196 protein-coding genes, 3 pseudogenes and 1 riboswitch (2 of these 200 only partly in view) are annotated in these 230686 nt (G+C 46.9%); of the genes and pseudogenes, 64 read left to right on the forward strand and 135 right to left on the reverse strand.

Annotated features, from left to right (window positions below; translation table 11 throughout):
* The 4 genes in view from ABEQ74_RS22160 to ABEQ74_RS22175 are tightly spaced (at most 31 nt apart) and all read right to left on the reverse strand, a layout consistent with a single transcriptional unit that may run on beyond the window.
* Positions 1–553, reverse strand: the 5' portion of a protein-coding gene (locus tag ABEQ74_RS22160; protein WP_430124317.1) for a sugar phosphate nucleotidyltransferase. 167 nt of this gene lie to the left of the window's left edge; only the first 553 of its 720 coding nucleotides appear in the window; the start codon lies at positions 551–553; the stop codon falls past the left edge of the window.
* A 29-nt stretch (positions 554–582) separates the two neighbouring features.
* Positions 583–1311, reverse strand: a complete 729-nt coding sequence (locus ABEQ74_RS22165) for a glycosyltransferase family 2 protein (protein WP_430124318.1) — start codon at positions 1309–1311, stop codon at positions 583–585.
* Positions 1312–1323: 12 nt separating this feature from the next.
* The gene (locus ABEQ74_RS22170; protein ID WP_430124319.1) at positions 1324–2427 is read right to left on the reverse strand and encodes a glycosyltransferase family 2 protein; all 1104 of its coding nucleotides are present in this window, start codon (positions 2425–2427) and stop codon (positions 1324–1326) included.
* Between the two features lie 31 nt (positions 2428–2458).
* Positions 2459–3265 carry a glycosyltransferase family 2 protein gene (locus ABEQ74_RS22175; protein ID WP_430124320.1) on the reverse strand — a complete coding sequence of 269 codons (807 nt, stop codon included), beginning with the start codon at positions 3263–3265 and terminating at the stop codon, positions 2459–2461.
* Positions 3266–3805: 540 nt separating this feature from the next.
* Here ABEQ74_RS22175 and ABEQ74_RS22180 point away from each other — a divergent pair.
* The 3 genes from ABEQ74_RS22180 to ABEQ74_RS22190 all read left to right on the forward strand — a co-directional run bounded on the left by ABEQ74_RS22180 (position 3806) and on the right by ABEQ74_RS22190 (position 6859).
* The gene (locus tag ABEQ74_RS22180; protein ID WP_430124321.1) at positions 3806–4720 is read left to right on the forward strand and encodes a right-handed parallel beta-helix repeat-containing protein; all 915 of its coding nucleotides are present in this window, start codon (positions 3806–3808) and stop codon (positions 4718–4720) included.
* Positions 4721–4836: 116 nt separating this feature from the next.
* Complete coding sequence (locus tag ABEQ74_RS22185) at positions 4837–5853, forward strand: hypothetical protein (protein WP_430124322.1); 1017 nt, start codon at positions 4837–4839, stop codon at positions 5851–5853.
* Positions 5854–5911: 58 nt separating this feature from the next.
* Positions 5912–6859: a phosphotransferase gene (locus ABEQ74_RS22190; protein WP_430124323.1), complete on the forward strand. Its 948-nt coding sequence runs from the start codon at positions 5912–5914 to the stop codon at positions 6857–6859.
* 89 nt (positions 6860–6948) lie between these two features.
* On the opposite strand, the gene ABEQ74_RS22195 is transcribed toward ABEQ74_RS22190, so the two are convergent.
* The 14 genes from ABEQ74_RS22195 to ABEQ74_RS22260 all read right to left on the reverse strand — a co-directional run bounded on the left by ABEQ74_RS22195 (position 6949) and on the right by ABEQ74_RS22260 (position 19549).
* A complete protein-coding gene (locus ABEQ74_RS22195; protein ID WP_430124324.1) occupies positions 6949–8469 on the reverse strand; it encodes a glycosyltransferase in 1521 nt (506 codons plus the stop codon).
* Positions 8462–9838, reverse strand: a complete 1377-nt coding sequence (locus tag ABEQ74_RS22200) for a nucleotide sugar dehydrogenase (RefSeq protein WP_430124325.1) — start codon at positions 9836–9838, stop codon at positions 8462–8464. Before ABEQ74_RS22200 ends, ABEQ74_RS22195 begins: the two co-directional genes overlap by 8 nt.
* A gap of 249 nt (positions 9839–10087) precedes the next feature.
* Entirely contained in the window at positions 10088–10672 is a 585-nt protein-coding gene (locus ABEQ74_RS22205) for a GNAT family N-acetyltransferase (protein WP_430124326.1), read from the reverse strand.
* A complete protein-coding gene (locus ABEQ74_RS22210) occupies positions 10669–10902 on the reverse strand; it encodes an acyl carrier protein (protein WP_430124327.1) in 234 nt (77 codons plus the stop codon). Before ABEQ74_RS22210 ends, ABEQ74_RS22205 begins: the two co-directional genes overlap by 4 nt.
* Positions 10899–12611, reverse strand: a complete 1713-nt coding sequence (locus ABEQ74_RS22215; RefSeq protein ID WP_430124329.1) for an HAD-IIIC family phosphatase — start codon at positions 12609–12611, stop codon at positions 10899–10901. Before ABEQ74_RS22215 ends, ABEQ74_RS22210 begins: the two co-directional genes overlap by 4 nt.
* A 35-nt stretch (positions 12612–12646) precedes the next feature.
* Positions 12647–13828 (reverse strand): hypothetical protein, encoded by a 1182-nt coding sequence (locus ABEQ74_RS22220; RefSeq protein WP_430124330.1) that lies wholly within the window; start codon positions 13826–13828, stop codon positions 12647–12649.
* Positions 13829–14096: 268 nt separating this feature from the next.
* The gene (locus ABEQ74_RS22225) at positions 14097–15182 is read right to left on the reverse strand and encodes an aminoglycoside phosphotransferase family protein (RefSeq protein ID WP_430124331.1); all 1086 of its coding nucleotides are present in this window, start codon (positions 15180–15182) and stop codon (positions 14097–14099) included.
* Positions 15183–15293: 111 nt separating this feature from the next.
* On the reverse strand, positions 15294–15587 hold the full coding sequence (locus ABEQ74_RS22230) for a hypothetical protein (RefSeq protein ID WP_430124332.1): 294 nt from the start codon (positions 15585–15587) through the stop codon (positions 15294–15296).
* Positions 15584–15910, reverse strand: a complete 327-nt coding sequence (locus ABEQ74_RS22235; protein ID WP_430124333.1) for a hypothetical protein — start codon at positions 15908–15910, stop codon at positions 15584–15586. The genes ABEQ74_RS22230 and ABEQ74_RS22235 overlap by 4 nt, the downstream gene beginning before the upstream one ends.
* Positions 15907–16221 (reverse strand): hypothetical protein, encoded by a 315-nt coding sequence (locus ABEQ74_RS22240; RefSeq protein ID WP_430124334.1) that lies wholly within the window; start codon positions 16219–16221, stop codon positions 15907–15909. Before ABEQ74_RS22240 ends, ABEQ74_RS22235 begins: the two co-directional genes overlap by 4 nt.
* A gap of 36 nt (positions 16222–16257) precedes the next feature.
* Positions 16258–16599, reverse strand: coding sequence for a hypothetical protein (locus tag ABEQ74_RS22245; protein WP_053489468.1), 342 nt, complete (start codon positions 16597–16599; stop codon positions 16258–16260).
* Positions 16600–16684: 85 nt separating this feature from the next.
* The gene (locus ABEQ74_RS22250; RefSeq protein ID WP_430124335.1) at positions 16685–17389 is read right to left on the reverse strand and encodes a glycosyltransferase family 2 protein; all 705 of its coding nucleotides are present in this window, start codon (positions 17387–17389) and stop codon (positions 16685–16687) included.
* A 363-nt stretch (positions 17390–17752) separates the two neighbouring features.
* Positions 17753–18331 (reverse strand): WIAG-tail domain, encoded by a 579-nt coding sequence (locus ABEQ74_RS22255; protein ID WP_430124337.1) that lies wholly within the window; start codon positions 18329–18331, stop codon positions 17753–17755.
* 72 nt (positions 18332–18403) lie between these two features.
* Positions 18404–19549, reverse strand: a complete 1146-nt coding sequence (locus ABEQ74_RS22260) for a glycosyltransferase family 4 protein (protein WP_430124338.1) — start codon at positions 19547–19549, stop codon at positions 18404–18406.
* A 178-nt stretch (positions 19550–19727) separates the two neighbouring features.
* On the opposite strand from ABEQ74_RS22260, the gene ABEQ74_RS22265 reads away from it, so the two are divergent.
* Positions 19728–20831: a YheC/YheD family protein gene (locus ABEQ74_RS22265; RefSeq protein ID WP_430124339.1), complete on the forward strand. Its 1104-nt coding sequence runs from the start codon at positions 19728–19730 to the stop codon at positions 20829–20831.
* Between the two features lie 56 nt (positions 20832–20887).
* Here ABEQ74_RS22265 and ABEQ74_RS22270 read toward each other — a convergent pair whose 3' ends face one another.
* The 5 genes from ABEQ74_RS22270 to ABEQ74_RS22290 form a co-directional block, all read right to left on the reverse strand.
* The gene (locus ABEQ74_RS22270) at positions 20888–22162 is read right to left on the reverse strand and encodes a hypothetical protein (protein ID WP_430124340.1); all 1275 of its coding nucleotides are present in this window, start codon (positions 22160–22162) and stop codon (positions 20888–20890) included.
* Positions 22128–24521: a DUF5704 domain-containing protein gene (locus ABEQ74_RS22275; RefSeq protein WP_430124341.1), complete on the reverse strand. Its 2394-nt coding sequence runs from the start codon at positions 24519–24521 to the stop codon at positions 22128–22130. The genes ABEQ74_RS22270 and ABEQ74_RS22275 overlap by 35 nt, the downstream gene beginning before the upstream one ends.
* 11 nt (positions 24522–24532) lie before the next feature.
* Positions 24533–25732 carry an S-layer homology domain-containing protein gene (locus tag ABEQ74_RS22280; protein ID WP_430124342.1) on the reverse strand — a complete coding sequence of 400 codons (1200 nt, stop codon included), beginning with the start codon at positions 25730–25732 and terminating at the stop codon, positions 24533–24535.
* A gap of 307 nt (positions 25733–26039) precedes the next feature.
* Positions 26040–26459: a helix-turn-helix transcriptional regulator gene (locus ABEQ74_RS22285; RefSeq protein ID WP_430124343.1), complete on the reverse strand. Its 420-nt coding sequence runs from the start codon at positions 26457–26459 to the stop codon at positions 26040–26042.
* Between the two features lie 162 nt (positions 26460–26621).
* Complete coding sequence (locus tag ABEQ74_RS22290) at positions 26622–27299, reverse strand: hypothetical protein (RefSeq protein ID WP_430124345.1); 678 nt, start codon at positions 27297–27299, stop codon at positions 26622–26624.
* Between the two features lie 316 nt (positions 27300–27615).
* Here ABEQ74_RS22290 and ABEQ74_RS22295 point away from each other — a divergent pair, with 316 nt between their 5' ends.
* Positions 27616–28194 carry a hypothetical protein gene (locus tag ABEQ74_RS22295; protein WP_430124346.1) on the forward strand — a complete coding sequence of 193 codons (579 nt, stop codon included), beginning with the start codon at positions 27616–27618 and terminating at the stop codon, positions 28192–28194.
* Positions 28195–28319: 125 nt separating this feature from the next.
* Here ABEQ74_RS22295 and ABEQ74_RS22300 read toward each other — a convergent pair whose 3' ends face one another.
* On the reverse strand, positions 28320–29051 hold the full coding sequence (locus ABEQ74_RS22300; RefSeq protein WP_430124347.1) for a hypothetical protein: 732 nt from the start codon (positions 29049–29051) through the stop codon (positions 28320–28322).
* A gap of 244 nt (positions 29052–29295) precedes the next feature.
* Positions 29296–29454 (reverse strand): hypothetical protein, encoded by a 159-nt coding sequence (locus tag ABEQ74_RS22305; RefSeq protein ID WP_165593366.1) that lies wholly within the window; start codon positions 29452–29454, stop codon positions 29296–29298.
* Between the two features lie 219 nt (positions 29455–29673).
* Here ABEQ74_RS22305 and ABEQ74_RS22310 point away from each other — a divergent pair, with 219 nt between their 5' ends.
* The 6 genes from ABEQ74_RS22310 (at position 29674) to queF (ending at position 33676) form a co-directional block, all read left to right on the forward strand.
* Complete coding sequence (locus ABEQ74_RS22310) at positions 29674–30126, forward strand: hypothetical protein (protein ID WP_430124349.1); 453 nt, start codon at positions 29674–29676, stop codon at positions 30124–30126.
* 52 nt (positions 30127–30178) lie between these two features.
* Positions 30179–30883, forward strand: a complete 705-nt coding sequence (locus tag ABEQ74_RS22315) for an AIM24 family protein (RefSeq protein WP_430124350.1) — start codon at positions 30179–30181, stop codon at positions 30881–30883.
* Positions 30884–31159: 276 nt separating this feature from the next.
* Entirely contained in the window at positions 31160–31837 is a 678-nt protein-coding gene (gene queC / locus ABEQ74_RS22320; protein ID WP_430124615.1) for a 7-cyano-7-deazaguanine synthase QueC, read from the forward strand.
* On the forward strand, positions 31834–32325 hold the full coding sequence (queD, locus tag ABEQ74_RS22325; RefSeq protein ID WP_430124351.1) for a 6-carboxytetrahydropterin synthase QueD: 492 nt from the start codon (positions 31834–31836) through the stop codon (positions 32323–32325). Before queC ends, queD begins: the two co-directional genes overlap by 4 nt.
* On the forward strand, positions 32318–33112 hold the full coding sequence (gene queE, locus ABEQ74_RS22330; protein WP_430124352.1) for a 7-carboxy-7-deazaguanine synthase QueE: 795 nt from the start codon (positions 32318–32320) through the stop codon (positions 33110–33112). The genes queD and queE overlap by 8 nt, the downstream gene beginning before the upstream one ends.
* Positions 33113–33178: 66 nt before the next feature.
* Complete coding sequence (gene queF / locus ABEQ74_RS22335) at positions 33179–33676, forward strand: preQ(1) synthase (protein WP_430124353.1); 498 nt, start codon at positions 33179–33181, stop codon at positions 33674–33676.
* A gap of 91 nt (positions 33677–33767) precedes the next feature.
* On the opposite strand, the gene ABEQ74_RS22340 is transcribed toward queF, so the two are convergent.
* From ABEQ74_RS22340 to ABEQ74_RS22350, 3 genes are all read right to left on the reverse strand, one after another.
* Complete coding sequence (locus tag ABEQ74_RS22340) at positions 33768–34658, reverse strand: EcsC family protein (RefSeq protein WP_430124355.1); 891 nt, start codon at positions 34656–34658, stop codon at positions 33768–33770.
* Positions 34659–34832: 174 nt separating this feature from the next.
* Positions 34833–35306: a Dps family protein gene (locus tag ABEQ74_RS22345; protein WP_430124356.1), complete on the reverse strand. Its 474-nt coding sequence runs from the start codon at positions 35304–35306 to the stop codon at positions 34833–34835.
* A gap of 206 nt (positions 35307–35512) precedes the next feature.
* Positions 35513–36961, reverse strand: coding sequence for a potassium/proton antiporter (locus ABEQ74_RS22350; RefSeq protein WP_430124357.1), 1449 nt, complete (start codon positions 36959–36961; stop codon positions 35513–35515).
* A 219-nt stretch (positions 36962–37180) separates the two neighbouring features.
* Here ABEQ74_RS22350 and ABEQ74_RS22355 point away from each other — a divergent pair, with 219 nt between their 5' ends.
* Together ABEQ74_RS22355 and ABEQ74_RS22360 are read left to right on the forward strand one after the other, a co-directional pair.
* Entirely contained in the window at positions 37181–38290 is a 1110-nt protein-coding gene (locus ABEQ74_RS22355) for a GNAT family N-acetyltransferase (RefSeq protein ID WP_430124358.1), read from the forward strand.
* A 339-nt stretch (positions 38291–38629) separates the two neighbouring features.
* On the forward strand, positions 38630–38935 hold the full coding sequence (locus ABEQ74_RS22360; RefSeq protein ID WP_430124359.1) for a hypothetical protein: 306 nt from the start codon (positions 38630–38632) through the stop codon (positions 38933–38935).
* Here the strand turns inward: ABEQ74_RS22360 and ABEQ74_RS22365 are convergent.
* From ABEQ74_RS22365 to ABEQ74_RS22380, 4 genes are all read right to left on the reverse strand, one after another.
* A complete protein-coding gene (locus ABEQ74_RS22365) occupies positions 38924–39598 on the reverse strand; it encodes a general stress protein (RefSeq protein ID WP_430124361.1) in 675 nt (224 codons plus the stop codon). The two genes, ABEQ74_RS22360 and ABEQ74_RS22365, sit on opposite strands and share 12 nt — an antisense overlap.
* 137 nt (positions 39599–39735) lie before the next feature.
* The gene (locus tag ABEQ74_RS22370) at positions 39736–41625 is read right to left on the reverse strand and encodes an ATP-binding protein (RefSeq protein WP_430124362.1); all 1890 of its coding nucleotides are present in this window, start codon (positions 41623–41625) and stop codon (positions 39736–39738) included.
* Between the two features lie 149 nt (positions 41626–41774).
* Complete coding sequence (locus tag ABEQ74_RS22375) at positions 41775–43691, reverse strand: ATP-binding protein (RefSeq protein WP_430124363.1); 1917 nt, start codon at positions 43689–43691, stop codon at positions 41775–41777.
* Between the two features lie 195 nt (positions 43692–43886).
* A complete protein-coding gene (locus ABEQ74_RS22380) occupies positions 43887–45338 on the reverse strand; it encodes a SulP family inorganic anion transporter (protein WP_430124364.1) in 1452 nt (483 codons plus the stop codon).
* A gap of 339 nt (positions 45339–45677) precedes the next feature.
* On the opposite strand from ABEQ74_RS22380, the gene ABEQ74_RS22385 reads away from it, so the two are divergent.
* The 3 genes from ABEQ74_RS22385 (at position 45678) to ABEQ74_RS22395 (ending at position 47962) form a co-directional block, all read left to right on the forward strand.
* Positions 45678–46265, forward strand: coding sequence for a hypothetical protein (locus ABEQ74_RS22385; RefSeq protein WP_430124365.1), 588 nt, complete (start codon positions 45678–45680; stop codon positions 46263–46265).
* Positions 46266–46689: 424 nt separating this feature from the next.
* A complete protein-coding gene (locus ABEQ74_RS22390) occupies positions 46690–47079 on the forward strand; it encodes a hypothetical protein (RefSeq protein ID WP_430124366.1) in 390 nt (129 codons plus the stop codon).
* A gap of 238 nt (positions 47080–47317) precedes the next feature.
* Positions 47318–47962 carry a peptidylprolyl isomerase gene (locus ABEQ74_RS22395; protein ID WP_430124368.1) on the forward strand — a complete coding sequence of 215 codons (645 nt, stop codon included), beginning with the start codon at positions 47318–47320 and terminating at the stop codon, positions 47960–47962.
* A 104-nt stretch (positions 47963–48066) separates the two neighbouring features.
* On the opposite strand, the gene ABEQ74_RS22400 is transcribed toward ABEQ74_RS22395, so the two are convergent.
* On the reverse strand, positions 48067–50199 hold the full coding sequence (locus ABEQ74_RS22400; RefSeq protein ID WP_430124369.1) for a class I SAM-dependent methyltransferase: 2133 nt from the start codon (positions 50197–50199) through the stop codon (positions 48067–48069).
* A gap of 166 nt (positions 50200–50365) precedes the next feature.
* Here ABEQ74_RS22400 and ABEQ74_RS22405 point away from each other — a divergent pair, with 166 nt between their 5' ends.
* The 3 genes from ABEQ74_RS22405 (at position 50366) to ABEQ74_RS22415 (ending at position 53483) form a co-directional block, all read left to right on the forward strand.
* A complete protein-coding gene (locus tag ABEQ74_RS22405) occupies positions 50366–51085 on the forward strand; it encodes a 3-ketoacyl-ACP reductase (RefSeq protein ID WP_430124370.1) in 720 nt (239 codons plus the stop codon).
* A gap of 260 nt (positions 51086–51345) precedes the next feature.
* The gene (locus tag ABEQ74_RS22410; RefSeq protein ID WP_430124371.1) at positions 51346–52269 is read left to right on the forward strand and encodes an AEC family transporter; all 924 of its coding nucleotides are present in this window, start codon (positions 51346–51348) and stop codon (positions 52267–52269) included.
* 32 nt (positions 52270–52301) lie between these two features.
* Positions 52302–53483, forward strand: a complete 1182-nt coding sequence (locus ABEQ74_RS22415) for a MalY/PatB family protein (protein WP_430124372.1) — start codon at positions 52302–52304, stop codon at positions 53481–53483.
* 131 nt (positions 53484–53614) lie between these two features.
* Here the strand turns inward: ABEQ74_RS22415 and ABEQ74_RS22420 are convergent, their stop codons facing one another.
* Positions 53615–54142: a hypothetical protein gene (locus ABEQ74_RS22420; RefSeq protein ID WP_430124373.1), complete on the reverse strand. Its 528-nt coding sequence runs from the start codon at positions 54140–54142 to the stop codon at positions 53615–53617.
* Between the two features lie 188 nt (positions 54143–54330).
* Here ABEQ74_RS22420 and ABEQ74_RS22425 point away from each other — a divergent pair, with 188 nt between their 5' ends.
* The 4 genes from ABEQ74_RS22425 (at position 54331) to ABEQ74_RS22440 (ending at position 57112) form a co-directional block, all read left to right on the forward strand.
* Positions 54331–54894 carry a M15 family metallopeptidase gene (locus ABEQ74_RS22425; protein WP_430124375.1) on the forward strand — a complete coding sequence of 188 codons (564 nt, stop codon included), beginning with the start codon at positions 54331–54333 and terminating at the stop codon, positions 54892–54894.
* Between the two features lie 238 nt (positions 54895–55132).
* Complete coding sequence (locus tag ABEQ74_RS22430; RefSeq protein WP_430124376.1) at positions 55133–55519, forward strand: GntR family transcriptional regulator; 387 nt, start codon at positions 55133–55135, stop codon at positions 55517–55519.
* The gene (locus ABEQ74_RS22435) at positions 55509–56387 is read left to right on the forward strand and encodes an ATP-binding cassette domain-containing protein (RefSeq protein WP_430124378.1); all 879 of its coding nucleotides are present in this window, start codon (positions 55509–55511) and stop codon (positions 56385–56387) included. The genes ABEQ74_RS22430 and ABEQ74_RS22435 overlap by 11 nt, the downstream gene beginning before the upstream one ends.
* Entirely contained in the window at positions 56384–57112 is a 729-nt protein-coding gene (locus tag ABEQ74_RS22440; RefSeq protein ID WP_430124379.1) for a Tat pathway signal protein, read from the forward strand. The genes ABEQ74_RS22435 and ABEQ74_RS22440 overlap by 4 nt, the downstream gene beginning before the upstream one ends.
* A gap of 128 nt (positions 57113–57240) precedes the next feature.
* Here the strand turns inward: ABEQ74_RS22440 and ABEQ74_RS22445 are convergent, their stop codons facing one another.
* Positions 57241–57840, reverse strand: a complete 600-nt coding sequence (locus tag ABEQ74_RS22445; RefSeq protein WP_430124380.1) for a TetR/AcrR family transcriptional regulator — start codon at positions 57838–57840, stop codon at positions 57241–57243.
* A gap of 180 nt (positions 57841–58020) precedes the next feature.
* Here ABEQ74_RS22445 and ABEQ74_RS22450 point away from each other — a divergent pair, with 180 nt between their 5' ends.
* Entirely contained in the window at positions 58021–58722 is a 702-nt protein-coding gene (locus ABEQ74_RS22450; protein WP_430124381.1) for a futalosine hydrolase, read from the forward strand.
* Positions 58719–59573 carry a 1,4-dihydroxy-6-naphthoate synthase gene (locus ABEQ74_RS22455; protein ID WP_430124382.1) on the forward strand — a complete coding sequence of 285 codons (855 nt, stop codon included), beginning with the start codon at positions 58719–58721 and terminating at the stop codon, positions 59571–59573. The genes ABEQ74_RS22450 and ABEQ74_RS22455 overlap by 4 nt, the downstream gene beginning before the upstream one ends.
* A gap of 160 nt (positions 59574–59733) precedes the next feature.
* Here ABEQ74_RS22455 and ABEQ74_RS22460 read toward each other — a convergent pair whose 3' ends face one another.
* Both ABEQ74_RS22460 and ABEQ74_RS22465 read right to left on the reverse strand, forming a co-directional pair.
* Positions 59734–60249 carry a mismatch-specific DNA-glycosylase gene (locus ABEQ74_RS22460; RefSeq protein WP_430124383.1) on the reverse strand — a complete coding sequence of 172 codons (516 nt, stop codon included), beginning with the start codon at positions 60247–60249 and terminating at the stop codon, positions 59734–59736.
* A 44-nt stretch (positions 60250–60293) separates the two neighbouring features.
* The gene (locus ABEQ74_RS22465; protein WP_430124384.1) at positions 60294–60797 is read right to left on the reverse strand and encodes a hypothetical protein; all 504 of its coding nucleotides are present in this window, start codon (positions 60795–60797) and stop codon (positions 60294–60296) included.
* Positions 60798–60953: 156 nt separating this feature from the next.
* Here ABEQ74_RS22465 and ABEQ74_RS22470 point away from each other — a divergent pair, with 156 nt between their 5' ends.
* Both ABEQ74_RS22470 and ABEQ74_RS22475 read left to right on the forward strand, forming a co-directional pair.
* Positions 60954–61472 (forward strand): RNA polymerase sigma factor, encoded by a 519-nt coding sequence (locus tag ABEQ74_RS22470; protein WP_430124616.1) that lies wholly within the window; start codon positions 60954–60956, stop codon positions 61470–61472.
* Positions 61469–62437 (forward strand): DUF4871 domain-containing protein, encoded by a 969-nt coding sequence (locus ABEQ74_RS22475; protein WP_430124386.1) that lies wholly within the window; start codon positions 61469–61471, stop codon positions 62435–62437. Before ABEQ74_RS22470 ends, ABEQ74_RS22475 begins: the two co-directional genes overlap by 4 nt.
* A 109-nt stretch (positions 62438–62546) precedes the next feature.
* On the opposite strand, the gene ABEQ74_RS22480 is transcribed toward ABEQ74_RS22475, so the two are convergent.
* Positions 62547–63422 carry a DUF6612 family protein gene (locus ABEQ74_RS22480; RefSeq protein WP_430124387.1) on the reverse strand — a complete coding sequence of 292 codons (876 nt, stop codon included), beginning with the start codon at positions 63420–63422 and terminating at the stop codon, positions 62547–62549.
* 129 nt (positions 63423–63551) lie between these two features.
* Between ABEQ74_RS22480 and ABEQ74_RS22485 the strand changes: the two genes are divergently transcribed.
* Positions 63552–64112: a DUF1273 domain-containing protein gene (locus ABEQ74_RS22485; RefSeq protein ID WP_430124388.1), complete on the forward strand. Its 561-nt coding sequence runs from the start codon at positions 63552–63554 to the stop codon at positions 64110–64112.
* A gap of 15 nt (positions 64113–64127) precedes the next feature.
* Here ABEQ74_RS22485 and ABEQ74_RS22490 read toward each other — a convergent pair whose 3' ends face one another.
* The 6 genes from ABEQ74_RS22490 to ABEQ74_RS22515 form a co-directional block, all read right to left on the reverse strand.
* Entirely contained in the window at positions 64128–66728 is a 2601-nt protein-coding gene (locus ABEQ74_RS22490; RefSeq protein ID WP_430124389.1) for a septation ring formation regulator EzrA, read from the reverse strand.
* Positions 66729–66875: 147 nt separating this feature from the next.
* Positions 66876–67994, reverse strand: coding sequence for an alanine dehydrogenase (gene ald, locus ABEQ74_RS22495; protein ID WP_430124390.1), 1119 nt, complete (start codon positions 67992–67994; stop codon positions 66876–66878).
* Between the two features lie 189 nt (positions 67995–68183).
* Complete coding sequence (locus ABEQ74_RS22500; protein WP_430124391.1) at positions 68184–70172, reverse strand: methyl-accepting chemotaxis protein; 1989 nt, start codon at positions 70170–70172, stop codon at positions 68184–68186.
* Positions 70173–70178: 6 nt separating this feature from the next.
* Positions 70179–70301 (reverse strand): hypothetical protein, encoded by a 123-nt coding sequence (locus tag ABEQ74_RS22505; protein WP_430124392.1) that lies wholly within the window; start codon positions 70299–70301, stop codon positions 70179–70181.
* Between the two features lie 206 nt (positions 70302–70507).
* Positions 70508–71173: a response regulator gene (locus tag ABEQ74_RS22510; protein ID WP_430124393.1), complete on the reverse strand. Its 666-nt coding sequence runs from the start codon at positions 71171–71173 to the stop codon at positions 70508–70510.
* 55 nt (positions 71174–71228) lie between these two features.
* The gene (locus tag ABEQ74_RS22515; RefSeq protein ID WP_430124394.1) at positions 71229–73658 is read right to left on the reverse strand and encodes a PAS domain S-box protein; all 2430 of its coding nucleotides are present in this window, start codon (positions 73656–73658) and stop codon (positions 71229–71231) included.
* A gap of 301 nt (positions 73659–73959) precedes the next feature.
* On the opposite strand from ABEQ74_RS22515, the gene ABEQ74_RS22520 reads away from it, so the two are divergent.
* Entirely contained in the window at positions 73960–75219 is a 1260-nt protein-coding gene (locus ABEQ74_RS22520; protein WP_430124617.1) for an ATP-binding protein, read from the forward strand.
* Positions 75220–75304: 85 nt separating this feature from the next.
* Here ABEQ74_RS22520 and ABEQ74_RS22525 read toward each other — a convergent pair whose 3' ends face one another.
* A complete protein-coding gene (locus ABEQ74_RS22525; RefSeq protein ID WP_430124396.1) occupies positions 75305–76603 on the reverse strand; it encodes an alpha-glucosidase/alpha-galactosidase in 1299 nt (432 codons plus the stop codon).
* 191 nt (positions 76604–76794) lie between these two features.
* Between ABEQ74_RS22525 and ABEQ74_RS22530 the strand changes: the two genes are divergently transcribed.
* Positions 76795–77670: an AraC family transcriptional regulator gene (locus tag ABEQ74_RS22530; protein ID WP_430124398.1), complete on the forward strand. Its 876-nt coding sequence runs from the start codon at positions 76795–76797 to the stop codon at positions 77668–77670.
* Positions 77671–77710: 40 nt separating this feature from the next.
* Here ABEQ74_RS22530 and thiO read toward each other — a convergent pair whose 3' ends face one another.
* From thiO to ABEQ74_RS22600, 14 genes are all read right to left on the reverse strand, one after another.
* Positions 77711–78829 carry a glycine oxidase ThiO gene (gene thiO / locus ABEQ74_RS22535; protein ID WP_430124399.1) on the reverse strand — a complete coding sequence of 373 codons (1119 nt, stop codon included), beginning with the start codon at positions 78827–78829 and terminating at the stop codon, positions 77711–77713.
* Positions 78830–78859: 30 nt separating this feature from the next.
* Entirely contained in the window at positions 78860–79642 is a 783-nt protein-coding gene (locus ABEQ74_RS22540; RefSeq protein WP_430124400.1) for a thiazole synthase, read from the reverse strand.
* Positions 79643–79646: 4 nt separating this feature from the next.
* A complete protein-coding gene (gene thiS / locus ABEQ74_RS22545; protein ID WP_430124402.1) occupies positions 79647–79847 on the reverse strand; it encodes a sulfur carrier protein ThiS in 201 nt (66 codons plus the stop codon).
* 4 nt (positions 79848–79851) lie between these two features.
* Positions 79852–80490: a thiamine phosphate synthase gene (thiE, locus tag ABEQ74_RS22550; protein WP_430124403.1), complete on the reverse strand. Its 639-nt coding sequence runs from the start codon at positions 80488–80490 to the stop codon at positions 79852–79854.
* A gap of 22 nt (positions 80491–80512) precedes the next feature.
* Positions 80513–81523: a ThiF family adenylyltransferase gene (locus tag ABEQ74_RS22555; protein ID WP_430124404.1), complete on the reverse strand. Its 1011-nt coding sequence runs from the start codon at positions 81521–81523 to the stop codon at positions 80513–80515.
* 201 nt (positions 81524–81724) lie between these two features.
* Entirely contained in the window at positions 81725–82957 is a 1233-nt protein-coding gene (pepT, locus tag ABEQ74_RS22560) for a peptidase T (protein WP_430124405.1), read from the reverse strand.
* Between the two features lie 144 nt (positions 82958–83101).
* Positions 83102–83938, reverse strand: coding sequence for a MetQ/NlpA family ABC transporter substrate-binding protein (locus ABEQ74_RS22565; protein WP_430124406.1), 837 nt, complete (start codon positions 83936–83938; stop codon positions 83102–83104).
* 52 nt (positions 83939–83990) lie between these two features.
* Positions 83991–84698 (reverse strand): methionine ABC transporter permease, encoded by a 708-nt coding sequence (locus ABEQ74_RS22570; protein WP_430124407.1) that lies wholly within the window; start codon positions 84696–84698, stop codon positions 83991–83993.
* Complete coding sequence (locus ABEQ74_RS22575) at positions 84682–85443, reverse strand: methionine ABC transporter ATP-binding protein (RefSeq protein WP_430124409.1); 762 nt, start codon at positions 85441–85443, stop codon at positions 84682–84684. The genes ABEQ74_RS22570 and ABEQ74_RS22575 overlap by 17 nt, the downstream gene beginning before the upstream one ends.
* A 153-nt stretch (positions 85444–85596) precedes the next feature.
* A complete protein-coding gene (locus ABEQ74_RS22580) occupies positions 85597–87567 on the reverse strand; it encodes a tetratricopeptide repeat protein (protein ID WP_430124410.1) in 1971 nt (656 codons plus the stop codon).
* A 202-nt stretch (positions 87568–87769) separates the two neighbouring features.
* A complete protein-coding gene (locus tag ABEQ74_RS22585) occupies positions 87770–88756 on the reverse strand; it encodes an ABC transporter ATP-binding protein (RefSeq protein WP_430124411.1) in 987 nt (328 codons plus the stop codon).
* 16 nt (positions 88757–88772) lie between these two features.
* Positions 88773–89573 (reverse strand): ABC transporter permease, encoded by an 801-nt coding sequence (locus ABEQ74_RS22590; RefSeq protein WP_430124412.1) that lies wholly within the window; start codon positions 89571–89573, stop codon positions 88773–88775.
* On the reverse strand, positions 89570–90346 hold the full coding sequence (locus tag ABEQ74_RS22595) for an ABC transporter permease (RefSeq protein ID WP_430124413.1): 777 nt from the start codon (positions 90344–90346) through the stop codon (positions 89570–89572). Before ABEQ74_RS22595 ends, ABEQ74_RS22590 begins: the two co-directional genes overlap by 4 nt.
* A gap of 310 nt (positions 90347–90656) precedes the next feature.
* Positions 90657–91568, reverse strand: coding sequence for a LysR family transcriptional regulator (locus ABEQ74_RS22600; protein WP_430124414.1), 912 nt, complete (start codon positions 91566–91568; stop codon positions 90657–90659).
* Positions 91569–91653: 85 nt separating this feature from the next.
* On the opposite strand from ABEQ74_RS22600, the gene ABEQ74_RS22605 reads away from it, so the two are divergent.
* The gene (locus ABEQ74_RS22605; RefSeq protein WP_430124415.1) at positions 91654–93078 is read left to right on the forward strand and encodes an MFS transporter; all 1425 of its coding nucleotides are present in this window, start codon (positions 91654–91656) and stop codon (positions 93076–93078) included.
* Between the two features lie 252 nt (positions 93079–93330).
* Here ABEQ74_RS22605 and ABEQ74_RS22610 read toward each other — a convergent pair.
* From ABEQ74_RS22610 to ABEQ74_RS22625, 4 genes and pseudogenes are all read right to left on the reverse strand, one after another.
* Positions 93331–95192: pseudogene (locus tag ABEQ74_RS22610) on the reverse strand (ABC transporter ATP-binding protein).
* Positions 95173–96915 (reverse strand): ABC transporter ATP-binding protein, encoded by a 1743-nt coding sequence (locus tag ABEQ74_RS22615; RefSeq protein WP_430124416.1) that lies wholly within the window; start codon positions 96913–96915, stop codon positions 95173–95175. Before ABEQ74_RS22615 ends, ABEQ74_RS22610 begins: the two are co-directional and overlap by 20 nt.
* Positions 96916–97191: 276 nt before the next feature.
* Positions 97192–100506, reverse strand: coding sequence for an FtsX-like permease family protein (locus tag ABEQ74_RS22620; RefSeq protein WP_430124417.1), 3315 nt, complete (start codon positions 100504–100506; stop codon positions 97192–97194).
* Between the two features lie 10 nt (positions 100507–100516).
* The gene (locus ABEQ74_RS22625) at positions 100517–101218 is read right to left on the reverse strand and encodes an ABC transporter ATP-binding protein (RefSeq protein WP_430124418.1); all 702 of its coding nucleotides are present in this window, start codon (positions 101216–101218) and stop codon (positions 100517–100519) included.
* Positions 101219–101890: 672 nt separating this feature from the next.
* On the opposite strand from ABEQ74_RS22625, the gene ABEQ74_RS22630 reads away from it, so the two are divergent.
* Both ABEQ74_RS22630 and ABEQ74_RS22635 read left to right on the forward strand, forming a co-directional pair.
* Positions 101891–105730, forward strand: a complete 3840-nt coding sequence (locus tag ABEQ74_RS22630) for a stalk domain-containing protein (protein WP_430124419.1) — start codon at positions 101891–101893, stop codon at positions 105728–105730.
* Between the two features lie 236 nt (positions 105731–105966).
* The gene (locus ABEQ74_RS22635; protein ID WP_430124420.1) at positions 105967–107679 is read left to right on the forward strand and encodes a cellulase family glycosylhydrolase; all 1713 of its coding nucleotides are present in this window, start codon (positions 105967–105969) and stop codon (positions 107677–107679) included.
* 144 nt (positions 107680–107823) lie between these two features.
* On the opposite strand, the gene ABEQ74_RS22640 is transcribed toward ABEQ74_RS22635, so the two are convergent.
* The 7 genes from ABEQ74_RS22640 to ABEQ74_RS22670 all read right to left on the reverse strand — a co-directional run bounded on the left by ABEQ74_RS22640 (position 107824) and on the right by ABEQ74_RS22670 (position 115735).
* Entirely contained in the window at positions 107824–109752 is a 1929-nt protein-coding gene (locus ABEQ74_RS22640; protein WP_430124421.1) for a PAS domain S-box protein, read from the reverse strand.
* 164 nt (positions 109753–109916) lie between these two features.
* Positions 109917–110927: a phosphotransferase family protein gene (locus ABEQ74_RS22645; protein WP_430124422.1), complete on the reverse strand. Its 1011-nt coding sequence runs from the start codon at positions 110925–110927 to the stop codon at positions 109917–109919.
* 134 nt (positions 110928–111061) lie between these two features.
* Entirely contained in the window at positions 111062–111928 is an 867-nt protein-coding gene (gene erm, locus ABEQ74_RS22650; RefSeq protein WP_430124423.1) for a 23S ribosomal RNA methyltransferase Erm, read from the reverse strand.
* Between the two features lie 323 nt (positions 111929–112251).
* Entirely contained in the window at positions 112252–113349 is a 1098-nt protein-coding gene (locus tag ABEQ74_RS22655) for a leucine-rich repeat domain-containing protein (protein ID WP_430124424.1), read from the reverse strand.
* A 220-nt stretch (positions 113350–113569) separates the two neighbouring features.
* On the reverse strand, positions 113570–113710 hold the full coding sequence (locus tag ABEQ74_RS22660; RefSeq protein WP_430124425.1) for a hypothetical protein: 141 nt from the start codon (positions 113708–113710) through the stop codon (positions 113570–113572).
* 16 nt (positions 113711–113726) lie between these two features.
* Positions 113727–114914: an MFS transporter gene (locus ABEQ74_RS22665; RefSeq protein WP_430124426.1), complete on the reverse strand. Its 1188-nt coding sequence runs from the start codon at positions 114912–114914 to the stop codon at positions 113727–113729.
* Between the two features lie 257 nt (positions 114915–115171).
* Positions 115172–115735: a DUF4256 domain-containing protein gene (locus tag ABEQ74_RS22670; RefSeq protein ID WP_430124618.1), complete on the reverse strand. Its 564-nt coding sequence runs from the start codon at positions 115733–115735 to the stop codon at positions 115172–115174.
* Positions 115736–115995: 260 nt separating this feature from the next.
* On the opposite strand from ABEQ74_RS22670, the gene ABEQ74_RS22675 reads away from it, so the two are divergent.
* Together ABEQ74_RS22675 and ABEQ74_RS22680 are read left to right on the forward strand one after the other, a co-directional pair.
* Positions 115996–116319: an ArsR/SmtB family transcription factor gene (locus tag ABEQ74_RS22675; protein WP_430124427.1), complete on the forward strand. Its 324-nt coding sequence runs from the start codon at positions 115996–115998 to the stop codon at positions 116317–116319.
* Between the two features lie 17 nt (positions 116320–116336).
* The gene (locus ABEQ74_RS22680) at positions 116337–116633 is read left to right on the forward strand and encodes a hypothetical protein (protein ID WP_430124428.1); all 297 of its coding nucleotides are present in this window, start codon (positions 116337–116339) and stop codon (positions 116631–116633) included.
* Between the two features lie 265 nt (positions 116634–116898).
* Here ABEQ74_RS22680 and ABEQ74_RS22685 read toward each other — a convergent pair whose 3' ends face one another.
* Positions 116899–118797 (reverse strand): PfkB family carbohydrate kinase, encoded by a 1899-nt coding sequence (locus tag ABEQ74_RS22685; protein ID WP_430124429.1) that lies wholly within the window; start codon positions 118795–118797, stop codon positions 116899–116901.
* Between the two features lie 216 nt (positions 118798–119013).
* Here ABEQ74_RS22685 and ABEQ74_RS22690 point away from each other — a divergent pair, with 216 nt between their 5' ends.
* The 7 genes from ABEQ74_RS22690 to rbsK are packed head-to-tail and all read left to right on the forward strand — an operon-like array spanning position 119014 to position 125508.
* Entirely contained in the window at positions 119014–119643 is a 630-nt protein-coding gene (locus ABEQ74_RS22690) for an ECF transporter S component (protein WP_430124430.1), read from the forward strand.
* A gap of 13 nt (positions 119644–119656) precedes the next feature.
* Positions 119657–120421: an energy-coupling factor transporter transmembrane component T gene (locus ABEQ74_RS22695; protein ID WP_430124432.1), complete on the forward strand. Its 765-nt coding sequence runs from the start codon at positions 119657–119659 to the stop codon at positions 120419–120421.
* Positions 120422–120451: 30 nt separating this feature from the next.
* Complete coding sequence (locus ABEQ74_RS22700) at positions 120452–121330, forward strand: energy-coupling factor ABC transporter ATP-binding protein (RefSeq protein WP_430124433.1); 879 nt, start codon at positions 120452–120454, stop codon at positions 121328–121330.
* The gene (locus tag ABEQ74_RS22705; RefSeq protein ID WP_430124434.1) at positions 121299–122111 is read left to right on the forward strand and encodes an energy-coupling factor ABC transporter ATP-binding protein; all 813 of its coding nucleotides are present in this window, start codon (positions 121299–121301) and stop codon (positions 122109–122111) included. The genes ABEQ74_RS22700 and ABEQ74_RS22705 overlap by 32 nt, the downstream gene beginning before the upstream one ends.
* Positions 122112–122128: 17 nt before the next feature.
* On the forward strand, positions 122129–123559 hold the full coding sequence (locus ABEQ74_RS22710; RefSeq protein WP_053489545.1) for an MFS transporter: 1431 nt from the start codon (positions 122129–122131) through the stop codon (positions 123557–123559).
* Positions 123560–123578: 19 nt separating this feature from the next.
* Complete coding sequence (locus tag ABEQ74_RS22715) at positions 123579–124526, forward strand: nucleoside hydrolase (protein WP_430124435.1); 948 nt, start codon at positions 123579–123581, stop codon at positions 124524–124526.
* A gap of 43 nt (positions 124527–124569) precedes the next feature.
* Entirely contained in the window at positions 124570–125508 is a 939-nt protein-coding gene (rbsK, locus tag ABEQ74_RS22720) for a ribokinase (RefSeq protein WP_430124436.1), read from the forward strand.
* Positions 125509–125621: 113 nt separating this feature from the next.
* On the opposite strand, the pseudogene ABEQ74_RS22725 reads toward rbsK, so the two are convergent.
* The 13 genes and pseudogenes from ABEQ74_RS22725 to ABEQ74_RS22785 all read right to left on the reverse strand — a co-directional run.
* A pseudogene (locus tag ABEQ74_RS22725) lies at positions 125622–125816 on the reverse strand (hypothetical protein); the annotation flags it as partial.
* A gap of 42 nt (positions 125817–125858) precedes the next feature.
* Positions 125859–126359 (reverse strand): DUF4190 domain-containing protein, encoded by a 501-nt coding sequence (locus ABEQ74_RS22730; RefSeq protein ID WP_430124437.1) that lies wholly within the window; start codon positions 126357–126359, stop codon positions 125859–125861.
* 380 nt (positions 126360–126739) lie between these two features.
* Positions 126740–127132, reverse strand: a complete 393-nt coding sequence (locus ABEQ74_RS22735) for a GNAT family N-acetyltransferase (RefSeq protein WP_430124438.1) — start codon at positions 127130–127132, stop codon at positions 126740–126742.
* Positions 127133–127352: 220 nt separating this feature from the next.
* Entirely contained in the window at positions 127353–128945 is a 1593-nt protein-coding gene (gene rlmD / locus ABEQ74_RS22740; protein WP_430124439.1) for a 23S rRNA (uracil(1939)-C(5))-methyltransferase RlmD, read from the reverse strand.
* Positions 128946–129216: 271 nt separating this feature from the next.
* Complete coding sequence (locus ABEQ74_RS22745; protein WP_430124440.1) at positions 129217–130197, reverse strand: DMT family transporter; 981 nt, start codon at positions 130195–130197, stop codon at positions 129217–129219.
* A gap of 139 nt (positions 130198–130336) precedes the next feature.
* Positions 130337–130503: riboswitch (FMN riboswitch) on the reverse strand.
* Between the two features lie 234 nt (positions 130504–130737).
* Positions 130738–131091, reverse strand: a complete 354-nt coding sequence (locus ABEQ74_RS22750) for a hypothetical protein (protein ID WP_430124441.1) — start codon at positions 131089–131091, stop codon at positions 130738–130740.
* Positions 131092–131175: 84 nt separating this feature from the next.
* Entirely contained in the window at positions 131176–132123 is a 948-nt protein-coding gene (locus tag ABEQ74_RS22755; protein ID WP_430124442.1) for an ATP-grasp domain-containing protein, read from the reverse strand.
* A 17-nt stretch (positions 132124–132140) separates the two neighbouring features.
* Positions 132141–133289 (reverse strand): M20 family metallopeptidase, encoded by a 1149-nt coding sequence (locus tag ABEQ74_RS22760; RefSeq protein WP_430124443.1) that lies wholly within the window; start codon positions 133287–133289, stop codon positions 132141–132143.
* A gap of 30 nt (positions 133290–133319) precedes the next feature.
* Complete coding sequence (locus tag ABEQ74_RS22765) at positions 133320–134327, reverse strand: ABC transporter ATP-binding protein (RefSeq protein WP_430124619.1); 1008 nt, start codon at positions 134325–134327, stop codon at positions 133320–133322.
* Positions 134296–135324 (reverse strand): ABC transporter ATP-binding protein, encoded by a 1029-nt coding sequence (locus ABEQ74_RS22770; protein WP_430124444.1) that lies wholly within the window; start codon positions 135322–135324, stop codon positions 134296–134298. The genes ABEQ74_RS22765 and ABEQ74_RS22770 overlap by 32 nt, the downstream gene beginning before the upstream one ends.
* Positions 135321–136250, reverse strand: a complete 930-nt coding sequence (locus ABEQ74_RS22775; protein WP_430124445.1) for an ABC transporter permease — start codon at positions 136248–136250, stop codon at positions 135321–135323. Before ABEQ74_RS22775 ends, ABEQ74_RS22770 begins: the two co-directional genes overlap by 4 nt.
* Before the next feature lie 12 nt (positions 136251–136262).
* Positions 136263–137213, reverse strand: a complete 951-nt coding sequence (locus ABEQ74_RS22780) for an ABC transporter permease (protein ID WP_430124446.1) — start codon at positions 137211–137213, stop codon at positions 136263–136265.
* Positions 137214–137356: 143 nt separating this feature from the next.
* The gene (locus ABEQ74_RS22785) at positions 137357–138955 is read right to left on the reverse strand and encodes an ABC transporter substrate-binding protein (protein WP_430124447.1); all 1599 of its coding nucleotides are present in this window, start codon (positions 138953–138955) and stop codon (positions 137357–137359) included.
* A 162-nt stretch (positions 138956–139117) separates the two neighbouring features.
* Between ABEQ74_RS22785 and ABEQ74_RS22790 the strand changes: the two genes are divergently transcribed.
* Positions 139118–140005: a LysR family transcriptional regulator gene (locus ABEQ74_RS22790; protein ID WP_430124448.1), complete on the forward strand. Its 888-nt coding sequence runs from the start codon at positions 139118–139120 to the stop codon at positions 140003–140005.
* 105 nt (positions 140006–140110) lie between these two features.
* Here ABEQ74_RS22790 and ABEQ74_RS22795 read toward each other — a convergent pair whose 3' ends face one another.
* Genes ABEQ74_RS22795 through ABEQ74_RS22810 form a run of 4 tightly spaced genes read right to left on the reverse strand, consistent with a single transcriptional unit; the run spans position 140111 to position 144166 of the window.
* Positions 140111–140713: an S-layer homology domain-containing protein gene (locus tag ABEQ74_RS22795; protein WP_430124449.1), complete on the reverse strand. Its 603-nt coding sequence runs from the start codon at positions 140711–140713 to the stop codon at positions 140111–140113.
* Positions 140714–140722: 9 nt separating this feature from the next.
* Positions 140723–142345 (reverse strand): extracellular solute-binding protein, encoded by a 1623-nt coding sequence (locus tag ABEQ74_RS22800; protein ID WP_430124450.1) that lies wholly within the window; start codon positions 142343–142345, stop codon positions 140723–140725.
* Between the two features lie 32 nt (positions 142346–142377).
* Positions 142378–143259 carry a carbohydrate ABC transporter permease gene (locus ABEQ74_RS22805; protein ID WP_430124451.1) on the reverse strand — a complete coding sequence of 294 codons (882 nt, stop codon included), beginning with the start codon at positions 143257–143259 and terminating at the stop codon, positions 142378–142380.
* 16 nt (positions 143260–143275) lie between these two features.
* Positions 143276–144166, reverse strand: coding sequence for an ABC transporter permease (locus ABEQ74_RS22810; RefSeq protein ID WP_430124620.1), 891 nt, complete (start codon positions 144164–144166; stop codon positions 143276–143278).
* A gap of 364 nt (positions 144167–144530) precedes the next feature.
* Here ABEQ74_RS22810 and ABEQ74_RS22815 point away from each other — a divergent pair, with 364 nt between their 5' ends.
* On the forward strand, positions 144531–146798 hold the full coding sequence (locus ABEQ74_RS22815) for a helix-turn-helix domain-containing protein (RefSeq protein WP_430124452.1): 2268 nt from the start codon (positions 144531–144533) through the stop codon (positions 146796–146798).
* Between the two features lie 154 nt (positions 146799–146952).
* Positions 146953–147423 carry a GNAT family N-acetyltransferase gene (locus ABEQ74_RS22820; protein WP_430124453.1) on the forward strand — a complete coding sequence of 157 codons (471 nt, stop codon included), beginning with the start codon at positions 146953–146955 and terminating at the stop codon, positions 147421–147423.
* A gap of 125 nt (positions 147424–147548) precedes the next feature.
* Here ABEQ74_RS22820 and ABEQ74_RS22825 read toward each other — a convergent pair whose 3' ends face one another.
* From ABEQ74_RS22825 to ABEQ74_RS22840, 4 genes are all read right to left on the reverse strand, one after another.
* Complete coding sequence (locus tag ABEQ74_RS22825; RefSeq protein WP_430124454.1) at positions 147549–148109, reverse strand: TetR/AcrR family transcriptional regulator; 561 nt, start codon at positions 148107–148109, stop codon at positions 147549–147551.
* Positions 148099–148524, reverse strand: coding sequence for a YvaD family protein (locus ABEQ74_RS22830; RefSeq protein WP_430124455.1), 426 nt, complete (start codon positions 148522–148524; stop codon positions 148099–148101). Before ABEQ74_RS22830 ends, ABEQ74_RS22825 begins: the two co-directional genes overlap by 11 nt.
* A 251-nt stretch (positions 148525–148775) precedes the next feature.
* Positions 148776–149294, reverse strand: coding sequence for a GyrI-like domain-containing protein (locus tag ABEQ74_RS22835; RefSeq protein ID WP_430124456.1), 519 nt, complete (start codon positions 149292–149294; stop codon positions 148776–148778).
* Between the two features lie 57 nt (positions 149295–149351).
* Entirely contained in the window at positions 149352–150302 is a 951-nt protein-coding gene (locus ABEQ74_RS22840) for a helix-turn-helix transcriptional regulator (RefSeq protein WP_430124458.1), read from the reverse strand.
* Between the two features lie 274 nt (positions 150303–150576).
* On the opposite strand from ABEQ74_RS22840, the gene ABEQ74_RS22845 reads away from it, so the two are divergent.
* A complete protein-coding gene (locus tag ABEQ74_RS22845) occupies positions 150577–151059 on the forward strand; it encodes a PH domain-containing protein (RefSeq protein ID WP_430124459.1) in 483 nt (160 codons plus the stop codon).
* Positions 151052–152719 (forward strand): PH domain-containing protein, encoded by a 1668-nt coding sequence (locus tag ABEQ74_RS22850; RefSeq protein ID WP_430124460.1) that lies wholly within the window; start codon positions 151052–151054, stop codon positions 152717–152719. The genes ABEQ74_RS22845 and ABEQ74_RS22850 overlap by 8 nt, the downstream gene beginning before the upstream one ends.
* Here ABEQ74_RS22850 and ABEQ74_RS22855 read toward each other — a convergent pair.
* The 7 genes from ABEQ74_RS22855 to ABEQ74_RS22885 form a co-directional block, all read right to left on the reverse strand.
* On the reverse strand, positions 152699–153352 hold the full coding sequence (locus ABEQ74_RS22855) for a TVP38/TMEM64 family protein (RefSeq protein WP_430124461.1): 654 nt from the start codon (positions 153350–153352) through the stop codon (positions 152699–152701). The genes ABEQ74_RS22850 and ABEQ74_RS22855 overlap by 21 nt on opposite strands.
* Before the next feature lie 111 nt (positions 153353–153463).
* Positions 153464–157078 (reverse strand): family 10 glycosylhydrolase, encoded by a 3615-nt coding sequence (locus ABEQ74_RS22860; protein WP_430124462.1) that lies wholly within the window; start codon positions 157076–157078, stop codon positions 153464–153466.
* 297 nt (positions 157079–157375) lie between these two features.
* Positions 157376–161494 carry an S-layer homology domain-containing protein gene (locus ABEQ74_RS22865; protein ID WP_430124463.1) on the reverse strand — a complete coding sequence of 1373 codons (4119 nt, stop codon included), beginning with the start codon at positions 161492–161494 and terminating at the stop codon, positions 157376–157378.
* A gap of 211 nt (positions 161495–161705) precedes the next feature.
* A complete protein-coding gene (locus ABEQ74_RS22870) occupies positions 161706–162701 on the reverse strand; it encodes a Gfo/Idh/MocA family protein (RefSeq protein ID WP_430124464.1) in 996 nt (331 codons plus the stop codon).
* A 39-nt stretch (positions 162702–162740) separates the two neighbouring features.
* Positions 162741–163067 carry an antibiotic biosynthesis monooxygenase family protein gene (locus ABEQ74_RS22875; RefSeq protein ID WP_430124465.1) on the reverse strand — a complete coding sequence of 109 codons (327 nt, stop codon included), beginning with the start codon at positions 163065–163067 and terminating at the stop codon, positions 162741–162743.
* Positions 163068–163289: 222 nt separating this feature from the next.
* Positions 163290–169382 carry a phosphodiester glycosidase family protein gene (locus ABEQ74_RS22880; RefSeq protein WP_430124466.1) on the reverse strand — a complete coding sequence of 2031 codons (6093 nt, stop codon included), beginning with the start codon at positions 169380–169382 and terminating at the stop codon, positions 163290–163292.
* Positions 169383–169727: 345 nt separating this feature from the next.
* Complete coding sequence (locus ABEQ74_RS22885; RefSeq protein WP_430124467.1) at positions 169728–170771, reverse strand: CapA family protein; 1044 nt, start codon at positions 170769–170771, stop codon at positions 169728–169730.
* 318 nt (positions 170772–171089) lie between these two features.
* On the opposite strand from ABEQ74_RS22885, the gene ABEQ74_RS22890 reads away from it, so the two are divergent.
* Genes ABEQ74_RS22890 through ABEQ74_RS22900 form a run of 3 tightly spaced genes read left to right on the forward strand, consistent with a single transcriptional unit; the run spans position 171090 to position 172748 of the window.
* The gene (locus ABEQ74_RS22890) at positions 171090–171575 is read left to right on the forward strand and encodes an Lrp/AsnC family transcriptional regulator (protein WP_430124468.1); all 486 of its coding nucleotides are present in this window, start codon (positions 171090–171092) and stop codon (positions 171573–171575) included.
* 7 nt (positions 171576–171582) lie between these two features.
* Positions 171583–172206, forward strand: coding sequence for a chromate transporter (locus tag ABEQ74_RS22895; RefSeq protein WP_430124469.1), 624 nt, complete (start codon positions 171583–171585; stop codon positions 172204–172206).
* Positions 172206–172748, forward strand: coding sequence for a chromate transporter (locus ABEQ74_RS22900; RefSeq protein WP_430124470.1), 543 nt, complete (start codon positions 172206–172208; stop codon positions 172746–172748). Before ABEQ74_RS22895 ends, ABEQ74_RS22900 begins: the two co-directional genes overlap by 1 nt.
* A gap of 172 nt (positions 172749–172920) precedes the next feature.
* On the opposite strand, the gene ABEQ74_RS22905 is transcribed toward ABEQ74_RS22900, so the two are convergent.
* From ABEQ74_RS22905 to ABEQ74_RS22935, 7 genes are all read right to left on the reverse strand, one after another.
* The gene (locus ABEQ74_RS22905) at positions 172921–173280 is read right to left on the reverse strand and encodes a Rieske (2Fe-2S) protein (RefSeq protein ID WP_430124471.1); all 360 of its coding nucleotides are present in this window, start codon (positions 173278–173280) and stop codon (positions 172921–172923) included.
* A gap of 105 nt (positions 173281–173385) precedes the next feature.
* Positions 173386–174441: an amidohydrolase family protein gene (locus ABEQ74_RS22910; protein ID WP_430124472.1), complete on the reverse strand. Its 1056-nt coding sequence runs from the start codon at positions 174439–174441 to the stop codon at positions 173386–173388.
* Between the two features lie 29 nt (positions 174442–174470).
* Positions 174471–176021 carry an extracellular solute-binding protein gene (locus tag ABEQ74_RS22915; protein WP_430124473.1) on the reverse strand — a complete coding sequence of 517 codons (1551 nt, stop codon included), beginning with the start codon at positions 176019–176021 and terminating at the stop codon, positions 174471–174473.
* A 59-nt stretch (positions 176022–176080) separates the two neighbouring features.
* Positions 176081–176941, reverse strand: coding sequence for a carbohydrate ABC transporter permease (locus tag ABEQ74_RS22920; protein ID WP_430124474.1), 861 nt, complete (start codon positions 176939–176941; stop codon positions 176081–176083).
* A 12-nt stretch (positions 176942–176953) separates the two neighbouring features.
* Entirely contained in the window at positions 176954–177874 is a 921-nt protein-coding gene (locus tag ABEQ74_RS22925; RefSeq protein WP_430124475.1) for an ABC transporter permease, read from the reverse strand.
* Positions 177875–178065: 191 nt separating this feature from the next.
* On the reverse strand, positions 178066–180381 hold the full coding sequence (locus ABEQ74_RS22930) for a helix-turn-helix domain-containing protein (RefSeq protein ID WP_430124476.1): 2316 nt from the start codon (positions 180379–180381) through the stop codon (positions 178066–178068).
* A 216-nt stretch (positions 180382–180597) separates the two neighbouring features.
* The gene (locus ABEQ74_RS22935) at positions 180598–181134 is read right to left on the reverse strand and encodes a hypothetical protein (protein WP_430124477.1); all 537 of its coding nucleotides are present in this window, start codon (positions 181132–181134) and stop codon (positions 180598–180600) included.
* 263 nt (positions 181135–181397) lie between these two features.
* Between ABEQ74_RS22935 and ABEQ74_RS22940 the strand changes: the two genes are divergently transcribed.
* Positions 181398–182777 carry a hypothetical protein gene (locus ABEQ74_RS22940; RefSeq protein ID WP_430124478.1) on the forward strand — a complete coding sequence of 460 codons (1380 nt, stop codon included), beginning with the start codon at positions 181398–181400 and terminating at the stop codon, positions 182775–182777.
* Positions 182778–183111: 334 nt separating this feature from the next.
* Here the strand turns inward: ABEQ74_RS22940 and ABEQ74_RS22945 are convergent, their stop codons facing one another.
* The 7 genes from ABEQ74_RS22945 to ABEQ74_RS22975 all read right to left on the reverse strand — a co-directional run bounded on the left by ABEQ74_RS22945 (position 183112) and on the right by ABEQ74_RS22975 (position 191107).
* A complete protein-coding gene (locus ABEQ74_RS22945) occupies positions 183112–183873 on the reverse strand; it encodes a CPBP family intramembrane glutamic endopeptidase (protein WP_430124479.1) in 762 nt (253 codons plus the stop codon).
* Positions 183854–184399, reverse strand: coding sequence for a helix-turn-helix transcriptional regulator (locus tag ABEQ74_RS22950; RefSeq protein ID WP_430124481.1), 546 nt, complete (start codon positions 184397–184399; stop codon positions 183854–183856). The genes ABEQ74_RS22945 and ABEQ74_RS22950 overlap by 20 nt, the downstream gene beginning before the upstream one ends.
* A 176-nt stretch (positions 184400–184575) precedes the next feature.
* Positions 184576–184914, reverse strand: coding sequence for a hypothetical protein (locus ABEQ74_RS22955; RefSeq protein ID WP_430124482.1), 339 nt, complete (start codon positions 184912–184914; stop codon positions 184576–184578).
* 64 nt (positions 184915–184978) lie between these two features.
* Entirely contained in the window at positions 184979–187234 is a 2256-nt protein-coding gene (locus ABEQ74_RS22960; RefSeq protein WP_430124483.1) for a PQQ-binding-like beta-propeller repeat protein, read from the reverse strand.
* Positions 187235–187847: 613 nt separating this feature from the next.
* Positions 187848–189056, reverse strand: coding sequence for a sensor histidine kinase (locus ABEQ74_RS22965; RefSeq protein WP_430124621.1), 1209 nt, complete (start codon positions 189054–189056; stop codon positions 187848–187850).
* A 30-nt stretch (positions 189057–189086) separates the two neighbouring features.
* Positions 189087–189779: a response regulator transcription factor gene (locus tag ABEQ74_RS22970; protein ID WP_430124484.1), complete on the reverse strand. Its 693-nt coding sequence runs from the start codon at positions 189777–189779 to the stop codon at positions 189087–189089.
* A gap of 143 nt (positions 189780–189922) precedes the next feature.
* Positions 189923–191107: an acyltransferase gene (locus ABEQ74_RS22975; protein ID WP_430124485.1), complete on the reverse strand. Its 1185-nt coding sequence runs from the start codon at positions 191105–191107 to the stop codon at positions 189923–189925.
* Between the two features lie 499 nt (positions 191108–191606).
* Between ABEQ74_RS22975 and ABEQ74_RS22980 the strand changes: the two genes are divergently transcribed.
* Positions 191607–192353: a class I SAM-dependent methyltransferase gene (locus tag ABEQ74_RS22980; protein ID WP_430124486.1), complete on the forward strand. Its 747-nt coding sequence runs from the start codon at positions 191607–191609 to the stop codon at positions 192351–192353.
* Positions 192354–192466: 113 nt separating this feature from the next.
* Here the strand turns inward: ABEQ74_RS22980 and ABEQ74_RS22985 are convergent.
* The 13 genes and pseudogenes from ABEQ74_RS22985 to ABEQ74_RS23045 all read right to left on the reverse strand — a co-directional run.
* Positions 192467–193072, reverse strand: a pseudogene (locus tag ABEQ74_RS22985) (SDR family NAD(P)-dependent oxidoreductase); the annotation flags it as partial.
* Positions 193073–193259: 187 nt separating this feature from the next.
* Complete coding sequence (locus ABEQ74_RS22990) at positions 193260–193748, reverse strand: cation:proton antiporter regulatory subunit (protein ID WP_054401045.1); 489 nt, start codon at positions 193746–193748, stop codon at positions 193260–193262.
* Positions 193749–193814: 66 nt separating this feature from the next.
* A complete protein-coding gene (locus tag ABEQ74_RS22995; RefSeq protein WP_430124488.1) occupies positions 193815–195056 on the reverse strand; it encodes a cation:proton antiporter in 1242 nt (413 codons plus the stop codon).
* A 401-nt stretch (positions 195057–195457) separates the two neighbouring features.
* Positions 195458–196060: a response regulator gene (locus ABEQ74_RS23000; protein ID WP_430124489.1), complete on the reverse strand. Its 603-nt coding sequence runs from the start codon at positions 196058–196060 to the stop codon at positions 195458–195460.
* Positions 196057–197187, reverse strand: a complete 1131-nt coding sequence (locus ABEQ74_RS23005; RefSeq protein WP_430124490.1) for a histidine kinase — start codon at positions 197185–197187, stop codon at positions 196057–196059. The genes ABEQ74_RS23000 and ABEQ74_RS23005 overlap by 4 nt, the downstream gene beginning before the upstream one ends.
* A 106-nt stretch (positions 197188–197293) precedes the next feature.
* Entirely contained in the window at positions 197294–198373 is a 1080-nt protein-coding gene (locus ABEQ74_RS23010) for a fatty acid desaturase (RefSeq protein WP_430124491.1), read from the reverse strand.
* Positions 198374–198501: 128 nt separating this feature from the next.
* Positions 198502–199500: a Gfo/Idh/MocA family protein gene (locus ABEQ74_RS23015; RefSeq protein ID WP_430124492.1), complete on the reverse strand. Its 999-nt coding sequence runs from the start codon at positions 199498–199500 to the stop codon at positions 198502–198504.
* Between the two features lie 51 nt (positions 199501–199551).
* A complete protein-coding gene (locus ABEQ74_RS23020; RefSeq protein ID WP_430124494.1) occupies positions 199552–200007 on the reverse strand; it encodes an acyl-CoA thioesterase in 456 nt (151 codons plus the stop codon).
* 247 nt (positions 200008–200254) lie between these two features.
* On the reverse strand, positions 200255–201250 hold the full coding sequence (locus tag ABEQ74_RS23025) for an ABC transporter permease (protein ID WP_430124495.1): 996 nt from the start codon (positions 201248–201250) through the stop codon (positions 200255–200257).
* Positions 201247–202737: a sugar ABC transporter ATP-binding protein gene (locus ABEQ74_RS23030; protein WP_430124622.1), complete on the reverse strand. Its 1491-nt coding sequence runs from the start codon at positions 202735–202737 to the stop codon at positions 201247–201249. Before ABEQ74_RS23030 ends, ABEQ74_RS23025 begins: the two co-directional genes overlap by 4 nt.
* A gap of 143 nt (positions 202738–202880) precedes the next feature.
* Positions 202881–203999 (reverse strand): sugar ABC transporter substrate-binding protein, encoded by a 1119-nt coding sequence (locus ABEQ74_RS23035; RefSeq protein WP_430124496.1) that lies wholly within the window; start codon positions 203997–203999, stop codon positions 202881–202883.
* A 353-nt stretch (positions 204000–204352) separates the two neighbouring features.
* Positions 204353–204988 carry an SGNH/GDSL hydrolase family protein gene (locus tag ABEQ74_RS23040; protein WP_430124497.1) on the reverse strand — a complete coding sequence of 212 codons (636 nt, stop codon included), beginning with the start codon at positions 204986–204988 and terminating at the stop codon, positions 204353–204355.
* 219 nt (positions 204989–205207) lie between these two features.
* Entirely contained in the window at positions 205208–206950 is a 1743-nt protein-coding gene (locus tag ABEQ74_RS23045; RefSeq protein WP_430124498.1) for a dipeptide ABC transporter ATP-binding protein, read from the reverse strand.
* Positions 206951–207094: 144 nt separating this feature from the next.
* Here ABEQ74_RS23045 and ABEQ74_RS23050 point away from each other — a divergent pair, with 144 nt between their 5' ends.
* The 3 genes from ABEQ74_RS23050 (at position 207095) to ABEQ74_RS23060 (ending at position 211942) form a co-directional block, all read left to right on the forward strand.
* Positions 207095–208537: an ABC transporter permease gene (locus tag ABEQ74_RS23050; RefSeq protein WP_430124499.1), complete on the forward strand. Its 1443-nt coding sequence runs from the start codon at positions 207095–207097 to the stop codon at positions 208535–208537.
* Between the two features lie 13 nt (positions 208538–208550).
* The gene (locus tag ABEQ74_RS23055) at positions 208551–210059 is read left to right on the forward strand and encodes an ABC transporter permease (RefSeq protein ID WP_430124500.1); all 1509 of its coding nucleotides are present in this window, start codon (positions 208551–208553) and stop codon (positions 210057–210059) included.
* Between the two features lie 62 nt (positions 210060–210121).
* On the forward strand, positions 210122–211942 hold the full coding sequence (locus ABEQ74_RS23060) for an ABC transporter substrate-binding protein (protein WP_430124501.1): 1821 nt from the start codon (positions 210122–210124) through the stop codon (positions 211940–211942).
* A 701-nt stretch (positions 211943–212643) separates the two neighbouring features.
* Here ABEQ74_RS23060 and ABEQ74_RS23065 read toward each other — a convergent pair.
* The 3 genes from ABEQ74_RS23065 to ABEQ74_RS23075 all read right to left on the reverse strand — a co-directional run bounded on the left by ABEQ74_RS23065 (position 212644) and on the right by ABEQ74_RS23075 (position 217670).
* Complete coding sequence (locus ABEQ74_RS23065) at positions 212644–215202, reverse strand: beta-mannosidase (RefSeq protein ID WP_430124503.1); 2559 nt, start codon at positions 215200–215202, stop codon at positions 212644–212646.
* 292 nt (positions 215203–215494) lie between these two features.
* A complete protein-coding gene (locus ABEQ74_RS23070; protein ID WP_430124504.1) occupies positions 215495–216535 on the reverse strand; it encodes a LacI family DNA-binding transcriptional regulator in 1041 nt (346 codons plus the stop codon).
* A gap of 220 nt (positions 216536–216755) precedes the next feature.
* On the reverse strand, positions 216756–217670 hold the full coding sequence (locus ABEQ74_RS23075; protein WP_430124507.1) for a hypothetical protein: 915 nt from the start codon (positions 217668–217670) through the stop codon (positions 216756–216758).
* A 488-nt stretch (positions 217671–218158) separates the two neighbouring features.
* On the opposite strand from ABEQ74_RS23075, the gene ABEQ74_RS23080 reads away from it, so the two are divergent.
* A complete protein-coding gene (locus ABEQ74_RS23080; RefSeq protein WP_430124508.1) occupies positions 218159–219208 on the forward strand; it encodes an S-layer homology domain-containing protein in 1050 nt (349 codons plus the stop codon).
* Positions 219209–219307: 99 nt separating this feature from the next.
* On the opposite strand, the gene ABEQ74_RS23085 is transcribed toward ABEQ74_RS23080, so the two are convergent.
* Positions 219308–219733: a VOC family protein gene (locus ABEQ74_RS23085; RefSeq protein WP_430124510.1), complete on the reverse strand. Its 426-nt coding sequence runs from the start codon at positions 219731–219733 to the stop codon at positions 219308–219310.
* Between the two features lie 112 nt (positions 219734–219845).
* Positions 219846–220742, reverse strand: a complete 897-nt coding sequence (locus ABEQ74_RS23090; protein ID WP_430124511.1) for a putative RNA methyltransferase — start codon at positions 220740–220742, stop codon at positions 219846–219848.
* A 434-nt stretch (positions 220743–221176) separates the two neighbouring features.
* Here ABEQ74_RS23090 and ABEQ74_RS23095 point away from each other — a divergent pair, with 434 nt between their 5' ends.
* From ABEQ74_RS23095 to ABEQ74_RS23105, 3 genes are all read left to right on the forward strand, one after another.
* Entirely contained in the window at positions 221177–221695 is a 519-nt protein-coding gene (locus tag ABEQ74_RS23095) for a DUF6773 family protein (RefSeq protein WP_430124512.1), read from the forward strand.
* A gap of 24 nt (positions 221696–221719) precedes the next feature.
* On the forward strand, positions 221720–221917 hold the full coding sequence (locus ABEQ74_RS23100; protein WP_009594955.1) for a helix-turn-helix transcriptional regulator: 198 nt from the start codon (positions 221720–221722) through the stop codon (positions 221915–221917).
* Between the two features lie 145 nt (positions 221918–222062).
* Positions 222063–223514, forward strand: a complete 1452-nt coding sequence (locus ABEQ74_RS23105; RefSeq protein ID WP_430124513.1) for an erythromycin esterase family protein — start codon at positions 222063–222065, stop codon at positions 223512–223514.
* 157 nt (positions 223515–223671) lie between these two features.
* On the opposite strand, the gene ABEQ74_RS23110 is transcribed toward ABEQ74_RS23105, so the two are convergent.
* The 3 genes from ABEQ74_RS23110 to ABEQ74_RS23120 form a co-directional block, all read right to left on the reverse strand.
* Positions 223672–224349, reverse strand: a complete 678-nt coding sequence (locus ABEQ74_RS23110; protein ID WP_430124514.1) for a DUF4097 family beta strand repeat-containing protein — start codon at positions 224347–224349, stop codon at positions 223672–223674.
* 131 nt (positions 224350–224480) lie between these two features.
* Positions 224481–225092 carry a peptidase E gene (locus tag ABEQ74_RS23115; protein ID WP_430124515.1) on the reverse strand — a complete coding sequence of 204 codons (612 nt, stop codon included), beginning with the start codon at positions 225090–225092 and terminating at the stop codon, positions 224481–224483.
* 47 nt (positions 225093–225139) lie between these two features.
* The gene (locus tag ABEQ74_RS23120) at positions 225140–225628 is read right to left on the reverse strand and encodes a DinB family protein (protein WP_430124516.1); all 489 of its coding nucleotides are present in this window, start codon (positions 225626–225628) and stop codon (positions 225140–225142) included.
* Positions 225629–225737: 109 nt separating this feature from the next.
* Here ABEQ74_RS23120 and ABEQ74_RS23125 point away from each other — a divergent pair, with 109 nt between their 5' ends.
* The 5 genes from ABEQ74_RS23125 to ABEQ74_RS23145 all read left to right on the forward strand — a co-directional run bounded on the left by ABEQ74_RS23125 (position 225738) and on the right by ABEQ74_RS23145 (position 230049).
* Entirely contained in the window at positions 225738–226685 is a 948-nt protein-coding gene (locus ABEQ74_RS23125) for a helix-turn-helix transcriptional regulator (RefSeq protein WP_430124517.1), read from the forward strand.
* A 145-nt stretch (positions 226686–226830) separates the two neighbouring features.
* Positions 226831–227214, forward strand: coding sequence for a BlaI/MecI/CopY family transcriptional regulator (locus tag ABEQ74_RS23130; RefSeq protein ID WP_430124518.1), 384 nt, complete (start codon positions 226831–226833; stop codon positions 227212–227214).
* A complete protein-coding gene (locus tag ABEQ74_RS23135; RefSeq protein WP_430124519.1) occupies positions 227211–228491 on the forward strand; it encodes a M56 family metallopeptidase in 1281 nt (426 codons plus the stop codon). The genes ABEQ74_RS23130 and ABEQ74_RS23135 overlap by 4 nt, the downstream gene beginning before the upstream one ends.
* A gap of 14 nt (positions 228492–228505) precedes the next feature.
* On the forward strand, positions 228506–229102 hold the full coding sequence (locus ABEQ74_RS23140; RefSeq protein ID WP_430124520.1) for a copper amine oxidase N-terminal domain-containing protein: 597 nt from the start codon (positions 228506–228508) through the stop codon (positions 229100–229102).
* Positions 229103–229386: 284 nt separating this feature from the next.
* Positions 229387–230049 (forward strand): CatB-related O-acetyltransferase, encoded by a 663-nt coding sequence (locus ABEQ74_RS23145; RefSeq protein WP_430124521.1) that lies wholly within the window; start codon positions 229387–229389, stop codon positions 230047–230049.
* 180 nt (positions 230050–230229) lie between these two features.
* On the opposite strand, the gene ABEQ74_RS23150 is transcribed toward ABEQ74_RS23145, so the two are convergent.
* Positions 230230–230686: the 3' portion of an N-acetylglucosamine-6-phosphate deacetylase gene (locus ABEQ74_RS23150; protein ID WP_430124522.1), read on the reverse strand. 707 nt of this gene lie beyond the right edge of the window; 457 of the gene's 1164 nt are visible here — the last part of the coding sequence; the start codon falls outside the window, past its right edge; the stop codon is at positions 230230–230232.

Here is a 230686-nt window from a genome sequence, read left to right on the forward strand (position 1 = left end):
TTCGGATTGTTTCAAACACAGTCGAATCATACATATAAATACCGGTTACACAATATTCGGATTTGGGCTCCTCCGGCTTTTCTTCGATCATGACGATACTGTCTTTCTCCAAGACGGGAACCCCATATCTCTTCGGATCATGAACTTTCTTCAATAGTACCCGTGCTCCAGCGGCCTGTTGCTCAAAAGATTGCACAAATGTCGTTAGATGATCCTCAAACAGATTATCGCCAAGAAGCACAATGAACTTCTCGCTTGGTGTTATGAACGGCTCCGCAAGGTATAATGCTTGGGCAATTCCCCCGGCCTCTTCCTGGATTTTAAATGTAACGCTTACGCCCCATTCTTTCCCGCTGCCAAGCAAGTCGATATACAAACCTGCCGATTGCTTGCCGATCACAATAAGAATTTCTTCAATACCCGCTTGTTTGAATTTTTCGATGCCATGGCATATCATCGGAACTTTCCCGACAGGCAGTAGATGTTTATTTATGACTTTTGTCAGCGGATAAAGACGGGTGCCCGTACCTCCTGCCAGAATGACGCCTTTCATACAAACCCTTCCTTTCGCGAAATAGATAATTATACATAAATCGTCGGATCTACACCCCATTTATCCATGAATTTTTGTCTATTTCGATCTATAAGAAGCTTCACCTTACCCATATCCTGTTTGGCAAAGCTGGCGCTCCCATGATGAAAAATAAAAACATCCCCTGCTATCTTGCACGTATATCCCGCATTCCTGGCCCGGTAACAATAATCATCGTCTTCAAAATGCCCTGGAGAATAACGTTCGTCCAGAAGTCCAATGCGGTCCATTAATTCCCGTTTAAACAGGAAGCACAGGCCAACGATTCGCTCCACCTGAAGCCATTTTTTTGCATTCGGCTCATTCAACTGGAGCGACATCTCTTCCAAAGTGGTATAAGGCATCTCGATCTGTTGTTTGCCGCTTGCATAGTTGGTAAGGGGTCCGACAATTCCGATAGCGGGTTCGCTGTTCAAACAATTCAACATATTCTGCAGCCAATTGCGGGTAACGATGACATCATTATTTAACAAAAGCATCGTATCACCCGTAGCTATTTTTAATCCCTTGTTGCATGCTGCAGGAAAACCAACGTTACTTGCCAATGAAACGAAGGTAATCCCCTCCTGACGGCAAATATCAACGGTACCGTCGGAGGAACCATTATCAACAACGATAATCTCATAGGGCTCTTTCGTATGATGTTTAATGGAATAAATACAATCTTTCAGCAGATCTTTCCCATTGTAAGTCGGAATAATGATGCTTGTTTTTTTCATACCGTCCACCTTCTACATCTTGGTTAGCTGCCTTTGTCTAATCTGATCCGTAAAAGATAGTCGTGATCCTTTCAATTCAAATGCCGTTTTTAGAGCTTCGATATGGTCTCCGATGATCAAATCGGAAACCGCATTTCGTAGTCCGACATTTCGAGCCCGGAGTCGATTTTTTGTAATAACGTCTACACTGGCCGGTGCATTTATTTTTAAACCCTTTTCAAGGGCGATGACTTGCGCTTTCGGTGGGACGGATAAATTGGCGTACCCAATGATCTGCGCTGCTTCTTTCTTGATCGCGTGAGGCACCGCCGTAAGCGAATTCGCTCCGAGGTCCGCCCTGCCCATGGATCGGTTAATAAACTCCTTAACTATGGTTACGTAGTCTCTTTTGGAAAACATCCCGATCAATGGAGAAATATCATTTAAGGCAATATCACTACCCTGTTTAATGGCATCGATGAAAGGTACAAGCTGCTCGGCTAATATCGGAAGGTCTCCATCAAGGAACAACAGAATTTCAGAATCGGCTAGCTTTGCTCCGACTGCTCTGCCAACATCGTGGCCTAAAGCATGTTTGGAGTGCACAATGATGGCTTTCGACTGATTTCGGATGATCTCGAAGCTTTCATCGGTTGATCCGTTCACCACAAATATGATCTCATGAAGCGGCAGCCGATGGAGCTGTTCAAGCAGTTTTAAAATCGTATCTTTCTCGTTCATCACCAAGACAATCGCCGCAACCGTTTTTTCCGTTGGCAGAAGTACGGCATTCCCTAGGTATATTCCTGAATGCTTACTGTATCCTTCCACAAATTTAGTCGCTGCAGCATGGTAAACCGTCCATGGCAGTGGTTCGACTGAATGATACCAGCGGTTCCAACTCTCATTTACTCTGATATGGGGGGCAATTTCTGTTGTTTTGGAAACTTCCTGGGCTGCCTGTTGAAAACCAGCAGCATATGCGGTCTCCTTCCAATAATCGATAACTCCGTTTGAAATCGGGCGATTCTTGAAAATTCGAGCCTCTATTTTATAGCGGCTGCGTTTTGTTTCAGTTCTTGTTCTTTTACTTACTCGCTTCTTTGCTCTTCTAGAAGAATATGGGGCAGGTATCATTACTCGTCTCCGCTTTCTTCGCACCATCCCATCACCACACGCTTTCTCTATTTCGTGTGAGATCTGATCGATTTCCCCGGATATTGGATTTGGAGATCAACCAATCTACCGCCTCCAGATGATCCCCAACGATGAGGGCTTCAAGGGGATCATTCCCTTTGGTTCTTCCCCTTCTGGGGTTTCTTCTTCCTACATCCACATAGTGGACCCCATGTACCTTCAAGCCGTTATAAATAGCCATGGCTTGAGCTTTCGGGGGGACAGCCAAATGGTCGAAACCGATCAAATTTATTGCTTTTCGGCTCATTGCATGTGGAATTGTGGTTAGAGAAGCTCCTTTCAATTCGGGACTAGAAACGAAAATGTTTAATGCGTGCTTGGCGAGGATAACGCTGTGAACGTGATGCTTGTCGGTCGGACCCAAATACTTGTTCAAGGCCACGTCTACACCGTCTTCCACAGCTTTCGCGAAAGGAATCAAATCACTTGCTTTAATGACAATGTCTGCATCGGTAAACAGTAAAATGTCTCCTCTAGCCTCTGCAGCGCCGATACTTCGTCCCACATCATGACCGAGCGGGAAAGGTAGATGAATCACTCTCGCTCCCATGGTTTTAGCAATCTCTGCCGTACCGTCCGTCGATCCATTGGCAACAACGATTACCTCGCTTTCGGAATGTACTTGATCGGCTTGCCGAATGACAGCCGCAATGGTCTTCGCTTCGTTCATAGCTGGAATGATGACGGATACCTTCGGAAGCTCCGCATTGTGGATGGGAGAAAGGGATGTTCTCCTCTTTTTTTTGTTAACGGCACTCGCAGGAATTCGTTTCGACATGTTTCTCACCTGCCAAGTTTAAATTAAGAAGACTTCCTCCTCATCTTATGTATAGGTTTTTTTACTGTAACGGCATTCGTACCTGATAACGAAATAAAAGGGGGCGAATCTATGGACCAATAAACATACCAACTCTATCTACATTGAATTAACTAGAGCATTAAAAAGAAAGAAGAAGATCTATCAGATCATTCCAGCCTTATTATTAACGAAGAAACGAGGTTCGCTTGTTTATCCGATCCAAAATCCGAATGGGGAAATTCGCGGCATCAAAAGAATAACAACCTTGATTTTTTAGCCTAAAGTAGAGCGCCATTGGTTCCCCATAATAATTCGCATGGATATCAGAATTCGTTCGAGAACGATCCACGTCTTAGCAGTAGGAACGTAGGCTTTAACCTATCTGTTCTTTCAACCTCTCAAAAATGTGCATTTTATCTCGTTCATCTGCCTTAACATATCTTTCTTACATTGCATTAACTGTTGCTAGATTAAGAATACAAAATCTTAATCAATTCTATATATAAGGAGGTAGAAGTGATGGCCATTATTTCAGTCTTCCCTTCACCTACAGGGACGCCAATTGCAACTGCGGTGGCTTCAGCTGTCGCTGGTGACGTCGTATTGGTTAATGATGGAACGTATCCGGAGCCGGCGGTGACTGTAGCGACTTCCAACGTAAAAGTTATAGCTAAAAATGAAGGTGCGGCGATACGCCAAGGACTTAACGCTGCGGCAAGTGCGTTCATTGTCACGGCAGCTACGGGGGTTGAAATTAACGGATTTAAGATTCAAAACTACACGGCCGATGCGATTGATGTTACCGCTGGTACCAATCACCGCATTATTGGCAATACCATTAACAACACGCTTGGTATTGGCATTGATTTAGCTGCCGGTACCGGACATGTAGCGTGGAGAAACAGTGTTCAAGACGCAGGCGGCGTTGCAGGAATCAACGTAGTAAGCACCGACAGCTGGATCGTACAGAATGTATCCTTCAGCAATACAATTGTGGGTATTTTGTTGGCCGGCGCCAATAATGCGGCTATCGGTAATACTGTCTCTCAAAACGGCACAATCGGCATCTCGAGCACCGCAGCAAACAATCTGTTATTCGGCAACACGGTCTCGCAAAACGGAATAAGCGGAATCACCATTGCAGCGGCAAACAACGTACTGATACGCAACAACGTGGAAAATAATACAGGGATCGGCGTTTCGATCACAACCGGGGATAACGGATATCTTGGAGCCAACAATTCCGATGGTAACACTCAAACCGGTATCGCAATTGCCACGGATTTTAACAGTGTGGAATTCAACGAGATGAAGCTCAATAAGAATTTTGGACTCCTCATTTCTGGCGATGAAAACACCGCATTCGGAAATCGGTTCACCGGTAACACGCCAACTCAAATCTCCATTACAGGTACAGATAATAACTTGTTCTAAATTCCTTGTTTCACGTATGGCTTTTACGCTTGCTCTCCTCGTGAGGGCAAGCACTATTTTTCAACTGAGTTACCCGCAAGGGCATCCAGTAATCATTGTTGATTGGGGGTCACTAAATGAGAAGAATTCTTGTGGTCGGCTCAGAGGGAACCGCATCGTACCAAATCATTCTTCTCCCACCTCTCCGTTATCTGGAAGGACAAGGATATTGCAGTTTTAAGATCCTTCCCCATAAACAGGTAACCCGATCTATCATTTCTTCATACGATATTATTATGTTTCTAAGAAGCATTGAGCCAGCAGCGCTCCAATGTTTAGAATGGGCACACCGTGAGGGAAAGAAGACCGTATACGTCATTGACGACCATTTTCTCGCGATCCCTCAAACCACTCGTCTTGGCCAGATATACGCAAAACCCGCTTATAAAAAAACCTATACTTACTTTCTAAGAAATGTACACATGGTCAAAGTAGAATCACCCGTCTTTCGCGAAGTGATTAAGAAGCAATTCACTCCTAAAGTGATCTATTTTCCAGGGAGTATCGATCTTTCATTTACAAAATTGTCCAGAGGTCCGAAAAAGGAAGATCGACTCGTGATCGGATACGAAGGTGCAAAAAAAGAGAGTTCTTTCCGACCCGTTATTCCCGCATTGAAGCGTATACTTAAGGAATACGGAGATTTTGTCAGACTGGAGTTCTATGGGTACTGTCCTGAAGAATTGAAGGGGCATCCTAATGTCTCGCATTGTAAACATAATGAAAATTACAGCCAGTTCATGCAGCGGCTGTATCGGGCCAATTGGGATATCGGTCTTGCACCCATGGATGATGATCTGTTCTACCACTGCAAAAGTAATGTAAAGTTCCGCGACTACGCATCCTGCCGCATTCCCGGCATTTATTCATTATCCCCCATATACCGTGATTGGGTATTCCACAAAAAAACGGGTTATTTTGTTCCTCAAACAGAGCAAGGTTGGTACACCGGGATTAAAGAAATGATCGAAAATCCCCAACTTCGGAAAATAATTTCACAAAAGGCCGCGAAGGCCGTGAAGAAGAATTTCAAGGTCAAACAGTGTGCGGAAAATTGGAGGTCTCTTTTTCAAGGCCTGATCGACGTACCATAAGATCTGTAATAGATTAGATGATGATCTTGTCCTATGATCTCGATGGAGAGGTGATGGCATGCCTACAATTCAAGATGCAATGTTGGTTCTTAACCAGTATTATGATATCAAAAAACCGAAAATCGAATGGATTCAGAACGAGCCGGATAAAGCGGTGTGGAAGGTAATCAATAACAACGAAACCTATATCCTTAAATCGGACTATAGATCAAGTAAAACGTTCACCCCTTCAATCACTCTACAATACGCGCTATCCCAACAGGGGTTAAAGGTTCCTGAGGTAATCGCCACGAATCAACGGAAACTATGTACGAAACAAGGTGAGCATCGTTATTATTTGTCTAGATATATCTCCGGCGGTCCTGTATCGATAATTGACCGCGTAAGGGTAATCGGAGATTTTCATCAACACGCCAGGTGTCCAAGTTCACTCACACCCAAACAAAATCCGGACGACTTGAAGGTCGGAATTAACAGGTGGATATCTGAATATCAACTAAAATTAAAAGAATTAATGAAATGGAAAGACCAGTACTCCTTGAAGCATATTCAACCATGTATACAATTAGCTGAGAAATGTATAAGAGTTTCTTCCCGGAGAGCGCCCCTCCTCGCTGACCATCTCAAAGCCGTGAGCAAAAGAAGATGGGTCGTACATGGGGATCTAACCCATTTAAACGCAATAAAAACAACATCAGGAGATATATGGATTATTGACCTGGAGCATTCAAGAATTGACTCTCCCATCAAGGATATCCGTTATTTATTACCGAGGATTGTGTTGTCTTCATATAATAAAGAGTATTTTGCGAGATTTCCTGAAGGGAAGTCCTTTGAAGAACTCTACTATATAGACGCGATTTTTCCTTACAGCCTCTACTACTACCTCGGCGGATCGATCAGGCAAATGAAACTCCCCCTGAAGAGTTCCCGGGTACAGGAGATTGTATTAGACGAACTGAAGAAGGATGATATCGTAAGCAGGCATTTGGGTGGCGTTAAATAAAACATTTTTCCTTCCACCACACTAACCACCGCCATTTTAAAAGACATGACGAAGGGGCCGTTGTACGATAACAGCCCCTAAGATACATATTAGCGTTTCAATCTTTTCATAACCGGCTTATTGTGATGCTTGCTCCAATTAAAAAATTCATTATTACGGATATTGCCATTGATCGCGGTAAATGGAACATTATGCTTCCAGGCAACGTAATTAAAACTGATTTGATCTCTTTTACTGTAACTCATAATTTGTCTCCACCATGTTGTCATCGTGCCGGTAACGATTGGATCATTATGGCGTCTTAAGATCACACCGGATTCAATCAGTCCGTTGTCTCTCGGATATCCCGCATTCTTATACAAGGCTACTTGTTTTAATATGACTTCTTTGTTATCCTTCCCCAAGGCAATACAAGCTTCAGCTTCTTTATAAATACAATTCCGATGTGAATGTTTGTAGAACACGAGCGGTGAGGCGCTATATTTTTCAATAAACCGATCGATATCTCCGACAATTCGGATATTCCCGTCAACCCAAACACTGTGTTTGTAGGTCGGGAATAATAAATGTGGCATAACTTTTACCCATCTAGCTTGACGCGCCGTATCAGGGAATATTTTATCTAACTTAATCATTTTCCAGGTTCCGGACTTTAATTTCGGATTATCCGTGAAACAATAGTAATCACAATGCTTGCTCATTTGTAAAGGATCCTGCAGCTTATCGTAATTACCGGTTATCGCTGTGTATATTACGTTTTTTCGTTGATTACTTGTGATGATTTGTCGTCTGCAAGCTAATAGCCATTTTAATTTTGCCCTTGTTTCTTTGAGCAATCGATGATCGACCATTTTTTGTATCGATTGCTTAATCCTTTCCACGCCGTGTTTGCGAATGAGGGCAGCTTTCCCATTCTGTGCTAATCGCTTCCTTCTATCCTTTCCAAAGCTTGCCGACTTTTGATGATAAATATAACAATGCGTGGCAATCTTTAATTTAAAGTTGGCAGCGCGGGCACGAAGACAATAATCATCTTCTTCCCCGTAACCTATCGGAAAGTTCTTTTCATCGAAATACCCGATTTTGTCTATGACTTCCTTCTTGATCATTAAACAGAAGCCGTTCAAAAACATGACTCTCGGAAAATTCTTATCGGAGGATTGATAGACAAGCTCGGCCATCTGTTCGATCGTTAAGTTAGGCTCCAATCCATTCCGGCTCCTATCCAGATGGGGAATGGATTGCCAGCTGGCTGCATTAGACAGCGGACCGACGATACCGATCCTGCGATCGGATTCCATGGTTTCCGTCAGCCTTTCCAACCACTGACCGGTTACGATCGTATCGCTGTTGAGGAGGACGCAGTATCGCGATGTTGACTGTTTTAATCCTTGATTCGCAGAAGCCGTATAGCCTTGCGGTTTATCGTGTCGAATTAATGTATAGTGAAATTGTCGTGTGTACTGTTCCAGATATCGCTTTGTGGTTTGATCGCTTCCATCATCTATGATAATTACATTAATTTTTTGTGTCGTATTATTTTGAATGGAGTTCAAACATTGTTTTACTGCGTCCAAACCGTTATGCACACAAATGACAACATCAATCAATCCCTTCCCTCCCTTCCCCGTTATCTTGGATCGGCACATCCTGAGATAAACTTTTCTCCAATCGCTTATGTCCGCCGAGCAATACGATGTTTCCTTTAATCGACCGAGTCACATTTTTCGTGTCATACAGCAAAGCGGCATGCTCAGCAATAAACTGGTAATCGATCGTACTATGATCGGTAGTAATAACGACCAGGTCGGCGGAGGCAATCAGATCCGGCAAAAGTTCTATGGAGGATATCCTGTGGCCATTGTCTATAAACCATGGAATGAGCGGGTCATAATAGGTTACAGCAGCCCCCTTCTGCTGTAGAAGCCTGAACACTTCGAGTGCAGGCGATTCCCGCATATCGTTGACATCCTTTTTATAAGCCATTCCAATGCATATAATATTTGAGTTTTTTAGCGGCTTTTCATTGTCATTGAGTATGTCGGTAATCTGCGATATGACATATCGGGGCATATTGCTGTTGATATCGCTGGTCAATTCAATAAATTTGTTATAGAAGCCGAACTTTTTAGCTCTCCATGACAGATAGGTCGGATCGATCGGGATGCAGTGGCCGCCGATCCCCGGCCCTGGGAAAAAGGGGATGTAACCAAATGGCTTGGTCGAAGCAGCGTCGATCACTTCCCAGATGTTAATCCCCATTCGATCACACATGAGCGTCAGCTCGTTCACAAGCGCAATGTTAACACTTCGAAACGTGTTCTCGAGCAACTTAACCATTTCGGCCGCGGCCGTTGAGCTTACTGGTATCACGTTATCCAAAAAAGAACGGTAAAATTGAAGGCCGAGATGGGTACATTCCTCCGTGATTCCACCTAAGATTTTAGGTGTGTTTTTTACATTGAATTTACGGTTTCCAGGGTCCACTCTTTCCGGAGAATAACATACAAAAACATCCTTACCCGCTTCCCATTGCGTATTGGCTTCAATCACATTCTTAATTAATTCTTCGGTCGTTCCAGGATAGGTGGTGCTTTCCAAAATAATGAGCGTATCTCTCGAAGCATACCGGATGATGGAATCAACCGCTGACCGAATCATGGAAACGTCAGGATCTCTGTTGATGTTAAGCGGAGTGGGCAAGCAAATAACGATGATATCTGCTTCAGCCAGCACTGAAAACTCATGAACGGCATACAGGCGCTGATGGATCAAAGAATCGATATCTTCATCCTTTATATCCGTAACATACGATTTTCCGCGTTGTAACTGTTCCGTTTTATTCTTATCAATGTCAATTCCGTACACCCTGTAATTGGCTCTTGCCGCCTCCACTGCTACAGATAGTCCGACGTAACCAAGACCGATCACGGCCACCGTTGCCGTCTTGGTTTTTATTTTTTGCAAGATTTCGCTCATCCTGGTTGTCCATCCTTTCTTGAAGAGTAAGTCATTGTTCAAAAAACACCCATGATGAAATTACCGGGCCATCATAAATTTCCTTCTCCTGATAAAATATGAAATACGCCTGAGAGAAGCAACGGCGAATTCACCCGATATATTACCCATGTCATTCTTTTCTTTGATATATATAGAAAAGACAGCGAGTTATTTCGCTGTCGTCAGTAAACAAGTCATATATTTCTTTCATTCCGCAATGATAAGTTACTATTTTTCCGGATTCTCCCTCAGCAGACGCTCCGCCAATATTGCAGGCTTCTCTAATCTTTGTTGAATCATAGGCCAGTTCTCCTTCGTAGCCGTATGAATAACCATGTCATAGGAAACGCCTCTAATGGTAAGACCATTATGTTCAATTCCGGTCCGGGCCAAACCACAGTTATCATGAAAAGAAACGACACTCGCGTTCTCAATAACGGTATTGGAAAATACACTGGACAAACCCAGAATATCGAACGCAACGTGAAAAATAAGCCATACGCTGGCAGGAGCGGCAGGGATCGAATCGGAAATGATCCATCTTCCCCAATTCCCTTCTTGACTATCAATATCATAGATCGCAATGGTTCCGATCGGCACTCCTGAGAGAAGCTCAATGCAGAAGTAATAGTCGCCCTCTCTATGAAAATATTGTTTCAACCATGATTCATGAATTGAATAACGAGAGTCGATTTCTCCGATATACTTCGATAACTCTGGCGATCTTCTTAGCTTGAAAATAAAATCTGCATCTTCCATCGTAATCGGTCTTAATCGAATTCCGAAACGTTCAACCGTGATGTTATGGTTCACGACTTCACCTCGATAATCTTGGCGATGTCATCCAAGCTTTGAATTCCCGCTACTTCCCTAATGGAGAAGCGAACATCAAATTGCTCTTCAAGACGAAGAATGAGTTCCATATGTTTTAAAGAATCCCAACTCGCCAGCTCTTCCCGCTTTGGATTATCATGAGGTGGAAATGCGGTGTTTAATACCTCGGATAAGATCGACCCGATTTGTTTGCGTAATTCTGTAGTCATCGATTTACCTCCACTCTAGCAGGATGACTTCCGCAAGCTGCTTTTACACGTGCATAGAGATCTTTAAGCGACAGTTGTTCAGGCGAGCCCGTAACAAAACGCTTTATCCAATCCAAGGCGGGAGCATTGCGCGGCCCCTGAACCATTTCAATATTGATACGCTGCATCCCTCGATCTATTAATTTCTTCAAGATCCAGGCAAAGGCTACCGTTTCAATCTCACGTCCAAGCGCCCTGCAGCTAAAAAGCGTTTCAATTAAATGTGCTTGCTCACCATCCAGCCGGCATATAAAAGCGCCAATTATTCCACTGTCTGACAGTATATCCGTGAGGCGAATAGTAACCGTAATATATTTTGAGGCATTCATAACGTCACTCGCCTCAATTTCTGTCATCCTCCTTAATGCCAGGTTAAACTGATTCGTTTTATGACTTAATTCATGCAGCCGCGTGACATGGGAAGCTTCATTCTCATAGATGGTTACAACCATGTTCAAGCTATCTAAATAGGAACGATAGTCCGATGCTGTTTGTCTAATCTTCTCCCTTGCTTGATTGGCTTGAATATCGGTTGTTCTGGATACGGCTATGCTATCCGGGTGAAGTTGATATAATCCGGGAAAATGACATAATCCAAGCATCGTTTCTTCACCGCTTTCTTTTGCGCGGAAAAGACGAACAACTGGCAGTGCAGCGGCCATCTTCACCAATTCCGCAGGATTGTCATCCACAAACAAGAAAGCAGACGGGTCGATATTCAGTATTCGTGCCAAGACATTCAGATTTTCTGCTTTTGTCTGCCAATTCGCGCAGACAGCTGCAAAATCATCCCATTTTAGCGGAAAATCGCTCCGGGCATCAAACAGAGCCTTAACATCTTCTTCTTCATTACGGCTGCACAACGTGAGCAGCACTCCTGATTGTTTAAGCCGGAGCAGCAGCCTTTGCAGCCGATGGTGGCCTTCAGTTAATGTTATCCCTTCTACCCCTTCCTCTCCCAATACCCCGGTATAAAGCGTATCATCAAGATCAAGAGCAATCGCTTTAAGTCTCGGAACACAGGAAGCAGGTAAGAGATGTACACCAAGGTGGCGGGAGATCATCGTCGTTGCCTGATTGGAAAATGGGTAGTTGCTGATTTCATCGTTCCGATAATCATAAAAGGATTCAGTACCTTCATGGGTCAATTGGGCTAAATCAATCAATACACAACCTATGTTGTTCTCAACCGACTCCAACAAATACGAATTTAACTTTCGGAACCATCCACGATCACTTGCACGGAAGCTGAGCACCCTATTTGCGTCTTCCAGAGACTCCGGCCAGTTATTAATCCAGATCGGTTTATCCGTTATCATACGGAGTTTACCGATCCGTTCATTTAGCCAATGAGCAGCTTCCTGTGCGCTCATAGAGCGGGCGTAGATCCGCCAATCTAACCAGATGATATATACATCTGCCTGAGTTTCCCTCCCAATACCGGACAGAGCGTTATCATAATCAGAGTAATCAAAACAGACATCAGCCTCCCATAAACCACAAAACGGAGGCATCAGATTGGCAACAAACTCAAAGGGCATCGTTCTGTCGACTCGTATTTGGAAGGTTCGATTGCATGGGAGCTTCGGGCTTCCTGCAATCCGAGCCCTGGAGGGGAGGGAGCAAAGCAAAGAATCCGCCAGTTCAAGATAGGTTAAAACATGGTTCATACCTGTACCTCCCTCCTGTTTTTAAACAGCTTTGATTAATATAAGCCGAGTTCCTTGCCCCAGATATTGAGTTTCTCCAAATAATGATCCAGTAAATATACCTGCTTCAGACCATCTATTCCCCAATGAAGCTGCTGATACAAGCTTCGTTCCAACACACGCTGCAAATAGGCCATTTTGTATAACACAACGGGGTCTGCATCAAACTGAATACCATATTTAAGCATTTCTGCAGCATATTGAGGAGCACAACGTTGTATTACCGCCTCTTCGTCGCCTCTCCAGTCCTTACGGTATGCAAAAAATACACCCATTAAATTAAACATATCAAACCAACATGGTGAAAAACGTGCGCCTTCCCAATCGATAAATTTAATGTTCCAGGTCTCTTCAGATACATTGTGACAGCCCATATTAGGTGTTTGTAAATCATTGTGAATGATACTTTTACCAGCATGAAGGAGTTCCGAGAAATAAACGGGGCCTTTTTTCAAAATGCTCTTTACATTAGAATAGCTGGATTCCAGCCTAGGCTTTAATTCTGGATTTTCCATTGCCTTATCCAAGTATTCCAGGGTTCTTTCATGATTCTTCTGCCGTTCGAGGGTGGAAGCATCGGAATCGTAAAGAGGGAGCCATTCATCGAATACTTCCCAATTATCATAGAAATTTTGGTTGTAGGTGAGAGCGTGAAGTTTGGCCAAAGAAGGGATAACTCGGTCAAAACTATCCGGCGTAAAAATGACCTGACCTTTTACTTGAGGTACATATTCCATAAATACCCAAGCGTCTTCGCCATTCACTCCTTCCACAATCATATAGATGTCAGGCATCAGTTCAGGCAAGATACTTTTTGCTTTTCGGTACATATTTAATTCGATTAATTTTTGCTCGTTCACAGGTGCTTTAAATGTTTTTAAAATGATCGGATACGATTGTTGATTCGCAGCGATTTCAAGCTTCCAGATTGAGCTCTTATCCGTCTCTTTTAGGCATTCCATATTATTGTCGTTCAGGACAACCGGTGAACCGAAATGACTCGCAATTTGGTCCGCACATCGAAGCTCTCGCCATTTCATACTTATGTCATGAAGAGGCGGATTCATCGATAAGGCTTGCGCATCCTCATGCCCTTTACGGTATCCATCTTCTCTTCCCTTTCTGAAGCCATCCGTTCGACCGTGCTCGTATCCTCCGAAATTACCTGTTTTTGTCATGTCCGCGATCCTCCACTCCGTATTCCTTTTATATCCTATGTGAAGGACCTTCGACATGACATTAAAAAAATACGATTTAACATTCCACACACATGATTTAACATTCCTCGAATAATTGGATTACGATTAGCCAAGAATTTCTGCTCCTATCTGCTAACTGATTCTAAGAAATATACATAGATTCATCAAAAACAACGCAAAACAACCCGCTGAACACGCGGGTTATCCGAGTAGTACTCAACTTAGTATCCATTGGATCAAATAAGCACTAATAAAGCTCCAATTTTTTATCTAAAACTTTGATTTTTTCTAAATACACCGGCAGCAGCTTCGCCTCTTTTTTACCGGTAACAGCCCAATTCAGCTGCAGATACAACCCCTTCTCAAGTATTCGTTTTAGGAATGCCATCTGATACAGTTTGAATGGATCGGTTTTAAAGATAACTCCATGCCTTCTCATCTCATTCGAATATAACTGAACACAACGGCGGGTAATAATCTCCTCCTGATCTTCCCACTCTCGGCGGTATGCCAAGAAAACCCCGATCAAATTGACGAGATCAAACCAGCACGGAGCATATTTTGCACCTTCCCAATCAATAAACTTGATTTTCCACGATTTCTCCTTAACATTGTAGGCCGCTATGTTTGCAGTGTGAAGATCTCCGTGGATAATGCTGCAGCCTTCATGAACTACCTCCGGGAAATAATCTGGCCCTCTCTGCAGCAGGTCCTTCACGAGTGAGTAATATGGATTTATCATTTCTTTTAAATTGTTGTTTTTCATCGCTTCATCTAAATAATACAAAGTTAACTTATTTATCTTTTTTCTTTCTTCTCTCATAACATCGGAACTAAATTGAGGAAGCCAATCACCGAATAGTCGCTCATATTGTTTGAAGCGTTCATTCATCGTAGAGGAGTGAAGCTTCGCTAACGTAGGAATGATTTGGTCAAAGTGATCCGGATTATATTGCACCCGCCCTTTAAGAGGTGCGATGTATTCCATCAATACCCAAAAATCGCGCCCGTTTACATTTCTTTTGGTTTTATAAACTAATGGCATGAACGGCTGAAGTACTTTTTTTCCTTTTCGGTATATATTTTTCTCAACCGTGCTTTCCGGGCGGTCTTTTTCGAGCGGTTTCGAAATTTTTAGAATGATAGGAATGCGATTTTTTTCTTGTTTGATTTCAAGTTTCCATATGCTGCTTTTGTATGAGTCTTTTAAACATTCCATTGTTTGATGATTTAATCTCACTTCGGTGCCAAAGGACTTGAATGATTTGGAAAACTCCATCTTTCGCCATGTTTTTCTAATGAATCGCTTGTCTATTCTGCTGGTTGGACTCATTAGTCCTCACTCCATTTTTCGCTTTTAAACCATTGTATGTCGAACATAGAGATGCGCATCCATTCATTTGCCTAACAAACGGAGGTGTGCTGTGCTCGTTCTCCAGAGTCGTTATGCAGAGGCATCCGCCTGTCTGCCATCTTCATAACCTTTCGCAAATCCAGCTTTAAAGTCTTCCATGTAGGAATGATCGTACCCTTTGTCATGAACTTGAGATAAAGGTCGGGAGCTGCCGCCACCTGGCGGGGAGCTGTAACGGCCACCGGCTCGATGGCGCTTCCCTTTCTTGCCATGACGGCGCTTATTACCCGGTGACTTCAGACCACGCTGGATTTTGAACGAAGGCTTCTTCCGTGCAACACGAGATGATAGACGATGACTCCTGATAGATAAACTAATGCTCATACCGAATCCTTCTGCGAGGTTGAATGCTTAGCCTCTAGCCAGGATTCGTTGTAACATAACTGGCACTCGGAGTTTATCCAGGGCGATGCGGGATTTCCTAATTTAAAACGATTAAACGGAATGCCTGTCAACATTTCAGCCATCACGGACTGATAGTCGATAAGCAGCCGAATATTCTCCGCGAGAGTGCGCGCGGTTGTTTCAGAATGTGCCGTAACCTCCGCTATACTTTCCAGAATACTTGCCAGCGCTTGCTGACTTCTAGCAATGGATGATACCATAGCAATCTTGGCCTCATGTTCCCGCTGTATGCGCGCAATCATGAGTCCGTATCTCCGAAATCGAATGCATCAAATCCCATGGCGTCATCTTGTTCAGCGTCCGTTCCGAGAATAATTCGCAGATTCCGGCACAGACCGGAGCCTATTTTCGTCAAGCCCTCAATTTGCTCAACAATTTGCTCATGAATGGATAACGAATCCTTCAACTCTCCTTGGGAACGGGGATATTGAGTTAATACCCATCGACATACCTTTTCAGCTTCGACTGCTTTCCCTTGTAGAATGAGATAGGTATTATATTGAATAGTAACGGATGCATCGAGAATCCGCATGAACGACTCCTCTTTACTCACATACATTCCCCCTTAACCTATCGAAGTCGAATCCCATTATTCTTCGCCTTGCTCGTTCGCTTTAAGCTCTTTCATCGCGATTTCTAAACTGTCTGCCGATGTTTGCTGCAGGTCAGCCATCGCGCTCAAATATGCTGTAATGCTGCTATTGACTTGTTCCACCTGAGTTCCTGATGATTGACCTCCTGTTAGTTGCCCCCCTAACGATGGTCCACCTCGTGAACTCGATTCTTCGGAAACAGGGATTTCATGATTGGGTAATGAATGTATAATTTGAGCCATGCGGACTGCTGCATGACGCTGAGCTTCTAAAATGCGTGCTAACTGCTGCTGGGAATGCGAAAGATATTCAACCATATCATTAATTTTTTTCTCCACTACAAAACTCTCCTTTGCTCGTCATGTTTTTCAGCATATGCTTCGACAAGCTTCCTGGTGCAACGAATAATGTCTCCCCTTCCGATCAGACGAATATACCGTCAGCGTACAACATGGTTCTGTATTGCAGGGGAACACGTCCTAGCCATTCGCTCATGCTTTCTTGTAATGATGGAAGTCCCACATCTAACCATCCAACATCCGATAACAATTCTGGACGGAACAGAGCACAACATGCATTTAACCGATTATGAGTATCCAGTTCTTCTCTTAGCAGTAGTGGAACTCCGGTCTGTGCAAAGTTTACACATACTGATTTAGTAGCAGAGGCAGTATCCAACTCATCCGTCATTCTTCCAATCCAGTCATCCATAACAGGTGTACAGCCATACAAAATGACTAGCTTCTTCCCGTGCGCAGCACGAAGTGCCTTATTAAGAACCTCCGCTATTCCTTGGTCACTTCTCCCGCTAATATGCCGTACCACTCCGATTCTGCGGCGCATATATTTCCTGGTTCCTTCTGAGGATCCGACATCTGCAATAAGCAGCTCATATGGATGCGGCGTTAAGGCCTCGATCCTTCTGATCTTGCCAATAACATCTTCATAAGGATCTTGAATGGGAATAATGATGCTGACGCCATCAAATGAGCAATCGCTATCTTTTGCGCCATGTTGAACACCATAAGAATAGCCAATCATATACCCGTCCTTCCGTCCCTCAACAAGATCAGCTTTAGGAGGAGCCACCGTTAAAGATTTCCGTAAGCGAGCACCGCGTCTTCTCATCCTAAAACGTCCTTCATATGACTCCGCCTCCCGTATGTCTTATCTCTATATGAGGAAGAATACATTCCTGGTTTTCCTGTTCATCTAATTCATTGTATGTTTACTCCATTGCTCGGTGACGGCATCTACAAGGAGTGTTTCGTTCTCTAAACGCATCAATGATTTGTTCTATGTACACAACTTGATTGGAAGCATACGGTAAATGCTCATTAGTAATACGGCCGAATCCCTTAAAATTCACATTTGAAAATGGCCGGATAGCGGTTTATCCAGAATGGCAATCCATCATGAAGATGAATTGGGATTCACCCTGTTTACTAAAAAGGATGAGTGAAGTCTCTCTTCCCCCACCCTTTTCTTTCCTTACGTAGCCATCTGACCAATTGAAATCCAGTGCAACCCGCCTTCTGATATCATCGTACCTTCTGGTCGAATAATTTGGATGACAATCTCCGCATCCTGCCGTTTACGAATACCAGCCTGAAAGAACGGATCGCTGCATGATGCCACTACGACATAATGTTCATCTTGATAAGGGGTCTGAAGCGGTATCGTAACCTCGATCGAATCGAGTTCATCAGAAAAGGTGAAAGGGATATACCCAAACTGTTGAAGTAAAGGGATGCCCGGAATCCCTTGAACCGGATTAAATGACAGATGACTCGGATGAACCGATTCGAGTGCTAGTTTGGAAGATATGATGGATTCGGATGACAGATGAATACTGTGCACGGCATAATCCTCAATCGCCTCACTTCTTACACTTCGATGCTGCAGATGGGAAGCACAGATCGCATCATCAGTCAGCACATGGCCCCCATCATCCTCTACATCTGACCAGTTAGCAGAAGTTTCTCTGATGGTCATCTTTTTATGATAGCCATCGTGCTGCCGAAAGGCCCTTCTCCTTCTTATCCTGGTGATCCCTCTGGCTCTATTCACTGTCGGCTCTCTCCTCTGCTTCTAATCGTTACATTCATCCTATTCAAAAGATAGGGCTACTGCCACTGTCGGTTAGATGGTTTGCATCAGGTTAGCCCATCGTTCTGCCGTATGATCCCACCTGAAACGTTGACGTACCGTTTCACGACCTGCCATTCCGATTTGTGTACGCAGATTCTCGTCTTGAAGCAATCCGTTAATCCGTTCAGCGAGTCCGCCAGGAAAATCATCTCTTTGAACCAGATACCCCGTCACGCCGTTCTCCACAATCTCCGGGATACCACCTGCGTTCGCAGCGATGACTGGAACCCCAGCTGCCATTGCTTCAACATTCACGAGTCCAAAGGCCTCCCTCGACGCTGAGGGGACAGCCACAATATCAGCAAGTGAGTACCAGTCTGCAATCTCTGGATAAGGGACAAAAGGGCGAAAGTTTACCCAATGCAAATAAGGTCTGGCAGCTTTTTTCAATTCCCGGACATAGGCGGTTTCACGGTCGGACCCGTAAGCTGCACTTCCGATAATAAGCAATAAAACCTCTGGATGCTTGTCAATAATATGTGGCAGGACGTCAATCAGATGGTGAGCCCCTTTGTCAGGAATAAGCCGTCCCGCAAACAGGATAATACGACGCCCACTCCATCCGTAATGAGCAAGCTTTGCCTCTTTTAGTGCCTTGGCAGCAGGACTGAATACCGGATTAAAATGATCAAGACTAACACCAAGATGATTAATCATGATCTTCTCCAATAGCCAAGCATGTCTTGAGGTAATATCCTCCAGTAGAAAACGGCTGTTTACTACAATGCCGTCCATCCAGCGGGCAATGTTCCCAAAGCGCTGCTCACTCATATATGGAGGCATAATAAATGTATTGGAATGAAGGTTAAGTACGACTTTCACACACGGCAGATGCATTTTGAGGCGCTGGGCCAGCAGCGGCCGATTGTGGACTTCAATAATATCCGGTCTCCACTTCTGAAGCCTTCGCATCAAGGATGGATAATAATTAGCTCCAGATGGAAGACGGTAACATGGAACGCCGTTAATGGCATCTTTTGACGGCAATCCCTTCCCTAGCACACCATATATCCGTACTTCCATCGTATCCTGAGCCAAAGGAATGGTCTGCTCCACGACCCGCTCCACGGAGCTGCTTCTCCCTGATGGAATGACAAAAGACCCTGGCGTCACAACCGCCACCTTCCGCAAACTCATAACTCCACACCCTTCTCGCAACTTATCTATAACATATACCGGTTAATGGTCTATTGGTGACTAATTTCCAGATCATAATAGGCCAACTACGCGCGACACCCGTCCACCCGGGACAATCTCTCTTGAGCATACGATGTGGTACAAAGATTACATGATATTGGTAACAAGGAGGATGGCCATGCATCTGGAATTCGTCGGCATTCTGATCAACAACAATACGTATCGCAGAATTTCCAGCGGGAAAATCGGTACTGAATCACTGACCAACTATGAAGAAGCTGCTGCCGTGTACGGTCTGGTTCCTTGTTTTTTTACCATTCATCATATTTCACTCAGTACTGGAAAGGTAGCTGGTTATATACCGGCTCCAGCCGGATTTTCACGAGTGTATATTCCCATTCCACGTGCTGTTCATATGCGGGCTATCTATCATAAAAGACAGGAGCAAGAGCTGATTGATCAACTAATCAACCGCGGGGTATTTGTTTATAATGGACGGACACGTTACAGTAAAAACGTCATTCATCATATGTTAGAGCAGGACCCGGAAGTTTCACGATCCCTACCTCATACGGTGAAAGCTACCCCCGTCTCGATTCGCTCCATGCTTAGTCAGCACGGGGATCTTGTCCTAAAGCCTTGCAGTGGCAGCATCGGAGTTGGTATTATGCGATTGAAAGGAACCTCTTTGCACAGTCAATTCACCTATTCACGCTCCTCGCCATCAGCTAGTGGTTGGAGAACGGTTACATTGCCTCCCGGTAAGCTCCATCCCTTGATCCATCGGCGAATCAGGCAAGCCCCATTCCTTGTTCAACAGCGCATCCCACTTGCCGAACATGATGGCCGTCCATTCGATATTAGAGTTACCGTTCAGCGTGGAGGAAACGGGCGCTGGGAGGTCGCCGGCATGTTCGCTAAAACTTCGGCTCCCCGAATGTTCGTCTCCAATATTGCTCAAGGCGGCTCAGCCTATCGAGTACCAGACATACTATCCCTCTGTATGCCTGACGTACCCGCTGATCTTACTATAGAACGAATTGCTGAGTTTTCCATTTACATCGCCCGAATTCTGTCCCGGTCTATTCCGTATGCGGCCGATTTTGGAATGGATATAGGGATTACCGAAGAAGGAAAGCTCTATTTCATTGAATGCAACGGTTGCGATCAACGGTATGGATTTTTAGAGGCCGGCATGGCAGAAGTATGGAAACGCACATACCACAATCCAATGGCCTTTGCCCGTTATCTCTATGATCACGGGGTATGGCCACATGAATGAAGTATAAAAAAACAGCCTCTCCCTGATCGCAGGAAGAGGCTGTTTTTTTATGATTTTTAATGTGGTACCTGGGATTTGAAATCACCTTTACTGGACTTGTCGGCGTGATAAAATACGACATCCCCGTCCAGCAGCGTAAACTTCTTGCCATAGGGATCAAGATATGTGCGGGCGAAACCTTCAAGCTGCCACTGGTTCATGAGAGGCGCATGCAGGTACTGCAGATGCGGCCTAGTGGTATTGCCATCCCGAATCGTCTCGATGTTGAAGTTGACCACGATAAACCCTTTTTTCAGAAAGATAGAGGACTTCTCATCCAGCCGGTTACTCCGTCCATATGCTGCCAGGTCCGTTCCCTTCTTCACCACGTATACATCGGAGGGCAGACTGTATTCACCATACCAGCGCTGGACCGCCGCATTCGCACGTTCGGCGTCCACCGAGGCAGGCAGCCCTGCTTTAGGACCGATCAGTGTTCGTATACCGGCTGGCAGCAGCATCCAGTCGAGGCGTCCTACCCATGTCTTGCTTTTGCTGATGTTCTCCATATACTGCTTCGCATAGGCTGCGGCTGACATTCCTGGCTGTGCTCCTCCATGGTTGTACTGGTATGAAGCTGTGTCTTGCAGCTCACCCTGCGGAACGTTCCGCAGCCTTTCATTCAAGATGACATAACGCTTCTCTGCGTCCTGCGGGGAACCGATGCGAATGAACTTTCGCTCTCCGCTATGGTAGTACAGGTCAACTGCCTGACGTCCGCTGCCATCCGCATTCACGAAGTAAAAACTCGGTGTAATTGAAATACCGTCTTGTGCTCCAAACATATTCCCCTTCGTCTTGAGGTCGAATTTGAAATGGTAACCTGTCTTCACTGCTGCATTCTTGTAGCCTTGGATTGGATGCTTGCCTGGCGCGATAGGGAGCGTATAAGGCAGTGCATTCCCCCGTACCCCGCCATCAATATCGCGAAGTCCTGTCCAATAGGAAGCCCCGCTAGCTGCTGCGTTTCCTTTTTGTGTGCGGAAGACCGTCTCCCAGTTATAATCGGCAATATCCGTGATCTGGAAATCGTATACGCGCCCGATAACCTCCACTGGCTCAATATCTGTAGCGACATGGTGGGTCAAATTCAGATTCGCACTGGGCTGTGTGGTAAAATCGGAAGGCGCGTTCTCCGCAATCGTACGAAAGTACACTTGATAATCGCCCTCATCCACCCATACCGGCAGGAAAAACTCCGTATCCAGCTGAGCCGTCGGGATGGTGATCCAGGTGTCTTTTGGATAAAAGATGCTTTTATCGCTGCTGTATACATCGAAAGGAAAATACACCTGTTTCGATCGTACATATTTTGCATAGTCCCGATCTCCATACCCCTGTAGTTACCGTAAACGGCCGATCCAAGATGAAGGCAGATCGACTCGAGTTCGGGGTCGTCTTCTGGTTGTGGTCCTGATCATCCGTAACGGATGAATAATTGACTACAGGAGTATGGACAGTGACAGTGTTTATGGCGTTTACGGGATAGGATTTAGGAGAACCGCCATTAATATTGCCGGGTATGAGATCATACTCAATCGTCCCCGTACTTGGCGTATTCTTCTTATTTAGCAGCGTACTGCTGATAAGATAGTTTTTGCCGTATAGGACATCCCTATTAATGGTCGAAGCCGGAGGAATGATCCCTGGTATCGGAGCGGCTTCCTGGGCCCAACTGTCACTCATTACGGTGGATCCATTGAATAGCACCTTATCATTTTTCACCTGGTTTTGGCCTACAGCCGACTCCGCTGCCGACGTGAAATCCGTTGATGGCACTACGGGTCTGCTGGATCCCCCCGGGACGGTTTCGGTTCCTAAATCAACCTCTTCGCATGGAGAGGCCTTCACATGGTCTTCGACACGGGCACTATGATCGGATGTAAGGATTGGAGGCGTGTATCCGGTAGGCGTCAAGCTGACCGAGCCGCCAGGTAATGCGTAGTTGCTCACAGTCGACCTGCCTAGCTTATAAACCTCGAGGTTGTCGATTTGCCAATATGAATATGGCCGGATAATCGCAAGGCGTTCCTCTACCGGAACCTCTTCTCGCATAGGTTTGTCAGGCGTGCCAGGATCATTCGGTCCCGAGCTTGGCGTTCCGGGGATCGTCCAAGTGAGAATATACTTCTTTTTGACAGGAACAGTGTAGGTGATCTCACCGCTCATATTTGCCCATTGATTCTGGTACAGATAGTTAAGCCCAAACACGTTGACGTACAGAGTTTCAGAAGTCGGTATCCCATCCAGGACATTAAACTGTTCTGAATCTCGCTGATCCGCTTTGATGACACCCGTAGCCACTGGATCCATCACCGTGTGCGATGTTACGGTACCCTTCCTCGCCGCACCGATTTGGATTCCGCACGTGCTTGGAGGATTTCCAGGTCCTCCTCCAGTATTTCCGCAAGACGAACCTGTCCCAACCTGAATCTTAACGTCTGCGGATTCATCCAGGGCCTGAGCCGCATCCTTAAAATGAGCTGTTATCGTTGCCCCTCCGGTTGCAGCCACGGCTGTGACGGCACCCGAATCATTGATGGACATGATGCTGCTATCCGAGCTTCGCCAGGTTAACTTGTCATGTTTTTGCAGATTGTATGTGCTGCCGTCCACCTTCGTTAAAGTCGCTGTAAGCTGAATGGTACCAGATGGTGCCACACAGGTCGGGCCCGTAATCTCCAAGCCTGATGTTCCATCTGCAAAGGTGGCTCGGAGGAGTTTGTCTTTGTACATATAAGTATACGAATCAAAATCTACGAAGAACTTGGAGAAGTACCAAACCTGCTTAGATTTGGGGTTAGCCCAGTATCGATTATATGTGTCGTTGTTGAAGGTTTGGGAGAAGTTAATAATGATGACATCTAACTCACTATTATTGTTTTCTACTCTAGCTACTTCCCCGCCCAATGTGCTTGGATCTGTTCTTCCAGTTGTTCCATGTACATCCGGTATATCTGTCATAAAATCAATACGTGTATTTGATGCCGTAACTTCATTGGATATAGCACCGCTACGAATCCAAGTTCTGTGTAATGAATTTCCAGGTTCCTCTATTAAAAACGCTTCTGAACGATTGATTTTCGCTTCTAATTTTGGATCTGTACATCCTGGGTATTTAGGCAATTGACGTCCATGGATGGTCTCTTTTTCAACATTGACATTACATCTGGGATCTTTATTATCCATAATCAATCCAGTTGTACTAGAGGCTTTCCAGATCTGCCCATAACCATTACCCGCATCATTTACAGACCATCTATCCCAGTAATATACACCTCCATAATTTGAGTTATCTCTTGACCTTACTTTTAACTTTGTACCACTTAACTTATCCTTCCCTTTCCATGTTGTTAAACCAGGCGTAAAACCATTAATTGATCTTATTGGTGTATTTGTTGATTTGCTAACCCATTCTAGCTTCTTGATGATTTTGCCGGCAGGAGCATTTACGGTGATACTCTTGGTTTCTAATTCCTTCTTTGCAGAGAATATGTATCCACTGTATTCATAGTCACTAGGTTCGGTAGCGAAATCAAAGTTTATCTCCTGAGTAGTATCATTTGGAGCGCTCACTACTAGATCAATAGGAATCAATAATGATAACAGTGAAACTATCAATAAAAAGGTAAACACTCTTATTTTCTTCATGATCGCATTCCTTATCGAATAAGAATCGAACTTGAGAGAGTACTTTGATATAGAGTAGCACCAGCCGAGATGGTTGATACTAATAAATTTAGAGAGCCTGTTGTACTAAATCCTGTCTTGGGAAGTACAAGGCCATAAATTTGTTTCTTGGGATCCCTAGATTCAATTGGAAATGCCATATTTATTTCTGTATCATTTGGCTTTCCATTATAGCCAGTTATTGAAAGACTCAATCGATCAAACGGATACAATTTAGGTTTCTTATTCACTACATAGTGAGATTTCAGAACAATAACATAGGCCTGAAGATCATCTGTAAAAACATTCGATTTTGCTCCATACACCCAAACTAACTTCTCTTTGCTCGGCAATAATTTACGGTTTGGATCTTTCGGATCATTCCAATCAATGGCTATTAATTCATCTACTTGGGCAATAACGGACCCATCGGATGCACCGAACTGCAGCTTCGACAATTTCCACGAGTCTATACCTACGTTCTTGTTATTGTTATCCGGCCCATTAAAAATTTCTGACGCTACAGAAAAGATATTAGTCTTATGCCAATACACTTCGGCTGCCGATACGGCATACTGATCAACAGGAAGCTCTTTACCGCTCTTTGCCTGGAGCAATCTCTCAATAACTACGATGGCTTGAGCTCTTGTGGTCGTGCCTGTTGGAGAAATCACCCCCGGCGCAGTTCCCGACAAGATGCCATCCTTGGATGCAAGATACATCCACTGCTTCTCTTCCACATTCTTATGACCAAGTGCCCTTACCGCTAGCTTGGACATCTCTTCACGTGTCATATATTGAGTCAGATTACGATTCGCAAAATCTCCGGCCATATAAACTCCCGCCGATTCAGCGGCAGCAACATAGGGTGCGTACCATGTTTCTTTACTTGAGGCATTCACCTCAAGCTTCAAGGCGGTAACCGCCATTTTAATAAATTCTGCTCTGGTTACCTCTTTATTAGGCAAAAATCTCTGATCCGGATATCCATCCACATATCCTCGTTTCACCGCATCAAGAATAGCTGCCTGGGCCCAGTGCCCCTCAATATCCGTGAAATGGGGAGCGACTGCCCTCTGAATCTCACCCGTCTTGCTAGCTGTGCTGTCTTGCGCGGCTTTCACCTCATTCTGATACAAGCTTCCAATGAGCACAGCTAGCGCCAATAATACAATTATTGACTTGCTTTTCATGAATATCCTCCTCTAAATAAACTGTAAAATAAACCAATGGGACTGCCTCATATCTCCTTCCTATGCCCTTGCTTAGGGACATTATCCGCGAACTCTCATAAGTTTCACAATATTCCCATTTTTGTATGTATGAGAGAATTTGTCGCTATTTTATCATATATTCATTTATTTTGGTATAATATTCCTATATTGAATCTATTTTACTAGTCCTAGCATGTCTGCTTCCGGCAAATTTATCACCCTAAACATGACAAAACCCCGCCGATAGACACAAGAGTATGTGTACTTTCGGGCGAGGTTCTATTTGCTACGAGTCGTTGGGATTAGGTATAAAATTCGTAAAGGTTTCCTCTCGGTCCCCAGCCTGAATCTCCGCTTTTTCCGTGCTTTGCTTATATACAGCAGCCAACACTTTCTCATAAGCGGTTTCAAATTCATCGGGCAGCATCGGCTTGATTTTTTCCATAATCGTCAGCAGCTTGTATAAAGCCTGTACTTCCTCTTCAGATAAACCAAGCGGATACATTGCAAAATGCCCAATGAACGTATAACCTCGGCCTCGGCCTTGGTGTGTGATCGGAATATGCATTGCGCTGAGGGCATCCATATCCCGATAAATGGTTCTTTCACTGGTTCCACAACGATCGGCGAGCTCACGGGCCAGTATTCCCGGCCTTGCTTGTACAAGGGTTATGATTCTCATTAGTCGGATCAGTCGGTCTGTCATATGGCATTCTCCCTATCTGTCTAGTAAATTCGACATATATTCCTTGATCACTAAGTAGTACATTCGACCCTCATATCATTTTTCCTTTTTTAGATACAGATTCTTTATTCCTACTTAATTTCCCGTCTATAGTCCCTTTTATGTTTGCGTTTTCAGAACTGATTATGGATCGAAGGTATTTCTATACAGTCCATTTAACTTATACAGGACCTCCGCCTCCTGCAAATAATCGATATCATCAAATCGAATGGCATAGAGCAGCATCTGGTCTGCCTGCCTAAGAATAAGCCGTTCCCCAAGCCCTAAATTCCCGTGCTGCATCTCTCCCCTTGCTTGCTGCAATGCGGAAGCATTTTGATAGAATTTCAGCGCCTTCTCAACACGGTAATCCACTCTTCGGTATTTTAATGCCGTGTGGTTGCTGAATTGTAAGGGTATCGTACGGGAAGGCTGTAAAACCACCTTTTGTTTTTGAGTATCCATATATGTCCATAATGCCGTTATGATGGGATATACACCGGATTGCCGTGCTCCTACTCTCAGTCCAAGCACTAATTGCTTGGTTTTCCCTGCAAACAGAGATCCTAAAGACAACGAGATATTACGATCATTGAGTACCTCCCCTTGACATCCATACATAGATTCCAACTGCACATCTTCTCCTAATTGGAGATGCAGTTGGATATCTTCAGCAATGCACCGGTTCATGTCTTTGGACTGCTTATTTTGCCTGATGACACCAGTCCTCCACTCGATCAGCAGAAAGACTTGACTAGTGTCGCCAGCGAATACATGGCTGTGACTCCATGTGAAATCCGAATACAAGCCAGACTGCAACACATCCACCTCTTTCCTGTTCTTCTAATAATGTACCAATTCGGATGGACATCACACTGTCATGGAACATATGTTCCTTGTTTTTATTCGACAAAAAAAGACCTCAGCCCTATAAGCTGTGGTCTTTTTAATGTGATTATAATAATACGGTATTGACTATGGCGAGCAGTACCGTATAAATTCAACTTTAAGATCACAATCAGTCATGACAGACGGAAGCGACACATTTAAAAACCGAAACGTAACCTCCCCTTCAACCTACGACAAAGGCGAATTGAAGTACAAATGGGGAATTAAATAAATTGGGGAGGATTATCTAATGTTGCTAAAAAAGAAAAGTACTATTATTTCTCTTGTTTTGGCTCTCATTCTTGCTACATGCTGCTTTTATTATTTTGCTATTTATAATTCTGTACGTGACATATATGTATCCTCGGATTATGTTGGATATTCTACAGGTAATGGACTATTAAATGATGCTGAATTAGTTGTCATTGGCAGCCCTACCAAAGATTTTGAAGACCGAGAGATACATTTGACTGAATTACCTAAAGGCTTTGTTGCTGATATTGCTACGTTTACAGAGATTGATGTGGAAAAGGTACTAAAAGGTCCAGAAGAGGATGCAGTAGATCTTACAGTGATTGAACCCATCGGATTATATCAAACGTTTAAAGGTAAAAAAAGAATTGCGTACGAAGGGTATACCGAAATGAAAAAAGACAACAAATATTTGATCTTTTTGAAGAAAAACAGCTATGGTCAGTACAGCGTAATTAATATGCAGGCTGGTAAATTCAATCTCGATGGAACTGATCCGCAAGATTTGGCAGGAAGCCCTAGTAAAACTGAGATTTTCACAGAATTAAATACGAGTTTTTCTCAGGAATTAAAATAAGGCGGAGAATCCCACAGTGTCTACAGTCTATAACTATATTTTTCAATCGACGGATTTATGTTCCCTGTTTTTATTCGACAAAAAAAAAGACCTCAGCCCTATAAGCTGCGGTCTTTTTAATGTGATTATAATAATACTTTATTGACTATGGCGAGCAGTACCGTATAAATTCCTATTGCCATACCAATAAATTTAATCAGCTGGTTTGAACTTATCTGATACAGCTGGATGACAGCTGCGCTATTCGCTGCTAATGCTGCTAACAGAGCAAATATCAGGACGAGAATTGCCAGCTGCAATGACATAAAACTAAGCAGCCCACCTATGATCAGAACTACTCCAAATGGAAGCTGAAATGACCCCATTTTCGCAACAAATTCTTTAATATCAAGTTTTTTCTTCGTTATCATATTCCCTGTGAACCAGAATGATCCCAACAAGATCACCGTGGAAAACAGCCCCAGTAAAAGTGAACTGCTGCCTAGCCCAATATTGCCGCCGACAAGCGACATTATGCCCCAACCTGAATAAAAAAGATGCCTAACTCCGAGTCCGAACAACCAAAAACCGATGATGCTAGAGATGATACCAATCAGGCCATAAATCAATCCTGTCTGATCGCCTCGCAGATTCAGAGCATTCATCGGGTTTTTCAATAAATTCAGCAGCAATTGTCCATCAATCTGAACGCTTGAGGCGGTTTTAGCATTCGTAGGTCCAGTCGGCAACGGTGCGCTTCGTTCCGATTCAGGCTCCGTGGATGCCGCTGCTTCCGTATGGCTAGCTGTAAGTCCGTCTTTGCATTGATGTGCAACTCCTTCCTCTAATTCACTTCCGCAATGTGTACAAAATGCCATTTCTTCAAACTCCTTTTCTTTTGTTTTGTTATGTATATTAGATTTCGTTACAATCTAGTATAAAGTAGTATTGTATTATTTTGTAACTTTTTCTTCCATTAAACGTCATATTTCCACGTTTTCTCTCTTTTTTTATAACCAAACTCATGAGCCCTAATAGATTCTTCAAAAGCTCCTAAACATAAAAAAGAACCCGAAGCATCTCTTCGGGTTCTAAAGGTTGAGCTGTATTTTTCAGAAAATATTAACCAACTACTGCAGCCGGATGGGACTTCGAATCCCCCGTAAAGCGATCCGTACGTTGAATCGGTGCGTAAGTCACTTTATCGATCCATAGGCCGTCCCCTACAGGCTTTCCATTCACAGTAATCATAATTTTTTTCATATTATTCTCTTTCATCATCATCGTATCTCCTTTTATCTGTTAACTCATGTATATGATCGTTTCGTTTGGATGGTTGAAGCGGGCTGACTTCATTACATTACCCTCTCTTTGCGAACGTTAAACAGTCAGTCTTCTAATGGTTCACTTCCCTCCCGATTTTGGGTAAAGTATAGTAATAGAAACCTGTCGGAATCTGATACGTATTTACTATCAATATTCGAATGGTGGTGATCCCTCATGCATAAACCGACAAAATCCAGGCTGATTCGTCTCTCTCTTATACTGCTCGTTGCCGGGATCGCGTTGCCTGCCGGTGAACGGACCGCCAGCGCTAATTACTTAGGTAATGTATATGATAGTATTGAGCAATTTTCCAGTCTCCCTGATGAAATTAATCAGCTCAAGAACAACTACAACCAGGCCTTGCAAGAACTTGATAGAGTCAAGAATGATGCTGAACGTCTGCTCGAGCAAAATGGAACATTAGCAGAACAAAACTCCAATTTGGCAGAACAGAATCAGCAGCTAAACCAAATGGTGCACCAGCTTCAGGAGGCTGAGGCAGTACGAAAGCGAGGGGCAGATCGTCTAAAGACGATAGCCATCACCGCCGTGGCTTTGGCTGCCGGATATTTTGTCATAATTCGTCTCCTGCGCTTCGGCATGCGGAGGACTAACCGTATTAAATAGGACAAGCTCTTTTCAATCGATATCATTCATATAGACAAAGGGAGGCTTGCCCATGATTATTCGGATGGAAGATGCAGTTGGCAGCGGAGCAGGTCAGGCGGTTACGTTCTCCTTGACTGATGGAGACATGGTCCATATTCTTCATCCAGAACAGATCGTAGCTTACCGCGGTCCCTCCTCGGGCCGCAGCGACCGTCTGATGAATGTAAAAGGCATCTACCGCAAGAAAAAGCTGATCCGAGCGGACATTACTGGGCCTAGCCAGTTCACGGCTGCGCTTCCTGCCGGCTTTAGCATGCATGAGATTCAGCTTGAAGGCGAGCAGGATATGCTGTATGATTTTCGGCATGTTTTCTTTTATACTCAGCATATTACGATGCAGACACGGATTCTAAAAATCAAAAATATGCTGGTCACCCGGGATGCCATAAAAATGAAGTTTTCCGGCAAAGGAAGCATTGGCATTCTAACACAGGGCCCGGTTTGCAAAGTCAAACTGCATCCTACCGAGCCGCTGTATGTTGATGCAGGAAGTATCATTGCGTATCCCGAAGCAGCTAAGCTTGACCTGACCGTATACGGCAATCATCTGGCCAGCCAGCATATGAACTATCACTGGAAACTGACTGGTGACGGTTATGTGTTGTTTCAAGCAGGACGCCAGAATCAACGGCTCGTGAACGAATTAAACGACGAGGGAATCATCAAGCGTTTTCTTCGGGAAGCAATTCCCTTTGGCGGAGTGTTTATCAAATAACCGGGCCGTGCTATAATGGAGTAAATTATGAGACTGCAAGCCGATAAACGGCCTATGTGGTCACTAGACAACAGAAGACAATCCACTCACCTATAACGGTGTGTGGGAGAGGTTCGTGAACTCCCTCTATAAAAAACTATCGTGTCTTGTTCGATGCCTCGCATCCTAAGAATAAGGCTTGTTTTTTTACGGACTCAGTTCAATGAACTTCTCTTTCTTCTACGGGATCAGCCCTGTCAGGCTGTTCTTAATTTATGAAGGATGAGAGGTTTTTTTATGCTTAAAGATGAAAAAGCAGTCGTCGTTTTCAGCGGTGGCCAAGATAGTACCACCTGCCTCTTCTGGGCGAAGGAACGCTTCGCCGAGGTCGAGACGGTCACATTCGATTATGGCCAACGCCATAAATTAGAAATAGAATGCGCAGCCCAAATTGCCAAAGAGCAGGGTGTAAAGCAAACTGTGCTTGATATGAGCCTGCTTAATCAGCTGGCGCCCAATGCGCTCACGCGCAGCGATATTGAGATCGCCGAAGGCGAAGGCATGCCGACGACCTTCGTGGAAGGACGGAACTTGCTGTTTCTCAGTTTTGCCGCTGTCCTGGCTAAGGGGATCGGGGCTAAACATTTGATTACAGGCGTATGTGAGACGGATTTCAGCGGTTATCCCGATTGCCGGGACAGCTTCATTAAATCGCTCAACGTTACGCTGAACCTGGCCATGGATTATCCATTTGTCATTCATACGCCGCTCATGTGGCTCGACAAGTCAGAAACCTGGGAGCTCGCCGACCAGATGAATGCCCTCGAATATGTTCGTGATTATACGTTGACCTGCTATAACGGCATTAAGGGAGATGGCTGCGGGGAATGTCCAGCCTGCAAGCTGAGAAAAGCGGGACTCGACAAATATTTACAGCACCGTACCCGCATGACCGAAGGGGGGCGCCTAGTATGAGCCGTGAGCCCGGGGCTTTCCGCATTGTAGAGCATCTGCAGAAGCTTGGCGAGGACATCGATGCATCAAGCCTGCGTTACCACCGGAAGCGGGTACTGGTTTCCAAAGAGTTTACCTTTGATGCTGCACATCATCTGCATTGTTACGAAGGAAAATGCAAAAACCTGCATGGGCACACGTACAAAGCGGTCTTTGGCATCAGCGGTATCCCGAATGAAGTCGGCATCACCATCGATTTCGGAGACATTAAGGATTGCTGGAAAACGGAAATCGAACCCTATTTGGATCATCGCTATTTGAACGAGACCCTGCCGCCAATGAATACAACTGCAGAAAACATGGTGGTTTGGCTGTTTGAAAAAATGGAGGAGGCCCTCAGCAGTAGAGAGTGCCATATACAACAAGGCGCACGAACGGAATTCGTCCGCTTGTTCGAGACACCAACCAGCTATGCCGAGGTCAGACGGGAGTGGATGATCCATGAATGATACGCATGTAACGCCTGCTCATGATTCAGGCAGTGCTTCGTCTCCCACCTTAACGGTGGAACGTCCGATTCCCGTGATGGAGATCTTCGGTCCAACCGTCCAAGGAGAAGGGATGGTCGTTGGCCGCAAAACGATGTTCGTTCGCACGGCGGGCTGTGATTATCGCTGTTCCTGGTGCGATTCCGCGTTTACGTGGGACGGTTCCGCTAAGGATACCATCTCGCTTATGAATGCAGAGGAGATTTGGCAGGAACTGTACCGCCTGGGCGGAGAACGCTTTGATCACGTTACACTGTCTGGTGGCAACCCGGCTCTTCTTTCCCAGCTCGGAACGCTTGTGGATGAGCTGCATCGACATGGTATTACCGTTGCCGTGGAGACTCAGGGCTCACGCTGGCAGGATTGGTTGAATGATATTGATGAAGTCACCATTTCTCCAAAACCGCCCAGTTCAGGCATGGATACCGACTGGGGTAAGCTCGATGATATCATCTCCCGCTTATCGGCTCGTCCCCCCGGGAGGACTTACAGCCTCAAAGTGGTGATATTCGACGATAAAGATCTATCCTATGCAGAGACGGTTCATGAACGTTATCCAAATGTGCCTTTTTATTTGCAAACCGGCAATCCCAATGTAGGCACAGGCAACACGCCGGAGCTTGTCTCCCATCTGCTGGGTCGATATGAGCAGCTTGTTGATGCTGTCATGCAATCCGACCGATTGAACGATGTGCGTGTTCTGCCGCAATTGCATACCCTCGTCTGGGGAAATAAACGCGGAGTTTAGTTTTGTCCGGAGCACCATTGGAAACGACCAAGGACTAATTATAGATTGATAAAGGAGTTATGAAGCATGAGTGGCAGACAAAAAGAAGAATTGCAAGACGTTACCCTGCTCGGCAATCAAGGCACGACTTACACATTCGAATATGACCCGGGCATTCTGGAGAGCTTTGACAACAAGCATCCCTACCGGGATTACTTCGTCAAATTCAACTGTCCCGAATTTACAAGCTTGTGCCCAATCACAGGCCAGCCAGATTTTGCAACCATCTATATAAGTTATATTCCGGATATTAAAATGGTGGAGAGCAAGTCCCTGAAATTGTACCTGTTCAGCTTCCGCAACCATGGTGACTTCCATGAGGATTGCGTCAATATTATCATGAATGATCTCATCAAATTGATGGATCCAAGATATATCGAGGTATGGGGCAAATTCACACCTCGCGGCGGCATTTCCATCGATCCTTACTGCAATTACGGCCGTCCGGGAACGAAGTATGAAGAGATCGCTGCCAATCGTCTGATGAACCATGACTTGTATCCTGAGAAAGTGGATAATCGATAAAAAATTTGCAAGGATATATTTGCGTTACTTCACAAAAAAAGGCTTGCCCCGTTTCAGTGGGCAGCTTTTTTTTGTACTGTCGATTTTTCGACTACAAGGGATATTCCATATTCCGAAGCCGGTATTGGAGACGCCGCTTCTTGTACAGCATTTTCCCCGCTTCGGCTACATCGCTTATAGTCCCTTTATTGCTGATTGAACCAAATACGACCCCAGCGATCGGAATAAGCTGAAACAGCTTTTTCATCCCAAAGTTATCGGTATATGACTGGACGACTTCACGCCAGCCTTGCAGCTGCGAGAATACCTGCTCCGTCGCCTGTTCATCATCAAAGTTGGCGAGCTCCTCAAGCACCGCTTTTTTACCGACGATATCAGCAGAGGCGAACTGCAAGCATTTGACGATAAACACCCGTTCCCGGGAATCGTTCGGATCATACCCGTAACAAAGCGCCATTTCCTGCAGCACTTTAAGCGATTGACCAAGCACCATCGGCAGATCGGCCGCGATCGTTAATACGCCACCAATTCCTGTTGCCGCTCCCTGTGCTGCAGCGAATTTTACTCGCTTTACCGTCAAGGCATCTGCTGCAGTATCCATAACATGAAGAGGCAATTCCGGAGCGGATGTCAACGTAAGCGTGGATTGCTCTGGTGGTGTTTCCAAATCTTCCCCGAGATCTTGGGCTACGGAGACATTCGAATCAATGTGTCTTCCCTCTCCCTCTGCTACCTTAGCCAGGATGTTCATAACCGATTGTTCGCGTACCAAATGCTTTCCGCCACTCTGAATAAATCCGCCTACCTCGTTCAGAGCGCTTCCGATTTTTTCTTGAACAGCCTTGGGCGTGAGACGATCCAGCAGCATAAATGGTATTCGTCCGAGCTTTTCCCAAAACATGACGTCCTTCTGCTCTTTCTCCCATTTCAAAATTCCCTGAAGCTGTGATTCCAGCTGTTGTCGTGATTCCATCCCTGTCATCCTCACTACTCCCCTGTCTCTAAATCAGAATAACTATAGGTATATACGTTTGCTACAAAAAAAAAGACGCACTAAATTTATAACTCAACGATACAACCTGCAACTTATGGATAACCAAAAAAGAGATCAACCTTTATCAGGTCGATCTCCCTCTCTTACATTTGGAAATACTGCTTATTTACCCAGGAATGCATTCAGCATCCAGGCATTCTTCTGAACATCGCTTACCATGCCGGTCAGCATATCGGCTGTAGCGTCGTCTCCTTCTTGAGCTGCAGCTTCAATTCCCGACTTCATCTCGCCGGCAAGCTGCTCGAAATCAGCAACCAGCTGTTTGACCATCTGCTCCGCTGTCTTCTCATCAGAAGCCTCTTGGATAGTTGCAGTCTTCAGATATTGAGCCATACTGGCTGCAGGCTTACCGCCAATGGCCAGCAAACGCTCTGCCAATTCATCCACATAATCAGCTGCCGTGTTGTAGAACTCCTCAAATTTCTCATGCAATACATAAAACTGTGGGCCTGTGACGAACCAGTGATAATGGTGCAGCTTCACGCCAAGCAAGCTCCAGTTGGCAACCTGCGTATTCAAAATCTGCTGAAGTTCATTCGTTGTCGTTTCTTGGGCATGATGGGTAACGTTGCTCATCTATATCGTCTCCTTCAATATTGTATTTAGACTTATTCTAAATCCTTGTATTAATCATACCAGAATGCTGTCTAATTTGCAAAGGAATTCAAAAGACATCAGATGAAGATAGGATGAAGAAATCCCCTCATATTTATACCCATCATATTTCATTCATTCACTCGTTCGCTATGACGGGCATCATATAGCTTTGAGCCCAGTCATTCTTAAGATAATCCCAGGATATGCTTCATATCTTTTCGCTTTTTCTTCGGATTCATAACATATAGCGTGTCTCCTGCTTCAATAACTGTGTTCCCTCTCGGTGTGATGATTCTTTTCTCTCGAATGATAGCCGTAAACAGAATATCATCCGGCAGGTTAAGCTGCTGTATCTCCTTGCCGATCATGGGCATGTCGTCATTTACAAGTACATGGTTGATCTCTGTTTCCGCTTTTCCGAGTGCCATGAGCTCTAATAAGGACGGGGTTTTGGATTTGTCCTTCTCTATAAGCGACAGCTTCTGCGTTAAAGGGGAGATGGTCGTGCCCTGAATTACCGCCGAGGTTAGGACAACAAAGAACACCACATTAAAGAATAATTCACCTTGCTTAATGCCTGCCAGAACAGGATATGTAGCCAGCACGATCGGTACAGCGCCACGAAGACCTGCCCAGGAGATCAGTATTTTCTCCCGTACGGCAAATTTGGTAAACAACAGACTGCAGAACACGCCGATGGGGCGGGCAACAAATATAAGGATCAGGGACATCAAAAGACCCTGCCATACTACCCTGGACAACTCATTAGGGAAAACAAGAAGCCCGAGCAGCACAAACATAGCTATCTGCATCATCCAGGCAAATCCTTGGTTGAATGCTTGAATCGTCTTGCGGTACGTCAGCTCCGCATTGCCGAGAACCAGAGCCATTACGTAGACGGCCAGCAATCCGCTGGCTCCAAGCCAAGCTGCTGCCGCATAACTCATCACGGCAAAACCTAAAGCCATTACGGGGTACAAACCTGAGGAATCAAAATTAATACGGTTGATCACAAACACAGCCAGCATCCCAATCAGAACCCCAATCACGAGTCCAAGTCCCATCTCCATAATGAAGGAGAGCAGCAGTCCAAATATATGGATATCGGGTTGTCCGATCCATTCAATGATGGATACAGTCAAAAATACGGCCATGGGGTCATTACTTCCTGACTCCGCTTCCAGTGTCATACGAATCCGCTTCTTCAGATTCGTCCCTCCAAGCACTGAGAAAACTGCTGCAGCATCCGTTGAACCGACAATGGCGCCAATCAGCAGCCCTTCTTTTAAAGAAATATTCAAAATATAAGTAGCACATAATCCGACAACTGTTGTGGTTAGCAGGACGCCGATTGTCGCAAGGGAAATAGCGGGGCCAAGGACGGGCTTAATTTCCTTAAAATCGGTCTGCATGCCGCCCTGAAACAAAATAACAATCAATGCGAAGATGCCCACCAGCTGCGTGAGCTCCGCATTATCATAATAAATGAATCGGCTGAGAATCATCCCGATCGCAATAAACAGAACCAGGGCAGGCATGCCGAACCGTGATGAAAACTTGGTGGTCAATACACCTGTCAGAAGCAAGGCTCCGCACAGTAATATGATAGAATCGATAAAATTTGGCAAGCTCATCCCTCCTCTGTTTAGACTCATTCATTTAGTATTACCCGAAAAAGGTTGCTTTTCCGCATATCTGTACAAGCCTGTACTGCGGTATCTGCCAACTCTGCAACGGGTATGAATTAGAGTACTTTATAAACAGTTGCAAAAATATGATAGCGTTTACTGGAAATACTGCGCCGAAAGACTTTATACTGGTAACAAGCACATACATAAGGAGGCCACAACCCAATGCATATCTCTATCATGAAAAGCGAGCAATTACCTCAAGCTGTAGAGCTGTCCAACCGTATTTTTCTAAAGCAGCCGGAACAGCCGTCTATGGGAGTTTCTTTTCCTGCGATATTTTCACCCGGAATCAGCCATTCCTACGGTGCCTGGGATCAAGACAAATTGGTATCCTTTATGGGATTTGTTCCGTTCACCATCAACACCCGCGGCGCTGAGTTAAATATATATTCCATCGGCTCTGTCTGTACGGATCCGAATTACCGTGGTCAACGACTCGCAGGCAATCTCTTGGAGCAATGTTTTCTTCATGGGGAGGCTTCAGGTGCATCCTTAATCCTCATCTCCGGCGGAAGATCACTTTACACACGAGCAGGCAGTCGCTTGTTCGGACGCGCTCTCCGATTCCGATTATCTCCGGATGTTGCTGAGCCCTTGCGGACGACAACTGGAAAACAGGTCAATATCCGAACCATGCAGCCCCAGGATCTGTTCCAGCTACACAAACTGATGGAGCAGCGGGAAGCAAGATATGCTTCAACGGCTTCAGAGCTTAACAAGCTGCTAGATGCAAGCGCATACTCCAATGTAATCCGCCTGGAGCAGAAAGTCCTGGTCGCTGAGGAAGAGGGTGCGTTGACCGCTTTTGCTATCATCGCCGTCCCTGGAACCGTGATGACTCCTTCACGAGAAGCCACCTTGGTAGAGTGGGGAGGATGTCCGGAAGCGGCAGCGCAATTGATAGCTGAAGCAATCACAGCATACAACCTTGCGGAGCTGACTGTTCCCCTTCCATGGCAGGATAGGGAGCTTGCCGCACTTATCCAATCTACGGGCATCCTGCCTGAATATATCCGGAACGATGGAACCGTGTATTTGGTAAGCGGCTCGCAGCTGCTTCATCAACTGGCTCCTCTGCTCCCGGAGGGGATGATTCAAGCAGATGGCCCGCACGGTCCCTATCGCCTTACCTTAGATAATGAAACATTACATTTGGATGATGAAGGACTGCTCTCCATCTTGTTTGATCCAGAATCCCCCCACCGTGCTAATGGCAGCATAATATTTGATCCGATCCCGCTTCCATACACGGCAGGTCTCCAGTATATTTGATGAAAAATGGAGGACCATAGGCTACGCGGTTTGCATCCTGAAAGCGTCCATGTTCCTCTGCCTGCTGACTTTGTTATATCCTTAGCCGTTTGCCTATTTCGAATTAGATGAGTGCCCTTATTCTTGATCCTACATAGAATGAAGTAACCATCTGATAGAAAGAGGTGTATGGCTTGAGTCATTACCCTAAAAGAGGGCTTCAAACCCAAGCAAATCTTGGCACTCGCGGTCTATTTCCCGGTTACCCCTCCTATCCATACCCATATTACCCGCCATTATATCCGGTTTACCCATTCCCTCCGTTCTACCCAGGGTACCCTGTTTATCCTGGATACGGCCATGGATACGGCCATGGATACGGCCATGGATACGGCCATGGATACGGCCACGGATACGGCCATGGATACGGTCCATGGCATCCGGGCAGGCCTGGGCATGGACCAGGTCCTGGACATCCCGGCGGACCTGGAGGTCCCGGACATGGGTCGGGAGGTAGACAGGGACAACGCAACAAACGGTAGTCATTGTGTTCCAGTAAAACTTCGTGAAGCAAGAATATCGATCATGAACAAACCGCCCGGTTATCTACCGGGCGGTTTGTTCATGATCTCTTCCTATATGAATACCGCATTATCATCTTTTTAGTGTATCGTTCTGGTCCAGACCATCACGCGTTGGACTCACCGAGCCCCCGTGTCCATCACCATATCCCTGATACAGATTAGGATCTGGGACTGCATCCTCGGTAGCAGAAGCTGCCTCTGAACGCGAATCTATCGGCGTACCTGTGGTGCCATAAGTACCTTCCTCTCGATAATGATGTTCATTGAGCGCACTATTATTCCGGAATATATCATAAACCCGGCCCCCATTGGATTTATCCGCATCGACCATGACAAGAATATGGCCTTCATTCACGTAGCCGCCATACTCCTCTGCCTGCTCCTCAGGAATGCCCAGACCGATCAAGCCTCCGACGAGTCCGCCAGCCCCTGCACCCACGGCTGCTCCAGTGAGGGTGGCTGCGATCGGTCCTGCAGCGATAATCGGTCCTACGCCTGGAATAGCCAGTGCACCAAGACCAGCCAACAAGCCTGTGACGCCGCCCAGCACACCGCCAGTTGCCGCTCCAGAAGCCAATCCTTCAGGTGCTTTTGTCCCTGTCTCATCCTGGATATGTGAAGATTCGTCGCGATCCTTGGCAATAACCGAGATTTCATCTGCTCTAAATCCTTGCTGCTTCAGTTCCTCGATGGCTCGGGTTGCCTCACTCTCCGTTCGAAAAGCTCCTACAATTTTCTGAGTCATATGAATTACCTCCTACTTGGTCATTTTCATAGATCACAGTACATTTTAAACTTAAACGTCAGTCTCCCTTATCAAACAAAGTGAAGAAAAAAAATATAAGGACGATGGCAAGTCATCCCCTCCCGCAGCTTGGCGAATTATTCGCCAGCTGCCGGAAGTGTAATGACGGCATCCGTCCCCACTCCTTGTTTACTCGTAAAATAAATATCTCCATCCATGGCCTCGATGATTCGAAAGGTAACCATCAGACCAAGGCCGGTTCCCTTCGTTTTATTGGAGAAATAGGGCTCTCCAAGCCGAGCTAACACCTCCGGCCCCATCCCCTCTCCATTATCCACAACATGAATAAACACCTGATTCTGTTGACGATAACAACGAATATGAACTTTTCCCTCTTCGCCGAGCGCCTCAATACTGTTCTTCACAATGTTGACGAAGGCTTGTTTGAATTTCGAGGAATTACCCCGAATCATAATATTCTCTGGAATATCGACGGTAATCTTGCCACCTTGCAGATGAGCTAGCGGGCCAAGTATGCCCTCGATATGCTTAAATTCCTCAGAAACTGATAACACCGTATCCTTGCCGACTTCCGGTTTGGCAAAGGTTAAGAAATCCGTAATAATGCCGGATGCCCGGTCCAATTCTACCAGAGCCAGCTCCAAATACTGACGTTCTGCTGCCTGGGCTTTGCCAGTAAGAAGCTGTAGGAATCCTCGGGTTACTTGCAGCGGATTGCGAACTTCATGGGCCACCGAAGCCGCAAGCTCACTGATAATTTCCATTTTCTCTGAACGCTGTAGCTCGTTGTTGAACATCTCAAGCTCCTTGGAATATTGCAGTATCTGTTTATGGTTGTTGGCAAAATGCCGTCCAAGAATGATGATGAGCGCAATAATAAAACTAACAACTCCCCACTTCCACAAAAAGAAATTGTAGCTGCCCCGGGATATAATATATTGCAGCAGTTCCCCTATGCTAATGATTGCGAACACGGCAAAGCCTGCATTAAAAATAACGGCATCCTTATTCCCCTTAACGGCATAATATAAGGAGCTCACAATCAGTAATAAGAATTGAATGGCTATGGCAATCCCCATAACTTGAACCGAGAAGAAATAATACACATCGAACCATTGATTCGAAGTCCATTGGTTGACAAGCATCAAGAGCACGCAGAACAGAGAGTAGGCGATTTGGACTTTACGAACGGTTCGTAATATTCCTTTCCAGCCTGATCCGAAGATGATTTCAAAAAAGAGAATTATCGAAGGCATTAAAATAAATAAGGAGCAGTCATATAAAAGGGTATAAAGATTTCCGTGCTCATTAAAAATCGTATAGAGAAAAGGGGAGTAAGTAAAAATTAATATACCAACCGATAAAATAACGAAAGATAACGACAGTACGGCGTACACATACTTCCTGTTAAGAAAAAAAACACAGATCATCATCGACATAGCAATAAATATGAAGGCGCTGCCGAGAATGATATCCGCCATGTTCGACTTAACAAACCGGTTCAGCAGATCATGATATTCCCCGACAAAGATTTTACCTTCAACGTTTACATGATCCTTTGGGGTTTCAAGCCAGATATGCAGATCCTTACCTAGCAATTCCTTATGCAGCGGCAATAAAATGTAGTTCAGCTCATAGTTGTAAGTTCGGGTAGATTCATAAATCTTCACATGATCTGCATAAACTGCAACTTGTTTCCCTTGCAGCTTATCAATCAGCAGACCCGGAGATGCTGAATTACTCTCGGGAATCTTCATCTGAACCCAAACGCTTGCCTTGCCATACGGCTTAAAAGGCTCAAAGGTTCCTGATGAAGCTTCCGTCCAGCCTTCCCCTTGGGCAGGGACGTTGTCGGGGATCATCTTGGATTCAGACCAGAGGATGCTCCACTCCGTAATCGCTGACTGGGCTGCCGTTTCTTCAACTGCAATGACATACCTGGGGAACCCCTGGCTTAAAGCAATAACGATGATCAGGAACACGGCGATTCTCCATCCAGACCTCATTGACGCACCTCAAACATTATAATGGGTGGAACTCTTACTCAGTTATTCGATGCAGCAAAACCTTCTACCTTCTAAATTCCGTAAAAATGATAAATTTTCTGATAGCATGCAATCAAGGGAGATGCGGCGGCATCTCCCTTGATGTAGATCTATTCGGATTTCGTTGACATGATAGATGGAAAGCGAATAACCACTTCGGTACCGCTCCCTTTTTTGCTATAAAAGTTAATGTTCCCTTGCATGGCTTCGATAATCCGGAAGGTGACCATGAGGCCAAGGCCCGTCCCTTTGGATTTCTTAGAGAAGTAGGCTTCCCCCAGTCTTTCAAGGTCCTCATTATCCATTCCTATACCATCGTCTTTGATATGAATGATAATTTCTTCATTTCGCGCGTAGGCCCATATCCGCACCAGTCCTTCTCCATCCAGAGCCTCAATGCTATTCTTGACGATATTAATCATCGCTTGCTTTAGTTTCGAAGAGTTACCAATCATGAATAAATCCTGAGTCAGTTCCAGTTCAATTGTGCCCCCGCTAAGATTCGCCAGAGGCTGCAGGATACCTCTAACATGCTTCAGCTCGTCACCCACATTCAATCTGGTCTCATGCTCGATTTCAGGCTTGGCAAAAGTAAGGAAATCGGTGATGATCCCAGAAGCTCGGTCCAGCTCTTTTAGCGCCAGATCAAAATACTCCCTATCCTTATCCTTGGAGTTTTCAGACAATAATTGCATAAACCCGCGTGTCACTTGCAGCGGATTGCGCACCTCATGGGTAACAGATGCGGCCAGCTCACTAATGACCTCCATCTTCTCCGATCGCTGAAGTTCATCATTGAACATCTCAAGCTTTCGGGAATATGTCAGCACTTGCTCATGACTGCGGACAAATTTACGTCCGAGCATTACGATCAGGGACACCATCATCGCAATGAGGCCCCATTTCCACAGAACAAAAACATAATGGCCTCCGCGATAATAAAAGGTAAGCAGATCACCCACCGTCGCGACTGCCATCATACCGAATCCAACAGAGAAAATATAAGCATCCATGTTCCGTTTGGAAGCATACAGAATCGTAATTCCGATCAACAGAAGCAGCTCCAGAATAATCAGGATACCGAGAATCTTGACCGAAACAAAATAATACACCTCGTAAGTAGATTGAGGGGCGAATATATTCACAACAAAGAAGATCAGGCAAATCCCGGAGTAGGCCACTTGAAATCTTCGTAAATAGCGAAGGATACGATATGGCCCCGGCCCATATATTTTCTCGAAATAGTAATACAGCGCTGGTAATACGGCAAAGAGAGAGAGATCAAACAATGACACCCACAATTTTCCCAAATCCCTGTAAAAAGTATACAGGAACGGTGAATACGTGATAAGCAAAGTACCGCTGGCCAAAATAACCACGCTCAAAGACATCCAGCTGGATACCGTATACTTTGGAAGGAATAAGCAGCAGAATAACATAACCACTGCAATGATGAGAAATGAGCAGCCCAATATGAAATCTTTCATATCATTCTTGATGAAGACCCCTTGTAAATGCTCATAGTCACCGAGAATAACCTCGCCTTGGATGCCAGGCATTGTACGATGAGTTCCATTTGTCCATATAAATACGGTTTTCCCGGCATCCTCCGGATGAACAGGGATCAGCAGAGCATGATTCGTATATCCATAATCTCGCTTGGCTTCATATACCGGCTCTTCATCCAAAAATGCCAAAACGTCCTGTCCTTTAACTTGATTAATCATAATGGCTGAATGCTTCCAAGGAAGATCAGGCAAGGTAAAACGATTCCATGCTGAATATACCCCGTCATACTGTGGGGGTCTCTTCTTCTCCTGTGCTCCTGCCAACCATTCTGTTTTCTCCCTATCCCTGACAATCGTCGGGGATATCAAAGCTTCAGGTTGGTCATCCCACATGAACTGCCAATCGGATATCACGGTTTGAACATTCTTCGCATCCGATTTGCCCATTGATATGGTCGATACAAGCAGCAGCGGCACGACCAGCAGAAGCAGAAGTATGTATTTAATCATACCCTTCATCTAGTCAGCACCTCTAACCGTATATAGTCAATTGCAACTCCCATCCCTCTCCATCAGATAATTCGACAAACTTCGTGTTCTTTCACAATCAATATAACATGAAACCTTATGTTGTTTGTTAAATTTTATCACTTCGAGGTAATAGAAAAAGAGATTGGCCTTAACCCTAAGGTTAACCAATCCCTTTTTTCGATTTTATGATGTTGAGCTTGAGAACAAAGCGAGTTGATCCACCATCCGCTGACTCTCGTCATTCAACCCGACCAGCGTAATGTCTTTTCCCGCTTCCCTATACTTGGTGATTACCTTGGAAATTGCATTCATGGCAGATTGGTCCCATACATGAGAGCTGGAAAAATCAATCACGATATGTGCCGGATCCGCAGCTGCGTCAAACAATGACACGAATTTCATCATCGTCCCGAAAAATAAGGGACCTTGGATGACGTAAACCTTGGACCCGTTTGGCTGTATATGCGGCACGGCATGAATTCTTCCTATTTTCCAGCCGAAGTTCAATGCACATAACACGATACCAACCATAACACCGATTGCCAGATTATGAGTCGCAACGACGATGATTACCGTTGCCAACATGACGAGCGCGTCACCTAACGGCACACGGTGAAGCGTGCGAAGCGATCCCCAATCGAATGTGCCAATGGACACCATAAACATAACACCAACAAGAGCAGCCATCGGGATTTGTTTAACGACATCCCCGAGCACAATGATAAGAAACAGCAGGAATACACCGGCTACCAGGGTCGACAACCGGGTCCGACCGCCCGATTTCACATTAATTACGGTCTGTCCAATCATAGCGCATCCAGCCATACCGCCAAAGAATCCAGTGATGATATTAGCCAGGCCTTGACCGCGAATTTCTCGACTTTTATCACTATCAGTCTCGGTCAATTCATCCACTAGCGAAGCCGTCAATAGAGATTCTGTCATTCCAACAACCGCAAGAGCCAGAGAAATCGGCAATATGGTCATTATCATATCCACGCTGATGTTTACATCGGGAATATGAAAGAATGGAAGAGCCTGTGTAATGTTACCCATATCCCCTACCGTCTGAACTGGAGCTTTAAACCATACTGCAATGACGGTCATTACAATGATGGCAACCAGTGCCGATGGAACCGCTTTGGTCACCAGTGGAAATAAGTAAATAATGAGCAGGGTTCCGATTACCATCAAGTACATCGGCCATGATTCCCCTTTGAAATTCGGGAGCTGGGCCATAAAAATAATGATGGCCAGCGAGTTTACGAAGCCAGTTATGACAGGCTGCGGAACAAATGTGATGAAGCGCCCGAATTTGAGCATCCCCATTAACCATTGCAAAATTCCCGTCAGAATCGTTGCCGCAAACAAATATTCAATCCCATGCATAGCAACGAGCGGTCCCATTAAGGATGCCATAGCCCCTGTAGCGGCTGAAATCATTCCCGGACGACCGCCGAAGAATGAAATACTGACCGCAATCACGAAGGAGGCGTATAGCCCCACCATTGGATCGACGCCCGCCATAATGGAGAACGCGATCGCTTCGGGAATGAGAGCGAACGCTACCGTCAGTCCTGAAAGAATGTCTTTACGTGAGTTGCCAAAGAAGCCTTGTTTAATCCATTGAAACAAAGTTCTGATCACTTCCTGTTCTATTGTTAGTATTGTGACAATCCACTCTCAGAATTGTCCCGGTCCGTTAAGTCACTTTTTCGATTATAGCGGGATCACTACAAAATATCATTGTTGAATATCTCGGATAAAACCTATAAAATCATTTATTTTGACATATTTATCTCATTTATCGTCGATTTTTCTATGACAAAACATTTCATAATATGCAAAAGGACAGGGAAGGATAAACTTGCATGGTTTCTTATAACCTCGGGTATCGGGATTCATTCTTGATTGAGGGGGTAAAATCGAAGTATAGAAAACTTTTTTTGTATTAGAAGAAGGGAGATGAGCGCTATGCGAGACGAAAACAACCGTAATACACTGGCAGATTTGACATATTTGGAGTTCGAAGCCAAGCGAAAACTTGAGGATACAGATCTGATTCCGCAGGATGACCTGAGAGATGTCAATACGTATACTGAGCAAAGCCTTAGCAGTGAGGAGGCTGATCATATCGCATACGACCAAAATGTAGCAGCCCCAGCAGATGCGAAGCCAGAGGACCGTTCGCAGCAAGGCCTATCAGGTGAGGAAGTCGGCATTCATCAGATTGCCGATGATGCAACAGATCGCGAATGGCGGGCTATCGAAGGCGAACCCCCTACTCGTCCGGGAGACGAGATCATTGATGAGTATGCAGGTGAGCCGGATCAACGTGTTGCTGCCGATGCTGCATTAACCGGCAGTGGAACTGCCTTTTTAAATCAGGACATTTTCACAAACTATTCTCCAGTTGAAGATGAATATAAGCCGCTGGAGGATGTTCCGGATGCAGATGTTATTTCAGCGAATAGCCCGGTAGATCCCGCCGCGCCCCCGGCCGATCAAATGCATGGGACTGATCTATTAAACGGCAGTCATGGTGACGAGGAAGAATACTAATCGCCAAAGCCCCGCTTCTATATAGAGAAGCGGGGCTTTCCATTTTCAGTATGTTTGTTCTATTTCCCAAAGAGGATATCCAACCAGCCGAGAATCGACATCCACAGCAGAATCCCGATCAACGTTCCCCATATGAGTGCTGTTAAAACATTCCCTTTTCTTTCCATACCATTTGCCTCCCATACAACCAGCTTTATAGTAAAACAGTATGGGTCAAGCTATCAGCTCTTATACCATCCTAGCCGTCATACCATTCAAATTTTACTAGAAACAGGAAACAGGAAACAGACGAAGGAAATTACCACAATCTGACTAAAGCATCAATTTCACATTTTCCATGGTGTGAATGAGGAATTCTTCTCTTTCACCTAAGTCATACCTTCCAACATACACTACACCATATGAACTGGAAGGATGATGCCTCATGAAAGGATTGCAAATTCCCCGGAATCATGAACTTACACTGCAGCGTCGCTTGTCTTCCTTAATCGGACATCTGGTAGAAATCAATGCGCCGAACACTGGTCTGGAGCCCGGACGATTACAGCGGGTATTCCCGAAGAATTTCATCAAGGTTAATGGAGAACTCTTCGTACCCCAAAGCCTGAATTCGATTCGCGTATTCGATGTCAAGCCACCGGGCAAGACAACAGTGGTAGGTGTGCGAACCACTTTCCTTACCCGCGGTGCCTTCAACCAAATCCGGCTTGTCAGAATCGGGTCCGATTTTATCGAGCTGCTCGCAAAGGACAAGAATCGTTCGCGTATTCTGCTTCCTTTAAACAAAGTCGAGGGTATCTTTCCTGTGAAGTAAAATCACTTACAAGCTCTCTCCTATCCTGCAGCGTCCAGGTCTGTTAACAAGTCTGGACGCCTGTTTCTCTCCTAATCTCTCCGCTCGGGGCTGTCTATCTAGATGCTTCGACGCAAGATGCTTCTGATTCATATATACTCCTGTTAATCGATTTTCAGTACTTGTCCACCTGTGATAAGATAGAATACAGAATAAACAAGCAATAATTGATTAAGCAATAGCACAGGAGGAGTCAATGATGTTGAAGCGTAGAAAACGCTGGATGCCGATCCTGTTTGTCATGATGGGTCTGCTGCTGGTGCTGACAGCATGTGGTCAGAATGACAAAGGAACTGAGGTCAAGGAGAATGTTCCGGATCCGAACGCCAGTCACCCGATTGTCACGATTGAAATGGACAGTGGCAAAACGATTAAGCTGGAGCTTTATCCGGAAGTGGCCCCAAACACAGTCAATAATTTCATCTCCCTGGTGAAAAAAGGGTTCTATGATGGGACAGGCTTTCACCGCGTCATCCCTGGCTTCATGATTCAGGGCGGTGACCCTGATGGAAATGGAACAGGTGGACCCGGGTACGCCATTGCCGGAGAATTTACATCCAACGGTTTTCAGAATGATCTGAAACATACGACAGGCGTATTATCCATGGCACGAGCCCAGGATCCGAATTCCGCTGGTTCCCAATTCTTCATTATGGTTGCGGATGCGCCTTCGCTGGATGGCGAATACGCTTCGTTCGGAAAGGTGATCGAAGGAATGGAGACAGCTGAAGAAATCGTAAATCTGGAGCGGGATCAGATGGATATGCCGCTTGAGATTCCCGTCATGAAGAAAGTGACGGTCGATACGCTTGGCAAGGATTATCCAGAACCCGAGAAGCAATAATTGATGGGACACCATACCCCGGCGGTTTTGCCGGCAAAATAAAAGAGGACCCGTACGCTATATTTGCGTACGGGTCCTCTTTACGTTTCAACTTGCTGCAGTATCTACAAGCAGGCTGGCTTCTCAATAACATATAGGCATGTACTGTCAGGCAGCGGCACCGGCCTGCCTTCGTCGTCCATAAATTCGATGCGCTCAGCCAATGCCTCGGTATATCCCTCCTGCAGAAAGTGCTGCTGCACACGAATGATCGCTTCGGTACCCAGCGTCCTGCGGATGCACTCCACATACTCCGTAGGAGTGAAATAGCCGAACTGCTCCTGAACCTCGTGAACATAAGCTTCAGCACCCCAAGTATAGGTATACAGGAACTCCATCGCATCATTGACAGGCATGCGTACTTCTAGCTCATCCACTTGGTCGTAGGTAATCACTCTGCCTTTGAAATCGGCAGCATACCGCTTTAACCACTCTGGTCCGTCCGACTCCAAAAAGCGGATTCTTCTCCAAATGTCCCTCGGCTCAGTCATAATCCCATCCCGGATAATGATGCGGCCGCCAGGTGCGAGCACCTCGTAGGCGCTGGCTAATGCAGCCTCGATGGTCGCCGTATTGAAACGGGAACCCTCCCTCTCAATATAGGAATATAATTCGTGCAAGATGGAAGAAAAGATAACCGTATCCACGCTGCCCGGCTTAACATAATCCTTGAGTTTAAGCGCGTCTCCTTTCATTACCGTCCATTCCTTTTGCTCCAGTCGCTTGCGTTTCTCCAGCGCTTCGATCACATTCGAGGAGATATCTATCCCCACAGGCCGCACATGTGGCAGGCGTTCCTCAATTAGGTCAAGCAGCACTCCGCCCCCTGGACCGATATCCAGCACTACCGTTCCCGTGATATAATCCAGAATCACTTTCTTATAATCTCCTGTACTGTTCATATCACTTAAATAACTTTCCTCATTATGAAATCGATCGTATGCATCCCGCCGCAAACCGAAGAGGTCGAACAGCAGCAGTACTGCTTTCTCATAGAGGGGAGACTTCTCCGCTTCGATACAGAATTCAATAAGTTTCTCTGCAGCTTGGGAGAACTGGAAGGTAAAGAAAGCCGTATCCGGCAGCTCCGGTTTTCGTTCCAACTTATGGGTTAAATGCGGATTGGCCATTACAGGCCCATAAAGACAAGCTTTCCAATCCAATTGTTGTAAGTACTGCTCAATCATTCTCTTTTTGTATACATTCAGCTTCTTAACACCTTTGTAATCGTAGTACATATCGTTCATCAAGGGTTCAAAGCTTAGGTGACTCACCCGATCTGTAGACATGTAGTCACCCTGTTCCACCGCATCTTTCTGACCTTTTCCCCATCTGTCCGAGTGGAGAGCAAGCAGAAGGACCTTCATGAACTCTTCCAGCGAATAATCCTGTAATGCGGCCTCCACGTACCAGAGCGTTATGTCCAGAAATCCATTCAGGCCATAGTCGAGATCGGCCTCCTTCTGGATTCCTTGTAACACATTATCAAAATCCTCACCGCGTGCAATGGAAGCCGATCGGAGTCGGCGCAGCCGTTCTTCGTTAGTCCATTTACGTGGCACAATTTCAGAAGCAAGACTGCGAATTAGCGACTCTACCTCCTCCTGAACGGAATACCACAGATCTTCTGATACCGCACCGATAATGCAGTGGTTCAAAGAGACCAACAGCCGGATGAGCTCATCCGGACTCAACAGTCCTTCCTCCGTCAATTTCAACAACGGCAGGTTTTCCTCAAAGGCTACTTCCCCTCGAATGTGTTGTCCTACCAGACCATGGGTAAGAATAAGGGTATGCACCATCTTTTCATGAGGTGTCAAATCGCCCTTAGTATCCCGGATATGTCGCTCATATAGCTGGGCAGAGCCAATATTATGCAGGAACATATTGATCTCAGAGTGCTGCCAGCGAAGACGTTCCCGCACAGTCCCACCTTTGGCCGTTTCTGCCCATACCAGCACTTCTTCAAGCAGCTCTTTAATCCAATAGGAAATCGGCAGCGAATCCAGTATTTTCAACGTGCGCTCCACATAGTCCAAGACCGGGTTTGCATCGGCCAATTGCCCAATGGACGAAATCCGTTCCAGATTCACGATTCGTTCCTCGGCCGATACCAGCTTCGTCAGCCAAGGATAGGTTTGAACCACCGTTTCATCCCCTCGGCGAAAGGCAGTGATGGTGTCCAGCGCATTCAGCATAGATAAATCCTCCGCTTCCAGAAAAAATTCTCTTCGGTTTGCAAGTCTCTCAGTCTCGATTATAACAAAATCCTTTCCAAAGGATTGCAGACGTTTGGTGGTTGCCTAAAGAACAGGGTATACTGGTCAACGAAACTCTATTTGAAATATGAAGGAGCGGATCGATATGAGTCTAGCCAATAAAACAGCCCTTATCACGGGTGCAGGCAAAGGAATTGGACGAGCCCTAGCGATTGCACTTGCTAAGGAAGGCGTGCATGTGGGTCTCGTTGCCCGTACAGCATCAGACCTGGAGCCGCTCAGCGCTATGATTACTGAGCAGTACGGCGTGAAGGCCGTCGCGGCTATTGCTGACGTTTCCGTACAAAGCGAAGCGGAGGCAGCATATGCTGCAGTGAACATGGAGCTGGGCTCCGTGGACATTCTCATTAATAACGCTGGAATTGCACAGTTCGGCAATCTGTTGGAGATGGAGCCGGAGGCATGGAAACGCATTGTCGACGTGAACCTAATGGGGACTTACCATATGCTTCGTGCCGCTCTGCCTGGCATGATTGCGCAGAATAAGGGAGATATCATTAACATTTCTTCTACGGCCGGTGAACGTGGTTTCGCTACAGGCTCGGCCTATAACGCATCCAAGTTTGCGGTTATGGGACTGACCGAAGCCGTGCTGCAGGAGGTGCGCAAGCACAACATCCGCGTGACTGCGCTGACCCCAAGCACGGTGAATACAGATCTCGCGGTTAACGCAGGCCTGAAGATCGGGGACGAAGACCGGATGATGCAGCCGGAAGACGTAGCTGAGCTTGTGCTGGCTGCTCTGAAGCTGCCGCAGCGCGTATTTGTCAAATCCGCCGGGATTTGGACAACCAATCCACAATAAAGATGCATCGATTAGATGCTGCCTAGCTACAACACATGTTCAGATCGGGGATATTCCTGGCCATCGGCCAAGGGATATCCTTTTTTATGCTTGAAACGCGAATGCGTGGTCCGGAACGAAGTCCAGCCAAAGAAACCTTATTCTTTTTCCATTCAGAATCAAGTGTCAACAATCCCTCGTCATGTTATAATGACATGGCGTCATATACGAGCGAAAGTCTGCTCCTTAAGCTACACTCTTGGAAAGAAGATGACAACAGCATGATCGCCGACATTATACTTGAAGTGGTGCTTCCTATCTTTGTTCTGATCGGCTTTGGCATCATAATGCAATATGCCTTTAAGCTCGATCTGTATACGCTTGCCAAAATCAATTTTTATTACATCACTCCCGCAGCCGTATTTATGAGTATGTACGAGTCCAGCATGTCACCGCAGCTGCTCGGCATGGTAGCCCTGTTCTATGCTCTCTATATCGGCGTCCTCTACTTGATCAGCACATTAGTTGCCAAACAGCGCAAATTCAACCGGGGGATGAAAGCCGCCTTTACGAACAGCCTTCTGCTCGATAATTCAGGAAACTACGGTCTGCCGATTAATGACCTGGCATTTAAGGGTGACCCGATGGCCGGCTCGGTACAAGCGCTCATCATGTCCTTTCAGAGCCTCCTTACGTTCACGTACGGAGTTATTTCTATTCAGGGGGCCAAGACACAAGGGCTGTATAAGCAGGCGATCATCGGCTTTTTGAAAATGCCGGTTCCCTACGCCCTTGTTATGGGCATTGTGCTGCATGCCCTATCCTTGCCGCTACCCGTCTTTATCTCGCAGCCCTTGACGTATGCGGACCAGTCCATGGTCGCGATTGCTCTCTTGACGCTCGGTGCACAGATTATCAAATATCCGCTTAATCTGCGCCGGCTCGATGTATACCTCAGCGTCCTGCTGCGACTTTTAGTTGCGCCAGTCATCGGCATTGTGATTGTCCTGCTGCTCGGATTAAAGGGCATTCCAGCTCAGGCACTCATCATTGCCTCAGGAATGCCGGTTGGAGTAAATTCATCGATTTTGGCGGAAGAATATCAGAATGAGCCAGACTTTGCTGCACAAACAGTGCTGATATCAACTATACTCAACGTGATTACGATCACCGGCCTCATCACATTAGCCAAATTTATAGCCTAGCGCTAACACCATTCATCTAGGAGGATTTACATATGAATTTTGATCTTGCGATTGACCGAAACCGTACAGCTTGCTTGAAGTGGGATAATGCCCCCACCGTCTTCGGCGTTACCGATGCACTGCCCATGTGGGTTGCGGATATGGATTTTGCCGCACCATCAGCTGTTGTAGAGGCACTCCAGAAACGGGTGGAGCATGGCGTATTCGGATATACCTTTCCGACCGAATCGTACCGGGAAGCCATTTGCGATTGGATGCAGAAACGTCACAGCTGGACGATCCAACAGGACTGGATTCAATTCTGCCCTGGTGTGGTCCCTGCGCTCCACCTCATCGTGGATGCATTCACCCAGCCCGGAGACCAGATCGTCATTCAAACGCCGGTCTATCCGCCGTTCTATAGCGTCGTTCAGGAACATGGCCGGGAATTAGTGCCTAACCCGCTTCTGTTAAGCGAAGATGGGGACTACTCCATGGATTTTGAAGATCTAGAGAAGAGCTTCTCTACTGGTAACGTTAAAATGATCATTCTGTGCAGTCCTCATAACCCGGTGGGACGGGTATGGAGCAAGGCAGAATTGACTCGTCTGGCCTCCCTCTGCAAGGAGTACGATGTGCTCGTTGTATCCGATGAAATTCATGCAGATCTTGTGTTTGAATTCGGCGCGCATACGCCATTCGCAGCTCTATCCGAGGATGCCGCTGAGCGTTCCATCATCTGTACTGCACCGAGCAAGACGTTTAACATCGCCGGCTTGAACACGGCGAACATGATCATTCCAAATGCACAGCTTCGAAGCAAATTCCGTAAAATACTAAACCGCTATTCTCTCGGCTCGATTACCCCGATAGGAGCTGCTGCTACCGAAGCCGCATACCGTGAAGGCAGTCAATGGCTGGATGAGCTTCTTGTGTATATTCGGGGGAACATGGAACTCGTTTCAAATTATGCTCAGGAACATCTGCCCGAGCTTAAGGTAGTCATTCCGGAAGCCACATACCTGTTATGGATCGATTTCCGCGGAATGGGCTTGTCCCATGAGGAGTTAAACCGCTTCCTGATTCAACAAGCGAAGCTTGGATTAAACAGCGGCTCCGCCTTTGGCAAAGAAGGTGAAGGCTTTATGCGTATGAACCTGGCCTGCACGCGTGCAACCGTTCAAGAGGCATTGTCACGCCTGCACAAAGCGATTAAGGATTGGCGGAAAGCTTAAAATGACATAAAAGGAGCCGCGCTATATGCGCAGCTCCTTTTTATTGCTTCTAACACTTGTGAGCAGCTTTCCTTACCGTCGTGAACCTAAATCTAATGTCCTGTCCCCCTCTCGTTTCATTTCAGGAACACTTACATCATGGTTCCGCTGTCGTCTGTATCTGAAGTTATTCCTTCAGTCGTTACAGCTCCATTTAAGCCATTCTCCATCACCTGTCCCCTTTCCATCTGATACCCTGCATCTAGCATGGAGCCAGCCAGCTGACGAAGCTGCTGATTGACTTGATCCATCTGCTTAAACAGTTGACGATGTTGATAAGCTTGCGCATATTCATTCTGCTGTACAGTCTCGTCCAGCTGTTCGAACACCATTTTGTTCTCGCCCAGCACCTCACGGTACTGCTCGGCCACAGCGGTACGGATATCCTCCACCGCGTCCATCATCCCATGCAGCACCATCCTGCAATTTACAAGCTCCTGACGATCGGCGGACGAAGTTTCAGGCGTAACTGCAGCCTGTGCATTCTCAAGCTGAGCCTGGAGCTGACCAAGCTCATTCACTATCATTCCAAACTCCTCCATGCTCCCATTTTGCCCTGCTATGGTCAATTGGCTTGATAGCTGGTTTAGTCTAATTGACATATTTTGAATATGGCTCATCACGATTCCTCTTTCCTAGGTAGAATTTCTGATTAGAATGCGATAAACCAAGGTTTGCTATTCATGCCGATACTTGGGACAATACCTTAAGGTATTGGAATCCATCAATCTTAGCCGATATAATAGAGTAAGCTATCAAGGAAAGTGGGTAAACTAAAGAATCCGCATGATCAAACGCAAAAAAAACGATGCTATTCCTCATTGCTGCTTTATTACTCGCCATATTTTATATGCAGCTGCAAACGGCTATACCAGGATTAATCAACGATCTCGATTTGGATCTGGATCATAAAGAGACACCGGAAGTTACTCAGCTTCACCCGTATGTATTACAGCAAAAGAATGAACTCATCCGTCTCGCTAAGAAAAAAGGGATTACTATCATCATAACGGACGGGTTCCGAAGTAACGAGGAGCAGACACGAATCTATAATCAGGGCCGCAGCACCAAAGGTAATATCGTGACGAATGCAAAAGCCGGAGAATCCCTGCACAACTACGGACTTGCCATTGATTTTGCACTAAGACTGAAGGATGGCAGCGTCATCTGGGACATGGAATACGACGGGAACGGAAACGGTAAAGCGGACTGGATGGAAGTAGTAGAGGTCGCCAAAGAATTAGGCTTCCAGTGGGGAGGAGATTGGGACAACTTTCCGGATTATCCGCATCTTCAAATTGATTTCGGGCTGTCAATTCGGGAATTGAAACGGGGAAAGCTTCCTCCTGTGGACGTTGTAGAAGCAAAGTAAAATGTTCTTATGAACGAAGAAATTTGTTTGAATCGGGATGTCCATCCTGATGTACGCATATCATATATAGTTTAAGGCCGGCCAGAAGCGTTCTGGGCGGCCCTTTTTGTGTTGTTGTTCACGGAGGATTTGTGACATCCCACCAAATGCTTGACATCCCATTCACATTTTGGTTATATAGTCATATATATAAGCATATAACCTTTACAGAACAATGATGGCAAGGCGGTGATTCGTATTGAGCGGTACCGTGCATCCAGATAATAGACCTCTATTCATCCAGATCAAGGAGAAGATCGAGGATCAAATTGTGAATGATCAACTGCTAGAAGGTGAACAGGTTCCTTCTACGACACAGCTCTCCCAATTTTACAAAATCAATCACATCACGGTGTTAAAGGGCATTAATCTGCTGGTTGATGCCGGACTTATTTACAAAAAGCGAGGTGTCGGCATGTTTGTAGCAGACGGAGCCAAGGAAATGCTGCTTCGGACCCGAAAGAGTGCATTCGCAGAACATTATGTGGTGCCCATGGTACTGGAAGCGGACAAACTCGGTTTGTCCGTGGATGAGCTATTCCAAATCATAACCCAGTTAAAAGGAAGTGACTCCCATGAATCTTGATGTACAGTTGGATCGCATATCGGTGGCGTACGGCAGCGTTGAAGCCGTTCGCGATGTTAGCCTACATCTTCCGGCTGGCAAAATTTACGGTCTTCTCGGACGCAACGGTGCGGGCAAAACCTCGCTTCTGTCTATCCTGGCTTCATTTCGCGAGCCCACCTCAGGAAAGGTGACAATCGGAGGCGAACAGCCCTTTGAAAATGCCAAAATAATGCAGCATGTCTCCTTCATTTACGATGTCGACTATAAAGACGAGACAGATAAGGTCAAGGCAGCCATTCAATCCACGGCCAGATACCGGCCCCATTTTGATGTAGGTTATGCTCTTGATCTTGCCCGCAAATTCAATTTACCCCTGGACAAACAGCTGAAGCAGCTGTCCAAAGGAATGCAGTCCGCTTACAATGTATGCATCGGTCTCGCGAGCCGATCGCCAATCACCATTCTGGATGAAGCTTATCTCGGCATGGATGCACCGTCACGCGAAATTTTTTACCGGGAACTGCTGGAAGACCAGATACGCCATCCCCGTACCTTCATTCTGTCCACCCATTTGGTATCGGAAATGGATTATTTGTTCGAGGAAGTCATTATCATACACAAAGGCCGCTTCATCCTACAGGACGATTATGAGAGCCTTACGTCGAGAGGTGTATCCATTACTGGCCCAGCGGCCAAGGTAGACGAATTCATCCAGGGCATGAGGGTGCTGAACGTGCAGCAGCTCGGTTCCACCAAAGCCGTCATGGTCTATGGGGAGCTTAGCGAGGCATCTCAATCAGCCGCATTAAAGGCAGGACTTGAGATCGGGCCCATCTCGCTCCAGGACTTGTTTATCCATCTGACGGGGGAGGAATATTCCGCATGAAACAGAAGTCATCGGCCGTAACCAAAGTATCGACGGAATTGTTTCTTAAGCAAGGCAGCTGGGCTCTGGGATTTCTGGCCATTATCATGCTCATCTATGTTGGGCTCGGCATCGGGATCAACATCGGAGTCAATGTTAGGGAAGGAGTGGTTGAGGAGGACTTCTTCACCATCGCTTATCGCTCAACCAAAGGATTTATGCTGGTCATCGGCATCATTTCAGCCTACGGTTTTCTGAGCTATTATGTAAGAAACGGTATTACGCGCAGAGATTTCTTTAATGGCTCCACCTTAGCGGCCCTCTATCTGTCTCTGGCTTTTCCTGTTGTCATGCCTCTGATCCATTGGATTGTCTCGATGTTTGCATCGCAAGATGCGGGAAACACCCGGTTGCTGCAGGAGTTTGACAACAGCTGGCTGCTGACGCTCGCTTCCTACAGCGTCCAAATCTTCATCTATTATCTGATGGGGTGGATGATCGGCTCCGGATTTTATCGGTTTGGCTGGATTCGCGGCTTGGGCTGGATCGCCATAGCCCTTGTGCTGATCGGATTCATGGATGCATTGTGGCAATTCGAGCTGGCTTCCATATGGGAAGAGTGGGTGCCGGTCACGACAGATTTCTCCGTCACGCTGCCGGTTTCGCTGGCAGGCTCCCTGGCCGTTATCCTGATTGCACTGACCCTGATTCGACTGATAACCCGAAGAGTTACGATCAAAATGTAACAGATACACGAAATAAATGGCTGATCATGGGTAGCAACATATCCCATGGTCAGCCATCTCACTATCTAACTCATTTTATGAAAATAAACGGGAGCAACCCATCGGCCTTTCCATCCGACAAAAGGACTTCAAGTTAATCTCTTAGCCGGGAAAATGCTGATACCGTGCATAAATAAACTTACAACGTGACGAGCAAGATCCTCTGCAGACCGCTTGCCGGTCAGAAGCTGCTGAGATGTCAGCCTTTCGATGACACCAACCAAGCTTTCCGCAACAAGATGCATATCGGAATCGCTGTCAAAATAACCGTCGCGCTGCTCTTCCTTCAGATTTTGCTCAATCATGGCGGCCATTTCAGATTTTACAATGACAGAGTCATCTCCAATAAAGAATCCGATTTGCGTCAGATCAGGATCCTTAGCCAGAAACGAGAATAACCCTGTAAGCACACCTAGCAAGCGCCCAGTCACATGATCCTCCTCGATTCCGCCTTCCAATCGGCTTCCCTCGATCATCGTCATAAGCTCAGAACGGAACTTCTCCACCAACTCTTTGAAAATGGCTTCTTTGCTCGCAAAATACAAATAGAATGACGGCTGCGTCAATCCAGCCCGGGAAACGATCGTACTGATCTTCGTTTGATGATATCCTGACTTCGCAAATTCACTGGCAGCGACAATCAGAAGTCTTGCCCGGCTCTCTTGTCCGTTCGCACCCTTCTTCCGCAAAGCTATCCAACCTCCGAATCATTCATGATGTAAAGTTACCGTCCATTATACTCCATTATGGGAAGCAGCTGCTACTTAAAGTCTGGTCTTACATGACGGAAGACTTTACATCGTCCCAAGAACGGTATAACGTAAAAGGATATGATGTTTAGTGTCACTACCAAGAAGGAGATCAATAACATGCAGGAACATTCCCAATCGAGCTCGGTGAAAATACCCGAGTCACATATCCCGACTTCCAAGCGGGTGCTGATTGTCACGGCGGTGGATGCCGAGAAAGATGCCGTACGGCGGGGTCTTTGCGATACTCCCGGGTTTGATGTCATTGCGGGAGGTGTGGGGCCGGCAGCAACGGCTGCTTCGACTGCCCGCCATCTGATCCAAGGCTCTTATGATCTCGTAGTTAGTGCAGGTATTGCCGGCGGATTTGCCGGCCAAGCTGAAATAGGTTCAATTGTTATTGCTAACTCGATCATCGCAGCCGATCTTGGATCTGAGACCGAGGCCGGATTCAGCAGTGTAGAGGAACTCGGCTTCGGAAACGCTCGGTTTTCTGTAGATATCGCTACTGCCCGCAAACTTGCAGCAGCCATAAAGGATGCTGGTTCAGACGTAACCATGGGACCTGTGTTGACGGTTTCCACCACGACCGGAACAGCGGATACAGCTCAGCGCCTCCTTCACCGGGTGCCGGATGCCGCCGCCGAGGCTATGGAAGGATTCGGCGTAGCAACTGCGGCCGCTGCAGCCAGCCTGCCCGTGCTAGAGATCCGTACCATATCCAATCAGGTTGGTCCGCGGGATCGCAGCGCTTGGAAGATCAAAGAAGCGCTGCAGGCGCTTGAGACAGCAAGTTCATTACTACCGGAGGTGCTACGATGAGAATTGCTTTTTCACCTTGTCCCAACGACACATTTGTTTTTCACGCCTTGGTTCACGGCCTTATTCCCGGTGCTCCCAAGCTGGATGTATCCTACGCGGATATCGACTTCACCAATCATTGGGCGGCCGAAGACCGGGAGCATGATATTTTAAAAATATCCTATGCTGCGCTGCCCTGGGTTTTGGATGAATATGCCCTCTTGCCTTGCGGGGGAGCACTAGGCCGCGGTTGCGGCCCGCTCGTTCTGACAGCGGACAAGCTGACGGACGGAAAAGCCGCCGATAGTCCGGCTGCATTGTCCGGCCGGCGGGTAGCCGTGCCGAGCGAGCGCTCCACGGCCTATCTGCTATTCCGTCTATGGGCCGCACAGAACGTTCCGGACGGCTTGGGCGAAATCCTTGTCATGCCGTTTGAGCAGATAATGCCTGCTGTACGCGATGGCGCTATAGATGCCGGGCTTGTCATTCACGAAGCTCGCTTTACCTATCCATCCTATGGATTAAAGCTGATGACCGACCTTGGCAGCTGGTGGGAATCCGATACGAATCTGCCGATTCCGCTGGGAGCTATTGTAGCCCGTCGGTCACTGGATCTGGCTAGTATCTCGAACTGGATCCGTTCCTCCGTCGAATATGCCTGGAAGCATCCCGAGGAATCCAGGGACTATGTCCTTTCGCATGCTCAGGAAATGGACCCGGATGTGGCCGATGCCCATATTAACCTGTACGTCAATCAGTTCACAGCGGAGCTGGGCGAAGACGGATATGCCGCGATTTCGGCCCTGCTGAACCGCGCAGCCGATGAAGGGCTTGTGCCGCGGATCGATCCCGAGCTGTTGAAGCGCCCCTAACAGCACCTATCCATAAGAAAGACATTACAAACACTGTTCTCAGCAAATGTTCTTTCACTTCCAGACAGTAGAACGCCAAGGGCTCCGGTCAACCGGTCTCTTGGCGTTCTGCTGTTCTTTTCGTTTGTAAGTCTTTCGGACACTGCACGATGACACCTGGTCAAAGCCCATCCTTCGATATAAAATCATACAGTTGCCGGTATATACCGATAATCTCATCCATCGGCATTCTCACCAGTCCACTGGACGATGGAGCTACAAACTCATGCACGCCGTCAATCACGGAGTCCGGCTGAAGACCCCACTCCGCCTTGGCTTTACCACTAAACTCGGTATAGACGCCCTTGCCGACAAAACAGGCAACCTCGGGTCTGTACTTCGCCAGCTTCTCCCGCAGTGCCTCTCTTCCAAGCCTGTACTCTTCGCGGGTAATGTCTTCGGCACCTCTCGTTGGCCTGGCCACGATATTGGTAAACCCATACCCCAGTTTAAGCAATTCTCCATCCTCTGCGGCTTCATATAAGCGTGGAGTCAAACCGGATTTATGGAGTATCCTCCAAAAGTTGTTGCGCGGGTTCGCATAATGATGCCCGACCTCCCCTGAACGCAGACTCGGGTTGAATCCGATGAATACAAGAGTCAATCCATAATCCAGATGATCGCTGACTTCGTCCATTCTGATTCCTCCTCTCATCATCCAAGGCTTGGTTTCTCTTGCTCTTAATGTGAGCTTGATGCAGCAGCATTATTGTTGCGTTTACGTATCTGGTGAATGCCCATCACGACGGCTACAAGCTCCCAGTCACCGAGAACATCGCTCTCAATCTGCAGCTGATAGGCTCCAGATTGCAGCCAGCCGCTAATCCGGGAAAAATGGGCGACGACCCTTCCGGCATGATCCGTTATTTCATATTCATTAGAAAAAGCAGGCGAAGTGATCTCATACACGCCCCGTTGTCCTGCATCATACTCAAATTTTTTCGTAAAGAAACTCATCCGCATACGCAGCAGGCCCAATTCTTCCCCATGGCCGCCTGTGATATTCCACTTGTTCGAGAAAAAGCGAAACGAGCCACTGCATACCAGATCTCTGGAAGCGTTATAAACGTCCAGAGAGGAGCCGAAAGCACTCTTCAAATCCAGACTCCCTATTATACCGCCATCTCTATCCATAATCTCTGTTATACCCGCGCTAAAAAAGTTATCCTTAAAATAAATAGACATATATCTTCTCCCCTTCCTCGTTATTCCTGCAAACCTGTTACTCATTACAACGATTGGCAGGTAAAATTGTTTCAACTATTTGCGGGAAAGCCGGGAACCGAATCATGATTCGATTGTCTAATATTCGAGGTGATGCTAGTGGAGTACCTTAAATCTATGGTGGCGGTGAATGATGCAAACACGCTGCTCTGCGATTGGATGGAGTCCTACGGCCAGGACGTGTGGAACTACGCATTCTTCTTAACGAAACGAAAAGAAGCCGCTGATGATATCAGCCAGGATGTGTTCATGAAAGCATTGAAGCACTGGAATGATTTTCAGGGCCGGAGCTCCGTCAAAACATGGTTGTTAACCATTACCCGCAACCTGTCCCTGAACTATCTCAAATCTTCTTTTGTGACAAGAGTGTCACTAATCGGCTGGATCACCTCCAAGCAGACGAAACCTTCCGCCGAAAACGAGTTTATGGATGCAGCCGCCGTCTCGCAGATCTGGAAATTCGTCATGGAATTGCCGCCCAAATACCGGGAAGTGCTGATCCTGGAATCCCATTACCAGCTGTCCCGAAAAGAAATGGCGCAATTGCTCGGCATATCTGAAGGTACGATCAAATCCAGACTGCACCGGGCCCGGGCCCGGATGGAACAGTTGCTGAAAGGAGAGGATGCAGAATGAAGACCGAATACGATCCGCAGCCGGATTGGCTACAGGAACTCGCTTCTCCTCCATTCAACGAGCCGATGTTCACCGAGAAGATGAAATCCGATGTATTGGAGAACTCCGCTAACAGCTTCAAATTCCGTAAAAGACGAAGAACTCCAATGCGTCTATTGAGTTTGACAACAGGTATATTGGCACTTCTTATAATAGTTGCGGTATGGGAATGGCGCGAATCCCCAGCGCTTCAACAGGTAATCCAGATCAAAGGCTGGGGAAATGCTGCCGATTGGACTCCTCACAACGTATACGCGGAGAATGGCACAGATAAACTTCAGGCGCTCCAGGGTGGTGATTATGCAGCGGGGTCTCCGGCTGGTGCCCGGTGGAATTTGTTTACCCCAATTCAAGAGCTTGAGGGTAAAACGATCCGTATCTCAGCTGTTCATCGGGATACGGGGACAACCCTTGAGGAGCTCGCCGAGACAGTAATCACCTCGGATATGGCTTACGATGACTTCACTCGGGTGCATTCCCGCTTCGCCCTGCCCCTCTCCGGTTTATGGCGATTCGAAGTGATGGTTGGTCAGGAGAAGTACGGTGATATCGTGATCGATGTACCTGACAGCAGCTGGGAGCCGAGTCCGAGCTTCGTTTCCGGTAATTATGCCATGATCGGCGTAGAAGGACGTTTGGGCTTTATTCATCCAGGTCTTGTCGCCGGTCAGCCAAACAAGTATATGTGGCATTTTTGGGGGCGTGACGAGGAATTGACGGGGGATCTTGACATCACTGCCGTGAAAAAAGACACTACCGAAATTATTGAGGTCTTTCGTTCCAAGTTGAGACCCGGCAAGCATAATGGAGCCGATGCCACACTGCCGACAACGATGTCGCTTCCTTCACCGGGGTTATGGCGTATCATGACCAGCATCGACGGTCAACTGTTTGGCAGTGTCATTGTTGAAGTGGATGCCCCGTAACAACCATTCGAATGAGCGTTCCATCTGCTGAACCGAAAAACTTATTCTATGAAAAGAGGCTGCCCCGGTCTGCAGAACATCTACAGAAACGGGGCAGCCCTTATTCATCCTACTGATTAGCGTTCAAAGCTTCCTTCGGTACTTCGATCTTGTCAATCTCGTTATGTTTGGAATAAGAACTCTTCATCTTCATGTCCAAGGTAACCTTCTGACCTTCAGCATCCATCACCATGGTCATGTCCAAATCGGTTGTGGAAGGCAAGTAAGTATCCTTCTGTACGCCGTAAACGATATGGATATTCTTAAGCTCCATTTGATCCATCATGGCTTCCATCTGTGGATCATTCGCTTGATTCATCATAGACTTGGCAAGCTCCTTCAGACTATCACCGGATACATCTGCCGTCAGGACATAGATATCTCCCTCTTCTGCAACTGTGAAGTCCTTGGCGATGGATTTGAACTGTTCAACCTGCTGCTCAGGACTTGCACTGTCCATATCCAGGCTATCCCGGATCTCCTGCTCCGACTCCTGTGGAATCTGCATCCATTGATCATCCATCTGCATGTATATGCCATCTTCCGTAATATACTGCTTCATCGCAACTTTACCATCCGGAGAGTCCATTACAAAATCCTGCATCATCTCTACCGGGTCAAGCGTAAGTTGAGAATCAAGCTCGATATTTACATTTTGTTCCTGCTTCTCTTCGCCCTCAACCACAATATGCTGCTTTATATCGCCTTTCATCGCAAAGCTTTTCAAATTTTGGGAAGCTTCAGCCGATTTCTGAAGAAGCTCTTCCGCAGTCGGGAGTGCACCCTCTTTCGGTGCTTCAGCTGGCGGTGTTTCTTCTGTTGTAGTTGTCCCCTGCTCCGTTGGCGGTGGTGTTGCAGCATCGCCGGCTGCTTTGTCGTCCTTCCCGCATGCTGCCATGCTCATAATCAAAATTGCCCCTAGTAGTACCGCTGTCCATTTCTTCAATTCTAGTAGCCTCCTAAAATATGTATTCCGCATTACTTAACCCATTCTATACGATTCGTAACAAAGTTTGATCTAATTTTCTTAAAAAGGTACACTAGACCTAATTCTCTTTCAGGGAGGCGTAATCGTTTGGAGAACATTCTAGTTACCGGATATCGAGCCCATGAGCTCGGAATCTACAATAGTAAACACCCAGGCATTCCTTATATACGACAAGCGATTACCAACCGTTTGATCCCCCTGTTGGAAGAGGGGTTACAGTGGGTTATCACGCCGGGTCAATATGGTGTAGACCTGTGGGCTATTGAAGCTGCTATCAAACTTAAGTCCCATTACACAAATCTGAAATGCTCCATTCTAACGGCCTATCAAAATCCAGAAGATCAATGGAACGAAGATAAGAAAACTTATTTTATGGAGTTAATGAAAGAAGTAGACTTCTACGCTCCCGTCAGCAAAAGCCCTTACCAGGGACCATGGCAATTCACCGCCAGAGACGATTTACTCCTCCGCAAAACCGATGGCATACTGCTCGTGTATGATGAAGACGCCGGAGATGCCAGTCCCCGATTCATTAAGGAACGTGCCCTGAAGAAGCAGGCAGCGGACGGCTACCGCTTCATCAGTATTGGTTCCGAGGATATTCAGGCAGTTGCCGATGAGGAGAACATGTCTCAGGAATATTACTAGACTGGGGAATTGTAGTTACCACTTAGATCCACCCGAAGAATTGTTATTGTCCCAGCTTGATCCGCCGGAGGAATTACCGGAAGAGGATGAATCTCCCCAGCTGGAACCGCCCGAAGAATGCGTGGAACCAGATGAAATCCCCCTACTGGTGGTCGTTGATTGGTTTCTGTTCTGTGCTGCTGCTTTCCGAAGTTCAGCTGCAGCTCTTCTCGCCTCATCAGCTGCTCTTTGGGCCTGCTGGGCTGCCCTGCGCTGCTGCTCCAGTATTTCCTGCCGGCGGATTTCACTTTCAACCCGATTGATATAGTTCTCGATATTTAACAATTCGTGTGAGGCTTCGGCATACATTCCCTGCTCAAACAACTGCTCGACTCTAAGCCGATAGGATTTGTACGTTTTCTTAAACCCTCTACTGGCCTTCCGGGCTACTTGCTTATAACGCTGCTCGACCAGTACAGACATTCGTTCTGCTTCCTCCTTCTGGCGTACGATGTCTTGGACACCGTAGGTGAAATGCTCCGCATCTTGGGTACAGCTCTCCGCTGCATTCTCCAGATAGTCCAGGTCATATAACGGGGATGAAAGTGCCTCACCAACGGTTTGTACATTTCTCCAGAATGAATCCGGCAGCCCTGACAGAAGCGAATGGTTCATGGTGACAACATTATGAATCTGCAAGGTCTTCTGCTGACTGACAAATACTTCCTGGGCAGCTGCCAATTCATGACGTACAGCTTGCAGTCGATCATCCAGGTCTTCAAGCGTTTCCTTCATTTCCCGGACGCGTTGCAGCACGTTGGCCATGGTGATCGTTTCGTTTTCGATGATCATTTGCGCCTCTTCGAACTCTTGCTCCTCGTCACGCGTCAGGCGTTCTGCTTCAGGAAGTTTACTATTCGTCATACGAACCTCTTGGGACTCCTTAGCCAAGGCCTGCTCCCAACTTTGCCAATGACGTGGTACATATTGACTTTTGCAATGATTCAACAGTGATTGCAGCACAGAGGACTCATTATGAAATTGTTGTATGTGCCCATACAAGCGATCCAGATCGCTTCGATTCTTACCTCTCAGCTCCGCTTGCCGCTTGGTCATGCCCAGCGCTTCTTTCAACATAGCGTGTGCACGCTCCGAAGACTTGCGAACTTCCCCCATATTCCCTTGTCGGAGGAAATTCTCGAGACGGTTCATTTGCTCCCGGGCATCATCCAACCGTTCAAAAGGGCGTACCTTTATCCGATACAATTGATGGGTCTCTATGATCTTGACAATCTCAGCACGAACAGCCGCCGACTTGTCTGAAAACTCATGTGCCTGATTTACGTACACAGGTATGTCTTCTATGTCGCTTTTGCTAATGGAGCACTTTTGCTCAGCTGCCTTTAATACCTCCTGCGCTTCCAGCGGGTCAAACAGCTGAAGCTCGATGGCACGCTGAATATCTTGTTCCAATCCTTCAAGCTTTTGGTACAAAATCGGGAAGAGATATCCTGTTTCGGCTGCTTCCCGATCAAGCATTTCCTTAAGCATATTGTAGTCCGCATGCAGTTCTGTCGTTCTGCCTTTTGCCGTTTTATCAGCATGCTCAATGACAGTAATCCGGTTATCTTCGGCCTTGATTCCACTCTCCAGCCGATCGGCGATTTGTGAAAACCGAAGGATTGCTTCATCCATCGAAGAATAGCGAAGTATAAAAATCCGGGTCTCTTGAAGCTTGGTTTTACTCTCTGCGACAGCCACCATCAGTTCGGACAACCGATCCGTGATTTCCTGAACAGCTCTCCCTGTCTTGCCTTGAGCGATCCCCTGATAAGTGCCGATCTTTTCAAGACTGGCATTGCATTCAACCAGCAATTTGGCGAGCCGTTCCGATATCAAGGACAGCTTGCGCTTCTTAATGAATCCCCACAAAAATATAAAGATAAGAGCGATTCCTGATCCACCAATACCGATTTCGATCCAAGGGAGCTTCGGAAATTCGATTTTCAATGGAGCGGAGGTATTTACATTGGAGTTAGCCCGCGGTGTTTCATTTTCGGACTTAGTACTCCCTTTGTTCTCAGCTCCAGGCGATGCCGTTTCGGCCTTATTCTCATTTTCCTGCACGACAGCTTCTTCGGCAGGCGGAGCTGCCAATCGATGAACCTGATGGATCATGCTGGCACTTGCTTTCGAGAAATCCCCTTCCTTGGCGTGCGGTATGAAATATGCATCTAGCAAAGCGGTTATAGCTGAACTTCCGGTCCCCGCCCTCTTATTCCTACTCCATTCGTCAATGGTACGCTGCAGCCGTGGATTGTTAAAATTGAATTCAACACTCCGATCTCCCGAAGAGATCAACAGCAGAACATCCTCCGCGCCTAAATTCCAGGCATCGTATGTTGCATTGGCATAATCCGTAGGATTTTGGCCCTCCAAACTCGGAACAGTCAAGATGAAGACACGGAGCTGCTCCCCTTTGGCAATTTTGCTTAAATATTGCTGCTGCGACGAATCAAACAAGCCTGCCGTATCTCTTACTAATCCCTGTTTGGACGGAATACCCGCAGCCAATACTGATGTACCGGTCGCCAGTAACAGAACAAGCATCACAATCAACAATCGTATACGTTTCATTTCAAGCCTTTTCCCCCATTCACTACATACAAAAAAACCTTTCTATATATATCGGAAGATTCGTCCAACATAAAAAGCCATCTTTCAATTATTGATAAATTTGAAAGATGGCTCCTTGTTGCTTCACACTTGTATCTGTTACTTCGTCTATATTTGCAAATAATCGTCAATGTTGGTGTAAGCATATCCATGAGCTACCGCGACCGCTTCATATGTCACTTTGCCGCCGATGACATTAATACCCTTGGCCAGCGCTTGGTCCTGGCGGGCAGCGGATCGAATTCCTTTATTAGCAATTTTCAACCCATAAGGTGCTGTCGCATTGGTCAATGCCATGGTGGAGGTACGGGCTACAGCACCCGGCATATTGGCTACGGCATAGTGAATCACGCCGTGCTTCTCATAGGTCGGATTGTCATGAGTGGTGATCCGATCGATTGTCTCTATCGAGCCTCCTTGATCAATCGCCACATCCACGATAACCGATCCCGGGCTCATCGTCTTTACCATCTCTTCTGTAACGAGACGCGGCGCCCGCGCACCAGGGATTAATACCGCGCCGACGACCAGGTCGGCAGCTTTGACCGTTTCCGCTATATGATACGGATCGGACATAATGGTATGAACCCGACCCTGAAACAAGTCATCCAGTTGACGCAGCCGGCCGGGATTAATGTCGAGAATACTGACGTCCGCTCCGAGACCCAAAGCAACTCTTGCCGCATTAGTGCCGACGATGCCGCCGCCAATTACAGCAACCTTGCCCGGGGCGACTCCCGGAACTCCGCTTAGCAGTACACCCTTGCCGCCATGTGCCTTTTCCAAAAAATGAGCCCCGATTTGAATGGACATTCTCCCTGCTACTTCGCTCATCGGTGTTAAGAGCGGCAAGCTTCCATCAGTCAGCTGTATCGTCTCATAGGCAACGGCAGCCACCTTTCGGTCAACCAGTGCTTTGGTCAGCTCAGGTTCAGGGGCCAGATGCAAATAAGTATATAGAATCATATCCTCTTGAAAGCAGTCGTATTCCTCTGGCAAGGGTTCCTTTACCTTTATAACCATTTCGGCTTTCCAAGCCTCTGCAGCCGATGCAACTACCTTGGCTCCAGCCGCGTCGTAATCTCCATCCGTAAAGCCAATTCCCAAACCAGCTCCGGATTCCACAAGTACTTCGTGTCCGGCATTTCTGAAGTTGATCACGGTACCCGGCGTCATACCTACACGATTTTCATTGTTTTTGATTTCTTTAGGCACCCCGATAATCATCCAACAAACCTCCTTTGTGGTCACTTTGCCTTTCTAATTGCATTGTACCCATTTTGCCTATACTATGTACCGGTCTTTAAGCCAGGTTTGTCCGTCTATGTTATATCTATATGTCTTGAAAGTGCATGCATACATACAAAAAAAAGAGCCTGGCCCTTAGGCCAAGCTCTTGATTTAAAAGTCAATACGCTACGAGATTTTGAAAGCCGACACGGTATGATTCAACTCTTCTGCGAGTTCAGCAAGGGATTGAGCCGTTGCTGCCGTTTCCTCGCTGGTTGCTGCCGTTTCCTGTGTTGATGATGAGATGGTTTCAATTGCTGTAGCCACCTCAGCGGCCTGTGCCGCCTGTTCCTCACTTGCGGCGGCGATATCCATGACTTTGCCAGCTGACTCATTTACCATGCTGGTGATGTGGGCAAAGGCTTCACCGGCCTTTTCGGTCTGGATGACCCCATTATGTACTGCCTCCACACTATCAGCCGTATTCTTCTGCATACCCAAAATGATTTCGCCGATTTCCTTCGTTGCTCCTCCGCTTCGTTCCGCTAATTTGCGTACTTCATCGGCTACAACGGCGAAGCCCCTGCCTGAATCGCCGGCACGTGCAGCTTCAATCGTGGCATTAAGAGCAAGCAGATTCGTCTGTTTGGCTATATCGTCGATGACTTCAATAATCTTGCCAATACGCTGGGAGTCTGCTTCGAGTTTGCCAACATGATCCCTCACCCGGTTCATGCCTTCAACCGACTTCTGGACGATCCCCCTGCCTTCCGCAGCTATTCCAGACGTCTGGTTAACAAGTTCGGATGCGGCCGAAGCATCGCTTGCCACAGAAGTGATAGCGTTTGACCATTCATGAAACAACTCACTGACCGTTTGCACTGACTCCGCCTGATTGCTGCTTCCGACAGCCAGCTCCTCTGCTCCTGCCGATAGCTGCTGAGAAGCAGCTGCTACCGAGGTTGCGTTCATGTTCACTCTGCCGATCATTTCTTTCATACTGCCTAGCAATTGAGCGAACACCCGGGACAATGTGCCAATCTCATCAGCTCTGCGAAGATAAGCTGGGGGTACCTCCTTCGTAAAATCGCCTTTCGACATGAATTCACCGATTGAAATAGAGACTTTCAGCGGTTTCACGATGGATCTTGTCAACAAGATCACTACAATAGCCATAAGGATTAAGGTACTTATACCAGCAATAATGATGGAGCGGATCAATGCATCCGAGTTCGCCGTAATCTCGTGCATAGGGATAATTATGGCGGCAGACCACGGTGTCTCGGTCAAGCCTGTCTGTATCGGCATATACAGCTTGTACAGATTAGCATCTTCCTCCGTATAGACCTTCCCTTCCCGAATAGCATCGAGAATAAGAGGGACCGTCTCGCTCGGATATGCTTTCTCCAGGGTCATTCCCATCAGGCCTTCTTCCGGAGTCGTAACAATTACGCCGGTATTGGAATAAATATGCGCGAATCCCGTATCAAACAATCGGAATTGCTCCATGATGCTCTGCAGATGAGCCAGGGTAATATCCACACCCACTACGCCAACCGTCTTCCCATTGTCGATAATCGGTACGATGAGTGATGTCATCATGACCTCTTCGCTACCTACTTGAAATACATACGGATCCATAATAACTTCTTTGCCGCTGTTCTTAACAAGAAGATAGAAATCACCTTCTCCTTCCTCTTCGTAATCCTCGATTACGGACCGTTCCAGCCCCGCTTCTGTCCTTGCCCAGTAGGACATCATCCTGCCCGTCTGATCACTGCCCAGCTTGTTTCTATATTCATTATCACGCCCGTCAAAAGCATCCGGCTCCCATAATGTCCAGATCCCTTTCCAGGACGGATTGTTTTCCAGATTTCTCTTTAACATTTCGCTAACAGCCGCCCGATCCGCTGCGTCACTCTCTTTCATTCCTACAAAGCTAACAGCCAATGTACGTGCAGAATTCATGACATCATCGAGTTCTGCCTGAACCAGCGCACCGATTTTCTCGCTCGTTGCCGCAGCCAGCGTCTTGGCCGAACTCAGAGCTTCATTTTTAGAATTCATGCTGAGATAAGTCATCATGCTAGCTAGGAATATCGTAATAGACCCCAATATAATAAGAAGCATACGAGTCTGGAGTTTCATTGCAAACAGAGATTTCCATCGTTTCATTATGTGTTAACCTCGCTTCTTCCGACTGATAAATTCATTCCATTCTTCTTCAAGCTGCGCTATAATCTCCTCAATCTCCTCTAGTATCAGGAGATCATCAACGTTACCATCCGCTAGGTCTATCCTCATACACCAAGCATCCACCTTTCATACTTTCTGACTATATCTATTCTGTATCCTAAGCATATACACTTACATACTGTTCGTAACCGAAAACATTTTGCGTTAGCGCGCAATAATTTTGCGGGCCTGTTTGCGGTTATTGTCGAATCATTGGAAATTAAGATAAGCTCTTGAAAGATGATCTACTTCATGAATCAAATACAGGGCAGAAACTAGCTCGTTTGGACAAAATCCATATCCGACAAAATACCCATCTGCTTTGCTTTTAATGCAGCCTCAATGCGCGACTTTACACTCAGCTTTTGAAACAAATTGGTTAGACAGTATTCCAGCGAACGCTGACTCATAATCACGGTCCCAGCAATCTCTTTATTGCTCTTTCCTCTCGCGATCTCCTTCAAAATACTATATTCTTTATCCGTTATGGATTGGGATAATGCTGTCCCGGTTGTCCGTTCCGAGCCACTTGAGGTAACCCGGCGCAGCTGCTTCACTAATGTCAGAGGAAGAACAACCTCTCCGCGAAGTGCGCACCGAACAGCTGTCACCAACTGCTCTTTGCCTGATGTTTTTGAGACAAAACCAGCCAGACCGGTTTCCAGGATCAAGTTAAAGTGATTACTGACTTCAAACCCTGTATAAATCAGCATCACCGCATCAGGTTTTATTTCGAGAATTTTCCCGGCCAAGTCAATTCCGTTCATCCCAGGCATGTGCATATCAATCAGCATCACGTCAAAATGAATGCTCCTCACCAGCTCCAGTGCCCGTTCCGGCGTATTGGCAAGCTTTACAAACATATCCTTTTCCTGCTCAAGCAGTACCTTGGTTCCCTCCATCACTGAGGGATGGTCATCTACCAACAAAATTTCAATCATCCTCTTCCCTGGCCCCTTCCATCAGGTGTCTTGTTTACATAAGACCAATACACGCTTACTTCGCCGTTATGGATATATAAACGGCCAACCCCCCATTATCCGTGGAGTCGAACTGGATTTTACCGTTCATGCCTCTCACCCGCTCTCTCATGCCGCAAATCCCCATGTTGTTGAACGGATCAGGCTTCTGGCTTAAGTCAATGCCAACCCCGTTGTCTTCATAATTCAGATTTACCACATCCGAATGGGTCGACAAGGTCAGCTTCACCTCGGTCGCATTAGAATGTTTGGTTGCATTCGCCAGCAATTCTTGCACAATTCGGTACAGTCCAATCAAATGGTCATCACTGATGTCATCATCGAAAGTGGAGCAGTCAAATTGTATAGAATAATTGGTTCGCAGCTGCGTAAATTCAAACAATGCCTCAAGTGAACGTTCCAATCCCTCCTCCTTCAACAGGGGAGGTCGCAACTCATTGCACGTTATTCGTATCTGATATATGACATCCAAAAGCCCCTGTTCGATTTCCTCCAACTGCACACGCAAATGTCCCGGCAACTCGCGATCCGAGGCAATCAGATTCAATTTTCTGTACCAAATAATTTGCTCCTGAAGCGCAGCATCATGGAGGTCCTGGGACAGTCGCTTACGTTCATTCTCAGACAAATGCAGCATCAGTCTTAGGAGCCATACTGGCATAATCTGCTGCGACGAATCCAGATTCTCCAATTCTCTCGTCAGATCCTCGATGACGCGGAAATTATCATACAAGACGCTTGCGTAACGGGATATAGTCTCCAACCATATCCTTTTGGCGTCGATCATGAGCAAAGGGACTTCCCCGCCAAGACAGACGATGCTGCTATCTCCGTTCATGTCTCCGATCTTGATAAAATATCCATCTGAGGACTCAAACAATCTACAAAGCGGGATATGCTCGGGACCGTGCTTACAGATTGTATGAAGCACTTCCTCCGGCAGCTCTTTATTACCGGCTTGTACCTTGATATGTAAGTTGTGTTGGTTAATCAGGATAAGACTTACCCGATTCGTGCTCAGCACCTTGCTGATCTCCTGCACGATACGAGCATTCAATTCGCTGATTTTTACCATCCCAAAAAGGTCAGAAGAGAATCGGTCCAAGCTCATCTGCAGTCTGAAATACCGATCCTCGCTTTCCCGGACAAGCTGTTCGGCTGCATTCCGCTCCCGTTCGGCCTGCTTCTGTTCCGTCACATCACGGATAATGGTAAGTGCCGTATTATGGCCTGTATAAGCGATCGGTGTCGTAATGGCCTCTATATCAATAATCGTTCCATCCAGCCGTACCAGTTTGTTTCCGGAGAGTTTCGAAGTAGTTCCGCTTTCGTACACATATTCAACCTCTGAAACTACAAACTCGACCTGGTCCGAAGGGATAAAGTCCTGGAGCGAAGTATTCGCTAATTGAGCAATATCATCGATGCCCAATAAGGAATAACCTGCTGGGTTCGCATAAACACAAGAAAAATCCGAGTGCAGCAGCATCGCTACAGGAGCGATATCCAGGATATGACGGTTGATGCGGTCGCTCTCCATAAGAGCCCGTTCCGCTGATTTCCGTGCGGTAATATCCTCGAAAAAGATTTCAAATGCATCGGATTCTGCCTCATACAGGGCTGTTGCCACAACGTCCACCCGCTCTCCGTCAACCCGCCTTAAGGATAATTCCTCGGGAACAACTTGCCCTGCACGAATAAGCTTGGTAAATCGCTGGCAAGCCCACTCCTCATACGGATCGAGCACCCAATCCCAAGGATTTGTGCCGAGGATATTCTCTGATCCGGCCGCGCCGAGGATACGGAGCCCCGCCGGATTTACATACATAAGCTTCCGGTCTTTGCAAACCGCGATGGCAATGGGAGAGGACTCGACCAGCCTGCGATACCGATTCATGCTATCCTGGAGCGCCCGTTCCATCTTTTTGCATTCGTTAATATCGTACAGCGCTTCTTCCATCCGAAAACGGGCAGTGATATCAACGACAATGCCGTCTATTCGAATAATTTGCCCCAATTCATCCATTGTCGGAATCATCTTTACCTGAACCCAGCGAACGTCGCCGGCCGCATGGATGATCCGATTCTCCGCATGAACGCTCTCTCCTTGCTGAAGCTGCTCTACTAACGATCTATACAGTGTCATATCCTCTGGATGGATTATTGTTTTCCAGGATAGGCCATTTTCAAATTCGTCCTGGGAATATCCCGTAATTTTATGAAATCCCAATGACATATTCTGGATCCCCTTTGTGCCGCAATCGTAGGACCAGATGCCAATATCCATCATAAGCAGCATATCATCCAGCATCCGGAATCTATGCTTAGCCAAGTGCAGGGCTTGATGGCTTAACCTCCGTTGATGAGCGCTCCTGTACATGAATATTAAGAAAATATGTATAATGACAACCAATACCAAGATGACCCCCAAGTAATAGCTACACATTATGTTTGATGTTCTCCTTATGGTGTATGTTCGCTATCAAGTCATGCGCTATTGGCGCATATCGAATGCCAGCTGCGGAAGCAATCCAATGCTGCCATATCATTTATCGGCAGATTCTTCATAAATGCGAAGATTAAGCACTTAGAAAGTTTAAACAATGTAGTTAATTGTCGTAATTTGTAGAAACAATAAATATTTTTAAATTTCCAATCCAGTTTCAAGGATTTTTTAAATTGACGTCGAACTTGACAGGGGATGATTATCAAGCGAACGATTCGATTCCTGCAAAGGGGTGGGCCAACTGCCTGTAGTTAAAGATGTCTTGCTGCAGCTCTTGTTTTCGTTGATGCCTTTTGTCGCGTACAACATCTATTACGGAAAACTGACAACCAACTATTCCCGCAGTTTCATTATGGTCATTTGTTCGCTGTGCCTGCTGCTGTCCATGACTTTTGCTTCGTCTGTTGAAAGCGGGCTGATCTTTGACGTGAGGTATGTCATTATATTCTTCGGCATGCTGTTCGGAGGAGTCGAAACAGGTGCGATTCTGCTCGTGGAATTTTTAATCTACAGGCTGTACATTGGCGGATCCGGCATGGTCGACGCCATTATGATCTTGGTCTTCACGTTTCCATTGTCCGTTCTATTGTCATTAATGTACCAACGGAGTAAACACAAGGTTTGGATCGTTTTCATAGCCGGAATCAGCTTCTCGTTCATTCCGCTGATCATAATCTACCTAACAAAGCCAGACTACATCATGGAGTACTTTCTTTTTAATATATTAGCTATTCCTGTTACTAACTCGCTTGGTATTTGGCTGCTTGTTACCCTGTTCAATAAGTCCGTATCCGACAAAGAGCTCTACCTGCGGTATACCCAGAATGAAAAAGCTGAGGCCGTGAATCATGTCGCTGCCTCGCTTGCCCACGAGGTCCGCAATCCGCTGACCACTGTGCTGGGGTTCCTGCAATTGATCAAAAGCGGCACATTTTCCCAGGAGAAGACCGAACGTTTTTTGGATATTAGCATGGATGAAATACGCCGCACTGAACAGATATTGTCCGAGTATCTCGCAATCAGCAAACCACACTTGCCTTTTCAACAGAGAATCGAGCTTACGACCGAGACCAAATCTGTCGTCGAGCTCATGACTTCCTATGCCAATATGAGCAATGTCACCCTCAGCGCGGATTACCCCGAGTCACCTGTCTACATTTCAGGCAGTCCGGCTGAGCTCAAGCAGCTGCTGGTCAATTTTATCAAGAATGCAATTGAGGCATGCAAAGACGTAGACAACGGCATGGTCAACATTACCGTCCATGAAGAAACGGATCAGGTGACCGTTGAAATCAAGGACAACGGGGTCGGTATGACCCCTGAGCAGTTAAGCCGTCTCGGTTCGATCTACTACTCCACCAAAATGAACGGCACCGGACTTGGCCTTACGTTCTCTTACCAAGCCATTCAAGCCATGAACGGCAGTGTTTCTGTACGAAGTTCGCCAAGATCGGGAACCGTGTTTCTCATCACGCTCCCGCATGCTGATCAGCACTTATAGATGCTTGCCATATCAATTAACGAACAAGAGAGACGCCCTGTGTCACACAGAACGTCTCTCTTTCATTTATGTTTATAATTGATTTTCAGTGATATTTAGGAAGCCAGTCCCCGTGTGCTTCGATCAGGTCGTCGCACATGTTCTTAATATCATCGATGGACAACTCTGCAGCGGTATGCGGGTCTAACATAGCTGCATGATAGATATGCTCCTTCTTGCCGGTCGCCGCAGCTTCCAGGGTCAGCAGTTGGGTATTGATATTGGTGCGGTTGAGGGCAGCACATTGCGGAGGTAGATCACCAACATACGTCGGTGTTACGCCGCTGGCATCGACCAGGCACGGAACCTCAACGCAAGCTTCCTTAGGAAGGTTCGTAATCAGCCCGGTATTCATTACATTACCCCCAATTTTGAACGGCACATCGTTCTCGATCGCTTCTAAAATATAGGATGCATACTCATGAGAGCGGTGGTGTGTGAGATCCTGATTGTTTACCAAATCTTCGCGCATCGCCTTCCATCCCTCGATTTGGTTCACGCAGCGCCGTGGATATTCGTCCAGCGGAATGTTGAAGCGTTCGATCAGCTCCGGATAATTACGCTTGATAAAGTACGGATGGTATTCAGCATTATGCTCTGACGATTCAGTAATATAGTAACCGAAGTTCAACATCATCTCCAGACGTACCATATCATGGTGTTTCTCCTTCTGCTTCTCTGCCGCGCGTTTCTTGATTTCCGGATACAGGTCTACGCCATCCCTTGTCACTTCAAGGAGCCAGGCCATATGGTTGATGCCGGCAATCTTGGCCTGTACACCCTCTTTATCCATCCCGAGATTATCGAACAGATGAGGAATGCAAGCTTGTACGCTATGGCACAGACCCACGGTCTCTATACCACCCAGTGTAATCATGGCATTCGTCAGCACCGCCATCGGGTTCGTATAGTTCAGGAACAACGCATTCGGACAAACCTCCCGCATATCGGCCGCGAAATCCAGCATGACCGGGATCGTGCGCAGATTCCGAAATATCCCGCCGATTCCCACGGTATCCGCTATCGTTTGTCTAAGTCCATATTTCTTCGGTATATCAAAGTCCGTAATCGTGCAGGGATCATATCCTCCAACCTGAATGGCATTGATGACATATTTCGCTCCCCGCAGCGCTTCCTTGCGGTCACTGTATGATGTAATGATACAGGTGCTGCCGCTGGTTTTCTTTATATTGTTCAGCATGTTCTCCGAGTCTTTGAGACGGATGGGATCAATATCAAACAACGCCAGCTCAAATCCTTGCAAAGCCGGCGTCTGCATACAATCACCCAGTACGTTCTTGGCAAATACGGTACTGCCTGCTCCGATAAATGTAATTTTAGACATGAATAAATACCCTCCTTAAACTCCATCAATTCATCCGTTATTACAAGACTTACTATATGATAATCGGATTTTTTTTAATATGGAGCAAACGAAGTGCAATATGGACATTTGTTGTTTCATTGAGTAAGCTATCATTAATTCATCATTCATTCATTGAACCATATCGCGAAGGTTTTAGGAGGATCTATTATATGTCCCTTTTACCGGACCATACACTCTATAGAATCAGCGTAAATCCTTCCCCGGGCGGCCATGATCTGAACATCCTGTTCAGCGGTGAAGGGACTCCCGTGCCACGGCACAAAATTGGGCCGCTGATCCATGATTACTGCCTCATACATACAGTGTTGACAGGCCGAGGCGTATTTGAGTGCGCAGGCACGGTACATCACTGCAAACCAGGCGATACTTTCATCATCCTTCCCGGTGTCCTATTCAGCTATGAAGCCGATGACAAGAACCCCTGGCATTACAATTGGGTAGCATTGCAGGAAAAAGGCACACATATGCTGCTGGCCGACATGGGTGTCACCCCGGCAAAGCCGATTATTCATTGCCCTGATGAAGGTGAGCTCCGTACCCTGTCCGACATGTATCTCCATCTGCGTCAGGGATTTAACCAGTCGGATCATCCTTGGCTTGAGGATCTCCAGGCATCCGGATGGCTGCGACTGCTGCTTCATAAGCTGGCGATGTTAAATCGCGAGCATCTTCCACCGAACACCCAGGATGTGCCGGATATTGAGCGGGGCGTGAGGCAGACCGAGCGCTGGATATCAACCCAGTATCACCAACAGCTGTCGATCGATCAAATGGCCAAGACGCTTGGCTATCATCGGGCTCATCTGTCCAAAATGTTCAAACAGCATACGGGCTTGTCCCCCATGCAATACCTCATGAAGGTACGTATTGAGAAGGCCAAATCACTGATGAAATCTTCCTTCTCTATCCACGAGATTGCCTCATCCGTCGGTTTTAATGATGCACTTTATTTCTCCAAGCAGTTCCGCAAGTGGACGGGCATGACCCCGAGCGAATTTAAAAACAGTCTGGAGAAGAGGGAGTAAACGAGTTAAATCAGGATTTGTAATCGATCATCATCTACATTTATACATTTGCAAATCGTGATGGGGAGAACATCCCGCGTACTTCGGAAGGGACACTGCGATTCTCGATGAAATCCGCTATAAGCTTAGCTGTCACCGGACTAAGCAGAATCCCGTTACGATAATGCCCTGCAGCCATCAAGATCCGCTCTGCACCTTCCAAGGGACCAATCAGCGGATAACCGTCCTGGGTGGCAGGTCGAAGCCCTGCCCAACTGTGAAACGGCAGTTGGCCTCCCAGGAACGGGAACACTTTTTTGTTCCAGTTTCTAAGCCGCTCAATTCCCCTTTCCGTGACCGAGGTATCGTATCCGGCAACATCCTCGGAAGCACCGCACACAATCGTGCCATTCGCTTTTGCGACCAAATAACCTTGGTTAAAAAAGACCATATGATTCACACGCGGCTGCATTTCCGCATAGGCGCAAATCTGGCCTCTGATTGGATAAACCGGAAACGAGAAGCCTAGCTGATCCGTCAGTTCCCCCGCCCATGCCCCCGTGCTTGCGACTAACCGATCTCCGTAATAGACCGTTCCGTCCGCAACGGAAACTGCGACATGCCGATCCCACTCAACGAGCTCTGCACTCCCAATCTCTTCTTCAATATAGACTCCGGATATTCGGCAGGCCTGCTCCAGCGCTCTGATGAAGTCGGGAGCGTAGATATGGCTTTCCTCCGGCGTATACAATGCGGCAAGAACGTCACGCGACAATGTCGGCTCCATACGGAACAGCTCCGCTCCACTTACAATTTCTCCAGTTGACCCATACTGTCGTTGCCATAACTGTTGCCCCTCGAGGGACAGCAGATCAGCGGCATGATAGGCAATGTACAAACTGCCCGTATTCGCATATTCGAAATGCACGCCGGATCTGGTTCTGATCTGTTCCTGCCACTCCGGATACAGAAGTAAACTATTTTGACATAACTTAAAAAATGCGTCCGGTCCTTCTATATTTTCTGAGAATGGCGCAAGCATGCCTGCTGCCGCTCCGGAGGCTTGTCCACCACAGCGCCGCGCCTCCAATACAGTAACATCAAAGCCCCGCGTTCGAAGCTCGTATGCGCAGGATAATCCGACAATTCCGCCGCCCATAATAATAATGTTCTGACTCATCTCAACCTCAGTTCTCTTCGAATTAAAACTTTACTTTAGTATAAATTCGTCAAAGCCGCTGCTTGCGGAAGCATATCGCTTCCTGGCGATCCTGCCGGCCAAGTAAGACTGTCTTCCAGCTTGAATAGCCAATTTCATCGCTGATGCCATCATGACGGGATCCTTCGCTTTAGCTACAGGTGTATTCATTAACACGCCACTGACACCCAGTTCCATCGCTTGAGCCACGTCACTCGCTGAACCAAGACCGGCATCGACGATAATCGGTACGTTGGCCTCCTCAACAATAAGCCCCAGATTATAGGCATTCAGGATGCCAAGACCGGTACCGATCGGAGCCGCACCGGGCATAACCGCCGCAGCCCCCACTTCCTCAAGCCGCTTGCAGATCACCGGATCATCCGATATGTAAGGAAGGACGGTGAAACCTTCTTTGACCAAAATTTCCGTTGCTTTGAGTGTTTCGATCGGGTCTGGCATGAGCGTACGTTCGTTGGCACTGATTTCCACCTTAACCCAGTCGCTAAGTCCGGATGCGCGCGCCAAACGCGCAATTCGCACGGCTTCGTCAGCCGTGCTTGCCCCGGATGTATTAGGCAAATATATATGCTTGCCTTCTTCTAAATGCTGCAGAATGGAATCGTCCGCCGAAGACTCCAAATTAATTCGCCGAATGGCAAACGTCAGCACTTCGGCTTCCGAGGCCTTAATGGCCTCCATCTGCACGTAGGGATTTGGAAACAGACCCGTGCCAATAAAAAAACGGGAGTGCAGCTCATGTTCACCAATACGTAATAAATCCAACTTCCTCATGCCCTTAGCCTCCTCCAACGAAATGAACAAGTTCAATTGACATATTAGAGACTACCGGGGTATCGCCCCACTGCTCCGCAGTCAGCACCCTACCATCAGCTTCGGCAACGATTGGTTTGCCCATTAAACCAAACTGCTCAATGACATCCAGAATCGTGCTCACATCGTGAAGCTCATGCTCCACGCCATTAATTCTAAGCAGCATCGTCCTACCCCTTCCTCTTCCCTTCTCTTGCCTCCAGTTTTGAAATGAACGTTTCGCAGGTTCCTTTTACGTTATCGCTGCCAACAATTTCACTAACTGCACAAATACGCGTCGCTCCAGCCATCAGCACCCGATCCACATTGTGCAGCTTAATGCCACCAATAGCCACAAAAGGAATTTTGATCACATCAGCCACTTCTCTCACATACGCTTCCGTCACCGGATCGACCACATCCTCCTTGGTGGCCGTCCGATATACAGGGCCGACGCCAATGTAATCTGCACCCTGCGACTCTGCCAGCAGCGCTTCTTCCATGGCATGTGTGGAAATACCGATGATTTTGGAACCGACGATTTTGCGAGCTTCCGTAAGCGGCATATCTCCCTGACCCAGATGAATCCCGTCGGCATCTGCTTCCAGCGCGATATCTACGTAATCATTGACGATAAAAGTGACACCATACTTTGAGGTCAGCTTGCGGAGCGCTTTAGCTTTGGCAAGCACTTCCGTTTTCGGATTTTTTTTATCACGGAGCTGAACGATATCCACACCACCGAGAATCGCCTGCTCCATCACGTCCAGCATATCCCGTCCGGGATGAAACTGTTCTCCGGTTATGGCATACAATCGAAAATCTTTCAATGCCTTCCCCTCCCATTTCATCTCAAGTTCCCACATACCGGTCATACAGTGTTCTAGCCCTGGAGAAATCATCCGTTCCTTGCACCAGCACACGTCCGTCAGCGAACAACACAAGCCGCTCCCCGCCGGGCATCTCCGCGCGCAGTAAATACGGATTAGCCTTCACTTTCAATAAGGCTCCGTCCAGTCTGCCTTGCCATAAACTCAGATCAAGCGGGCCGTTGCCGGCAAATTGCACCGAATCTCTTCCGCACATCGTGAGCATATCTTCTTCATGGCCTTGAAGCGCAGGGTAAAGCTGAAGCTGGCAGCAGGGACAATTGCGATCAGGCTCACCGAACTTCATCTCATAATAGCGGTTTTGCCACAAATCGAATGTCACCAGACTGTTTTTACGGCTCGAGTTGTCACCCGCTAACAGTTTGAGTGCTTCAACCGCTTCATAGGAAGCCGCGATATCAACAACCGGAGCGATAACGCCAATCATATCGCATGTCTCTCCGGCCGTATCCGCAGATTGGATAAAACAGCGGAGACAGGGGGTGACGCCAGGTACAAAAACCGCGCTCATTCCCCGTGAACCAACTGCTCCCCCGTATATAAAAGGGATTCCACTTCGGAAGCAGGCGTCATTTAGCAAAAAACGTGTCCGAAAATTGTCCGTTCCGTCCAATACAAGATCCATCCCTTCCATCAATGCCTCGATATTGGCCCCCGTTACGTCGGAGACAATGGCCTCAATGGCAATGGAAGAGTTGATTTTCCGTAATTTTATCTCGGCTGCAACCACTTTCGGATAAACGTTCTTCGCGTCCTCCTCGTCGTATAACAGCTGCCGCTGCAAGTTGCTCATCTCCACAAAGTCACGATCAACGATTCTGACTCGCCCTACACCTGCCCGCACCATATGATTGGCAAGCACCGTTCCCAATGCTCCCATTCCGACAATCAATACAGCGCTGTTCATAATTCTCCGCTGCCCCTCTTCTCCTATCGGCTCAAACAACATCTGCCTGGAGTAACGCTCCTGCATCGTTCTTCACCTCCCACTATGGCCCAGCTTATCCACTAAGAGGCCCATTGTATTAGCCCGATCCTTAAGTGTTGATTATTGCTTGTTATCCGCAACATTAGGCTAGAGATTGAGAACTCAATCTCTAGCCTACAATGAGTGTTAAACCCATAGAACGGGGGGCCCTTGTGATCCTAAACAAGAGCATTCCCCGGTTTATCATTAAGCTTGTGCCTCATACAGCTGGACGATCTCGATAATCGTTTGAACAGCCAGCACCATATTGTCGGCAGACACATATTCGTATCGCCCATGGTAGTTCTCCCCGCCTGTGAAAATATTAGGTGTCGGCAGGCCCATATAAGACAATTGTGAACCATCGGTGCCGCCGCGGATCGGTTCGATGATCGGCTTGATTCCAAGCTTCTCCATTGCTGTCTGCGCGATATCAACTACTTGTTTAACCGGTTCGATTTTCTCCCGCATATTGTAATATTGATCCTTCATCTGGAGGATGATCCGCTCCGATCCGTACTTATGCTGAAGCTCTTCCACAATAGCAGAAAGCTTCGCCTTTCTTCCTTCAAATCGCTCACGGTCATGGTCACGGATAATGTAACGGAGTTCAGTTAACTCCACATCGCCTTCGATGGAGGAGAGATGATAGAAGCCCTCATACCCTTCGGTATGTTCAGGCGCTTCTTCCGCAGGCAGCATGCTGTTCAACTCCATGGCGATTTTCGCTGCGTTCACCATTTTCCCTTTTGCCGTACCTGGATGAACATTCTTGCCTTTGCAAGTCACGAGTGCGGCTGCTGCATTAAAGCTCTCATATTGAAGTTCTCCTAATGGACCGCCATCCATCGTATATGCATATTTAGCTCCAAAGGCCTCTACATCGAATTTATGCGGACCTCTCCCAATCTCCTCATCCGGCGTAAAGGCCACGCGGATCTTACCGTGCTTCAGCTCCGGATGCCGGATCAGATAATCCATCGCTGTCATAATCTCCGCAATCCCCGCTTTATCATCAGCTCCGAGCAAGGTTGTGCCATCCGTTGTTACGAGTGTATGCCCCTTATAGCCAAGCAGCTCCGGGAAATCCTGTGGAGACAGTACCACATTCTGTGCTCTATTCAGCATGATGTCCTGGCCATCATATTGTTCAATAATCTGCGGCTTGACCCCGGCCCCTGTAAAATCGGTGGCTGTATCAATATGCGCCAAAAAACCGATCGTTGGTATGGGCTTATCCGAATTAGCCGGCAGTGTGGCCATCACATATCCATTCTCATCCATGGTTACGTCCTGCATGCCGATTTCCTTCAGCTCGTCCACCAGCAGCTGCCCCAGCGTCAACTGGCCGGGCGTTGAAGGGCAGGTTTGGCTGTTCTCGTCTGACTGCGTATCCACTTGTGCATAGGTGATGAGCCTGTCGATAACTTCTTTTTTCATAAATTCTCAACTCCAATACGTAGGGGTATGTAGGAAACATCGCTCAAAATCCAACAAGAGTATACCATATAGGGCGCATTCAAAAAAATCACCGCTCTCTCAGCAATAAGAGTGAACGGTGATTGACTGAAATAAGACTCTACCTTATTCGAAAGCTGGAAGCGCGATCTCCGAATAGTTCTCTTCAAAGAACTTTTTCACTTCAGGGCTGGTCATTGCCTTTGCAAGCTTCTGAATCGGCTCGGAATCGACATTATCTTTGCGGGCTACCAGCGTAATGGTGAAATCCGAATCGTTGCCTTCGGTTACAAGAGCATCCTTCTTTGGTGTAAGTCCCAAAGGTTTCGCATATGCCGGCGTCATGGCGACCATATCCACGTCGTCGAGCGTACGGGCCAGCATCAACAGATCCACCTCGGTGAACTTGTATTGGTGCGGGTTCTCCACGATGTCGGCTTGCGTTGCCTTAATGCCGACGCCTTCCTTCAGCTTGATCAGACCGTTCTTCTCAAACATCACCAGGGATCGGCCGATGTTGGAAGGATCGTTAGGAATCGCTATCGTTGCGCCATCCGGTAGCTCTTCAACCGTTTTGTATTTCTTGGAATAAGCACCAAAAACGGCGTTATAGATCGGCGTGACCGGAACCAGCTCTGACCCGTTATTCGCATTGTACTCTTCCATGTACGGCACATGCTGGAAGAAATTCGCATCTACCTCTTTATGAGCGAGCGCATTGTTCGGCTGCACGTTATCGGACAGAATCTGAATATCCAGGTTGATGCCTTCTTCCTTCAGCATCGGCTTCACCAGTTCAAGCACATCAGTCATCGGGGGAATAAGTGTTGCGACTTTTAATGTGACTTCTTCCTTTGTTTGAGGCGATGTGCTTTCTGTGGCTTCGTCTTTAGTTGCCTGCTGTCCGCAACCCGCGAGCACCAGCAAGAGGGTCAGCATAAGCAGTGTGAATTTTTTATTCATTGTAGGTTTCCTCCAGGTAAAATAATCTGTATAAATACGTTCAAAAACATAATTAAACCTTTCTCTTATCCAGCAGTCTGGATGCCAGACTGCCGCCGTACTGAATCGACTGTACCAGAATGATCATAATAATGACCGTAAACGTCATAATCTCTTCCTCAAAACGCTGGTACCCGTAGCGGATCGCAAAATCGCCTACGCCGCCCCCGCCTACAATCCCCATGACTGTGGAGTACGAGATAAAGCTGATTGTTGAGGTGGTCAGTCCGAGCATTAGGCCCGACCTAGCCTCCACATACAGAAATTTGAATATCATCTGAATCGTGGATGCCCCCATGGAAGTGGCAGCCTCCATCACTTCCTTCGGCACCTCGAGTAGGGATTGCTCCACCAGCCTGGAGTAGTAGGCCACCGCAACGACGGATAAAGGCACCGCAGCAGCCAGTGTCCCGAGAGACGTGCCCACGATCCACCTTGTGACCGGAATCATAATCACAACAAGCAGCAGAAACGGGAATGACCGTATGATGTTAACAAGAACATTCAGAATGGAGAACAATAGGCGATTCTCGTACTGTTGGCCTTTTCGGCACAGAAATAGCACTGTTCCGACCGGAAGACCCAGTATTATAGCGGCAGTTATCGAAATGCCCACCATAATGAACGTCTCGCCAATCGCCCGCCATATCTCATGCTGATACTGGAGGACATGGGCAAAATAATCGTTCACATAATGAATAATATCATTTATGATACCCATATCCCCCCCTTTCTCCCGCACCGTCCGTTGGTGTTCCAGACATCGGAGCAGCCTCTCCATCTCCTGGGTGATTACGATACGTGCGGACCAAACGCCCATGATCGATCACAGACACATAGTCGCAAATCCCGTTAACCACGTTCATTTCATGGGAAACGATGACGATGGTAACCCTCAGCGTCCGGTTAATATGTCTTAACACATCCAAGATATCCGCCGTTGTCTGCGGATCCAGGGACGAGGTTGGCTCATCGCACAACAAGACAGTCGGCGAATTAGCCAAAGCTCTAGCAATGGCTACCCGCTGCTTCTGCCCGCCGCTCAGCTGAGCGGGATATGACTTTGCTTTATCCTCCAGTCCGACAAAACGCAGAACCTGCTGGACACGATTTGCACGTTCGGCCTTCGGTACCTTTGCCAGCTCAAGCGGCATGGACACATTGCCCCAAACCGTCCGGTTGCTTACCAGCTGGAATAGTTGAAAAATCATGCCGATCGATCTTCTTGTCTCCCGAAGCTCCCTGCCGCCAAGTGAGGTCAGCTCCTGGCCGTTCACGATGACTTTGCCGGAGTCGGGTCTCTCCAGCAGGTTCATCATGCGCAGCAGCGTCGATTTGCCGGCGCCGCTCATGCCGATGATCCCGTGTATGCTGCCCTCCTTAATATCAAGAGAAACATCGTCTATCGCCTGGTAACGGTCCGTGCCGCTGCCAAAGCATTTACTGACCTCTTGCAGCGAGATCATCATAATCCCCTCCTTGCACATGAAGAAAGCCCGCTTGGCTATACAGCCTGCGAGCATGTTATGCTGCAACAACTATTGAATCATACCACAAATTTAGACAAATTGTGACACGACTTCTTCAATGATATCGATTCTTCGACTTATCCGTGGCACTCAAGACAAATAAAGCTGGTGTCCATACATGGCTGTTAAACGTTCAACTGCCTTATCCAAAAGACCTTCCTCAAAGCCATCCAAGCCTTCAATCGCTTGGATTTTATCTGTTGGCGACATCTCTTTCTGCAGATGCAAGCTCCAGTTTACAATCGCCTGTATGGCATCCTCATGCTCGAACTGACTGTAATAAATATGCGCTTTATACAGATAGCTGTCGGCATGATCGGGAACCAGCTTCAGCACCTCGTCAAATGCAACCAATGCCGCATCTTCGTCCTGATCTTTGTAATAAATTTGCCCCAATCTGAAGTAAGCACCTGGATGTCCCGGCGAAAGCTCCAGCACTTGCAACGTATCTTCCTTCGCGCGAATATAATCCCCCATCGAATAATATATTCCACTTCGGAGGCTGTACAGATTCCCCTGTACCGGGTTCAAGCTGAGCCCTTGAGCGCAGTCCGCCAACCCCCGCTCAAGCTGGCCGGTCTCCACAAAGCAAACAGCACGGAACTCATAAAATCTCGGATTCGACGGATGCGCATGAATAGCCTGGGAATAGGCATCGATAGCAAGATCCCACATGCCCATCTCCTTATATATATGACCGCTGGCTGCCAGATACGTCGGATGTTCGGAGAAAGACTCCTCCTGCTTGGCCGCCTCTTGCAGCTCGAGCAGCGCTTCCTCGTTACGTCCTTGCAAATAGAGTACATAACTCAGCTTGTTGCGGATTTCAGTCCCATCCTGAAGAGCGACTGCCTCCTTCAAAGCTTGCTCAGCAGAGGGCAGATCGTTCATCTCCATGAAAATATCAGCACGCTGTACATAATTAGGTGCGTCATCATTTTCCAGCTTAAGCAGCTTGTCATTGATCGCCAAAGCCTCATCCTGGCGACCCAGCCGGTAGTAGCAATCGGCCATCCAATAGCAGGCGAGCGGAGATTCGGGTTGTCTTTCATACAGCTTCGAGATCAGCTCGTATGCCGGCTCTTCCCTTCCTTCCTCGCGATAGATCCGAGCCAAATCAAAATATGCGCGATAATCGTCAGGCGCCGCCTCGATCGCCCTCTCTAAATCAGATTTAGCTGATGGTTTGTTTCCGGAACGGTTGAAAACCTCTGCTCTCTTTAAATAAAGCTCATATGCATCTGGATACCGCTCAATGGCCTCCGACAGATAACGCTCGGCCTGTCCCATGTCCCCAAGCTGCATGTACAGGTCTGCCATAGGCTTTCGAAAAGAATATGCCTCCCGCACTTGCCGCTGAAACGTCTGAAAGGCCCCATAGCTATAATTGGTGCTGCTTGCAAACAGCGCGTAACCGCCATCCGCCTCCGCCTCATACCGATCGACCAGCTGGATTCCTTCCTGCAAAACGCCTATAGCTTCCTGCACTTGATCCATCAGATCAAGCGATACGGACAGCATGTAGTAATACATGGGAATGGCACGCTCAGGCTTTTGGATGCTTAAACGAAAATAGTGGGCAGCCTCCGAAGGGTTACCGCTCTCATAATAGGTCATGCCCAGTTCATAGTAAGTCGATATAACTGAGCTGTCATCCTCTCTTTTAATGCTTTCCTTCAGATCCCTTACCGCTTCGTCATACTGATTCAAATCCTTGTAGGCAATTCCCCGGGTATACCAATTCAGATAATTATCGGCATTCAAACGAATCGCTTCATTTAAATCTTCAATTGCTTCAAGCTCCCGGTTCAATTCTCGCAGAATATGTGCTCGGCGCTCATAAGCACGGTGACTGCCGCTCGTATCAATCACCTGCCCCAAATAAGCTACTGCTTCCTCTGAATGACCGCTGTTGTGCAGCAGCTCCGCATAGAGCAGCTTATCATTGAAACGGGTAATGGCATTTTCACCTTTCCTCATATATTTAAGGGCTTGCTCAAAATCCCGCTTCTTCCTGTAATGATTACCGATACGGAACCAGATCCGCTTCATCAACTTCATGGTGGCTCATCCTTTATATGTAGATGTTATTCTAGGGCTCGTATGATCAGAGCAGAGGAATCTTCCCTCTCATCTCTATATTATACTTCCTCTATCTCCATTTGTACCCAAATGAAAGAGGAACCTGGCAGGCTCCTCTTTAGATGTATACCCTATTATATTGTATGATGATGGCAATCATGTCCACTCCTGTGCATAAAATCTAGTATACCTTATGAATCACATCTTCAAAATCGGGATCCTCCATATCGATATCATCCAGCTCGCCCCAGCGGCCCAGCTCTTTAAAAATATCAAGCGTGTTCATCTCGCGGCGGTTGACTTCAATCGTGACCGTATTGTCCAGAGAGCTTGTCACCCGGATCGGGACAGCAGGATTCCCTTCCCTCTGGAATTGCTCAGGTACTGCAAAAGGACCGCGAAACGTCACGGTAATGACCGTAGGCAGCCCGATCGTATCACGCAAGGAATTGACCGTGCCATCATAGGAGAGCTCACCGTTATTGATGACCATCACCCGATTGCACAGCTGCTCGATATCGTCCATGTCATGGGTCGTAAGCAGAATGGTCTTGCCGAATTGTTCATTGATCAGCTTGAGAAAATGGCGGATGTTCCGCTTGGCGTTCACGTCCAGCCCGATCGTCGGTTCATCCAGGAACAGCACATCCGGATCATGCAGCATCGCGGCCGCGAGGTCGGCGCGCATGCGCTGCCCGAGCGACAGCTTGCGTACAGGCGTTTCCCAGAACGCCTGTAGATCGAGAAGTTCGGCAAACTGTCCGAGCCTCCGCTCCCTGTCCGCCCCATCCACGCTGTACATTTTGGCCAAAATATCATAAGAATCCTTCACCGGCAGGTCCCACCACAGCTGACTGCGCTGACCGAATACCACACCCAGGTTGTTCACAACGCTGCGCCGCTCCTTGTGCGGATTCATGCCTCTGATCAACACGTGACCCGAGGTCGGGTGGAGAATGCCAGTTAGCATTTTGATCGTGGTGGATTTACCGGCCCCGTTCGGACCGATATATCCGACAAATTCACCCTGTTCCACTTGAAAGCTGATTCCCTTCACGGCTTCCTTCGTCCGGTATTCTCTCGTAAACAGGGTTCGCAGCCCAGAGAAGCGCCCCTCCTTCACAACCGGCGTTTTGAATTCCTTGCGTATGTTATGGACTTCAATCATTGACGCGTTCCTCCTTTTAACTCCCTGTACTTTGATACTTCGTCAACCCAAACTGCCAGAACTTCAGACTTAGGTAGAGGCATAATAGAGCGGCTCCAGCCAATGCAGGCAGCACCCAGGCTCCGAGCTCACCCCGCAGTATGTATAGCGAAGGAATATAATTGACCAAACCGACCGGAACCACAATCAAGAGAATCGACGACATCCATTTTGGATAAATGGTAAGCGGATATTGGGCTGCCGTCCGAGCCGCATCTTCCGTAAGGTTCTGAAGCTCGGTGATCCGGGTCGTCCAGAAACCGAAGGTTGCGGTCGCAAGACCGATGGAGAACAGAATGACGGCGCCCGTGACAATAATATACAGCGATTGTGGCACCGCACTCCATCCCACTTGCCCTGCTGCCATCATGCCATGCAGCGACCACCAGAGCAGAAAACCTCCCTGCAGGACTTCACCCAGCATAATCCGGAATTTCTGCGGCATGAGCGCCAGCAGCACCGGCATGGGACGAGTCAGCAGTTGGTCAAGCTCCCCATTGATCAGGTACCTCTCAAGATGATGGACTTCATCCGCAAACGTCCGATAGAGCGTCTTCGACAGCGTCATGACGGCAAATAAATACCCGATTTCATGCATGGACCAGCCCTGAATAGCTCCGAACTTGAAGAGGACGATGGCGACCATGAGAAACTCGGAAATTTGGATTAATGCGGCAAGAAATGATGCCAGGATGAAGTTGAATTTGTACTGCATGCGGCTTTTGATGCTCGTTCGAATGAGCAGAGTGTACAGAGATAGCCAGGATCTTGTGGTCATCCTCCTTGCACCTCCACTTTCCGCCTGAGGAAGCCGGTAGCCAGCAGGCAAGTCAGCGTCAGCAGGACGCACCATAAGAGTGTGCCCCACAGATAGGAGACATCATCGAAGCCCAGGTAGATTCGGGTCGGCACATAGAGCAAATACGGATAGGGCGACCACCAGGCAATCGTCTGCAGCCAGCCGGGAAGCCACTCAATCGGAATGAAGAAACCGGCTAGGAGATTGATCATCGCATGGTTGCCCCAATACAACCAGGACGATTCCGTTGTCCATAATGCCGATGCGCCAATGAGATAGTTAATACAAATCGATAAGTAGGCAGCACCTGCGAGCGCAATGGTAACGTAGAGAAAGGTGACTGCTTTTCCAGGCAGCTGCAGCGAGAAGGCAAAATAATACACCAGGTAGATCGGGATTGATTTGTAAACGAATTGGTAGGCGATTTGACCCCATTCCTTGGCCATCAAATGACTGAACAAATGAACGGGACGCATCAAATCCAGGGAAATATGGCCGGTTCTCACGGCTTGGGGGATGCCGAGGCCATTCGTGACGAAACTGGAAACCCAGAGCGCCGCTTGCGTGAAGGCGATATAACCGACCATTCCCTGCGTTCCGTAATCTCCGAGCGCGTAATCTGCGCCGAGACCGAGCCAGATACAGGCATACATGAAGCCGAACATCGCACTGGCGATATTGTGCACCATGTGGGCACCGCGGTATTGCAAATTGCGGGCATAGGCTTTGGAAGCCAATGTGAAATAAAGCATGAAGCACCTCCGATAAGCATTTTAGATGGCGGACCCATCCACTTCAGACAAGGCGAAAAATGAGAGAAGGACAATAGCATACCAGATCGTTCCATTTCAGGCAAGGGATTTTTTGCAAGGGAAATCAAGCGAAAGATCCGGCAAGCAAAAAAAGAAGCCTTCTCTCCTCAAGACGGTTGAGAACAACCATCGTGAGTATGCGAAGACTTCGTAGTCATTGTAGTCATGAAATATAATGGATAGAGCATTCTCTTCCTGCTTCGAACACAAATATCTATATCTTAGAACTTGGGAAACGTACTGAAACTAGTCAGATCACATCCCTATGCTTGATCGGCTCCTGTAACTGGCTGTAATACTCTACCAGGAAGGATTGGAACTCCGTTGCGGCCTTGGACAAATAACGCCGCTCCAACCAGGCTATAGTGAAGGTGCGGTAGCAGGAAGGATTCTCGATGCGCACCATTGCGTAGGGTGGCTTTTCGTCCCCTTTGCACCCAGGTACAAATGCGACTCCAAGTCCGGCGGATACGAGACTTACCACAGCTGCCGGTTCATCCACCTCACAAACGACATCACGGCTGATCCCCGCCGACCGGCAGAACTCCTCGTTCATTTTTCGAAACGGGTGGTCCGCTTTGTATTCAATGAACGCCTCTCCTGCAACCTCCTGAAGGGAAATGCTGGTCCGTCCCGCCAATCGATGATCGTGAGGCACTGCCAAGAATACCTCGGCATGGAGGACCGGAATCTCCTGAATATTGTCTTCTTCCAATGCCGCTGCAGTAAAGCACAAATCGACTTCTCCGTTTCCCAGCATCTGCACCATCTCCATCGTGGAGTCAGGTGGTATTTGTATGATGCGAAAATTGACGTCAGGATATCGTTCGCGAAAAGCGCCCAGGGCTTTGGATAGCCGGGGTAAAGCAGTTGTAGCTATGCGGATGCTCCCCCGCTCCATGCCTGCCAAATCGGACACTTCTCTCTTCCCTTCTTCAATGGCCGATAATGCCGTATCTACGCTTTTCAAAAAAGCCTTTCCGAATGAATTGAGCTTGATTGTCCGATTCTGCCGATCGAATAGTTGTACTCCCAAATCCTCCTCCAACCGGGCAATCGTCTTGCTGAGCGCAGGCTGAGCAATACGGAGTTCCTTAGCGGCTTTCGTCATGTGTTCCATTCGGGCCACCGTCTGAAAATAATGCAGCTGCAGCAATTCCACGGAATCTTCCTCCCTTATTGATAACCTTAAGTATATGAAATCATGTCATAATATATATTTTTATTTATTAACTATCAATTGTAGAATGAATCGTAATCAATGGGAAGGGGAAAATAACTTGAACGAACAACCGAAACAGCCACCATCAGCTGATAAGCTAATACGAATTCTGGCTTTTACAATGATTCTCTCATCGATGAGTGCAACGATGTTTAATATCGTACTTCCGGAAATCAGCAAGCAGTTCCAGCTATCCATTTCCCAGGTCAGCTGGGTATCCTCGATCTATATGCTGATATATGCCATAGGCTCTGTCATATACGGAAAATTAGCGGACACCTATAAACTCAAAAATCTGCTCACTTTCGGTTTGCTCCTCTTCTTTGTCGGTTCCATTGCAGGGTTATCGGCACAAGCCTACTGGATGGTTCTGCTGGGCAGGGTACTCCAGGCTGCAGGGGCAGCCGTTATTCCTGCAACTGCTATGATCATTCCCGTCCGTTACTTCCCTGTAGAGAACCGGGGTCGTGCGCTCGGTATAACCGCTACTGGCCTCGCCATCGGAAACGCGATTGGACCAGTGGTCTCGGCTTTGATTGTCAGCGTGTTCCACTGGAGATGGCTCTTCTGCATTCCGCTATTAATACTTGTCACCTTACCCCTGTACCGAAAATATCTAGGCAATGAACAAGGCCAAGGTGGACGAATCGATTGGCTTGGCGGCGGGCTTTTGGCAGGGACGGTTGCCCTGCTGCTCCTAGCGGTGATGCAGGGAGGATGGATATATGGCTTAGGCAGCTTGATCCTGTTCTTATTATTCCTCCTGCGCATTCGCTCAGCTAAAGAGCCTTTTGTTCAGCCCCGTTTATTTCGCAACAAAAGCTACACCATCGGTCTAGTTCTCGGCATGTTCATCATGAGCGTCGGCTACGCACTGCCATTTCTTACCCCGCAGCTGCTGTCGGATCTGAACGGTCTGGCACCGGGATGGATCGGATTTGTCATGGTACCGGGAGCCGTCGTCACGGCTATGCTGGGAAGAAGAGGCGGTGAGCTCGCAGATACCAGGGGAACCCGCTATTTATTCTATGCGGCTTCCACCCTGCTGCTGCTGTGCTTTGCCCTATTGTCTACTTTCGCTGGCGTTTCGCCGCTTCTAATTGCACTGTTTCTAATCTTCGGCAACGTGGGCCAAATGTTTATGCAAATATCGCTCTCCAAAACGATATCCTTGTCGCTGCCCAAGGAGCAAACTGGTGTCGGCATGGGACTGTTCTCCCTGCTTAACTTTCTGTCTGGCGCAATCGCCACTGGGGTATACGGCAAAGCCGTCGATCTTGGCGCTGAAAGTTCCTGGAATCCACTGAACCCATTCCAGGGCGCTTCCACTTACAGCAACATCTATACCGTCCTGATTGCCTTGCAAGCTGGAGTTCTTCTGCTGTTCATGCTGCAATTTGGCAAAGCCGAGCAGCGTAAGCTGCAGATTCAAACAACGGGTTCTAAATGAAATGGTAACAGGAATACGATTTGCGTAAAGGCTTATTCGCCTGCACATTATCTCATGGCATGGAGCACGCAGAAAACCACCGGAGCAACAATCGGCTTCTTCAAAGCCTCTCCGGTGGTTTTACTTTTTATATATTTCAATGAGTCGTATTGTAGGTCCTCGGGCAAACAACCATAGTCTATGTCGGCTAACCTCATTCATGAACTGCGGCAGGCATAAGGTACGCTCCCTCGTCTTGGGGAAAATCTATTATTACATCGCCGCCCGCTTTAGCTGTCCGTAATACAAATCGCTGTAGAAGCCTCCCTGCTTCAGCAGTTCATCATGGGAGCCCTGCTCCAGCAGACGTCCATCCTTCAGCACCAGAATACGGTCCGCCGAGCGGATAGTGTTAAGACGGTGGGCGATGACGAAGCTCGTCCGCCCTTTCATCAACCGCTGCAATCCTTCCTGGATTTTGATTTCGGTTACGGTGTCGATACTGCTTGTCGCTTCATCCAGCACCAGCATCGAGGGATTAGCCAGAATTGCTCTCGCGATCGCAAGCAGCTGCTTCTGGCCCTGGCTGATTCCGCTGCCGTCAGGCTTGAGCAGCTTGTCATAACCGTCCTTCATCCGCACAATAAAGGAGTGAGCATTGGCCAGCTTCGCAGCTTCCTCCACTTCTTCATCGGTGGCATCCAGCCGGCCGAAACGGATATTCTCCCGGATTGTGCCCTGGAACAGGAACGAATCCTGCAGTACAAAAGCCATCTGCGAGCGCAAGCTCTCCCTGCGGATCGAAGAGATATCCCTTCCATCCAGAGTAATGCTTCCGCTATCCGGATCGTAAAAACGGGAGAGAAGCTGGATTAAGGTGGTCTTTCCTGCACCGGTCGGACCAACCAGGGCAATCATCTCCCCAGGCTTCGCTTCAAAGCTGATTCCTTCCAGGGTGTCTCCGTCTTTCTCATAAGAAAACGAGACATTGTCGAACTTCACCGCACCCTCTACACTTTTCAGTGTGACAGCAGCGCCTTCATCCTTCGCTTCCACCTCTTCGTCCAGCACCTCGAATACGCGTTCCGCCCCTGCTATAGCAGACAGCAGCGTATTCCATTGATTCGCCAGATCGTTCAGCGGTCTCGTAAACTGCCGCGCATAACTCTCGAATATAATGATGACGCCAATCGTAATATAGCCCTTAATCGCCATAATGCCGCCAATGCCCGCTACGATCGCAAAGCTTAAGTTGTTAAGCCCATTCATGAGTTTGGGGATAAAGCCCGAAATGCTCTGCGCCCAAAAGCCCGATAAACGAATCCGTTGATTTCGCTCATCAAATTCGCGTACAACCCGTTCTTCCTGGGAAAAAGCCTTAATAATCCGCTGCCCCGACAGCGTCTCTTCAATATAACCATTCAGATCCCCAAGGTTGTTTTGACGCTCTTTGAACAAGGGGCCTGTTCGCCGAGTAATCCAGCGCATACCCATCATCATGAGAGGCACAACCAGGAATGTTAGCAGCGTCAGGAGCGGACTAAGCCATAACATGACGGTTAATGTGCCGATCAAGGTCAGTACGCTCGAGAAGATTTGGATCGCCGAGCTGTTCAGCGTTGAGCTTACGTTCTCGATATCATTTGTCAGACGGCTCATAATCTCGCCCTGTTGACGCTTTCCGTAAAACGGAATGGGCAGCCGGTGCAGATGCGTAAACAGATCCATCCTCATCCGGTACACCGTTTCTTGGGCGATGCCGATCATCCAGACGTTATGCAGCCATGTGGTTAAAGCCTGTAGGACATAAACCACGGCCAACCCAACGAGAAAATACAACCAGGCTGAGTCGATGGAACTGCCCGGTTACGTACATCATCCAGGAATTTGTCCACCCCGACGCCAAGAAGATAGGGACCAAGCAGCGCCAATCCCGAGCTGATCATTACCATCAGCAGCACCAGTGCCAGTTTCCCTTTGCGGCGGGCAAGATAAGCCCATATTCTGGAGAGGGTCCCCGACCAATTTTTGGCCTTGGCTTTCGGCTTGCCGCCACGGCCGCCGCCATCCTTGTTCTTATCCAGATTGAGCCTCGGTCTTGGGTGCCGAAACGGTTCAGTGAATGCCTTGAGCATGCTGCTGTGCCTCCTCTCCGTATTGGGATTCATAGATGCGTCGGTACAGAGAGGAATGCTCCATCAACGTGTCATGGTTCCCTTTTTCAATCAATCTTCCATCATCCAGCAGCAGAATCAAATCGGCTGAAGTAGTCGAACTGATCTTCTGCGTAATTAGAAACGTTGTGCAGGACAAATCCTTCAGGGCATCCAGCAGAGCGCCCTCCGTTCGCACATCAAGCGCGCTGGTGCTATCGTCCAGAATCAGTATGGCAGGCTTTCGCACAAGCGCACGTGCAATCGACAGACGCTGCTTCTGACCGCCGGACAAGTTGACTCCGCGCTGGCCCAGCATCGTCTCATAGCCGTTAGGCAGATGTTCAATCGTCTCGTGAATTTGGGCTCGCCGCGCCGCTTCCTGAATTTCTTCCATGGAAGCATCCTCGCGTCCCCAGGCAATGTTCTCCCGAACCGTACCCGAGAAGAGCAGCACTTCCTGCGGCACATAACCGATGCTGCTGCGCAGATTTACCTCATCGATCGCCCCGGCATCCATTCCGTCTATACATACTGTACCCTCCTCTTCCTCGTAAAGCCGTGGAATCAGCTGTACTAACGAAGATTTGCCGGAACCTGTTGCGCCCATGATCGCGATCCGCTCTCCAGGCTTCGCCTCAAAGGAAATATCCTTCAGAACATCGATATCGCTGCCAGGATAGCTAAAGCTCACTTGCTCAAATTTTACGCCGCCTTGAATGTCAATCTTGCTCTTCTTGGTTTTGCGAGCGCTGGGCACATCCTCCTCCGTCTTAAGCACTTCCTGCGTCCGCTGAGCCGAGGCCCGCCCGCGTGAGAACGCAACGACAACCCAGGACAGAGCCGACATGGCACCGATACAGCGGAGGGAATAGTTTACTACAGCCACTACCTCGCCCACGCTGGCACTACCGGTCGCAATATCCTTGCGACCAAACCACAAAACTGCCATGATCCCGGCATTCATAATGAGGAGAATAAACGGCATCGTTGTCTCCGTTAATCGCAAGGTTGAGACGGTGGTGCTCATCAGCTTGCCGGAGGTTCGCCCGAAGCGTTCAATTTCATGACCCATACGTACGAATACGCGTATCAATCGGATCCCGGTCAAATTCTCCTGAATAACACCGTTCACCGCGTCCAGCCACCGCTGTACATTGCGGAATGCATCCGCCGCCCGCTTCATGATCCAAGCAATAAAGATAAACAAGAGAGGCACGGTTAAGACAAGCAGAAAGCCCAGCTTCACATTTACAACCAATGCCATAATAATGCTTCCTAACACAACTAGCGGAACGCGTGTCATAAACCGTAAGCCCATAAACACCGTATCCTGAATCTGAGTGACGTCACCCGTAAGCCTGGTTATCAACGATGAGGTTGCAAACCGGTTGAATACCGAATACGAGAAGGACTGCACCTTTTCATACAATTGATCACGCAGATCATAGCCTAGTCCCTGACTCGTATGCGCCGCAAAAAAGGAGCTGGATATTCCAGCTATAAAGGCAATGATAGCGCTTCCGGTTAAAACGGCACCCCATGTCCATACAACAGATAAATCCTGTTTCTGAATCCCATCGTCAATAATTTTGGAGATGAGCAGCGGCTGTATAAGCTCTACTGTGAGCTCAATCAGCATCATCGTCAGCGCCGCAAAGGCGGCTACGCGGTACTTTTTCAAGATCGAGAAAACCATTCCCATATGCATTCCTCCGAAGCAGAAGACCTTTATCATGTATTAACATCCATTACCCGATGGTCTTCATGTAGTAGCAATAATCGTTCATTTAAGAGCTGGATATGTCTATTATAATATATTTTTCTCCTAGAACTTACCGGCAGATTAAAAATATAGAGAATCCTTATTACATTCTATTCACAGGTGCTGACATTTAGGAGACGAAGAATAACGATATGAAAGAGAGCCCTATTGTTCAGGATGCTCTCCTTAAATAGGACTCTCTTGCTAAAACCTGCTCTATTCTACCGATTTTAATGCTTCAATCATATCGATCCGCTTCAGCTTTACATGCATGGAGGCCATGACAATGGCCGAGAACAGCAACGTCAACAGCGCCGCATAACCATAACTAATTCCGTGGATAACGGGACTGAACATCATTGCATCCACTTCGGCAGTCAGGAGCACGAACCTGTGCAGGAACACACCTCCCACACAGCCTCCTATTATTCCGAATACCGTCAGAATCATATTTTCGCGATAAATATACATCGTTACTTCCTTATCATAGAAGCCGAGCACCTTGATTGTTGACAGCTCCCGTATCCGTTCGGATACGTTGATATTCGTCAGATTGTACAGTACAACAAACGCGAGGGCCGCAGCAGAGACAATCAGGACAACCACCACCAAATTCATGCTGTCCATCGCATCACTGAACGCATCGCTTACACCGCTCGTGAAACTGACCATCGCCACCCGTTTGCTGGCGGTTAACGATTCTCCAAGCTGGTCTTCCCATCCCGGATCAATCATGTCATACCTGAGCAATTGACTGTTCACTTTCGGTTTCGCATCAAAAATCTCTTCGTAGTACTTCGGCGTCATATACACGTAATGCAGGGTATAGTTCTCCGATATCCCGGCAACACGTATTTCAAATGGATCATTGTCGCTGTTCTGGATGGTGAACGTGCTGCCGACCTTGAGATCGAACAGTTTGGCCAGCTTCTCCGTAATGATGGCGCCGTCATCTGTCAATGGGAGCTGCTGCTCCTTATCCGGTGATTCCAGTATAATAAACGAATTAATCTTCTCCGGCGTATTCGGTACGAATAGACTCACATCTTGAGTGTTCACCCCGGGGGCTGATGCCGTCATCGCCTCCTGGGTAGCATCCAATGTATCCATAATTTCCGACGTATCCGATATAAGCTTGTTATATTCCTCCAGCACACCGCTGTCACCGTTATCTTCTTGGAATACAACCATAGCTTGATATTGCATGATTTTGCCGTATTGCATCGGTACCATATTCCCGATAGAATCCTTGAGGCCGAACCCGGTCAGAATTAGCGCCGTACAACCGGCAACGCCGCAGACTGTCATAAACATTCGTTGTTTATATCGGAATAGATTCCGCGCGGTTACCTTACCAATAAAACCGAGCCGGTCCCAAACCCAAGGCAATCGTTCCAGCCATATCCGGGATCCGTTCTTGGGCGCCCTTGGGCGCATCAGCACTGAAGCGTTGCTCCGAAGTTCCACCCGCGCAGCCACATAAGCTGTCATGGTCGTACAGAGCACAGCCACCACAATAGAAATGATGCTGTAGCTGAGATAAAAACGGGTTCTCACATCTGGCAGATTATATAGAGCACCATAAGCATTATAGATAATGGAAGGAAACATTGTGAAGCCGACGGCTAGGCCAGCCGCTGCTGCGGCCACACTGGCCAGTGTTGAATAGACCAGGAATTTTGTCATCACGTCCCGGTTGCTGTATCCGAGTGCTTTCAGAGTTCCGATCTGCAGCCGCTGTTCCTCGACCATCCGGGTCATCGTTGTCAGGCTGACGAGGGCCGCGATTAGGAAAAAGAATACGGGGAAAGCCGTCGCAATGGAAGCTAAGCGATCCGCATTATCGCTGTACTCGGTATATCCCGGATTGACGCTGCGGTCCATGACGTAGACTTTGGGCAGCTCAAGCTGTTCCAGCTCCTTCTGTCCCTTCGTGAGTTCCTTCTCGCCATCGGCGATTTCCCGCTCAGCCTTTATTTTTTCTTCATTAAATTTCTCAAGTCCTTCCTGGTATTCCTCCTGCCCGCGGCTTAGATCCGCTTTCGCATCCGCGAGTTTGGCTTCACCTTCTTGTCTGGCGGCAGCCAGCTCCTCTGTCCCTTGCTTCCATGAAGCCTCACCCTGCACGAGTTGACTCTCAGCTTGCTGAAGCTTGGCCTGCCCTTGATTTAGCTCGGCCCGGCTTGCATCCAGCTTCTGCTGCGCCTTGTCCAGCTGCAGTGAAGCTTCGTTTAAACCACTCTGGAACGCAGAGGCTGCCTGTTGCAAAGCAGCACCATCCAGTCCGCCTTCCATGAATCCTGCTGTGGCTCCTCCCAGTTTGGGGTCGGCTGCCTGAGCAGCTGCGAGCAGCTCTTGTCTCTGCTCTTCAGGTATAACCTTCGGATCTAATCCGGAGATTTGCTGCAGCTTTTTTGCCAATTCCTGTCCTTGGGACAGCTTCGGGGCTAACTCCGACTTCTGTTGATTCAGCTGACTTTGACCCGTTTTAAGCTGGGACAGCCCTTGTTCCAACTGCTGCTGATTCCGTTTCAGTTCCGCTCTGACCTCGTCGAGTTTTTTTGCCGCCTCATCCAGCTTGGCTTGCCCCTGTGCGAGCTCAGCTTGTAGCTTGTTCAAACCATCGCGGTATTCTTGCTCGCCTTCACTTAGCTTGACCTTCGCGTCCTTCAGCTCCTGCTCCGCATCGGCCAATTGACTTTTGGCATTCTCGATCTTGTCCTTGGCCTCATCCAGCTTCTTCTGTCCTTCTGCACGGATCTCGGTCAACCGTTCCTGCGGCATATCCGCGAGCTTCTGTTCAACAGCTTCCTTATGCCTGCTGATCTTCTCGTCATATTCAGACGTATAAGGAGCTATTCCTGTCGTATCTTCGAAGTTCATATACACTTCCGTAAATACGGGCAGTTTAAAGTCATTCTCCAGAATAACTGCAAACACATCCGACGTCCCTTTTCCAATATTGCTTGTCCCTCGGCTCATGCTGCTGATATACTGCGGGCTCTTCGCCTTTCCCACGACTTTATAAGTTAGGTTATCAAACGTTTCCCGCAGGTCTACTTCCTGATTTGGATGGGTAAAGGTGATTTCATCTCCCAATTTAAATTCATTTCCGCGGTCTCCTGCATCGATGACAATCTCTCCTGCAGCTACAGGCATTCGTCCCTCTGTAAGCACATATTGATTCAGTTTATTTCCTGGGTCATAGGAGAGGATTTTCGCGATCTTTCCGCTGTCACCGAGTGATACATCAACGCTGTAACCAGGTTGGATCACATCTACCCCTGTTATCTGTTTCAGCTTGTCTATATCGCTTTGCTTGAAGCCTAAAGTAGATTGAACCTTGAGATCCATCAGTTTTAAATCATCATAATAGTGATCTGCCGTATCCAACATATCCGGTCCAGTGGCCTTGATGCCGGCGAAAAACCCCACGCCAAGCATAATAATGGCAAAAATGGACAGAAACCGAGCTTTCGTCCGTGATATTTCCCGGAAAATATCAGTCCATAACGCTCTCCTCTTCATCATCCGTATCTCCCTACCACTCGATGTCGTCTATAGAAACGGGATTCGGATTAACCACCGTTTTTCGAACCTTGGCATTGTTGATCTCGATAACACGATCTGCCATCGGCGCCAAGGCAGAATTATGCGTAATGACAATCACCGTTGTTCCGGTATGACGGCATGTGTCTTGCAGCAGCTTAAGTACCTGTTTCCCTGTAATGTAATCGAGTGCACCAGTGGGTTCATCACACAGCAGCAGCTTCGGCTGCTTGGCGAGAGCTCTGGCAATCGCAACCCGTTGCTGTTCTCCTCCGGATAACTGCGCCGGGAAATTGTCCAGGCGATTGCCCAGCCCAACATCCCGCAGTACTTGTTCTGCGTCTAATGCCCGGGGAGAAATCTGCGCAGCAAGTTCCACATTTTCTTTTGTCGTCAGGTTGGGAACCAAATTGTAAAATTGAAACACAAATCCGACGTCATTGCGCCGGTAGCCAGTCAATTCCTTGCTGTTAAACTTGGCAATATCCGTCCCATCCACCAATACTTCTCCCTCATCCGCCGTATCCATGCCGCCCAATATATTCAGCACCGTGGATTTACCGGCACCACTAGGACCCACAATGATTGCGAACTCGCCTTTTTCGATCTCGAGGTTAATTCCATCATTGGCAACAATCGTGGTCTCTCCCATTCGATAGCGTTTGTATTCGTCCTTCATGCTCACAAAAGCCATTTCACTCCACTCCCTACTGCTGCTTGTAATATCGGCTTGAATCGTTATGTAAACTTATGTAATCCTTGAGACAGCGTTTACGATCTCAAGCTGCTGGATAATTACCGCATAAGGACCCGTCCATCAGCTATGTTGACCATTGTACTTTGTCTCATAATTGTACAAACCCCGTTGTTAGACTCCTTGTTATCAATCAATTAATCAATGAAAATGCCTTTCAACCAGTGTAGCATAAACAAATCATCGAAAGAAAAGACAACTCCCTCAGTGAAGACTATGTCACAGAATGTTCCAAATTTGAAAGCACCCCGGGCTGAACCCCAAATTGAAGGCATTGTTAGACATTACTAGGCATTACTAGTGCTGCTCCCGGAATCCTGAAAGACTTCAACAGATTCTTTTCGTCAGTTCTGGCAGTAATCCATCGTTAAAGATGTCTGTCATAGGAAGAGAATACTCATCCTTTGTTCACTCCCTTGGCTTTAAGGAATACAACTTGTGGGTGAGAATCCAATCCAAAATAAGTGAGGTTGGAGTCCAACGCGATCGTTTATGATGGTTTTTAAATAAATATTTTTAAATCTCCAATAGATCGTTGAAACTTTATTCTCGTCGGATGCGTCTTATTGTTGAGGAAAATAATAACAAAGAAAATTTTGGGAGGTTGAGTGTGTGAAAAGATTATGGACTGCCCTGCTAGCAGCTATACTGTTAATTCCTATGATGTTCCAAACACAGGCGCATGCGGCAGTGAACATTAGCGTCTTGATTGATGGTGTCAGGCTGAATACGCCTCAAGCACCGGTTATGATTCAAGGACGCGTCATGCTTCCGATGAGATCCATCTTCGAAGCCCTGGACGCATCGGTTAAATGGAATCAAAAAACGCAAACCGTCACAGCGGTCAAGGATGGCACAACCGTCATTCTGAAGATCAACTCCAAGACGGCTACCATCAATAATCAAACGGTAAAGCTGGACGTTCCAGCAAAAAACTTAAAGGGCAACACAATGGTTCCGGTTCGCTTCGTCAGCGAAGCCCTGGGGCAAAAGATCGGTTGGAATTCCAAATCGAAAACGGTAACCATCACAACAACGAACTCTACAGGCGGAAATGAAAATAATAATACCGAGATTGCACCAGTCAATTATGTGACCCTTCGGGACATCGGCAATGCCGGGGACGGACGTGACTTACAAGTCAGCTTCTCCAAGTCATCCACCGAATCATCGATCTCCCATTACCGCGTAATGATTGTAAAGCAATCCAAGAGCTTGACTCAGTCCGAGGCACAGCGCTTGTCCTCAGCTTTTTATACAACGGTATATCCAGCCGGATCGGATCTGTCTCAGACCCTCACATCGGATTCAAGGGATGTGGATGGCGACCTGATCCGCAATAATCAGGCTTATAAAGCTTATGTACTCGCAGTAAGTAAGTCAGGAGGAACTTATGCCCTTTCCTCGGCTTCGCCATCATTAACCCTGACTAACACCAACTCGGTAAACGGAGCAACCAATGTCAAGGCAAACGATGTGAGCGACTACGGCGATGGCCGTGATCTGCAGGTCAGCTTCACACGTGCACAGAACGAGAGCAATGTACTCAATTATCGCGTATTTGCAGTAAAAACGAAGGATGCAGGTAGCTTTAATCTGTCAGCGGCCAGATCAGTTCCAACCCAAAACTATACAACCGTATCTAAAACCAGCACTTCTAATACGACATTGTCCACTAATTTGAGTTCTTCTGCGCGCGATACATCAGGCGAGCTCATCCGCAACGGAGTCGCATATACTCTGTTTGTTCAGTCGGTCAGCAATAACGAGAACGCAATTGCAAGCAATCTGTCATCAGGTTCGTCTTCCATTACGCTAAACACGGGATCCGCAACAGCACCAACCGTAACACAAGTGACGGATATCAGCGATTATGGTGACGGTCGTGATCTTCGCATAAGCTTCAACAAGGTATCCGATGAATCCAATATTGATTCGTATCGTGTCCTTGTTGTGAAGGACAGCAACTACAGCAGTTTCTCTTTAAGCAAAGCCATTAACGTCTCCAGTTACAACTCTACCTATGTCGCCAAAACGGGCAATAATATCAACAACCTGACGCTCGCTTCGGGTGCCAAAGATGTAGATGGAGATACGATCCGCAACGGTGTATATTATCGTGTATTCGTCATGGCTGTAAACAAGAATAACTACAATAATAATGTGCTGTCTGCACCATCAAGCTCCATCCTGCTCAGCTCCAACTCCAATGTGGGTGCGGTTACCAATCTGACAGTCACTGACGTGAACAACTACAATGATGGACGTGACCTGCAGGTATCGTTCAATCAGCCGTCCGATCGTTCCAACATCAGCCATTATCAGGTATTTGTTGTTAAGTCATCCGACAATTATTTTGATCTGTACAGAGCCAACAACATAAAAAACAGTTACTATTACACTCAAGTTAACAAGAACAACAGCAGCAACAACATAACGCAAGTATTAAATTCCACCAGCCGTGATATTGACGGTGATCTGATTCGCAATGGCACCAGCTATCGCGTATATGTCCTGTCCGTAGGACATTCAGGGAATAATAATAATGCTTTGTCCAATTACTCAACGATTACGCTTAGTAACAACAACCAGAATGTAAACCCTGTTTCAACACCAAACCTGACACTCGCCAACAATAACGGAAATGGAACTGACCTTAGAGTTTCCTTCAGTCCGGCAACTGGCGAAAACAACATCGACTATTACAAAATCATTGTCGTTAAATCAGACAAGAGCTTGACAGCAGCACAAGCATACAATAATCGTTATTTCACCTCAGTTAACAAAACCGGCAGTACAATCACACGGGATTTGGCCAGCAGTATCCAAGACTCTGATGGAGATCTCATTCAAAGAGGTTCGAGTTATCGAGTCTATGTCCTGTCGGTAGGCAACAACAATTCGAATTATAACTATGCACTCTCATCAGCATCTAACGCGGTTACGGTTCAAGGCATGACTGAGGTCGGAAAAGCTACGGTTATTACTGCAACTGATATTGGCAATGCAGGCAACGGAAGTGATCTGCAAGTTACCTTCTCCCCTGCTAGTGGAGAGAATAATATTAACCACTATCGTATTTATGTAGCTAAATCATCCAAAGGTCTGACACTAGATCAAGCGAAATCAAACCAGTATTACACACAAGTTAGTAAAGGAAACAGTTATACTCAGACTCTGGGCGCGAGTGCCAAAGACACCGATGGTGAGCTGATTCGAAATGATCAAAGCTATCGTGTATTTGTCTTATCGGTGAGCAATCAAAACTCTGTTTATAGTGATGCTCTATCCGCTCCATCAAACGAAATCAAGCTGCAGGGAGTACAAAAGTTAGGAGCAGCGTATAATGTTCGAGCGATTGATGCAGGTGATGAAGGTAATGCCAGTGACCTGAAAGTTTCCTTCACAAAAGCTTCCAACGAACAAAACATTAGTCAATACCGAATCATCGTGGTAAAAGAATCTGATGTAGATAAATTTAATCCAGCCATTGCGAGTGGACTCAAATCTGATAAGTTCATAGGCGTCTCACCTGGTGCTAACTATAATGACAATCTCCTACATGGAACGCTGGATGCATTCGGAGGTGAGATTGTTAACCAACAAACATATCGTGTGTTTGTACTGTCTGTCAGCAACAGCAAGAGTATTGAAAATACACTCTCAGACCCTTCTAACTCTGTAACATTGGAGAACAAAACAACATTGGAGGCTCCCTCTAGTGTAGACGCAAAAACTGATACCACAAATGGAAATGCCAGTGATGTTCTAGTCAAATTCACAGGAACAACTGCTGGGGTCAAACAGTATCGAATTATTGCCGTCCCCTCTGATGAGACTCTAGATTTAGAAAAAGCTAAAGGAGTAAACAGCACCCTATACTCTGGAGTTGAGCCTAAAGCAGGCCAAATTGAGAGCAGATTATCTACTACCAAAGACGTAAACAATGCCGACATTTCAGAAGGAAAAGAATATAAAGTTTATGTTCTGGTCGTAGGAAATGGAAAAACCAAAGATCCTTATGCCTTGTCTCCGGCATCCAAGAATTTCACCATCCCGGTCCCTTTCCAAGCTTCTGATGTTAAAGCCATTTTGAAGGACGGGAAGCTCCAAGTCGATTTCAAGAAAGCGATCAACGAGGCAGGCATAGATCATTATCGAGTATTATTTGTACCAGCAACCGATAAAGACTTCGATCAAAACAAAGTAAAAGATGTAGCCGCCTTGGATGCTACAACAATGAAGATAACGAAAACTGGCAAAGACATCTCAGCTTCAGTCGATTTCCCATCCGTGGATGTTGCAAACAAGCCAATTAAAGATGATGCGGATTACGCCGTCTATGTCTTATCTGTATTAAAGACCGATACAAAGGCTCAGACAGACACTACTCTGTTATCCAAACCATCTAAAGCATTCAAATTCCCGGCTCCAGCACCAACTACTCCGTAAATTGCAAATCGTGGCATAAAGGTTTACTGTCAACATTTCAATACTCAGCACTACCCCTCAAAAAGCTGTTCCTTGGGTCGATCCGACCCTGAGGAACAGCTTTTTTTTGCATCACTAAAATCCACATGATTTTAAGTTAAATAATCCGGGTACTTCCCTATGGAAAATTATGATAATTTATATTAGAAAACGCTTTTAAAAACTGATTCACCATTTCACTAACAAAGGAGATGCTAATGATAAATTTGAAAAAGAGATCCATCTGTTCCTTGACCCTGATTGCCGCTCTGTTCATCACTCTGTTTCCCTCCTATGCATCGGCAGACCAAAAGGAGTCTGCGCTTCCTCAATCCAGTGATCCCCTAGCTTATGTCCAAGATATGCAGCCTGGCTGGAATCTTGGCAATTCGCTGGATTCGGTAGGAGCGGATGAAACAGCATGGGGAAATCCGCGCATTACCAAAGCCCTGATCGATCAAATTGCTGCTCAAGGCTACAAGAGCATTCGGATTCCGGTAACGTGGAATGAACATATCGGCAGCGCGCCGAATTATACCATTAATTCTGCTTACATGGATCGGGTCCAGGAGGTTGTTGATTGGGCACTTGATGCCGATCTGTATGTCATGATCAATGTTCATCACGATTCTTGGTTATGGATTAGCCATATGGAGAATAACCGCAATGAAGTCATGGCCAAGTACAATGCCATATGGACTCAGATTGCTAATCGCTTCAAGCATCATTCCAACAAACTGATGTTTGAAAGCGTCAATGAACCCCGCTTCACGGATGGGGGAACAACCAACGAGACAACAGCATTTCGGATGCTGGATGAGCTGAATATGTCGTTCCATCAGATTGTTCGCGGTTCCGGTGCAAACAATGCTAAGCGTCCGCTCGTATTATCTACCTTGGAAGCCTCTCCGACGCAGGAGAGAATGAATGAACTGTACAAAACCATGAACAAGCTGAATGATTCCAATCTCATCGCCACGGTCCATTATTACGGGTTTTGGCCGTTCAGTGTAAACATCGCAGGGTATACCCATTTTGAAAATGACACCCGGAACGATATCGATCAAACGTTCAACAATGTATACAATACCTTTATCGCCAGAGGCATACCTGTCATCCTTGGTGAATACGGGTTGCTTGGTTTTGATCAAAGCACGGACGTCATAGAACATGGAGAGAAGCTGAAGTTCTTTGAGTACTTAACTCATTATCTTAAACAAAAGAACATTACCCATATGTTATGGGACAATGGTCAGCACTTTAAGCGAACCGCTTTTAGCTGGAATGATCCGGAGCTGTATAACATCATGAAAGCAGGCTGGAGTGGTCGTTCTTCCACAGCTAATACCGATTTGGTTTTTGTAAAAAAAGGAGCTGCCCTTCAGGATAAAAAGATACCATTGAACTTGAACGGCAACACGCTGACCGAAATCCGTACAAATGGCCAGCTCCTCGTTGCCGGACAGGATTATACCCTAAATGCAAATACGCTCACATTTAAATCCAGTCTGCTCTCCAGGCTGTCTGCATCCGGCCAATTCGGCGTAAATGCTGTACTCACGTCCAAGTTCAACCGTGGAGCAGATTGGAATATCAAGGTCATTTACAACGATAAACCTGTACTGCGCAGCACACAGGGTACCATCAATTCATTCAGTATTCCCACGACATTTAACGGGGACCAGCTAGCAACGATGGAGGCTGTTTATACGACCGGTGGTAATGCTGGTCCGCAGGACTGGACTTCTTTTAAAGAGTTTGGATATACATTCTCCCCTTCCTACTCAAGCAATCAAATCACGCTCAAGCCTGCCTTTTTCAATGAGGTACGAGACGGTGATGTCACTCTGAAGTTCCATTTCTGGAGCGGTGAGATCATCACATACAAAATCACGAAGAACGGCAGCAGCGTGACGGGCAGCACTTCATAGGATGACCCTGTATATTTCTCCTTGGCCTTCCTTTGCCTAGATCCCTATCAGCAAAAACAATAATAAATACCGGTTGTATAACACATTAATTTACATGAAATAACTAAAAGCTCAAGTGAACCTCACTTGAGCTTTTAGTCTGTATTAAGAGGGAGCTGTATTCTTGTCTTCCAGGTATTTCTCTATAATATTCGAAATCACATTCATACTGACAGGCTTACTTACATACTCATCCATACCCATTGCTAAATATTTCTCGCGGTCGCCTTTAATGGCATGAGCCGTTACGGCTACGATATATGGTTGCTTGTCGGGTGGAGCCGATTCTTGAATGACCCGGACCGCTTCCATTCCATCCATGTAAGGCATTTGAATATCCATGAAAACCATATCATACGGGTAACGTTTGAAAGCCTCAACTGCCTCAAGTCCATTCGTAACCGTAGTGGAGTTATGACCCAGTTTCTGTATCATTTTTTTGAGGACCAGTTGATTTACCTCATTATCCTCTGCAATCAGAATCTTCAGATCGCTAACGGGAGAATGATTCTCATGAACTGTTCCAGGCTCCAGCGTGTTACAGCCGTTCGTTTCAACCGAAAAATCAACCGTGAACGTAAAGATAGATCCTGGCTGGTTGGGATTTCGCTCATACCAAATATCTCCACCCATCAATTGAACAAGTTTCTTGCAGATGGCAAGCCCCAGCCCCGTTCCTTCAACCTGACGAGTCATATAATGATCCACTTGGTAGAACGGTTCAAACAACTGGGCGACCTTATCACTTGCCACACCGATTCCCGTATCCGCGACAGAGAATTGAAGAAGTGCCGAATGGGCCCGGCTTTTGACACATTGAACTGAAATAGAGACAGATCCATTCGAAGTAAACTTAATGGCATTCGTAAGCAGATTCATTAAAACCTGTCTTAACTTCGTCATATCCCCGTAAACCTGGGGTGGAACATCACAGGCTACTGAAGTGGTCACCTCAATATTTTTTTCCAGCGCTTTCGGGAGAATCATGTTCAGCGTCTCGGACAGAGCCATTCTTATATTAAATGTTTCCTCCACCAGCTCGGTTCGGCCAGATTCGATTTTTGAGAAATCCAAAATGTCATTGATGATATTCAGTAGGGTTGTCCCGCTTTTCTTAATGATTTGAACATATTCCCGCTGCTCGGCATCCAGCTCAGTGTCCAGAATCAAATCCGTCATCCCGATTACACCGTTCATTGGCGTACGGATCTCATGGCTCATCATTGCCAGAAACTCGCTCTTGGCTTTATTCGTCTTCTCGGCTGCTTCCTTCTCAATAATGAGCCTTTTCTGTTCTGTCATGTCCTTAGCAATAATGTAGTAGCCTACATTCTTGTTATGAATGACGATCGGCGCCAGGGTGGCGAGCACTTCTACTGTGTGTCCATCTTTATGATGGATAACGTTAATGGCCTTCTCGACAGCAGCGTAATCTTCCATGGAGGAGAGCACGCGAGAAAGATTGCGCTCGCCGATCAGATTGGAGATTCGGGTGCCTATTAATTCCGGAATCTTATAACCGGTCAACTGCTCTGCCATCTGGTTCCCGTTAAGAACGCTCCCATCCAGATTAAATGAGATGATGGCATCGTGATTATACTTTTTCAGCGAGGTATAGCGCTCAATGCTCTCCTGGAGCTTTTGCTCTGCTACCTTGCTGTCGGTTATATCAACAATTTGGGAAATGAAGAACAACGGGGTTTGATCCTGTTCGTCACGTACCAGAGAAACATGCATCGAAGCCCAGATGACATTGCCATCTTTATGTACGAATTGCTTCTCCACCGCATTAATGGAGGATGATTCATCCAGAGAGCGAAACAGCTTATCTTTATTAGTTATACAATCAGAATAAATATATTCGGTTGCCGGCTGTGCCATCAATTCTTCTTCAGTGTAGCCAAACATTTTGCAAGCCGCCGGATTTACGCTGATCCAATTACCTTCAATCGTAACCAGGGCAATGCCAATTGGAGCACTTTTGTATACATGTTCAAATACTGCTTGATGGCCAAAAATGTTAATATCGCTCATACACTGCACCTCCTGATACCGATTATTATACATCAGCACCCCCAAATTTGGGATTTTTCAAAGTTAATTTTAAATACCAATCCTTTACAGTGACGACAAGCAATCAAATGGTACGAAAATAACGTCCTGACCTCACATTATCTACGGTTATGTAGTTCTTAAACCTATAGAAAATCGGCAGCATACACATACATTTTGGCCCATTCCGCGAAAGAGAGCTCTGAATCCCAAGTAACTTGGCCGATTGCATGTGCACATCCCCAATTCAAAATACACTGATGCAGCATATGTACTCTGAAGCGTTCAGTAAAAAATGACTTGTCAGCAGATCCTTGCAGGTATGTCTCAATAAAATGCTGAGCTGCTTCTGGTTCCCCTAGTTCTATGTACATAATAACCATTTTAGGCAAATCTGCCGCACCATCACCAAAATACCCCGTCGTAAAATCAAAAATGCCACTGACTCTCCACTCCAGCCGGGCCTTGTCATACTGGAACAGCATATTGTCCGCTTTGAAATCGCCCATAACAAAAGTAGGTTTACATAAACGATCGAAGGCCTCCTCCGAGTCGCTCAGAACCCCTTCCACCCATTTCATATCACTTGGAGAAATGACCGAGTACTGTTTAGCATCATCAAGCCAATACCCTATACGATGATACAGCCACTTTTTATAAGATCCTTCGAAGGGGCGGATCGTGCCTGTCATTGGGTTGAGTTCGCCGTATTGCTCTACGTTCCAAGTATGCATTTCGTTTAATATCTTCGCTGATATGGCTGCAATTTCTCTTTGGTCTGCTTCGCTAGATTTTGCTCGATAAATAGGGTCATTCATATATACCCCTTCAAGGCGAGGCATAATCGCATAGCTCCAGCCAAATATATCCACTGATTCATCTACCAAATAAGGAGACGATACAGGAAGTGATGTGTATTTAAGCAAATGCTCCACATAAAATTTTTCTTCGATTAACTGCTCCTCATACAGGGGATTTCCTTTCAATACATATCTCCCACTCTCGGTGTCAACGAACAAGGTTTGATTCCCAACACCCTTAGACGTTTTCTGAGCCGAAACAAGCGTACCCAAATTGAACCGGTTCAGCATCGCTTGAAGCTGTTCATCCGTAACATGGCCCAGTTGATTTGTTGAAAAGTAAATCTTCGTTGTCAATTCATCACACCGCCTTCAACAGTATTCGATATATAAGTTCTACACTTGTCGATTTATGACCTCTTCATTAAAAAAGAAAAACCTCTGTGTCGTAATGACACAAGAGGTTTCCATATAAATTATCAATTCAGTTTCTAAAAACATTTACCGTTACGATTCCTGATATTCTTGCCAAGCCGGGGCCAACGACTCGGCGGTACATGCTGAAGCATGGTGTGGAACACAACTGCCCATTGCTCTTCGTTCAGCCGACACATGGGGAGTTCGCGATCCATACCCAGCACACGTACCAGCCTTGTGATTTGAGGAGGCGTGAAGATGCCTGACAGAGCTGCGGATAACGGCAGTCTCAGATCCCGTAAGCCGTATGCTGCCAGTGCTCTAAACTTCAGCTGATGCGACAAGTCCACAAGCGGCTTTCTTCTCCTTTTGATTGAAAGGATAGCGGAGTCCACTTTGGGAGGAGGTGCAAAATGCTGGGGTGATACCGTCCTCACAAGCCGAATCTCGTAGTGCATCCTCCAGCTTAAGATACGCGGATCTTGAATTGGCACAGCTGTGAAACGTTTGGCTGCCCCCTTTTCCACAAGCAGAACTGCTCTCCCCAGCGGCACACTGGGATAATCTAATAATCTTCCCAGGATCGGAGTCGTTATCGAATAAGGGATATTGGCCACGACTACAAAAGGACTTTTGGGAAGACCGGCCTTCAAAATATCGGCATGCTTGACATGTATGTTGTCTCTATTCTTCATCTGGCTGAGCAGCTTATCAACGAATGCCTGGTCGGCCTCAATAGCGATCACATCTGCACCTGTCTCTGCCAGTGGAACAGTTAATGCTCCCGTCCCTGCTCCGATATCGAGGATAGTATCGCTGGATTGGACCTGGGCCAGGTTGATCATATCATAAATCAGACGTTTGCTGATTAATTGATGCTGCGCGGAAAAGTTGGACGCTTTAGCCCATTTTCCCCGCTTTTTTTTATTATATTTGGACACAAAAAAGCACCTCATTCATTCGTATAGTAATGAAAAAGGCACAGCACAAATAATCCTTCACATTTTTCACATTAAAATGGATGGATATAGATGTTCTGTACCTTCATTAACGAATACGTATGAATGCGATGCAGTACATGTTAGAACAATCCTCCTTGCAGTTACAGGTAAATTGCAACCACATTATAACACGGCCCCCCGTCTGGTACATGGGAACATTCATTTAAAAGAGTTCTTCACCATCGAGGCAGGCAAGGGATTCCTTAATAAGACTGAATTCAAATAGTGGTATCACTCAAATCTGAGGATGCTTGGAGTATTTACTAATAGGTTTCATATACAAGGTCGCCGATCATTCCAAGCTCGTTATTAAAAGCTGCGTATATGTACAAATGTCCCGCCGGTGTTTCACCTGCGTTGTACCCGAGTCGAAACATGTTATCCTTGTCAAATTCCAGCTCGGACAGAACCAGCTCACTCACATCCTCATCGGGATGCAGCTCGGCAATATGATTCAGCGCTCTGTTATTCAGCTCTGTTAGATTTGTCCAAGCATTCTCGATGATCGGCGACAGCCGCTCTATATCCGCTTTGGTTGAGACATTCGCACGGAGGGAAAGTTCCTGCTTCATGAATTGAAGCTCCGATTTATAGGAAGAAAACGAGACATCGAATTTGAATGTTCCAACATTCTGAACCGTATGGTCAGGTTCCATGATCAGGTTATTGGAATAATCCACCCGCTCCAGCTTAGGGTTATGATGAGTATCCAACTTTATAATTTTGTTCTCTGCACAATAGAGCTCTGTTATTAAGGCGTTGTGGCTGAGTTCCAATTCTGTGATGTGGTTGTTGAAACATCTTAAGGTTTGAAGCTTGGGAATGCCAGTTATGTCCAGCTTCGTCAGATGATTATGATTGCAGCGGATTTCTATCAAGTCAACACAACCCTCGATGCTCAGATTGGTTAAGTAATTGTTTCCGCAATTGAGATTGGTTAATTGGGAATTGGAGTCCAATTGCAGATCAAACAGAGAATTGTAACTGCAATCCAGTTCTCGTAAATTCATGTTTTGATCGAGGCGGAGCTCAGAGAGAATATTCCAATAACATACCAGCTTAGCGAGCTGGACATTAGAACTGACATCCAGATTACGAATTCGGTTAAAACCGCAATTCAGCATTTTCAGATTTATGTTGCTGCTGATATCGAGCTCTGCCAAATGATTGGATGAACAGTCCAGTTCTTCAAGACACGTGAAATGTTCGATTCCTCTCAAACTGGAATATCCTTGATTTGCAAGCTCAAGCGATTCGATATGATCTACATCGTTCGTATGAATCTGTTCACGGTTCCCGCAAAACATTTCCAGAACATAGGCTTTGAAACGTTCATCAATGAAATCCTGGGTTATATCCATGGCGACCTCCTTGAAAGGCTCCTGATCTATTTTGTTCCGGATTGGAAAAATCAGGACATGTTATTGTACGCTTTGGTACCCCCGTTGGTTTCTGATTGTTTACAGGAAGCTTGAACATTTGGAATGTTTACTCATACTGCTCCTGAATAGCACTCTCACATGTTCGGCATTCCCGAGGATAGTTGTCCCATATCACTTTTCCCGTTCTAAATATTCGTGCTTAGGCGGAAATGGGTATTTCCGTTTGCAGCTTGTAGGCATTCTTCTCCGCTGCAATCACAAATCCTTCCTTGTAACCTCCAAGAAGCCCCACCAGTATGGCGGGGCCTGAATAGGGAGTGTCTCTAATTATGGATATCATGACAAAGGCAGCTCATTTATGAGTTCGCTGACGACAGTACTTTTCTCAATCGACTTCCCGTAAAGATACTGCTCAATAGCAGTACAAACCCACCAAACAGATAGGGCAAGTTAAAGTGGACTTCAAACAAAATACCTGCCAGCATTGGCCCAAATATCGTACCGAGACTCGTATAAGCGTTATTCATCCCTGCAACAAATCCCTGTTCATCCCCGGCCACTCTGGACAGCAGTGTATTAATTGTGGGACGCAATATATTATTGAACGTAAAGAACAACATCGTGACCACCATAACATAATAGAAATGGCCTGAAAATAATAAGAATACAAGTGATACCGCCGATAACAACAACATGACAACTATTATCCGTTTTTCTCCGAATCGTCGTGTAATCGCGTCGGTCAACAATAGTTGATTCAAGGTCCCGATGAGCGAACATACGGTAAGCAGAATAGCGATTTGACGCGTCGTGAATCCGTATACCTGGACGACAAACAACGGAAAAATTGCTTCGAAATGCGTTAGACCGAAGGTCATGGCGAAAACAATGAGCAACAGGACAAAATAGCGAGAGCGAACCGAAAGCACGATTTGCCGGAACACATTGTCCCTTTTTCCCTTCACTTGACGATGCATCTGGCGAATGTTCTCAGACAGTGATTCAGGCAATCCCCATAGACTGCAAATCATTGCTAGCAGCCCTACACATGCGGATACATAGAATGGCGTCTTTATGCCCCATTCCGCAAGCAATCCGCCGACACCCGGTCCAATAATAAACCCCGATGTCATCGACGCACCTAACCATGACATGGCCTTGCTGCGCTGTTCATCTGCTGTAATATCTGCAATATACGCAATAATGGACGGAATCAAAGCAGCTGAACCTACTCCACCAATCAACCGTGATACGAATAATAAAGTTAAATCGCCCGCGAGCGCTGCGAGCAAGTTGGAGATGGCGAATAAGATCAAACCTATGATAATCATGGGTTTTCTGCCATATCGATCTGACAAATTGCCTGCAAGGGGGGAGAATAGAAACTGGGTCAGGCCAAAGCAGGAGACCAAATAGCCGGCCGCTTGTCCGCTTGCCGTAAACTGTTCGAGAAGTTCTGGCACAATTGGAATGACAAGCCCCATACTTAGATTGGCGAGAAACATGTTGAGTAGTAGTAATGGAAACGCTGACTTAGTTGACATTAAGGACCACCTATATCAAATTAATAAAAACTATGAATCGAGAAACCGAAATCAGTCCCCTCTCTATCTGCATTCGTATATGTTAGCATGTGACTATCAACAATAAAAATACGAAAAACATATAGGGACTTAATCTTTTTGATATACATGGGATTGTTCATAAATCAGCATAGTACTAAAAGACCCAAACGATAACAGACCCAACAAAAAAAGAGGGGGTGCGCCCCTCTCTTTGTTATTTCCGCCAATTGTTCAATTCAGACCCTTAGCGAGCCACGGAATCCCCTGGCACCATAGTACGACTCCGCTCCATTGTGGTATACAAAGACAGTGTCGTAGCGGCGATCACAGAAAATGGCTCCGCCGAGTTTTCTAATGCTAGCAGGTGTTACCACCCAGCTCGATGATTTCATATCGAAATTCCCGAGCTTCTGCAGCTCCCGATATTGTTCTTCCGTTAGTAGTTCAATGCCCATGGCATTTGCCATTTCAACAGCACTACTCTTCGGCTTATGTTCTTTTCTGGACTCCAGCGCTTCACGGTCGTAACAAATACTTCTGCGGCCTTTAGGGCTTTCCGCTGAACAATCATAAAAAATGTATTCGCCCGTCTGGTTGTCATGACCTACAACATCCGGCTCGCCGCCAGTGTTCTCCATTTCATGGAGTGACCACGATTTTTCAGAATTTGCTTCGAGCCTTGCTTGTACGTCAGCCCATTCAAGACCTGTATGGCGGTTCATATTCTTCTCAAAACGCGCTTTCAATGTATGGAGCAGCTCTTCACGTTGTTCTGTTGACAATTCCTTTGCCAAGTTTATTCCCCCTCATTATAATTTCAAACTTATAGAAGTATTCTCGGACTTGCTCATTTTCCCTTCCATTGAAAGGATTTAATATGGCAAGTACAAATAATAATAATATTATTTAAATCTAGTTGTATAACTTTGTATAACTAAGTAAATAATAAATTGACTTTTCAATTTAACACATGTTATATTTTTATTACAGGTGGTATAAAATACTTGTACATACTTCAAAAACATTCCATCTATGCAGTTTTGAAACGGGGAACATATTTATGACAGAAAACGGGAACGATTTGCTGCGTATTTTGGAAGCCCTGTCCAATCCCTATCGTCTGCGCATCATTGCATCGTTGAAGGACAGACGAAAATATGTCAGCGAGCTTGCTCGGGAAATCGGTATAAGCCGGCCTTTGCTTTACTTGCATATACAGAGGTTAGAAGGAGCCGGTTTAATATCAGGCAGCTTAGAGCTATCAAATGACGGGAAGGCGATGAAGTTCTATGAGCTGACGGATTTTAATATCCCACTATCGCCCGAAACAATTGCGAAATTGGTCCCATCATTAAGTGACAAAGATTCTAAAATAGGTGATTGAGATTAGGAGGTCCATCCATGGATCAAGGCGGAGGAAGTTTATATGGTTATTTTGGTATGGCATTCGGTTTCGGAATTCTCATTCTGGGAGTAATTGTCGCACTCGTAGTGACTATTCAGAAATCCAAGACTCAACGTCTGGAAACTCAACAGGCCATGTCGATCAACTTGGAGGATGAATTCCGTAAGCTAACGGGAAGCTTTTCCGACATGCAGCACGAAATCAAGAACAGGCAAGACAAATCATCTGAGGAATTATCGCAAATTCGAACTCGTATTGAAAAAATTGAAAAGATGCTTAGTGAGGTAGACTAACCAGCAGAATGACAACAGTCACCCAGAAAAGGCCCATCCGATAGGATGGGCCTTTGTTATATCCTCCATTAACTTCTGTAAACATTGAACAGCTCCGCACGTCTTTCTTATTCCCTTTATTCCTCTTCCAGTTGTCCAAGCATTCGAAGCAGCATAACGATCGCTTCCACTCGTGATACAGTTTCATTCGGAAGAAACTGATTCCACCACAACCATCCACGATGCCAGTTGCCCGAATAGCCATACTATGACTCATTTTAGTATTCTAATGTAAGGATAATAATGTGGGATCCTTCTTTGCAATATAGCTTTCTAGAGTAACTCGATCAGCTAATGAATGGATGACTCCATCACGGGAAACTGAAAAACCAGCGGCAATGGTCGCGATTTGAATCGCATCCACCAAAGAGCATCCTCTTAGCAAATAAGATGCTAATGCACTAATGAAAGCATCACTTGCACCAGTACTATCGACAGCAGCAAACTCTGATGCAGGGAAGAATCTTTCAACATCTGCATTTTTCAAATAACATCCTTTTTTCCCCAACGTTACAATGACATTTTTGACTCCTTTGGATAGAAGAAAATCTGCTTTTTGCTCTATAGAATCAAACTGTGGGCACAGCTCCAAGAGCTCATCTTCGTTCGGAATCAAATAATCGATTTGTTTCAAGATCGTATCTGGAATTATCTTGGATGCCGAAGGTTTCAGAATGATCGATAGTCCCTCATTTTTTGCAATTGTGCAGGCCTGTTCAACGGTCTTGATTGGAATTTCGGTTTGAATTAAACAAAATTCAGCATCAGAAAATAACCCGGTCTGTTGTTCTATTTTTTGGGGTGAAAGATCTGCATTGGCTCCTGGCAGGACGGATATCATAGAATCTCCGCTAGATTCGACAAAAATGTATGCCTGACCGGTTTCAGTATCACTTGAACGTGTGATTCCAATCGTGCTGACCCCATTTTTCTCTAAATCCTGAAATATGCTATTGGATTCCATATCTGAACCTAAGCAGCCAATCAGCCTGACCCGGTGTCCAAGCTTTGCCGTTCCTACTGCTTGGTTGAACCCTTTTCCACCTGGGTGTTTGGTAAAGCTGGATATAAAATTCGTTGCCCCATTGTGCGGCAGTTGAGGGGAGTAAAGATAAGTATCCATATTTATACTTCCAACAACAAGGATTTTCGGCTTCCCGCCCTCATCTGGAAAACCTAAAGTGTTGATATTGTCTAATACCATTTGTTCCTCATAAGGTTTTATCGGATCAGTTCCCGCTATAGAGCTGATCAGCACATTACAAATATAGGTGCCAAAATTAGAATTATTGATGGTTACGGTCGATATCGTCCTTTGATCTGTAACCAAAGAGGAGTCGTAATCATTTTGTATGGATAGCAAAGAATAGTCCTTAGGTGATTTCAGACCGCTCTGGATAGCCAAATTATAAAGTTCAATAGACTTATATAAATGCGAGGAAATGACCCCTGTAATTTGTCCTCCTATAATAAAGTCATTAATGGTTTCATCAAGCATTGATAGCACCATAGATTCTTTGAATTTCAGATTACTGTCAAAAAGCGCGTGCTTATACCCCTCTATAAAAGCCTTCTTTCCTTGTCCTTCCCCTGTTATACAAGCGATCTTCGTATGTTTCTTATCAATCAACTGTTTTGTAAGGAAGTAAGCTGCCGACTTATAAGGCAATTCCAGAGAATTAGCTCCTCCAGCCCCTCCGACTAATACAACGGGGATGTCCAAAGAATTAAAATGAACACGATTTTTTAAGCTTTCGCCATTTACAGGTTCCCATATAATCCCATCCACTTGCTTCGTAATGAGTACAGTCATGTTTTTCAACTCTTGCTCCAAATCCCCACAGCTATTCAAAATCAAGGGACTATATCCTTTACGTTGGGCTTCGTTAATAATTCCGTTTAGCATCGAGTCTGTCGAAATGGCTGAATTTATTAAAACCCCTATTATTCCAGTAGAAGTCGATTTGTTAATACTGGATGAATAAGGAGTGTAGTTGTATTCATGGACTATTTTTAATACTCGTTCACGAGTATCTTTACTAATGCTTTGATCTTTCTTATTTACAATTTTGGAAACGGTGGAAACTGAAACTCCTGCCATTTTGGCGATATCTTTGATATTCATGACCTTCTCCCCTCGTCATAACTTTTGAAAGTTGGCAAGCAGTTGCATCAAGAATTTGTTTGTCCTTTTTATTTTACAATAAATTAGAACGGATAGATTGGATAAATAATCTTGTTGACATTTCAATTTATCGATGATAGTCTCGGTTTATAGGAAAACGTTTTCCGAAAGCGATTTCTCAAATGATTATATTACATTTTTTAGAGAAGGGCTGCTATGAGACAATCTTTTTTTCGAAGGTTTCTTCAGACACAATTTTCTACGAAATCGATGGTTTTGATACCAATCGCTGTAGGGATAAATTTAATTGGAGGCACCTTATGCTCCACCTTAAAGTTGCCGCTTTTTTTGGATATGATCGGAACGGTCTTGATTGCATGTCTTGCAGGCCCTTGGGTCGCCGCACTTTGTGGATTAGCAACAAATTTATTCTTATCCATCGTCACAAATCCCGTATTTCTTCCTTTTTCAATTGTAAGCGTTTTATGCGGATTGGTAACGGGCTACTTGGTTAAAGCAGGCTTTTTTAAGAATGTGTTTGGTGCAGTGATTACTTGGTTGGCTTGCACTTTAACTAATGCGGTAAGCGCGGCTTTCATTACGATTTTTATTTATGGCGGCGCTACAGGGATTAATAGCAGCTCCCTCTTTACAGCTGCATTAATCGCCACTACAAAAGAAATCATGCTTTCGGTGTTTTCGACTTCGATACTCGAAAATCTCATCGACAAAGGGATTGTATTCCTAATCGCCTACTGGTTAGTAAAGAAAATCCCTCGACGTTTCTCAAGCCAGTACGCTCCGCTGGACAAGGAGTATTTACTTAAAAGCCTCAAAGGGTCATGAAGGTGATAGAACAATGGAAACGATCAACAACTCTATAGCTGTTCTAGTTAGAAATTTAAATCCGATCACGAAACTGCTTATCGTATTTTGCTTAGGAATTGGCTGTCTCATTTACCCGCTGCCCTTTATTGGATACGGAGTTTTATGTTTACTCGTCATACTGGGTATTTTGATCGGGCAAGGAAAAAAAGTTTTAAAGCTGATTTTTGGTTTTGGCATTCCGGTAACGCTAATGCTGCTTTTTATCCAAGGTTTATATAGTCCGAAGAATAAAACAATGATCGCTGACTTCGGTTTTGCACAAATGGGACTAGAGGGAACGATGTATGCATTAAAGATTTCATCCACTCTATTAATCTTTTTAGCCGCATTCTATTTAATGCTGCAAACAACAAAAAATTCAGAGACCGTAGCCGCCTTAACCCAATCGGGGCTTCATATGCAAATAGGATATTTAATACTAGCAAGCCTTAATGTGGTTCCTCAAATGCAGAGAAAAGTCAAGATTATTCAAGAAGCGCAAGAATCACGCGGGGTTGAAACGTCAGGAACATTCATACAACGGGCGAAAGCATTTTTGCCGCTAATCGGACCGGTTGTTCTCTCCTCTCTTACAGACGCTCAGGAAAGAGGAATGACACTCGAGACCCGTGGTTTTGGAATCAGTGGAGTCAAACCGACGAGTTATATAAAGGTTGAAACTACAGGCCTCGACATCGTCCTAAGGATAATTGCAGTATGTTTCTTAATCTCGAGTCTGGCCCTAAGGTTCCTCTGATGTTTTGGAAAAAGAGGGGAAGTGACAAGAATGACCCGTACATTAATACAAGTTAGAAATTTCTCTTATCGTTACAACCAAGAAACAGAAGTTGCTTTGAAGAATATCCATTTGGAAGTTGCAGCGGGTGAATTTGTTGCATTGATTGGTGCAAATGGTTCAGGAAAATCCACCTTATGCAATGCCTTAGTAGGGCTGATTCCCAATTATTTTGTTGGATATAGTGAAGGAGGCATCATCGTTGATGAAAAAGATACGGCTGCCGTGAGTGTAGGGGAGCTTTCGCAAACGATTGGGCTTGTTTTTCAAAACCCTTTTAACCAGTTGTCTTATACGGCAGATTCTGTTGCTGAAGAATTAGCGTTTGGGCTTGGTAATCGCGGGGTTCCTAGGGAGGAGATGTTCAGCAAGATAAAAAAAATAGCCGAGCTGATGCAGATCGATGAATTATTGGATAAAAGCCCCCTTGAGCTTTCCGGAGGTCAAGTTCAAAGAGTCGCATTGGCATCAGCAATCATCCTAGAACCGAAAATTCTCGTCTTGGATGAGTGTACAACACAGCTCGATCCTATTGGCAGCAAACAAATAATGGACATTATTAAAAAGTTGAATGAAAGCGGTGTCACTATTGTAATGGTAGACCATGACATGGAAAGGGTAGCTGAGTTAGCAGATAAAGTCTACGTCATGCAGTATGGCTCAATTGTTCTGGGAGGCACACCCGAGGAAGTATTTTGTTCGCCGCATCTAGCAGACTTCTCAGTACATCCGCCTGATTATTATGAGATAACCAAGAACGTTATCCAACCTGGCTATAGGGAAAAAGATTTTGCATTAACAGAAAGCCAGGCGATTGCATTATTACAGGAGGTTCTCTATGAAGATAGAAATCAAGAACCTCAAGCATAAATATCCTTCTGGAGGTGAGGCCCTCAGAGGAATAAATACTGTTTTTGAGGGGAGCGACCCTATAGCCATAATCGGCCAAAATGGAGCCGGCAAGACGACTTTCGCCAAGCACCTCAACGGTTTATTGCGGCCTACCGAAGGCCAGATCCTGATTGATGGCGAGAGCATCCATGAACACACGACTGCCTACTGGTCAAAGTATATCGGCTATGTGTTTCAAAATCCCGATAATCAGCTTTTTCTAGAGACGGTTAGAAAGGAATTTGAATTTGGACCTAAGCAACAAGGCTTGTCCAAACATGAAATTAATAACCGCATTGAATTTATCTCAGAATTGGTTGGACTAAAACATCGGCTTTCCACACATCCCTTTGATCTCAATGCGACTGAAAAAAAGTTTTGTACGGTTGGTTCCATATTAATGATGGATCCCAAAGTCATCATCTTGGATGAACCAACTTGCGGTCAGGATGTTGAAGGCAATCAACGATTAGCCGAGATCATCAACTACCTTAAGAACAATGATCGACTTTGTATCACGATTACTCATGATATGAAATTTGTAGTTCGTAACTTTGACAGAATCGTCGTGATGGCAAAAGGTCAGATTTTGAAGTCCGGCAGTAAGTATAATGTTTTTTCTGATGTCAAAACTTTATTAGAGAGCTATGTTACTCCGCCGCCTATCACACGGGTAGGGCAAGCGTTGGGGCTTAAAGATATCTCTTTCAGTAAAGAAGAGTTTATCGATCATTTCACAAGAAGAATACATCAGAGCTGAGAGTGAGGACAAATGAAATGGAAAAAGTAATTGGTGTTCCTGTTCCAAAAGAAGGGACAGCAGAATTCGAGCGTATGAATAAAATGGCGAAAAGGGCCATTCCGCTGGTTTTATTGATTTTCACATTAGGTATTTTGGAACAACAAGCATTTGGCATGATTTTTGTTAATATTGGCGAACAGTTAGGAGTTCCCAACTTATCTTCGTTAATTACTTCAATTCCTGGTATTGTTTTGGGCATTGTGTGTGTTATTTATGGTGCATTAGGTGATTTTGTTTCACTGAAGAAAATGACCCTTTTGGGTATAATCCTATTTGTTGCCGGTTCAGCGATAGGTTTTGTTTTTGGACCAAGCAGTATTTGGGCAGTCGTTATTGCCCGCGTATTGCAGTCTGCAGGCGGTCAGGTGGCAGGATCTGTATTCCTGGTACTTGTCTCTAAATATATAACAAAAGTAAATCGCGTTATTTACTACGGCATTTTCGTTGCTGTTTTCCGCTTTTCTGCCGCACTAGGTGTAGTAGCTGCCGGATATATAACAAACATCGACTGGCGCTGGCTTTTTGCAGTACCGCTGATTGCTGTACTGTTCATTCCTTCTTTATTAAAAAACCTACCAAATGAACGCGCTAAGGGCGCAAATATAGATTGGGTCGGATTTACGCTTATTGGCGCTTTCGCCGCTGCGATGACCATGTTCTTTACAGATATGAATTGGTTCTGGGCTATTTCCTCTGTTGTAACTTTGATATTGTTCCTTGTCTACATCAACAAAGCTAAGAATCCGTTTATTACGCCTAAGTTTTTGAAGAACCCGGCTTTTGTCGCAACGATGACGGTTATCTTCATTGGTTACTTTTTCAGTTATACGCTCAATGCGGGTGTGAATGCTATCGGGTTGAACGTATTTGGTATTGATTCTGCTCAAGTTTCGTTGCTCTTAGTTTGGTCGATTCTTCTGGCGGCTGTTCTGGGATTTGTGTCTGGTCCAATTGTGAAGAGGATTGGCCGCTCAGCTTCCATCATTATGGCTTTAACCTTCATGGGGCTTGGATTGCTTGCAGTTGCGTTTCTTATTCCTTATGGCAAAGTTCTGGCTTTGGCTGTGGCGCCATGTATTTATTACTTTGGCACCTCCTTCCTCTATTCGCCAATCGTGGATACCGCAACGCTAACCGTAACGCCTGAAGAATCAGGTCGTGTACTTGGTGTGAATGACCTGGTTCAGGCCATAACTGGCTCTGTCGGTGTCGCTGTATTTGTGGGAATGATGTCATCAGGTGTTATGAGCGGTGGTAGTATGACTGGCACGGAAGCTGGGCTTGCATCCACCTATGCCAATGTTTTCTTGGTTGGCGGCGGCGTTATATTCTTAGCATTGGTCATTTTCCTCTTCACCAAAAAAATGATTTATGCGCATGCTGAAAAAATTCAACAAAAAAATTAGATTTGCGGAGGGGAAGAATATGACAAAGAAAGTGATTTTGGACTGTGATCCCGGACATGATGATGCATTGGCTTTATTGATGGCTATCGCCTCTGAAAAAATTGATTTACTTGCCGTAACTACTTCTGCGGGCAATCAAGTTCCCGTAAAAACATACGTAAACGCTAAAAGATTGTTAACCTTGGCAAAAAGCGAAAACATTCCAGTAGCAAGAGGCGCTTCAAAACCTTTGCGTCGAAACCTGATTATTGCTGATGATGTTCATGGAGAGTCGGGAATTGATGGCGCAGAATTGCCTGAATCTACTATTCAGGATCTTGATATCTCTGCCAATGAATTGATTGCTAAGATATTAAGAGAATCAGAGGAGAAAGTTACACTTATTGCGACAGGACCTTTAACCAATATCGCTATTTTCCTATTATCACATCCTGAGCTGAAAGAAAAAATTGAAATGATTTCATTCATGGGCGGTGCATGCTTCGGAGGTAATATCACTCCCCATGCTGAGTTCAACATCTATGTTGACCCGGAAGCTGCAGATATTGTGGTGAAATCAGGAGTTCCTGTCGCGATGTTTGGTTTAGATGTTACGTTAAAAGCTCAATTATTCGAACATGATATCAAGGAAATTAGAGAAGTCGGGAATGATGTTGCACGAACAATGGCTGACTTATTGGATTTCTTCAATTTAACAACAACTCGTCCATTCTGGGCAGATGAAGACCATGTTGAAGGCATTCATATGCACGACCCTTGTGCCGTTGCGTATATCATAGATCCCGATATGTTTACAGTTTATCCGATGAATGTACAAGTTGAGACGAGTGAATCACTGGCACTAGGCAGTACAGTTGTTGATTATGACAATGTGTATAAAAAAGAGAAAAATGTCCTTGTGGCGTTTAATATTGACTTACCTAAATTCAAAAAATTAACGATGGATACGATTAAGTATTTTTCCTAAAACAAAATCTTTAAAAGAGCGGTACGAAGTGGAGACGAGAAAAATGAATAAGATTACAGTAGTTGGCAGCATTAACTTTGATACCACTATCCGAACAGAGCATCTGCCAAAACCAGGTGAAACCGTTCATTCTAAAGAAATGTTTACGAGTGGCGGCGGTAAAGGCGCTAATCAAGCGATTGCTGCCGCCAGGAATGGCGGACAAGTTAACTTTATCGGTGCAATAGGAAATGATGACACCGGAGCGGCTTTGCTTGGATTGCTCAATCGAGATCATATTAATACTGCAGGTGTGAAGAAGTTAGATACAACCAGAACAGGCAGTGCTTATGTCATGGTCAACGATGAAGGCGAGAACAGTATTGTCATTTATGGCGGTGCCAATCAAGCGATTACAGACGATCATATAGATGAGATGCGCGGTTTAATCGCTGAAAGTGACTATGTCATTGCTCAATTTGAAACCAATTTGTCCAGTATCGAGAGAAGTTTTGAAATCGCGAAACAGCATCAGGTTACAACGATGTTAAATCCGGCACCGGCGAGAGCAATTATTCCTGAACGGATTATTCAATTGACCGATATTTTGATTCCTAACGAAACGGAGTTAGAAACCATTTCTGGACAAGCTATTACGAATCAACAAGAGTTGATTGCAGCAACACAAAAGGTACATGATATGGGGATTTCAACCGTGATTGTCACTTTGGGAAGTAAAGGCGCGTTCTATTCCTTTGCAAATGGACATACGGGCTTTGTACCCGCATTCAACGTCAAGGCAGTGGATACTACGGCTGCCGGGGATACATTTATTGGCGCATTAGCTACCAAAATTTCTGTTGATCTTAGTAATATCAACGAAGCAATTGTATATGGATGCAAAGCGGCATCGATAACCGTTCAAAAATATGGAGCACAGCAATCTATCCCATACGAATCTGAAATTAACATATCTGAATCAAACAGCTTAGTGACAGAGTAACTAAAGATTTCTGACACCTTCAAGACACTAGAACCGTCGTAAGATATGGGAATAGCCTTGGAGGTGTTTTTGCGTTGGCAACTAAAGTGAGCTATCCCCCATCATTCAACATGTTATTCTACGCTCTTTAACGATTCAATGATATGGATGCGGCTCACTTTCCTCTCAGCAACAAGCTAGATAGAATGGTAAGCAAGGAACGCAAAAATATTGGAAATCAGCATATTCACCATGTTCAATTGTTCCGGGATTTGCTGATGGGCGCTGGACAGTGCTTTTACAATCATGGCAAGCACATAGCCGCTGATCGAATGATGGAGCGGCTAACTACAGCCGTTATTTATACCACCCTACCACCACATGTAGTATAGTACCAATGTCCCACCTATAAATATTATCATGACGATAAGGGGAAATGTTGTCAGGGTAATTCCCGCTATTGCCATACCTCTTCCTTTAGTAGATCGTCTTGCCCTAATTCCTAGGATGAAGCCAACAATATTGAGGATGAAGGCAAAGAGAAATGTGATCATAGTACCTGGCGAAGTCGTGTAGCTGTACTGGGAATCAAAGCTCATTTTAATCATAGCCACTATGAAAAACAGTATTCCAAATATGCCGAATATCATTGATACTACCGCTTGTCCTAGTCTATCTTTTGGCTGATTCTTCATGGCGGCTTTCTTTGCTCTTGGATTACCTAAAGGACTACCCACTCCCCCTGCTTGATTAGCTGTTGTCCTGTTTGCTTGGGGACTTGCCGTCCTAGATTGGCCGCTAGCAGTCCTGCTTGCTTGGGCGGGCTTTGACCTATTTGGCTGATTGAATGCAGTTCTTTTATCATGTTGCACTTCTTCTTGACTCCTTCCAGATGTATGTTTTAGGTAAATAGAACTATTCGGCAAAACTTTCCAAAACCCTCTTTACAGCCTTCCTACACAAAAAAAGACACGGAAGAATAACTCCGTGCCTTTAGAAGCAAGTATCCCCGCTTCACTGAACTTGACATTGACAATGAGCAGTCTTAAAGCAGGTACTTCAAAGACTTATACAAAAAATCGAAGTCAATAAGACGCTTCAATCAAAGCCATACAACATTTCCAGTCCTCACCCCGTAAGGACGTTGGAACAACAAGGGGCGTAGGAACTAACCCTGCCCCTTCCATTTTATTAATACTGTGCACTCCACATGTGTAGAATGCTCAATATTGACGAAAAGATAAGGGCTACCTTAAGCCCTTTTCATTCCAACTGCAAAAACTTCAAAGTTCATATTTTCATAATATGACACTAACTCTTCTTCACAAAAAAATTGCAGATGCAAGTTGTCTTTTTTGCAATGCTCCACTAGTAAACGGGTAATTTCAGATCCAATCCCTTTATTTCTATAATCAGAGTGAACCCCCAGGCCGCATAAGTAAGCATTGATGACCCCATCAGAAACTATTCTTCCAGTACCGATTAGACGTTTTTCATGATATGCATAGATAACATACCAGCTTTGTTTCATGGCGGTTAGTAACTTATCTTTACTTAGTCCCAAAAATTTATTCCAGTGAAGGTTCTCATACAACTCATATAAGCTATCTTCTGTAGGTAACTCTGTAACATATTGTGTTTCCATAAGAAGCCCCCCTTAACCCAATTATATAGTTTATACGATTTAATTCGAAACATACGGTGTTATATTTCCTCCTTAACTTAATGCTTCTGATACATGTGTAAATTTACTTTTAAGTATGGATACAGAAAGGACATCTATCTAAGTAGCCCACATTAAGCATAAAAAAAGAAGTGGGCTATTAACCCACTTCGTCAAATTTCCCGCCAATACACCTCAACTATTAGTCTTTCCTCACCAACAGTGTGCAGCACTCCACATGACTGGTCTGCGGGAACATATCGACAGGCTGTGCCCACTCGATCTCATAACCGCCCTCAAGCAGAACCTTGCAGTCCTTCGCCAGAGTTGAAGGATTGCAGGAAACGTACACAAATTTCTTCGGCTTGGTGCGGAGCACGGTTTCCAAGAAGCGTGGGTCCAGGCCAGTACGAGGCGGGTCAGCAATGATGACGTCTGGTTTCATACCTTCCTTGACCCAACGCGGCAGCAGCTCTTCTGCCTGGCCGACATGAAAGCTGGCGTTAGCCCGTCCATTCCGTGCTGCATTGGCCTTTGCATCCTCGACCGCTTCAGGAATTGTCTCAATCCCGCGTACTTCCTTGGCATAAGGGGCTAGCCACAAACCGATCGTACCGGTGCCGCAATATGCGTCAATGACGGTTTCTTTACCTGTCAGACCAGCAGCTGCCCTTACCGATTCATACAGCTTCACCGTCTGCTGCGGATTCAGCTGGAAGAATGCTCGCGGCGAGAGCGAGAACTGCAGGTCGCTCAGCGATTCCTGCATACTCTCGGCTCCCCAAAGCGTAATCGTCCGGTCTCCGAAAATAAGCGAAGTCTTCTTCGGATTAATATTTAATGAAATCCCGCTAACCTCCGGAATCATAAGACGCAGCATACGAACGAGATCATCCTGTCTTGGCAGCTTACTGCCAGCTGTGACCAGCGTCACCTGCAGCTCCTCCGATTGGAAGCCGTGACGGACCACGATCGTCCGTACACCATCCTTATTTCCATTCTCTTTATGAAGCGGAATCCGTAATTCTTCCAGAACCGACTTCACCTTCTCCACAGCTTCATTTACCTTCGGGTGCTGGATCGGGCAGCCGCTAATATCCACAATTGTATGGCTGTCCGCCTCATAGAGCCCTGCAATCACTTCGTTGCCCTTTCTTTTAAGCTGCAGCTGGGCCTTATTTCGGTAATTCCATGGATGCTCCATCCCCAGAATCGGCTTAAACTTCACATCATCCCGCCCTGCGTATCGGCTGAAGGCTTCACGTACAATATCCGTCTTGGCCTGCAGCTGTCCTTCATAAGAGATATGCTGAATTTGGCAGCCACCACAGATGCCAAACACAGGGCAAGGGGGCTCTATCCGGTGCGGTGAACGCTTCTCCACTTCCAGCAGCTGGGCCTTGATAAATTTAGGCTGGATTTCTTTCACTTCGGCTTTGACCACTTCGTTAGTAATCGCACCATCAATAAACACGGCCTTGCGGCGGTAATATCCGACCCCTTCACCGTTAATCCCAAGCCGTTTGATCGTTACGACGATAACGTCACCGGCCTGAAGCTCATCCGCATGCTCTCGTCCGGCTGAAGGCTTTGGGCCACGCGCTTCCTGCTTATATCTATCAGATGCTTTCTTGTCCGAATATGATGGAACTGAAGAGCTCCGATTCTTCCTATGATCACGCTGAATAGCCGACTTGGTGCCAGCTTGCTTGGCTGGTGTTCTCTCACCCGGCTTTTTTCCGTATGCTGTTGTTTTATTATTGGTTCCTTGTCTGGAACGTCGTTGTTCACTCATGCCATGATTTCTCCATCCTTAATGATATCGTGTCCAATATACCATGCCGAACCCGTGAATGCGAACAGCCCTTGGTTCCTTTTTCCGGTCCTTTCATGTTCTTCTGTTTTCGCAAGGCAAGATAATTCACTCCCATAAGCGTATCATCCGCAGATCCATGTAATCAAAAGAAGATGACCTCTCTGCATGGAGAAGTCATCTTCTTTTTTTATCTAGTCAACTATAAAACTACAATATTATCCCAGCGAAATGATGTCTTCCCAATGGCTAGTTATGATGATGGCGCAGAGACTTTAGACTGTTGTCTAGATATGATAAACAGCACGATCCATATCAGCAGAAAACCCAGAAGCTGGGGAACAGTCACAATCTGCTGAAATGCGATCCAGTTGATGAGCACACCGACCATAGGAAAACTCAATTCCGCTAGGGTTGCCACGGAAGCTTTGGTCGTGGTTAATCCTTTATAATAAACCAGCAGGCTCAGGAGACCTGGCAGCAGTGCCTGGCCGATCAGATTCAATGATACCAAGGCAAATGCACCTGTGCCCCATGCCGGCATATTCCATGCTGCTCCTTCGCTCCAAGTAAGTACGGTGAGGAGCGGAAGTGCCAGTACAAAGCGCAATGAGGTAACCGTCTCGTATTTCAATTTGCCTACCATCAAGCGCCCCATGACCGTTGAACCGCCCCATAAGGCTGCAGCTCCTAAAGACAGCAGGCTGCCGACTTGAATGAACTCGCTCCAATGGCCAATCGGCAGGGTGAGACCGAAGGTCAGTAAGTACGTGCCTGCTATTGCAATGACGAGTAATATTCCAAAATGACGCGGGAGCTTCTCCTTCAGGAGCAAGCTGGCCAGAATGATGGCGAACAACGGCTGAAGCTTCTGAAGCAGTAGAACCGCATTCAGATTTCCGCTCGACAGTCCCATCGTGAACAATACAGTGGCTAGTGCTGAACCGCCCCACGATATAAACAGCAGCGCGCCGACATGACTCCAGCCAAGCCCTTTTAACTCCTGGCGGTTCTTCCACAATACAGGGATCGCAATCAAGGAAATGATGATGTGTTCCAACAAAACGATCTGCGCAGAGGTCAGATTCTTAAGCAGAATGACCCGAAATAACGGATCCACACCCCAGAGAGCTGCGCCTAGAACGACCAGCCAGAACCCTCCTTTTAAACGTCCGCTTGCCTGTGTGTTGGAGTCATAGGGTTTAACCTTGACTCCCGTATTAATATTGCTCATTCTTGCCCTCTCCTATCTTGAATACGGAGGTCTTACTAGCAGAAAGCCCCCGCAACCGACATAAGTCGATATATACGGGGGCTGATCAAACAAGCCTGCCTCAAGAACAGAATTTTCCCGTTCCCATAGCAAACTCATCTTTGATCTTCTCCCATCCGGACTTTACCGTCGGCCTTGGAATTGCACCAAGTCAGTCGCTGCATTCATGTTTACACTAGTACGCAGCGAGTCGCGGGCTGAGTTTCGTCCAAGGAGGAACGAACCATCACCGCCGGTCAGGAATTTCACCTTACCCCGAAGATCCATATTCATTTTTTATTTTTGTAATGCGTTAATCACTCATTAACCGATAATTCCTATTACTTTAGTTTCTTTTTTGAAATTATACCATGAATTCTTTCATGTAAATACATCTATTTTCACAATAAACGAAATTAGATTTGAATACAATGAAAAATCTCACGCTCAACCAAGACTTACTGATAATTATATAGCAAGTATCGATTTGTTACCAGCATGATTTTTTACCATCTCTTGTTCTTATCCCGAATACGTTCTGGGTTTAACAACAGCCGCTCCTGCCTGGAGATTCAGCAAATCCAGCGCTTCCTTGGTATTGAGGCTCATTCCCCCCCAATGAGGCTTAGATAACAGCTGTGAAGCACTTTCCACAGCTGTCTCCTCAGGTTGTTTCGACTCACTCAACAATATTTTGCTGCCATCAGGCTGAACGATATACTGACGCAAATATCCGCCTTCCCTTATCGTCACAAGCTTCCCTTCGCTCTCCTCCTTCTTGCTCTTCTGGAGTATCTCTTCAAATTTTCCTTGGGCAGGTTCGACTTTCTTCCACTTAGCAGTGTTCCAGTTCATATAGTCGAATTCGATACGCATAAGGCCACATCCTTATCAGTTATTCATTCACTGATATTATCGGAAACTGGGCACTTCTCCTTAACTCAGGTTAGCGTTAACCGTTCACCGCAGCACAAGCTCCCGCTTCAAATACTCCGACAGCGTCCTGGCGATTTCTTTCATGCCGGATACATCCGCAATCGCTTCGGCATCGGGATTGTAATTTGTATTCGTGTTCACGTCATACGTATAGGTCTTGCCTGCCGAATCGGTAATACATTCGATTCCCGCAAAGCTGATGCCGTTCTGCTGCAGAAACGCCTCATACTTGGCAATGAGCGGGCTGTCGAATCCGTTGATGACCTCAAACTTCGGCCTTACTTCCGCTTTCTCGCCGACTGGACAGAATTGGTCACTGATCTGGCAAGCATCAGCCGGACACAATTGAAATCCTTCTGAAGTGTCTACCCGGACCGCATAATAGAACTTACCGTCAATAAATTCACAACGGGTAATATACTGATCTTCGTTCTTGATGTATTGCTGGATTAAGGTTACGCCGTCCACAGATTCCTCGAAGCCCGGTCCGTTCACATAGGTCTCCAAATGATCTACGCTGTCAAACAAGTAGACACCAAGACCCTTGCCGGCACGGTTATGTTTTGTTATAAAGGAGCGGTAAGGAAATTCCCTCGCTGCTTGAATGACTGCTTCCTTCCCTACTGCGGCCACCGTAGCCGGTGTCTCGATGCCGAATTTTTGCAGCTCCAGGTACTGCTTGATTTTGTTGATCTCCAGCTCCAGGGCCCGGCTGTTATTCAGTACCGTACGCCCGTTATGCTCCAACCATGCCAGCACGTTAGAAGTATATTCCGCCGCATAGCGATGGTTACGGGAATGGGAGGATGCACTCATCCGGTTATAAAAGACGCCTGTCGGCGGTAGCTGGCCCAAATCGAGCGTTCCCTCGTGCAGATGCCAGAACTCATGCGGAACCCCCTGCTCTTCCAGCGCTTGACGAAGCGGCACGACCCAGCTCTCATTCTCATGTATAATGTATGCTTTTGTCATGTTCCCAACATCCTCCCTTAACCTTGCTGTCCACGGCTCAATCGCTCAATGACACTCGCGAGCAGCCGGGTACGCGGTACCAATGTATCGATATTCAGATATTCATCTTTGCTATGGGCATTCCCGCCGCGCGGTCCGAGTGCATCGATGGTAGCAATGCCTAAAGCCGAAGTTATATTGGCGTCTGAACCGGAACCTACGCTTTTATCTGCGATATCCTCGCCCAGCCCGTGTGCTTCCTCCTGCACGATGCGGAGCAGCCATTCCGAAGCCTCATTCTTGATCATCGGCGGCCGGGTAATGCCGCCTGTAAGCTCCATCGAAGTCCCTTCAATATCGACTGTGGAGCAAATCTCACGGATTTTTCGGTCCAGCTCATCCGCTTGATCCTTCGTGCTCATTCTTACATCGATGAAGGCATTCGCATGGGGAGCAATCGTATTGCTTGAAGTTCCCCCGCTGATTACACCAACATTGACGTTGATCCCAACCGATGGATCGGTCAGTGCATGAAGCTTGATGATTTTATGAGCAAGCTCACCGATGGCACTCCGTCCTTTCTCCGGTTCAGCTCCGGAATGAGCAGCCACCCCTTTTACCGTCAAATAATATTTGCCGCCGCCTCTTCGTCCTGTAACCAGCGTCCCATCCTCGTCGCTTGGCTCGACAATCAGGGCGTATTTGCTGAGTTTGGACTGTTCTTCGATCAAAGCCCGCGAATGAACGGAACCGACCTCCTCGTCCGAATTAAGGATAATTCGGAGGTTCTTGTAGCTGTCGCTGCCCGACTCAATAAGATGCTTGATCGCATACAGCGTGGTAATCTGGCTGGCCTTCATATCGAATACACCCGGTCCATAAGCACGTTTATCATCCCTGGAGAATGGACGCTCCGTCACCGTTCCCTCTGGAAAAACCGTATCCATATGCGCAATGATCAATATTTCCGGGTTAACAGCTTGCGGATGAGTGATGAGCAGATTATTCCCTCGCTCAGTCTGAGTCTGTACAGTGACTTGGAACCCGATCTCCTCATACAGACGCCCCAGCCTGGACGCTACGAGATCCACGCCTGATTTCAGGAACGTGCCGCTCTCGATGTTCACGATCTCCTCAATTTCCTTTAACATTTCCGTCTCTTTCTGTTTCCAATCTACTGTAGTCACGCCATCAATCTCCTTTCCCTTTTGATATCGTTAACTCCCGCTTGCCGATTCTTCGAACAAATGGCATTGAACCGTATGTCCTGTTGATATTTCCCGATTAACGGGTTTGACTTGTCTGCATACATCCATAACGTACGGACACCGGGTATGAAATACACAGCCGGATGGCGGATTCAACGGGGACGGAATATCCCCTTGAAGAATAATCCGCTCCCGCTTCGTCTTCGGATGAGGTGCCGGAATCGCGGAGAGGAGAAACTGCGTATACGGATGCAGCGGATGCGCAAACAGCTCGTCCGTAGGCGCCTGTTCCACCAGATGTCCCAAATACATCACGCCAATCCGGTCCGCGATATGCCTCACAACACTTAGATCGTGTGCAATAAAGAGGTACGACAGTTGAAATTCCGACTGAAGCTCCACCAGCAGGTTCAGAATTTGCGATTGGATGGACACGTCGAGCGCGGACACCGGTTCATCACATACCACTAGCTTTGGATTCAATGCAAGTGCCTTGGCTATGCCGATTCGCTGTCGCTGACCTCCGGAGAATTCATGCGGGAACCGGTCCAGATGATGCGAGGCAAATCCAACCCGGCTCATGAGCTCCAGCACACGCTCCTGGCGCTCCGCCTTCGTTCCTTGTCCATGAATGATCATCGGTTCGGCTACGCTGTAACCGATCCTTTTCTTCGGATCCAGCGAGGAGTTCGGATCCTGGAAGATCATCTGGACTTCTCGGCGAAAATTCTGAAGCTCCTTGGAGCGCAAAGAAAAAATGTCCTGATTGTGAAAAAAAGCCTCCCCTGCGGAGGGATCGGTCAATCGCATAATCGTTCTGCCGGTTGTGCTCTTCCCGCTGCCGGACTCTCCCACCAAGCCGTAGGTTTCTCCTTCATGGATGACAAAGGATACATCCTCCACCGCTTTCACTTGCTGCTTCCTCCACGAGGATCCGGACTTCACCGCAAAATATTTCGTTAAATGTTTAACCTCCAGCAGAGGCTCATGCTTCGTAACCGATGTGACTGAAGACATCTCCTTCACCTCTGCTTTCTGCAATTTCCTTGTAATGCCAGCAGCGGACCCGATGTCCGTCTGCTGCTTCTTCCAGTACGGGCGGCTCTGATCTGCATACATCTGTGGCAAACGGACATCTTGGAGCAAACCGGCAGCAATGCGCTACATCCTGCATCGCCGGAACCGAGCCCTTGATTTCATACAGCTTCTCTTTACGCTGCCCTTCCATGTTTGGCACCGATTGCAGCAGTCCCATGGTGTAGGGGTGCAGCGGATGATCAAACAGCGTCACCACATCAGTCTCTTCGATAACCTCACCCAAATACATCACGATCACCCGCGAACACATCTGAGCCACGACCGACAGATCATGGGTGATGAGCATAATACCCATCCGAAGCCTGGCCTTCAGCTCGTTCATCAGCTCCAGAATCTGAGCTTGAATCGTGACATCCAGCGCTGTGGTAGGCTCATCTGCAATCAGAAGCCTCGGCTCACAGGACAAGGCTAGCGCAATCATCACCCGCTGGCGCATGCCTCCGGACAGTTCGTGAGGATAAGCACGGAGACGCTTCTGCGGATCGGAAATTCCAGTCAGCCGAAGCAATTCCACTGCCCGATCCCGGGCCTGCCGGGACGACACCTTTTGATGCAGGGTTATCGCTTCTATAATCTGGTCACCAATCGTATACACCGGATTCAGAGAGGACATCGGGTCCTGAAAGATGATCGAGATATCATTACCGCGCACAGTCCGCATCTTCTCTTCGCTCAATTGAAGCAGATCCTGTCCCGCGAACCGAATCTCTCCGTCATATCGGGTTGTCGTCTCATCGAATAAACGCAGAATCGATTCTGCAGTCACGCTCTTTCCGCATCCGGATTCCCCGACAATGCCTACCGTTTCCTCCGGGTAAACCTGAAATGACACCCCATCTACGGCATTAACTGTACCGTCGTCTGTCGCGAAGGTAGTGATCAAGTTCTTCACTTCCAACAAAGGAGCTTGGCTCACTTAAGTTCACTCCTATCGATACCTTGCGTCTGTTTTTTGCGAAATACATGTTTTTTCTTCATCTTCGGATCTAGAAGATCGCGCAGCCCGTCTCCCATAAGATTCAAGCCAAGGATCATCAGTATGATGCAAATCCCGGGGAAAACCGTCATCCACCAGGCGTTAAAGATCACATTCTTCCCATCCAGCAGCAGGTTTCCAAGACTGGGAGCCGGTGCAGGAATGCCCGCTCCAAGGAAACTCAAGGACGCTTCCGTCAAGATGGATACCGCGAAGATAAAGGAGGCCTGTATGATTAACGGGGACAACACATTCGGTAAAATATGCAGACCAATAATCCGGACAGGACCTGCACCTTGTGCACGTAGCCCCTCAATATACGTCTTCTCCTTGACTACTAGCGCAGCCGACCTCACGATACGTGCAATGGATGGAATATACACGATGGACAGCGCAATGATGACATTACTCGTCCGCGGCCCCATGATCGCTACAATCGAAATGGCCAGAAGAATGGACGGGAACGCATAGAGTCCGTCACATATTCGCATCAGAATATGATCGCATAGAGCGTAATAAGCAGACAGCAAACCCACAACGAGTCCGATCAATCCAGCAATCAGCGTGACTGCTGCTCCTACCAGCAAAGATACACGCATGCCATACAGCACCCGCGAGAACACATCCCGGCCAAAATTATCCGTTCCGAAAATATGCTCTGCACTCGGGGCCTTTAGCCGATTCATCGCCTCCAGCGCGTAGGGATCATGGGAAGCAATCCACGGTGCAAGCAGCGCGGCCAATGACACCAAGGCCACCAAAACGGTGCCCGTCATCAGGAGTGGGCTTGATATATAACGCCGCCACTTCAGCGCCCCCGGCTTCGGTGGAGCCGCTGAAGCAGCAAGCTTCACTTCAGACATCATCTTCACCCCTTCCTACCGCCGATTCAACTTGACTCGGGGATCAAGGAAACCGTACAGCAAATCTATTAGCAAATTCAGCAGCACATACGTTACGGTGATGAGCAGGATACTGCCTTGAATGACGGCAAAATCCCGGCGTTCGATGGAACGGATAATAAGCTGCCCGATGCCTGGAACGTTGAATACCGTTTCGATAACCGAGGCCCCAGTAATCAAGGTGCCGAATGTCTCCCCAATAACGGTAAGAATCGGAATAAACGCATTTTTAAGAGCATGTTTGTATACGACGATTCGTTCTTTCAGCCCTTTTGCCCTTGCGGTTTTGATGTACGACTCGCTGAGCACCTCAATCATCGATGAGCGCGTCATTCTCGCAATTAATGCAGCCTGCATCGCACCCAGGGCGATCGCGGGGAGCAGCAAATAACGAAGATGATTCCATAGCCCGCTGCTCAGCGGCTGATATCCCGCAACGGGCAGCCACTGCAATTTTACGGCAAAGAACAGGATCAGGAATAACCCGAGCAAGAAGCTGGGTACCGAAATGCCGAGAAGCGAGAACCCCATGACTGCTTGGTCTGCCAGCGTGCCTCTTTTGCGGGCGGCTATAACACCCAGAGACAGCGCAATGATCACGGCAAAAATCTGAGCCAGAATGGCGAGTGACAGCGTAGGAGGAACTCTGCTAAAGAACGCCTCAGCAACGCTCATATCCATGAAAATGGACTCCCCCAGATCTCCTGTAATCACACCGCCGAACCAGGATATGAACTGCTGATATAACGGTAGATCCAGCCCAAGCTGGGCTCTCAGCTGAGCGATGGCTTCTTCACTGGCCTCATCCCCTAGGATCACGCTTGCCGGATCACCTGGCGTCAGATGGATCAGCATAAATACGACAACCGCCACAACTAACAATATGGGGATCAGTGACAATATTCGCTGAACAATATACTTGGTCATGATGGCACTCCTTCAATGTCGAGAACTTCCCTTATACATGCAAACGGCCTGGCTCAGAAGGAGCAGACCGCCCTCGCATCCAAACCCGCATGAACGATGATGACGATTCCGTTATACTTCACCAGCCCCAGGCCAACGTACATTTATTTTTCAAGCGTTACATTCCACAAGATGGGACCGATCAAATCCTCGAATCCCTTCACGTTATCGCGAACTGCAATCAGGTTCTGAATATTTCCCAGCTTGATTATCGGGAGGTAATCCCAATTGACTTCATTCAGCTGATCCACTAGTGGCTTAGCCTCTTCAATTGAAGGAGCCGCCTGAATTTGAGCCAGTAAATCGTCGAGCTCAGGGCTGTTGGACCATCCCGGATAATTGGCACTGGATTCAAGGAATGGATACTGGTGAATGGTCGCACGCGTCGCAAACGTCATAGCAAACAGGTCGAAATTGTTCTCATCTGTACGACGTTCCTGCACGGTCGGCCAATCGTATACATCCAGCTCCGCATTCACACCGATAGATTTCAGAACATCCTGCGCAACAACGGCCAGATTGTACTGCTCCGGATAGTCGCGCGTCGTCAGGATAACGACCTTCTCGCCGTTATAACCGGACTCGGCCACAAGCTGCTTGGCTTTTTCCAGATCGTTCACATTGTATCGATCCGAGCCGGCCTGACTGTACCAATCGGTTTGGGAAGTCAAGGCCAGGGAGGCATCGAGTTCATAGAAGCGATTGTCACTGTAGGCAGCTGTAAGAGCTTCGTCATAGCTCAGCGCAGTATTGAACGCCTGCCTTAACTTCTGATCCGCGAATGGACCGGCTTTTTTGTTAAATACGTAGGTTACGATTCCACCCTCACTGAAGTAATTGCTAACCCCGTCGGTCGCATCAATCTGGTTGGCATTATCGAATGGAATGCCGAAGGCGACATCGTACTCACCCGTCATGATTCCAGCTACGCGCGTCGATTCATCGGTCACGTAACGGAAATAGATTTCATCCAAATAGGCATTTTTCTTCCCGCTTAGTCCACTGGATTCTCGCTCTTGAGCCGCATAATCCGCAAACTTCGTCAAATGCACATATTGGTCGGTCTTCCACTCCTCCAGCTTGTAAGGACCTGTCCCAATATACTCCTTAATGCCCTCCGCAGCAGCCGATTCAATGACCTCCTTCGGCATAATTCCCGGGAACGGTGCTGTGTCAGCCAGAATGTATGAACCTACTAATGAGGGGCGCTCTAGCGTCAGTTCAACGGTGTAAGGGTCCACCTCCTTGAACTTGGCACCTTGCAGATTGGCTTGTCCTTGTGTTGATGTCGACAGCCACTTGTCCATGGAAGCCACTACATCTTCAGCTTTCATCTCCTTGCCATTGTGAAAAGGAACCCCTTGACGAAGATGGAATGTGTAGGTTTTGCCATCATCGCTGATATCGAGCGATTCAGCCAACTGAGGCACGACTTCATAGTTTTTGTTGAGTGTAAGCAGTTGCTCGTAAATATTCCGCGACACGTCCCTTGTCGCTTGATTGGTCGTTAAATGGGGATCCAGCGTTGCCGGATTTGCGGGATACGCCACATTCAGCGTTCCGCCCGATACCGGATTTGCCGGTTCTGATCCAGGGTCTGCCGCCGGCCTGTTGCCCGATTCCGGGCTGCCGCCGCAGGCTGCAAGTACAGCAATGAAACCGATCAGCAGTCCCTTGCCGATCCATCTGTTTATTGATCTCATACCTCGACTCCACTCCTTGATGAAACGATTATTTTTTGAATAAATACTAGTATTCCGCTTGGAATTATATAATAATATATCATAACCTAACCGGGTCTCATCTCTAAAGAACGTAATAGAGCCTATTACGATTATTAATATCTTGACATGCGGAGGAATAATATGGACATCCAGTATTTCATCACCTTCCGGGAAGCCGCCCGCTGCCAAAGCCTGACCAAGGCTGCTGAACAGCTAAACTATGCTCAGCCCACCGTCAGCGTTCAAATCAAGAAGCTCGAGAACCATTTTGGAACCAAGCTGTTTGAGCGACACAGCAACAAACTCAAGCTTACGGAGCAAGGACTTCGGCTATTGGGTTATGCGGACAAAATCGTAGATGGCTACCTTGGGGCGGAGAATCTGTTTATCCCTGATGCGGTTGTGGACTTAACGATCGGGACGACGGAGACTCTCGCCGCATTCCTGCTGCCGCCCTACTTCCAAATGTTCCGTAAAAAATATCCAAAGCTCAACGTAACCTTCTTCCCGACATCAGACGAAAAAAATATCAGTAAGCTGAAGAACGGGGAAATCGATCTAGCCATCGTTCTGAACACTCCCATCACGGCACCTGATCTGCGTTCCTTGCCGATCCGGCACGAGGATTTCGTATTCATATGCCCGAAGGATCACCCATTAAGCGGAAGAAACGATGTATCGATTCATGAACTGCACAATAGCTCGTTTATTTTCACGGAAAAAGGATGTACATACAGGGAAGCGCTGGAGAGGTCCATGAACGACAATGGCGTGACTTATGAAACGGTATCCGAGATGGGAAGCATTGAGGGGATCAAGCAATGTGTAATCTATGGGATGGGAATTGCCATGATTCCGAGGATTGCGGCGGCCGAGCAGTTGCAGCACAATTCACTTTCGGGCTTTTCGATCAAACAAGGACCCATACAGCCCTTCTATTCGCAGATTCTCTTATCCAAAAACAAACATATTACCGCGCCACTCAACTATTTAATCTCCTTGCTGTCTTCCGGCAGCTCTTATGCTTAATTTCATATAGCAGGCTGCTTTTCCAGTCAACCCTATAAAAAACACCGTCCCAAGGCTCATGGAGAACCTTAAGGACGGTATTGTGGTTTATGACCTTCAGTGCATCTAGTCCATAAATTTCAGTTGAAACAAAGTACGTTTCAGCACGAGTGCCGCTTGTGCGCGGGTAACCGAATCGAATGCTGCGAAGTTACCATGGTTGTCACCCTGTACGATGCCTTGCTTGGCGAGTCTAGCCACATGAACAGCCGCCCAGGTCGGGATGGATGCCTGATCCTTAAATCCGGCATCGGCATTCGCCTCCTGATTCGACAAACCTGTCGGATTCACCGCCTCCATAGCCCGGGTGATCATCACGGCCATTTCTGCTCGGGTCATGCCGACATTCGGCGAGTAAGCGCAGCCCGTGCCGCCCTCCATCAAGCCGTAGCACGAAGCTGCACCAATCTCGCCGGCATACGCGGAATCATCCTGGACATCCTTGAATGCACCGCTCTCGATGACCGGACTAAATCCCATCGCACGGACCAGCATTGCCGTAAATTCAGCTCGTGTGATCGCCTTGCCCGGTGCATAGGAGTCCGCATTGACTCCGTTCACGAGCAGCTTGGAAGCCATGGATTCGATTTCCGCTTTCGCCCAGTGGCCGTTAAGATCGGCAAAAGCTTTCTCGATACGGGATCCTCCCGCACCGCGTCTATCGATCATAGTTTTCGATTACTCCGCTTGGTAGCGGTCATATGCCGCCTGGTAAACTTCCATGTAACGATCCAGTCCCATCTTGTTAAGTGTATTCACATACTCCTCCCATTGGCTGAACGAAGCCGATCCATTCACGAATTTGGCTTCCATCTCGGTTACGTAATCCTGAATATCTTTACCGACCGAAGACATTAGATCTGTCTCTTCCAATGTGAAGTTAAAGTTGTACAAGATATCCTTCACGGCATACGGTTCTGCTTTCTCGGCAGCGGCCAAGGCGGTTGGCAATGTCTCCGAACCTTTAAACCATTTTTCACGAACGAGTCCAGGATAGCTGCCGCCCAGCCATGTAAAGTTTTTGGCAAGCGCCTGATCCTGTGTCAATCCATTGGCATTCTCGGTAATATCTTTGACATACTCCAGCTGTCCATCTGCACTCACCGTGTAGGTCTCGCCTTCCTTACCCATGAAATAGAACTGTGCCCCTTCATCACCGTAGAAATAATCCATCCAACGAATGGTTGCTTCCGGGTTCGGGTTCTTATCTGTTATGGCAAAAGCTCCCACATGCACCATCGGCACCTTCACATGGGAATAGAGCTGGTCTCCGTTAGGTCCCTTCAGGGCTCCGAGTCCAATGTATTCCTTGCGTCCCATTACGGTCTCCGGGTTCGGAACAATGGTTGAACCGAGCAATCCTTCCTGCCCCTTGGCATTCAACGCCCCGCCTTCGATGGTGAAAATCTCTTTATCCAGCAATCCTTCTTTATAAAGCTTGTTCAAGAACTCCAGCATTTCCTTGTATTCCGGCTGTGCTTTGGTAAAGCGGAGTTTGCCTGTATCCGGATCAACGTCCACAAATTTATGGCCTAGTCCGCTCGTTCCCAGTCCCCAGGAGCCCTTCAGATGATCAATGATGCCCGTAATGCCTGTAGCGGCGAAGGGAACCTCATCATGTTGCCCGTTACCGTTCAGGTCGGTCTCTTTGACCGCCTTCAAGTAAGCGTAGAATTCTTCCGTCGTCTGCGGCTCCTTCATCCCGAGCTGATCCAGCCAATCCTGATTAATCCAGAGCGGCGTGCCAATCAGCATGGACAGCAGGGCAGGATCGTAGAAGGAAGGCAGAGAATAAATGTTGCCGTCCGGCATGGTTAATCCTTTGCGAATATCCGGATATTCCTCCATCAGCTTTTTAATATTCGGGGCGTACTTGTCGATCAAATCATTCAGCGGAATGAATACGCCCTGCTCACCATAGCGCGTCAACTCAGCTGAACTCACCCTTGCCGAATAGAATACATCCGGGTAGTCCCCGCCTGCCAAAGCAAGATTTCGCTTCTCGGTCAGGGTCTCAAACGGAATGAGGTTCCAGGTCACGTTAATGTTTGACATTTCGCGATAGGTTTTCCATACGAGTGTCTCCTCGAATTTGCTTCCGTTCGTCGGCGATTTGCCGGTAAAGAACGTAAGGTTCAAAGGCTCGTTCACAATAGGCATGCCAGTTTCATTCACGTTGGCCGCAGGTGATGCTCCTTTATCCCCTGCAGCATCTTCTCCACCCTTGCTTCCGCATCCAGCCAGTAATCCTGCAGCCAGTACGGCAGCCAATGTGATCGAAGTCCATTTTTTCATAACCATAAATTCATATCCCCCTCATCATTTGTCCGTAATCAACCTTTAATGGCACCAATCATGACGCCCTTTACAAAGTACTTTTGCAAAAAAGGATACAATAACAGCATCGGCAGATTCGTCACAATCACCGCTGCATACTTGATCGCTTCTGCATCCATCAGGCTGCGTGCCAGCGAGTCATCGCTGATATCCACCATCTCCTGCATTTGCCCCTGAACCAGAATTTCTCGCAGGAACAGCTGCAATGGATAGTTCGAACGATCCGCCAGATAGATCAACGCGCTGAAGTACGAGTTCCAGTGGCCAACGGCATAGAACAGCACCATGACGGCCAAAATCGGCCCGGATAATGGCAGAACAATGCGCCAGAGCACCCGCATATTGGAAGCACCATCAATAAACGCCGCCTCCTGCATCTCCTTCGGAATGGAATTCTGGAAGAAGGTTCGCATAATGATAATGTTCCACACGGATACCGCCGAAGGGATAATCATTGCCCAGATCGTATCCAGCATCCCCAGCTCTTTAACCAGCAGATAATTCGGAATCATCCCGCCGCTAAAGAACATGGTGAATACGATAATTGCGGTAAAAATCCCCCGGCCGTTAAAGTCGGCTCTGGATAACGGATAAGCGGCAGCGATTGTCATCATGACATTCAAGACCGTTCCTGTTGTCGTATAGAGCAATGTGTTCAGGAATCCCCGCATCAGCTCCGAATTAGCAAATAACCGTTCGTAACCGACAAATGACAGTTCCTTAGGCCAAATCCACACGTCCCCCCGCATCACCGTTTCCGGAGCACTAATGGAAGCAATCAGAACAAAATATAAAGGATATAGTACAAGAAGCGTGATAAAAGATAGTATAATGTAAATAAATACTCCAGCTATTCGTTCACTGCGGCTTTGCGGCATATACAAACATTCCTCCTTACCATAAGCTGTTCTCGCTGACTTTTCGGGCAATCCGGTTTACGGTAATCAGCAGGATGAAGTTAACAACGGAGTTAAACAGACCCACCGCAGCCGAGAAGCTGTACTGCGCACCCAATATACCGCTTCGGTATACATTAGTGGCGATAACGTCGGATGCTTCCATGTTCAGCGAATTTTGCATCAGGAATATCTTCTCAAAGCCGACGCCGAGAACAGAACCGATATTCAGAATGAGCAAGATCGTCATTGTGGGCGCGATCCCCGGCAGATTAATATGCCAGATTCGCCGCAGCCAGCCTGCACCATCCACCTTGGCCGCCTCATGCAGCTGCGGATCAATTCCAGCGAGCGCCGCCAAATAGATGATAGAGCTCCAGCCCATGCCCTGCCATACACCGGACCATACATAGATGCTCTTGAACCACGAAGGTTCCGTCATGAAAGCTATAGGTTCTCCACCGAAGGAGGTGATGATGAAATTGACAAGGCCGCTGACCGGCGACAGAAACATCATAATCATACCAACCACAACGACCGTAGATAAGAAATGGGGTGCATAAGTTACAGTTTGTACAAATCGGCGAAACCGGCCCGACCTGGCTTCATTAATCATCAATGCCAAAATGATTGGAATCGGAAATCCGACTGCCAGCTCATATAAACCGATACCCATCGTATTTTTGATAATGCGCCAGAAATAAAAGCTGTCAAAAAAACGTTCGAAATGCTTGAAACCGGCCCATGGACTACCCATGATCCCTTTGTTAGCCATAAAATCCTTGAATGCAATCTGGACGCCATACATCGGCACGTAATGAAATACAATAAAGTAAATCAGGACCGGAGCAAATAGAACATATAGCTGCCAGTTTTTGCGTACCTGCATCATCCATCTTCGCCAGGCACTTTTCTTGCCTATGTTTGAATGCGCTTCCAAATTGTTTAGATGACGTTGTATAATCAGTTATCCCCTCTCTTTCGTTTATGCGTCTTCGTGTGTCCCAAGGTCCACGTCTGAATCATAAACGACCCGAGTACATAAGGGATATTGACCATTTTATTGATGTCTCGCTTTTCATTGGATCGATGGGCAGAAATGCCGTTTTCCTAAAGCAATGCCTATAATCTAAAAATTTGACTATCCTATTTTTACGCATGTTTAACAGAAATCAGGTACAGTCCTTAATACTTGTCCTTTATAATGTTGGGAAGCCTTGAACATCAGAACATACACAAAAGGGGGGAAGGCTGTGAATTGGATCAGACATAAAAGCCGCAGTGTATTCTTTAAGATATTTCTGAGCTTTCTGGCCATCATTTTGTTATTCGGATTGTTCTATATGGTTATCTTCCAGCTCTTCAAGAACAGCTTTCAAAAAGAAATCATTGATACCAGTCAGCGGGCGATACATGATACCACGGAACGGTTCACCAACCAATTCAGTAGGCTTCAGGTATTGATGTTTGACATATATAATCAATCGAATTTAATCGGGTTCAACAATCAGCTTCGCCACCAAGCGGGATACGATGTGAATTACTTGAAGGCCCGCGAAGTGATGATTCAGATGCGGAGCGATATCTACAATCCGCTCTTCTTCCTGGAAGATACCCTGATATATTTCAGGGAGCATAATTTTGTACTTAGCAAATCCGGAAGCAGCGATGCTTCTTATATGTTCAATCGCTCTTATACAAGTCCTATGTATCCATATTCATTCTGGAGCAGCTTCGAGGGAGAGCAGGAATCCTTCACGCTCCTCCCAGCTGCAACATATAGAATCAGCAATGATCTGTCCGAGAAGAAACTAATGCCCTACGTCTATAGGCAGCCGGACAGCCCTTATGAGATCATTGCCCTCATCGATATCGGTAAGGCCGCCCAGTCCTTCTTCGGTGAGTCAGATGATCGTGCCTTCGGCATCCTGAACGCCAAAGGTAAATTGCTGTATGCCTTAGGTTCGCTTAACCAAGATGAGCTCCCTTCGTTTGAAGCAGGACAACAAGCGGTGCTGAAAGATGGGACCTACTATTTGATGGAGACCGGAGCAGATGGGCTGACCTATGTCTCCGCTGTGCCCTATAGTCATGTTTCTTCTCAGCTCAATCGGTTAACTGGCGGTTTACTGCTCATCTTCTGCTTGTCTTTAGGCGTGGCCCTTGCCGCATCCTATTTCTTCAGCCGCAGATTGCACAAGCCGGTGAAGCAGATTCTTACGACCGTGCTGAACAGAGCCAACAACACGCCGGTGCCGGAGACGGGAAGCATCACGGAGTATGATCTGATTCAGAACCGCATCCAAGAGCTGTTCCGGGAGAAGGAAGAAATTCGGGACCGCATGAACAAACATAAATCTGTTCTGACGAGTTACTCTTATATCAGCCAGTTGAAGAGCATCAATATGGACATCAGCGAGTGGGAAGATTTCTTGTCGGATGACGGAAGCTTTATCGTCGTTCTGTATCACATCCGTTTTCGGATGAATCCGGTCTACGAGCTTCCACTCCATACCGATCAGGCTGTCCGCCATATGCTGGAGCATATTCATTTGATCACGGCCGAACGCTATCCAGGATCGCATACATTCCAGATCGAGAAGAATGAGATTGTCTCCATCTTCAAACGGGAGGAGGCCACCCATTTAGAGGAGCTGCTGCAAGAAATCAGGGATGTGCTGAACGAAGAGAAAGAGTTGTTCCTTGTCACGATTGCGATCAGTTCCCAGGTAAGCGATTCGTCTGAGTTTAACCAAGCCTACCATCAGGTCAAGGGATTGACTGCCCAAGCTCAGCTTCTCGAGGAATCGCAAATCGTGACCAAGCAGCGGGTGCTGCCAACCACCGTCAACCTGAGTCCGTCACAGGAAAAAGGACTGCTCGACGCGCTCCAAGCCGGCAGCGAGGATCGCTGTTTGCAAATTATCGATCAGGCACTGGAAGCCATGCAGCGGAAAGAGGCAGGTATCGCACAATTTCGTTTCTTCGCCGATTCAGTCTCTGCCAAAATTATGGGTTATTTAGAAATGGCCCAGATCGACAAGAATGCCCTTCATTCCTTGAAGCAGTGGAGCTCTCGAATAGCAGAATGTCACTGTTTATCCGATTACCAAGGGGTATTCCGTCAGCTCATTGAGGCTTCATGCACGCTCATTCGCAAGAAGAAGGCTACCGGCGAAGAGCCGCTGATCGCCATGTTTATGAAGATTATTCATAACCAGTATGCAGAAGATCTGTCTCTCGATTATTTATCAGCGAAGCTGAACTTATCGAGTGCCTACCTTTCTGTATATATCAAGGAGAAGACTGGCCTCAACTTCAGTGATCATCTGCTTGGCATCCGCATGAACAAAGCCAAGGAATTGCTGGCGTGCACGGACTTGACCGTGAATGAGATTAGTCAGCGTGTCGGTTATCTTAACATTACCTCCTTCAACCGGACATTCAAGAAGTCTGCTGGAATGACCCCTGGAGCTTACCGCAGGCAGCATGTCGTGCAAACTCATGCAAGCAGTTTATAAGTATCACGGTAAACACATAAAAAACCTTCTCTTTCCCAGCGTGGACGGGGCCTAGCCCTGCTTGTACGCGGAAGAGAAGGTTTTTTTGCTTCCAAATCGAAATATATATTATGTAGGTAATCTATATCAACAAAAACCCAAAAGGATGAGATTGATGCTTTTTCGTATGACAACCATGACCGCTGCCTATGCCGATCAAATTTTGTTATGGAGCTATGAACCGCCTTATGATTTCTATAATAGCGACCAAGACGAGGAGTCTCGAAGAGAGCTCTTGGAGAATTCGTATTATGCCATCCTGGACGAGGAAGAGCAGCTTTACGGCTTTTACTGTACAGGTCCCTCTGCCCAAGTTCCGGCTGGAATCCCGCTAGGTGCCTATGATGAGGATCTGCTGGATTTCGGTCTGGGGATGAAACCTGAATTTACGGGAAAGGGACTGGGAAAAGAGTTCCTCTCCTTCGTGCTGGCATCCATTGCTGAGCTTCAAGATCACAAGCCACTACGGCTGACCGTGGCTGCATTTAACCAACGTGCGATTCGTTTATACACCGGGCACGGATTCACAGAAGTTACTTCGTTTGATCATCGCGGCACCACGTTCATAACGATGGTTCAAAGATAGACGTTCTCTTATTGACAATAAAAAGAGGGTAAGCCTGAATTGGGACACCCTCCTGACTCTTGATATGTTATGTCGTCCATCCTCTTTTTCTCCTCGATTAGTTTGTGTATTTCCGGTCAACTGGATTATGAGTTACTGGATGAGCGGATCCCATCCATTAAGAAGCTGACCATTTGTTCCAGCGCTTGTTGCAGTGTCAATTGGCCCCCGGAAGCATACTGATCCATCAGCTGGTACAATGCCCCGACATATACTTGGATGAACAGCTCAACGTTGAAAGGACGAAAGAGCCCCGCCTCAATCCCTTCACGAAATAATAAGCGGATATTATCCCAGCCTGTGTTCATATATTCGTCGAGCTGTTTCCATTGTTGCGGGTACCGGAGTTCCAATTCCTTCATCACACGAATATCGTGAAAGGCGACCCCTTGCGGAAGGACCGTTAAGGCTCCCTGTATTTTGTCCGCTAGAGGAATAGAATCGTCATTTATCAATACTTCCTCTTGCTTCATCATATTCTGGACGGACTGTGTCACGATATAATCGACCATCGCTTCCTTGGATTCAAACTGCTGGTACAACGTCTTCGTGCTAATGCCGAGCTGGCCTGCCACATCCCGAATGGAGAACCTCAATCCTCGCTGTGCAATTTCCTGAACGGCAGCCTGAGCAATTTTATCCTTCATACCACACGCTCCCCTTCCCCATAGCTGAACCTTGGTTTCTCAACAGTCTCGGCAAAAAGAACAGAGGGTATATCATCAGGAACAGATTCGGCAGCCACCAGAGCAAGTCCACATCGAGCCGAATGCTCCAAAACGCTATAGCCTGCAATCCCGAACAAAACGTCAGCACTAACGAAATCAGGCACACCGGGCGCCATTTCGGGTTTCCATTCCTATAGAGATACACACTCCATATGCCTGTCCATGATATCAATATATCCAATGGAACAAACGACAAGTTCCATGCTACCAGCAGCTCATTGTCATAGTCCTGGTATAGGTACTCCTTCGGAATCAGGCTCAAGAAACTCAGGAGCCAGTATATTATAAATCCGATATCGGTTCCCAGCATCAGCGATTTTAACGGTCTACTCACCTTTAACCTCCTATTATTCATGTATTAAAACATGGAAAACATTTTGATTTATATGTTTTCCATTATATTCTCTTTCCTCCCTACTTTCAACTTCATTGGAAATATACAGCCTTTAGGCGGGGCATATAACGAAGACCAACATTTTTGCTGCCTTATATCCGAGGGCTGTCTTTGAAGCCTGTTCGACTCACTACCTGTTAAAATAAGCACAGACAGCTCCAATAATACTGGAGCCGTCTGTGCTTTCCTGCTTACGATTCAATGGCTATGTAAACATCCACTACGGTATTCGCTGGATCAAATGCGTGTACATCATAGCGTTCATAATCACCTGTATATGTCCTTCTCTCCGCTGCATGCTCAAAGTAACTCCAAATTTCGCGCCATATCTGAGGGACAACTTCAAAGACGGGACCTCGTCTACTCCGAAATACCAAGTAACTGGATTCCGGCACAAACGCTTGTCGCTGTATTTCGGAATTGGTGTCCGACGCAGATGCGGCCCCCTCATCTATCGAACTGCCGATGATCACGGTGTAAGCTCCGGATGCATCGCTCTCGTATTCGGTATACAAGGCGTAGATGGATTGATCGTTATCGGATATCTGTGCTTGCATACCGCTTTGGAAGTAGCTGTCCCATAACCTTGGTATCTTGCCTTCCGGACCTGCTTCTTCTTTATTTGTCGTTCGAACTCCAATACCTTGAATAGACATGGCCGGCCTGGTCTCGATCCATCGTTCACTTTGATTCTGCTGATGATTGCTCATGAATTGTTGCCTCCTTAAAATGAATATAATTCTATTCTAAGGAGGTAATGTGGACACCTATCTGTCCTGGTTACCGTACCGACTAATAATCCTTTGTGCCCTTCGCTTTAATTCCTCCGCTGCCTCATGCGGCTGCTCAACCAGCACTTGAGCCCCAAAGCTCAGAATCATGCCATAAAACCACTCATCCAACTTATATCTCGTTTGAACACGAATAGCCCCGTCCGGGGAAACATTTACTTGTTCTGGCGGAAAAATATCCGCCACTCGCTGACGTGCGCTTGCCTCAAATAACAGCACCGTCTCCTGTTCCTGCTCATGCGACCACGACGTTTTCCATTCCAAAGATTCCTTACCGGATAATGGTCTTGACTCATAATGCTCACTCAGCATCTCGATCCGCTGCATCCGCGACAGCCGGAAGATTCGCTCATCCTCCCGCACGAGACAATAAGCTTGTACATACCAAACATTCCCCTTCAAAATTAGGGATGCAGGTTCAATGATTCTTCGCTCAGAAGCTCCCTCCGAACTAATATATTCCATGATAACCCTGCGGCTTTCTTGAATCGCTTGTTTGAGTAGGCTTACACTGTTCTTTAATCCTTGACGTTGCCCCCAAGGCTGAAAGTCCATCACAACAGACTCCCTGCGATATTCACCACCAAAACTCTGCTCCACTCTATGAAGCAGCGCCTTTACTTTCTCAAGCAGAATATCCATCTGCTGATCGGCCAGGGCACTGCTCATTCCTTTGACGGCCGCAACCAGCGTACTCATCTCCTCAGCGGACAGCCAATATTTGTCGATCATGTAATGCTCCATAATTTCAAATCCGCCAGATATCCCCTGATGGGCAACAATGGGAATCCCGGCTTGAGATAAAGTATCCATATCGCGATATATCGTTTTGCTTGATACCTCAAATCGCTCAGCCAGCTCCTTGGCGCTCAGTCTCCCGCGGTTGAGCAGCAGGACGGTTATGGCTAACAGCCGGTCAATTTTCATTACGCTACCCCTTAATTCTCAGTCATTTATTATATTGGAAAGCCGCGAAACCTCGATCGAGTTCGCCAAGTTCCTTAATTCAAGCTTAACAGATTTGGCATATGTTCATGCAACCGTTAGGTCAGGTTCAATTGCTCGTTAACCTGTTATGCTACAATGATAATCACTGCAAGCAAGTCGGAGGCCTTGAAGAAACGAATCTCTCCCAGTAACGTAGACATACATATAAATACAAAGACTGCTCGAATCTTTAACATCAAGGAGGAACATACATATGGATAATCGGCTTGACGCCATGCGCAGATGTCACCCGGACTCCGTAACGATCTCCCGCATAACGGGCATCATTACGGATGGGGTTATCCTGCTCGCAGCTGTAGCATATCTGATTATCGCCGCTATATTCGGGTGGACCCTAATACCAGGCTGGATCACCATCGGATTGCTGGTTCTCGGAATCTGGTTTACTTGGGCTGTGCCCTCCTTCATCTACAAACAATTCGGTTTCCGGGTAAGCGAGGAAGAATTGGAGCTACGATCCGGCTGGATCTGGCTCAGCGATACCCTGGTCCCCATGACGCGGGTACAGCATGTCGAGCTTGAGCGGGGACCGCTCCTTCGTAAATATGGCTTGGCCAAGGTAAAGGTCGTTACCGCCGCGACGACTCATGTCATTCAGGCGCTTAAGCTGGAGGAAGCAGAGGAACTAAAAAAACAGATCGGCGAGCTGGCAAAAGTGGTGGATTACGATGAATGAACCAACAAAACTTCACCGGCTGTTCATCCTGTTCCCACTCGTAGGCAGCGTAAAATCGCTCATTCCGATCGCAGCTCTAGTATCCCTCAAATTCCTGGGCGGTAAGTCGCTGCGTGACATCCCCTGGTACTGGCTGTCCACTGTCATCATCCTGGTTACGGTTCTGCTTCTGTACGGATATCTGAAGTGGAAACGCTTTGTCTATACGTTGGAAGAAGACAAAATCCTCATCCGCCGCGGCGTTCTGTTCCGTGAGGAATTGTCCATTTATACAGGTCGCATTCATTCCATGAATATGGAGCAGCCTTTGCTGCAGCGTATTCTGGGACTTACCCAGGTCCGAATAGAAACACCAGGCAAAACCGAAGGCGGAGGCATACTTCCTGCGGTCACCAATAGCGAAGCGAAGCGGCTTCAACGCTGGCTGCGTGAGCAAACGAGAACCAAGCAGACGGACCGTGAAATACGCCAACATGAAAGTTCCGACCCATCCGATCACTGCCTTTCCGTGGAGAGTGAAAGACCATCTGTTCAACCGTCGGAAACCCGGGAGAATCAGGAATTCATTCACCCGCCGAACCATAACCAAGGATTCGAAAGCAATCGTTTAGCGAATTCCGATTCCAACATTGCCGGGAGGCACACCGCGGGCAATCCAGAAACGGTAGAAGAAGAACGCAGCACACTGCTGCAGCTATCTTCAGGACGCCTGCTCATAGCCGCTCTCTCCTCGCCCAACCTGTCACTGGCTTTAGCCTTTGTGGGTGGTATCCTATCTTTTGCGGACGACCTGCTCCCGGATCGGATGTACCAATTGCTGTTTCAATCGGCAGGAAAGCTGCTGCCCGGCAGTTGGATCGGCATCGCCGCTTTGGCGCTCATCGTATCCTGGCTGCTCTCAGCCGTACTCTATACGATTAAATATGCGAACTTCACTGTTGAGCGAATTGGGAAACAAATCTCGGTCAGCTGCGGACTGCTGGAGCGAAAAAGATTGCTCTTCTCTCCCGAACGGGTGCTGGCTATTACTGTCAAAGAAGGCGTATTCCGGCGCATATTCGGTTACGCTGAGGTGAAGGTCCATGTGCTGGCGTCCGAGTCTGACAAGCACTTCATGCTTCATCCTCTACTGAAGATTAAAGATATTCCAGCGCTGCTGAATCGGGTTACGCCTCAATTCAGCGCTCAGGCCATTACTGCTTCGCCGCCACCCCGCGCTATATGGATGTATCTGCGGTGGAAGCTGGCTGTTGCCGCTCTCATTGGTTCTGTGTGCATTTGGTATTTTGAATATCTCGGTTTGTTATCTCTTCTGCTGCTCCCGCTCTCGTTAGCTTGGGGACTCCTTTCTCACCGGGATTCCGGACTCAATCTAACGGACAAACAGCTCACGATTCGCAGCCGTTTCATTGCAGTCTCCACCAGATATATACGCCGCCCTCAGATCATTGCCATGGAGGTTAGCGGTACACGTAGACAGCGAAGAAGAGGGCTTCTGTCACTTCATGTGAAGATGATATTTAGCGAGATCAACGAAGGTTTAAGCGGGATGGATCAGCGAGAGATCGAGGCTGTTCGGACATGGTTCCAAAAGAAAAAGGACGAGACCTCCGCATCTGCTGAGCAGAGTGGTCTCACCTCATCGATTGATCAACTCTGACTGTTTGGCCTCCGTTCTTCCCGAAGTGCCAAAGCCAGATAGCCGGTAAACCAGGATGGTTGCCACGAGAAACACACCGTACACGCCAATAGTTATGAGGATATGTGAAGGATCGGCCATAAGACGGTCTCCAACTAAAGCGAACAGAAGCATAGCAGGGATTTTACCCAGAGCGGACGCCATGCCGTATGAGATAAACGACACTTTGCTGATCGCCGCATACACATTGACCACAATGGAAGGGATAAACGGGATCAAACGGGTAAAAAGTATGGCCAAAAAAGCATTTCTCTCGAACATCGTGGTCACTTTTCCTAGCCTGTTATAACGATAAAGCACCCGTTCTCCCCATTGCTGGAATCCGTAGCGGATGAATGTAAACATCAGAATAGAAGCAGCAATAGAGCCGACCCAAGTGACGATTCCGCCGAGGAGTGGTCCTAATGCAGCACCGATTACGCCTCCTACCACCGGGTATGGGATCACGGGAAACAAGGCCATGATAACAGCCATAAGTATGATCAGCATCATATCGTCTGTCGATTTTATCCATGTTAATATGGCATCTCCATAATGGTAAACCAAACCGCCTATCGCAGCGTACACCAACGCCATTCCTATTTTCTTAAACATAATCACGCTCCATGCCGTAATGCACCTATTGTATCACGGGTCATAGAAAGGCGGACAAGCAGAAATAGGGACATTCCGTCGTTACCGGGATGTCCCTTCTCTGTTTATATCTTAAAGATTCAACAAGTTATAAATAATGACGGCTGCTTGGGCACGATTAGCGATGCCTTGTGGCGTAAATCGGTCATGACCTGTCCCTTGAATCACACCTTTCTCGGCCAAGAGGGCGACGGCACTTCGTGCATAACCTGCAATGCTGCTGTTATCCTTAAATTTCGCCAAGGCTTCGTTCTCGTCATCCGCCCTCATATCGGCGAATAAGGACAACGCATTAGCACTCATAATAGCCATCTCTTGGCGCGTAATCGGACGATTCGGCTCAAACTTGCCCCCGCCCACACCTTGAGCTAACCCAGCATCGACCGCAGCGGCGATCAGTGCGTAGTGCCAGTCGGTTGGTTTCACATCCGTAAATACAAGATCTGTCGATCCTTCCAGCTGGAAGGCACGAACCAGCATCGCCAAAAATTCGGCTCGAGTTACCGGCTTCAGCGGCTCGAACAAGTCCTGTCCCACTCCTTCTACAATACCCAGCTCAGCCAATTTCTCAATGGCCGACTTCGCCCAGCCGACCTTCTCTATATCGCTGAATTCCCGTGTTTTCGGCGGTGTCGGCGGCTTCACGGGAGGGCTCACCGGTGGTGTTACTGGAGGCGTGACCGGTGGTGTCACGGGTGGATTTACCGGTGGCTTGACTGGCGGCGTCACCGGCGGTGTGACCGGTGGTGTTATGGGTGGATTCACTGGTGGAGTCACTGGCGGTGTCACTGGCGGATGACCATTGTCACTTGTTTTGACCGTCACCGATGAATTCGAATCACTTTCGTTATGAAGCCGATCAACGGAAGTCACCACATAAGTATACTCCTGATCTTTCACTACGGTACGATCCACCAGTGATTGCACCGTTCCTGCAGTCTTTCGGAATGTCCCTAAAAGATGTGACGGATCCTGGATATTGCCAGCACCTTCACCTTCAAAGCGATACACGGCATAATACGCTTCGTCACCTTCTGATGACCAGCTAAGCTTTATCCCTTCCTGTATAAACTCAGCCTTCAGACCCTGAGGAGATGACGGCGCTGTCGAATCAATCCAAGGCATCGCCGGGATCAACGCCGGATATCGGTATAGATCATTCTTCAGCCTGTCCGTGAAACCAAGCGCATTATCCCGAAACCATTTGGAACTGAAATACATACTCCCCTGGACTTCCTCATAGTTGCGGTTGTATTTGATCTGGTTCGGCATTTCCTCGGGATTTGACCAATCGGCGTTCGACCCGATTTTATACACAGCTTGGCCGCTGTACAAATGGACCCTTTTGCCGGAGACGACCTCACTCCACCAATCGATCAGCTTATCATAAGCAGCCGCGGAATACCCGATGTTCCAATAAATCTGCGGCGTTATATAGTCGATCCATTCTTCGTCCACCCATTTCTTTGAATCTGCATAGATAGCGTTATAGCTTTCCAAGCCGTTGGTTTCGGAACCTGCCGGATCACTGGATTTATTCTTCCAGATCCCAAACGGGCTAATACCGAATTTTACGTAGTTCTTCTCAGCCTTAATGGCCGCATTCACGTTCTGTATGAATTCATTGACGTTATTTCTTCGCCAGTCGCTCTTATTCGTAAAGGAGCCCTTGTACTGATTGAATGTGTCCGTATCCGGGAAATCCACACCGGTTACAGGGTACGGATAGAAATAGTCGTCAAAATGCACGGCATCAATATCATAGTTCCGCACGACCTCCATAATGCCATCGATAATAAACTGCTGTGCCTCTGGAATCCCTGGATTAAAATACAGCTTGCCGCCATATTCTTCGACCCATTCCGGATGCCGCTTCGCTGGATGGCCCTCTACGAGTTTGTTGATATCCCCTTGCAGACTGATGCGGTACGGATTAAACCAGGCGTGAAACTCCATGTTCCGCTTATGGACCTCTTCCAGAAGGAATGCAAGTGGATCGTAACCGGGATCTTTGCCCTGTATACCCGTCAACCATTCAGACCAAGGGCCGTACTGGGAGGGATAGAAGGCATCCGCCGTTGGTTTGATCTGCATAATTACGGCATTCATCCCTGCATCCTCAAGCTGATCCAGCAGAGTGATAAACTGTAACTTCTGCTGCTGCGGATCGGTGACGCCTTTGGCAGGCCAATCAATATTGTCCACGGTCGCAATCCAAGCGGCTCTCATCTCGGTCTTCGGATGCCCGGAAGCTTCATTCACCGTAACATAGAGCGAGCTGCTCTTTCCTTGAAAATCAGCTGTTATTCTCGTGGAACCTGTCTTCAAGCCGGATACCACTCCTTTAGGATCGACAGCAGCTACATTTGGATTACTACTTGTAAACGTAACACCTTCCGTTATGGTCACCGGTTCCTCCATCCAGGAGTAGGTTGCCGATACTACGGTCTCGAATGAGTCACCCACCGTAACCGCTGTAAGGCCTTGAAGCTCGATGCTCTGCAGTACAGGAACCGGGTCCGTTACCGTAATATCATGCTTTGCTGACATACCGCGGTACGAAGCGGCAATGGCTGCCGTTCCAGCGGAAATTGCAGTCAATTGGCCGGCTTGGTCTACCGATACAACGCCCGGCTGGTCGCTGTCATAACTGATATCTTCTGTCACCCACACAGGGTCCGCCTGGGTACCATAAACAGAATAAACCACACTGGTTCTCATCTTTCCGGTAACGCTTGTCTCCATATGAAGCGGCCCGGATAACAGCAATTCACCAGGGTGCGGCGTATCCGCCGTAATATGAAGTTCATACTGAGATTTCGGTGCGTCACCGTATTGAGCTGTTATGGTGACCGTTCCCGGTGCCAATGCCTCGATCGTGTCGTATGTCACTCCTGTCACTGTGGCAATTTTGTCGTCACTGCTGGTCAGCTTCACACCGTCAGTAACCAATACAGGCTCGGTTTGTCCTTCGTATGTAGCATATACTTGAGGCTTCACCGTTTCTCCAACAACCATGGGAGTCAGTCCACCTATATCGAGCCCATACACTTGGGAATTCGAATAGAATGCAGACAGCCTGTCAAAGTACACAGTCCCCCTGTTCTTATTCGTGTCCTTTAATTCCGCGATATAGATTTGGTTCACTTTAAGAGGATACTTGACACCAGACGGGACGTTAAATTTGACGTACCTCCAGCCTTTCCAGCTAAAGCCACTGGTCGAGGTTAAGTCCACGGTATGTGAGCCACCGGATGAATCCAGAAGCTGAGCACGTAGCCAGTGGTTCCCGCCATCGCCGTAAACCCATAACCCCAGAGAAGTCGGTGAGCCTGGGACGCTTCTGCCCTTTGACCCGTCCGAGTCTGTGAAGTTGAGATACGCCGCCGAAGTTCCGGATTCGCCATCTACAAAATCATAACTTAAAGCTGCAGCATGATGGCCATAATAGATCGGCTCAGGCCTCCCCACTAAATCCAGCTGGGCCTTTCCCCGAGCTGAAGAAGCGAACAAATTCGTTACGGATTCAAAATCCTCCAGGACGACAGCTTCAGGACCTCCAGCAGTCCCAGACATATCAAAGAAATTTTCCGCTGCGGAAACTGCCGAGCTGAACATTACCGCAAAAGCTAAAACTATGGGCAAAATGATCCTGCTTCTTCGCTTGATACGCCTCTTAATTCTCATTCACTAATTCACTCCTCATTAAAATGTATGCGCTTACGATTTATGAAAACCGAGGGCTGATCGAAATCGGCAGTTCCCACCTCCAATCCATTAGCCAGATTAGATGATCCTTATGGAACAAAAAACATCCATATTCATCTCTTCTCTATCATAATGAAATTTTATTTCAATTTTCAATAGTTTTTATAAAATATAATTTTATAAATTAGGCAGGATTTTTCTATTGCATGACGTATGGAGACAAAAAAGAAGCCAAACGAGAGCTCCCTCCCATTTGGCTTCAGCTTTAAAATTTATTCAGTTCACGTATTCAAGAAGTTCGATGATCAGCGTCACGGCTTCCGCACGTGTTGCGAATTGCTGTGGTGCAAAGCGGTTGTTACCTACACCGCCCACCAATCCTGCTTCCACTGCAGCTGCTACATAGGGACGAGCCCACGCTTGTATCTCCTTCGCATCTTTAAAAGTCAGCTTCGCCGACGAATCCGGGCTGATTCCGCTAGCGCGAACGATCATCGCTACCAGCTCCGTCCGATTTAGCGGCTTATGGGGGCCGAAGGAGCCATCCTTGTAACCGCTAATAATACCAGCTTCCACTGCTTGTGACACGGCATCCTTCGCCCAATTAGGAATCTTGGCTGCATCACGGAATGAGAGCTGGACAATGTCTTCATTAAGATGCAGCGCGCGTACCAGCATCGTGATGAATTCTGCCCGCGTAACCTGTTGATTGGGCCTGAATGTTCCATCTCCATAGCCGTTAACGAAACCAGCTGCCACAGCCTTATCGATGGCTGATTTGGCCCAGTGACCTGTGGTATCCTTCAGCGCTGGTGGATTCTCTTTACCCACATCCGTACCTGTGTTGCTTCCAGACTGAGAACCTGTACCCGACCCGTTACCCGGGTTCGTTCCATTCCCGGCACCTGGACCGTTCTCCGAGCCTGATCCTGATCCGCTTCCTGAAGCGGAGCCTGAATTACCCGAACCGGTATTGCTTCCCGATCCTGGAGTGGATGTGCCAGGATCTGGTGTACCGGGATTTGGTGTTCCAGGATCCGGTGTCTCAGGACCTGGGGTTCCCGGATCAGGTTTCGGGACAACAGCATCCTTTTTCACAATACCGAATTGATCAATGATAAACGGCTGTGCACCTTTAAGATTTTGGTCAATTTCATAGGTGACCGCAGTCAGCTTGCCGCCATCTATCGTAATGCCGACGAAATTCTGTACCTGGCTGCGTTTCGGTCGCCGATTATCGTTTGGATCCGGACCGTATTTAGCCGCGTGATTTTCTTCCGCACGTTCGAACAGTCCGTAGTATGCATCTCCAAGCTTTTCACTCGGGTTCTTATAATAGACCTTTGGTCCCGCGGTGGCCGGAATCAAATAGATTGTACCATCCGGATTGACCGAATATTCCAGCTTCTCACCATTTAGCATTTCCGTAATTTTCTCTGCCTCTGCCGCTTTTCCGTCAGCTTTGATCGGTTTGGTGCGGGCATAAATATGATCATGACCCTGTAATACCAAATCAATGCCGAGCTCTGCCATTAACGGAGCAATCTTGGATCTGACGCCATTGGCTCCCATAATATCGGAGTCCGTCGCATGATTCGAAGTGGTGTACGGACCCTTATGAATATTAACGATCACCCACTGCGCGCCGGCTTGTTTAGCCTTTTGCACATCTTGTTTAAGCCATTCCACTTGCTCGACCGAGAAATTATCGTACGCGTCCGAATCCTCATTGGAATTCAAAACAACAAAATGCGCGTTGCTGTAATCGTATGAGTAATACGCTCCAGTCTCTGTTGCCGAGTTGTCCGGCTGCTGCACATTGAAATGCTCGATGAAAGCGTAGTTCTCATCCTCATGGTTGCCCGCAGATGGCACCAGCGTTGTATGGAGCAAGCTTTGCTGCGAATACCCTAACAACCAGTTCCACTGTTCTTCCTTGACGCCCTTGTCTACAATATCGCCGTTATGGACGACGAATTGCGCTTCCGGCACGGTAACCAGCGCTTTAGCGAGGGTCTCGGATGAGAGCAAGGCCTCCTCTTCTTCCTTCGCCTGCGTATCGGCCAAATCAATAAACGTGAAGGCACCTTTCTCCGGCGCAGTCTGGAAGGTTCCCGTCTCGCTCCAAACCCCAAGCGCTGCATCCCCTACGCGGAAATAGTAGGATGTGTCAGGCTTGAGCATTGTTGCTTCTGCTTTGTGTACAAGTTCTGCCACAGAATTAGTAGAAGCAGCCGAACGTCCTTGGAACGAAATCCCATTCGTAAAGTCAGGCCCAGCCGCAGACTTCTCCACAACTTGAAGATCACTGTTGGTCACCTGCTGGGAAGTATACCAGGTAAAACCCTTGGACGTTTTGACATCACCATGAAACGTAACCGTTACTTTACTTACTTTTTCCTGAACAGGATCCGGTTTCGTCTCCTTCATAATACCGAACTGATCCACGATAAACGGCTGCCCGCTGTTCTGATTCTGATCGATTTCATATGTTACGGCCGTCAGCTGGCCTCCGTCGATCGTAAACCCGACAAAGTTCTGGACTTTACCTCTGGCAAGGCTGGTTGAATCCCCGTATTTACGGGCATGATTCTCTTCCGCCCGTTCAAACAAATTGAAATACGCATCTCCAAGCTCCGGCTTTTGGTTCTTGAAATAAACCTTGGCCCCTGCGGTAGCAGGAATCATGTAGATGGTTCCTTCCGGTTTAACTGCGTATTCGATGCTCTGTCCATTTAGCGTCTCAGTAATTTTTGTGACATCCTCTGCAGTTCCATCACGCTTGATCGGCTTCGTACGCGCATAGATGTGGTCATGTCCCTGCAGCACCATATCAATCCCAAGCTCGTTCATCAGGGGAGCAATTTTGTTTCTTACTCCATTAGCGCCAATAATGTCTTTGTCAGTTGCATGATTCGATGTTGTATACGGCCCTTTATGGATATTGACGATAATCCACTCTGCGCCAGCTGCCTTCGCCTGCTCCACATCCTGTTTCATCCACGCTACTTGCTCTGTTGAGAAGTTCGCGTACTCGGATGAATTCTCATTGGAGTTAAGCACGATGAAGTGCGCATTGCTGTAATCGTAAGAGTAGTACGCGCCAGTAACTGTCGCAGCATTATCCGGCTGCTTTACATTAAAATGATCATAGAAGGCATAGTTCTTATCCTCATGGTTGCCCGCTGCCGGCACGATGGTTGTGTTCAAGAGACTGGATTGCGAATGGCCCAGCAGCCAGTTCCATTCCTGCTCTGAAGTGCCGTTCTCGACCACATCTCCGTTATGCATAACGAATTTGGCATCCGGGATTGTAGCAAGCGCTTTGGACAAGGTGGCTGCCGACAGACTAGCCTCATCCTCTTCCTTCGCCTGCGTATCAGTCAGATCAATAAATGTGAAGGGACCGCTGACAGGTGCTGTTTGGAAGGTTCCGATCTCACTCCATAAATTCAGACTTTGGTCCCCGACCCTGAAATAATAGGAGGTATCTGCCGTTAATCCTGTCGCTTCCGCTTTATGAACATGCTCACCTGGAGAATTCGAGGAAACGGAAGTACGCCCGCTAAATTCCAGGGCCTGACTGAAGTCCGGGGCACTGCCGCGATTCTCCACAACCTGTACATTACTCCCGGTGGAGCCCAGCGGAGTATACCATGTAAAACCCTTCGAGCATGTCGCATCTCCATAGAAGGTTACTGTAACCTTCGAAATATCAAAGAGTGGCGCCTGTGCTAACGCGGCAAGTTCCATATCAAAATACAGATCTGAGCTGCTATCACTCTGCTGATGAACCTCGACCGCGATTTCGTTGTTGCCGTCCTGTAAATATGCTTTCAGCGGCTCCGTCAGATCGACATCTTTATACACAACAGGGAGGTCCTTGTTTGAGGTCGCCTTTGTGTCATAAGTAATCTCACCTTCAGGCAGACCCATACGTCTGATTTCATGACCATTGACATAAACGACGGCGCCATCATCAACACCAAACGTGCCGAGAATCTGGCCGTAGCCGTCAATTTGATCCTTGTTGACATGAAGATTCGTACGGAAATAAGTTGTGCGGTGTTTGAGCTTCTTGTCGGGACCATAGGAAACTTCGGTATTTAGCGGTCCAAATTCAGCAGTGGATACCCCGCTGCCGTTATCTTTATAACCGAAAGGAGCAAGTCCGGATTCCCAAGTGGAATCATCATAAGTGGCGCGCCATACCGTTGTTAAATCTTGACCCTGATCAAAATACTTCCACTCGGCATTCCGATGCAGCAAAATATCTGGTTGATCCTGTGTAGCAGCTTCTACAACCGCAGGACCTCCGATACCTGCAAAAAATCCTAACACAAGTGCCGTAGATAACAGCATGGATAATAGCTTCTTGTACATGTGATTAATCATTTATTCTCTCCTTTTGTTATGTAGGTGGGTCTGTACCAAGAACCCTCAAACAGCTTCAGCATAACAAAGGGGGATTAATGGGTTGTTATCCCAGCGTAAAACGTATGTAAATAAAGACATGAGAACCTAAATGCTGCTCCTTACTAATCCCAACTAAAAAAGCAGTGCGAGAAAAATCTCTCACGCTGCTTCCTTAAAGCTTCTATTTCGCTTAACCTTCCGACGGGTATTTTAGCCCCCACTGCCCTCGGATCTGGTCCAGCAGCCGCATAATGGCAAGCGACTCATCGAGCGGCATCACATCGCTCTCCAGCCTTCCTTCCAGCAGGCATCGTCCCACTTCATAAGCCTCGAAGCTGTATCCCTTCTCCTGACGGTCATCCGTAATAATCACCGGTTCCTTGCCATCTACATGAAGCGAAGCCGATGTCGCATTCAGGAAAGAAGGAATGTGAATATGCCCGCCCGTACCATAAATGTAAGCTTCATTTGTTAATCCAAGCCGGATCGCCCCGTTTAACGAGGCAGTTTTGCCTGATTCATAGGATAGAATAACGGAGAACTGCTCATCCACCCCCGTCTCGCCAATATGCGAGGTACTCCATATCTTATCCGGATCTGCTCCAAAAACCATAGAGGCAAATGACACCGGGTAAATCCCCGCATCCAGCAGTGCACCGCCACCTAGTTCCAAATTCAGCAAACGGCCTTGCGGATTCCATCCGCTCCGAAACCCAAAGTCGGCTTTCAACAATCGCACATCGCCGATTAGCCCGTCCCTCAGCCATTCGCGTACCTGCCGGATCGAAGGAAGGAAACGCGTCCACATGGCCTCCATCAGAAACAGCCTCTGCTCCCGTGCAGCCGCCACCAATTCCTCGAGTTCATCCCCATTGATCGTGAACGGTTTCTCACACAGGACGGATTTGCCGGCCTGAAGACACATCAAAGCATGATCCCGGTGCAGCGGATGCGGAGTTGCTATGTACACGACGTCGACATCAGGATCCTTCACGAGTTCCGCGTAACTGCCATAAGCCCGTGGTATATCGTATTTAGACGCAAACTCACCTGCATGACTTGCGCTGCGAGAGCCCACGGCCAGAAACTGGGCATTCTCCACATATGCCAGATCGGCTGCAAATTGCTCAGCAATCCAGCCTGTCCCCATGATTCCCCATCTAATCTTGCATGGATTCTGCTCCATAAATCTTCCCCTCTCTTCCTCTCCATGATCTAGCGCTGCCTAAAGTTTGTAGAAGCTGTCCCTCTCCACCCTGCAAATTCGCAAGCCAAAGCTTTCATACCAGTCGTTCCTGCCCCGCTCCTGCGCTACCTGATGAGCGGCATTCTCCTTCCATAAACGAATGGCCTCAAGGGAATCCCAGTAGGATACCGTAATTCCCAAGCCTTCGTCCCGGGCAGACTCCACGCCCAAATAGCCGGGCTGCTGCGCTGCGAGCTCTGCCATTTTGTCCGACATCGCCCCGTACCCCCGATCCCCCGCTGTGCGCTTGGACACAAAAATGCAGGCATAATAAGGAGGTTTTGGTGTATTTGCGTATTCCGTCATTCTTTCTCTTCCTTTCCGGTTACCAGTTTAGCCTTACTTCAGTTTACATCGTATTTGAACAACTTATTAACATTATATCGGAACTTCTCTTATTTCTTAACCTGCAAAAAAACGTCTTTTTCATTAGATTCCAAAGTCAGACCGTAGTTTTTTTAAAAAAACCGCCTCCTTCTTCTGTAATACTCTACAGAAGAAAAAAACGGTTTTCTTGCCCTCTAATCTTTACTTCAGTTTGTGCAACAGGTTATAGATGACCTGCGCGCTTTCCGCACGCGTCGTCAAGCCTTCCGGTTCAAAACGATTCGGAGTGTGTCCCTGAATTAAACCCAGGGCATACGCGGTTTCTACCGCTTCCCGAGCCCACTCTGGGGATGAAGCGAGATCAGCAAATTCGCTGCCTGACCTGATGCTCCCCTGCGGTTGATTCTTCACGTGGTCATATCCACGGACCACCATAGCCGCCATTTCCTGACGCTTAATTGGAGCTTCGGGATTAAAATGCTTTGTGCTGGTTCCGTTCACAATACCTGACTCGGCGGCTGCTGCCACCGCCTCTGCGTACCATTTGCCAGAAGTTACATCGTCAAACGGTGCAGTACTCTCTGCCTGAAGATCAAGCAGACGAACCAGCATTGCTGCAAATTCGGCCCGGGTCACCTGCCGAGCCGGAGCAAAGCGTTCCATGCTGACCCCTTCAACAAGCTGCTTCGCGGCTAACTCACCAATCACATCCGCAGCCCAGAACGAGGCTTTCACATCGACAAATGTTTTCTCATAGTTGAGCAAGCCGTATGCGCTGAAATGCCTGATCTCCCCGATTATTCGACCTTCTCTGTTCAAGCCGTCAATATACTCCAACGCACCATTGTCAGAAATATAGTACATGGAGGTTCTTTTGCCACCAGCATCTGTTGGCAGCGGTAATTCAAGCATGATGGGTTGTGCGAATTCAGTTAAGCTAAATGCTTGGCCATCCGCCGTGATCCATTGCAGCTGGAACTCCAATACATCTCCCACAGCCGTCAGTTTAGCTCCGGAGATGCGGGCAGCTTGCGTTAGCCGCTGCTTTAACTCAGCATTCGATAATGTGGCGGCGCTCAGTTTTATCGTCACCGTCTCAAGCTGATCAGCCTTTGCAAGACCACCCACCTGACGAAGCACTTCAGAAGGAATTGTAATAGCCATATTACTCGCTTCTATACGAAGGGAGCCATTTTCCCTCAGAATGTCAGCTGCATTTCCTGGCAGCGTGATATCCGTAAAGTTTCCATTCAACTTTATGATAGCCTGTCCATTCGACAGCTTGGCTGCCAGCTCGCTCGCCGAAAAGGTGATGCTGCCTGATGGCGGTGTTACCGATGGTGGCGTCACCGGAGGTATTACAGGTGGTGTTACCGGCGGTTGGACCGGTGGGTTTACCGGAGGCTCGGGTCCTGGATCGGGTTTGCCCTCATCAACCATTCTCACCTGCAAATCATATACCGCTTTGAATCCTTCGTAGGTCGCCGAAATCACGGTCGTCCCTTCTGCCAATGCTAGGACTAAACCCTGTTCATCAATGGAAGCGACCTCGGGCTTGCTGCTCTCGTAAGTTATACCATCGACCAAACGGATACGACTGCCATCGGAATAAACCGCCTCCGTAACAGTCTGATCCGTATCCCCCACCTTCAGCTCTGGTCTGCCGGTCAGGGTAATCGATTCAACGCTTCCCTCTGGCACTCGGTCCACCGTAATCAACACATCTGCATAAACATCCGGTGCGACCGTGCTGGTTGCTCTAACAATCGCACTGCCGATATTTTGAGCTGTTACAATTCCGTCTAGCGATACATCGACAACATCCTCCGCAGGTTCGGATTGGTACACAGACCACAACACCGTCCGCTCAGCCCCGCTTGGCTTTACTTGGACGCTTAAAGGACGGCTCTCGCCGACGGCAAGGCTCAGCTGATCAGGCTCTATGATCAACTGCTCCGGCCCCGGTTTCGTAACCGATTTCGTCAGTGTGAATTCATCCACGACCCTGCCGTTAATCGTTTTGGTTACAAAGTGAAGCTCGTCTCCCTTCACTTCCACGGAGGCATACATCTGCGCCGGTTCATCATCGACTACCTCATGCCAGCCCCGCTCCGTGTGGGAGTAGAATTTAGGCCCCGACGAACCAGCAACAACGTAGGTTGTGCCTATTCCGTCATCTGCAATTTGGTTATTCATCATCGGGAAGGTACGAATATAGATATGATCATGCCCGTTCAATACGAGATCCACACCGAACTCCTCAAGCACTGGCGCCCACAAGCTGCGTACCTCAGCGGAATCATAGATGCTTCCATACGGCCCACGGTGGAACATCGCGATAGTCCAATCCTTGTCATTACTGGCCAGATCCTGCTGAAGCCACTTTTTCTGATCTTCCAGCTGATACTCGCTGTTCAGCATAATGAAATGAATATTCTTGTAGTCAAAAGAGAAATTGGTTCCCTTCAGACTGTCCAGACCATTGCCCGGCTGATTGAAGTGAGCAAGGAAGTCCCCGTTCTCCTTGGTTCCCATCACTTCATGGTTTCCGATAGCTGACACAAGCGTCGTATGAAGGAAATGTTTCTGTGCTTCTTCAAACCAGTAATTCCATTGTGCCTCCAAGAACCCCTTATCCACCATATCGCCGGCATGCACCATAAACTCAGCATCAGGGTGCTCGGCTGCCGCCTTATCGATCGTCTTCCCCCACAACTCAAACTCTTTAGCAGAGGATGCCTGTGAATCAGCAAAATACAGAAATTTTGTCGTATCTCCTGTTAGTTCGGTTGTTCTAAAAGAGCCTTGCGTGCTGTAATGACCTTGTCCATCACCGACACGATACACATATTCCGTACCTGGCTCAAGACCAGCTACCGTTGCCTTATGGACACGGACGGTGCCCAGATCCAGCGTATGGTACAGCTCGCTGTTACCAACGAATTTCTGGATATTCCCCGCAGCGAAGTCCGTAAATTCTGATTGCTTGGCCAATTCCACAACAGTATTTTCCGTGGCTGGATCTGTATGCCAGTTCAGCATCCTTGACGTAGCTGGATCTTCGCCCATGCCTACGCTGATATTGGATGGAATCGGGTTTCCAGAAAGCGGCGAAACCTTGAACTCCAAGGCCGGGCTATATTGATTATTCTTCACGGCCTGTACTTCGTACGTCTTTACCTGAGATGTCAGCGTTCCCGTCTTCAAAATGCCTGCTGCATCTGTCGTTCCAACCGCTGCTCCATCAGCCATAATCATAGCACCTTCGACAGGCTGACCCTGTGCATCGGTTACGGTGAACTCGGTTTCGTACCCCTGCACCGCCCCCTCCTCACTCCAGCTAAGCGCATAATGCGTAGCAATCTGCGAGTTTAGCGGAAAACCGTAGAATGAAAATTCGGTATTACCCGAATCAGCAAAGGACACTCCACCGGACGTAAGGGAAATCACGCTGCTTCCGGTTGCGTTCTTCTTCACGTCATACCCGATTTGTCCAATCCAATCTGTATCCTGTAGAGAAGCGGTGTGAATGTCCTTCCAGGTCACTCTGACCTTCCCTGTAGTAGGGTCAATGCTTGCGCTAATCTGGGAAGGACTAAGCTTGTCTCCTGGTATAAGCTGCAGATTCTTCACCTTGGTTGGATCGAATTGAAATTCCAGATGTCCGCTGTTTATTAAGGATGTTTTTACTCCCCTAATGTCGACAGTATAGCTGCTGCCTGCGTAGACTGTATCCGGTGTGCCATACACTACCTTGGCAGCATCCGTGTTTACCGTGAAATGCCATTCCTCAGTCGTTTGGTTGCCGGAAAGATCACGGACGGTTACTTTCGCCTGATGCACGCCATCGGCAAGCGGAACACTCGGCGTGTAATAGATCTTCCCTTCCGGCGGATACAGAGTATGCTGTACCAACCTGCCGTCCAGGTAGAATCGGATTCTGTCCGGATCGATCAGCGTCGTTCCAGGATGTAACTCAGGATCATAGCCTGCATCCTCCGCGTAAACGGTAATGGTCGGCGTATTCACCTTGATCTCTTCACCGTCCGCAGGCGAAAATTTCATCAATACCGGCGGATCAATATCATCATCTGCCGGACCATATAATGCACGTATCTCATCAACGTAGATAACCCCGGCATCCTTCTTCGCGGCCTGAGGCTCCATATAACGAACAGGCATGTCCATCTTCAGAGGAAGGGTCCTTCCCTTGGGCACGGAGGCTTCAAGATACTTCCACCCTTTGAAATCAACACCGATGCTCTGATCGGTAAAATCGAGTGGTATATTGCCCTTGCTGTCATAGATCTGGGCGCGGAGCCAATGCCCATTGCCATCACCATACACCCACATGCTAATCTTCTCTGGATAACCCGGAATTTCGATATGATCCCCGGTCCCCTTCGCCTGCAGATAGGCGCCAGAAGTACCCGTCGTTCCGGTAAAATCATATTCCAGTTTTAATGCTCCATTTCCTGATCGAATGTAGGTCTCGTCGGTCTCAATGGATACCTTGGTTGACTTATACTGGGCTCCGGCACTCGGAAGATAACGGTCAAGCCCATTCTCGAAGTCCTCCAGCATGACGGGAGGAATTCCCACATTCACATCCATTGATGTCTCCACTTGACCGTACTTCACGAAGATTTTACCGCTGACATCCTGTTTATCCGTTGCGGTGATCACGCCGTCACCGTCAATCGTACCGATCTCTCCTTCCGTTCGCCACTCCAAGCGGTTATTGTCTGCTTGCACCACTTGTCCATTGCGAAGCGCAATGACCTTAAGCGTCTCTTTAGAACCCGAAGTGAGGGTTTTTACGACATCGGGAAATCTGAGCTCTGTGAGCTCGTCCACCACCTCAACCTTAGCTGTTCCGGTTAGATTGCCGGATTGCACCGCAATCTCCGTTAGCCCGGCAAGTTCCCCGGTCTTGAGAGTGCCGCTAGAGTTAATGGTTCCATAAGCTGGGTCGATACTCCACATCAATGACTCAGTCACCTTGGCCGGATGCAGATTCTCATCCACCGCTGCCGCCTTAAAAGTAGCAGAGGAGCCTGTCAACACTCTCTCCAGTGTGGGAGCCACGACCAGTTTATTTGCTGCTCCTTCAGGAGCCTTGTTCACCAGTAAAATACCGTTGGCCGTCTTGCGTTCTCCGCCATCAGATGGCGAGTTGAGCACCTTCCCCATCGATTCTCCAGGCAGACGCGCAACGAATGTAGCCGAACCGCCACCATCCAAATTCAGCGCGTTAACCACACCCAGCTCTTTCAGCATTTCGCCGAGCTGTATGTAGCTAAGCCCTTCACTGAAGCCGGGCTGACGGCCATCAACTTCAAACAGCACGACCGATCCGTCCGCTTTGGTGCCAACCACGGTTCGTGGATGTATGGCTGGATCGGTATGCTGCTGAACGGCGCCATCCTGTACCAGCATCACATTACCGCCGATAGCCATCGTGACGTCCTTCCAAGTTTCTTCAAGCGCGAAGCTCGCGGTCACTTCGTCACCTGGTTTTAAACTGGCAAGCTTGTTTCGCTGCGACCCTGAAGCTGACAACACCACTTGATTTTTTCCGATAGGAGAGTTCCCCTGATCCTTTAGAATGGAGGCCACTCTCATCGTCATGGTTTCCCCGCTGGCGGTTCTGCCACTTACGATATCCAGGATAACCTCGTCGCCAAGATTATTGGTCATCGTTGTGGTATGGAATTTCTCAGTATATAGAACAAGAGCGTCCGTCCCTCGAAGACGGTTAATGGATGATAGGCTGCTTAGGGTTCCGCCTATCGAAACGTTTTTCGTCAATTTCGGACTTCCGAACAAAGTAGTTCCATCCTGCTTGATTCCGAATGCCAGCCGTCCATTAGGCGGATCAGTCAGAAACTCCCCATCCCCCATGAACAATCCAAGCGGAATCCCCGTGGACATATCATAAAAATCCCCGTTTACTGCGGCAATGACACGGTTGCCCTCCTTGTCCGCCGCAGATGCCATGCTGCTGACCCCTTGCATGCCGTATACCTTGCCATCCGTGAGTCCGGCCTGAAGCTCTAGACTCCCTTGCGAGGGGTGAAATTCTACCATGTGGATCTTCTGTTCACCACTGCCCTTATTCATATTTGCCCACGTGTATGTAGCCCCTGGCCCAATCTCCGTCTGACGTATATCAATAACCGATGACGAGGCGCCAGGATTAGCAGAAGCAGCAGATAGTCCTGTAGGAAACAGAAGCGATAGAAACATCACTCCGCTAAGCAACGATGATATTTTCTTTTTGTTTCGAAACATGTACATGAATTCCTCCTTCTCTATGCTGGGGATCTAATTTCTCCCTTCTGTGTCTTTCAAGAATGAGAGACCTACTCGGGAGTATAACGTTTACTTGTTAATTCCACCTCCAATCTGTATTAACAAGAAGTTAATTTACTCCCTCTATCATATTGAAACTTTATTTCAATATTCAATATATTTTGTAAAATTTTATTTTAATTTTTGGCAGGAATTTTCTCTTGGGTGCCGTAAGAGATGGTTTCCCTTCTCCTTTCCTGGATGTTTTTCCGTATTATCCACACGGAAATCAATCTCCCAACCAAAAAAACTGCAGCCCTTAGCTGCAGTTTTTCAAGTAATCTGTTATTTTTTTGGAGTGACGTTGCCATTCGCATCAATCTTCGCATTATATGAAAGCTTGTTCAATTTCGCGATGATTTCTTTATTATACTTTTTATCCATCAAGTTCGGTTGACCACTAATAATTTTCACAGGTGTTATCCGGCTTGTGATCTTGGAACCTTGGATATCTATATGCACCATCATGGATTGCAGCGATATATCCCCGCCCCGAGTGGAGCGGTTAAATACGAAATTACCGAGTGAGTAATAAATGGGTTTGCCCTTGTAATATTCAATGCCCATCAAGGTATGGCTATGGGAACCGATAATGATATCCGCACCGGCATCAATCATTTCCTTTGCCATCTTGCGTGCATAATCTTCGGGATAATCCGCAAATTCCTGGTTCCAGTGTATGTACACGATCGTACAATCATTCGTTTTGGCCGACTTTTTAATATGACTCAGCATCGGCTCCATCGTGTAGGCCGAAGCTGCGCCGGGATGGTTCTTGCCGGCAATCCAGGAATTGTCCGAGAGCACCCGGCTGACGCCTAATACCGCTATTTTTTTACCGTTTATTTTCTGCACATAAGGCTTGAAGGCCTCGTCTATCGTACGTCCTGCACCTGTATACCCGATCTTCTGGCGATTCAGATGTGTGATCGTATCCAGCATAGCCTGCTGCCCATAGTCCAGAATGTGGTTATTAGCAAGTGTAACACCATCGATCCCAGCATAAACCAGGCCTTTGAGGGTATCCGGCTTGGAACGGAAAGCAAAGGTTTTCTCCGCTGCCTTTCCTCGAATGGACACCGGGGTTTCCAGATTGGCAAAAGCCATGTCCGCCTTTTTCAAGATAGGAGCTACCTTTTTAAACGGGAATTCATTTCCGAATCTATCAATCTGGCTGCCGACAAATCCGTCCAATAATATATCACCAGCAAAAACCAGCTGGATCGGTTTGTCACCTGCAGTCTTCTTTCCTTCCGTGCCTGCCGCTGAAACGATGCCCATCGGTAAAATCATGGCAATCACCAGAATAAGTCCTAATAACCTCTTCATACGTATACCGCCTTTCCACTCATATCTCCTATGAATCTAGTATTTCCCTCAAACATCCTATCACATATGGATATAAAAGGGTAATTACACAAAGGGAACCATAAATTAAATCAAGCGCAGAGGATTATTATCCCCCTACTTGTATATAGTCATAGACTTAAATAAGGGACAAAAAGTTTCATTTTTTTGGTGTATATTGAAAACATCATTAATCCCCTATATATTTAAACTTATCGTCATTAACAGGAGCGATGAGATTACGTTTTGCAGCAAATAATCAGGGTAATGGTTACATATAAGTAAAAGGAGCTGCAATTCATGGATACAGATACTCACTCTATTGGAGGGAAATCAGCCATCATGGATGATACGGACCGCAAGATTATCGCCATTCTTGGCAAGAATGGTCGAATATCCTATACGGATTTGGGGAAGGAAATCGGATTATCCCGGGTTGCCGTACAGGTCAGAGTCAACGCCCTGATCGATGAAGGCGTCATTGAAGGATTCGCGGCGGTTATCAATCCGGAGAAAGTCGGGATTTCGGTGTCTGCTTTTTTTAATGTGGAGGTCGAGCCCAAATATTTGCAGCAAGTGGCGGATACGCTTGAACATGAACCGCAAGTCACAAGCCTCTATCATATGACCGGTCCAAGCAAATTGCATATGCATGGGCTGTTTACTGATCATCATGAAATGGAAATGTTTTTACATGAAAAGCTCTACCTGCTCCCGGGCATTACAAGCGTAGATACACAAATCTTAATCAAGCGTTATAAAAGTCGGACGGGTATTAGACTCTAGACTACAAATGACTTCGACAGAAAGGAATCCTGCCTTGAATGATAAAACCAGCAATCCATACGTAGAATTAATACTCGGTATGTTTCGAACCGGAATACTCGGTTATGGCGGCGGTCCTTCCGTTATTCCGTTGATTCATCATGAAGCGGTCATTCGTTATAAATGGCTCAGTGACGATGAATTCGGTGAAGTACTCGCCTTGGCCAATGCCCTTCCGGGTCCCATCGCCACGAAGATGGCAGCCTATCTTGGTTATCAGAAAAAAGGGGTCCTCGGCGCCGTGGTGGCCGTTCTCGCGCATATCTTTCCGACGAGCATTGCGATGATTGCGCTATTGTCAGCGGTGACTTTTCTCAGCAGTTCCAAGATCGTCGCCGGCATGATCGCTGGCGTTACACCAGTCATTGCCGTCATGCTGGGAACGATGGCTTACGAGTTTGGCGAGAAGGCCGTCAAAGGTCTCGGCATCTATGTCGGCATCGGATTTTTCGTCCTGTCGTTCCTTCTGCTGGAGAGCATTCAAATTCACCCAGCCATCGTTATTTTACTGTTCCTTGGTTACGGCACCGTGCATTTCAAATTCGTAGCGAAGTTAAAAAAACAAAGACGGGATAAGGAGGGCTCCGCTTAATGGAAGAATGGCTTCAGCTTCTGATCAGCTTTTTTGTCTCCAATGTCCTCGGATACGGCGGCGGTCCCGCTTCGATTCCGCTCATGTATAAAGAGATCGTCACGAATCACGGCTGGCTCTCCGATACGGACTTCTCCAACATGCTTGCCCTGGCCAATGCGCTGCCCGGACCGATCGCTACCAAGATCGCCGCATTTGTCGGATACGGCGTATCCGGCTGGATGGGCATGATCCTTGCTCTTGCAGCGACAGTCGTACCTTCCGCTGTAGCCCTCGTCTGGCTGTTGAACCTGCTGCAAAAACATCGCAATTCGCCGGTCGTTAAGGGCATGACACTGTTGGTTCAACCGGTCATCGCCATCATGATGCTGACCCTGACGTGGCAGATCGGCAAAAGTTCCGTGATCTCCATTGGCCTCCTGCAATCCCTTGGTATCGCGGCCGTTGCCTTCTGGGCCATGAATATCCGCAAAATCCATCCGGCACTGGTGATTCTGGCGGCATTTGCTTATGGAGGACTTGTGTTGTCGCAGGTGGTGTGAGAAGATTTTCATGTACAACATTACATCGCAATATATGGATGACCATCCATGTATAAAAAGCGAGTGCCCTAAGCTAAGCCTTGGGCACTCGCTCTTTTTCTATTTGCAAACCGGAGCCATCAAGAATTGTGACCTGCTGAGCCGTAGGAAACTTTAACAGCCTGATGAGTATCTATTTCCTCCCCATCACCACCCCTACCTTGCCCTCATGGACCTCCACCTTATACTTCTTCACCCGGATACGGTCACTGAAGAGCGACTTGCCGGTTTGCAGGTCGAACTCCCAGCCATGCCAGGGACAGCGGACAATCTCGCCGGCTCTGCCGTATTCGTAATCATATACTTCCGAAGGAAGCGTCGTGCCGGAGACCAGTCCCGCGCAGATCGGTGCTCCCTGATGCGGGCAGTAGTTGAGAATGGCGTGATACTCGCCATTTATTCGATAGATGCCGACCTCGCGTCCGTCGATATCAACGACGGCGCAGCCACCCTCCGGGATAGCATCCTCCGCCATCACATAATGCACTGCCATATGTGACCTCCTTTACTAGCAAAGCAAACGGTTTTTGTACGACCTCTGGTCCAGGAAATCCCGCATCGGGTCTGGATCGAAGTGTCAGCTTCCTCTTCCATTTCCTCAATCCAGACGATACAGCTGCTTCGCATTCTCATAAAAGATCTTCCGTCGCGCTTCCGGCTTCAGGCCGCGCAGGATATGGCCCGGCGAATCGAAATCCCAATGCGGGTAGTCGCTAGAGTAGAGCAGCATGTTCTCGGCGTCAATCATATTGAACAGATCGATGAGATGCTGCGGATTGTCCGGCTCCTCAATCGGCTGCGTCGATAAATAACAGTGATCCCGGATGTACTCGCTCGGCATTCTCGTCAGCCAGGGCACGGTGGAGCGCAGCGCCTTATAATTTTTGTCCAGCCGCCACATTAAGCCTGGCAGCCAGGCTACTCCGCCTTCAACCAGTACGACCTTCAGATTCGGGTACTTCACGAATACACCCTCGCAGACCATGCTCACCAGATGTGCCATGAACATCTGGGAGAGACAGGTGTGCCACTCGATGTAGCGGGTCGGGTAGCCGGCCGCAGTGGGAGCTGTTGAGCTCCCGCCGCCTTCTGCTCCCGGATGGATCGCGACCGGAAGGCCTTTACGCTCCGCCGCTTCGTAGATCGGATGATAATGGCGCTGACCCAGCGGTGAACGCGCTGCACTGGAGATCATTACCTCCACGATCTCCGGATGGCCGCCGATCCGATCGATCTCACGTGCCGCCAGCAGCGGGTCCTGGGTGGCTACCGCCATGGCTCCCTTGAACGCCTTATGCTTGCCAAGCCACTCGGCAACCAGATAATCGTTATAAGCCGAGCAGATCGCGGCCGCATAATCCGGATCATGGGTAGAGGAGATATTGTAGACGACGCCCGTCAACACGGCATAGTCCAGATTGTAGCCTTCGATCAGCTGCTTGATCATATAATCGGGATCGGAGCCGGCTTTGCCTCCTCCCGGGGGGATCGAGTCTTTTTTCATCACGCCGATCGGCGAGTAATAACCTGAGCCTGCATAACCGATGCCGGATGCGGCAACACGGGAGCGCCAGGGCTCCTGCAGATATGGAAGCAGTGCCCTGTCGTCCTGCTCGTTATGAACGTCGACATCGATAATTTTCATATCGTCCATTCCCTGATTCCTCCATTTCCACTTGCGGATTACTTGCCGCCATATGTGCGCGTATAAGCGTTGTTATACATGGCAAGGAGTTCATCGGAGCCGAGTTTTTTGGCCTGGTCAATAAATTGCTGATAGGTAGTATCGTTAATCGGCGTTTTGCCGGTTACAAACTCCGTCACCTTCTGCTCAAGGAATTTGTTCAGATTGTTCAGCTTCGATTTCTCAAGCTCCAGCTCTTCTTCTGTCTTCACGATCTGTTTCGGTGCGGGAATAATGTACTGCTCATACCTTGCATTAATATCCTTGCTCTTCTCACTCAATCCGCGCTCCCATACTTCGCGGGATTTGGCATTATTCAATGTAATCAGGTCATACCATACGCCCCAATCCTTACGCAGCGCATTAAACGGAGACTCGCCGAAATCCTTGTTATATAAGGCTTTTCCATCCTCCATGGTATAGGTTTTGCCTTCAATGCCCAGGGATAGATAATTCGTTCCCTCTTCGCTGACTAAGTAATCAAGAAACTGGACCGCGCGCTCCTTATCCTTCACCTTGGCCGAGATGGCCCGACCAACAGTGCCAACAACCGGACGGGAGAACTGATAGTTCTTGATCCCTTCGGCGGCAAAGGAAGGAATCGCATCCAGCTCGTATTCCGCCGTCCCGGCTCCCCGCGCTTTCGCTACGAGCGACTCCAGATCAGCCTTCCAGAAGAAGGTCACCAAGGATTTGCCGGTAAGTATCCGTTCCTCCCATTGCGCTTGTGTCAGCAGCGAAAATTCCGGATCCAGTAATTTTTCCGCATACAGCTTATTCAGATACACCAGCATATCCTGATAATTCTCATGGTAAGGTGCGAAAGCATATTGATCTGTGGTCGGATCCAGATTGTAGAAGCCGCTGATGCCTGTGAAGATACGCCCAAAGGTTGTATACAGCCCCGTATCGCCCACGATCGCGTTTGAGATGAGCGGATAGGAACCCGGAACTTTTTCCTTAAACAATTTCAGATACTGATAAAATTCATCCACCGTGCTCGGCGCCTGTATCCCGTGCTGGTCCATAATGTCCTTGCGGGCATACCAGATAAAGTTGAAGCCCTTGCCCTCCGCATCCCCTTCCAATACGGGTACGGTATACAAGCCTCCGTCCGTGCCCGTTGCCAGCGCCTTGGCTTCAGGATATTTGTCGTAAAAGGCTTTCAGATTCGGCGCCCGATCCAAGTAATCATTGAGATTCAGGAACACCTTCTCCGGTCCATGCTCCCTGCCGTCCTGCGTCGGCACCTGGATAAAATCCGTGGCGGTATTTGTGGCAATCATGATCTGCCTCTTCTCCTCAAGCCCCTCCTGGCTCACGATCTGGAACTTCACTTTGACGCCCGTCTTCGCCTCGATCTCTTTGAAAATCTCCCAGTCATCCCGAACCTTGCCCTCGACCCGGTCGTATACCAGCCAAGAAAAAGTAACCGGTTTGTCAGGACTTAACGTTCCCGAATCATCCTTGCCCCCGCCGGAGCATCCCGCAACCAGCATCGCGCTGAGCAGGATCATGGCAAGCGCAGTTCTGAACCCCTTTCGCCTCATTCCCTAACCTCCCTTTTATCTTCACAACGTATAGAGACGGATTTGCTTGAAATCCATAACTACCCCTTAATACCGCCAATCATCGTGCCTTGTACAAAGTATTTCTGGATAAACGGATAGACGCATAGGATCGGCAGCGTACCGATCATGATCATGGCGTATTTCAACGTCTCCAGATGCGTCAGGTCTCCCTCGCCCTGCACATTCGTACCGGCGATCAGGATGTTGCGCATCATAATCTGCAGCGGGTACATCTCCCGGTCATTCAGATAGATCAAAGCGCTGAAAAAAGAGTTCCATTGATTCACGGCCGTGAACAGGCCGATCGTGACCATCACTGGTACGGATAAAGGCAGCACGATCCGCACCAGAATCTGCATGGACCCGCATCCGTCGATGGCAGCCGCGTCCTCAAGCTCCTCCGGCAGCGCCTCGAAGAATGTCCGCATAATGAACAAGTACCATGTGCTGATCAGAGACGGGAGGACGATCGCCCAGATCGTGTCCAGCATCCCCAGCTTCTGAACGATCAGGAAGGTCGGAATCATCCCCCCGCTGAAGAGAAGTGTAAACGCCGCCATCAGCAGAATCGCTCTTCGGCCCGGAAGCCACCGCTTCGCCAGCGGATACGCCATCGCTGAGGTTGCAATTAACGTTAGCAAAGTATGAAGGAATGTGTACCGAATGGTATTCCAATAACTGACCCAGAGATCGGGGTTATATATGAGCTGTTCATAAGCGATCAGCGTAATCTTTTTCGGCCATAGCAGGACTGATCCGCTCGCAACCATGGCATTGTTGCTGATGGAAGCCGAGAACACGTACACCATGGGGTAGGCCATCACAATGATCAGCACAATCATGAACAATACATTAAACATGTCAAACAGCTTCGAGGCGAAGCTTTCCTGCTTTTTCATGGCGCACCTCCCTTACCACAGGCTGGTCTCCGAATATTTGCGTACGATCCGGTTGGCTGCAACGACCAGAATGAAGCCAATCGCCGATTGGAACAGGCCCACCGCAGTTGCAAAGCTGAAATCGGCATCCAGGATGCCCCGCCGGTACACAAAGGTATTAATGACATCTGAGGTTTCATAATTCATCGTGTTGTAAATCAAAAGGATTTTCTCAAAGCTGGCCTCCATGAAATTACCTAGCGACAGCACGAACAGAATGATCATGACCGGCACCATACCGATGAACGTAATATGCCGGACCTGCTGCCACCGATTTGCCCCGTCCATCTTGGCCGCTTCATACAGCGTCGGATCAATCCCGGCAATCGCAGCCAGATAGAGAATGGTGCCCCATCCTACCTTCTGCCAGATTTCGGAGCCTACGTACACCGTCCTGAACCACTCCGGTATGCCCAGAAACATGATCGGCTCCATACCAAACAGCTTGACGAGGAGATGATTCACCACGCCTGTGGTCGGAGACAGGAAGGTGACAAGAATGCCAGCGATCACGACGGTGGAGAGGAAATGCGGCATGTAGCTGATGTTTTGCACAAACCGTTTGAACCATTTGCTCTTCAGCTCATGGAACAGAATGGCCAGGATGATTGGCGCCGGAAAATGAAACAGCAGATCGTACACATTTAGCATGATCGTGTTACGAATCAGCTTCCATGCATCGGGGGTGACATAGAAAAATTCAATCAAATGCTTTAGACCGACAAACTTGCTTCCCAAAATGCCCCGGCCGATCGAATAGTCCTGAAAGGCGATGATAATGCCGTACATCGGCGCGTACTTGAATATCAGGTAGTACAAAATGCCGGGCAGCATCAGCAAGTACAACGCTTTATGTTTTCTCAGAATATAGATGGTCCGTGATAGCTGCGCCAATAATTCCCACCTCCGCTTGAAAGCATTTACATTCCATGTGTTGTCCCCACTATACGAGCCGTGTTCCCTCTGCGTAAAGCAAACATCTTTTCCTTAAGACACACCTTTTGCGGCGCAGACGCAGCAAGGCTTTACGCCCTAGTCCTATGCAAAAAAAGAGACTTCAGAAAAAATGCAGTCTCTTTTTTTACCTAGTGGTGAAGGCTCCTGTATTTGGCAGGCGTGATCCCTTCATACCGGCGAAAAGCACGTATCAAGGAGTTCCTCCCCCAATACCCCACCTTCTCAGCAATATCATCGATCTTCATATCTGTTTCGAGCAAGAGTTGCTTGGCCTTCATCAGCCGATACTTTGCGATATACTCTACATACTTCTCGCCGACCACCTCCTTGAAGGTCCTGCTGAAATGCCCAATCGACATATTCAACATGCCTGCAAAATGCTCGATCGACAGTTCTTGATCATAGTGCTCATGAATGTATTTCACGATCTCACTGAACTGTTGACTCCGGCTGGTCGAAGCCGGCTTCCGAAACAGAAAGCCATGAATGTCCTTGAAGCATTGCGTCAGCTCGTCCCATGTCATGCAGCGATTCATTCGTTCGAACAGACTCGAGTAATACGGAACATTCAATTCATTACGCTCTGATTCCACCGCACGAATCCATGTATTGAGCACATCGGCAAGCAAGTACTTCATCTGAATAGCTGATGCATCCTTGGTTTTCCCCTCTTCCAGCAGAGAAAGAACGGATTGGAGCAGCTTGTCAAACTCACGTGTTTTGTACTGATTGACAATTCGCTGGACCTCCTGCACCGCGAGGAAAGAATCCCACTGCTGAAGCTCCCGGGAAGGCTGACTGCCACATATCTCCACGGGTGAATGAAGGCCGCGATATGTCAGCATGGCACAGGCATGGTCATAGGAATAGTGCAGTTCTTCCACCACGTGAACGGTTCTGCCGATACCGATCGTCGCTTTATAAAAGGGAATGTACTCCAGCAAAATATGCCGAATTTGCTCCGCTAATTTTTCCGGATAACCTTTAACCTCCGTGATGTGTCCGTGCTCCACAATACAAGCCGTCAAATCCGGTCTTGTCTGACAGATCCAGACCATACCAGGTGCCAGCCGGTGAATTTTGTCCTTCAGCTCCGTCAGTAAAAAAGTCTTGGTGGATTCCGATGCCCCATCGTAAAAGGACCGGTCATAGTGAAAAGAGATACACAGGACAGTTCTAGCGGCCTTATGGATGTAAGCGAATTCAATTTCCTTGGCATAGAATTGAATTGATAAAGCATCGCGGTATTGCCCCAGTAGGATTTTCGTTAAAAATTGCTCCTGCATGACTGGAAGCATCCCATTCACCATCTGAAACAGCTCTTTATTCTCCGTCATAATGAACTGAGAGTAACGCTTGATAAGATCGAACTCGTTTCCTTCATGGCCGGCTTCTCCCTTCGGAACATGATGCAGCTTCAGTTCATCCTTGATCTCCCGGATCGGCAGGTATAATCGCCGGCTTAAATAGTAAGAGGTGAGTGCGCCGACAACGAGGAAGAACAGAAGGAACAACCAACAGATCCAGCGGGTTATATAGACTGGCTTCATCAAAGTACCTACATCAATCATGCTGATATAATGCCAGGACTCATTAAAGCCGGATGCCATGAAGGACACCCCTGTCTTGTCCGATATCGTAAACCCCGAACCGAAACCATCCGTACGTATTCGCTGCTGCAAGGCGAGCTCATCGTCCGGTTTCAAGCCATGCTGGGTTATCACATTGGCGCTCTCATCCACAATCGCGGTGCCCGTAACCCACCTCTCTGGCATATGGATCTGCTCTTCAAGCTTGTCCGATTTCACCTCGACCAGAAGATAGACTTCGGGGGAAGCCGTATTAAACGGATAACTCATCGAAGCTGTTAAAGAGGTTGATGACTGCATGAAATCCATCATTTTCTTGCCGGACAATTCGGCTTCCAGCTGATGGCGGCGGTTTGAATTCAGCGGATATCGCGATTGAAAATAATACTGTTTATTCGTATAAGTCTCTGCATCGATCATCAAATCCTGGTGCACAAAATAGTAATACGCCTTCTCGACGAGAGCCTCCGATTCCAATTGCTGCAGCTGCTCCCGCAGGGAATGAAGCAGTTCCGGAAGGAGCTGTTCATCCGGCGAAGAGGACATGGGAACGCGCAGTACGCTCCGTAATCTGGATGTACTGAGAATATTAATCATGCTTGTCTTCAAGGATTGAAGCTCCTTGTCCGTCTGCTCGGAGAATCGGTTCATCATCACTTGATTGAAACGCTCGGCATCCTTCTCTATGATGCGAACAACCAGCACCTGGGCCAGAACAGACGCAACAATTACAGGAATGAGAATGAGGAGAAAATAATTGGCGAACAGCCTCCAAAACAGGGTATTCTTTCTGGGCGGCGGAGAATTAGAATTCCCCGGCTCGGGAGATCGGTTAAACGGTATCCTGTGTTTCATGCATGTCCCCCCCTTTATGGAAATAGCAAATATATATAATCTTTTATTTACGTCTACTATATTTTGATGCAAGTTATATTATTCGCTGCATCTTCTGTGCATGGGCTAAAAGCTTATAGCAGAATCAGTGCTAACCAAAAAGAAACCTTGAACGGCATCAAGCCTTTCAAGGTTTTCATTGATTTTTGACTATTCGATATACACTGAAACCCATTGTTATTTTTCCAAATCAAATGTCTTAATCAACTCACTGACTTCTTCTAAAGTTTTATATTGTTCTCTTAAACTCTTGCCTTTAATTTTATTTTCAAAATCCAGTGTATCTACAATTTGAGAAACATACGACATGTATACTTCCAACTTCTGATCCACTTCATCATTTGATTCGCCAGCAATGCGGTTACTTATAGAGTAACCAACGGGTAATGAAGTCATAGGGCTATTAAACATATTGATATCATCAGGAAAATTTACGTACTCACCAACAGAATTATATTTTTTGGTCAGATTGAAGTTATGGTAAATATTAGCATACGCTCCGACCAGTGCATTCACATAATCAACATTGTCCTCTTGATGGCCAAGTGCAGTTTTTAAATCTAGTAACACTTCACTTTGCTGAATGGCATATTGAAGGACCGCTCCTTTTTTCATATCCGTATTATCACGATATAAGAAAAATAAACATACTATTAAAACAATATTTAAGCTCAATGAAATCGAGATAATGCTTTTCCATTTACTAATCCTCATACCCGATTCCTCCCACCTTCTGTAGAATTATTTATCATCCCCCATGGTTTTTCTTTTATTTTTGCAATAATAACTTCTTTTTATTTTAGTTTTTTTTATTATTCACCAAACTTTATGACCTGCAAAGTCATTATATACTATTAAAGGAAATATTAGGTATAATTTAAAGTTTTAAGAAATCAACGAGGGGTGGTTAATCGAAAAATTGCTTTGCGAGGAAGTTTTTTATGATTTTATAAAAACACATTGAGGAGTTGCATTTTATGAAAAAAATAAAGTCTCTAATTCTTGTTGTAGTTATGTTAGCTTCCTTTTCTATCTCGGCTTATGCTTCCGAAAATAGTATCGCAATGAATAATGGCGTAGCTATACCTATTGAAGAATTTGATCAGTTATATGGCCAATCCGATAGCAAAGTAGATGCAATTAGTAATTTAGAGAAAAACGCGAGTATTTCACTTTCTGAAATTCTAGTTAAGGATAATACATTGAGTTTTAAGGCAACAGTTAACTATGATTCACAACAAAAAGAAGTGTTTGCATCTGGGGAATTATTCAACAGCACAAAGAAAAATATGGGGATAAATAGTGTTGTAGCCGACCTTAAAGATGAAAATCATAATTTTGATATTCAGCTTTTTGAGGTATTCTATGGAAATCAAGATGCTAAAACTTCAGTACTCAATTCATCCATAGTAGACCTCTCCCTTCTAGAATCTCCACATGTTAATATTTATTTGACAGATTCCAATAATAATCTAATATTATTTGAAATTTCAATTCCTGACGAGTTAAATAACATAACTGTGAATCATAATGAAATGACAGCGGCAGTTAAAGATTATGCTTGGTTTGTAAATGTGTTGCCGCGTAACGAAATTCAAGAGATAAAAGCAACTCCTATGGCAATCCAAGAGGCAGGACTAGACATATCTAGTATTTCACCATCTGCAATAAACTATGATTCTGATTGGGTGGATACAATACTATACTATCAAGAAAGAATTGGTGGTGTTTTATATGAATGGAGAAGTCTACCGATGGGTACTTGGTATGCACAAAATGTATCGAATGATACAACCTGGACTAATGCCTTTAAAGTTTCAGAAAGCACAACAGCTGATGGTGTGAAACTCTCATATGGGACTAATATTTTCACATATGAAGATGTAAATCTTGTTACTACTGTCGGAGGTAAGACAAAGATTACGAGAGCTTATATTGCAGGTGTGTTAGAAGGTAAAGCAAGTGGCTCTTCTTTGGCTGCTCTAATAGGTGCAAAACTCTATAGTACAGCTCTTCCTGGAGCACCATCACTAAGTGAGATTAAATCCTGGGCTTCAGCTGCTAAGGCAGCTATGGTAGGAAAGACCATTACTCTAGGTTCTTCTAATTTAATTGTGAATAATGAAGCAGCAGTTTCCCAATCTGCTAGTTCAAAGAGCAATGTAATATATAAAAATACTACTTCCTCGGGAGGTCATAGTTTAACTCTACAAACGGTTGCTCAATATAATAGCTCTACAAACACATCGGTCACTACAACTGGCATGATGGATATATCATGGAAAACAAAGCTGGGCGTTTCTAACTATAATACAGGTTCTAACCATATTGAGTTCACGTACACTAGTAATCCATAAAAATAAATATTCAGAATATATACTGAAAAAAACTTGGGATAAATTCAATTTCCCAAACCATAACAGAAGACTAGAATTTAAACATGATCCAGGGCAAGTTATTTTTCGTTTTACTTATAGTTTTCTTGTAGCAAAAAAAGACCAACTCATCATCAGAGTTGGTCTTCTTCATTCAGCTCTCGAACTAACCGAGTTGCCCATCGGTATTGTTCAGCATCCTCGAATGCACACCTCATCTAAGGAGATGCATCAGACGGTTGCTCAATAAAACAGTTCAATTCCACTCGGTCCAGGTACTTCTGTATTCGTACTACTGCAATGCGCCTCGAACACACTAGATCGCATGATCCACTTGCGCAGAAACCCGAGGTTTTTTCAATGAGAAGGACAGCCATATACAGTAAAGGGCAAGCACCAGCAAGATGAAGAGGTCGTAACCGATAAATGCATCACTATTGTCATTGCCAACAAACTGGATAAAGTTATGTAGGAAGTGGAACAGAATGAGAGGAATAATATTGTTGTTTTTCACCATTAACAGAGCCAAAACAGCGCCTATAAGCAGAGCATAGACAATCTGTAAAACCGTTTGGAAGGCATCCTGACCTGACAAAACGTTCAGTACATGCGTAATCGCAAACAGAATACTGGAGGTGATGACGGCCGTTTTAACGCCCTTTGACAGCAGTGTCTTCAGGATCAAGCCCCGATAGATGCTCTCTTCAACAAACCCGACAAGCAGTGTGAAGAATATAAAGAACAGGATCTCCGAAACGCCGATCTCACGCATCCCTTTAAGAGAAATGACGACCAAAATAAGGAGTAAGGGCGAATAATAGACCCAACCGGCGGCTGGGATACTGCTCAGCTTACGGAAACCAAGCGTAGTCCACTTCTTTTTCCAAGTGAAGTACACAATCAACACCAGAGCAATTGGGATAAATGAGATCAGAACAGGTGAAGTATAACTCAATTCATTAATGGTAGCATAAGCTCCTGCAGCAAATACGGCTAATAACAGCAGAACCTCGATAATGACTACAGTAAGAACCGGGCGTTTCTGTGAAAAAGAATCGTTAATTTCCAGGTTTGACATGGTTCAATTCCTTCCTCTCCATAATATCCTTCAGCCATTGCCGTTCCATCTGTAAATGATTCAGTCCATAGGACAGAACCGAAACCCGATAATAATAATTCTCCGGATGTTCGATTTCAGCCAACTCTCCCGCCACGATGCTCTTCACCGCTTCAAGCATGTGAATTTCTTCATCCACCTTAAATGAATATTCCGCCAAGCGCTTTTGACGAATATCTTCTTCCAAATAATCGAAAAAGAATATGCGGATCAGCTGCTCATTGCGCCCCGCCTGTATCGGTCCGGACAACCATTCGAGAAAAGCCTGCTGGCCGCTAGGCAGTAGAGTATACAGCTTCTTGTTCTTGTTATTGTCGGTTTCTGTTAATGAAACCATGTCTTTGTCTGCAAGTCTCTTGAGGGCAGGATACAGACTTCCATAACTAGCTTTGTAGAATGTGCCTACAGTACTGTCAATGGTTTTCTTCAAGTCATAACCACTCATGGTTCCTTCCATCAGCATGCCGAGGAGGATGTACTCCAGCATTTCTCATCACCACATTTCTTATAAATATATCTATTTGATATATCGATTCGATACATTTATAATTACATTTTTCTCCAACATAGTCAAGGATAAATTTGAAAATATTTACTCTTCTTCTCCGCAATCAACAAAAAAAAACGCGCTTGAAGCCTGTGTCCAGACTTCAAGCGCGGATGTTATTCCATACGCTCAAACACTTTAAAGCGCCGATTTTCCAGTAATGCCACCAACTTATCATCATCCACGATATAGATCTCAGTACCCTCCGGCAGCTCATTTGATGCTAAATTCGTATCCGGATATTGGTCCGGCTCGACCTTCTTCTGAATCGTGCCCGCCAAGGTCAGATCCGTCTCTGCAAAAGCCTCAGGGCGCTCTATACCCTTTCCAATATATTCATCATCATTATATTTCAACAGTGAAGCGTAACTGGCTGACTGTTTGCTGCACCCTACGCATTGGATCAACAACAGGCTGAGAACCATAATTCCTGCTAGCGGTAGCTTTCTGCCCATAGGTTTTCCTCCTTTGCAGTATAGTCCAGTTGGCATCATGTCTTATTTACTGATAAAGCGGGACTTACAGCTCATCCAAACGTTTCATCAATTCTTCCACATCATAGCGAATGAACGCGCCATTCACCGTGCCGATGAGCACTTCATGATCCGTTACGTTCAGCGCGCCGTTTCTGGCATCCTGTTCGCGTAAATCCACATTTCCAGTGATTACGTTATGCAATCTTCCCAGGCTCTTGCCATTCTCCTTGTCCAGCACCACAAGATCGCTTCCCAAACTCAGAAGTAAATAGCGACCCAGGACTCCATAGCTGCTGCCAACCAGATGGGAAAGATCATCGCTCACTGCAGCCGTATTCTCCATCTTCCATAGGACCCTGCCGTCCTCTATTGACACAGCTGCCGGAATGCCATTTAGGGTAAGATACACTCGTTCTCCCTCTATGACCGCCCGCGCTGCTTTCCCCTCAACTGTCCAAACCACCTTGTCTTCGATGCCATCGTATAATAAACTTTCATACGCGGTTGCTCCGCTGAAATATTGTCCATTCAGCGCCCGCTGTACCAACAGATACCGCTCATTCAGCACTTCAAACCGTTCCATCTCACGGGCTGGGTATCCACCTTCACGCTCACCGGTTTTTGTATTGAGCAGAACCCATTCCTTGCCAAGCAGCATCCATCTTGTTGTGATGTCCGCAGGAGATAACGGATCATACCGATATCCTCCGGTAAAATAAGGATCTTGGGTCGGATCATCCATAAACTTGTTTCCGACTTTATTATTCCACACGGCTTTGCCTGTATCGGGATCATACGCGTAAAGCCGTCCATTCTGTTCGATCAGCACATGCGGATCATCCGAGCCCTGATTCAGCAAACGGTGCTCACCAGATAATGTCTTTTTCCAACGGAGCTTTCCGGTTTTCTGATCCAGCACACTCAGCACGCTTTTGGTTTCATTCGGATTGAGCGGCTCATCTATAATAATTGTGTTAGCTGCAGCTTTCATCGTCAGGCCAAACTCATTCTTAGGTTTAAGCTCCCATAACACTTGTCCATCCGATAACCGGATGTGCCGTATTCTGGCCACGTAGTCCTTAATCGCCGGGTCATAGGCCGAAAACATCGTAACATGCTTCCGATCTTGATCCAAAACGGCCGTATATGCTCCAAATCCTGCATCCTCCTGCCACAGCTTCTTGCCAGTGCGGCGGTCGATGGCATACAAGGAAGAATTGTCATGCATCCCGCTGAACCCTCCATCATCTCCCTTGAGGAGCAGGACATCCTCGTTAGCTCCAAGAAGAAACGTATGATTCAAATTACCCTGATTTCTCCAATTCGGCTCAGCTTCTATGGTTTTCAGTGGCGGCATGACTGTAAAACGATAGGTAAACTCGTAATCATCACCTGGACTATAACTCCGCTCGAAGGGTCCCGCCGCAGGAATCGTCCACTCACTAGCCGTCAGCTTTCCGGATGGGGAGAAGGTCACGCTGTAATAGCTATCTCGCTGCTCATATCTCCAGGTCTCTCCAAATATCATCGGTTTGCCTGAACGGGGCTCCTGATTTCGTGATATCTCTCTTGCCTGCGGCTCCCCAAGAAGTGTTTTCACATAAGAAGAAGAGGTTCCTCTCTTGAATAGAATTTCCGTCAAGTTGCGCACTACATCGGTCGACACTTCCGAATCCCCAGCCAGAAGCCGGCCAGGCATCGATTTCCTGGCTGTTACGTCCTTACTCTGCACCCACAACATTGCCGGACGATATATTTGGTAATCTTCCTTCCACTTAGAAGGACTGATCATGACACCGTACCAGTCCTTCCACTGCGCTATGGCGATAAGGGATGTTCCCGTTTGGGATGTCGGCCATTTCAATGCACTTCCGGGAGCAAGGAAGATATTGCCGCTGCTGCCCAATTGAAGCGAGAGCGGTGAAATTTCTTTCACATTGGCTGCTTCCTTGGAAACATACCAGGTCGGGAGCCATAAGTCCCCTCGGGAATCGGTTTGGAAAAACGCCATTTCTCCCTTCACAGAGCTAAGCCTTAGTGATTCTCCCTTGGTCCCATAATAACTCACCTTGAGATTCTTCAGATTGCTGTTCTTGCTAAGCGCACCAGGGAAAAAGGCAGTCTTATGCTGAATCGTTACGCGCTGACCGGATGTAAAACTCCCGGCTCCGACAGTATCAGCGAATACCGTATGAGCATGCTTCTGCGTTTGCAGAGCAGGGTGCCCAACAAGTGAAATACAGACAGTAGCCGCTATACCGATAAATAGTCGCTTTCGGATCGACATGCGTGAACCCACAGATATCACCCTCTTCCATTCAAGCTCTTATATTTATGTAAACGCTATTATAAGACAATATGTTCCAAAAAGAAAACAAAAAAGCTCCCTTTGTTTAAGGAGCTCCTTTCACAGCTCTATATCCATTTGTCATACCAGATGGATGAGAGATAACTCCAGTTGGTCTGCCTGTCGTTTTACTAATACGGTCGTTCATCCCAGTACTTATATCTTCCCATATTTGCTCGAGATAGGAGGTATAGGTAATCGATGTGTCTTGAGACATCGGCTCTCCTACGCATCCCGATAATAATATGACGCCAACGATCATAAAGACTGACAGACATCCATGCACTAGCTTATCGTTCCCTTTCGAATTAGGTGATAACTGCAATTCCGGATACCTCCTCATGTATGTATCACAAGAAAGTATAGGAAATATATCTTATCATTCGGTAGGGCAAATTCTTAACGATTACTTAAATATAACTGAACATTTACATTCAACTGTATAAGTAAACTTGTCTTCTTTCTTCGCTCATTAAGAAACGCTCCACTGAGGGAGCGTTCTAGATTGAATCCTGATTATTATGAAGATAGATAAACAGACATTCGGTAAGTGTGAAGCGTCCTGTTATATTTGTCTGGGAAACCGCGTCTCGAAGGTCGTCCTGTGGCGATCGCTTCGTACTCGGATCTCGCCTCCCTGCACCTCTACGATGCTTTTGGTTATTGCCAAGCCCAAGCCGGTCCCTCCTGTCTGCTTCGAGCGGGAACCCTCCACCCGGTAGAAGCGATCGAAGATGAACGGCAAATCCCGCTCAGGAATTGGATCGCCATAATTGGTAAAGCTGATGCTCACCTGGTCTCCATCTCTACGAACCGCGATGTCGATTCTCTTGCCACTTCCCCCATAACGGATCGCATTAGATATTAGATTCTCATAAGCCCGGACGAGCTGAGCGCCATCGGCCTGAATGACAAGCCCTTCCTCTGCTGAAAGATTGCATGCGATCCTGTTTTTCTCCAAAATTGGAACCGTTTCCTCGATCAGCTGCCTAATGAACTGAGCCATATCAATCTCCTGAATCTGCAGCGGAAGCCCGTTATTGATTCTTGTATATTCGAACAGATCATCAATCAATTTCTTCAGATTTTGCGCTTTCTCATATGCAATATTCACATAATAGCGCAGCTCTACTTCATCTTGGTACCGGTCTTCCTCGATCACTTCCAGAAACCCCAGTATCGATGTAAGCGGCGTCCGCAAGTCATGGGATACTCCCGTGATCAGGTCATTTTTTGTCTTCTCTGCGTTACGCTCCTCCAATATAGACTGATGGAGCTGCCTGCTCATCTGATTAATACTCTCTGCCACTTCACCCAGCTGGCTGCCCGAATGAACCGGAATTTCGGTATCAAAATTTCCTTTGGCTATCTCTCGAAGTCCGTGGGTGATCTCATCCAAATAAGCATTCAGCTGCTCAGTCATGCGATTGATGCTGGAAGCGATGTTACCCACTTCGTCTTGGGATTTAAGCTCGATTCTCGCATTGAATCGTCCAGCTGTTACATCCTGAACACCAGTTTGAATCTTCTTCAGATCAAGGACAAACCACTTCGTGCTCATATAATAGCTGACCAAAAAGAGGATGACGCCCGTAACCATCAAGACCGGCTTAGAGCCAATGTTATTAATGAGCCATGCTAAGGGCTCTTTAATTACCGGAATGCCGAGTATGAGCGTACTTAATGCATAGAGTATGATCAGCAAGGCTGCTGAGATACCGATGCTGGTAAGCAGCATGAACAGCATCTTCAGACGTATGCTTTGAAGCCTCATTCCTTTCAAATCCATCACCTCTGCCAAGGTTTACTCTATTTTGTATCCGATTCCCCAAACCGTCTTAATATATTGCGGTTGCTGCGGGTCTTTCTCGATCTTCTCGCGCAGTTTGCGAATATGAACCATGACCGTGTTTTTCGATTCCATGAACGGTTCATTCCACACTTCGGTATAAATCTTGTCCATGCTTAAGACGAGTCCACGGTTGATGGCCAGTGTATGCAGCAGGTCAAACTCACGAGGTGTCAGCTTAATCTCTGCGCCAGCCACGGTTACCTTGTGGGAAGCGACGTTCAGTACGAGCTCATCGATCTGGATTTCGTTCTCATCACGTGCCGATTGGCTGTTCAACTGTTTATACCGGCGAAGCTGCGACTTAATTCTTGCGATCAATTCCAGCGGACTGAACGGTTTGGTCACGTAATCATCCGCGCCGATGCTGAGTCCCGAGATTTTGTCGATCTCCTGGCTCTTGGCGGACAGCATAATGATCGGCGTGTTGTTCTCCTCCCGAATCTTCATGCATGCTTCAATACCGTCCATATGCGGCATCATGACATCGAGGATAATCAAATCCACCTTGCGGTTTTTTAGAATGTCCAGCGCCTCCAGCCCATGAGATGCGGTAAGCAGCGTATAGCCTTCATTTTTGACGTAAATCTCCATCAGCTTCAATATTTCCGTTTCATCATCAACCATTAATATCGTAACTCCAGACATTGGGCCCCTCCTTGATCAAATGGGACTGTCAGCATAACAGCCATTACATTATGTTTGTTCATCGATTCGGAAGATCCCGTGCAGCTGCCCATACCAGTCTCGCCTACGCTTTTCATATAAAAAATGGTTGGCTGTATGCTGGTTTATGAACCGGAAAGCGGCAAAGCCGGGGCATCACCTTGTTTAACCGGTTTCTTCGCCTTTGGTATATTGCCAAATATCACCCAAGAGCCCGGTATGAATCGAACCGTCAGCTCCACCACGATCCATGAGCAGCCTAAAGCTGCCGCAAAACCGCCTGCATACCATAGATGGGTCAGTAAGGAGTTCCCTGTGGTTATTGGGAACTGACGGTAGAGAAGCAGAAAGAACGGATGAATGAGATAAATCCCGAAAGACACAGCTCCCAATCTCTCAAGCGCCGACGTCCAACTGTGCACTCCTGCCCGGTAAAAAAGAATGGCAAACTGAAGCAGAACCAGCGTCCCTAAATAAGTATGGGCATTCCACATCAGCTCATACAGCGTTGAGTTATAGACAGTTCCGTAAAGCCGGCTGTTGTAATACATGCTCACATGAATGAAACCCGCAGTTCCCCATGCGTTCCAGAGCATCAACCAAGCAACGATGCGGTAAGATCGGGCGTTTGCGCGGCTAATGACAAGCCAGGCTTTTAGTTTCGGATAATAGATGCCGATAAAAGCCCCCAGCATGAAGTAAGCAATATAAGAGAATGCCCAGCTACCTTTATTCGGTACTTGCCAGTAATACTTATTCATCAGTATAAACGTCCACTGGATCACCAGTCCAATCGGTATTGCCCATTGTACCAGCCTGGGGACTTTCTTGAACAGCCACAGCACAAGCGGAAACAAGACATAGAATTGAATGCTGATAAACACAAAATACAAATGCGTATACGCTTTACCCGTCAACAGCTTTTGGACAAAACTCTCCACCGTATCCCCGAACGGCCGACCCTGATAATACAGAAAGTGCAGCAGCGTAAAGTAAAATACAGAGAATAAGGTATACGGAATGATAATATACAATAACCTTTTTTTGTAAAATCCTCCTATCAGTTTCTTCGTCATGGGACGGTCATAGTAATTATAGAAAAGTACAAAACTACTTAGAAATATGAATGTCGGCGTTCCGTACTTCATGAAGATGTTCATAAAGTTGTAGATAAAAAAGTACTTGGAGTCTGTCATAGCAGATACGGCATACGATGTGGAGTGAACGGACAGCACACCGATTATGGCAAATGCTCGTATCAATTGCAGCTCTGGCAGACGCTCCCTTGGCAAAATGTTCATTTGGTTCATGGCAATACCCTCTCATCTATCATTCGAATATTGTTCGTTTCCTTGCCGAAACGGATTCAATTAGTATAGAAGACAGTTCTTAACGCCATGCTGTTCAAATTCTTAACAATTACTTAAAGATTCTGGTTCATACTACCGACGAAATTATCCTTGGACAGGAATATTCCTTAAGCTTACAATGGATATAATCTTTCAAACGGGGTGAATGGGATGCTGCTCTTGATCCAAATCGTTCGAAGTAACTAGGCTCGTGTTCGATCAGGACCGGGCCATGTAAACAATATCGATGTCACAGCCAAATACCGCTGCATTTCACTTCTCTCTGGTATGTAAAAACAGCATGCCGGCGGGTAAGGGAGACGTCTGTCCTTTTTTGGCCATTTGCTGCTGATCTAACAAAAGGATTTGACCTGCTGCCTGCTTTCGGCATCGAACGAATGAATAAGGATCCACTCTTTTACAGCCTCTTATAAATCCCTGATGGAAGGTGACAAGGTATATGAATTCACAAGAATACATGCAATTTTATGATCGCGTTGGCTTGTTAAACGGCTGGGACTTCAGCCAGGTTAGATGCATCTCGGAAGGCGTTAAGTGGAATTTTTACGATGAGGTTATAAAAAATTGCAAGGCCTCCGACATTCTGCTGGATATTGGCACAGGCGGCGGAGAGAACTTATTGTCCATGGCATCGAGCACAGCCTTATTGATCGGAATCGATCTTTCACATGCCATGGTGGAAACGGCACGGCAGAATATGCAGAAGGCCGCGTCTTCCAATGTTCGCTTTATGCAGATGGACGCACAGCAGCTTCAATTCCCGGAATCATTTTTCAATGTAGTTTCGTGTAAACACTCCCCTTTTTGGGTTTCGGAAGCTGCAAGAGTGTTAACGCAGGGTGGTGTGTTTCTGACCCAGCAGGTTCGCGAATGTGATAAAGCCAATCTGGCTCAAGCATTTGGCAGAGGTCAATCCACACGTGAAGACGGAGCCCTATTGGATCAGTATATGAAAGAGCTTCGGGATGCAGGATTCCAGAATATCGAGTATGCCGAATATGATGCAGTCGAATATTATGAGCGTGAAGAGGATCTTCTGTTCTTACTCATGCATACCCCCATCATTCCAAGATTCGGACACGAGGAAGCGGATTTCCGCACCCTGCAGCAGTTCATCCGTGACTATCGCACAGATCAGGGAATCCAGACGAATTCCGCCCGCTTTATGATTGTGGCCCGGAAATAGCATACCTCTGGTTCCATATCCGACAGATACAGCATCACGCTTTACAACACAAAGAGCGCACAAGGGACCATGCCCTTGGCGCTCTTTTTTAAACGAAACGAAACTTAAATATGTTATCTCAACATAATGGAGCCGCCATCCACCATAAGTGTTTGACCCGTCATGTAATCGGAATCGGAGCTTGCCAAGAATACGGCCACGCGTCCGATATCCTGCTCAGGATCCCCCATCTTTTTGATTGGAATCTTGTCAATCATGCCTTGATATTCTTCCGGAAATGCCTTGCTCCACTGTTCAACGCCTGGTGTCAATGCAATAGGGCTGATCAAATTAACATTAATGCCATCAGGTCCCCATTCGTTTGCAGCCACGCGGGACAGTCCCCGAATCGCTTCTTTAGCTGCTGCATAGGAAGCTTGGGTCACCATACCGGACAGTCCGGCACCGGATGCAAAGTTGATTACCTTACCTCGGGTAGCTTTCAGATGAGGATAACATTCCTGCATAAAATAGTAAGTCGGATAAAATCCGGTATTGAACGACAATGCCATCATTTCATCGGTCGTATCCACAAGGGGAGCCTGCTTGGACACATGCGCGTTGTTCACCAGGATATCGAGTTTGCCGTATGCCTTAATAACCTCATCCACGATGCCTTTAATTGAACCTTTATTCGAAATATCTCCGTTTAATTGCTCAATTCTTTCAGCGCCTTCTTTCGTAAGAATGATAGCTCCCTGTTAACGATAGACTATTCCGAAATGAATTACAAAATTTAAGTATATTATCCCTCCGAAGCAAGAGAACATTCCTCGTAACTATATAAAAAAAGCAAGCCCCACATGAAGTCTGGAACTCACTTTTAATATTCGATATGATTCGTTCAGGAAGGCGATCCTGCCTCGATTACCCGTTGATCAGCAGTTCCTTCAACTGCTTAATCTGCTTGCGCTCGCCCGCAAGTACCAACGTCGATCCAGCCGTCAGGACGTCATCCGGGCCGGGATTAATTTTCTGCTCATTGCGATTTACGATCGCTAGTACATTAACACCCGTTCTTTGGCGAACGCCCAGCCCTGCAATAGACTTACCCACACATTGATAATGCGGCTCGATACGTGCCCATTCAATGATGAGATCATCGAGTGCAACCTCGATCGTCTCCAGTGCTTTCGGTTTATAGGTCATGCCACCGATAATGCCGGCAATCTGTCTAGCCTCATCGTCCTCTAATGTTATCTGGGAGATGGTCTCCTCAGGATCGTCATCTTCAAAATGATACAGCTCGCGACGGCCGTCATCATGAATAACAATAACAAGCTTATCCCCTGATCTTGCTTGAATAAGGAATTTCTTTCCGATACCCGGCAGATCAGATTCACGAATAATACTCATGTGTTAATCCTCCGTTCTGGCTTCATTCAATCTCTAGATTATATAGATTAGTTGGATGAAAGTAAATCATCCTGCTCCGTTCTCCTGATTTTCTTTTCTTTTCTTCACTTTCTCCACTGGATCACTCCACTTGAATATCTTATTCGCTCCGCGGTATACGCGTTTGGATTCCTTGGCTAGTAGAGGACCGAGAATTGCAAGAATGAGAACATATAAGGCCGAGAATGGCTTCAGCATGGCGGATAGTCCGCCAGCGAGTCCCACATTGGCTACAATAATCGTGAACTCCCCACGCGCCATAATAGTCAATCCGATATTCAGCGAGGATTTATGTGACAGGCCGGCCTTGCGTCCCGCTATCATACCAGCAATAAGGTTTCCGATAATAGTCAGGACTACTGCGCCGATCGCAAGCCATAATGCATCTCCCAGCGTGGTCGGATCAATGCCGAGACCGAAGCTGAAGAAGAAAATCGCTCCAAAAAAGTCTCGGAAAGGAATGACCAGCTGCTCAATGCGCTTGCTATGCTCCGTCTCGGATAATGCCAGTCCGAACAACAGGGCACCGATGGCTTGAGCGACGTGCAGCGTCTCCGAAAAACCGGCGATAAAGAACATGGATGAAAAGACCACGATAATAAAAATTTCGCTGGAAGTAATATTCAGCAATTTATTCAGTAAAGGCGGACCTTTTCTCGCGATAACAAAAAACAGCAGCATATAGCCGATGGATATACAAACTGAAAGGATCGTCGCCCCTACCGATGTGGCTCCGCCTAACAGCAGTCCCGACATGATCGACAAGAATACAGCAAGGAAAATATCATCGAACAAAATCATGCCAAGAATAAGCTCGGTCTCCGAATTACCGGTACGCCTCAGATCGACCAGCACCTTCGCAACGATTGCTGTTGAGGAAACAGACAGCATCCCTGCAATGATCAGTGTCTCATACAGCGGCATATTAATCACAAATCCGTAGGCCAAGCCCAGCACAAAATTCAATATGACATATATGGTTCCGCCAACCACAATGTTGCGCCCGGACTTGATTAATTTCTGAACGGAGAATTCAAGACCAAGGTAAAAGAGCAGGAATAGTATCCCGATCTGCCCTAAAAAATCAATAATTCCCTGACTCTCAATAAACTTGAAGTCTAGAATGCCTATCGTGGGCGCATGTGGACCTACAAGCATCCCGAGAACAATCAAGAACGGTATAATCGAGAACTTGAGCTTTCCTGCAATAATGGAGGCTATTGCAACCAGAATCAGAGCTGTCCCAACCTCAAACATCATATGGTCCATTTAAGACCTCCTCCTCAAATTTTGACTTCTGGCCATCATTTATATTATACATAAAAATGCATACTTTTTCAAAAAGACTACATTCTTTTTTTATCAAAAAACCCACATAAGCCAGATTGGACTACAATCTTCCAAGCCTTAAATTCCATAGTAATTTTATGGTTTCCCAAAGCATTAAATCCTATCCAAATTCATCAACATGCATAAAATTATGAATAAATATACATATAAATTTGAATAATTATACATTTTAACGCATCAAATGTCAGGTAAAAAAACCCATCATGCCTCGTCAATACTTCCAAGCACCCACCCCGAACACACTGTTTTTCTGTATTCACTAAACAAGCAAAAAGCTCCATGGCTGTATCCATGGAGCTTCTCGTCTATTTGGCGTTTATTTATTTAAACCATCCTTTTTCCTTAAAGCGCGTAATCGCTTCAATCCGGTTGCTAACCCCCAGCTTATCAAGAATAACGGAAATATAATTACGTACGGTCCCCGTTGTAATAAACAACTCTGTCGCAATCTCCTTCGTATTCTTGCCATCCGCAATCAGGCCCAGCACTTCTTTTTCCCGTTCCGTCAATGGATTCTCTTCACCGGCATACGCTTCATCCACAAGCTCGGAGGCGTAGATTCGCCTGCCGGCTATAATGCTGCGAATAGATGTAGCCAGCTCCTCACTGGGACTGTCCTTCAAGAGGTAGGCATTAGCCCCTGCCTTCACGGCACGTTCAAAGTATCCGGGTCTGGCAAACGTTGTCAGGATCATCACCTTGCACCCGTATCCCTTTAATTCTTCGGCTGCTTCAAGTCCGTTCATTACCGGCATCTCTATATCCATAATGCAGATATCCGGCTTATGATGCTTAACCAGCTGTACAGCATCCTTACCATTGTTCGCCGTTCCCACCACTTGCATATCTTCTTCAAGATCGAGCAGGGAGGCCAGAGCTCCAAGCAGCAGCCGCTGATCTTCGGCAATGACAATTCGGATCATATTCCCGCCTCCTTATCCGGTCTGAGCGCATGGGGTACTCGAAGAACAAGCGTCGTTCCCTCGCCTGAAGTGAATTCCATGCTGCCGTTCACGAATTCAAGTCGCTCTCTCATTCCCCTTAGCCCATTACCGCGGTTCTTCGCATCGGTTACAAATCCGGTTCCGTTATCCTTCACCCTGGTTACCAAATCGGTTTCCGTAGATTCGATTACAATTGAGCAAGCCGTGGCATTGCTATGCTTCACAATGTTATTCACGGCTTCTTTCAGACACATGCTAAGCACATTCTCGTTCATCAGTGACAGATTATCCGGCTCCAGCGACCCTTCAATCGTCAACTCAATCTGCGCAGCCTTCAGGATCTGCTGAATGCGAAAGATTTCATCTGTAAGGCGGGTTCCACGCATCCGTGTCACCATCTCCCGCACTTCCTTCAAGGCCGTTCTGGCCGTCTGGCTAACATCGTTGATCTCATCTTGGGCTCTTTCCATATCCTGCTTCATCAATTTACCGGCCAAGTCGCTTTTGAGACCGATAAGCGACAGCTTCTGTCCGAGCGTATCATGCAAATCGCGTGCAATCCGCTGACGTTCCTCCAGCTTTACCAACTCGGATATCCGCTTGTTGGCATCTTCCAGCTGTCCCTGCAGCTGATCATTCTTATTCCGGTTATAGTTTGTCACCGGCAGGAGGATAACCCCCACCACACTTACAAGCACAAACGGCAGCTGCGTGATAAACCACGGATTTCGCGTTATCAATCCGTAGTTGACCGTGATGATTGTCGTAACCAGATGGATGGAATACAAGGTGATAAACCCGGCCTTATTCTTGATATTTCCGATGAAGAAAGCAAGAAACAATGAGAAATAGATATAGCCGAATACCACGGACATCGTAATCGATATCAGAATCTGCAGACTCGTCCAGAAATATACGAGCCAGCCTTTTGACAGAAAGGACAATACATAGAAAGCAAAGAACATGACAATCATGAGAATGCCGATGACCACCTGATAGGTAGAGGTCGACCGAAAGATAAAATAAAACGGCAAGATATAGAAGACAACCCAGACATAAGGGCTTAGCCCCGTACTTTTATGAAAGATCTGATACCATTTCTGCATGGAGTCCCACCTTCTGTCCACTTTGTCTTCATTCCTGCCATATGAAAACGAACGCGTGCTTGCTTTTCTATCCCTATTATACCCTGACCACTGCGATTAACTTGATTTACTCACCTTGTACGCGCGGGCGTGGACTCGCCAGGGTTTTCTCGGTTTTCGCTATGACCACCATTTCCTGCGGTTTACGAAGGGATAGACGGGCTTCCTTAAACGTGACGAATATCTTCTTCTCTTCATCCCACAAGCGGAAGCGAATGGATTTCAAACTTGTTTTTAACGTAATCGTCGTAGCCTTCTGCAGCGGAGGAGCGGCTTCATGCGCCTTCTCCAGATTATAATTTGGGACCTTTGGACTTAGATGGTGAACATGATGGAAGCCAATGTTGCCCGTGATCCATTGCAGGACCTTCGGAAGCTTATAATAAGAGCTGCCTTCTACGGCTGCATTGATATAGCTCCACTCTTCATCATGCTCATAATACGTTTCTTCGAATTGATGCTGAACGTAGAACAACCAAATGCCCAGCATTCCTGAAACCATGAATATAGGAGCTTGAACGAGCAGGAATGCCTGCCAGCCGATAGCCCAGCACAGTAATGCATACAGCACGACAATTGAAATATTCGTAATATAGTTACTGATCTTCTCTTTGCGTCTCGCATCTTTGCGGTTGAAACGATAAGAGACCAGAAATATGGCAATAGGACCCAGACCGAACATAACGATCGGATTACGATATACCCGGTAATACAAACGCTGCCAGAATGAAGCTGCGCCATACTCTTCCACGGTTAATACCCACATATCGCCGATTCCCCGCTTATCGAGATTGCTGCTCGTTGCGTGATGAATCGCGTGTGTGTTCTTCCACTGTTCGTAAGGGCACAAGGTAAGCACGCCTGTAATCGTGCCAAGAATTTTGTTGGCTTTGCGGCTTTTGAAGAAAGATCCGTGACAGCAATCATGGAATATAATGAACGTCCGGACAACGAACCCTGAAGCAATAACGGCTATAGGAATGGTCAGCCAGTACGATACGGATAAACTTAAATACGCTGCATACCATAGCAATATCAAGGGAACCAGTGTATTAAAAAGCTGACCTATGCTCGCCTTTGTGTCAATTTCTTCATAAGGAGCTACATTCTTTTTCAAGCTCGACAGTTTGTTATCGGGTTTTGCCATCGTTGTCTTCCTCCTCGAAATGGAGCTCAAGGACGCTATGAATTTATCACGCACTTGTCTGATTTAATTATAGTTAGAATGTCATGCGTATCGTAGTCATAAACGTCATTTCGGGAGTATGACAAATATCATATATCGGTACGGGAATCCGCCGGGAATACAAGACCGATCTGGCGTCTGGCTTCCTCCATAATCTCAGCCGTAGTGAGCGTATTGGCGTATGTATTGACTGTGCTCTCCCGCTCACCGCAGCGGATTAAATCGATAAATTCCTGTGCTTCATAATACATCGATTCATGTGTCTGCAGCTGGGTTACATTCTCGATGGTTCCGTCACGATAGCGGATCTTCACATCGTAGGGCTGATTGATCTTGTCAATGATCATGGTACCGTTCTCGCCCTGGATTTCGGTTGGCGCATAGGAATCGCTAATCTTGGAATGCATAATAACCGCATCCATCTCGGGATAGGACAACAAGAGACTGCCTTCGCCATCTACCCCGGAGGATAACATATAGCCCGAAGCCTTCACGGCGTCCGGTTTACCGAAGAGAGTCACCATCGGATACAGGCAGTAAATTCCCAGATCCATAAGTGAGCCATTAGAGTATTCAGGATTGAATGCATTGAGAACCGTTCCTTGCTTGTAAGCATCGTACCGGGAGGAATATTGGCAATAGCTTGCAAAATAGCGCCGGATCGGGCCGAGCTTGTACAAATTGTCCCTGACGGTTTTGAAATTCGGCATCAAGGTGGACTTCATAGCTTCCATCAGCAGAACATTGTTCTTCTTTGCAGCTTCGATCATGGCAGACACCTCGGCTGCATTGGAAGCCATTGGCTTTTCACAAAGAACATGCTTACCATGATTCATGCATAGTATCGCCTGGTCTACATGATACGAATTGGGACTCGCGATATATACCGCATCAATCTCATCATCCTGCAGCATTGCCGCAAGGTCCGTGTACACTTTCGGATCTGCATACTTGGCCGCGAAGGCCTTGCCCTTGTCTTCCGTTCGGGAATATACCGCAGCAAGAATAAACTCTTCCGTCTCCAGAGCAGCTTGAAGAAACCGCTCAGTAATCCAGTTTGTGCCGATAATGGCAAAACGGATATTCATCCTTAATCCCTTCCCTTCTCATCACATTTTTGATTTATTTGCTCACTATCATTACGCCCATCCTTCAAAAGAAGAAATTCGTTCACGTGCTGAATCCGGGATACGCTTACTCTTGCCAGTTGCCGTATCCATCAGCACGATCGTTCCGCGGCCGGCTGCCTTTAAGTTGCCGTCTACCACAACCGCATACTGGACGTCCATGGAGGAGCGTCCGATCTCAGCCACCCGGACATGAAGTCTAAGCGGGTCCTTGAGATACAATTGTGCAAGATACTGGCATTCCAGATCTGCAACGACTGATACCTGTTTATCGCTGAACAGATCCTCCGTTAATCCCAAATTCTCGAAATATTCAATACGTCCCTGTTCAAAATACATAAAGTAGCTCACGTTATTGACATGGCCAAGAATGTCTGTTTCGCAATACCTGATCTTGATCGGAATTTCAAAGTGAAACTTGTCCAGCCAGGCCTTGGGATCCGGTTGTATGAAGGTTGTTTTTTTCATGATGAGTCCCCTTTCTCTTTATAAGAGGAATTTATTGTGAGTTCATTTAATGATTAGCCTTCTACAAGGATAATGAATACAAGTTGAGTACGTCAACTAATTATCCAAATCATGGAATGCTATACAGAATAACCTCAAATATGTACGAAAAAAGACCGCCCACGCCAGCCGCATGATCACTGGAGGGACAGTCTCTATGAAATGTAGTCATGCGATAGTCAAACGATATGACAACCGCAAGTATACTTTAGTGTCTCTTCTTATAATAGGTCAAAGCAAGCGCCAGTGCCAGCACGGAACCCTTCACGATATCCATCGCATAGTACGGCACCGACAGCATGATCAGACCATTTTGCAAAATACCGATCAACACCGCGCCGACGAAGGTTCCCAGCGCATTCGGCTTGCCGGCACCGAACACGGAGTATCCGATGAACGTCGCAGCCACAGCATCCATGAGGTAAGGGCCGCCGGCATTGACCTCGGCAGTCATCACGCGGGCTCCGAGAATAATGCCGCCGATGGCAGCAAACAGTGCGGAGACAAGATAGGCAATCAAACGATATCTGCTTACCGGAATGCCGGATAGCGCCGCAGCTTCACGATTGCCTCCGATCATATACATATACCGACCGTGCTTCGTATAGGTCAAGAACAGATGGACTACGATGACAACCAGCACCATGATGACGATGATCCACGGCACTTGTCCGATCTTCTCAAACACAGCCGGAATTTTACCCGTGGCAAAGTCTCCGCTGGGCATGATCATATTCTGAGAAACGGTGGCGCCGCGGGTATAGGTAAGGGCAACACCCTGGAATATGAACATCGTAGCCAGAGTCATCAGCATATCGTCGATCTTGAAATTGATGACCAGAAAGGCATTGATCAATCCAACAGCCAGACAGAACAGGAGCGTGAGGCCAATGCCGATGCCGATATTTTGCCCATGCCAGACGAACATCGAAATGACTAGCGCATTCGCCAGCGAGGCTGTGGAACCGACAGACAGATCAAAGCCGCCAACAGCCAGCGATACGGTCAGTCCAACCGCAATAATGGTCACGATCGAGATCGAACGGAGGATGTTAATGATGTTGCTTGTATTTAAAAAGTTGTCAGCGACAATCCCGAATACAGCGATAAGAACAAGAACCGTCATCAATGTGCCGTATTTATATAGAAAATCAAAAGCGAAATTAGCCGCCGGCTTTTCCTTAACAGGTCTTGCTGTATTCATGTCAACCCGCCTCCTGTGCAATAAAGCAATATTTCCTCTTCATTAGATGCCTGTGTCGTGAGCTCCTTCACAATGCGGCCATCATACATCACATACACCCGATCGGTGATGCCTACAATCTCAGACAGCTCGCTTGAGGCGTACAGCACACATTTCCCCCGCTCGGCCAGCTCAGCCACCAAACGGAAAATATCCCGCTTCGCACCAACGTCAACTCCCTTGGTCGGCTCATCGAATATGTACACATCCGCATCCACCAGCAGCCATTTGCCGATCGCTACCTTCTGTTGGTTCCCCCCGGACAAATTCTTTACTCTTGCCCTTTCATTCGGAGTCTTCACCCCAAGTGACTCGATGATCTCTCTAGCCGCCTGTTTCTCTTTGCCGAAGTTAAGCCAAGTCCCCCATTTGGAAAAACGGGACAGCACCGCGGCCGTTACGTTAACGGACACCGGTTCATCCACGAACACGCCTTGGCGGCGGCGTTCCTCAGGAACCAATGCAATGCCGTGTGAAACAGCATCGTACGGTGAACGGATGCGGAGTTTATTCCCCTTCAGCGTAATTTCGCCGCTTGATGTTTCGGATGCTCCGAATATGGCCCGGCATAGCTCGGTTTTCCCAGCTCCGACAAGGCCGGCCAGTCCAACGATCTCCCCTTGACGAATGTGGAGGTTAATGTCATTGATTTTCCCTGGATCATGCATGTTTTTCACTTCGAAACAAGCCGCGCGGATGTCTCGCTTTGCGTGGGGAAACTGCTGCTCCATCTTGGAGCCCAGCATGTATTCCACTACCTTCGGCTGATCGATATTTGTGATACGGTCACTTTTTACAAGCAATCCGTCCCGCATGATTGTAATGTCATCGCAGATAGCATATAGCTCCGGCAGACGATGTGATATGAAAATAATGCCGACCCCATCCTGCTTCAGCTTAAGCACCAGCTTAAACAGCTGCTCCGTTTCACTGTGGCTGAGCGGAGCGGTCGGCTCGTCCAGCACCAGAATCCGGCACTGTTTGGAGACGGCTCTGGCAATAAGCACCATCTGCTTCTCTGCCAGCGTCAGCTCTGATATCAGCTTCCTGCTCGGAACCTGGATGTTCATCCGCGCAAGAATCGATTCGGCTTCCTGATGAAGCTCCTTCCATCGAATCAGTTGCCGTTTTCCCATATCGTGAACGGTCCGGTCAAGCATGATGTTCTCTCCAACCGTTAGATTCGGAATGAGTGCCGTGTCCACCTCTTGATAAACGATCTGAATGCCGAGGTCCTTCGCTTCCTTTGGTGAACGAATGTCCACTTTATCCCCATTCATCCAAATCTCGCCCTCGTAGTGATTGTAAGCCCCCGACAGAATCTTCATTAATGTAGATTTCCCTGCGCCATTCGCGCCGATCAGCGCATGTGCCGTTCCTGCGGTCATACGAAAATCCACGTCGGTTAACGCCTTCACACCTGGAAAAGAGATCGATATGTTCTTCATTTCAAGTAAGGGTGCCGCACATGACAAGTCGCTCACTGCGGCCGTTGTTGGCTCGATAACGCTTTGCAAGTGTATTCTTCCCTTCAAATAGGATGGGCGCTCTTATCGATAACCGATAAGAGCGCCTGTATGGATATTGCTGTTTATTTGCCGCTAGCTTCCTTCAGCGCCTTCATCCAGTCTTCTTCGAACTCTGTGCTAATTCCCCAGTTAGGGATAATATCAGCCAGATTGACCATATTGACCGCTTCGGCTGCTCCCTCCAGTCTGGAGCGCTCAATCAATACAGGCTCCAGATTATGTACCGCAGGTGTTTCCTCACCGGCAATTTTCTTCGCCAACAAACGGACGTTGATCGCGCCAATCATCTTCGGATCAACCGCAGCCGTAGCCACCCATGGGCTGTCTTGCTTCTGGATCAGCTCAAGATCCGCATTGGATACGTCAATACCGTAAATTTTGATCTCTGTGCGTCCTGCTTCCTCCAATGCTCTTGCCGCGCCGATGGCGAATGCGTCCCAGGTTGCAAAGATTGCATCAATTTCACCTTTTGGATATTTTGTCAGAATAGCGGAAACCGCATTTTGCGTATCTAGCGAGGTCTGATCGCTTGCCACGCCAAAACGCTCCACTTCCTTAATACCAGGATTATTCTTCAGAGTTTCCTGATATACGGTATTACGGCGAACCATCGGTGGGAATCCGTCAACCCAGAGATAAATAATGTTGGCGTCTGGTCCCTGCTCTTCTACCAGCTTATCGAGCGCGAGCTTTGCCAGCTGCTCGTCATCCTGCGAGGTCTGGGTTACCCCTGCAATGTCCCCGATTTCCGGCAAAGAGTCGAAGGTGACAACGGGAATACCTTTTTCCGTAATCTTCTTCACGTCTTGAACCGATGCAGGGTCGTCTCCGTGAGATATGATGAATCCATCGTAATCACTATTAATGGCTTGTGCGATCGCATCATGAAATTTGGCTGAATCGCCGTTTGCCGAAAAGGTATCTACCTTAAACCCCAGCGCCTCGCCTTCTTGTTTCGCCCCAGCCAGGAATTGCGCCGTATGATCATCCCCGCCGATCTTTCGAACGACCATCAGCTTTACCGGATCTTTCTCTGCAATGCCTGCCGGCAGGTTCTCAACCTTATCCGCCAGTTTTCCTGAAGCTTTACCACCGCTGCCCGACTCCGCGCAGCCGGTCAAAACGATCATAAATGCAAGCACCAGCATCGTTAATTTCCTTACATGTTTACTGCCTCTCATGTCTCTCTCCCCCTGCTTTCCGAAAAAATGAATATTAATACAAGTAATCCTATAGGATTTAATGGAGGACGTCAACCATTATTTTCTCGCTTTACTGTGCTGCATCAAACAGGCAAAAAAAATAAAAGTTATTTCTAACTCTCATCAGCCATTCATCTAATTCAGGTTTAGACTTGATCTCTATCATTTATATATGTATCGGTAGCTGTGAGCCCATATTTCATACCCGCATTTAATTCCTATGAAAAAAGAGCTGCGGGCAGCATCAAAACCATGCCCGAGCTCTTTCTATTCCAATTCATTGTATGAGCTATTAGTCACATCATGCCCAGTGATGATTGACCTCCAATATACTAGTCCAGAGAGACTCCCATTGTTTCAAGCCAGGCCTTGGCAATCAGACCATGCCCAGCTGGTGATGGATGCACGCCATCGGGTGCCCAGAACGCAGCTTCACGTCGTACCGACGCGGCCGCAAACAATCCATCAAGCGGAACCAGCAGCGCTCCGTATTCAACCGCCAATTCGCGGACCACCGTGATTTTTGGATCGAGATCCTCGCGCCATTCTCTGCGATCCTCCGGATGCGGCAGCACGAACGGTTCAACCATGATCAGCTTGGTGTCAAGCGCCTTTTTGGTTCGTTCAATCAATTTCCGGTACCCGTCTTTGAAAGCCTGGGTGCTTGTGGGGTCTCCCTTATCATACCGACGCCATGTGTCGTTAATTCCAATATAGATGGATAGCCAGTCCGGTTTCAGGTCCAGGCAATCCTCCTGCCATCTCTCATTCAAATCGACGACCCGGTTACCGCTAATCCCTCTATTCAAAAAGGTCACGTTCAATTCTGGATATTTCATGCCGAATAACGAGTCGATCAGGAGCGGATAACCATTCCCCAAGCTTCCGGAATAGTTCCGGTCACGCCCGCAATCCGTAATGCTGTCCCCTTGAAATAATACGACATCCCCCTGCTGCAAACGATTCATTCCATATCCTCCTCATCTGTATGCTGCTAATGTACGTACAATTGGAAATTCGTAAGCTCATTTCTCTTGAGAACGCTTCCTAACATTAGATATTTGCCATGCAGCGCACATTTCCTTTAAGTACCGTGCAAATCATCAAAAAAGATCATGTATAGCTTTTTCGCTCTACTTCAGAACAAAAAACCTGCCCCATGACGGGACAGGTTTATAATTGATCGATTAGGCTCCGGTTGGCATGGCTACCCAGTGGCCTTCCGATATTTCCACAAGCTCTGAATGCTCGAGATTATATTTGTCCTCTCCGGTGCGCTCTTCCAGCAATATCCGTTTCTTCTTGGCTTCAATCTTCGGGTCGGGCACGGGAATGGCCGCAAGTAAGGACTTCGTATAATCATGCTGCGGATTGGAGTAGAGCTCCTCACTTTCCGCGAGTTCGACGATTTTGCCCATATACATAACGGCGACGCGGTCGCTGATATGCTTGACCATCGACAGATCATGCGCAATAAACAGATAGGTCAGGCCCAGACGATGCTGCAGCTCCTCCAGCAGCTTCACGATCTGCGATTGAATCGACACATCAAGCGCAGACAGTGGTTCATCACACACGATAAATTTCGGTTCCACTGCAAGCGCGCGGGCAATCCCAATTCGCTGGCGTTGTCCGCCCGAGAACTCATGCGGATAGCGGGTGGCAAAGGCAGGATCCAATCCCACCATATCCAGCAGCTCCTCAACCCGTTTCTTCCGCTCTTGTTTACTGCCTGTAAGCTTATGAACATCCAGGGCCTCCCCGATAATGTCCACAACCTTCAATCTCGGATTTAGTGAAGCGTATGGATCCTGGAAGATCATTTGCATATGTCGCCGCATCGTTTTCATCTCTGAAGGCGTAAGACGATTGACGGACATTCCCTGATACAGCACTTCCCCGCCTGTCGGCTGATGAAGGCGGAGGATCGCTCGTCCCGTCGTTGACTTACCACTGCCGGACTCCCCAACGACTCCGAGCGTTTCCCCTGCCTGGATGTGAAAGCTGATATCATTCACCGCTTTGAGCACATTTCCTTTGCCCATATCAAAATACTGCTTCAAGGATTTCACTTCTAATAGAGGTCCTTTATAATCCGTGCTTGGCACGATGATCGGAGCGGGCTTCGCCTTCTTCTTCTCGTCCAAACGCGGCAGCGCGTTTAACAGCTTCAAGGTATAAGGATGCTGGGGATTTTCGAAAATCTCCTCCGTTGTCCCCGTTTCCACAATAACGCCGTCCTTCATCACCGCCACGCGGTCGCACATGCCCGCTACGACGCCAAGATCATGCGTAATTAATATGATAGAAGAGCCGAAGCGCTCCTGCATATTTTTCATCAAGTTAAGAATCTGGGCCTGAATGGTAACATCAAGCGCCGTTGTTGGCTCGTCCGCAATCAGCAGCGCAGGTCGACACGCCAGGGCGATAGCAATCATCACACGCTGCCTCATACCGCCTGAGAACTCATGCGGATACTGATTATAACGGGCTTCACTGTTCGGAATACCGACCAGCTTCAGCATCTCTAATGCCTGTTTCTTCGCTTCCTGCTTGGACAGCTTCTGGTGTTTAGCCAGTCCCTCTGATATTTGCTCTCCGATCCGAATGGTCGGGTTAAGGGAAGTCATTGGGTCCTGAAAAATCATCCCGATATCGCGTCCCCGAATGCTCTCCATCTCTTTCTCTGATTTCTCAGCCAGATTCTGGCCAAGGAACAGGATCTCCCCGTCCTTCATATAAGAAGGCGGAGACGGCAGCAGCCGCATGATCGAGCGTGCGGTGACGCTTTTGCCACTCCCGGATTCCCCGACGATTCCCAGGGTCTCTCCCTTCCTGACTTCAAAGCTGACCCCGCGCACTGCATGAAATTCCGAATCTCGGGATTGAAAAGCTACACTCAAATTTTTAACCTGCAATATCGGTTCCAATTCTGCTCACCTGCCATTATGCGTATATGTCATTAGTGTAATAGCTATTACTCTTATAATCTATTGACTTTTAAAATATCCTAAAATAAAATATACTATATCACTCGGAATAATGCAATTTGACACAAGGAGGAAAGGCACCTTATGGGGGGGACAGAAGCAGCAAGACCAAACAGACTCATAAGTTCGATAAGCAGCACATACCGCAAGATCCTGCTCAATCCTTCTTATAAATACTTACTATTAATATTGGGGGCACCCGTGAATCTGGTGGTCTTCCTATTTTATTTGGTTCACAGACAGAAGGATGATTACACGGCGGCTGAGAACCGCATACGCAGCGAGATGCTCGCTGCCGGATATCTGGAAGCACTTCGCTCCGATCTCTTGGCGCAGCAGAAACGCAAGCACGACTTTTTCAAACAGAAGATCAGTGAAGGCCAGCTTCGGCAAGAAGTCGACAAGATCGCAGAGGCAAAGTTCCAGGAAGTCCTTAAAGAACGGACCGCCAGGGAACTGAAGCTGAACAATCAGAAACGGCTGACTATGGCCGATACATTCGAATCTCTTATCGAGAATCCATTGTTTTTTATTATATCACTTATTCCGGGCCTGCTAATGTACATCCTTATTTTTTTGTACAGCAATCCCTATCTAAAATATATTCTTGAGCGGCTCGTTATGACGATCTTCGTTATCTTCGGTGTCGCGGTGCTCGTCTTTACGATTCTGCACTTGTCGCCGTTCAATCCTGCAGCCAACATACTCGGTGAGACGGCAACGCCGGAGCAGATCGCTGCTTTTAACAAAATGCACGGGCTTGATCATGGCTATCTCACGCAGCTATGGAACAATATCAAGGGAATCGCCTATTTCGATCTCGGCAAATCGTTCTCGGGCAATGAGGAGATTACCTCAAGCATTGCTAGAAAGTTCCCGATTACGCTGACGCTCACGGTCATCTCCCTGATCATCGCCATTGCAATTGCATTGCCGATCGGAATTATTTCGGCTACGAGACCGAATTCGTTCTTTGACTATACCTTTATGTTTGTTGCGCTGCTGGGACTGTCCATTCCAAGCTTTTGGCAGGGTTTGATCTTTATCCTGAACTTCTCCATTAAACTGCATTGGCTGCCTGCTACCTTTAATCCGGACAACTGGTTGTCCATGATTATGCCGGTGATCGTGCTCGGGACAGGGCTTACGGCTTCGGTAGCCAGAATGACGCGTTCCTCAACGCTGGAAGTTATTCATGAAGATTATATGATCACTGCCAGAGCCAAGGGACTCAGCAAGGGTACCATTCTGATGAAGCATGCAGTCCGCAATGCCATCATCCCGATTATTACCGTTATCGGTCTTCAATTCGGCGGGATGCTAGGCGGTTCTGCCGTTACGGAGAAGGTATTCAACATTAGCGGGATCGGAAGTTATATCGTAGACAAACAATTCATTCCAGACATCCCGGCCATTATGGGCGGTGTCGTCTATACAGCCATTACCATATCGCTCGTGAATGTCATCATCGATATCTTGTACGCATTCTTCGATCCACGGATCAGGTCCAAGATGAAACAATACTAAAGCAGGTGTGCTCATGATCAAGAAGCTTCTTTCCAAACAAGAAACCAAGCACCAGCTGAAATCCTCACACGAGTACAGTCAAGCCAGCTTCACATGGGTTATCTCTTTGACCTTAACGGTGATCCTGCTTCTGAACAGCTTTGATTTCACTGGGGGAACCATTAAACCATGGGTGTTCACCGCCTTTGCGGTATACGCCGTCTTTACTGTCATTCAGATTATCCTTACGCTGCTCATCCGCAGGGATCTTCGCAGCCAGGGAGAAATCCGGCGATCAACAAGGATGTTGGGCTGTATTCAGCTGCTCAGCATCGTTACAGGAAATCTGTTTACCGTTGCTTTCGGATTCAATCTCATCAAGAAACAAAAACCACCTGAATATTCGATTGCCGTTTATATGCTGTTGACTCAGCTGTTTGTAATCGCCGTATCGGCGTTGAACTTATTCAAGCCTTACGTCTCAAATACATTCCTACCGGCGATGGCCGCGCTCTTGTTAATCGCAGTCATTCACCTGGTCGCCCTCATCCTGGTTGCCAGATATGTAAAAGCGGACTACGCACATCCGAGATTAACCTGGCTTGCCTTTCCGCTCATTCTGACTGCGATTACGGGTAATATATTTGCCCTGGTCCTTGGCATCAACCTGCTTGCGAAGATACGCAAGAACGGCAATCCGGCGATGACCCGCTGGGGCGACGTGTGGGTGAAGCTTACTGCTAACTCCACCGCCATGTCCGGATTGTTCTTTGTCTTCTTTCTGTTCTGTCTATCGGTGAGCAGTCTGTTCACCTTCGACTACAGCATGGCTATTGATAATAACTACAGCGCCATTCTGCAGCAGCCAAGCCTTGCATACCCATTCGGTACCGACAACTTCGGACGGGATTTGTTCTCCCGAATCGTATTCGGAGCCCGGATTTCGCTCATTGTCGGATTTGCCTCTACGGCGATCCCCGTTGTCATCGGGGGCGTGCTTGGTGCCATCTCCGGCTACTATGGCCGTCATACCGATAACATCATCATGCGTTTGCTCGATGTATTGTACGCTATTCCGGGTATCTTGCTCGCCATTGCGATCATTGCTGCTTTTGGCGCCAACACGGTCAACCTCATCCTGGCACTCAGCGTAGGCGCTATACCTACTTACGCCAGAACGATGAGGGCGAATGTGCTCCTGGTTTCTACCTTTGAATATGTGGATGCAGCCAGAGCATTTGGTTCCAGCACTTTTTCAATTATATTCAAGCATATTGTCCCAAACTCACTCGCACCCATGATCGTCAAATCTACACTAACCATTGGTGCAGCTGTCATCTCAACAAGCAGCTTGAGCTATTTGGGTCTTGGCGTTGAGCCGCATATTCCTGAATGGGGGAATATTCTCAAGATTGGAAGCACGTATCTAGAGACGCATTCCTATCTTGCCATTTATCCGGGACTAGCCATTATCGCGCTCGTTCTATCCTTTAACTTCTTAGGGGACGGCCTGCGGGATGCGCTTGATCCTAAACTGGACTAAAACTCCAGTTCACTAACTTTGGTTTCAAAACATTTTATATACATCTCAGGAGGGTATCACCAATGAAAAAAAGTTCTTTGCTGTTCCTGTTCCTCTCGCTAGTCATTGTACTGGCTGGATGCAACGTAACGACCAAAGATGACGCGCAGCAAAATCAGCAAGAACCATCGGATACAGCAGCAGACACGTCCGGTGTGACGATTGAACTGCTTGGCATGAGCTCAAACGAATCGGATGTCAACATCATTCGCGACCAGCTCACAAAGAACGGCTTCAACGTGAAGCTGAATCTGCAGCCGGACTACGGCAGCTACAAGGCCCAGCAGGATGCGGGCAATTACGATGTCGCACTGTCCAGCTGGACAACCGTTACAGGTAATCCCGACTATGCGGTACGCTCCCTCTTCAAAACCGGCGGCGACTACAGCATCATGTCGGATGAAGAAGTGGATAAACTGATCGACCAGGCAGCTACACAAACGCCTGAGGACGCAGTTAGCACCTATAAACAGCTCGAACAACGTCTCGTTGCAGACAAAGCATACATCGCACCATTGTACATCTCTCTGAAGAGCCAAGCATTCAACAAGGATGTACTGGACGAGAATTCAGTCCGTCTTTCGAAATCCCGTTCCCTGCCTTGGGAAGATGTTGATTTCAAAGACCAGTCCAAGCGTGCAACGCAGCCGCTGATTCTGTCCCAGTCCATCTCCGAGCTGACTTCTCTTGATCCGATCAAGGGAAATGACGGTTCCATTAATATCATTAACACGAACATGAACGTACGCCTGATCAACCTGACCGATGACGATAAGATCACATCCGAAGGATCGCTGTCTTACAACCACGCTATTGGCGAAGGCAACTCGGAGTACTATTTCATTCTTAGAGATGATATCGACTTTGCCAAAATCACGAACAAAAAAGCAGAAGATTCCGGCGAACGCGTAGGCGCGGACGATGTCATCTTCTCCCTGAACAGAGCCAAAGACAAGAACTCGGTTCCGGATCATCGTACCTACACGCTTCACGAGCATATTAATACGGTTGAAGCCGTAACGGACCTGAGCGCACTGGAAAACACCAAAGTTTCCGGCGGCAGCGAAAGCGTGAAGGAAGCGCTGGAAGCTGGCCTTGATACCAAGATCACTTCCCTCGTGGACGATAAGAACCAAGCAAGCACAAAAGACGGTAAATACCAAGTCATTAAATTGACGACAACCGAACCGTTCCCGCAAGTATTGAACTATCTGGCTCACCAATCGGCCGGTATCGTATCAAAGAAACAAGTGGAATCTATTAATACGTATGATGTAGAGAAATTCGATGTGAACAAAGACATTCCTTACGGTGACCAAAACACGGTAACCGAAGGTGATAGATACAACAACACACTGTATGCCAGCGGTCCGTACATCCTGTCTTCCAAGAATGACTATGAAGCAACCTTCTACAAAAACCCTGGCTACATGAAGGGCACCAAGCACGAACCGAAGATAGAGGAAGTAAAAGTCCGCTTTATCAAAGATGCGGACAGCACACTCTCCGCGCTGCGCAGCGGCGAAATTCACCTGTATTACGGGGTGCCTGAAACGAAGTACGACGTGGTTCAAGGCGACAGCAAGCTGAAGCTGCAAACCATCGAGAGCAATGCTGTATCCTACTTGCTGTTCAACACGAAGAATCGTGATGTGGCAACAAGCGACGATTTAAGAAAAGCCGTCCTCTACTCCATCAATCAGGATGAGATTTTGGCTTACTACAACAACAACAAAATCAAGGCTTACTCCACCCTCAGCCCTCTTGTTAAAACCGGCAACGAGCTGACCGCCGATCCGGCGAAGGTGAAGGAATTCTTAAGTGCTTATAAGGCGAGCAAGTAATAATCGAAGACGACGACATTAGCGAAAAGCTGATGTCGTCTTTTTTGATGCGAGGTTTATATGCGCCTCTTACTTCTGGCTCCCATAGCATCGCTATGTCCGCCTGTAGTTTTTTTGCATCGCTCCGCATGCGGATGATTCTTCCGATCTCTGTTGCCCCCAGATTTCCATGAATGAATAAGGCTAACGTAGAAATCCGGGGGCAAAGGAGACCGCTGCCGCTTCTCCAGAATCATTCCGCCTTCTCCGCTGGAGCACTACCTTTTGGTAGACATTTATTGTTGGCATTTCTTCGATGCACTTCAAGTAACCCTAAAAAAACGAACGTTTAAAAAGACGAACAATCAGCTGCGGCGCAGCTATTCTCGCCTTTTTTGGGAGGGGGAGTGAAAGGGAAAGTCGTTCTGTACTATGTATACACGAGTTATTGGGCAAAGATTAAAACAATAATTACTGGCGTTCTATATTCCATATTCTGTATATCATCGTCATTCTCCCAATAAGGGCGGCGATCAAGAACAGTTCTCAGACAGTTAGGTGGCAGTCTTTTTCCGAGAAAGATTTCAGAAGTTCGCGCTTCTCCTTGTGCCCATGATGCATGGTCGGGCATGCTTAGATGGTTGTTGACCAATGCAAACAAGCCGCAACTTCACCCGAATGGGTTGGGCTGCGGCTCTTTTTCTAGGGAATTTATTATATTCTTAAACCGTCACTACCATCGCTGGGTCGATGCAGTCGGCCATGGATCGAACTTCGACTTGGCCTGGCTTGTCAGGTACGAATGCCTGCTCTCCGTTATCTCGGCGGCTGAAGGAAATCGTCACAGGAATGCCAGGAATCAAATCAAAGTAATTGTCGCTGTAGAAGCCTTCCTTCTCAGCGGATAGCCAGACATGGCGGGCAAGCATATTGCTCTCCAGTACAAACGTTGTGCCTTGGCTTCCCTCAACTTCTTTCACGCTGATGGATGGGTTGTGCAGACGAAGATGCTTGTCATTCACGAAATAGAATGTTTTGCTGTCGACCAAGGTTTCATTCTGGAGCAATTGCGCCAGAAGCACAACCTGGGATGGATCATGTCCGTCAAGCAGCTCATCGGTCAAGGTGCGGAATACTACAAGTGACGCTTGCTCTTCTGCATGGATTGGCTGTTCTGATACATAGAGTTCTTTACCGTTAAAATCGAAGAGCTGAATCTTCAGCGTGCCCTGAACCGTTTCCGAAATATCGGATACAAGATGAACCCGAATCTCTTGTTCCTTGGATTCAATCGAAAGGCTGACATCCCGGAAGCTGCGCTTGGCTACATACTGCAGTGCTTTCCATCTGCCGAGGTAATCCATACCCGCCCACGAAGCGACCGGCCAGCAGTCATTCATCTGCCAATACAGCGTCCCCATACAGTACGGCTTGTTGCGGCGATGGGCTTCGATCGCTATCTTCATCGCTTCAGCCTGCTGAATTTGGCTCATATGCAGGAAAGCTTCAAAATCTTTTGGCTCATTATAGTATTGGTCCATATAAGTCTTGATCAAGCGGTTGCCGGCACCGTTCTTCTGATGCGCCAGCATGATTTTGGACTCCAGCTCCATATCGCTATCTTCTGCATAGGTGCGGACCGTTTTCGGTTCGGGGAAGGACTGGAACCCGTATTCACTCATGAACCGGCCGACATACAGATTGTAGTTATCAAACGGCTCCGTGTTATGCCACACGCCCCAGTAATGAATATCTCCGCTCGTTGTAGACGGATTAGCATGCTGCTCCTTGTCATGGCTGAGCGATACCAATGGGGAAGATGGCCAATATTCCGCTCCCGGCGCAAAACCGGTTACGGCCTCAGGAAGAATCTCATGGAATACCGCTTCGTAGTCGCTCCAAATCTTCTCACGAAGTTCCCCAGTATAGTTCTGCTTCCAGCCCCAGCCGCCTTTCTCTTCATAGTGGGACCATGCGCTATCAATCTCATTGTTGCCGCACCAGAGCACAATGCTCGGATGATTCCGCAGCCGCACCAGATTCTCCTCAGCTTCCAGTCGAACATTCTCCAAAAATGCCTCGTCGCCCGGATACATGCTGCAAGCGAACATGAAATCCTGCCATACCATAATTCCGTATTCATCACACAATTCGTAGAATACATCCTGTTCATAAATACCGCCGCCCCATATGCGCAGCATATTCATGTTGGATTCCGCAGCAGACGCGATTTCATGGCGATAACGTTCCGCCGTAACTTCTGTTATGAAGCTGTCGTTCGGAATATGATTTGCCCCCTTGGCAAACACAGGCGTGCCGTTGAGCTCAATGTAGAAGGAAGTGCCGCGCTCATCCTTCTCTCGTACCAGCTTCACCGTGCGCAGACCTGTTCTAACCTTTTTCTCCGCGACCTTCCGCTCTGCTTTCACAAGTTCCGCCTGGAAATCATACAGATTGGCCTCGCCAAGCCCGCGGCTCCACCACAGCTTAGGCTTAGCAATCGTAAGCCCCAGTTCAACCGTATGACGCCCCTCTTCAAGGTTCACTTCCTGTTCCCATACCTCTCCGTCTGCCGTCACACGCAGCACCCCTTGCCAAGCCTGCACCGCTTCGATGGTAGCTGCAGCCGTAACCCTTGCCATTTCAGCCGTAACCTCGTCCTGACGGATGAACAAATCATCTATACGGACTTCCGACCAGGCTTCAATGCGGACTTCCCGCCAGATGCCGCTGGTCACAAAGCGCGGCCCCCAATCCCAGCCGTAATGATAAGGAGCTTTACGTGCAAAGATACTTACTTTCTGATCACCGAGACCTCCAAGCTCAGACTGATCATTCGAAGCCGGCAGCGGATATCCAAGATTCTCAAGCTTCGGCAGATCCTCCTGGATCGGGGATCGAAAGCGAATGTTAATCACATTTTTAGAATCCTTAAGATACGATTTCACGTCAATCCGCCACGAACGGAACATATTATCCGCGGAAAGCATCTTCGTTCCGTTCACATATACATCCGCATAAGTGTCCAAGCCATCAAACACGAGATCAACCCGGGATTGAGCACTCAGATTGGGATCAAGGTCAAACGTCGTTTCATATTCCCAATCCTTCTTGTCGATCCACTGCAGATCATGCTCGTTCGTCCCGTAGAAGGGATCAGGGATTTTGTCATTCTTCAACAGGTCGGTATGAACACATCCTGGCACCTGAGCCGGAAGCCACTCGGATTCGTCGAACGCTTTGAATTTCCATTGGTTTAAAATCATAATGTTATTATTCATGATGGTCTCTCCATCTCCTTTTCGTTATTAATGTTTTAATAAAAATAACACCCGGGTATATAATCGTCAATATTAATTATTATAAAAATAACAAATATAATAACAAAAATAATCAGACATAAAATATCTGAATTGGGTTCCTTATCTGCAATAAGCAGCTATATATCAAGTGAATTAATGAATTCATGTCTTATAGCTCTACTCAAATTCAAACCCCATGTTATTTTGTTATGAAAAAACCCCGATGCCATACACGACATCGGGGTTCATACAAAACGATATATAGAGCTTATTATTGATCTGTCTCGCTTACTACGTTAGTAAATTCCCTAACAAGAACATCCGCCTGGATGAGCAATCTTTCATAGTTCGTATCAGAATTCAATATACGCCAGAGTAATTGATCTACGGCTCGCATCCCGAGCAATTCCTTATCTACATTCACCGTTGCCATAATCGGCAGATGATCGTGAGTATTATCGAAACCAGTCACTTGTACACGACCCGGTACATCAATGCCTTGTTCCTTGAGTGCGTCCATAACGAACACTGCTGTCATATCATTGGCGCATACAAACACTTCCGGCAGTTCCATGACGGCAAGAGCTTTCAATAGCGCTTCGGATATATTCTCAACCTCGGGGCTAATTAGGGAAGGTACCTGCTGATGCTCTATTTGATATTCCTCCAATGCGGATGAGAAGCCGATCCAGCGCTCCCGGAAGCTTTGGGCATCTCCGATATTACCTATGAATTGGAACCTCTTGTATCCCCTACTGATCAGCTTGGTCATAATTTGTTTCATGCTGTGCATATTGTCAGTGAATACGGTGTCCGATTGGAATGCAGGGTCCATATGATCCACCATGACAACAGGGATGTTGAGCTTCTTGATTTCCATTAAATTTTGCGTGGATACTGAGCCAACCGTCACAATCCCAAGAATCCCTTGCGGATTCAGAAGACTGAACATATGATCATTAGAAGGCTCCGTCAATGTTAGAATATCAAGTCCCTTTTGATTGAGCCGTACAGATATTCCATCAAACACTGGACCCCAATACAGCGATTCGCGATTTTGATGACGAACATTCGGAAACAGGACAAGAACGGCTCCCGCCCACTTTCTGTTCTCCGGCTCCTGGAGCTGCTGATTTCTTCCCATTGATGGATTAGGCTGGTCTTTGAAATATCCCAGCTGCCCGGCAGCCTTCAGAATCATTTCCCTCGTCTGCGAGCTGACACCCGACTTTCCTGATAAAGCGCGAGATACCGCAAATTTAGACAGCCCTGTGAAATCGGCAATTTCTTGAATCGTCACTTTCGTTTTCATTATTATCAACCTACTTAAGTAAGAATTTATGTTCCATTTTACATGTTATTTGTGTTATCTTTTGTTAGGTTACAAACATAATAATATTTAAAATGGCAGCCGAAGTCAAAGATTTCTCAGGTGTTTTCCTATTTTCATTTGCAAAAAATAAAAGCCGTCTGGGTTGGCCTCTTCAGACCCTCCCGGACAGCTTATCATCTTAGTGTTACATTTTATAGTATTATGGTTTATCTACAAGCAGCGCTTCCCACTGCAAGCCCTCTCCAGTGATTTCGATCCGCAGGTCAGATATGCTCTGAAGCGTCTCTTCCCGGCGCGTCTCAAGGGCGAGTACGGTATCTTTGTATAGCTGATCTATTGATTTCTGTGTTTCTTTCTCCATACTCGCTATTTCGGACTTTCTATCCGCATTGCTCTCGGACAGTTCTGCCGAGTATTCCTTAAACAGTTTATTGTATTGACTCTTGGCTGTTGCTTTACTGATTTTGCCACGAGCATATTTCCACATTGGACTGTTCAGATAAGTCGAGCTGGATGCATTCTTGAGTTTCCACATCGAGCTGTTTAGATAAGACTCATTGACAGTATTTTTCATTCTCCAAGCGGGGCTGTTCAAATAATCGGGGTTAATCGCCTTCTTGTATTTCCACATCAAGCTGTTCAAGTAGTCTTCATTCATTGACTTGTTGAGCTTCCAGAGTGTGCTGTTTAAATAATCCCGATCTGCGGCGTTCTTATACTTCCACATTGGACTGTTTAAATAATGAGGATTGATATAACGTTCATATTGTGCCAGTTTGTTGTTCATATCGCGGTTTCCTTCGTATCTCAACTTCAGCTGAGACAGATCGGCCTGCAGCTTCTCATTCCACTGTTTTTGATCCTCCAGCACTTTTTTCTCCAGCTGTTTCAGGGACACTTGACTTGCATCATAAAACTGCTTGTATTTCTTATCCACTTGCTTCTGATAAGCGTTATATGCATTTACCGTTTTCTTATTATAGGATTTATACTCACTCCATATTTGATCAATCCATTTTTGATCGGCTGCATGAACCGTTGTTAGCGGCATTAATACTGAAACGGTCAGCAACAAACTGCAAATGATCAAACATGACTTCCGAAACAATCTCATCGAATACCTCGCTCCTCTTTTCAAGATAGTAGAAAACCGTCTCGCGACGCTCTCTCTTTTGTAGGCTTACTACATATACGATGTTAACTTACGAGATAAGGACGACATCATTCTGCTGTTTATGCTTCTTATCTCATAGTTAAGGGATATTTTACCTAAAGATATGACATCTTCCAATAGGAATTCTGGACCCCTAACTTTTTTACTACTTACCACATGACACATGATCACTTTCTAATGAGCTGGCAAGAGCTTCTTATTCCCATGAATATTCCAGAAACCCAGGTATATTCAAGGACATTCCTTCCCTTATCTTTAAAATGCAGGCACACCCTTAGTCCTGTAGTCCCTAAGTATCGACAAAGTTAGTTAGCTAGTTATAACAGCTCATCTTTTGTCAGATCTGCTGGTAGAGGCTTGACCACCTGAAAATCACACTTATACAATGTATTTTGTAGTATTTTACAAATTGTAGATGGAGGATGAAGATGTTGAAGTTCAGGACACTTTGTGTGCCTATACTCCTGGCTGTCTCTTTGTTCGTAGGAGCTGGCAGCGCTTTCGCCGGGGTTACTTTTCGGGATATTGATAACCACTGGGCAAAAACGACCATTGAATGGGGCGTCGACAAAGGGATTGTCAACGGTTATGCCAATGGAATGTTCATGCCCAATCAGAATGTGACCGAGGCTGAATTCATTCGCATGCTGGTTGTCGGCATCACAGGCAAGGACCTGCAGGAGAACTATTTGACCGAACTTTGGTCGGATAAATATTATAATTTTCTGCATTTCAAGAACTATCCTGTACACGGATTCGCTGACAAATCCAAGCGCAGCCAATACATAACACGGGCCCATGTGGCCGAGCTGATATCCAGCGCCGATGGCGTGAATTACGATGGAAATCAAGCTATACAATACGTCTTGGGTAAAAAGTACGCACAAGGCCGGATCAAGGGCGAGAACACGATTGAAGGCTATGTGGGCAGCGGCACCATTACGCGCGCCGAGGTACTTCAACTGATCAAAAATCTGACCGACCGCGGAATGTCGAACCTGTATGATCGCCCTACTGCTCCGAGTGCGAACGCCATGCTTCCGAAGCTGCCAACGCCATGGGATATCTACCGGGACGAGATGTACCTCGTGATTCGCCAGAAGGTATTCTCGAAATACAGTGGTTACCGCATCTATGATGACGGATTAAACAAAATCATCATGACCAGCACGAAGCAAACTGGTGAAACGGATTATGCCGTATCCGTTCAATTCGAGCCGCAGATTATGCAGTTCAGCGGGATCGCCTTATCCAATGCTGCCGATAAAACACAGCGCAGCATGCTAACCGAGCTCCTTCAACTGTATGGCTTCCCGGTCGATTCCTCTTTCCTAGCGAAGGTAGACTCCGCCGAGAAGAGCAAGAAGGTGATCGAGCTCAAGGTCAGCGGCAAGACACTTGTGATCGATCCGCTTGTGGCAAGCCCTGCCGGGCATGTCCAAATCTATTATAAGTGGTGGGATGAGTCCCGCGCTTAGATTAGGAAACTCCATTTCGCTCTAATTCAAAAAGGCCCTGACCGCAAATGGTCAGGACCTTTTTGAATTAATTAAGCCAACAAAGAGTGGCATCTGCTTCTACGCTTCGACTTCAGTCGAGATATTCCAGTTTACGCCGTATTTATCCTCTATGATCCCGTAGGCCGGGCTCCAGAATGTTTCCTGCAGCGGCATAACCACCTTACCGCCTTCGCTCAGCGCTCCATATATCTGTTTGGCATGCTTGGCATCATCGGTCATGATACAGATTTGGACCTTATTGCTGGATTGGACCGGTTGACCGGGAAATGTATCCGATAACATTAAGACGGTCTCTCCAACCTTAAGATTTGCATGGGATATGCGGTCCCGCGCGCTTTCGGGCAGCGGAAAATCCGGGTTCGCCGGCATCTCGCCAAAGGTTTGAACCATGACGATTTGAGCATCCAAAGCTCTCTCATAGAACTGAATAGCTTCCTTAGCGTTTCCATCCATAAACAGATACGGATTCAATCGAAGTGCCATACGATAGTCAACCACCTTATTTTTAATATTTTCACCGATACTCTATTATCTCCCAAGCCAGATCAATTTAGCAAAATATAACGGTATTTTTCTGTGAAAAATCCCCCTATTGTTATTCCTCATTCCATCCATACAAAAGCATAAAGTCTGCTGTAACCTCCATCTCTTCATCCAGTATTTGTCCGATGGCCTCAGGTGAAGCATTCCAGGATAACGGTGTCATACGAATCAGTTGTTTCATCTGGTCGGTATCCAGAACGACACGATACTGTACCCGTTCGGTATCCACTTGCTCAAAGTGGCGACTGAACAGTTCAATTGTGCTGTCATTAGAGTAAGTTTCCTTGCCTGTCCCGGTATAGAACAAGGTTCTAAGTTCCTGCAAATACAAGCTATGCGGGATTACCTTCACCAACGCTCCACCTCTCGCAAGCAGCCGCCTAAACTCAGAATAATTGGAAGGTGACAGGATGTTCAAAATGTAATCAAACTGCCTGTCAGCAAATGGGCTTTGGGATAAATCGGCCACACACCATAGCGAGTCCGGGGATGTCTTGGCGGCCATAACGATGCCTTCTTTGGCAATATCCATGCCCACACCAAGAACATCAGGAACCACGGAGTACTTCCCAAGCTTACTTCTTATGGTGGATAGATGGGAGCCCTCCCCGCAGCCTGCATCAAGCAGTCTTACAAGCTTCTCTGATTCCCTCGGCTTCAGCTCCTGGATCAGGCGACTCGTTACCGCTTCGACCAAGGGTTCGAAGAAGCCGCTGCCGCTGATCGACCTGCGAGCCTCAAACAGTGCCTTATCATATTTGGTTCTGGATGAATGGTTCAGCAGATTTACATACCCCTGCTTGGATATATCATAGCAATGCCTATTCTCGCATTCCAGGCTGGCCGATCGTTCTACCTTCATCGAACCGCCGCAAATCGGACATCTAAAAATCTTCTCATGTATCGATAGCAGTTGTGCTTTTTTTAATATGCTTTCATTATTGGACACAGCAAAATCACCCTTTCATTCGTTGTACGAAATGAAAAAGGCACAGATAAATAAACTCTGGCCGCAGTCGTCAAAAAAAGGGCCGAGCTTACTTGGATCTGTACCTCACATTATCGTAAGCGAATGAAATGGATCATTGAACAAACACACTCCTGTCATCAATTCGGGCACAAGAGTTGCCCTTTCTCAATTTTAACACGCGGGAATAGAATGTACACCTTCGGTCCAAAAGTGCGGATCAGCAAATGTATCAGGATAAGCTCGGCCGTTGAAAGATGCTGTGAATTTCTTGAGGACAACTCTACTTCCTCGCTCGATAAGACAAATATTAAAATCAAAATGACATATATATATTGCAAAAAGACGTAAATACTATTACAATGCATGTATCCAGAAAATCTTAGTAACGTATCTCTAACCAAAAGGAAGGAATGATGAGCTTGAATTGGTTTAAGAAAAAGTCGGTGGTTGAGGATGAGCGTATCGTCAATCTGAAGAACAAGTTATACAAAGAGGTTTACGTCTTGATCATGATCATTTGCAGCATTTCCGTCATTATTAAATCTTTTATGCAGCCCGAAGCGGAATCGGTCTGGTTGGAAATGCTGATCATTGTGGGAGGAAGCTTATATTTCGGGATTCGCAGTGTGGGGCTGGGCATTTACTCGGATGAAGTGGAGGTCCATGACCAGCGAAGCAAAATTCCGTTCAGCAAGCGCACGGCGATCTGGGGGCTTATTATCGGGGTTATCTTCGCACTCTATTTAGGAATTCACAGTGCGGTTTTGTATGGCAACGGCAACAGCGCAACTGAGATCAAATATTTCTTGACCGTATTCATCTTTTCACTGATTATATACATCCCGTTCTTTGTCGGTCTGAACATCGTAACTCACTACGGTGCAAACAAGATGAGCCAGAAAATGTCGAAAGACGATGATCTAGATGAATAGAAAGGGATAACAGGTGACTTCCGTATGAAAAATATCAAACTGAAGATGGCCCGGGTCGAGAAGGACCTGTCGCAAGAAGAACTGGCCCAAATTGTCGGTGTTTCCAGACAAACCATCGGTCTGATCGAGCTGGGAAAATATAACCCGTCCCTTAGTCTTTGTGTTGCCATATGCAAAGCACTATCTCGTACTCTCAATGATCTGTTTTGGGAAGAGGACTAACACTGATACAGCCGTACAGTTCTATAACCCCCCTGTTATATCGATATTAGGGAGGTGATGCCACGTTTCAGAACAAGAACCTTAATGGTGAGTTTATTTTATAACATAAGAATATTATTAGATCATGATGAAGGAGTGACCCGATATGCCGCTACACAAGACCAAAAAAGCATTCACGATATTTCTGCTCACCGCTTCCATTGCGGGGGGTTCCTTACTCACTGACGGTAAAATATACGCTTCCGCCCCGGATGCCATACAAGGTCAGGTTACTGAGGTAACCATGGCCCGAACTTCTGATGAAAAGATTGCCGAGTGGGAGAACTGGGCCAAAGACTATGTGTACCGATTGGATACGATCCAGCCCTCTAACACAGCCAATAGCACAAACCAATATAAGGATTTGGCTATGCTGAAGCCGCTCCTGCATGACAAACGCATTGTGTTTTTGGGGGAAAGCTCCCACGGCGTTGCGGAGTTTAATCTGGCGAAGACCCGGTTGATCCAGTTCCTCCATCAAGAAATGGGGTACAATGTGCTCGCCTTTGAGAGCAGCCTTGGAAATAGCTCCTTGGCTTACAGCCTCTCTGGGCAGCGGAGTGCAGAACAAACGATGAAGGATTCCATCTTTGGTGTCTGGTGGTCCAAGGAAATATTGCCATTGTTCGAATACATCCAAACGGCACGAACCAGTGAGAGTCCGCTCATATTGACCGGGTTTGATATGCAGCTGCAATACCCGCTGTTGGACGGACAGTGGCTCCAGGATAAGGATGTGGCCAAGCGCCTTGTGGAGGCTGAACAAACATTGTCCGATTACTCACTCGGTACGGATCTTGCCGCTTACCGCAAAGAGAAGAATCAGCTGATTCAAGTATACAACGATGCCATTAAATCCTTGAAAACAGAGGCAAACGAGGCTCATTTGAAACAATTATATCCGGATAACCCCAAGCTCTCTATGCTGCTGGAACGAAGCCTGAACGACCGGATTCGGGTAGCGAAAGAGTATGTAGAACTCTCCATCGAATCGACTCTCGGTTTGGAGAGCGGGGATTATGCTCCGTTTTTGGAATCCATGGAATGGCGGGATCAAGCGATGCACGATAATCTCATGTGGCTGGTTTCCGAGGTCTATCCAACGGAGAAATTCATCGTCTGGGGACACAACGACCACATCCGCAAAGCTCAAACCGAAGTTATGGGTACGCCATATCCGGTTTCCTTAATGGGAGAGAAGCTCTCGAAGGAAATGAAAAAATACAGCTACGTGCTCGGCTTGTATCCCGCAAGCGGGCAAACCGCCGATAATATGGGGAATGTGCATGATGTTTTGCCGGCAGAGCCGGGCTCCATTGAATCGATTCTGTCGGCGGCAGGCGCGCCGTATACCTTCGTTGACCTGCGGTACCAAAAACGTGAGGCAGGTAATTCATGGATGTTGGAGCCGCGTTATGCCTACAGCTGGGGCATGATTCCCGAAAGCCTAATCGCGCGCGATCAATACGATGGCATTCTGCTTATCGATGACGTAAACCCACCGCAATATATAAGATCCTCTACTTCATCCAAGGCTTCTGTGCCTGCCGAAGAATAAAATGCTATCATTCTTTTTTGCCCACTAAGAAATTTTCATAGATCAAGATGACAAGCATCCCCTGATGGTCTGCTTCTAGCTCACATAAGCTGTGAACGCTAGGAAAGGACCCATACGGGGGATGCTTGCTTTTTCTTACGTTCCGTTGATTTAAACGTTATTTGACCGAGATGTTTCCCGAGGAGGTTTTGAGCTTCACCTCATGCCGGCCATCACCCGAGCGCCCTTCTGTCTTCCGGTTACTCTGCTTGCTGTCCTCGAGCGGAACAGCAATAGATCGACGTCCACTTCCCGATTGCAACATCCATGTTGCATCAGGCGGTTCTTCATCGAGTTGAATGTTCACGTTTCCGCTTGTCGCTGATACCTCGACGTCATTATTTAAATGGAGGAACGCAAGTGAGATATTCCCGCTTTTCCCCTTCACCTGGAAGCTGTGATTATGCAACCCGGTTCCTGTTACATTGCCGGAAGAACCATCAATTATAACCTTCCCTTCATAATTCGCAGGAATTTTCACGCTAAGCTGGGGCATCTTACCGATATTCAACATCCGAGTGATATCGTTATCCAAATGAATCTTTATCCGATCGCCCTTCTTATCAACTACAGCCCCTGCGGACTTGCTGTTTCTGAGCAGCGAAACTTCCAATGCCTCCACATCTGCTGTCTCAACATACAAGGTTGTACTACCATGGTCGATCTCCAGCACTTCAACCTCCTCAAGCGTTACGCGCTGTAGATTCCCATTTTCGTCCGTGGAATTGCATGCACTGAGCAAGAGCAGGGTTAGGGTCCATAGGATTGCAGCAACTGTACCTGTATATCGTTTCATAAACATTCTTCCCCCCTTTCAACATTGAAGCTATTGTACAGGATGACGCAACGTCAGTTTCAAGCTAATATCCTTGGTAAAGATAAAAAAAGGATGGCGAGCGCCATCCTTCAATCATCGAATCGAATTTTTTAATGAACAGTTATATTATGATTCTCCACTTGAATTACTTGTGTATTGGAGATAGGCACAAGTTTTAATTGGGAATTATAGTGAGCCATTAAATCATTAGCAGCATCTTTAAAAGGTTCGTTGTTATAATGCGGAACAGGATAAAAATCGATAAAGTTTAAACCCTCATACGATTTCAATGCTGGCGCTTTACCTATATCATCCATAAATTTAACATACTCTATATTAGGCGATGTTATGATAGATCCCGCTGATTCTCCAACATACAATTTTCCCGAAATAACTTGATCTGCTATGATCTTGTCTGCTCCTGATCTCCGCAGCTCTTGTAACAAGTAGAATGTATTTCCACCAGATACATAAATAATGTCATTTCGTTCGAGCTTTTCTTTGATCTCCTCCAGCCGTGCTGTTGAAATATCAAGCTCATCAACGACGACTCCCAACTTTTCAAAAGCTTCTATTGCTGCACATATATAATGTTTGATTTCTTCGGATATACTCGCAGTCGGAATAAATGTTACACTCTTCCCTTTCAGGTCCTCGCCAACGAAATCCCTAAAAAGATCAACAACATCCTTAAATGAAGATGTCAAGAACATATTCAGCATCTCTAATTCTCCTTAAATTTATTACTCGGGAAATATTAGGGTTCCCCTTAATATAAATCAAACATATTCACTTCATAGCCCTGGGCTTTCAGGTAATTGAATAATTGCGCCCGATGATGTTGGGCATGCGTGACGATTTCGATCAGCCACTTGGCTTGCGTTGAACCGTGCTCCAGGTAGAAGGGCTTTGTCTTTTTGTGCATAAACTCTTCATCCGTAAGATCGCTCATGTAAGATTTAAGAGCCGCAAGCCCTGTTGTCATCGAAGCAGTCAACTTGTCCTTGTCCACGCCGTCTGCGGCAATGTTCGCCTCCACCTCGCGGATCTCTGCTTCGCTTTTCTCTTGCAGAATCAGTAGGTCCGTTTCCGGCACCGAAACCAGATGGTGCACCAGCTCCTGAAGCGACCTCATATTGTGGGCTGGTCTATAATCCCAATGCTCTGCCGAAATTTTGCCGATCAGATTTGTACTGGTCCTAACGATAAGCTCCAGCTCCTCGAACAATAGCTGCTTCATTTCCTTCAATTGACTCACATCCATCACTCCATTTCCAGTTATAAGGTGTTTCTGGGTTCTAAGGTCAGTATAACGTATAATAGTGACAACTATTGTCATAGTCATCAAACGATTCGGAGCTGATTCTATGTCCAAATCCAAACGTCTCATCGAGCTGATGATGACCGTTAACCGAATGCGAAAATTTACCGTAAGAGAACTGGCCGATCAGTTCGGCGTATCCCCTCGCACGATTCTAAGGGACCTGCAGGAGCTAAGTGAGCTGGGGGTCCCACTCTATTCCGAGGTAGGACCGCATGGCGGATATCAGGTACTGAAGGAACGAATTCTCCCGCCAATCGCTTTTAGCGAGGAAGAAGCGGTCGCCATGTTTTTTGCCAGCCATGCCCTGCGTCACTATCTATTTCTTCCCTTTGAAGCTGAGTCATCTACCGCACTTCAAAAATTTTATTATTACATGCCAGGTGATGTCCGTGACCGGATTGATCAGATGAAGAACCGGGTGGATTTTCATACGCACACCAGACAGCAAAAAGCCGAATACCTTGAGATTCTCCTGGATGCTGCTGTTGAGCAGCGAGTCGTTACGATAGAATACGAAACCATAGATGGCTGCGCGGAGCGGAGGATCCAACCTGTCGGTGTCTATGCAAGCAACGGTTTCTGGTATTGTGCCGCATATTGTTTTCTGCGCGATGGCTTTCGCCTGTTCCGTTGTGACCGCATGCAGTCTGCGGCGTATGATACAACCGGAATCAAACCGCGGGATCACCGCCATATCCATCTGGGCAATTGGAGGGAATACGGCGAGGAGTTATCAGCCTCTATACGAATGGTCGTTGATCTGAGCCGGGAAGGTGTTCAGCGCTGTGAATCGGAGTTATGGCCAGTGCCCCATATTGATATTCAGCCCGATGGAAGCGGACGGCTCGATCAGAGCGTTCCCGCCGGCGAGATGATGTATTTCGCTAAATTTTTTATCGGCTTAGGAAACGAAGCAACTGTCAGGGAACCCCGTGAGATGGTGGATCGTATGAAGGAAATTCTGACGGAGATGTTAGCAAAATACGATTAGGGATGGATTCTCCGGCCGAACCCTTCTGAAAATACTTCTTAAAATACAAAAAATAAATGAATAACAATTATTGACAACTGCGACAACTTGTCGTATATTCTCATTACGACAAGTTGTCGCAGTAACGATTAGAGGTGCGCACTCAATGAAAAACCTAGGAAGATTGTCCGAAACAGAAATAGAGATTATGGAGGTGATCTGGAAGTTAGAAACAACATCCGTTACCGTCAACCGTCTTATGGAGATTTTCAAAGCTAAGGACTGGAAAACGTCAACCTTATCGACGATCTTGAAACGGCTGATTGAAAAAGGCTTCTTAACAAAATCCATGAGCGGCAAAACGAATTATTACACTCCTACTTTAACGCTAAGTGAGTACAAGAAGTACGAAACCCAGTCTTTTCTTAGCCGCCTATACAATGGGAAAGCCAAGAATTTTATTGCTGCTCTGGTTGAAGACGATGAGCTTAACCAAGATGACATAGCAGAGTTAAAAGAGTGGTTTGCACGTAAGGATGGTAAAGAATGATGATAGCTTTAGTCTTGTCTCTTATCACTTCGTCAGTCGTAGGTACATTCATCTGGATGATACAGAGCGGTACAAAGTCCGCCACCCAGAAATGGTTCTCTCCGACTTGGCATTATTATACCGTCCTGATTCCCGTGTTCTTTCTTCTTGGTGGATCAGAGATCATCAACAGACTTGCCCCTTTTATACGTTCCGTGTTACCTACTACAAGGTCAGGTCTGGAATCAGGAGTGATTTCAGAATCCCCACATTATGTCACTCCAATAGAACAAACAGGAACAAACAGCTCGTTATTTATGAAGCAATTGTTTGACTATCTGTTACGGTTGGAGAACTTAAAGGAATTTGCACTGATCGCGTCTATCATTTGGGCCGTCGGAGCCACTGTTTTTCTACTCGTGAATCTCCATAAATATCGGACATTTAAACGAATGATCCTGCAAGATAGCTGGGTATATGATACCGTACATTATCCTGTTAAGGTCATTGTAAGTGCCCATGCGACAACGCCCATGGCTATGGGCTTGTGGAAACCGATGGTTGTATTGCCAGACACTCCATTTGGAGAGAAAGAGCTTGCCATGATCCTGTCTCACGAACTCGTTCATATAAAGCGTGGCGATCTCCTTGTAAAGCTGCTGGTTCTTATAGCAAATGCGGTTCATTGGTTTAATCCGGCGGTTTATTCACTCAATAAACAGCTAAATGCACTTTGTGAACTCTCTTGCGACGAGAAGGTCGTTCAGAAAATGAATATGGAAGACCGGAAAGTCTACGGAGAGACCCTTCTATCCATGCTGGAGTATGGCGTTATGCAAAAGAATGTCGTCTGTACCAGCAGTTTATGCAATCCCAAGAAATACATGAAAAGGAGACTACTAAATCTCATGAATGTAAAGAAAACGAATAAGTCCATGATCACGCTGTCCCTTATTGCTACGATGTTGATGATTGGAAGCGGCGGTGCGGCTGCTTATGCCGCCGGATCAGTCGTACCTCTTACAAAGGAATTTCAGGGCGCTAATGTCACAGTCACTAATCCCGACGGAACCGTTGTATCGTTTGATAACGATGGTAAGAGGGTAACAGCACAGCCCAAAGATAGCTACACGCCGAAGAAACTAACCCTAGAGGAAATCGAAGTCCGTATTAAGAAACATATTGAAAAGGGAATAACGGTACCGCAAGGTTACATCAATGAACTTCCACAAAAGAACCTGGATGCGCTCAATGAGACTTATGGCTTGAAACTTCAGAAGTCAAATGTTAATAAATAATTGGAGATGATATCTTGTTTAGAACAAAGTGGAAATTTATCACAGCTGCGAGTTTGCTATTTATCCTGATATCCGGTAATCTAACGTATGCTGCCGAGAACTTCTTTTGGTCAGACACAGAACCAACCCCTTCCTGCTATACAAGCCGTGAAGGCGACTCTAGCAATATAGGTTTGGTGGTGGACGGAAAAAGAGAACAACAGGATATCCCCACTTGCGCAGAAGCTAAGAAAAATCGCGTCTTGGTTCTTGTGAATGGGAAATATCTGCAAACCATATTTGGAAGCGGAGCCGAGCCATTTATTGAGAATGGACGGACGATGATCCCGTTAAGAGCTCTTGCCGATGGATTCGGGTTTGAAGTGACTTGGAAACCGAGCGAACAAAAGATTGTGCTGGAAAAGGGCAATCAAACGATTATCTTGTTTATCGGACAATCGGAGATGCAAGTTGACGGCAAGAAAGTAGCTTTGGAAAATGCCGTGCCTATGATTAAAAATGGTGTAACGTTCTTACCCGTCAGGCAGCTTGCCGAAGTGCTGGGTGTTAAAGTCAACTGGGATAACAAAACAAGAACAGCTACATTTTCGGATAACAACGATATATCGTAGGTTTTCGATAATCAAACCAGCGGGTGGCGATTGTTTCACCGGTTATACTTCCCTTCCCCGATAACTGACATAGGTAGAGCTATATTTTCAAAGAATCTATTTATATAAGGAGCGTGTGTATCGTAAGTTTGACGATAAGATCATTCTTTTGTTACAATCTCACCAACACATAGGAAAAGGATGAGGACGATGGTTCGTCGTTTGATAAGGTTTAAGAATGTCGCAACTGTATTAAGCTTCTAAGTAAAAATCATATATTCTACTTAGAAGCGAGGAAATAGAAAATGAAACAGCATAGGTTCGAACACTGGTCAGAAATTAAGTATTTAAAGGATATTGTCACTAACCCAATGATTACAGTAGGAGATTACTCTTACTATTCCGGTTATTACGATCATCATGATTTTGAAGATGGTTGTGTTAGATACCTGTGGGGAGATGAAAAATCCAGACAGTTGTTTAACCCCATTGAAGATTATGGTTGGCATATAGATAAATTGATTATTGGAAATTACGTATGTATTGCAAGTGGCGTTATTATTTTAATGGGTGGAAATCATAATCATCATTCGGAATGGATAACCGTGTACCCGTTTGCAGATCAGATTGAAACTTCCTACGCACCAAAAGGTGATACCGTAATCGAAAGTGATGCCTGGATTGGAATGAATGCCATGATTATGCCAGGTGTAACCATAGGTGAAGGCGCAATTGTAGCGGCTGGTTCGGTTGTTGCCAAAGATGTACCACCATATACGATCGTGGGCGGTAACCCTGCTAAAGTGATAAAAAAACGCTTTACGGACGCAGAAATTGAAAAGTTAAAGGAAATGCGCTGGTTCGATTGGGAACGCGAGAAAATTGAACGGGTCAGTCATATCTTATCTAGTTCTTCCGTAGATCGATTATATGAGTTTTATCAAAAAGAAATAAAGCCGCGCGTTTAGATCCAGACTTCTCATAGCATGATAATGCAAATATCCCTTCTTGAAATTCAAGAAGGGATATTTTTCGTTTACTATAAAATTTCCGAATAGACTGGTTTGCCAGATTGTGCCCTGCTTGAACTGCTAATCCTCTTCCACGAGATACTAAGGATATCGATGGATGATTGATATTTCTAGCATCTACCGCTCCATCCGGTATACCGAATGTCCACCCTTGACGGTCTCCAAAATGCGAAGCCTCCCCTTGCGCTTCTCTACCAGCACAAAGTCGGCTTGGGCGCCTCGCTTCAGCCCATATCGGTCCGCTTGCCCCATCGCCTGCGCCGGAAGTGTAGAAGCCATCTCCCAGGCATCGGCGAATGAGCATAGTCCTGATTCCGCTAATCGACATACCGCATCGACAAGCATCATGGCCGAACCGGCCAGCAGTTCAGGCTTCCGGGCAAGATGCAATCTGCCTTCGGGCGTTAGGACGACATTCCCGCCGATATGAGTTTCGTACTCTCCCGGCGGCATTCCACTTAAATATACAGCATCGCTGACGAGCAGCGACTTGGACAACTTGGCGCGAAGGATCACCTTGATGACCGAATCTGGCAGATGATTTCCGTCCGCGATCATCCCTGCCCACAGCTCA

This window comes from Paenibacillus solani, from assembly GCF_050475945.1.
Lineage (GTDB): Bacteria > Bacillota > Bacilli > Paenibacillales > Paenibacillaceae > Paenibacillus_AQ > Paenibacillus_AQ solani_A.

Excerpts from the sequence above, each read along its gene's own strand:
- ABEQ74_RS22165 (WP_430124318.1), bottom strand. The coding sequence starts at position 1,311 with ATGAAAAAAACAAGCATCATTATTCCGACTTACAATGGGAAAGATCTG.
- ABEQ74_RS22170 (WP_430124319.1), bottom strand. The coding sequence starts at position 2,427 with ATGATACCTGCCCCATATTCTTCTAGAAGAGCAAAGAAGCGAGTAAGT.
- ABEQ74_RS22175 (WP_430124320.1), bottom strand. The coding sequence starts at position 3,265 with ATGTCGAAACGAATTCCTGCGAGTGCCGTTAACAAAAAAAAGAGGAGA.
- ABEQ74_RS22180 (WP_430124321.1), top strand. The coding sequence starts at position 3,806 with ATGGCCATTATTTCAGTCTTCCCTTCACCTACAGGGACGCCAATTGCA.
- ABEQ74_RS22185 (WP_430124322.1), top strand. The coding sequence starts at position 4,837 with ATGAGAAGAATTCTTGTGGTCGGCTCAGAGGGAACCGCATCGTACCAA.
- ABEQ74_RS22190 (WP_430124323.1), top strand. The coding sequence starts at position 5,912 with ATGCCTACAATTCAAGATGCAATGTTGGTTCTTAACCAGTATTATGAT.
- ABEQ74_RS22200 (WP_430124325.1), bottom strand. The coding sequence starts at position 9,838 with ATGAGCGAAATCTTGCAAAAAATAAAAACCAAGACGGCAACGGTGGCC.
- ABEQ74_RS22210 (WP_430124327.1), bottom strand. The coding sequence starts at position 10,902 with ATGACTACAGAATTACGCAAACAAATCGGGTCGATCTTATCCGAGGTA.
- ABEQ74_RS22215 (WP_430124329.1), bottom strand. The coding sequence starts at position 12,611 with ATGAACCATGTTTTAACCTATCTTGAACTGGCGGATTCTTTGCTTTGC.
- ABEQ74_RS22220 (WP_430124330.1), bottom strand. The coding sequence starts at position 13,828 with ATGACAAAAACAGGTAATTTCGGAGGATACGAGCACGGTCGAACGGAT.
- ABEQ74_RS22225 (WP_430124331.1), bottom strand. The coding sequence starts at position 15,182 with ATGAGTCCAACCAGCAGAATAGACAAGCGATTCATTAGAAAAACATGG.
- ABEQ74_RS22230 (WP_430124332.1), bottom strand. The coding sequence starts at position 15,587 with ATGAGCATTAGTTTATCTATCAGGAGTCATCGTCTATCATCTCGTGTT.
- ABEQ74_RS22235 (WP_430124333.1), bottom strand. The coding sequence starts at position 15,910 with ATGATTGCGCGCATACAGCGGGAACATGAGGCCAAGATTGCTATGGTA.
- ABEQ74_RS22250 (WP_430124335.1), bottom strand. The coding sequence starts at position 17,389 with ATGAGAAGACGCGGTGCTCGCTTACGGAAATCTTTAACGGTGGCTCCT.
- ABEQ74_RS22260 (WP_430124338.1), bottom strand. The coding sequence starts at position 19,549 with ATGAGTTTGCGGAAGGTGGCGGTTGTGACGCCAGGGTCTTTTGTCATT.
- ABEQ74_RS22265 (WP_430124339.1), top strand. The coding sequence starts at position 19,728 with ATGCATCTGGAATTCGTCGGCATTCTGATCAACAACAATACGTATCGC.
- ABEQ74_RS22275 (WP_430124341.1), bottom strand. The coding sequence starts at position 24,521 with ATGAAGAAAATAAGAGTGTTTACCTTTTTATTGATAGTTTCACTGTTA.
- ABEQ74_RS22280 (WP_430124342.1), bottom strand. The coding sequence starts at position 25,732 with ATGAAAAGCAAGTCAATAATTGTATTATTGGCGCTAGCTGTGCTCATT.
- ABEQ74_RS22285 (WP_430124343.1), bottom strand. The coding sequence starts at position 26,459 with ATGACAGACCGACTGATCCGACTAATGAGAATCATAACCCTTGTACAA.
- ABEQ74_RS22295 (WP_430124346.1), top strand. The coding sequence starts at position 27,616 with ATGTTGCTAAAAAAGAAAAGTACTATTATTTCTCTTGTTTTGGCTCTC.
- ABEQ74_RS22300 (WP_430124347.1), bottom strand. The coding sequence starts at position 29,051 with ATGGCATTTTGTACACATTGCGGAAGTGAATTAGAGGAAGGAGTTGCA.
- ABEQ74_RS22305 (WP_165593366.1), bottom strand. The coding sequence starts at position 29,454 with ATGATGAAAGAGAATAATATGAAAAAAATTATGATTACTGTGAATGGA.
- ABEQ74_RS22310 (WP_430124349.1), top strand. The coding sequence starts at position 29,674 with ATGCATAAACCGACAAAATCCAGGCTGATTCGTCTCTCTCTTATACTG.
- ABEQ74_RS22315 (WP_430124350.1), top strand. The coding sequence starts at position 30,179 with ATGATTATTCGGATGGAAGATGCAGTTGGCAGCGGAGCAGGTCAGGCG.
- queC (WP_430124615.1), top strand. The coding sequence starts at position 31,160 with ATGCTTAAAGATGAAAAAGCAGTCGTCGTTTTCAGCGGTGGCCAAGAT.
- queD (WP_430124351.1), top strand. The coding sequence starts at position 31,834 with ATGAGCCGTGAGCCCGGGGCTTTCCGCATTGTAGAGCATCTGCAGAAG.
- queE (WP_430124352.1), top strand. The coding sequence starts at position 32,318 with ATGAATGATACGCATGTAACGCCTGCTCATGATTCAGGCAGTGCTTCG.
- queF (WP_430124353.1), top strand. The coding sequence starts at position 33,179 with ATGAGTGGCAGACAAAAAGAAGAATTGCAAGACGTTACCCTGCTCGGC.
- ABEQ74_RS22340 (WP_430124355.1), bottom strand. The coding sequence starts at position 34,658 with ATGACAGGGATGGAATCACGACAACAGCTGGAATCACAGCTTCAGGGA.
- ABEQ74_RS22345 (WP_430124356.1), bottom strand. The coding sequence starts at position 35,306 with ATGAGCAACGTTACCCATCATGCCCAAGAAACGACAACGAATGAACTT.
- ABEQ74_RS22350 (WP_430124357.1), bottom strand. The coding sequence starts at position 36,961 with ATGAGCTTGCCAAATTTTATCGATTCTATCATATTACTGTGCGGAGCC.
- ABEQ74_RS22355 (WP_430124358.1), top strand. The coding sequence starts at position 37,181 with ATGCATATCTCTATCATGAAAAGCGAGCAATTACCTCAAGCTGTAGAG.
- ABEQ74_RS22360 (WP_430124359.1), top strand. The coding sequence starts at position 38,630 with ATGGATACGGCCATGGATACGGCCATGGATACGGCCATGGATACGGCC.
- ABEQ74_RS22365 (WP_430124361.1), bottom strand. The coding sequence starts at position 39,598 with ATGACTCAGAAAATTGTAGGAGCTTTTCGAACGGAGAGTGAGGCAACC.
- ABEQ74_RS22370 (WP_430124362.1), bottom strand. The coding sequence starts at position 41,625 with ATGAGGTCTGGATGGAGAATCGCCGTGTTCCTGATCATCGTTATTGCT.
- ABEQ74_RS22375 (WP_430124363.1), bottom strand. The coding sequence starts at position 43,691 with ATGAAGGGTATGATTAAATACATACTTCTGCTTCTGCTGGTCGTGCCG.
- ABEQ74_RS22385 (WP_430124365.1), top strand. The coding sequence starts at position 45,678 with ATGCGAGACGAAAACAACCGTAATACACTGGCAGATTTGACATATTTG.
- ABEQ74_RS22390 (WP_430124366.1), top strand. The coding sequence starts at position 46,690 with ATGAAAGGATTGCAAATTCCCCGGAATCATGAACTTACACTGCAGCGT.
- ABEQ74_RS22395 (WP_430124368.1), top strand. The coding sequence starts at position 47,318 with ATGTTGAAGCGTAGAAAACGCTGGATGCCGATCCTGTTTGTCATGATG.
- ABEQ74_RS22400 (WP_430124369.1), bottom strand. The coding sequence starts at position 50,199 with ATGCTGAATGCGCTGGACACCATCACTGCCTTTCGCCGAGGGGATGAA.
- ABEQ74_RS22405 (WP_430124370.1), top strand. The coding sequence starts at position 50,366 with ATGAGTCTAGCCAATAAAACAGCCCTTATCACGGGTGCAGGCAAAGGA.
- ABEQ74_RS22410 (WP_430124371.1), top strand. The coding sequence starts at position 51,346 with ATGATCGCCGACATTATACTTGAAGTGGTGCTTCCTATCTTTGTTCTG.
- ABEQ74_RS22415 (WP_430124372.1), top strand. The coding sequence starts at position 52,302 with ATGAATTTTGATCTTGCGATTGACCGAAACCGTACAGCTTGCTTGAAG.
- ABEQ74_RS22420 (WP_430124373.1), bottom strand. The coding sequence starts at position 54,142 with ATGAGCCATATTCAAAATATGTCAATTAGACTAAACCAGCTATCAAGC.
- ABEQ74_RS22425 (WP_430124375.1), top strand. The coding sequence starts at position 54,331 with ATGCTATTCCTCATTGCTGCTTTATTACTCGCCATATTTTATATGCAG.
- ABEQ74_RS22435 (WP_430124378.1), top strand. The coding sequence starts at position 55,509 with ATGAATCTTGATGTACAGTTGGATCGCATATCGGTGGCGTACGGCAGC.
- ABEQ74_RS22440 (WP_430124379.1), top strand. The coding sequence starts at position 56,384 with ATGAAACAGAAGTCATCGGCCGTAACCAAAGTATCGACGGAATTGTTT.
- ABEQ74_RS22450 (WP_430124381.1), top strand. The coding sequence starts at position 58,021 with ATGCAGGAACATTCCCAATCGAGCTCGGTGAAAATACCCGAGTCACAT.
- ABEQ74_RS22455 (WP_430124382.1), top strand. The coding sequence starts at position 58,719 with ATGAGAATTGCTTTTTCACCTTGTCCCAACGACACATTTGTTTTTCAC.
- ABEQ74_RS22460 (WP_430124383.1), bottom strand. The coding sequence starts at position 60,249 with ATGGACGAAGTCAGCGATCATCTGGATTATGGATTGACTCTTGTATTC.
- ABEQ74_RS22465 (WP_430124384.1), bottom strand. The coding sequence starts at position 60,797 with ATGTCTATTTATTTTAAGGATAACTTTTTTAGCGCGGGTATAACAGAG.
- ABEQ74_RS22470 (WP_430124616.1), top strand. The coding sequence starts at position 60,954 with ATGGTGGCGGTGAATGATGCAAACACGCTGCTCTGCGATTGGATGGAG.
- ABEQ74_RS22475 (WP_430124386.1), top strand. The coding sequence starts at position 61,469 with ATGAAGACCGAATACGATCCGCAGCCGGATTGGCTACAGGAACTCGCT.
- ABEQ74_RS22490 (WP_430124389.1), bottom strand. The coding sequence starts at position 66,728 with ATGAAACGTATACGATTGTTGATTGTGATGCTTGTTCTGTTACTGGCG.
- ald (WP_430124390.1), bottom strand. The coding sequence starts at position 67,994 with ATGATTATCGGGGTGCCTAAAGAAATCAAAAACAATGAAAATCGTGTA.
- ABEQ74_RS22500 (WP_430124391.1), bottom strand. The coding sequence starts at position 70,172 with ATGAAACGATGGAAATCTCTGTTTGCAATGAAACTCCAGACTCGTATG.
- ABEQ74_RS22505 (WP_430124392.1), bottom strand. The coding sequence starts at position 70,301 with ATGAGGATAGACCTAGCGGATGGTAACGTTGATGATCTCCTGATACTA.
- ABEQ74_RS22510 (WP_430124393.1), bottom strand. The coding sequence starts at position 71,173 with ATGATTGAAATTTTGTTGGTAGATGACCATCCCTCAGTGATGGAGGGA.
- ABEQ74_RS22515 (WP_430124394.1), bottom strand. The coding sequence starts at position 73,658 with ATGTGTAGCTATTACTTGGGGGTCATCTTGGTATTGGTTGTCATTATA.
- ABEQ74_RS22525 (WP_430124396.1), bottom strand. The coding sequence starts at position 76,603 with ATGTCTAAAATTACATTTATCGGAGCAGGCAGTACCGTATTTGCCAAG.
- ABEQ74_RS22530 (WP_430124398.1), top strand. The coding sequence starts at position 76,795 with ATGTCCCTTTTACCGGACCATACACTCTATAGAATCAGCGTAAATCCT.
- thiO (WP_430124399.1), bottom strand. The coding sequence starts at position 78,829 with ATGAGTCAGAACATTATTATTATGGGCGGCGGAATTGTCGGATTATCC.
- ABEQ74_RS22540 (WP_430124400.1), bottom strand. The coding sequence starts at position 79,642 with ATGAGGAAGTTGGATTTATTACGTATTGGTGAACATGAGCTGCACTCC.
- thiS (WP_430124402.1), bottom strand. The coding sequence starts at position 79,847 with ATGCTGCTTAGAATTAATGGCGTGGAGCATGAGCTTCACGATGTGAGC.
- ABEQ74_RS22555 (WP_430124404.1), bottom strand. The coding sequence starts at position 81,523 with ATGCAGGAGCGTTACTCCAGGCAGATGTTGTTTGAGCCGATAGGAGAA.
- pepT (WP_430124405.1), bottom strand. The coding sequence starts at position 82,957 with ATGAAAAAAGAAGTTATCGACAGGCTCATCACCTATGCACAAGTGGAT.
- ABEQ74_RS22565 (WP_430124406.1), bottom strand. The coding sequence starts at position 83,938 with ATGAATAAAAAATTCACACTGCTTATGCTGACCCTCTTGCTGGTGCTC.
- ABEQ74_RS22570 (WP_430124407.1), bottom strand. The coding sequence starts at position 84,698 with ATGGGTATCATAAATGATATTATTCATTATGTGAACGATTATTTTGCC.
- ABEQ74_RS22575 (WP_430124409.1), bottom strand. The coding sequence starts at position 85,443 with ATGATCTCGCTGCAAGAGGTCAGTAAATGCTTTGGCAGCGGCACGGAC.
- ABEQ74_RS22580 (WP_430124410.1), bottom strand. The coding sequence starts at position 87,567 with ATGAAGTTGATGAAGCGGATCTGGTTCCGTATCGGTAATCATTACAGG.
- ABEQ74_RS22585 (WP_430124411.1), bottom strand. The coding sequence starts at position 88,756 with ATGATTGAAGTCCATAACATACGCAAGGAATTCAAAACGCCGGTTGTG.
- ABEQ74_RS22590 (WP_430124412.1), bottom strand. The coding sequence starts at position 89,573 with ATGACCACAAGATCCTGGCTATCTCTGTACACTCTGCTCATTCGAACG.
- ABEQ74_RS22595 (WP_430124413.1), bottom strand. The coding sequence starts at position 90,346 with ATGCTTTATTTCACATTGGCTTCCAAAGCCTATGCCCGCAATTTGCAA.
- ABEQ74_RS22605 (WP_430124415.1), top strand. The coding sequence starts at position 91,654 with ATGAATCGTAATCAATGGGAAGGGGAAAATAACTTGAACGAACAACCG.
- ABEQ74_RS22615 (WP_430124416.1), bottom strand. The coding sequence starts at position 96,915 with ATGGGAATGGTTTTCTCGATCTTGAAAAAGTACCGCGTAGCCGCCTTT.
- ABEQ74_RS22620 (WP_430124417.1), bottom strand. The coding sequence starts at position 100,506 with ATGATGAAGAGGAGAGCGTTATGGACTGATATTTTCCGGGAAATATCA.
- ABEQ74_RS22625 (WP_430124418.1), bottom strand. The coding sequence starts at position 101,218 with ATGGCTTTTGTGAGCATGAAGGACGAATACAAACGCTATCGAATGGGA.
- ABEQ74_RS22635 (WP_430124420.1), top strand. The coding sequence starts at position 105,967 with ATGATAAATTTGAAAAAGAGATCCATCTGTTCCTTGACCCTGATTGCC.
- ABEQ74_RS22640 (WP_430124421.1), bottom strand. The coding sequence starts at position 109,752 with ATGAGCGATATTAACATTTTTGGCCATCAAGCAGTATTTGAACATGTA.
- ABEQ74_RS22655 (WP_430124424.1), bottom strand. The coding sequence starts at position 113,349 with ATGGATATAACCCAGGATTTCATTGATGAACGTTTCAAAGCCTATGTT.
- ABEQ74_RS22660 (WP_430124425.1), bottom strand. The coding sequence starts at position 113,710 with ATGATATCCATAATTAGAGACACTCCCTATTCAGGCCCCGCCATACTG.
- ABEQ74_RS22665 (WP_430124426.1), bottom strand. The coding sequence starts at position 114,914 with ATGTCAACTAAGTCAGCGTTTCCATTACTACTACTCAACATGTTTCTC.
- ABEQ74_RS22675 (WP_430124427.1), top strand. The coding sequence starts at position 115,996 with ATGACAGAAAACGGGAACGATTTGCTGCGTATTTTGGAAGCCCTGTCC.
- ABEQ74_RS22680 (WP_430124428.1), top strand. The coding sequence starts at position 116,337 with ATGGATCAAGGCGGAGGAAGTTTATATGGTTATTTTGGTATGGCATTC.
- ABEQ74_RS22685 (WP_430124429.1), bottom strand. The coding sequence starts at position 118,797 with ATGAATATCAAAGATATCGCCAAAATGGCAGGAGTTTCAGTTTCCACC.
- ABEQ74_RS22690 (WP_430124430.1), top strand. The coding sequence starts at position 119,014 with ATGAGACAATCTTTTTTTCGAAGGTTTCTTCAGACACAATTTTCTACG.
- ABEQ74_RS22695 (WP_430124432.1), top strand. The coding sequence starts at position 119,657 with ATGGAAACGATCAACAACTCTATAGCTGTTCTAGTTAGAAATTTAAAT.
- ABEQ74_RS22700 (WP_430124433.1), top strand. The coding sequence starts at position 120,452 with ATGACCCGTACATTAATACAAGTTAGAAATTTCTCTTATCGTTACAAC.
- ABEQ74_RS22705 (WP_430124434.1), top strand. The coding sequence starts at position 121,299 with ATGAAGATAGAAATCAAGAACCTCAAGCATAAATATCCTTCTGGAGGT.
- ABEQ74_RS22710 (WP_053489545.1), top strand. The coding sequence starts at position 122,129 with ATGGAAAAAGTAATTGGTGTTCCTGTTCCAAAAGAAGGGACAGCAGAA.
- ABEQ74_RS22715 (WP_430124435.1), top strand. The coding sequence starts at position 123,579 with ATGACAAAGAAAGTGATTTTGGACTGTGATCCCGGACATGATGATGCA.
- rbsK (WP_430124436.1), top strand. The coding sequence starts at position 124,570 with ATGAATAAGATTACAGTAGTTGGCAGCATTAACTTTGATACCACTATC.
- ABEQ74_RS22735 (WP_430124438.1), bottom strand. The coding sequence starts at position 127,132 with ATGGAAACACAATATGTTACAGAGTTACCTACAGAAGATAGCTTATAT.
- rlmD (WP_430124439.1), bottom strand. The coding sequence starts at position 128,945 with ATGAGTGAACAACGACGTTCCAGACAAGGAACCAATAATAAAACAACA.
- ABEQ74_RS22745 (WP_430124440.1), bottom strand. The coding sequence starts at position 130,197 with ATGAGCAATATTAATACGGGAGTCAAGGTTAAACCCTATGACTCCAAC.
- ABEQ74_RS22750 (WP_430124441.1), bottom strand. The coding sequence starts at position 131,091 with ATGCGTATCGAATTCGACTATATGAACTGGAACACTGCTAAGTGGAAG.
- ABEQ74_RS22755 (WP_430124442.1), bottom strand. The coding sequence starts at position 132,123 with ATGACAAAAGCATACATTATACATGAGAATGAGAGCTGGGTCGTGCCG.
- ABEQ74_RS22765 (WP_430124619.1), bottom strand. The coding sequence starts at position 134,327 with ATGTCTTCAGTCACATCGGTTACGAAGCATGAGCCTCTGCTGGAGGTT.
- ABEQ74_RS22775 (WP_430124445.1), bottom strand. The coding sequence starts at position 136,250 with ATGATGTCTGAAGTGAAGCTTGCTGCTTCAGCGGCTCCACCGAAGCCG.
- ABEQ74_RS22780 (WP_430124446.1), bottom strand. The coding sequence starts at position 137,213 with ATGACCAAGTATATTGTTCAGCGAATATTGTCACTGATCCCCATATTG.
- ABEQ74_RS22785 (WP_430124447.1), bottom strand. The coding sequence starts at position 138,955 with ATGAGATCAATAAACAGATGGATCGGCAAGGGACTGCTGATCGGTTTC.
- ABEQ74_RS22790 (WP_430124448.1), top strand. The coding sequence starts at position 139,118 with ATGGACATCCAGTATTTCATCACCTTCCGGGAAGCCGCCCGCTGCCAA.
- ABEQ74_RS22795 (WP_430124449.1), bottom strand. The coding sequence starts at position 140,713 with ATGATCGATAGACGCGGTGCGGGAGGATCCCGTATCGAGAAAGCTTTT.
- ABEQ74_RS22800 (WP_430124450.1), bottom strand. The coding sequence starts at position 142,345 with ATGGTTATGAAAAAATGGACTTCGATCACATTGGCTGCCGTACTGGCT.
- ABEQ74_RS22805 (WP_430124451.1), bottom strand. The coding sequence starts at position 143,259 with ATGCCGCAAAGCCGCAGTGAACGAATAGCTGGAGTATTTATTTACATT.
- ABEQ74_RS22810 (WP_430124620.1), bottom strand. The coding sequence starts at position 144,166 with ATGCAGGTACGCAAAAACTGGCAGCTATATGTTCTATTTGCTCCGGTC.
- ABEQ74_RS22820 (WP_430124453.1), top strand. The coding sequence starts at position 146,953 with ATGCTTTTTCGTATGACAACCATGACCGCTGCCTATGCCGATCAAATT.
- ABEQ74_RS22825 (WP_430124454.1), bottom strand. The coding sequence starts at position 148,109 with ATGAAGGATAAAATTGCTCAGGCTGCCGTTCAGGAAATTGCACAGCGA.
- ABEQ74_RS22835 (WP_430124456.1), bottom strand. The coding sequence starts at position 149,294 with ATGAGCAATCATCAGCAGAATCAAAGTGAACGATGGATCGAGACCAGG.
- ABEQ74_RS22840 (WP_430124458.1), bottom strand. The coding sequence starts at position 150,302 with ATGAAAATTGACCGGCTGTTAGCCATAACCGTCCTGCTGCTCAACCGC.
- ABEQ74_RS22845 (WP_430124459.1), top strand. The coding sequence starts at position 150,577 with ATGGATAATCGGCTTGACGCCATGCGCAGATGTCACCCGGACTCCGTA.
- ABEQ74_RS22850 (WP_430124460.1), top strand. The coding sequence starts at position 151,052 with ATGAATGAACCAACAAAACTTCACCGGCTGTTCATCCTGTTCCCACTC.
- ABEQ74_RS22855 (WP_430124461.1), bottom strand. The coding sequence starts at position 153,352 with ATGTTTAAGAAAATAGGAATGGCGTTGGTGTACGCTGCGATAGGCGGT.
- ABEQ74_RS22860 (WP_430124462.1), bottom strand. The coding sequence starts at position 157,078 with ATGAGAATTAAGAGGCGTATCAAGCGAAGAAGCAGGATCATTTTGCCC.
- ABEQ74_RS22865 (WP_430124463.1), bottom strand. The coding sequence starts at position 161,494 with ATGATTAATCACATGTACAAGAAGCTATTATCCATGCTGTTATCTACG.
- ABEQ74_RS22870 (WP_430124464.1), bottom strand. The coding sequence starts at position 162,701 with ATGGAGCAGAATCCATGCAAGATTAGATGGGGAATCATGGGGACAGGC.
- ABEQ74_RS22875 (WP_430124465.1), bottom strand. The coding sequence starts at position 163,067 with ATGACGGAATACGCAAATACACCAAAACCTCCTTATTATGCCTGCATT.
- ABEQ74_RS22880 (WP_430124466.1), bottom strand. The coding sequence starts at position 169,382 with ATGTTTCGAAACAAAAAGAAAATATCATCGTTGCTTAGCGGAGTGATG.
- ABEQ74_RS22885 (WP_430124467.1), bottom strand. The coding sequence starts at position 170,771 with ATGAAGAGGTTATTAGGACTTATTCTGGTGATTGCCATGATTTTACCG.
- ABEQ74_RS22890 (WP_430124468.1), top strand. The coding sequence starts at position 171,090 with ATGGATACAGATACTCACTCTATTGGAGGGAAATCAGCCATCATGGAT.
- ABEQ74_RS22895 (WP_430124469.1), top strand. The coding sequence starts at position 171,583 with ATGACTTCGACAGAAAGGAATCCTGCCTTGAATGATAAAACCAGCAAT.
- ABEQ74_RS22900 (WP_430124470.1), top strand. The coding sequence starts at position 172,206 with ATGGAAGAATGGCTTCAGCTTCTGATCAGCTTTTTTGTCTCCAATGTC.
- ABEQ74_RS22905 (WP_430124471.1), bottom strand. The coding sequence starts at position 173,280 with ATGGCAGTGCATTATGTGATGGCGGAGGATGCTATCCCGGAGGGTGGC.
- ABEQ74_RS22910 (WP_430124472.1), bottom strand. The coding sequence starts at position 174,441 with ATGGACGATATGAAAATTATCGATGTCGACGTTCATAACGAGCAGGAC.
- ABEQ74_RS22915 (WP_430124473.1), bottom strand. The coding sequence starts at position 176,021 with ATGAGGCGAAAGGGGTTCAGAACTGCGCTTGCCATGATCCTGCTCAGC.
- ABEQ74_RS22920 (WP_430124474.1), bottom strand. The coding sequence starts at position 176,941 with ATGAAAAAGCAGGAAAGCTTCGCCTCGAAGCTGTTTGACATGTTTAAT.
- ABEQ74_RS22930 (WP_430124476.1), bottom strand. The coding sequence starts at position 180,381 with ATGAAACACAGGATACCGTTTAACCGATCTCCCGAGCCGGGGAATTCT.
- ABEQ74_RS22935 (WP_430124477.1), bottom strand. The coding sequence starts at position 181,134 with ATGAGGATTAGTAAATGGAAAAGCATTATCTCGATTTCATTGAGCTTA.
- ABEQ74_RS22940 (WP_430124478.1), top strand. The coding sequence starts at position 181,398 with ATGAAAAAAATAAAGTCTCTAATTCTTGTTGTAGTTATGTTAGCTTCC.
- ABEQ74_RS22945 (WP_430124479.1), bottom strand. The coding sequence starts at position 183,873 with ATGTCAAACCTGGAAATTAACGATTCTTTTTCACAGAAACGCCCGGTT.
- ABEQ74_RS22950 (WP_430124481.1), bottom strand. The coding sequence starts at position 184,399 with ATGCTGGAGTACATCCTCCTCGGCATGCTGATGGAAGGAACCATGAGT.
- ABEQ74_RS22955 (WP_430124482.1), bottom strand. The coding sequence starts at position 184,914 with ATGGGCAGAAAGCTACCGCTAGCAGGAATTATGGTTCTCAGCCTGTTG.
- ABEQ74_RS22965 (WP_430124621.1), bottom strand. The coding sequence starts at position 189,056 with ATGAGGCTTCAAAGCATACGTCTGAAGATGCTGTTCATGCTGCTTACC.
- ABEQ74_RS22970 (WP_430124484.1), bottom strand. The coding sequence starts at position 189,779 with ATGTCTGGAGTTACGATATTAATGGTTGATGATGAAACGGAAATATTG.
- ABEQ74_RS22975 (WP_430124485.1), bottom strand. The coding sequence starts at position 191,107 with ATGAACCAAATGAACATTTTGCCAAGGGAGCGTCTGCCAGAGCTGCAA.
- ABEQ74_RS22980 (WP_430124486.1), top strand. The coding sequence starts at position 191,607 with ATGAATTCACAAGAATACATGCAATTTTATGATCGCGTTGGCTTGTTA.
- ABEQ74_RS22990 (WP_054401045.1), bottom strand. The coding sequence starts at position 193,748 with ATGAGTATTATTCGTGAATCTGATCTGCCGGGTATCGGAAAGAAATTC.
- ABEQ74_RS22995 (WP_430124488.1), bottom strand. The coding sequence starts at position 195,056 with ATGGACCATATGATGTTTGAGGTTGGGACAGCTCTGATTCTGGTTGCA.
- ABEQ74_RS23000 (WP_430124489.1), bottom strand. The coding sequence starts at position 196,060 with ATGATCCGAATTGTCATTGCCGAAGATCAGCGGCTGCTGCTTGGAGCT.
- ABEQ74_RS23005 (WP_430124490.1), bottom strand. The coding sequence starts at position 197,187 with ATGCAGAAATGGTATCAGATCTTTCATAAAAGTACGGGGCTAAGCCCT.
- ABEQ74_RS23010 (WP_430124491.1), bottom strand. The coding sequence starts at position 198,373 with ATGGCAAAACCCGATAACAAACTGTCGAGCTTGAAAAAGAATGTAGCT.
- ABEQ74_RS23015 (WP_430124492.1), bottom strand. The coding sequence starts at position 199,500 with ATGAATATCCGTTTTGCCATTATCGGCACAAACTGGATTACTGAGCGG.
- ABEQ74_RS23020 (WP_430124494.1), bottom strand. The coding sequence starts at position 200,007 with ATGAAAAAAACAACCTTCATACAACCGGATCCCAAGGCCTGGCTGGAC.
- ABEQ74_RS23025 (WP_430124495.1), bottom strand. The coding sequence starts at position 201,250 with ATGAATACAGCAAGACCTGTTAAGGAAAAGCCGGCGGCTAATTTCGCT.
- ABEQ74_RS23030 (WP_430124622.1), bottom strand. The coding sequence starts at position 202,737 with ATGAAGAACATATCGATCTCTTTTCCAGGTGTGAAGGCGTTAACCGAC.
- ABEQ74_RS23035 (WP_430124496.1), bottom strand. The coding sequence starts at position 203,999 with ATGAGAGGCAGTAAACATGTAAGGAAATTAACGATGCTGGTGCTTGCA.
- ABEQ74_RS23040 (WP_430124497.1), bottom strand. The coding sequence starts at position 204,988 with ATGAATCGTTTGCAGCAGGGGGATGTCGTATTATTTCAAGGGGACAGC.
- ABEQ74_RS23050 (WP_430124499.1), top strand. The coding sequence starts at position 207,095 with ATGGGGGGGACAGAAGCAGCAAGACCAAACAGACTCATAAGTTCGATA.
- ABEQ74_RS23055 (WP_430124500.1), top strand. The coding sequence starts at position 208,551 with ATGATCAAGAAGCTTCTTTCCAAACAAGAAACCAAGCACCAGCTGAAA.
- ABEQ74_RS23060 (WP_430124501.1), top strand. The coding sequence starts at position 210,122 with ATGAAAAAAAGTTCTTTGCTGTTCCTGTTCCTCTCGCTAGTCATTGTA.
- ABEQ74_RS23065 (WP_430124503.1), bottom strand. The coding sequence starts at position 215,202 with ATGAATAATAACATTATGATTTTAAACCAATGGAAATTCAAAGCGTTC.
- ABEQ74_RS23070 (WP_430124504.1), bottom strand. The coding sequence starts at position 216,535 with ATGAAAACGAAAGTGACGATTCAAGAAATTGCCGATTTCACAGGGCTG.
- ABEQ74_RS23075 (WP_430124507.1), bottom strand. The coding sequence starts at position 217,670 with ATGAGATTGTTTCGGAAGTCATGTTTGATCATTTGCAGTTTGTTGCTG.
- ABEQ74_RS23080 (WP_430124508.1), top strand. The coding sequence starts at position 218,159 with ATGTTGAAGTTCAGGACACTTTGTGTGCCTATACTCCTGGCTGTCTCT.
- ABEQ74_RS23085 (WP_430124510.1), bottom strand. The coding sequence starts at position 219,733 with ATGGCACTTCGATTGAATCCGTATCTGTTTATGGATGGAAACGCTAAG.
- ABEQ74_RS23095 (WP_430124512.1), top strand. The coding sequence starts at position 221,177 with ATGAGCTTGAATTGGTTTAAGAAAAAGTCGGTGGTTGAGGATGAGCGT.
- ABEQ74_RS23100 (WP_009594955.1), top strand. The coding sequence starts at position 221,720 with ATGAAAAATATCAAACTGAAGATGGCCCGGGTCGAGAAGGACCTGTCG.
- ABEQ74_RS23105 (WP_430124513.1), top strand. The coding sequence starts at position 222,063 with ATGCCGCTACACAAGACCAAAAAAGCATTCACGATATTTCTGCTCACC.
- ABEQ74_RS23110 (WP_430124514.1), bottom strand. The coding sequence starts at position 224,349 with ATGAAACGATATACAGGTACAGTTGCTGCAATCCTATGGACCCTAACC.
- ABEQ74_RS23115 (WP_430124515.1), bottom strand. The coding sequence starts at position 225,092 with ATGCTGAATATGTTCTTGACATCTTCATTTAAGGATGTTGTTGATCTT.
- ABEQ74_RS23125 (WP_430124517.1), top strand. The coding sequence starts at position 225,738 with ATGTCCAAATCCAAACGTCTCATCGAGCTGATGATGACCGTTAACCGA.
- ABEQ74_RS23130 (WP_430124518.1), top strand. The coding sequence starts at position 226,831 with ATGAAAAACCTAGGAAGATTGTCCGAAACAGAAATAGAGATTATGGAG.
- ABEQ74_RS23135 (WP_430124519.1), top strand. The coding sequence starts at position 227,211 with ATGATGATAGCTTTAGTCTTGTCTCTTATCACTTCGTCAGTCGTAGGT.
- ABEQ74_RS23145 (WP_430124521.1), top strand. The coding sequence starts at position 229,387 with ATGAAACAGCATAGGTTCGAACACTGGTCAGAAATTAAGTATTTAAAG.